Raw genomic sequence first — 230,686 nt, 5'->3', positions numbered from 1 at the left:
AAGAAAGATTCCGAAGATAAAGCAGGTTTAAATCCAAATGTAGATTTTTCGGATGTAGTCTCGAAAGGAATGGATGCTTATTTTTTTACCAATACATTGAGGTTGAAAAAGGATGAGATAGGTCTTTTTCTGGATTACTGTGAGGGTGATCCAAAAGCAAAAACCCTTTTGAAACAAGAAGATGAATTTTTACTGATTGATTTCTTAATTACCAAGAACGAAGAGTTTAAAAGAATTACTACTTTTGAAAAATGAAATCGCCATGATTCCAGAATACAAATAAGATTGAAGAATGGCGATACCATTTTCCGATAAAAAACAAATAGAATCTTCGAATGAAAAAAATAATTTTAATTTCCTTTTTTGGACTGCTATTTTTGACGTTAACTTCGTTCAGTGTGCACAAGTTTTACGTGGCATTATATCAGGTGAATTACGCTCCCGAAAAGAAAATGCTCCAAATCACCTCGCGTATTTTTGTAGATGATTTGAATAATGCTATCGGAAAAAAGTACAGTAAAAAAATCAACTTGGGTTCTGAGAAAGAAACCGCTGCGGATTTGGTTTTATTGAAAAAGTATTTCACTGAAAAGTTTTCCATAAAAATTAATGGACATCCCACCACGATGTATCTTTTGAGTAAAGAAATGGAAGGCGATGTGCTTATTTGTTATTTGAGCATAAAAGATATTCCAAAAATAACGACTCTTGAAGTGTATAATACAGTCATTATTGAAGGAAATAACGAACAGCAAAACATCATGCATTTTAAGGTTTTTGGGATTAAAAACACGATGCTGTTTACAGATTCTGTATCAACTGGAGTTTTAAAGTATGAATAAATTTTGAAACGGCTATTTAAAATGCTAATTTCACACAATTAAAGAACCATAAATTTACTATGAAAAAAATATTTTTATTTTTATTTCTTCCTGCGTTGTTAGTTGCGCAAGAAAAATCGACTTCGGTAACGCCAAAACAAACCGGAAGGTACGATACCAATAAGTTTAGTCAAATGTATGATTTGTTAGCTACGCCTAACCTATTTCGTACGGCTTCAGGAGCTCCGGGTCCTGCTTATTACCAGCAACAAGCTGATTATAAAATCAATATTGATTTAGACGACAAAAATTCTAAGCTAACAGGCTCTGAAACTATTACGTATTATAATAATTCACCTGATACCTTAGAATATTTGTGGGTACAACTAGACCAAAATCAATCCGCTAAAAATTCGCAAACCCCTTTAGCAGAAAGCCAAAGAATGGAACAGGTTTTTCCGGCGGGAAACTTCACAAATAAGTTTTTAAAACAAGAATTAGAGCGTGGTTTTAATATTGACTTTGTAAAAGACGCGAAAGGAAATCCGTTATCTTTTACGATCAACCAAACCATGATGCGTATTAATTTAGAGACACCGATGAAACCAGGAGAGAAATTCTCTTTTGCAATCAATTGGTGGTATAATATCAATAATTACAGAGCTGAAGGCGGCCGATCCGGGTATGAATTATTTGAAAAATCAGGAAATAAATTATATGTAATTGCGCAGTTTTATCCTAGAATGGCAGTATACAATGATGTTGAAGGATGGCAGAATATGCAATTTTGGGGAACGGGAGAGTTTACGTTGCCTTTTGGTGATTTTGATGTGAACATCACGGTACCTGCAGATCATATTATGGAAGCTACGGGTGATCTTATGAATAGGAGTGAAGTGTTTACGGCGGCGCAACTAAAAAGATATGAGTTAGCACAAAAAACGTACGACAAACCTGTAGTTGTTGTTACGCAAGCAGAGGCGGAAGCTAGCGAAAAAGGATTTTCAGATAAGAAAAAAACATGGAAATTTAGCGCTAAAAACGTGAGGGATTTTGGTATTGCTACTTCTAGAAAGTTTATATACGATGCAATGGCCGTTAAATTGAATGATAAAACGGTAATGGCAATTTCAGTTTATCCAAAAGAATCCAATCCACTTTGGGGAGAAACGGCAACAAGAACCGTAGCACACACGCTGAAAAGTTATTCAGCGCATACTTTTGACTATCCTTATCCTAAAGCAGTTTCAGTATCTGCTGAAGATCAAGGAATGGAGTATCCAATGATTTGTTGGAATTACGGGCGTCCAGATGAAAAAGGTGTTACTAGTGATCGCATAAAAAATGGAATGATAGGTGTAACAATTCATGAAGTAGGACACAATTTCTTTCCTATGATTGTAAATTCTGATGAACGTCAATGGTCCTGGATGGATGAAGGATTGAATACCTTTATGCAGTATATGGCAGAGCAAGAAATGGGAACTAATTTTCCTTCCAGTCGTGGTCCAGCAAGTAAGATCGTTCCGTACATGAGCGGGGATCAAAAATTCTTGGAGCCTATTATGTCTAATTCGGAGACAATAGTTCAATTTGGGGCAAACGCCTACGGAAAGCCAGCAACAGGCTTAAATATCCTTAGAGAAACTATCATGGGAAGAGAGTTGTTTGATCATGCTTTTAAAGTATATGCAAACCGATGGAAATTCAAGCACCCAACACCAGAAGATTTTTTTAGAACTATGGAAGATGCTTCTGCAGTAGATTTAGATTGGTTTTTCAGAGGTTGGTTCTACTCCACGGATTTTGTAGATATAGGCATCAAGGAAGTTAAACAATATTATGTTTCACTGACTCCCACGAAAGATTTAAAAGACGCCACAGTACGAAGAGGTCGTTTTGGACAAGAAAAAGGACCCTTCCTTTATTTAGTCCCAGAAACAAGTGAAGAATTGTCCGCTAAAGATAAAAAAGCATTGGCAATTGCAGATGTAAATTTACTTTCGGAGTATGTAAATCAAAATTTTACTGCAGATGAAAAAGCTAAACTTAAATCGCCAAAGTATTTCTATGAAGTAGATTTCAACAAGCCAGGCGGTATGTTAATGCCAATCATTGTTGAGCTAACCTATGAAGATGATACAAAAGAAACCTTCAAATATCCTGCGCAAATCTGGAGAAAAAACAATGATACGGCTAAGAAAGTGTATGCAACTGAAAAAGCAATCAAAAAAATCCAGATAGATCCAAAATTAGAAACAGCTGATATTGATGTAACCAATAACACGTGGCCAAAAGAAGAAGTGAAGTCTAAATTTGATTAAATAAACGGTACTGCTAAAAAAAGACTCTAAAAAGAGTCTTTTTTTATGAAAAAATTAAAACGCAAAGTTTCAAAATTAGGTATCTTTGTAGCAACTAAAACAAAAAATATGTTTGGCATAGGAGGAGGAGAATTAATATTTATTATGTTTATAGTGCTCATGCTTTTTGGGTCAGATAAAGTACCTGAAATGGCACGTACGATGGGTAAAGCAATGGCGCAATTGAAAAATGCAACTAACGATATAAAAAGCGAAATTCAAAAAGGAGCAGAGGCGAATGGGTTTGACACCAAATCTTTGAGCGATTTTCGAGGTAATATTACGACTGAAATCAATAAGGCAAAGGACAATTTGATGGGGGATACCTCGCAATTTAAAAACATTACAGAAGGCGTATCGACCGAAATTAATAAAACTACTGAGAGTTTACGGGAAGAAACAACTTCGCAGATCAACACAACAAAAGAAATTATTGAAGATGCCGCAGGTCCCATAAAACGTCAGGTATAATGATAGAAAAAATAGTATCCCTTGATACCCAGTTATTTGTTTATTTGAATGGTTTAGGTTCGACCACTTATGATGGGTTTTGGCTGTTTATCACCAGTCAATTCAATTGGATTCCGCTTTTTTTGCTTTTGTTGTATTTCATTTATAAAAAATTAGGCCTACAGCAAACCTTATATGTATTGTTGTTTGCAGCTCTTTTAGTGACAATTACAGATCAGACAACGAACTTATTCAAGAACGGATTTCAACGATTGCGTCCCTGTAATAATCCGGAAATCAATTCCTTTATTCGTATTGTGCAAGTCCGCAATTCCTTTAGTTTTTTCTCGGGTCACTCCTCAAACACAATGGCTGTTTGCGTTTTTTTATACTTTGTTCTCAAAAAAACGACTAAATATATGGCCTTTCTGTTCTTATGGCCTTTAGTTTTTGCCTACAGTAGAATCTATTTAGGATTGCATTATCCATTGGATATTTTATCCGGCTATTTATGTGGCGTTATTTTTGGAACACTTATGTTTAAAGGATATACAATAGCACAGAAAAAATATTTCCCAGTTAATCCTATCAAGTAGCAGGAGTCGTTTCCTGCTCTAGACTGTATTTCCGATATAAAACTACGATTAAAGATCTTGTTTTTCTACATCGGGAGATGTCGTTCCTGCCGGGGCTAAGGTATTTGGTTTCAAAAAAAGATTGCTAACTAAAGCACTCTGCTCACTGTCAATCCATCACGAATAGGCAATAAAACAGTTTCTATACGGGGGTCATTTTTTAATAATTGATTGTAGGCTTGTAATACTTTTGTACTCACATCATTGGTTTGTAAGGGTTCCAGAACTTTTCCGCTCCACAAAACATTATCGGATAGGATAACGCCGCCTTTATTCATTTTAGGAACAATCATTTCAAAATAATTCAGATAATTTTCTTTATCAGCATCGATGAAGACCAAATCAAATTGCAGTTCTAAAGTTGGGATTATGGCTGTTGCTTCACCTAAATGTTGTACAATTTGCTTTCCCCAAGATGACTTGTCAAAATGTTTGCGCTGGAAATCAACTAATTCTTCTTTGATGTCAATCGTATGCAATTGACCATTTTCCCGCATGCCTTCGCACAAACATAAAGCGGAATACCCGGTATAAGTCCCAATTTCCAGAATGTTCATAGGTCGAATCAATTTTGATAGCATACTCAAAACCCGACCTTGAAAATGACCACTTAACATGCGTGGCAATAAAATTTTCTGGTAGGTTTCTTTATTTAGTGCCGCTAATAAAGCAGGCTCTTTTTCGGAATGTTGCTCGATATAATCTTCTAATTCTTGGGAAATGAAATGCATTAGTTGAGTTTTTTCAATTTGTGACAAAGTTATCAAATTATCAAATCAACAAATCAACAAATTGTCATTAACTTTGCACCATGCAAATCGAGAAAAAAGACATACGAGCGGTATCCAAAGAACAATTACGCGAATTTTTTATCACTAACGGAGACAAAGCCTTTCGCGGAAATCAGGTCTACGAATGGTTGTGGAGCAAAGGTGCGCATAGTTTTGAGGATATGACTAATGTGTCTAAAGAAACGCGTGCTATGCTTGAAACACACTTCGTGATCAACCATATCAAAGTAGATACAATGCAACGCAGTGAAGACGGAACGGTAAAAAATGCTGTACGTTTGCATGATGGGTTGGTGGTGGAATCAGTCTTGATTCCTACTAATACCAGGACTACAGCTTGTGTTTCCAGTCAGGTGGGGTGTAGTTTGGATTGTAATTTTTGCGCTACAGCGCGATTAAAAAGAATGCGAAATCTGGAGCCAGCGGAAATTTATGATCAGGTAATAGCCATTGATAAAGAAAGCCGTTTGTATTACAATCATCCGTTATCAAATATCGTTTTCATGGGAATGGGAGAACCTCTTATGAACTATAACAATGTCTTGAAAGCTATTGAAATGATTGTTTCTCCAGAAGGGTTAGGAATGTCGCCTAAACGCATTATGGTTTCTACTTCAGGAGTGCCTAAAATGATTAAGAAATTAGCGGATGATGAGGTGAAGTTTAAGTTGGCGGTTTCGCTACATTCAGCAATCGATGAAATTCGTTCCAGAATCATGCCGTTTAGCGCAAACTTTCCATTGGCAGAGTTGCGGGAATCATTAGAGTATTGGTACCGAAAAACAAAAAGCAAAATTTCCTACGAATATGTTGTTTGGAAAGATATAAATGACAATAAAGCTTCGATAGAGGCCTTAGTAAAGTTTTGTAAATATGTTCCTTGCAAAGTGAATCTTATTGAATATAATCCCATTGATGATGGGGAGTTTCAACAAGCCTCTGATGAATCAATAGAGGCGTACATAAAAGCGCTTGAGGCTGCCGGAATTGTTGTAAAAGTGCGAAGAAGTCGCGGTAAAGATATAGATGCTGCCTGCGGACAATTAGCAAACAAGGAAGCGTAAAAGGATTCGGTTTTTATGGAAATATCAAAATAATGGCAGGTTAATAATGTACCTTTGAATTCTAATGAATGTGACCTCTAAAATTAAACAGCCCATTTTTGATGAAATGGAACTTTTTGAAAAAAAGTTCTACGAATCGATGACGTCTCAAGTGGCTTTGTTGAATAGAATCACGTATTATATTGTCAATAGAAAAGGAAAACAAATGCGTCCCATGTTTGTTTTTTTGACGGCCAAAATGGTTTCGGCAGGAGTTGTAAACGAGCGTACATATCGCGGCGCTTGTGTTATTGAACTTATTCATACCGCTACATTAGTTCATGATGATGTAGTAGATGACAGCAACCGCAGAAGAGGTTTTTTCTCGCTAAATGCGCTTTGGAAAAATAAAATTGCCGTACTTGTTGGTGATTATTTGTTGTCCAAAGGATTGTTGCTTTCTATAGACAATGGTGATTTCGATTTACTCCGAATTATTTCCGTAGCAGTACGTGAAATGAGTGAAGGGGAATTACTCCAAATTGAAAAAGCCCGAAGACTTGACATTACAGAAGATATCTATTATGAAATCATTCGGAAAAAGACAGCTACACTTATTGCTGCCTGTTGTGCTCTGGGAGCAAGATCAGTAATTGAAGAGGAAGTTCAGGTTGAAAACATGCGCAAGTTTGGAGAACTCATAGGCATGGCTTTTCAAATAAAAGATGATTTATTTGATTATACGGAGGAAGCTATTGGTAAACCAACCGGAATTGACATCAAAGAACAAAAGATGACATTGCCACTTATTCATGTTCTGAATACGTGTACTTCAAAAGAAAAAACGTGGTTGATCAACTCCATAAAAAACCATAATAAAGATAAAAAACGCGTCAAAGAAGTGATTGCTTTTGTGAAAAACAATAACGGATTGCTTTATGCGGAACAAAAAATGGTCGAATTTCAGCAAGAAGCCCTTTTGATTTTGGATAACTATCCCAATTCTGAATTTAAAGAGGCACTTATTTTAATGGTAAATTATGTCATTGAAAGAAAAAAATAACTTTTTTTAAAATTATTTTCTCTCGTTAACTATCCATTTTATTAATTTTTTTAAACCTAAAATTTTGGCAGTGTTTTTCTTTTTAAGAACTCTTGCTGCGTTTCAAACTTGCAAAGGGTTTAGTTTTTAAATGACAGTCTTACTTTGTCTTTTTTTTATAACTTACGCAGTGGATTGGAGGACATAAGCACGGCATGAGCCGAATTTGATAGTACGGAGCGTAATTCAAATAAGAAGCTTAATCTGTGTCAAAGGAACTTTTTAAACAAAAAAAAACAGTAGCGAACATTTGTTTACTACTGTTTAAAAATTGTAATTTTTTAGTATTCTTCTTTTTAAAAACTAATTAAAGGATAATTAATTTTTGTCCCAAATCAATTTAGTGGTTAGTAAATCACCACCTATATTAGAGGATGCTTGTTGATAATTTTCGCCGTTTAACTGAGGGGAGTTCACGGGATAATTAAGGCGACTTGGCATTTCTGTCAAATTGTTTAAAGCTTTAAAGGTATAGGTTGTTGCGCCTTCAAAAGGATTATTCAAGGCATAAGTACCGCCTGGTTTCAAGATTGTATTAGGGAATCCAGTTCGTCTGTGTTCTGACCAGGCCTCTGTAGGCTGCATGTAAAGCGCTATGTATTTTTGAGTCAGTACATTTTCTTTTGATGGTGGGGCCAGGTTCGTTAAGTAGGTACTAATTTTAGCTGCTGTGACTCCCCAACGTTCCATGGAAGCTCTTACGCCATTGGTGTAATTTGTATTGTTCCAATTGTTATTTTCGGCCAATAAAAATTCAACTTCCGCATATTCCATAAAGTATTCAGTATAATTAGTTTTAAGAATATTAGAACTAAATCGCGATGTATTAGGTAACTGTGATGGTGCTGATGCACTAGGAATTCCATATGGCATTCCGATATATTGGGCTAAATCATCAGTTTCTGTATACAAGTTGTTACCCACATCTTCTAAGGATGCAGTTATTGGAGCTGCATATTTTTGCAACCTTGGATCCGCACTATTGTTTCCTAAAGTTCCTTTTAATAAGTCTACAAAAGTATTAGAAATCGTAAAATCATCTCTGTTGTTTATAAAAAAAGCAATATAGAGTGGGCTAGGATTGATGGCATCATTTTGATAAGTCAAGCCAACATTATCTGAATTTGAAAGCATAACGCCCGAAGCGATTGCATCAGTAATGTGACCTTCGGCACCAGAAACAACTCCTTTTACTCTGTTTGCTATTCGTAAGCGCAGGGAGTTAGAGAATCTTTTTAGTTTTTGAGCATTTCCCTGAAAAAGTTGATCCCCTCGGGTAAAAACTACTTCAGTAGCTACAATCATTTCAGAGGCTTCTTGTAATTCTTTTAGAATATCAGCATATATTTTTTGCTGACTGGCATATTTGGGTTTCAGAATGCCTTTTTCTAATTGCAAAGCTTGAAAATCGGCATCACTATTTCCGTAAGAGTAATAAGGGACATCACCATAGGTGTCTACTAATTGAGAAAAAGTATACGCCAGCATTATTCTTGCCGCAGCTATTTGATTGTCATTATTTCCATAAGATGACATTTCAGCTCTTGTTGCAGGATCTACATTCAAATCTATGACTAACTTATAATTATTGGCAGCTAAATAATAGGAGTTGTATAAAGCAGTATTGGTTTCCTGTCTGAATTGGAAGCGATCCTCTTCTGTGTAATTTGTCTGTGCCGAATATTGAACCCATGGTAAAGTCATTCTAGCAGAAGAGAATGGGCCTCTGGTTCCGTCCATAATGGCTTTATTGGCAAAGTTGAATACTCCATAGCTAGGTACGGATACCGGTCTGTTTGGGTCATTGTTGATTTCTTCTAAATCAGCGGTGCAGCTTGTGGTTACAAGTATAGCAATAAATGCTAAGGCAGATATGATTCTTTTTTTCATGATTTTTTTATTAGAATTTAAATTCCAGGTTCATTCCGTAGGTTCTGGTAGAAGGCAATGAACCTCCTTCGATACCTTGTGTATTGCCACTTCCGTATGAAGCCATTTCTGGATCCATTCCTTTCCAGGCCAATCCCCAAGCAAATAAGTTTCTTCCATAAACAGATAGTTTAATACTGCTAAAAGGACTTTCTTTTTTGATTGGCAAGTTGTATCCAAAAGATACTTCTCTTAATTTGATGTAATCAGCATCAAAAACATTTTGAGCATCTACAGTGTTGTAATGTGCTTGTGCCCATGTTCTTGCAGGAATATTTTGTGTATTTTGTGTTCCGTCAGCCAAAACACCATCTACAACAATTCCATTTTCTCTTATTCCGTTTGCTGCAGAATTTTCAAGCATTCCAGAATAAGTTCCCCACATGTGAGTAGTAGAGAAATAACTACCACCTTTTTGAATGTCAATTAAAGCACTCAAGCTAAAGTTTTTATACCGGAAAGCATTTCTTATTCCCATGTTGTAATCCGGTATAATAGATCCGAGTGATTTTTGTTCAGAGGCTACGTAATTTCCATCTGCTCCCACTAGCTTGTTCCCATTGTTGTCATATACAAAGTCAGTTCCGTAGAGTTGACCGTATTTTTGACCTACAACAGCTAATAAACGTGCTCTAAAAGGCCCTTGTGCTAATTGTAAACTCGTTACATCTTCGAATAATTCGACTAATTTGTTGTCATTTTTAGCAAAGTTCCAAGTGATGTCCCAGTTGAAATCTTCAGTTCGTATCGGGTTAATGTTCAAGGTAGTTTCGATACCTCTGTTTTGTAATTTACCTGCGTTAATCAGTTTAGAGCTAAATCCTGTGCTCGTTTCTAATTGTATCGGTGTAATTAAATCAGTTGTAATTACGTCATAATAGGATACGTCTAAATTTACTCTTTTTTTGAATAAACTGAATTCCAGACCAATTTCTTTAGTAGTTTTCAATTCAGGTACAAGATCAGCGTTATTAGAGCTTAAAGCCGTACTATATCGTGGATCACCTTGAAAAGGAGAATAAACGTCAATATAATTTTGAAGACGGTAAGGTGATGTGCTGTTTCCGGCTTGTGCCCAACCTGCTCTTAGTTTACCAAAATCCAACCAATCAATATCAGTCAGTTCAGAAAAAATAAAACTACCCGTTACCGAGGCGTAGTTTACGGATTTGCTAGTGGTACTAAACCAGTCATTTCTATCCGTAACTTCAAGAAATAACATGTTGTCATATCCCACCGAAGCAAAACCATAAAGACTATTAGTGGTCATGAATTGTTGCTCATTAGTAGCTAGAGCTTGTTCAGAACTGTTGGATAAGTTATACAATCCTGGCAATACTAATCCTCCTACAGACTCTCCGCGAATGGAGTTGAAGGAATAATTTCTTCTGTTTGCACCTAAAAACGAATTAACACTAAATTTTCCTATTTTTTTGTCAAAATGGACTCTTCCTTCATAATTGAAATCACTTAAAGTTCTGGTTTGATCCGTATAACTCGATTGAGCCTGTGAGCCTATAGCGACTCTTTCACTTACTCTAAAAGTATAAGTGTCAGCATACACATTTCCTACTACATATAATTCATCAGTGATGTTATATGTCAATTTAGCGTTTCCAAAAAGACGGTTTCTTTTGTCTTCGGATGTATTTTCATTGATGGTCCAATAGGCGTTGTCAGAATAATTAGGTGTAGCATCGTCAAAACCTTTTCTGTTCCAAGTTCTTTGGTCGCCATTGGCCAGTTTGTAATCCTTTAATTCATTGTAGTCCAATTGTCTTTGTCCCCATTGAAAGAATTTTTGTCCTAAACTATTGTCTCCATATCCTTGTTCGGGTCTGTTAAAACCTTTGGTCAAAGTATAGGTAGCCATAGCTTCTACTTTTAATTTATCCGATATTTTAGTACTCGCATTAAAAGAGAAGGTGTTTTTGGACAGTCTGCTATTTGGAACGATTCCGTCTGTACTTTGGTTCGCATAGGCAACTCTGATATTAGAATCTTCGGTTGCTTTCATGAAAGAGATCGAGTTGTTGCGTGTTACACCAGTTCTAAAAAAAGAACGAACATCGTTAGCAGGTGCAACCCATGACCTTTCTTTTAGAAAATCATTAGAAAATTCAGGATCAAAAGCATTCCAGGGAAGGTATTTTAAATTGGGATCGTATTTAGGTCCCCAGCTTTCATCTGTTCCATAATCAGGAACGTTGTATGTGGTTCCGTTTATGTTAGCTGTTCCAAAAGTAGTTGAATTACCACCACCATAAGAGTTTTGAAGGTTTGGCATGATGTTGATCGATTCGAGAGTGATTCCACTGTTGAATTCGATTACACCTTTTCCTTTTTTAGCTGATTTTGTAGTGTACAAAATGGCACCGTTACCGGCTCTATTCCCGTAAAGTGCGGCAGCAGGACCTCCTTTTAATACCGTAACGGATTCGATATCGTCTGGATTAATATCCGCAGAAGCGTCTCCATAATCCCTACCTCCGGCTCCTCTTTCGGTATTGGAGTCGTTATAATTACCATTGTCTAAAGGAATACCATCTATCACAATCAAAGGTTTGTTTTCTCCGGTTACGGATCCAATACCTCTCATGATAATTCGTGAAGAGCCTCCCATTGTTGATGGTGCAACTACTTGAACCCCTGCCACATTTCCAGAAAGAGCTGATACTGCATTGTTTTGACCACCTTGAGACAGTAAATCACCGCCTACTTCCTGAGTTGCATATCCTAGTGATTTTTTTTCTCTTTTGATTCCAAGGGCTGTAACTACAACACCTTCTAATTGTACAGCATCATCTTTCAGTTTGATTGTCAAATTAGTTGATGAAGCTAAGACTTCTTTACCGATCATTCCAATGTAGGAAAAAACCAGCATTTGTTCTGGTGCTACCATGATTTGAAATTTACCGTCAAAATCAGTCTGAATTCCGTTTGTGGTTCCTTTAACCAGAATGTTAACTCCTGGAATTGGTAATCCGCTTTCGTCGGAAACCAACCCGGAAACCATTCTTTCCTGAGCAAATGTAACTTGCGAAATCAGTGCTATTGCCAGCACCAAAAAGCTATTAAACATTAATTTCATATTAAAATATTTTTGAATTAGATTTTCAAAATTCTTAATAAATTCTTAACATTCCTAATTAAAATCTATTAAATATTAACGATAATTCAATATATTGAACAAATACTATTAATTATTCAATTTTTTTATTCAAAATAAATTAAGTATAATTGTGTTTTTTATCATAAAAAAGCACCTATTGATCTCAATATTATGATAATTTTTTGCGGATGCTTAATCTAGATATTATATATGGAAATGGAAGGAGTAGTTAAATATTATTAGTTTTTTTGCTTCGAAAAAGAACGGTATTTGGCACAGTTATATTACTAGGATTGAAAAACTGATTTGTATGAAGATACCTAATGAATTAATAATTAGGGCTTTATTTTCATACTGCCTTGGAGATTGCAAGTAACGATACTTATTGCGCTTTTTTTTTAATAATATCGAAGTTTTAAGTACTAAAGATGTCTTTGTCTTGTTTTATTTATCCTAAAAAAATACAGTATTAAATCAAACAAAAATACGAAAGAGGTTAGGTAGTTTAAACAGATTTAGCGGACACTAATGGTCTTTTATTAGTTGAGAAACTGCAGGATGCTTGTTATGTGTATCAGCAATTAGAGTCTAATGGAAGGAATATTTTAATGGTAGTGCCTTCATTCTCTTTTGAAACAATACTGAAAACACCATTTATTTTTTTTATAATTGTTTTGCTTAGATAAAGGCCCATGCCTAATCCCTGTTGTTCTCTCTCTTCTCTTTTGAATTGTTGCGCAGCACCAATTTTATTTAATTCAGCAGAACTAAACCCTATGCCAAAATCTTTAATAACCAGTTCATAGTATTCCTCATTATATTTTTGGCCGGAAACAATAATTGTAGGATCCTTTTTAGAAAATTTCAATGCATTATCAATTAATTCAAATAGGATGAATTTTAAGTGTCTTTGACTAATTTTTATAGTAGCTTCATCTATTTTGAAATTAATTGTATTGTTTTTTTTATCATAAATCTCAAAAATTTTGCTTGTAGTATTTACAAATGTCGTCGCTATTTCAGTTTTTGACTGGTGATCAAACTCGATTGTATTGTTTTTAAGATTTTGATAGAGTATTAAGTTTTGCATTGTTCTGTTTAATCGTTCTCCAGAGACCCTTATTGAATCATAAAATGTAGCGATTTCATTTTTTTTATAGTTTTCTGTAGCATCCATGAGCAATTCTATTGAACCTAAAATCCCGGAAAGAGGGGTGTTTATTTCATGTGCAAAATGATTTTTTTTGCCAATATATAAATTATTATTGGCATTCTTTATTTTTTCAAATCGTTCTATTTTTACATCTATTGTTTTTATTAACTCTTTGATTTTAAATGGTTTTGATAAAAAATCATCAACGCCTTCTAACAGGCATTTTCTCATCAAATTATTTTCTTTTTTTGCTGTCAGAAAAATAAAAGGAATGGGGCTCAAAGATTGGTTTTCTGAGATTGTTTTATGGAATACATGTCCGTCCATTACGGGCATCATTATATCGCATATAATTAAGTCAGGAATCCAGTATTCTAGTAGATCTAAAGCGTTTTGGCCATTAGAGGCAACTTTTACCTCGTAATTTTCATACCTTAGAAGTTCAGCAATGGTCTCTCTAATATTTGGGTCATCATCAACTAAAAGGATATTATTTTTTTTCATAAGGGAAAATTAATTTTATTCGAGTTCCAATGTTTTCTTGAGTTTTTAGTTCTATTTTACCGTTTAAAAAATCTGTAAATTGTTTTACAACTGCTAATCCTAATCCGGAACCAGTTATTGCTGTTGTATTTGAAGCTCTAAAAAAGGATGTAAATACATATTGAATATCATTTTCGGGAATTCCAATTCCAAAATCAATCACCTCTATTTCTAGTTCTTTTTCTAAATAGGTTATAAGGAGTAAAGGGTCTGGTTTTCCTTTGGAATATTTAAAGGCATTATTAATTAGATTCGTTAGAATGTGAGTCATTAAGATTTCATCAGTAATAAAAAAATGTTTTTCACCTTTTATTTTAACTTGAATTTTGCGTTTGTGATGTTGATTGTTAAAATAAAGATTTAATAAGGAGTTAATGAATGTATTAAAATCTAGAACTTTTATTGTTTTTTGAATTTTTTCCGATTCGTATTTTCCAAAAATTAATATGTTGTTCATTAACTCGATCATTCGATCTACTTCATTTTTTATTCGTAACGTTATTTTTTCTAAGGATTGGTGTGTGTGTTTGTCAAAATGATCTAATTTAAGCTCAATGAGTTCCGCACTGGAATAAATAACCGTCAAAGGGGTTCTAAATTGATGAGACGCCATTGTAATAAACCTAGATTTCATTTCGTTAAGTTCTTTCTCTTTTTCAAATGCTATCTTGATTTCTTCGGTGGCTTTAATTCTATCGCTGACATCTCTGCTGGAAGTTTGTATACCAATGATTATGTTTTCATGATTTAATATTGTTTTTAAAGTGGTTTCCAGCCATATATAGGCATTGTCTTTTTTTCTAAAACGATACGTTACCGTTTTGTTTTTACTGCAATTAAGAAACGCTTTATAATAATTCAACATGTCTGTATGATCGTCAGGATGGATGTAATCAAATATTTTTTTGTTTATTAATTCATCAGGTGTATATCCTATTATTTCTTTTGAAGAATTTGAAATATAGTAATAACTTCCGTCCATTTTTTGTTGACAAATTATATCGGTTGTGTTTTCTGCAATGAATCTAAATTTAGCTTCGGACAACTCTAATTGGTTTTCTTTTTCTTTAATCTCACTAATATCAGTATGTGTTCCAATGACTTTTGTCAGCTTTCCTTTTTTATTTTTTTTAAGTATTCCGGAATATTTTATCCATATTATATGTCCGTCTTTATGAATCATTCTTGAAGTTCCTTCATACCGATTTAATTTTTGCGTAACAAAATATTCTAAATCGATTGCAATTTGAATCATGTCCTCTGAGTGAATGCTTTTTTGCCATAATTCTTTATCTTGTGTGATTTCTTCTTCAGTATATCCTAACATTCCTTCCCAATTATGAGAGTAGGTTGTTTTCTTAGTTTTAATATTCCATTCCCACATTGCTTGATTTGAACCGGCCATGTAAAAATCAAATCTTTCCAAAGTTTTTTTTAATTTTATATTAATTTTATCTTTGTAAAGCCTGTCTCCAATATTTTTAGCAACTGTGTGTAAGGTTTTAATTTGTTCCTCTTGCCATTTTCTTTCCTCTTTGCATATGGTGTAGCTGATCCAGCCCCAGAATGTAGTTTCCGAAAATATAGGGGTAAATAAATAGGATTTTATTCCTTTTGTTTCCATATATTTTTTAGAAATCACATTTTTATTGTCTCTGACAAGACCATGCAAAGACTTGTTTTTTGATAATATTTCATAAAGTTCTGAAAAATTATCGTAATTATGGTCGTTTTGATTAGGATTGTTAATTTCATTATCTGGTCTTTTATTGACAGAATGAAAGGTTATTATGCCGTTTTTTGTTTTGTTCTTATAAATAGTATAGCTGTCGATTTGTTGTTCTTTGGCAATGTCGCTTAAGTATAAGTCTAAGGCGTCATTTATGGAGTGTTTTTTTAATACAGTATTAGTGACTTTAGAAATGTTTATTAAGAGATTTTTCATCAATCTAAGACGGTTTTATTTATTTGATTTTTTCAATATAATAAATCAATTTTATTAAGACTAATTTATTTCTAATAAAGCATACGCCTTTCTGTTGTATGCGCAAAATTATTTTATCAGATAAAAAAATAATTGTAATTCAATCGGTCTCTTTTGTTAGATTTTTTAGGTGTAATTGCTTCATTTGCGAGGTGTAGTTCTTTAATCATAAATAAAGATATTTTAATTTTAATTTATATGAATACTAGTCCTAATGATTTAAAAAATAATAACAATAATTTAAAATAAAAATAGTTAATTTAGGTGCATGATAAATCAAAAAAGCGGAATAGTATTGATTGAAGATGATGTAGCGCTTGGCAACTCAATCTCGGAGTTATTGAGCCTGAGTGGTTTTAATGTGAACTGGTTCAAAGACGGTATTGATGCACTGTTATACTTAAACAAACACATACCCGATATTATTATTAGTGACTTGATGATGCCTAATATGAATGGAGAAGATTTGTATTTTAATATAAAAAAAAATGGCAAACTAAACGCAGTTCCATTTGTAATAATCACTGCTAATATAGACGATAGCGTTCAGTATAAGCTACTTGAAAACGGAGTCAATGATTTTATAGTAAAGCCATTTAAGGTTAGAGAGTTAATTTTTAAAGTCAATAATTTACTTGAATTCAAAAATAATATAGAAAAAAAATTCAAACCAGATCCGTTTTCAAAAGTTACTATAAAATTATCTGAAAAAGATTTTCTTACGAGTGTAAATGAACATTTGTTGAATAATTTGAAATTGAATGTTGATATAGATGAATTGTCCAAACAGCTTTTTATTAGTAAATCAACTTTAGATAAAAGAATCAGAAAACTGACAAATAAGAACATCAGCCAATATATGAGAGAGTTTCGATTGGATTACGCCATTAAGCTGATCCATCTTGGAGAAAGAAACATACAGTTCTTGGTTCATGAAACAGGATTTAATTCATTTTCATATTTTACCACTAGTTTTAAGTTATATAGTAATCTGACGCCCAGAGATTATATAAAATCCATCCATAATGACAGTAAATTGCTGGAGAATAACTAAGAAAATAAGGAATAATTAATTGTTGTGTTTTTTTAATTTATTAATAAAGGTCTGGACTTTTTACAAGTAAAAAAAATGAATTTACCGAAGTCATAACTCTTCTTTAGAAGAGGTTGTTACAATAAAAATTCTAAGATCGTTGTCTTGTCGCTTCACATAAGAAAGCACCACAGGCTACCGAAATGTTTAATGATCTAATGGTTCCAAACCATTGGAAGTTTTGCTTTTTTATCAACAATTTCAAGAAACGAAGGATTTACACCACGATCTTCAGATCCTATAATAATCGCTACGGGTTCATTAAGTAAAATGTCATATATATTGATCTGTTTTCTCAATGGCCGCAACGTTCTTTATACCAGTAGCCTGCAACAAAAAAATAGTGTCTTTGATGCGTCCTACTGTACAAATAAGAATATTAAAAACGGCGCCTGCAGATGTTTTACCTTATCATCGTTTATTGGTGCTGAACCTGCTTTTTGAACGATGATTCCATTTACTCCTGTACATTCGGCCGTTCTTTTGATAGCACCAAAATTATGGGCATCCGATATTTACCAAAATTAATAACAAAGGTTTCTTTCCATTCTCTATTACGGATTCAATCAAAGATTCTAATTCAAAAAAGGAAATTGTCGGGATAGTTGCCACCGCACCTTGATGATTGTTAGGAGTCAATCTGTTTAGTTTTTCAACTTGAACACACGAAAAGTTGATGTTTCTGCGCTTCATCACTTTCATTAAGTTTTACATTAGTTTGCTTCTTGCTTCCTTTTGAATATAAACGTTGTCTACTGTTGCACCCGCTTATATAGCTTCAATTATCGCTCTAATCTCAAATATTTTATGTTCTTTTTCTATCATGCAAAAGATATAAAAAAAAACCACCCCAAAAAATGGGGTGGTTTTAATAATTGAATTAAGTGATAACTAGAATTTATCCCAGAAAAGTTTTGTTGTTTGTTTATCACCTCCAATTGCGGCAGATGCAGCAGTATAGTTGGCGTTATTTAAATTTTGTTCATTAATAGGGTAGGTGTATCTCGTTGGAACTGGATCTTCAGATACTGCTGGTAAGTTAAAGCCAGGGAAATCATAACTTCTCCAAGCAGTCCATGCTTCGTAACCTCTGTTATACATAGCTAACCAAAGTTGGGTGCCAATTTTTACTCTCCAAGTTCCTTGTGCTGTGGCATAATTTACTTTAGTACTTAATAAATAATTAGCTGCATTTGGAGCTCCCCAATAGTCAAATGATGCAGTAATACCTTTATTGTAAAAATCAGCAGCTGTAGCAGGTGTTCCTGATATAGAGCGCTCCGCTGCGTCCGCTAAGTAAAAGCAAACTTCTGAATAATCTATTAACGATGCTGGATTAGTTGGGTCTATTACTCTTGCGCTTACATGAGTGTAAGATGAAAAAGCATTATTATCACCATAAGGTCCGCCTTCGTAAACACCTGCCCCTTTATTTTGATCGAAGTAAAAAGGTCTTCTAGGGTCATTAAGATCATTCATTTTATCCACTAATGTATTAGCAATAACAAAATCCGATCTTCCTGATTGTACTAAATCAACCCAAACTGGATTAGTATTGGGAGTAGCACTGGAATAAGCTAAAGCAGCATTATCGGCGTTTGATGTGAATACTCCACCACTAACAGCCGATTTAATTGCAGCAGTTGATTGAGCAGTCATTGCCGAAACATCCGCAACTCTTACTCCCATTCTTAATAACAATGAATTACCGAATTTTTTCCATTTAGCTGTATTTCCTCCGTAAATATTATCTGCTGCTCCAAAACCGGTGTTAGATAAGTTTGGAATTGTAGCAGTTAAACGAGTAAGCAAATCGCTGTAAATTGTCGCTGCGTCATCATATTTGGGTAATACGTATTTACCTGCATTCAACGCTTGAGTATATGGAATGTTTCCAAAAGTTTCAACCATTTGCGCCCAAGTATAAATTGCCAAAATCTCAATTTGAGCATTTCTTGTTTTTCTGGTAGCCTCTGATATTGCAGTATCTGCATCATTATTTGTTTTTGCAGTTGCTAAATCCAATAAAACATCTCGGTACATTTCAGACCAGTGGTTTTGTGGGATATTACGAGTATTGAAATCATAATTGGCTTCATCTACATACGTTGTTTCAGTCCAATGTTGACCTAACATCCTAAAGATATTTGTATTTACATTGGTGCTGGTCATCTGATCGAACAAACTCTTGGTCGCAGCATTGAATAAAAAATCTGAACTAACCTGAGTAGGGTTCTTTGGATCTCTATTTTTATCTTCATATTGGTCGTCAGATTGACATGATACCATTAAAGTAATAATAGTTAATGTTGTTAATATTATTTTTTTCATAATTTAATTTTTTAAAACTGTAGTTTAAGACTTGCTCCGACTTCTCTTATTGATGGATAAGCTCCCGATTGGTATCCTTGAACATTTCCAGAACTTAGACCAGCTTCAGGATCTGAATATGGAGTATTTTTATCAATAATCCATAGATTTCTTCCAATTAACGATACAACAATATTAGTGAAAGGAGAATTTTTTAATGTTTTAGTACTAAAGTTATAACTTAAACTTGCCTCACGTAACTTCACGTAACCCGCATCATAAACATGAAGTTTATTAGGGGCTCTAGCGTAGCCCCAAGCTGTTGTATATACACTTCCATTAGCTCTAACTGCATTTGGTGTTCCATCAGGAGCCGCACCTGGTAAAATAAATCCACCACTATTAGCTCCATAGTTTCCTGGTGTTCCAACAATTGGATCTCTAACAGGGTTGCCTAATTCATTATTGGCAGCTGAGAAATCATACATTCCTGTCGCATAACCATACCATGTGTCAAGGGAGAAAACATCTCCACCTTTTTGCATGTCAATTAAGAAGCTTAAATTGAAATTTTTGTATGTGAAACTGTTGTTAAGGCCTGCTTTCCAATCAGCATTGATATCTCCAATAACTATGTTATTTGCACCTGTTCTTTGATACGTACCAATTCTAGATCCGCTTCCTGTCTGGTTAACGATTGGTTGGCCATTATCAGCATAAATAAAATCACTACCTCTGATGGTTCCGTAAGGTTGTCCAGGGGTAGCATTAATAGAAACGCCACCTTGTAATGAAGCTAATTGTAAATTTTCAATACCGTTCAATAATTCAACAACTAAACTCTTATTTTGAGACCAGTTCAAATTTAAATCCCATCTGAAATCATTTGTTTTTAGTGGTGTTCCATTAATCTGGACCTCAAGTCCTTTGTTTTCGATTGTTCCAGCATTTAAAACTGCTGAATTATATCCTGTAGCCGTTGATAATGGAATACTTGTAATTTGATTGATATTTAAGTCATTGTAATAAGACACATCAAATCCAAGACGTCTTTTAAAGAAAGTCATTTCTAAACCAAATTCATAACTTTTTTGTCTCTCTGGTAAAAGGTCCAAATTATTTTGAGCACCAGGATTTGAAGCAATACCAGTTCCGTTAAATGGAGTTCCAATATCGAATGTGTTGAACACACTGTATGGTGTCGTGTCGTTACCTACTTCAGCGTAATTAGCTCTTAATTTACCAAAGGATAACCAGTCTACATTAATATATTTAGAGAAAACTAAACTTCCAGAAACGGAGTAATAGCCGTATCTGTTATCTTGTTTTGGTAAATTTGATGAACGGTCACTTCTGTAACTTCCTTCTAAGTAAGCAAAATTATCATAACCTAAACTAGCTCTTATGTAAGCACCGTCAACCATACTACTTGCTTCATATTCTTGCGGTGCAAGAATTGGACTAACACTGTTTGAAAGTGAATAAAGACGCGATTTGTTTAAACCTCCGTTAGTAGTTGCAAAAATACTGTTTCTAATGTTGTTTCTAACATTATAACCTATGTTGCCTTCTAAATTTAATTTTTCAGTTAAATCTTTATTGAAGTTTAACATTAAATCGTAGTTGTATTCTGATACATTATTATTGTTTCTTGAATATTTAGATACGTCTGCACTTCCTACATTTGTTCTTTCCTCTTGTAATTCACTGTAGGTGTCAAAAGAGAATCTACCCATTATGCTCAACCAATTAGTTAATTTATCATCTAATGCTATATTACCAAAGTATCTTGATCTTGTATCTGTTTGATAATTTTCATAGAATGTCCAATATGGATTATCTGAATAAATGGGTTTTAAATTAGTAGAAGAGTTTGGATTCCAAGTGATGTTCTCTCTTGTAAGTAAATAAGCAGCTTTTTGTTCGTCGAAATCAACGTTCATTTGATTCCATTGTCTAAACTGTTGCATTACGTTTGTAGAAGAATAACCTGTACCATTTCTCCCTTTTCCATCAGTTTTGATAAAATTAAAACTTGCAGAAGCTTTTAATTTTTCAGTTAAATTATGAGTTCCTGAGAAAGAGATTGTATTTCTTTTAATACCACTGTTTGGTAAGTTGCCTTCTTGTAATAAGTTGGTAAAACCTAATCTAAAAGAACTTTTATCATCCCCGCCATCTAATGAAACAGAGTTTACAGCAGTACTTCCAGTACCCCATACAGAATTTGGAGTTGCTTTACCAGCAACCCAAGGAGTCGCTTTTCCGAAAGTTTCAGTTAATTGAGGATAAATAGAATTCCATTGGTAAATTAATAACGATGGGTTAAATGCTGCTCCATAAGAAGCATCTTCAGTAAAAGGAGTTGTTAAATCATCAACACCGTCTCCGTTAACGTCAGCCAATCCAAAATATCCATCAGCGGAGTCATAATAAGGACCATATCCAGCTCCGTATTTATTTTGATATCTAGGCAAAGTTTCTTTGTCTGCTCTCCCTAAAGTTAAACTCGAACTAATAGTGATTCCAATACCGTTTTGACTCTTCCCTTTTTTAGTAGTGATCATTACAACACCATTAGAGGCACGAGAACCATAAAGTGCAGTTGCAGCAGCTCCTTTTAAAACATTAATAGATTCAATATCATCAGGGTTGATATCGGATGCAGCATTACCGTAGTCATATCCACCTCTACCAGCTTGTTGATCCCTTGTGTTTGAGTTGCTGTTATCTATTGGAACACCATCAACTACAAATAATGCTTGATTATTTCCTTGTATTGAGTTATTTCCTCTGATAACTACTTGTGTGGACCCACCTAAGTTTCCTGAAGTTTTAATTTCTAAACCTGCAACTTTACCAGATAGCGAGTTTACAAAGTTTGAACTTTTTACTAGGGCTACAGCGTCACCTTTAACTTCCTGAGTAGCATAACCTAGAGATTTTTTCTCTCTTTTAATCCCCAAAGCTGTTACAACAACACCTTCAAGCTCCATGGCTTCACTAGCTAATTTAACCTTTAGGTTTGTAGAACTAGCTGCTACTTCTTTGGTTTTCATCCCAATGTAGCTAAATACCAAGACTTGGCTTGGTGTTGCTCTGATGGAATATTTCCCATCAAAATCAGTTTGTGTTCCAGTATTTGTTCCTTTCACTAATACACTCACGCCTGGTATTGGCAATCCTGCATTATCAGAAACAACACCTGAAACAGATCTTTCTTGCGCAAAAGTAAGCTGCGCCATAAGTACTACAAGTAGTACAAAGAATCCATTGAACTTTAGTTTCATTTTATAAATATTTTGAATTAGTTTAGCAAATCTCTTAATAATTTGTTAATATTCCTAATTATTTATCGTTAAAATTTAACAATAATTTAATATTTTCAATAATTACTATTAATTAGTCAATATTTTTGTTTTTTTTAAACAAAAATCAGGAGATATCTCATGAAAACATAATATTGTTTAAATAGGATGATAATTGTTTGCGGATATCTAGATTTTTTTTACTGCTATGTTTGTCTGTAGTGTAAATGTTCTGTTAAAAAAAGTATGGGCTGGATATTGTGCCTTACTGGATGCAAAGAAATAGAGACGAAAACTGTTTGCCATGTCAAAAAATGTTTTCTAATTCTTTTATTTAAGTTTTGAAGTAAATTAGAAATTAATTTTAATATGCTATTCGCAATGTTTTTTGATTTTTAAATTTTGACTATTTTTAATAGAACAAAAGTCGTGTAATCGGTTTCTAATGTTTTAAAAAGTGACATTATAGCTGATGTGTACAATTGTATTGTTTATTTCTAGTGGTTGATTTGTGGTGCTCCCACTGGCAAGTGCTAATTTGAATAATCCATTTTTTGTTAGTAATCCCAATCCCATTCCAATGCCTATTAAGTTTTCTTTTTTGTCTTGTTGGTCTATTGCGGATTTATCTTTGTAAATACTGTAATCTAAAATTGAATGAACGTAAAGATTGGGAGATACAATATAGCGATACTCCGTGAGTAGTGAAGTCATGAGGTAGGCTTGCAGGCTATTTTCAGCAAAACCTCTTACGCTGTTGAATCCCCCAAAACGATATAATTCGTTTGTGACATAATTATTGCTTTGTAGATAATAATTTAGACTATTTACATAGATGGAATTTTTTTTATTCAGGTTAAAGTTGTGTACACCTTGAATGTTTATAAAAAACTGGTTGCTTTTTGTTGTATTTTCGGATAGGGTATAAAGAACTCTGCTTCCTATTCCGGATTGTAGTGTGAGACTTGATTTTATTGAAAAAATAGAATTGGCTGCGTTTAATTTGATATAATTAAAACTTGACGTTAGGAACGAATTATTGAAATCGCTAATTGGATTATTGTTTAAATTTTGGATAGCGCTGGATTCTGTTTTTTGGTATCCTAAATAAAACCGAGTGTTGTAATTGATGAAGTAGCTCAGGTCTATTGCGGTTTTAGTGTTTTGAAAGGTCGTGTCTTGTCGGAATAGCTGAATTTGTGCTTTTAGGCCTATTGGAGTTTTTAGCAAATAGGGCAATTCAACACTCGCTTTAAATGTTTTTTGGTTATTACCATCGCTTTTCCAATAGACTGAAAGTTGTTCGCCGGTGCCTAAAATATTTTGGAGTTGTACATCTAAATACCCATTTAATGTGATTTTTTGATTTTCATTGTTAGAAAATCCAATGAAACCGTCAAATGTGTTTGATTTTCTTTTTTGAAGATATACGTATACTTTTGTGGTATCTTTTGTAAATAGAATTTCCGGATATTTTATTTGACTGATGAATCCAAAATTTTCAAAATCAGTGTAAATCTGATCGAGTACTTTTTGGTTAAAAATGCTTGTTTTGTATTTTCTGTTTAGTTGAGCAAAATGTCCGGATGGGAATTTTGTAGTTGAATTTGTGTCTTCGTAATTTATGGTTATCGCATTTAAGATTCTTTTCTTGTCGGTTTCTATTTTTAAATTGGCATACAAAACGGCATTTATTCTTTTGATGTTTGTCAGCTTTAGTTTAGCTAATGCAAACCCATTTTGTTCTAATTCTTGTATTTTTTTACGCAAGTAAAAATCTATTTCTGGGTAAGGTAGTATAATAGTATCTTCTTCTTCTTCTTTTAAAAGTATAGGAAGGTTTGGTTTTTTGTTGCTACCTATATATATATGTATCGCTTTTATTTTTTCTCCTAAATGTATTTTAGCAAGATAACTGGAGTCATTTATTTGGATTGGTGGTCCGGTAATGTTGTCAATGTATCCAATTCTTGAAAGATCTTCGGACAGCCTGTTTAATTCAATCTCAATTGATTTTGTGTTTGTGTGTTTTGGGTTATATTTTAAAGAGTCGATTGTCTTTGTTTCCAATATTGATTTTCCTGTAATGAGTACCTGAAAGCTTTGAGCAGAGCAGTGTAGGCCCAAATTAAAAAGGAGAATATAAATAAGGAAGTGCTTCAAGTGAATTTTGTTTTATTAAATAGAATGTAAATATCTGCTTTTTGCGATTAAAATCGAATGATAAAATAATCTTATTGAAAATTAGTGGATTAACGTTTGTAGAATAAAAAATATTTTCTACATTTGCAACCCCGTAAAAAGCGGGAATTTAATATAATAAGAAATTTTTAGTATTAATTATGCCAACAATTCAACAATTAGTAAGAACAGGAAGAACTCAGATAACTAAGAAGAGTAAATCGGTTGCTTTAGATTCTTGTCCTCAAAGAAGAGGGGTTTGTACGCGTGTTTACACTACAACACCAAAAAAACCAAACTCTGCAATGCGTAAAGTAGCGCGTGTACGTTTGACAAATGGTAATGAAGTAAATGCCTACATCCCTGGTGAAGGACACAATCTACAAGAGCACTCGATAGTATTAGTTAGGGGTGGAAGGGTAAAAGATTTACCAGGAGTTAGATATCACATCGTTCGTGGTGCCCTTGATACGTCAGGAGTAGCAGGAAGAACGCAAAGAAGATCTAAGTACGGAGCAAAACGCCCAAAAGAAGCAAAAAAGTAATTTAAAAAGTTATTCTTGTAAAGCCGCGATTCGTCGCGACTATATTAGTATGACGTTTTATTAAAAAAAAGACATGAGAAAAAGAGCGGCAAAGAAGAGACCACTTTTACCAGATCCTAGGTTTAATGACCAACTGGTAACACGTTTTGTGAACAACTTAATGTGGGATGGAAAAAAATCGACAGCGTTTAAAGTATTTTATGATGCAATTGACATCATTGAGTCTAAAAAACAAGATGCGGAGAAACCATCATTAGAAATTTGGAAAGATGCCTTAACCAATGTTATGCCTCACGTAGAAGTACGTAGTCGTAGAGTAGGTGGAGCTACATTCCAAATTCCGATGCAAATTCGTCCAGACAGAAAAATTTCTATGGCGATGAAATGGTTAATTCTTTATTCTAGAAGAAGAAACGAAAAATCGATGGCTCAGAGGTTAGCTTCAGAATGTTTAGCTGCGGCTAAAGAAGAAGGAGCTGCTGTTAAGAAAAGAATGGATACTCACAAAATGGCAGAAGCTAATAAAGCATTCTCTCACTTTAGATTTTAATTCTTAAGAAATGGCTAGAGATCTAAAATATACAAGAAACATAGGAATTGCTGCTCACATTGATGCTGGTAAAACAACAACAACAGAGCGTATATTATTCTACACTGGAAAATCACACAAAATTGGTGAAGTACACGATGGTGCTGCAACAATGGACTGGATGGCACAAGAGCAAGAAAGAGGTATTACAATTACTTCTGCAGCTACAACTTGTGAATGGAATTTTCCAACTGAACAAGGTAAAGTTTTATCTGAAACAGCTCCTTATCACTTCAATATTATCGATACACCGGGACACGTTGACTTTACAGTTGAAGTAAACCGTTCTTTGCGTGTTCTTGATGGTTTGGTTTTCTTATTTAGTGCTGTTGATGGTGTTGAGCCACAATCAGAAACGAACTGGAGATTGGCAGATCAATACAGGGTGCCACGTATTGGATTCGTTAATAAAATGGATAGACAAGGATCTAACTTTTTGATGGTTTGTCAACAAGTAAGAGATATGTTGAAATCAAACGCAGTTGCAATCACTTTGCCTATTGGTGAAGAAAATGATTTCAGAGGTGTTGTGGATTTAGTTAAAAATCAAGCTATAGTATGGCATGAAGAAGGTTTAGGAGCAACGTATGATATTGTGCCTATTCCAGAGGATATGCTTGAAGAAGTGAAGGAGTACAGATCGATTCTTATTGAGGCAGTAGCTGATTATGATGAGACTTTACTTGAAAAATTCATGGAAGATGAAAACTCTATTACAGAGGAAGAAATCAATATTGCATTGAGAGCTGCTGTAATGGATATGGCTATCATTCCTATGATTGCTGGTTCTTCTTTTAAAAATAAAGGAGTTCAATTCATGTTAGATGCAGTATGTAAATATTTGCCATCTCCAATGGATAAAGATGGTATTGAAGGAATTCATCCTGATGATGCTGAATTGTTAGAAGAAGATCAAACTAAAATATTGCGTAAGCCCGATGTTAAAGAGCCATTTGCTGCTTTAGCTTTCAAAATTGCTACTGACCCATTCGTAGGTCGTTTAGCTTTCTTCCGTGCTTACTCAGGACGTTTAGATGCGGGTTCTTACGTTTTGAACACACGTTCAGGAAATAAAGAAAGAATTTCTCGTATTTACCAAATGCATGCAAACAAACAAAATCCAATCGATTATATCGAAGCGGGTGATATTGGAGCGGCAGTTGGATTTAAAGATATCAAAACTGGAGATACGTTGTGTGATGAAAAACACCCAATTATTCTTGAGTCTATGAAATTTCCAGCACCGGTTATTGGTATTGCAATTGAGCCTAAAACTAAGGCTGACGTAGATAAAATGGGTATGGCTTTGGCTAAATTAGCTGAAGAGGATCCTACATTTACGGTTAGAACAGATGAGGCTTCTGGGCAAACTATTATCTCAGGTATGGGTGAGCTTCACTTGGACATCTTAGTTGATAGAATGAGACGTGAATTCAAAGTTGAAGTAAACCAAGGTGAGCCTCAAGTTGAATACAAAGAAGCATTTACAAAATCTGCTCAACACAGAGAAACGTACAAGAAACAATCTGGTGGTCGTGGTAAATTCGGTGATATCGTATTTAGATTAGAGCCAGCTGATGAAGTTGATGGTAAAGCTCCTGTTGGATTGCAGTTCGTTAATGCTGTCAAAGGTGGTAACGTTCCTAAAGAATATATACCATCTGTAGAAAAAGGTTTTAGAGAAGCTATGAAAACCGGTCCTTTAGCAGGATATCAAGTAGATAGTTTGAAAGTAACTTTATTGGATGGGTCTTTCCACCCTGTGGATTCTGATGCACTTTCTTTTGAGCTTGCAGCAAGAATGGGGTATAGAGAGGTAGCTAAAGCAGCTGGTGCTGTTATATTAGAGCCAATCATGAAAATGGAAGTGATTACACCTGAAGAAAACATGGGAGATATCGTAGGTGATATCAACCGTCGTAGAGGTCAGGTAAATGATATGGGTGATAGAGCGGGTGCTAAAACCATTAAAGCCGATGTGCCATTATCAGAAATGTTTGGTTATGTTACTACTTTAAGAACTTTATCTTCAGGTCGTGCAACATCAACAATGGAATTTTCACATTACGCTGAAACTCCTTCGAATATTTCGGAAGCAGTTATCAAAAAAGCAAAAGGAAACGCTTAATCTTTAAGAAAATGAGTCAAAAAATCAGAATAAAACTAAAATCTTACGATCACATGTTAGTAGACAAGTCTGCTGAAAAGATTGTAAAAACAGTTAAAAGTACAGGAGCAGTTGTTACAGGTCCAATACCATTACCAACTCACAAAAAACTTTTCACAGTATTACGTTCTCCACACGTTAACAAAAAAGCAAGAGAGCAATTTGAAGTAATGTCATACAAGAGATTGATTGATATTTATTCCTCTTCATCAAAAACTATTGATGCCTTGATGAAACTGGAATTGCCTAGCGGTGTTGAAGTAGAGATCAAAGTTTAAGTAGCTTACTAGTAAGAAAAGGACGCTGTTTTTAATCGAAAATTATTTTTTTGGTTTGTGTGTAAATAAGTTATACATTTGCACCCACTTAAAAAATAGGATTTGGTTAAAAGCTGCGTTCTGTATTTATATTTAATAATTAATAATTAATAATTATGTCTGGGTTAATTGGTAGAAAAATCGGCATGACTAGCATTTTCGACGAAAACGGGAAGAATATTCCTTGTACAGTAATCGAAGCTGGACCATGTGTTGTTACCCAAGTCAGAACCAAAGGTGTTGACGGGTATGAAGCGTTGCAACTTGGTTTCGATGACAAAAACGAGAAACATTCCACAAAAGCGGCTTTAGGTCACTTTGCAAAAGCGGGAACTGTAGCTAAGAAAAAAGTCGTTGAATTCCAAGATTTCGCAACAGAACAAAAATTAGGAGATCTTATTGATGTTTCTATTTTTGCTGAAGGAGAATTTGTAGATGTGCAGGGTGTATCTAAAGGTAAAGGTTTTCAAGGGGTTGTTAAACGTCACGGTTTTGGTGGTGTTGGTCAAGCAACTCACGGTCAACACAACCGTTTAAGAGCGCCGGGTTCTGTAGGAGCGTCTTCTTATCCATCCAGAGTATTCAAAGGAATGCGTATGGCTGGACGTATGGGAGGAGACAATGTAAAAGTTCAAAACCTTAGAGTTTTAAAAGTAGTGGCTGAAAAGAACCTACTTGTTATTAAAGGATGTATTCCTGGATGTAACAACTCTTATGTAATCATTCAGAAGTAATGGAAGCAAAAGTATTAGATTTCAACGGAAAAGATACTGGAAGAAAAGTGCAACTTTCTGATTCAGTATTTGGTATAGAACCAAACAATCACGCAGTATACCTTGATGTTAAGCAATATCTTGCTAATCAAAGACAGGGAACGCACAAAGCTAAAGAAAGAGCTGAAGTAGCGGGAAGTACGCGTAAGATTAAAAAACAAAAAGGAACTGGTACTGCTCGTGCGGGTAGTGCAAAGAATCCATTGTTTAAAGGTGGTGGAACAGTTTTTGGACCAAGACCAAGAAGTTATTCATTTAAATTGAATAAAAGCTTGAAACGTTTGGCTAGAAAATCTGCTTTCTCTATTAAAGCTAAAGAATCGAATATTATCGTTCTTGAAGACTTTAATTTTGAAACACCAAACACTAAAAATTTCATCAACGTTTTGAAAGCTTTAGAGTTAGAAAATAAAAAATCCCTGTTTGTGTTGGGTGATGTAAATAAAAATGTATATTTGTCGTCACGCAATTTAAAAGGCTCTAGCGTAGTAAGTAGCTTAGAACTAAGTACTTATGCTATATTAAATGCTAATAATTTAGTGCTTTTAGAGAGTTCTTTGGAGATAATTGAAGAAAATTTAAGTAAATAATAGGATATGAGCATCATAATTAAGCCTATAGTAACGGAAAAAGTAACCAAAGAAAGTGAAGTTTTAAACCGCTTCGGATTCGTTGTTGACAAAAAAGCAAACAAAGTGCAAATTAAGAAAGCTGTTGAGGCTGCTTATGGAGTAACTGTTTTAAGTGTCAATACGATGAATGTAAGGCCAGATAGAACTACTAAATACACTAAAAGTGGTTTAATAAGTGGAAAGACGAATGCAACTAAAAAAGCAATTGTTCAAGTACAAAAAGGAGAAACAATTGATTTTTACAACAATATCTAAGATAGAAAAATGTCAGTAAGAAAATTAAAACCTATTACCCCAGGTCAGCGATTTAGAGTTGTGAATGGTTATGACGCCATTACAACTGATAAGCCGGAACGCTCTTTGATAGCGCCGATAAAAAACTCTGGTGGTAGAAATAGTCAAGGAAAGATGACCATGCGTTATACGGGTGGTGGTCACAAGCAGAGATATCGTATCATTGATTTTAAACGTACTAAAGAAGGAATTCCTGCTACGGTAAAATCAATTGAGTATGATCCGAATCGTACTGCATTTATCGCTTTGTTAGCGTATGCTGATGGAGAGAAAACGTATGTTATTGCTCAAAACGGATTGAAAGTTGGTCAGAAATTAGTTTCTGGTCCTGAATCTCAACCCGAAATTGGGAATACATTACCGTTGAGCAGAATTCCTTTAGGAACTGTTATTTCTTGTATCGAATTGAGACCAGGTCAAGGAGCTGTAATAGCTCGTTCTGCTGGAACATTTGCTCAATTAATGGCAAGAGATGGAAAATACGCAACAATCAAAATGCCTTCTGGTGAGACAAGATTGATCTTGTTGACTTGTTCGGCTACAATTGGAGCGGTTTCTAATTCAGACCATCAATTAGTTGTATCAGGAAAAGCTGGTAGAACAAGATGGTTAGGTAGAAGACCTAGAACAAGACCTGTAGCGATGAACCCTGTCGATCACCCAATGGGTGGTGGTGAAGGTCGTTCTTCTGGTGGACATCCACGTTCAAGAAATGGAATACCAGCAAAAGGTTATAGAACTCGTTCTAAGAAAAACCCGAGTAACAAGTATATCGTAGAACGTAGAAAGAAATAATAAGATATGGCACGTTCATTAAAAAAAGGACCTTTCGTTCATTATAAGTTAGACAAGAAAGTTCAAGAAAACATTGCAGGTGGAAACAAAGGAGTTGTTAAGACATGGTCTAGAGCTTCTATGATTACTCCAGACTTTGTTGGGCAAACTATCGCAGTTCATAACGGTCGTCAATTTGTACCAGTTTACGTAACAGAAAACATGGTAGGTCACAAATTAGGAGAATTTTCACCAACTAGATCTTTTAGAGGTCATGCTGGAGCAAAAAATAAAGGTAAAAAATAAGAAGCAATGGGAGTTCGTAAAAGAGAAACAGCAGATGCGAGAAAAGAGGCTAATAAGTCTATTGCTTTCGCAAAATTGAATAACTGCCCCACTTCACCTAGAAAAATGCGCTTAGTAGCGGACTTGGTAAGAGGTCAGAAGGTAGAAAGAGCATTGAACATCTTAAGATTTAGTTCTAAAGAAGCTTCAAGAAAATTAGAAAAATTGGTTTTGTCTGTAATTGCCAACTGGCAAGCAAAAAACCCTGACGCTAATATGGAAGAAGCAGGTTTATTTGTAAAAACGATTACAGTAGATGGTGGAATGATGTTGAAAAGACTTCGTCCAGCTCCACAAGGTCGTGCACACAGAATAAGAAAACGTTCTAATCACGTTACAATCGTGCTTGGATCTATTAATAACACACAAGCAATTTAATAAAGATGGGACAAAAGACAAATCCAATTGGAAATAGACTTGGTATCATCAGAGGATGGGACTCAAACTGGTATGGTGGAAATGATTACGGTGATAAACTTGCCGAAGATTATAAAATCAGAAAGTACATCCATGCTCGTTTATCAAAAGCTAGTGTATCAAAAGTAATCATCGAGAGAACTTTGAAACTTGTAACCGTTACTATCACTACAGCCAGACCGGGTATTATTATCGGGAAAGGTGGACAAGAGGTAGACAAGTTGAAAGAAGAACTTAAGAAAGTTACTGACAAAGAGGTTCAAATCAACATCTTTGAAATCAAAAGACCTGAGCTTGACGCGTATCTAGTTGCTACCAGCATCTGTCGTCAAATCGAAAGCAGAATTTCTTACAGACGTGCAATCAAAATGGCAATTGCCGCCTCTATGCGTATGAACGCAGAAGGTATCAAAGTTTTGATTTCTGGTCGTTTGAATGGTGCTGAGATGGCTCGTTCAGAAGGTTTCAAAGAAGGTAGAATTCCTCTATCAACTTTCAGAGCTGATATTGATTATGCTTTGGCAGAAGCTCATACTACTTATGGTAGAATGGGGATCAAAGTGTGGATCATGAAAGGTGAAGTTTATGGAAAGAGAGATCTTTCTCCACTTGCCGGAATGGACAAAAAACAATCTGGTGCTGGTGGTAAAGGTGGCGATTCTCCTAGAGGAGACAGAAAGCCTTTTAATAAAGGTGGTAAACCAGACGCTCGTAAACGAAAGTAAATTTTTAAATTAAAGAAAAATGTTACAGCCTAAAAGAACAAAATACCGTAAGGTACAAAAAGGTAAAATGAAAGGGAATTCTCAAAGAGGACATGAACTTTCTAATGGAATGTTTGGTATTAAATCTGTACATGAAGATGGAATGTTCTTAACTTCTCGTCAAATAGAAGCTGCACGTATCGCTGCAACTCGTTTTATGAAAAGAGAAGGGCAGTTATGGATCAAAATATTTCCAGACAAACCAATTACTAAGAAGCCTCTTGAGGTACGTATGGGTAAAGGTAAAGGAGCAGTTGAGTATTGGGCTGCCGTTGTTAAACCCGGAAGGATTATGTTTGAAGTTGGAGGAGTTCCTTTGTCAGTTGCTAAAGAGGCGTTACGTCTTGCAGCTCAAAAGCTTCCAGTAAAAACTAAATTCGTCGTTGCTAGAGATTTCGAAGCATAATCTATATTATATTATGAAACAATCAGAAATAAAAGATCTTTCTGCAGCAGAGTTGCAAGAAAAGCTTAGCCAAACTAAGAAAACATACGCTGATCTAAAAATGGCTCACGCTATTTCACCAATTGAGAACCCACTTCAAATTAGAAGTGTAAGAAGAACAGTTGCAAGATTAGCTACTGAACTTACTAAAAGACAATAACTGTAGTCTGCTGAAAGATGGAAGAAAAAAGAAATTTAAGAAAAGAAAGAGTTGGTGTTGTAACTTCGGACAAAATGGATAAATCTATTGTTGTTGCAGAAGTGCGTAAAGTAAAACACCCATTATACGGTAAGTTCGTGTTGAAAACTAAAAAGTATCACGCACACGACGAAATGAACGACTGTAACATTGGAGATACGGTAAGGATTAGCGAAACGCGTCCTTTAAGTAAAACCAAATGTTGGAGGTTAGTTGAAATCTTAGAAAGAGCTAAATAATTATGGTACAACAAGAATCAAGACTAAAAGTAGCAGATAATACTGGAGCAAAGGAAGTTTTAACTATCCGTGTTTTAGGAGGTACCAAAAGAAGGTATGCCTCTGTTGGTGACAAGATTGTAGTTTCTATCAAAGATACTGCTCCCAACGGAAGCGTTAAAAAAGGAGCTGTTTCAACTGCAGTTGTTGTACGTACCAAAAAAGAAGTAAGAAGAGCCGATGGTTCATACATTAGGTTTGATGACAACGCATGTGTGTTATTGAATGCTGCTGGTGAAATGAGAGGAACTCGTGTTTTTGGTCCGGTAGCAAGAGAACTTCGTGAAAAACAATTCATGAAAATTGTATCATTAGCACCAGAAGTGCTTTAATTCGTTTTAAGATGATAAAGCTAAAAATAAAATCAGGTGATATAGTAAGAGTAATTGCTGGAGACCATAAAGGTGCTGAAGGTAAAGTATTACGTGTTTACCGTGAGAAAAACAAAGCGATTGTTGAAGGTGTTAACATGGTATCGAAACATACGAAACCAAGTGCAAAAAGCCCTCAAGGTGGTATCGTAAAGAAGGAAGCTTCTATACAAATATCTAATATTTCTTTAATTGATCCTAAAACTAAGGAAACAACAAGAGTTGGTATTAGAGTAGAAGGAGATAAGAAAGTAAGATTTTCAAAAAAATCTAATCAAGTACTATAGTAATGGAGTATATACCTAGACTAAAAGAAGAATATAAGAGCAGAGTAATTGCTGCTCTTAAAGAGGAATTCGGATACGTAAACGTAATGCAAGTTCCAAAATTGGAAAAAATCGTTTTAAGTAAAGGAGTTGGTGCAGCTGTATCTGATAAAAAACTAATCGACTACGCGGTTGATGAGTTGACAAAGATTACTGGACAGAAAGCAATATCTACTATTTCAAAGAAAGACGTTGCGTCATTCAAATTGAGAAAAGGGATGCCTATTGGAGCAAAAGTTACTTTGCGTGGAGAAAGAATGTATGAGTTTTTAGATAGACTTATTACTTCAGCTTTACCACGTGTAAGGGATTTCAGTGGTATTAAAGCTACTGGTTTTGATGGAAGAGGAAATTATAACCTTGGAGTTTTGGAGCAAATCATTTTCCCGGAAATTGATATTGATAAAGTTAACAAAATTTCAGGTATGGATATTTCTTTTGTAACTACTGCAAAAACAGACAAGGAAGCAAAATCATTATTGGCTGAACTAGGTTTACCTTTTAAAAAGAATTAAGACATGGCTAAAGAATCAATGAAAGCCCGCGAGGTTAAGAGAGAAAAAACAGTTGCTAAGTATGCTGAGAAAAGAAAAGCTTTGTTAGAAGCTGGAGATTTCGTAGGTTTGCAAAAGTTGCCAAAAAATGCTTCACCAGTTCGTTTGCACAATCGTTGTAAATTAACAGGTAGACCAAGAGGGTATATGCGTCAATTCGGTCTTTCACGTGTTACATTTCGTGAAATGGCAAATAACGGATTGATACCAGGTGTTAAAAAAGCATCTTGGTAAAATTCAATTATGAATTTCAAATTATGAATTACCTTTTAAAAAGTAATTCGTAATTTGAAATTTGTGATTATAGAAATTTATAAATTGGTTTCAGGTTCGACAAATACTTTGTCGAAAACCGTTGCCGCAAATCAATACACATGTATACAGATCCTATTGCAGATTATTTGACGAGAGTTAGAAACGCTGTGGCTGCAAACCACAAAGTCGTTGAGATTCCTGCATCTAATCTAAAAAAAGAAATAACTAAGATCTTATTTGATCAAGGTTATATCTTGAGTTACAAATTTGAAGACAACGCTGTTCAGGGTTCAATCAAAATTGCTTTGAAGTATGATAAAGATACTAAAGAGTCCGTAATTAAAGATATCCAAAGAATTAGTAAACCAGGTTTACGTAAATATTCAAGTTCTTCTACCATTCCTAGAATCCTTAATGGATTAGGCATCGCTATTGTATCTACTTCTAAAGGGTTGATGACAGGAAAAAAAGCGAAGCAATTGAATGTAGGTGGTGAAGTAATTTGTTACGTATACTAATTTAAAGACTATAATAAGATGTCAAGAATAGGTAAAAGTCCGGTTGTAATCCCTGCTGGTGTAACTGTTGAAGTTGCAAATGGTATTATTACAGTAAAAGGAAAAAATGGTCAACTAACTCAGGAGTTTTCGGACGTTACTGTTACAGTTGAAGGGGATCTAGTTCAAGTAGAAAGATCTTCTGATCACAAAGACCAAAGAGCAAAACACGGTTTGTATAGATCTTTGATCAATAACATGATTATCGGTGTAACAGATGGTTTTACTAAGTCATTAGAATTGGTAGGAGTTGGTTACAGAGCTTCAAATCAAGGACAAAAATTAGATTTAGCACTTGGTTATTCTCACAATATTGTTTTAGAAATTGCTCCAGAAGTGACTTTAGAAACAATATCTGAAAAAGGTAAAAACCCTATCGTGAAATTAACATCATTTGACAAACAACTTTTAGGGCAAGTAGCTGCGAAAATCAGAGGTTTCCGTAAGCCTGAGCCGTATAAAGGAAAAGGTGTTAAGTTTGTAGGGGAAGTATTAAGAAGAAAAGCAGGTAAATCAGCTTAAAAAATAAGATTATGTCATTAACAAAACCTGAAAGAAGACAACGAATTAGATTCAGAATTAGAAAAACAATTAGTGGTACTGCTACTAATCCAAGACTATCTGTATTTAGAAGTAACAAAGAAATTTACGCGCAACTTATTGATGACGTAAACGGAGTTACTATATTGGCGGCTTCTTCAAGAGAAAAAGAAATAGGTAACGGTACGAACATTGAAGTTGCTACAGCAGTTGGAAAACTAGTTGCTGAAAAAGCTTTAAAAGCTGGGATAGACGTAGTAACTTTCGATAGAGGAGGTTATTTATATCACGGACGTATTAAATCATTAGCGGAAGGCGCAAGAGCGGCTGGACTTAAATTCTAATATAGTATGTCTAATAGTAAATACAAGAATGTAGAGTTAGTAAAACCAAGTGGTCTTGAATTAAAAGATCGTTTGGTAAGTGTAAATCGTGTTACTAAGGTTACAAAGGGTGGTAGAGCTTTTGGTTTTTCTGCTATTGTAGTTGTAGGTGATGAAAACGGAGTGGTTGGACACGGATTAGGAAAATCTAAAGATGTTTCTGAAGCAATTGCGAAAGCAGTAGAAGATGCTAAGAAAAATTTAGTAAAAATTCCTTTGAATGGTCAGTCAGTTCCTCACGAACAAAAAGGTAAATTTGGTGGTGCACGTGTATTCTTAATTCCTGCCTCTCATGGTACAGGAGTTATTGCTGGTGGAGCTGTTCGTTCAGTTCTTGAATCAGTAGGAATTCATGATGTATTATCTAAATCTCAAGGATCTTCAAATCCTCACAACGTGGTAAAAGCAACTTTTGATGCTTTATTACAAATGAGAAGTGCTTATACTGTTGCAAAACAAAGAGGCGTTTCTTTAGAAAAAGTTTTTAAAGGTTAATTCAAGGAAATTATGGCTAAATTATTAGTAAAACAAGTTAGAAGCAAAATCAACTGTCCTCTTACTCAAAAGAGAGGTTTGGAAGCTTTAGGTCTACGTAAAATGGGACAAGTTGTAGAGCATGATTCAAACCCTACAATCCTTGGGATGATAAATAAAGTTAAACACTTAGTTTCTGTTGAAGAAGCTAAATAACAAATACTGTTATGAATTTAAGTAACTTACAACCTGCTGAAGGTGCTACACACAATCAAAATAAAAGGTTAGGTAGAGGAGAAGGTTCTGGAAAAGGTGGTACTTCTGCAAGAGGTCACAAAGGAGCCAAATCTCGTTCTGGTTATTCTAAAAAGATTGGTTTTGAAGGGGGACAAATGCCGCTTCAAAGACGTGTACCTAAGTTTGGTTTTACAAACATCAATCGTAAAGATTACGAAGGTGTAAATCTTGATACACTTCAACTATTAGTTGATAATGGTGTTATTAAAGATACTGTTGATATGACAGTTTATGTTGCTAATCGTTTAGCTACTAAAAATGAAATCGTTAAGATTTTAGGTAGAGGTGAATTGACAGCAAAATTAAAAGTAACCGCTCACAAATTTACTGCTACTGCAAAAGCTGCTATTGAAGCTGCTGGTGGAGAAGCTGTAACAATGTAATTTTTCAATTAATATGAAGAAATTTATTGAGTCAATTAGTAATGTTTGGAAAATCGAAGAACTGAAAAATAGAATCCTAATTACATTGGGTTTGCTTTTAGTGTATCGTTTTGGGGCTCAAGTAACCTTACCAGGTATTGATGCTACACAGTTGGGTAATTTAGCCGGGCAAACTAAAGAAGGAATTGGTTCAATTCTTGATATGTTTACTGGAGGAGCTTTTTCACAGGCTTCTGTTTTTGCCTTAGGAATAATGCCTTACATTTCTGCTTCAATTGTTGTTCAGTTGATGGGAATTGCGGTTCCATACTTGCAAAAACTTCAAAGCGATGGAGAAAGCGGTAGAAAAAAAATTAATCAAATTACACGTTGGTTGACTATTGGTATCACCTTGGTTCAAGGTCCTACTTACATTTACAATTTATATAGAACGTTACCTAGTAATGCATTTTTATTGGGATTCAATTCATTTGAATTCTTATTTTCGTCAGTAATTATTTTAGTCACAGGTACAATTTTTGCGATGTGGTTAGGAGAAAAAATTACAGATAAGGGAATAGGAAATGGTATATCTTTGTTGATTATGGTGGGTATTTTGGCAAGATTGCCTCAGGCATTCATCCAAGAATTTACCACGAGAGTGACTAATAATAACGGTGGTCCGATGTTGTTAGTTATCGAAATTATCATTTGGTTATTGGTTATTGTTTGTTGTGTATTGTTGGTTATGGCGATTAGGAGAATTCCTGTTCAATATGCCAGACGTACTACTTCAGGGGATTTTGAACAAGACATGTTAGGTGGAAATAGACAGTGGATCCCTTTAAAGCTTAATGCTTCTGGGGTGATGCCAATTATTTTTGCTCAAGCAATTATGTTCATTCCAGCTGCTTTGGCAGGGCTGTCTAAATCAGATGCTTCGCAGTCAATCGTTGGCGCTTTTAGTAATATGTTTGGTTTCTGGTATAATTTAGTTTTTGCAACGTTAATAATTGTATTTACTTTCTTTTATACTGCAATCACAGTTCCTACTAACAAGATGTCTGATGATTTAAAGAGAAGCGGTGGTTTTATACCGGGTATCAGACCAGGAGTTGAAACTTCTGATTATCTTGATAAGGTGATGTCTTTAATAACTTTTCCAGGATCTTTATTTCTTGCTTTGATTGCCGTGTTCCCGGCGATAATTGTAAGTGTTATGGATGTTCAACAATCCTGGGCAATGTTTTTCGGAGGTACTTCATTGATAATTATGGTAGGTGTTGCCATTGACACAATGCAGCAAATCAATTCATATTTGCTAAATAAGCATTATGATGGTTTAATGAAAAGTGGTAAAAATAGAAAAGCAGTAGCTTAACTTTATGGCAAAACAATCAGCAATAGAACAAGACGGATCGATCATTGAAGCATTATCAAATGCAATGTTTCGTGTAGAGTTAGAGAATGGACATATAGTAATCGCACATATATCTGGAAAAATGCGTATGCATTATATCAAATTATTACCTGGTGATAAAGTGAAACTAGAAATGAGCCCTTACGATTTGTCAAAAGCAAGAATTACTTATAGATATTAAAGGATATTCAAAATGAAAGTTAGAGCTTCAGTAAAAAAGAGAAGTCCCGAGTGCAAAATTGTGCGAAGAAAAGGGAGATTGTACGTAATAAACAAAAAGAATCCTAGATTTAAACAAAGACAAGGATAATTATGGCAAGAATAGCAGGGGTAGATATCCCAAAAAATAAGAGAGGTGTTATAGCACTTACCTACATCTTCGGATTAGGAAATAGTAGAGCTATTGAGATTTTAGAAAAAGCTCAAGTAAGCCAAGATAAAAAGGTTCAAGACTGGAATGATGATGAGATCGGAGCGATTCGTGAAGCAGTGTCCACTTTCAAAATTGAAGGAGAATTGCGTTCAGAAGTTTCTTTAAACATCAAACGTCTAATGGATATTGGGTGTTACAGAGGTATTCGTCACAGAACTGGTCTTCCATTAAGAGGACAAAGAACTAAGAATAACTCCAGAACAAGAAAAGGTAAAAGAAAAACTGTTGCCAACAAGAAAAAAGCAACTAAATAATAAGTAATATGGCTAAAGCAACTGCAAAAAAACGTAAAGTTATCGTTGAATCAACGGGAGAAGCTCATATTTCTGCTACCTTCAATAATATCATCATTTCTTTGACAAACAAAAAAGGTGAAGTTATTTCTTGGTCTTCAGCTGGTAAAATGGGTTTTAGAGGTTCTAAAAAGAATACTCCATACGCAGCCCAAATGGCAGCAGAAGATTGTAGTAAAGTAGCTCTTGAAGCAGGACTTAAAAAAGTTAAGGTGTATGTTAAAGGACCAGGAAACGGACGTGAGTCTGCGATCCGTTCTTTGCATAACGGTGGAATTGAAGTGACTGAGATTATCGATGTTACTCCAATGCCTCACAACGGATGTCGTCCTCCAAAAAGACGTAGAGTTTAATAATATTTTTTTAGTATAACCTAGATAGAATACCGATTATCGAAGGATAAGACCTGAATTCATAATCTCTATCTTAAACAATTTAAAATGGCAAGATATACTGGTCCAAGTACAAGAATCGCCCGTAAATTCGGCGAAGCAATTTTCGGAGACGATAAAGCGTTCGAAAAAAGAAATTATCCACCCGGACAACACGGGATGGCTAAAAAAAGAGGGAAAAAATCTGAATTTGCTATCCAGTTAATGGAAAAACAAAAAGCTAAATATTCGTACGGAATTTTAGAAAAACAATTCAGAGGTTTATTCAAAAAAGCATCAGCAACTAAAGGTGTTACTGGTGAAGTTCTTTTACAATTATGTGAAGCACGATTAGATAACGTTGTTTTTAGAATGGGTATTGCCCCTTCAAGAAGAGGAGCTAGACAACTTGTTTCTCATAGACATGTCACTGTTAATGGTGACGTTGTAAATATAGCTTCTTACCACCTTAAACCTGGTGATAAAGTTGCAGTTCGTGAAAAATCTAAATCTTTAGAAGCAATCGAACGTTCTTTGTCTAATTCAAGTCATGTTTATGAATGGATTACTTGGAATAATGATATCAAAGAAGGTACTTTCGTTTCTGTACCAGCTAGACTTCAAATCCCAGAAAACATTAAAGAACAATTAATCGTAGAGTTGTACAACAAATAATAATTGACTTAGTCGAAATTTATGGCAATATTTAATTTTCAGAAGCCCGATAAAGTTATCATGATCGATTCAACCGATTTTGAAGGTAAATTTGAATTTAGACCTTTAGAACCGGGTTACGGATTGACCGTTGGTAATGCACTTAGAAGAGTTTTGCTTTCAGCATTAGAAGGTTATGCTATTACATCTGTTCGTATTGAAGGTGTAGATCATGAGTTTTCTACTATTTCAGGAGTTGTTGAGGACGTTACCGAAATTATCCTTAATCTTAAACAAGTACGTTTCAAACGACAAATTGAAGATATTGATAATGAATCAGTTACTATTTCTGTTTCCGGTAAAGATCAATTAACAGCTGGTGATTTTCAAAAATTTATTTCAGGTTTCCAAGTTTTGAATCCAGAACTAGTTATCTGTAATTTAGATCCTAAAATTAAACTTAATTTCGATTTAACGATCGAAAAAGGTAGAGGATATGTTCCTGCTGAAGAGAACAAAAAACAGAATGCTGCAATTGGAACTATTTTTACAGATTCAATTTTTACTCCGGTAAAAAATGTAAAGTATGCAATTGAAAACTTCCGTGTAGAGCAAAAAACAGATTATGAAAAATTAGTTTTTGAAATTAAAACTGATGGTTCTATCAATCCAAAAGATGCCCTTACTGAAGCTGCTAAAGTTTTGATTCACCATTTCATGTTGTTCTCTGACGAAAGAATTACACTCGAGGCTGACGAAATTGCACAAACAGAATCGTATGATGAAGAGTCATTACACATGAGACAATTGCTTAAAACTAAGCTTGTTGATATGGATCTTTCTGTAAGAGCATTAAATTGTTTGAAAGCGGCTGAAGTTGATACACTTGGTGATTTAGTATCGTTCAACAAAAATGACCTAATGAAATTCCGTAATTTTGGTAAAAAATCTTTAACTGAACTTGATGAACTTGTTGCAGTTAAAAATTTGAACTTCGGTATGGATTTAGCAAAATACAAACTAGATAAAGAATAAATTACTTCATATTTTGATCTCCAAAATGGATAGCATCAAGATGAAAGTATAAAAAAACACGTCATGAGACACGGAAAAAAATTCAATCACTTAAGCAGACAGACTGCACATAGAAAATCTATGTTAGCTAATATGGCTTGTTCTCTTATAGAGCACAAACGTATTAACACTACTGTTGCTAAAGCAAAAGCGCTTAAACAATTCGTTGAGCCTTTAATAACAAAATCAAAACAAGATACGACTCACAATCGTCGTATCGTTTTTGCTTACTTACGTAGCAAATATGCGGTAACTGACTTGTTCAGAGACGTAGCTGCTAAAGTAGGAGACCGTCCAGGTGGATACACGCGTATCATTAAAGTTGGGAATCGTTTAGGAGATAATGCTGATATGGCAATGATCGAGTTAGTAGATTTCAATGAACTTTACAATGGTGGTAAAAAAGAAGTTAAAAAAGCAAAAAGCCGTCGTGGTGGGAAAGCTAAAAAAGCAGATGAGGCTACTGAAGCTCCAGCTGCTGAAAGTGAACCAACTGCAGAGACAGCTGCTGAGTAATTATGAAAATAATCATTCAATAAAAATTAAGGATAAGCTATTTATAGTTTATCCTTTTTTTTTGATTTTTTCGGAACAAAAAACGTATTATTTAATAGTGAATTGTCTTGCTGTTCACTGTATCTTTTGCTTTTAAAAAAAAATCAAAAAGATGCCTCCAGACGCTCCAAGGTCATCAGGGCTCTAGGGTAGAATTTTTATTATACAATAAATTTCAAAAACTTGCATCCATTGCTTTAAACAATTAAATTTGCACAATATTTAACTATATATGAAACCCGCTTTGCGAGTTCCATGAGACTATTAAAAATAACATTAGATAGCAACGAATGAAATATACAACAAGACAAAGTGCCATTCTTTTATTGAGTGACGGAACCATATTCCATGGTAAATCTATTGGAATCAGCGGAACTACCTTTGGGGAAGTTTGTTTTAACACCGGAATGACAGGTTATCAGGAAATATTCACTGACCCTTCTTATTTTGGACAATTAATGGTTGCCACGAACGCTCATATTGGAAATTATGGAGTAAACGATTCAGAAATAGAATCAGGTAGTGTCAAAATTGCCGGGTTGGTTTGTAAAAATTTTAGCTTTAATTATTCTCGTTCCGATGCTTCAGGGAGTCTAGAAGATTATTTTATTAAACAAAACTTGATCTGTATATCTGATGTAGATACGCGTGCCCTGGTTAGTTATATTCGGGAGAACGGTGCTATGAATGCTGTAATTTGTACAGATGATACCTCTGTAGAAGAACTAAAAATTGCTTTATCAAAAGTCCCTGATATGAAGGGTTTAGAATTAGCATCTAAAGTTTCTACTACGGAACCTTATTTTTTTGGTGAGGAGAAGGCAACGTATAAAATCGCAGCACTTGATTTAGGAATAAAAATGAATATCCTTCGTAATCTGGCTAAAAGAGATTGTTATATCAAAGTATTTCCTTTTGATTCTTCGTATCAGGATTTAGCTGCATTTAATCCAGATGGATACTTCTTATCTAATGGTCCTGGGGATCCTGAGCCTCTTTCGGGTGCGATTCAAGTGGCTAAAGAAATTCTTGACAATGATAAACCTTTATTTGGAATCTGTCTTGGACACCAAATAATTGGTCTTGCTAATGGAATTTCTACTTATAAAATGTTTAATGGGCACAGAGGAATAAATCATCCTGTAAAAAATATCATCACTGGAAAAGGGGAAATAACTTCTCAAAATCATGGTTTTGCGGTTAATAAAGAGGAATTGGACAATCATCCAAATCTTGAAATTACGCATCTTCATCTTAATGATGGAACTGTTGCAGGGATGCGCATGAAAAACAAAAATTGTTTTTCTGTTCAATACCACCCTGAAGCAAGTCCTGGGCCCCATGATTCGTCGTATTTATTTGATCAGTTTATTGAAAATATTAAAGGATAAAGACAGTTATTTAATTGTCAAAATTTTAAAACAGAAGGGTTTGACTTTAATCATAAAGTCAGGCCTTTTTTTATGCGAAAAATAATTTTTATACTACTATCTATGATATTTTAGTCCTATTTTGCGCTGTCTCGATGCAATACGCATCTTGACTGTAAATTTTAAAGAAAAAAAGCACTTTCAAAAGTGAATATAATTTCACGAATATATAATGAAAAAAGTAAAATTAATTTGATACTGCAAAATAAAATTTTAATAAAGTAGAAAAGTGTTATTTCTAAAATAATTATAACGTTTTCGTTAATAACATTCATTATTTTCATAATGTCATTACAAAAGATAGAATATATTTGTATTACTAAATAAAAATTAGAAAATATGAGTATAATTATCAAAATTCACGCAAGACAAATTTTTGATTCAAGAGGAAATCCTACAATTGAAGTAGATGTAATTACAGACAATGGTGTTTTAGGAAGAGCAGCAGTTCCATCTGGAGCTTCTACCGGTAAACATGAAGCAGTGGAGTTACGTGACGGAGGAAAAGCTTTTCTTGGTAAAGGAGTTTTGAATGCGGTGAAAAATGTGAATACCCTTATTTCGGAAGAACTTCTTGGAGTTTCCGTTTTTGAACAAAATGTTATTGATCAAATGATGATTGATTTAGATGGCACGCCTAATAAATCAAACTTGGGAGCAAATGCAATTTTGGGTGTGTCTTTGGCTGTTGCCAAAGCGGCAGCAAATGAATTAGGATTGCCTTTGTATCGATATGTAGGCGGCGTTTCTGCGAATACATTGCCCGTTCCTATGATGAATATCATCAATGGAGGTTCACATTCTGATGCGCCAATTTCGTTTCAGGAATTCATGATCATACCAGTTAAAGCAACTTCTTTTACGCATGCAATGCAAATGGGGACTGAGATTTTTCATAGCCTTAAAAAAGTATTACATGATAGAGGTTTAAGTACCGCTGTAGGTGATGAAGGTGGTTTTGCACCAAACCTTGCCGGTGGTACAGAGGATGCATTGGACACGATCAAAAAAGCAGTTGAGGCTGCTGGTTATACTTTTGGAGACGAAATCATGGTGGCTTTAGACTGTGCGGCTTCTGAATTTTTTGTAAACGGAAAATACGATTATACGAAATTTGAAGGCGAAACGGGTAAAATTAGAACTTCAGAGGAGCAAGCTGATTATTTAGCTGAATTAGCAGCTAATTACCCTATTATCTCTATCGAAGACGGAATGGATGAAAATGACTGGGATGGTTGGAAATACCTGACGGATAAAATTGGTAATAAAGTACAATTAGTAGGGGATGATTTATTTGTTACTAATGTGGAACGATTGTCAACAGGAATCGAAAAAGGAATTGCAAATTCAATTTTGGTTAAAGTAAACCAAATAGGTACTTTGACTGAAACTATTGCAGCGGTCAATATGGCTAAAAACGCAGGCTTTACCTCGGTAATGTCGCACCGTTCCGGAGAGACGGAGGACAATACTATTGCAGATCTAGCAGTAGCATTGAATTGTGGACAAATCAAGACCGGTTCTGCTTCTCGTTCAGACCGTATGGCTAAATACAATCAATTATTGCGAATTGAAGAAGAATTAGGCGATACCGCTTATTTTCCGGGAAAAAACGCTTTTAAAATAAAATAAGTTCTAATACTATCTTTTTTAGCCATTCACTTCGTGTGAATGGCTTTTTTTTGGTAATATTTAACATTTTCATTGTATTATTCTCTTTTTAATTAGTGTTTAATTCCCTAGATTTGATAAATTATTATTTTAAAAGTTTATTTTCAAATATATTATGTCAAAAACAGCAACATTAGAAATCGACGGAAAAAAAATTGAACTGCCTATAGTAGTAGGTAGCGAAAATGAAGTTGCCATCGATATTAACAAATTACGTGATTTATCCGGTATAATTACTCTTGATCCGGGCTATAAAAATTCAGGTTCTTGTAAGAGTGATATTACTTTTCTGGACGGAGAATTAGGAATTCTTCGCTACAGAGGATACGCTATTGAAGATTTAGCAGAAAAAGCTGATTTTCTTGAAGTGTCTTATCTTTTAATTTTTGGAGAATTGCCTACTACTAAACAGTTGGCGCAATTTGAAACGGATATCAGAAAATACACGCTGGTCAATGAAGAAATGAAAAACATCATTGATGGTTTTCCAAAAACAGCCCATCCAATGGGTGTTTTAGCTGCTTTGACGAGTGCATTGACTGCGTTCAACCCTAAATCGGTTAATGTAGAGAATGAAAAAGAAATGTATGAAGCAGTTTGTAAAACCATGGGGAAATTCCTGGTTATTGCCACTTGGACCTACAGAAAAAGTATGGGTTATCCTTTGAATTATTATGATAACACTAAAGGGTATGTGGAGAATTTCATGCATTTGATGTTTGAATTGCCTACAGAGCCGTATACGCCAAACCCTGTGGTAGTAGATGCATTAGACAAGTTGTTTATACTTCATGGCGATCATGAGCAAAACTGTTCCACTTCTACCGTTAGAATGGTGGGTTCCTCACATGCGGGATTGTTTGCATCAATATCTGCCGGAGTTTCAGCTCTTTGGGGTCCTTTGCACGGAGGTGCCAATCAGGCAGTTCTTGAAATGCTGGAAGAAATCCATAGAAATGGCGGTGATGCAGATAAATATATGGCTAAAGCCAAAGATAAAAATGATCCTTTTAGATTGATGGGTTTTGGACATAGAGTCTATAAAAACTTTGATCCAAGAGCAAAAATCATCAAAAAAGCAGCAAATGAAGTTTTAGCAACTTTAGGAGTTGAAGACCCAATTCTTGCTATTGCTAAAAAGTTAGAAGCAGCGGCTTTGGAAGATGAGTATTTCAAATCAAGAAATTTATATCCTAATGTAGACTTCTACTCTGGAATTATTTACAGAGCGCTAGGAATTCCTACCGATATGTTTACGGTTATGTTTGCCATAGGGCGTTTGCCGGGTTGGATTGCACAATGGAAAGAAATGCGAGAAAATAAAGAGCCTATCGGAAGACCAAGACAAATTTACACAGGACATCCTTTGCGAGAATTCAAGACCTCTGATAAAAGATAAAAGATAAAAAGCTTCACAAATTTGTGAAGCTTTTTTTATATTTGCTAAAAGTTAAAGATACATGTTAGAATTAAATGTAAATAATGAAACTTCAAGACTAAGGGCAGTTGTTTTGGGTTCTGCAGTACATAACGGGCCAACGCCAAAACGAGAAGAGGCCTATGATCCAAAATCGTTAGAGCATATATTGGCAGGGACTTATCCGATCGAGACAGATATGGTTCGAGAAATGGAAGCCTTCAATCGGGTTTTTGAAAAATATGATGTAACGGTGTTTCGTCCTGAAATGATTGAAAATTACAATCAAATATTTACCAGAGATATTGGCTTTGTAATTGGAGATGTTTTTGTAAAATCGAATATATTGCCGGATCGCGAGCGGGAATTAGACGCGATTCAGTACGTAATAGACCAAATTGATCCTCAAAAAGTAGTGCGCCCCCCAGAAGAAGTACACATAGAAGGAGGGGATGTGATGTTGTGGAATGACTATATCTTCGTTGGTACATATAAAGGAAGTGATTACCAGGATTATATTACAGCACGGACGAATCTTCAGGGTGTTCAGTACATCAAAGACCTGTTTCCTACTAAAATTGTAAAGGGATTTGACCTAGTAAAGTCTAAAATTGAAGCAAGGGATAATGCCTTGCATTTAGACTGTTGTTTTCAGCCTGTTGGAATTAATAAAGGGATTATATACAAAAATGGATTTCGAGAAGAAGCCGATTATTTATTTCTGGTTAATCTTTTTGGGAAAGAAAATTTATTTCACGTCACTAGAGACGAAATGTATCACATGAATTCTAATATTTTTTCTATCGATACCACTGTTGTGGTTTCCGAAAGAAATTTCACCCGACTGAACAATTGGTTGCGAGCAAACGGTTTTCTGGTAGAAGAAATTCCTTATGCCGAAATTGCAAAACAAGAAGGGCTATTGCGCTGTTCGACCTTGCCTTTGATTCGAGATTAATTCAATTTTAAAAACGTATTGTGGTAGAGACGCACTGCAGTGCGTCTCTACCACAAAAATAAAACACAAAAACCCATGAAACAAACAACAAATTCGATATTGATGATTCGCCCAGTAGCGTTTAGAATGAACGAACAAACGGCAGTAAATAATTATTACCAAAAAGTAGTAGACGGTCTTTTGCCTGCAACGGTAAACGCTAAAGCACAACAAGAATTTGATGCTTTTGTCGAAAAACTAACAGCAGTCGGGGTTGATGTTACGGTTGTTGATGATACCCTGAATCCAGATACACCAGATAGTGTTTTTCCAAACAACTGGATTTCTTTTCACGAGAATGGAGATGTGGCTTTATATCCTATGTTTGCTGAAAATCGCCGTCACGAGCGCCGCGAAGATATTTTAGATGTTCTGGAAGACAAAGGATTTGTGATTCATAATATTGTTGATTATACATCGGCAGAGGAAGATGGATTCTATTTGGAAGGAACAGGAAGTTTGCTTTTGGATAGAACTAATGCTAAAGCATATTGCGCTTTGTCACCAAGGGCTGATGAAGAGTTGTTTATCGAATTCTGTGAGGATTTTGACTATGCTCCAGTTATTTTTGAAGCATTTCAAACCGTCGGTTCGGAACGAAAATTGATCTACCATACCAATGTGATGATGTGTCTGGGGGACACTTTTGCTGTGATTTGTTCGGAGTGTATTGATGATAAAAAAGAACGTAAAATGGTCCTGGATAGCCTAAAAGAAAACGGGAAAGAAATCATTTTAATTACGGAAGCCCAAATGAATACTTTTGCAGGAAACATGCTTGAAATTCGTGGGGCAAAGGACAAACGATATTTAGTGATGAGTGCTGCTGCACATCAGAGTTTGACTTCAAAACAAATTGAACAACTGGAGCGACATGCTGAAATTTTGAGTTCGAGCCTGGATACTATTGAAGCATGTGGGGGTGGCAGTGCCAGATGTATGATGGCTGAGATCTTTTTGCCAAGAAAATAATTGTACAATTCAGGCAAATACACTGCGTTTTGCCTGAATTTAATCTTAGATCAAATTGCCTTTAATAATATTGATAATCGCACTTACAATATATTGGATTCCTATAGCAATTACAATAAAACCAATGATTCTGGAGATCGCTACAATTCCGGATTCTCCAAGTATTTTTGCTAAATAATGAGCACTTTTCAAGATGATGAAAATAGCAACTGCGATAGCAAGAATGGCAAAGGATGAAATGATAATTTCGCTAGTTGTATTGTGTTCCTGATAAAAAGCAATCAGCAGCGAAATAGATCCAGGTCCGGCTAGCATAGGGATAGCTAGTGGAGTCAGAGCGATGTCATTTCTTTTTTGAGCATCGTTTTCTGCTTTTTTGGTGATCCCCCTCTTTTTGTTAAATTGTCCCGAGAGCAATGAAAATCCCGAGTTTACTATGATAAGTCCTCCGGCAATTCGAAGCGCATCGATGCTAATGCCAAAAAAAATCAGCATATATTGCCCAATAAAAAAAGAGACAATTAAGATGATAAACACATTTATCGCTGTCCACAATGAAATCCTGGAACGTTCTTTTTTTGTGTCATGTTGTGTAAGTCCTACAAAAATAGGAACAGTACCAATAGGGTTCAACACGGAGAAAAGTGCGACAAACAGATAAATAAAAAGATCCATATTTTATATTTAAGGGTGTAAAAATACTCTTTTTTTACTTTTTAATGTTAGGGAAATGTTTTTATTGCATTGATAACTAAACTTGAAAATTCCGAAACGGACAAACCTTTTTGATTACTTTTGCTGCATATACTTATAGAAAATGACAAAGAATAAAAAAACACTAGTTCTGGGAGCAACTACTAAACCAGAGAAATACGCCTTCAAAGCGATCACTATGTTGGTAGACAAAGGACATTCGGTGCTTGCTTTAGGACAAAATGCTGGTGAAGTGGCCGGTGTGAAAATCCAGACCAAAGCCATTCCCATAAAAAATATAGATACCGTTACCCTTTATTTGAACCCTGCACGTCAGCGCGATTATTACAATTATATCGTCGAGGCTAAACCTAAACGTGTTATTTTTAATCCGGGAACTGAAAATCCAGAATTGTACCAATTGCTGAAGCTGAATGATATCAAAGTAGAAATAGCCTGTACCTTAGTATTATTGACTACTAACCAGTATTAATATTTTTTTTGGAGCTACCTCCAGCTGTTCGCTATATCTTTTCTTGTCCCGTTTTTAAAACGGGACAAGAAAAGGATGCCGCTGCCATCTGGGCTAAAACTAAAATCGTGTTTCTGAAGCCGCTTTTTTGCTAATTAACCACAATCCAAGAAAAGTAATAAGCCCGTTTACAATGATCAGCTCATTGTCAAAGACGTATCCAAAAAACAATGTTTTTGAATGTTCGCTGATAAGGTATGTGAGTGCAGGAGACAACAAACAAATTATCGGGACCAGTTTGTCTTTGACCGTTTTTGACTGTGCAAACAGCCCGAAACAATACAATCCTAAAAGTGGTCCATACGTGTAGGAGGCCACCCTGAAAATCATTCCTACTACGGAACTGTCATTTATGGAATTAAAGAAAATAATGACCAGAAACATCAAAAAGGAAAACGCAACATGAACCAGATGTCTGTCTCGGACTACATTAGGTTTGTTCAGGTTCTCCGCTTTGTCCATTCCTAAAAAATCCACACAAAACGAAGTCGTAAGCGCTGTTAATGCAGAGTCAGTCGTAGCAAAAGTTGCGGCCGTCAATCCCAATAAGAATATAACTGAAGGTATCAGAGCCAGGTGATTAAAAGCAATTTCCGGGAAAAGCAAATCGGTTCTGGGCTTTCCGGTGTTTAAATCGGTGGGGATTTCAACCCCGTTTTTAGCGGCATAAACATACAGTAGCGCACCTACGCTCAGGAAAAATATATTGATAAGTACAAATATTCCGGTAAATGTGAACATGTTTTTTTGAGCTTCACCAATGGTGGCACAACTCAGGTTTTTTTGCATTAAATCCTGATCCAGACCTACCATGGCAATGGTTACAAAAATCCCTCCCAGAATTTGTTTGACAAAATGGAACTTACTCGACACGAAATCCTCAAAGAAAAATACTTTCGAATAGTTACTGTTTTTTACGGTTTCAAAAGCTTCTAAAGCATTTAAATTCAAGCTTCTGCAAATAAAGAAAATAGTCATGAAAACAGAGGTCACTAAGAAAAAAGTTTGTAAGGTATCCGTAATGATAATGGTTTTGAGTCCGCCACGATAGGTATATGCAAAAATTAAAGCCAGCGAAATCAGCACGGTAAAGGCAAAGGGAATGTTGTAAAAGTCAAAAACATAGCGCTGTAAAACGATCACCACAAGATACAATCGAAACGCAGAGCCTATTGTTCGGCTGATCAGGAAAATTGTTGCGGCAGTTTTATAGGAATACAACCCCAATCGCTGCTCGATATAGCCGTAAATCGAAGTCAGATTCATCCGGTAGTACAGAGGCAACAGCACTTTTGCAATAACTATAAAGCCAATGGCATTTCCCAGAACAAATTGAAAATACTTGAATTGTTCTCCGTTTGGCGCACCCACTTCTCCCGGCACCGAAATAAAAGTTACCCCGGAAAGCGCAGTCCCAATCATCCCGAAAGCCACTAAATACCATTTTGAGTTTTTATTGGCTTTGAAAAAAGCCTCATTGCCACTGTCTTTTCTACTTACAAAATGGGAAATCAAAAATAAAATCCCGAAGTAGATTACAATTAACGATAGAATGGTGAATGGTGTCATTTTTTTGAGTTTACAGGCAGCAAAATACGATTTTTTGTTTAATGAGTCATTTCTGGATCCGGATTCCCTTTGGCACATCACGAATAGCTACTGCTTAATTGGTTTGTATGCAACATTATAAACGATTTTATTTTAATATCGCCTACTAAAAGTATTGCTTTACGTCCAAAGCACTTCTGTTGAAAAAGGATTCTTTTTTATATAATGGCTTTTGCAAGCGACTCTATTTGTCAGTTTGGGTGTAGCCGAGAACCCTTGTTGCCTATCTACTGCACTCGATAAAAATGGCATTAAGTTTTTTTCATCAGTTCGAGTTGAGAAAAATTTGTGACAGGAAAAATTTCTACCGGGCATCAAGAATCCTAACGTTTTGATAGCTTCTCGACACAATTTTAATCAGTAACGCTTTCGCATTACTATTCAAAAGTACTCGAAGTGAGGGCAGAAACAGCGCAGCCTTAATGACATTGCACCCAATAGTAGAAAAAACGGCGGACTAAAATCGAATAACTAAAGTATACAATCGATTCAAGAAATAACCGATTAAACAAATAAACAAATTGCTACATTTGCAGTTATGGAATTTTCTTCAAAATTAATAGAAAGGGCAGTCAATGAAATGTCTCAGTTGCCAGGAATTGGTAAGCGAACTGCACTGCGACTGGTGTTGCATTTATTAAAACAGCCCAAAGAGCAAACAGGATTTCTAGCGCAAGCCTTGGTGGCAATGCGGGAGGATATAAAGTATTGTGCGAGTTGCCATAATATATCGGACAGTGCGTTGTGTGAAATTTGTGCCAACAAAAACAGAAATCATCAAATTGTTTGTATTGTGGAGGATATCCGTGATGTTATGGCGATCGAGAATACAGGACAATTCAGAGGAATTTATCATGTTTTGGGCGGTAAAATTTCACCTATTGACGGCGTGGGCCCCAGTCAGTTGAACATCAATACTGTAGTTGAAAAAGTAAAATCCGGTAGTGTCAATGAGATTATATTTGCGTTAAGCTCCACAATGGAGGGAGATACTACCAATTTTTATATTTACAAACAAATTGGGGATTGCGGGATTATTATATCAACAATCGCCAGAGGAATTTCAGTAGGTGATGAGCTGGAATATGCAGATGAAGTTACCCTGGGCAGGAGTATTTTGCAAAGAGTTCCTTTTGAAAAGACTTTTAAAAATAATTAATTTGTTTAATGAATAATGTTGCTTTTTAAATCGTAAATGAAAAGTTATATTTGTCGCTTAAAAATATTGTAAATGAGCAAGTCGGTACTCTGTTTGTTGTTAGTTATAAGTGTGTTGCTTTTTTCCTGCATCCCTACTAAAGATTTAATTTATCTTCAGAAAAAGGATACCTCAGCACAAGAATCTACTATTGCTGTGGTAGGATCTAAGCCTTATCGGTTGCAAACAAATGATGTGTTGAGTATTACTATAAAAGCGATAGACCCTAAATTAGTTGCTATTTTTAGTCCTATAAGCGAAGTCGGTTCTGTAGGAAAATCAGAATCCGCATTGTATTTTGATGGATTTACAGTAGACGATCATGGAAACATAAGGGTTCCGGTCTTAGGAGAATTAAATGTTATTGGTTATACGCTGGATGAAATCAGAGTGAGAATCGAAAAACAATTGTTAGCGGAGTATTTTAATGCCGAAGCTAATATTTTTGTAACCGTAAAATTATCGGGGTTTAGATATACGATCAACGGGGAAATTGGCAGTACGGGAACAAAAACATTATTTCAAGAGCAGGTAAATATAATGGAAGCCATAGCAAATGCCGGAGATATCTCTATAACAGGAGACCGAAAAGCAGTTACCATCATGCGAAAAACACCAACAGGAGTTCAAATGCATGATCTGGACTTGACGGACATCAATGTGATGCAATCGCCTTATTATTACTTACAACCTAATGATTATGTTTATATCAAACCGCTCAAGCAAAAAACCTGGGGAACCGGGAAAACAGGAATTGAATCCTTAGGAACTATTATTACGTTGCTGTCTTTGGCCACAACGACCTTTCTACTATTAAGAAATTAAAACAGCATTCAGAAAATGTTAGATATAAAAGATTTTTCGATTTTTGAAAATCAAGTCAGTTTTGATTTTAAGGGATTTTTAATGAAAATCGGAAGTTATTGGAAGTGGTTTTTACTTAGTTTAATAATCACTTTTACTATTGCCTATCAGGTCAACATCCGTAAAGAAAAAATATATGGCATGGAGACCCTCATTGCCATAAAGGAGGAAAGTAACCCTCTTTTTACTTCTAATACCAGTTTGGTTTTTAATTGGGGCGGTACATCTGATCAGGTTCAATCCATCTCTACAACACTGCAATCCAGATCACACAATGAGTTAGTGGTAGATAAACTGCAGTATTATATTGATTACTTAGTTCAGGGCGAATACAATATGGTAGATGCCTACGGAGCAGTTCCATTCTATGTAAATATTGATAAATCGAAAGGGCAGTTAGCAGGAAATTTAATTGGAATTACGTTTCTAAGCGAAAATGAATATGAAATCAGAATTCCATTTGGGAATCAAAACGTCTCGGTCGTCACGTACTCCAATAATTCCTATGGCAATACAGCAGTCGAAATTGGTGATTTTGTAAAAAGATACAAAGTAGGAGAGTCTGTTTCATTACCCTTTTTGAATTGGAAATTACAAATAAAAGACAATCCCGGTTTTTACAAAGGAAATGAATATTTTGTGCGGTTTAATGATTTTGACGAAACAGTAGCTGGATATAAAGGGATCAGTTTGCGCTCAGATGATAAAGGCGGTTCTATAATTACCCTGGGAATGCAGGGTACTAATAAAGCCAGAATAGTCGAATATTTGAATTCGACTGTTGAAATGCTGATCAAAAGACAGTTAGATAGTAAAAACCAGTTTGCTACCAATACGATTGCTTTTATAGACAGTACACTGATTGCCATGGAATCCCAGCTCAAAGAAACCGGGAATGAGCTAAAAACATTTAGAAAAGATAAAAACATTTATGATATTGAAGCGGGTGGTGCTAAATTCTCGGATAAGATTCTGGAATTTGATGTAGCCAAAGATGAAGTGACCCGTAAACTGTCCTATTACAATTCGTTAAAGGCTTATTTGAAAAACAGCACCAACTATGCAAAACTTCCAGCGCCATCTGTAGCGGGAATAGAAGATCCTAATATTGTAGTTAATGTTTCAAAATTGATCGCCTTGTCTACCCAAAGATCCGAAATGGCCTATGCCGTAAAAAGCGAGAAGATATTTAAGGATTTTGACAATCAAATGGAGGCGGTCAAAAATGTACTGTTAGAAAATATAGCTACTGCAAAAGCTTCGCTGCAATATGATTTAGCGATGGTGAGCAGTAAAATTAATGAAACCGAAAGTACCATAAAACAACTCCCGGAAGACCAGCAAGAGCTCGTTAAAATCAAAAGAAAATATGATTTGAGTGATAATATTTACAGCACCTTTCTTCAAAAAAGAAGTGAAGCAGATATTGTCAAAGCAGCGAATCTATCGGATGTTCAGTTTATAGATCCCGCAAAGGATATTGGCGGCGGATTAATAGGCCCTAAAACATCCGTCAATTATATATTGGCCTTATTTCTGGGAATACTTGTTCCGTTGATTTTTGTATTTGGCATTTTTTTTGTCAATAATTCGATTCAAAATACGGAGGACATCAGTAAGTTGACAAAAATTCCTTTGATAGGCGTAGTCGGTGTCAATAAAGAAAATACAAATTTAGCAGTGTTTGACAGGCCTAAATCATCGTTGTCGGAATCTTTTAGAGCTATTCGGTCCTCGCTCCAGTTTTTGTACAAACAACAAAATGTAGATGGTGCCAAAACACTGATGATAACCTCCTCCGTTAGTGGTGAAGGAAAAACATTTTGTTCCATAAATATCGCTACCGTATTTGCCCTGAGCGAGAAAAAAACAGTTGTTATTGGCCTTGATTTAAGAAAACCAAAACTGGCTACTGAATTTAATTTATCTAATGAAGCCGGGATTGTAAATTACCTGATCAAGCAAAAAACGGTTGACGAAATTATAAATCACACCCACATTCCTTTTCTGGATGTGATTCTCTCCGGACCGGTTCCTCCCAATCCATCGGAGATGATCATGAGTGACGGAATGGGAGAGCTGATTGAAGAATTAAAGAAAAAATACGATTATATAATATTAGATACACCTCCGGTAGGGTTAGTGTCAGATGCACTAGAATTAGCACAATATTGTGATGTTACCCTTTATATTGTGAGGCAGAATTTCACTAAAAAAGACATGATTACCTTGTTGAATAATCGTATAAAACGAGGGGAATTAAATAATGCCAGTATAATTTTGAATGGTCTGGAGAATAAAGCTAAATACGGAACGGGGTATGGGTATGGCTACGGATATGGTACCTATACTAATGACTATTACGAAGAAGACAAACCCAAAAGTATGTATGAAAGAGTGGCTCAGAAAATACTTAATAGACCCAGAAAGTAATTTATTGATTACAGATATAGTTAAAAAGATGCATTTTAGGGCATTTACTTTTTAGATTCAAAAACTTTTACCACGAATTTCACAAATTTTCACAAATTAATTCGTGATAATTTGTGAAATTCGTGGCAAATAAATAAGGGATACCACCGTGTAGACTTTAAGTCTGCCAACAAAAACTATGAACTTTTAGTTTATAGTGGTTTATTTTTTTTAATACAGAAAAATCAAATGAAAGAAGATATAAAAAAAACAGTGTTAATCACTGGAGGAGCGGGATTTATAGGCTCTAATCTGTGTGCCCATTTTTTGTCTAAAGGCTATAAGGTGGTTTGCCTGGATAATTTTGCCACCGGGCACCTGCATAATTTAAAAGACTGCATAAACCATCCTGATTTTCGTTTGATAGAAGGCGATATTCGGAATCCGGAAGAGTGTCAAAAAGCAGTCAAAGGCGCAGATTATGTGCTGCACCAGGCGGCTTTGGGATCTGTTCCCCGTTCTATCAATGATCCGGTGACCACGAATGACGTGAATGTATCCGGATTTTTGAACATGCTGGTGGCAGCAAGAGACGAAAAAGTGAAGCGATTTGTGTATGCGGCAAGTTCCTCTACCTACGGCGATTCAGAAGCGTTGCCCAAAGTAGAAAATACTATTGGGAAGCCGCTTTCTCCGTATGCAATAACAAAATATGTAAATGAATTGTATGCCGAAATTTTTAGCACAACCTATGGTTTAGAGACCATAGGACTGCGTTATTTCAATGTTTTTGGACGGAAGCAAGATCCCAATGGCGCTTATGCAGCCGTTATCCCGAAATTTGTGATGCAATTCATGCAACACGAAAGCCCAAAAATAAATGGTGACGGGAATTATTCCCGCGATTTTACTTATATTGACAATGTTATTCAAATGAATGAGTTGGCGATGTTAACTCAAAATCCAGAAGCGATCAATACGGTGTATAACACGGCGTGTGGCGATAGGAATACGTTGAATGATTTAGTGGGCTATTTGAAAGATTTTTTAACAAAATACGATTCTGAAATTGCAAACGTTACTGTAGTGTATGGTCCTAACAGAGCGGGTGATATTCCACATTCCCTGGCTAGTATTGATAAAGCAAAAGCCCTACTGGGATACAATCCAAAATTTGGTATGCAAGAAGGATTGAAAGAGGCGGTGCACTGGTATTGGGATAATTTATCGTAATACCGTATACCGTAGAGACGCGATAAATCGGATCTACATTGCGGATTTGATGCATTGCGAAATGTAGAGATGCGATAAATCGCGTCTGTACTGGGATTAAAAAAAATAAAAAAATATATAGATGAAAATCACAAAAATTTGTTGCATTGGAGCTGGGTATGTTGGTGGTCCGACGATGGCGGTTATTGCTCAAAAATGTCCGGAGATACAAGTTACAGTAGTCGATTTGAACGAAGAGCGCATTGCGGCTTGGAATGATACCGACACGGCCAATATTCCTATATATGAACCCGGATTGGACGTTATTGTTGCCGAGGCTCGGGGAAGGAATTTGTTTTTTTCTACGAATGTTGATAAAGCCATAGACGAAGCCCAGATTATATTTATCTCCGTGAATACCCCCACTAAAACGTATGGTAAGGGAAAAGGTATGGCGGCTGATTTAAAATACATAGAGCTTTGTGCCAGACAAATTGCACGTGTAGCCAAAGATAATAAAATAGTAGTGGAGAAATCGACACTACCGGTGCGAACTGCAGAAGCAATTAAGAGTATACTTGATAATACCGGGAATGGAGTACAGTTTCAAATCCTGTCAAATCCTGAGTTTTTAGCAGAGGGAACAGCTGTTACTGATTTGTTGCATCCGGATCGGATTCTTATTGGAGGCGATCCTTCGGAGGAAGGTAAAAAAGCGATTCAGGCCTTAGTCGATGTCTATTCGAATTGGGTGCCTGCCGCTAAAATATTGACCACTAATGTTTGGTCTTCTGAATTGTCTAAGCTTACCGCCAATGCTTTTTTGGCACAACGTATTTCTTCCATCAATGCCATGTCAGAACTGTGTGAGAAAACGGGAGCCGATGTCAATGAAGTCGCTAAAGCGATTGGAATGGACAGCAGAATTGGATCTAAATTTCTAAAAGCCTCCGTTGGTTTTGGAGGTTCTTGCTTTCAAAAGGACATTTTAAATTTAGTGTACATTGCAAAATCCTATGGTTTGAATGCCGTTGCAGATTATTGGGAGCAAGTTATTATCATGAATGACCATCAAAAAAGACGTTTCTCCAATTCTATTGTTCAAACGCTTTACAATACGGTTTCCGATAAGAAAATTACTTTTTTGGGTTGGGCATTCAAGAAAGATACGAATGATACCAGAGAATCAGCAGCAATTTATGTAGCTGATGATTTGATCAATGAACACGCAAAAATTGCGGTGTATGATCCTAAAGTTTCTAACAAGAAGATCTTGGGGGATTTAAATTATTTGGAAACCAGAAATGCAGAGGCGAATGCGAACAGTGTGCGTTCCTTTTTGGACCCGTACGAAGCCTGTCAGCAGGCACACGCTATTGCGATACTGACAGAGTGGGATGAATTTATCCACTACGACTGGCAAAAAATATATGATTCGATGCAAAAACCTGCTTTTATTTTTGATGGTAGAAATTTGCTGAACGGCCCGGAATTAAAAGCGATTGGTTTTGTGTATCAGGCGATAGGTTCGTGAGGGGTTAAGCGGTTAAAAAATTAAAGGTTAGATGGTTAAACGATTAAACGGTTAAACATTTAAAAGCTGATTGTGCTCAGCGGGTTGCTAGTAGTTTTCAAGTAATGAAATAGAACAAAACGTCTCGCTACGCTTCGCACTCGAAGTGTCGTGTATTGAGAACCGTTTTTAAATAAATAATTCAAAAAGTGTATTCTGAATTCGGATAGGGAGAATTAATTTTATGGCAATACAAGATAAAAGATGAATTGGTATGTAGTGTATACAAAACCCAAATGGGAAAAAAAAGTGGCAGAACAATTACAAAAGATAGGTGTGGAATGCTACTGTCCTTTGGTAACCCAAATGCGACAATGGTCTGACCGCAAGAAAAAAGTGGAAGTACCTCTTTTTAATTCCTATGTTTTTGTACAATTAGAAGATTCGAAACGGAATTTGGTGTTTCAATCCGTTGGTGCAGTCCGCTATTTGTATTGGTTAGGAAAACCAGCAATTGTGCGTGATGAAGAAATTGAAGTCATCAAGAAATGGCTCAACACTTCGGATTGTGTTGATCTCACTGTGGCCTCATATCAAATTGGGGAAACGATACAATTAGAATCGGGACCTTTTGCCGACCAAAAAGCCACAGTTCAGGAAATGACCAATACCCATTATGTGCTGGTTTTGGAATCTTTAGGATGTGTGTTGAAAATGAAACGATGAGTTTTTAGTGTGCGAAGTGAGGAGAAGAAAATAGAGAAAAGAATAAGCTGTTTCAACCGTCACTTCGAGTAATTTAGAAGAGTAATGCGAATGCTTTACTATTCTAAATTGTATCGAGAAGCCTTCATAACACAAGGGTTCTCGATACTTCGCCGCAATTTTCTATCGCAAATTGCTGCTCCACTCGAACTGACGAATCTTTATAGTAATTAATTGTGGCAATTAGTGAGTAGTGAAGTTCGTTTATAGTACAACCTAATGCTCATTAAAAGGCCCATTTAAAAAAAAGATTCCAAAAAATGAAAGACATTATATTAAAAGCCGAAAACATCTCCAAGCAATACCGACTGGGCCAGGTAGGAACGGGTACTATGGCGCATGATTTGAACCGCTGGTGGCATCAAGTGCGTGGCAAAGAAAATCCGTATCTCAAAATTGGCGACACCAATGACCGCAGTACCAAAGGTACGAGTGATTATGTCTGGGCATTGCAGGATATTAATTTTGAAGTAGAACGCGGTGAGATTCTTGGGATTATTGGCAAGAATGGCGCAGGAAAGTCTACTTTGCTCAAAATATTATCCCGCGTTACAGCGCCTACAACAGGAAGCATTAAGTTTGGAGGCCGTGTGGCTTCCTTGCTCGAAGTAGGAACCGGATTTAATGGCGAAATGACCGGCAGAGAAAACATTTATCTCAATGGGGCTATTTTAGGGATGACCAAAAAAGAAATAACCTCCAAGATTGATGCCATTATTGATTTCTCCGGTTGCGAACGCTACATTGATACCCCCGTAAAACGCTATAGCAGCGGAATGTATGTTCGACTGGCTTTTGCAGTAGCCGCATTTCTGGAGCCTGAAATTTTGATTGTAGATGAGGTTTTGGCCGTGGGAGATGCCGAGTTCCAAAAGAAAGCGATTGGCAAGATGCAGGATATTTCCAGAAAAGGAGGTAGAACGGTTTTGTTTGTGAGTCATAATATGGCGGCGGTGCGGAGTTTGTGTACAAGGGGAATTGTGTTAGAGAATGGGAAGGTAGTGTTTGATGGGGGGATTGAGGAGAGTGTTGATTTATATCATAATGTTTCTTCAAATTTTGAATCTTTTTATAAAAGAGATATTTCGAAAGACTTTAGCGAAATTGTAATAGATGAAATAAATATCAATAATGAGGGAGGAAACTTAGAAAGCCGTTTTTATTATGATCAAAATATTGTAATTGATTTTAAATTGAATTCAAAATTCAAAATAAAAGATAATAATCGTTACAAAATGTTTTGTACAATTGTCAGCAAGAATGGTCAAAGAGTATGTTCATATGAAACCAATCTGATTAAATCTGAAAAAATACGATTAACTATTGAAGCAGAATTTTTGGTAAGAGGCGAGTATTTTTTAAATGCGTTTATACATGTCCCTCAACAATTAAGAATTGATGAAGTAAATGAAGTTTGTCTGTTTGAGATTTTAGATGAAAAATCTAGTTTGAGCATTCATGGATTATACAATTACGGACAAGTATTTGGAAAAGGGAAATGGGATGCTATTTTTTAGATGAAAAATTTTTATAAATTGTAATTGTATTTTTTGTAATAAACATTTAGTAATATTAGATAAATGATTAAAATTTTAAAAAAATATTTTAAACCACCTTATTATTTCTTAATTGGAAAAAAACAGGGTACAAATGCAATAGCGCGATTTGTGCCTACTGAAAAAGAATTTTTAGGAAAAAAATTATATATCCATGATATCGCATCATTTAATTTGTGTAACGAGGAATTGTTTCAACTTGAAATGTATAAGTTTAAGGCTAGTCGTCCTAATCCTTGTATAATAGATTGTGGGGCAAATTTAGGGATGAGTATCATTTATTTTAAGCAATTATATCCCAATGCTTCTATAATTGCTTTTGAAGCAGATGAGCATATTTTTGGTTTTTTGGAAAAAAACGTTGAATCATTTGGATATAATGATGTAGAGTTAATCAATAAGGCAGTTTGGAATTGCGATGACACCTTGTCATTTATTGTTGAAGGAGGTGCAGGAGGAAGAATAGAAGAAGAAACTTCAAAAGGGAAATACAAAAAAGTAGTTTGTACCAGTTTAAAAAAATATTTGAAAGGACGAAAGGTTGATTTTTTAAAAATTGACATAGAAGGAGCGGAATTCGAAGTGATAAAAGACTGTGAGGATGAATTGAAAAATATTGATTATCTCTTTATTGAATACCACAGCATGCCAGATCGAGAGCAAAATTTGCATAAAATTTTGAAAATTGTACAAAAAGCAGGTTTTAGTTATCATATTAAAGAAGCTTATACTGCAAAATACCCATTTATAGAAAGAAATTTAAACTTCGGAATGGATTTACAGCTAAATGTTTTTTGCTACAAAACAAAATAATTGCAATTCAATGTATACTATTATAATGTCAAAAATTCAAACATTACTGAAAACATATGTAACAACTGGGTATTATGGTATAAAGTGTCTTGTTAAAGATAAATTTTTTCCATACAAAGGGAGGACTATTAAAAGAATGGATCTTTTTTTAAAATATTTTAATGGAAAAATAGGGATAGAAATAGGAGGGCCTAGTGCTATTTTTTCAAAAGAAATTCCAATTTATCAGGTTATAGATAGTTTAGACGGATGTAATTTCAGTTCTCAAACCATTTGGGAAGGTACTATTGTTGAAGGCCAAAATTTTAATTATTTAGGAAGTAAAAAAGGATACCAATACATTTGTGAAGCGAGTAACCTTAAAGAAATACCTGATAACAAATATGATTTCCTTATTGCAAGCCATTGTTTAGAACATTGTGCCAACACGTTAAAAACAGTTAAAGAATGGGTGAGAGTTATTAAAAAAGGCGGTGCTATTTTACTTATTTTACCGGATAAAAGATATACATTTGATCATAATCGTCCTATCTCTACTTTTGGTCATTTTGAAAATGATTTAAATAATGGGATTAATGAAACCGATTTGACACACCTAACCGAAATTTTAGAGTTACATGATTTGAATATGGATTTAGCTGCCGGAACTAAAGAACAATTTAAAAAAAGGTCTTTTGCTAATCACGAAAATAGATGCTTGCACCATCATGTTTTTGACTTCAAATTACTGAAAAATGTCTATAAGTATTTTGATATTAAGGTAGTTAATTTGACTTTTGTAAAACCTTATCATCAAATAATTTTAGGTATTAAGCGATGATTTCAATAATTATTTGTTCTCGAACCCAAAACATTTCTTTTAATTTATCTGAGAATATAAAAAACACGATTGGTTGTGATTATGAATTAATTGTCATTGATAATTCAAACAATAAATATTCTATTTTTGAGGCCTATAATTTAGGGATAGAAAAAAGTAGGAATGATTATTTGTGTTTTATGCATGATGATGTCTTATTGCATACTCAAAATTGGGGTCTACTAGTGAAGAATTTATTCGACCAAAATGAAGAATTTGGGTTGCTGGGGGTTGCCGGTGCTAAATCCAAAACAAAGATGCCATCGGCTTGGTGGGATTGTCCAGAAGAGGATAAATTTCTTTATTTAAAACAACATTTAAGAAATGGCAATGTTGAAGATTGGGACCAAGGTTTTAAGAATAAAAATATAGAAAAAGTGGTTGCAATAGATGGATTTTTTATGATTGCTCGAAGAGATAAACAGTTTCGTTTTCAGGAATCTACCAAGGGTTTTCATTGTTATGATTTGAACATATCATTCGAGTACATCAAGCTGGGTTATAGTATTATAGTGGTTAATTCAATAGTAGTGGAACATTTTTCTTTGGGAAAGTTAGATAAAAATTGGTATTTGACCTCTATAATAATGCACAAAATATACTCGAATTTGCTCCCTTTAAAAGTTGAAGAAGGAATAGTCTGCAAGGATTTTGAGTTTAAAAACGGAACAAATTTCATAAAAGGTTTGCTTTACTACAGGTTAAAAAAACAAGCCTTCTTACTTTGGATACAATTAATTATTTTAAAGCCTATTACAGGATGCCATTTTAAATTTTTGAAACAAATGCTAAAATAAATGCTAGCAATAGTCATTCCATATTATAAAATTACTTTTTTTGAGGATACTTTAGAGTCTCTGGTGAATCAGACAGACAAACGGTTTAACGTTTATATTGGTAATGATGCTAGTCCAGAAGATCCAGAGTTTTTATTAGAAAAATATATAGCGAAATTTGATTTTGTGTATCATGGTTTTGAAAATAATTTGGGCAGTATTTCGTTGACACAACACTGGGAACGTTGTATTGCATTATCCATTAGTGAAGAATGGATTATGATTTTGGGGGATGATGATGTGCTGGGGGTAAATGTAGTGGAAGCTTTTTATGCTAATTTATTAGAAATAATAAAGAAGGAAATTCATGTCGTTAGGTTTCGGACAAGTGTCAAACTTAATGATTCGCTTAGTACAAGATATAAAACGGTACATCCAAAAATTGAAACCATTTCCGATTTTTATTATCGAAAGTTTAAGGGGCTTACAAGAAGTTCTTTGTCGGAATATATATTTGAAAGAGAAGTATACACAAAAAATAAATTTAAAGATTATCCTCTTGCTTGGCATAGTGACGATATAGCGTGGCTTGATTTTTCCGAGAATAAGCCAATTTATTCTATTAGTGATGCAGAAATTGTAATTAGAATTTCTGATCAAAGTATTTCTGGAAAGACAAATGATAAGCCTCAAAAGGATCGGGCTAGATTGCTTTTTTTTTCGGAGTTAGTTACAAATTCATTTGATAAGTTTTCCAATAAAACTAAATTGTTGCTGTTATTAAGATATGAAGTGATTTTAAAAGATCAGAATAAAATGAATGCAGAAAGATGGTTTTTTATTGTAAAAAAATATATAAAGATTGGTTCTTTTGTAGCAGTAGCTAAAGTTTTTAGAAGAATATTAATTAATAAGTTTTTAAAATGACTCCATTAGTTTCTATAATTATTCCTACTTATAATAGAGCAAACCTTATTACTGAAACTCTCAATAGCGTTTTGAAACAAACGTATTTTAATTGGGAGTGTATTATTATAGATGATGGAAGTACGGATAATTCATTAGTAGTAATTCAAAAATATTTAAATAAAGATTCAAGGTTTTTATATTTATTGCGACCAGATTATAAAAAGAAAGGTCCTTCTTCTTGCCGGAACTATGGAATAGAAAAAGTAACAGGGGATTATATAATTTTTTTAGATTCGGATGACTTATTAGCAATAACTTGTTTAGAAAATCGAATTGAGTTTGCAATGCAAAATTTAGAATATGATTTTTGGATTTTTAAAATGGCGGCTTTTAATAATACAATTAACAATTTTGAATTTGTTTATGAGAATATTATAGCGAAAAATGAAAGCTTATTTTGTAAAAAAGAGTTTATGAAAGGTAATCATCCATTTGTTATTACTGGACCATTATGGAAAAAGAGTGTTTTGGTTGAACTAGATGGATTTAACGAGCAAATGACGATGATTGAAGATCCAGAGTTACATTTAAGAGCATTGAAAAAATATCGATTGAAATTCTCTAATTATACTGAGCCAGACTGTTTTTATAGATTGAATAATTTTGCTGCTAAACGACCAGTAAAATTAGAATTAGAAAATGCTTTTGTTTTTTTTAATTGTCATTTAAATAACATAGATAGGGATCTTTTAGTTAGTTTTAAGAAAACCATTAATAATTTAATTTTTGAAAATAAGAAATACAACTATTTTATTAGATTCTATATACTTGGTAATAAATTAGGCATTTTGTCAAATAATAAAATATTTTTTGGGGCTCTAATTCTGATTTATAAATCTTTTGGTTTTGATAAATTTAAAGGATTAGGTTATTACAGATTTAAAAAAATATTTAATAATTTTTAGTTTAATAAATTATAAGATGAATTTTATAAAAAAAATATTACTTAAGATAAATATCTTTTTTAAACCCAAACAAATCATTAATTTGAATGAGAACAATAATATCTCGTTTTTTAAAAATGTAGAATTTAAAAGTTCGAAAATAGATATTTACTCCTATATTGCAAACAATTCGATTATACATAACACTGAAATAGGAAAGTTTTGTTCAATTGGCCCAAATGCAGTAATTGGTTTTGGAGATCATCCAACAAATATGTTGTCAACTTCCCCTGTATTTTACAGTTCTGATTGTAGTTTCGATTTAAAACCTTTGGATAATTTATATTATGGAAAAAAAAAAGTGCATATTGGCAATGATGTATGGATTGGTGCCAATGTATTTATAAAAAATGGAATAACAATAGGAGATGGTGCTATCATTGGGGCTGGAGCTGTTATTTTAAAAAATATTCCTGCTTATGCAATTGTTGTCGGTGTTCCAGGAGTTGTTAAGTCATATCGTTTTTCTCAAAGCACGATAAGGAATTTGTTATCAATTAAATGGTGGGATTTATCTCCTAAAGTTATAAGAGAAAATTTCGAACTATTTACGTCGGATAAAATAATTGAAAATTTAGAGTTGATTTCACGATTAAAATAAATCGAACCGTAATTTGTTAAATAATGCAATATCCCAAAATATCAATTATTATAACCTGCTACAATCTAGGTAATTATCTAAATGAAGCTATTGCAAGTATCAAGAGTCATTTTCCACTGGACGATTCTGAGATTATTGTTGTAAATGATGGTTCTATAGATCAGGTTACTATTGAAATTTTAAAAGCAATAGAGCAGCAAGATAAATCGATATTTGTTCTGAATCAATGCAATATGGGCTTGGCAAAAGCAAGAAATAATGGAATTAAACAGGCCAAAGGGAAGTATATTATTCCACTAGATGCTGATAATAAATTGAGACCTGAATTTATTAAACAAACAATAAGTATTTTAGACAATAATCCAGAGATAGATGTTGTTCATGGTAATGCTCAAAATTTTGGAAATAAAGTTAGCATTTGGAAATCCAAACCTTTTTATTTTCCGGAGATGCTACTCAATAATTATATTGATGCTTGTGCCGGCTTTAGAAAATCTACTTGGGAAAAGTTGGGTGGATATGATGAAAGAATGCCTGTTATGGGTTTCGAAGATTGGGATTTATGGCTTCGAATGGGTAATGCAGGTTGTAATTTTCAATATGTGGATGAACTGTTTTTTGACTATAGGGTTAGAGATAATTCGATGCTGTCAGAGGCTTGGCAAAAAAGACCAGAGTTGTTAGATTATATTTTCAATAAAAAAGAATTAAAACATTTAGCACTATTTAGAGAAAGTGTTATCGAAAATAAAAAACTTAAACAGGAACCCTCTTTTAATTTTTTAATAAAAACGATACTTAAAAAAGTAAAACGAAAATTGCCTTTCTAAATGATTAATTCTAAAAAAATATTCTTTACTACTGAAAATATTTCTTGGGGTGGAAGCGAGTTGCTTTGGTCTAGAACTGTTGCAGAATTATCTCAATTTAGTTTTTCTATAGCTGTTTGCGTTCATGAAAAACTAAAACTTCCTCAAGAGTTACTTTCGCTCGAAAAAGATAGTAAAATACAAATCTTTATACATTCAAATTCTATCTTGTCCATATGGAAACGAATGCTGAATCGATTTTTGCCCTACCGTAAACGATTTAAATCTTCTAATTTACGGCATAAATTTATTCTTGATTTCAACCCGGATTTAATAGTAATGAATCAAGGTTTCAATTTCAACGCTGTAGATTTGATGTTATTTGCGCTAAAAAACAACCTAAGCTTTGTGACAATTTCTCATGCCGTAAATGAAGGATTGTGGCCCAATTTAGACTTGAGAAAAAAAATGCTTCAAGGTTTTAATAAAAGCCAGAAAAATTATTTTGTGAGTCATGACAACCTTTTAGTGACTCAAAATCAGTTAGGAATCATATTGGATAATGCTGCTGTTATTCGCAACCCGTATAATGTGTCTTTTGCAATTGATTTAGATTTCCCAAAACTGGATACTTTTCATTTGGCTTTTGTGGGAAGATATGATTTCTGTGCAAAAGGTCAGGATGTTTTACTTCAGGTTCTAGCTGAAACGAAGTGGAAAAGTAGAAACTTGTGGGTAAATTTTTATGGAGAAGGGAATGATGTAGAAAATTTGAAGGATTTGGTTGAAATGTATCAATTAACCAATGTAATGATACATTCTCATACGGCAACAGAAGAAATATGGAAAATGAATCAAGGTCTAATTTTAACCTCAAGATTTGAAGGCTTACCTATTGTAGTTGTAGAGGCAATGCTTTGCAAGCGATTGGTAATTGTTACCAATGTAAGCGGAAACGCCGAATTTGTTCAGGATAATGAGTCTGGTTTTATTGCTGCTGCACCAAGACCAGAATATGTGGATGAAGCCTTAGAACGCGCTTGGGAACAAAGAAAGAATTGGGAAGCAATAGGGAATAAGGCAAGAGAAGAAATTATAACTTTAATTCCCGAAAACCCAGCGGTTGACTTTGCAAATGAGTTAAATTATCTTTTAAGTAGTTTATAATGTATATTAAGGTCTACTTTATTTTAGCACATAAGAACCCAAGCCAAATTCAGGATTTGATAGCATTGTTAGATGATAATAAATCTTTGTTTTTTATTCATTTAGATAAAAAAGTGAATCAAAAGGAATATGAAAATTCAACTAAAAATTCATCCTGTCATTTTGTAAAAAACAGAGTGTTGTGTGACTGGGGGACCTACAGTTTAGTACAAGCTACTTTAAATACAATGAAAGAAGTGCAAAGGTTTATGATCGAGCATTATACACATTCAGACTATCATTTTATCATGCTTTCCAGCGAGGATTTACCGTTAAAAAGGAATGAAGCTATTCACGAATTTTTAGAAAGCAATATAGATACTTCATTTTTAGATTATTGGAAATTACCTTATAATAAATGGTGGGGAGGAGGTTTGTTTCGATTAGAAAATTTTTATTTTTTTCAATATAAAAAATTTCCTAAACTGAATTACTGGACTAACAGAGTTATAAAAAAAATGCATTTTAGTTTCTTGTTACCTTTAAATCGATTTAAGAATCGATTTCCAAATTTCCAAATTTATGGAAGCAGCCAGTGGATGATTTTGACTAAAGATTTGTTAGGATTTATTCTTGAAAAAAGTAATAAAAACATAAAGTTCAACTCTATATTTAAATACGTTTTAGCTCCAGATGAATTGTATTTTGCAACTGTGATTTTAAATTACAATTTGCAAGATCAATTTGTGGTATGTGATAAAAAAACTCATTTAGTTTGTTTTAACGGAGCAGAAGCCAGTCCAAGATATTTGAAAGTTGGAGATTTATATTGTGTTGAAGAAGGTCTCTTATTCGCAAGAAAATTCGATCCTGAAAATAATGCAAAAACCATTAACGCTGTAAAAAAAATGATTAGCCAATGAAAAAGCTAGCAGTCTTAATGCCTACTTATAACTGTGCAAAATATTTGCAGGAAAGTATCGATTCAATTTTAAATCAAACATATTCAGATTTTGATTTTTATATCTACGATGATTGTTCCACAGATAATACTATTCAAGTTATATCAGGTTATAGTGATAAGAGAATTATTTATATAAAAAATTTCGAGAACTTTGGTATTGCCAAAACTTTAAATTTAGGCTTTGAAAAATTATTACCTTCTTATCAATACATCGCCAGAATGGATGCTGACGATTGGTCATTCCCAGAAAGGTTTCAAAGACAAATTGATTATTTGGAACGGAACAAAGAAGTAGTTATGTGTGGAACCCAGGGATATTGTTTAAAAAACATGAATGATAATCCTATATCCGCTTGGGAATATCCCTTCAAGAATGACTATATCAAATACTATTTACTCTTTTCGGCTACTTTTCATCATCAATCTATTGTTTTTCGATCAGAATTTTTAATCAGAACTCATTTGAGATATGATGAAACAATTCAAACCTGTGAAGATTGGGATTTTTGGACCCACATAGTAAAAGAAGGAAATGTCGTAAACTTACCAAATTTTTTATTAAAATGTAGAGTCCTTCCAAATAGTAATCATCGTTCTCCTGAAAATAAAAATAAGCATATTAAAGAACGATCAAAAATCATTTCTAGATATTGGGCTGATTTTAATATTATACTTTCGGTTGACGAAGTGTATGAATATTATTACGGAAATAAATTATTGTCTTCAGCAGATTTTATTAAGAAAATTAAATTCTTGATAATTCAATTTAATACTTTGTATTTAAAAGAGTTACAGATGGACCCTGATGACAGAAAGAAATTTAGGTATTTATTAGCCAGAAGGATTTTAAGTTATTGGAAACGATCAACAGTAAATAGATTTAATCCTTTAATCTGGTTTGTAATAATAAAAGAGGTGAAGTTCATGAGTAAAATAAGATTAATAAAAAGCCTAATCCGATAAACACTTTATGCAAACATCTATATTAATTGTATCTAAAAATAGAAAATCTGAATTGGAATATACGTTAAATATTTTAGCTCAGATAATTGATTTTTCTGAGAATGAAGTTTTGGTATTTCTTGATGGTTGCATTGATAATTCTAAGATATTAAAAGAAAAATTCTGTTGGGTTGGATGGTTTTCTTCTGAAAAAAGCATAGGAGCTTCTGCTGCCAGGCATCAACTATATCCAAAAGCCAAAGGACAATTTTTAATAGGTTTTGATGATGATGCCCATCCTTTACAGTCCGATTTTATTACAAGAACCCTAAGTGTTTTTGAAAGGTATCCAATAGTTGGTATTGTTGCTTTTCAGGAAATAAAAGGTGTGTTTGGCTCAGATCAAGAGGCCTTAAGTCAGGTTAACTCAATAGCGGAAGAATATTTTACCAATGAATTTATAGGCTGTGGATTTGCTATCCGCAAAGAGGCGTATCAGGCTACCAATGGTTTTCCGGTTTGGATTGATATTTATGGAGAAGAATCATGCGTTTCGATTGAAGTGTTAGCTGCGGGGTACGATATAATATATACCAACACAATACAAGTGAACCACCGTGTTAATTTAATAGAAAGAAAGAAAGCTGGACAAAATTATTTTAGATTTGGAAAACAATTAAAAAATTCTACTTATTATTTTTTAGTGTATTATCCGTATCCTTTAGGTAATATTTTGAAATTGTATTGGCATAATTTCAACAAGTATGCATTACGTGACATTAACTGTTTTAAGATTTTTTTTAGCGTTAGTGTTGAGGTTCTTAGGAGTATGCCCAGGATACTTACCTATAGAAAACCAGTTACTGCATTAGTACTTGATAAAATGAGAAAAGTAAAAGGGATGCAATTTTGAAACGCTAAAAAGCAAATTGATAAGACTTTATATCTACAAGAGTAATAAATCTCAGAGCGCATTTGAAATTCAAAAAAATAAGTATTTTTACAAGGATATAATTTTACTAATGAAAACGATTGCTATTATTCCTGCTCGTGGAAACTCTAAACGGTTGCCAAATAAGAATTTATTACTTTTAGGAAGAATTCCTTTATTGGTGCACAGTATTTTATTTGCCCAAAAAAATCCATCTATTATTGATGAAATCTATGTAACGACCGATAACGCAGCCATAAAAAACATTGCGCTGCAGTATGGAGTTACAGTAATTGACAGACCAGATGCTTTTTCAGGAGACTTGGAACCAACGATTAGTAGTGTCCAACATGTTTTAGAGACTATTACTCATGCAGTTGACACGGTTGTTTTGTTACAACCCACTAATCCGTTGCGACCAGAAAATTTGCTTCAGGAAGCCTATGTACGGTTTTGCATGAATGATGCTGACAGTCTTGTCACCGTAACCAGGAATCATCAAAAATTGGGAAAAATAATCAACAACAGTTTTGAACCTTATAATTACACAATAGGGCAACGCAGTCAGGATTTAGAGCCTCTTTATTTTGAAAATGGGTTGTTGTACATTACCAAAGCTAAAGTGATACTGGAGGGTAAAATAGTTTCTGAAAATAGTATCCCTTATGAAGTAAATCATATTTTTGCCAATGTTGATATCGATACGCTGGATGATTTTGATTATGCGGCGTATTTAATCAATAAAGCGTCTCGACTGCGCTCGAAGTGACAGTTGTAATGATTTGATTATTTAGTTGTACTATGAATTTGAAATAAATCGTCTCGGCTTTACTCCGACTGCGCTCAGTACAAACTTTCGACGTGACAGTTGTAGTGACTTCAGGATTTTATTGTCAAATCGAGCGCAGTCGAGATTGTCTTCATTGACTCTCGCTCAACGCAGGCTCGGTCGAGATTGAGTCTTGGAGTTATTATAAAATTTAATTTGTAACCATTCATTAAAAAAATGAACCCATATATTGAAATTGCAGGAAGAAAAATAGGTCCCGATTATCAGCCGTTAGTGATTGCTGAAATCGGTATTAATCATGAAGGTTCTTTGCAAGTAGCCAAGGAGATGGTTGATGCTGCTCACAGAGCCGGAGCTGAGGTGGTCAAGCATCAAACGCATATTGTGGAAGACGAGATGAGTGGGGCAGCTAAAAAAGTCATTCCGGGCAATGCTACTGTTTCTATTTATGAAATTATGGAACGCTGTTCGCTGAGCGAAGTCGATGAATTAGAACTAAAAAATTATGTAGAAAGTAAAGGAATGATTTTCATTTCTACGCCTTTTTCACGAGCTGCCGCTGATCGGTTGGAGAAATTCAATGTATCCGCCTATAAAATAGGATCTGGAGAATGTAATAATTATCCTTTGCTGGAGCATATTGCAGCTTTTGGTAAGCCCGTTATTTTGAGTACCGGAATGAATACTATTGAAAGCATTACTAAAGCGGTGGCAATTTTTGATAAGTACAACGTACCCGTAGCGCTATTGCATACTACAAATTTATATCCAACTCCAATTCATCTGGTGCGTTTCGGCGCAATGATGGAAATGCATCAAGCTTTTCCGGATAAAGTTTTCGGCTTGTCCGATCATACTTTGAATAACAATGCGTGTTTAGGAGCTGTAGCTTTAGGAGCCAGTATTTTGGAACGTCATTTTACGGATCATACACATCGTACCGGTCCAGATATTGTGTGTAGTATGGATGAGCAGACATGTGGGGAACTTATCGTTTCTTCTCATGAAATGTGGCACATGCGGGGTGGAACAAAAAAGCCTGCTTTAGAAGAACAAGTAACTATTGATTTTGCATTTGCAACGGTTTGTACGATTGCTCCAATAAAAAAAGGAGCGTTATTTACTACGGATAATATATGGGTAAAACGTCCGGGAACTGGAGCTATATTGGCTGAACATTTTAATGATTTGATTGGGAAAATCGCTACTCGAGATATTGATAACGACGAGCAATTAGATTTTAATGATTTTGAACAATAGTTTCTTTATTTTGCCTTTTTTTGGATAGCAATTAAAAACTTAAAAATAGAGACAATTACAAAATAAATACAGTTCCCTCGAGCGCAATCGACCGGTATTTAAGATTTAAAAGTATCTCGACTGCGCTCGACATGACAAAAAAATAATGAAAAAAATCCTATTTCTTACCGGAACCCGAGCGGATTTCGGAAAAATAAAATCATTGATTTCAATTCTTGAACAACAAGAAGGATTTGAGGTGTTTGTTTTTGTTACCGGAATGCATTTGCTAGAGCGATATGGTTACACGCTATTGGAGATAGAACGCTGTGGCTTCAAAAATATTCATACGTTTATCAATCATACTCATGAGACTACGATGGATTTGACCTTGGCCAAAACCATAGAAGGGCTCTCTGCCTTTATCAAGACCGTTCCTCCTGATATGATTATAGTTCATGGAGATCGCGTAGAAACACTTGCCGGTGCTATAGTAGGATCGCTTAATAATATTTTAGTGGCGCATATCGAGGGAGGCGAGTTATCCGGAACGGTAGATGAATTAATTCGGCATAGCGTCAGTAAATTAAGTCATATCCATTTTGTTTCTAATGCTGATGCAGCCAAAAGATTGATTCAAATGGGCGAAAAAAAGTCTTCTATATTTACCATTGGATCTCCTGATATTGATGTTATGTTTTCGGATGCGTTACCAAATTTGAGCGTTGCCCAATCTTATTATCAAATTCCTTTTGATACGTATGCCATTGCCATGTTTCATCCTGTTACCACAGAAGCTGCCGAAATGCAGCATCATGCGAATCATTTTGTTGCCGCTTTACTGGAAGATACACATAATTATATTGTTGTTTTCCCTAATAATGATTTGGGAACTAACACTATTTTGGAAGCCTATAAAAGACTGGAAAACAATACCCGTTTTCGAATATTTCCTTCTTTGCGATTTGAATATTTTCTGACCTTGCTCAAAAACGCACAATACATCATAGGGAATAGTAGTGCTGGAATTCGGGAAGCGCCTTGCTATGGTATTCCTATTATTAATATTGGAACACGACAGCAAAACAGAGCGGTTCACGCGCACATTATTAACGTGGATTATGAACAAAAAAATATAACAGCCGCACTAGCGCTAATAGATATTCAAAAAACCATTCCAACGGCTACTGATTTTGGGAAAGGGAACAGTGTGCAGTTGTTTCTGGAGTCTATAGAAACGGATGCAATTTGGGCCATCAATCATCAAAAACAATTTAGAGATATTTAATGAAAAAACTAGGTATAGTAATCACTGATGGCGTTGGATTCCGGAATTTTGTTGCGGTATGGTTAGAATAATTTGATGTTATAACTATTAAGTTGCTTTCATTATTATGTGCTTATTACTACTATTTTTAAATTGATCTAATCAATACATAACTTAAACTGATTCATTCTTTGGAATTGCCTCTATAAATTAATGTGTTTTATGAAAAATAATTTGTTAGAAAACTTTATAGTTTACCTATTTAATTCCAAGACAATTTTTTACCTAATTTTAATTGTTGCAACGTTAATTGTAATACCTAATATTGATAGAGAATCTTTATGGTTGGATGAAATTTTTTCTGCAACGGCCTCTTTAAAAACATCTTCATTAGATTTAATGTTTTCTAAATATATATCAAGAGATGGAAATCCTCCTTTGTACTATGTATTATTGTTTTACTGGGGAAAAATATTTGGTTCTGGCGATTTTGAAATAAGGTTACTGAGTTATGTTGTTACTTTGCTAGGTTTAATATTGTCTTATTTACTAATAAAAAAATATTTTAGTAGAAAATTAGCAATTTTATTTTTATTCTTAAGTGCGTTTACACCTGGGGTATTATATTATGCTCAAGAGGCACGAATGTATTCTCTTCTTTATGCATTATCTAGTTTAGCAAGTATTATTTTTTTAATTTTTTTAAAGAGAATAAGGGGTAGTCAGAAAATTGAAAATATGTTGTTAATTTATTACTTTTTAGTAGGAGTTTTGATTTGCTATACTCACCATTTTGGTAGCCTAATTATCTTTTTACTTTCTTTTGTTACAATTATATATTCTTTAGTCTTAAGAAAAAATAGATCAGCAATAACTATATTAGTTGTATCTATTTTTATTGGAATATTAGGAATGATCTGGCTCATTTTTCAGTTTTACTTTGTTGATATGGGGAATCATATTAAACAAATTTCTTGGGATAGGAATAATTTAAAAAATATTATTTTTAATTTCTCTACCATTTTTGCTGTAAATAAGTTTGGTGTAGCCGCTTTATTAATTTTACTAGCTCCAATTTTAAGAAATTTCAATTACTTTTTAATATTGGTAAAGAAGTATAGTATAATCTTACTTCCAGTTTTGTTATTATTTTTAACTTCATATTTAATCAGTATCATGATATTTACAATATCGGAAAGATATTTAATTGTAACAGTACCTTTAATTCTTCTCTTTATTTCTTTTATTTTTAATGAATTATTTGATAATAATAAAATATTTGTATTCTTATACATTATCGGATTACTAATTTTATCTGTGTTTGGGAATTATACTTATAAAAAACAAAACTGGAGAGATGCATCAAAATACATTCAAAACAAGATTTATTTTTCACCGAATTCTAAGGTGCCAATTAAATCATTGTTAGATGGGTCCTTTGATCGATTGATGTTTGTTTCCTATTATTTTATGGAGTCTAAATATGTTTATTCTCCCGATGGTCCCAAAATCCAAGATAATTGTGATTTGATTTATGTAGATGGTCACACCAATGAAGAAGAGATTAAGAGAACTCTTGTTGAGTATAATATAAATATCCCCTATGAAATTTTAAACTTCAACAAGGTTTTTGTGGTAATAAAAAAGCGAAATTAAGATACTAAGTATTAATTAAAAAAATATTTAATAGTTTTTGGATGTAAGAATTATTTTAAAATAATCAAAAATTGTAAGTTTAAAAGCGATGAAAAAACTAGGTATAGTAATCACTGATGGCGTTGGATTCCGGAATTTTGTAATGAGTGACTTTTTAACAGAAGCCAGACTCCAATTTGATACTATTATCATTTATTCGGGGTTGCCTATCAGTGCTTATCCTGCGGATTTACAGTCTACAAGTACTATAAAAGAATTGGATGTTTTTGTAGAAGGCAAATGGACCTGGTTTTTCAGGAAATGGAAAGAGCTAGCTCATCTACAACACTATAAGTCTTTTTATGGTATGAAAGACAACCTGGAATCCGGGTATCCCAAAACAATCTCTGCCCGATCTCTTTTAGTCAAAATTATTTATTTTTTTACGCAGAGAGTGCACTCTTCTGCCAGTATTCTGTTTGTAGAAAAATTACAGTTTTTGTCTTTTTCTAAACATAGAATAGCAAAAGGGTATCTTCGATTATTGCAAGAAGACCAACCGACTCATGTTTTTTTCACCCATCAAAGACCCTCGTATTTAGCCCCTTTTTTATATGCAGCTATCCAATCTCAAATACCAGTCAGCAGTTTTATTTTCAGTTGGGATAATTTAGCCTCCAAAGGAAGAATGTTAGGGACTTTTGATTATTTTTTGGTTTGGAGTGATTTAATGAAAAAGGAACTGTTGTATTTTTATCCGAATGTAAAAGAGGAACAGGTAAGAGTGGTGGGAACACCTCAATTTGAGCCTTATGTGATGGACAAATACAAAACAGAAAAACAAGATTTTTATGCTAAATTTAATTTAAAGGAGAGTCAAAAAATAATTTGTTTCAGTTGTGCTGATGCCAGTATCGGAGCGAATGATCCTGTTGTGATTCGGACTATTGCCAATGCCATGCGAGAAAATAAAATAGGAATTCCATGTCAACTTGTTGTACGGACTTCTCCAGCAGAAGAACCAGAGCGTTTTGCTGCGATACAAAAAGAGTTTCCTGAAATTATCTGGAATACGCCCAAATGGATTTTGACTCGGGAGAATCATGCTGAAAGCTGGTCTCAACGCATTCCTAGTGAGGAGGATATCATGGATTTACGTTCTTTGTTGGAATATGTTGATTTGAATATTAACATGTGCTCTACAATGAGTTTAGATTTTATGTTATTTGACAAAGCGGTAATTAATACTGTTTTTGGAAATCCTGAAAATGGTTTGTATGATGACCAACGTTTTTTAGGATATGATCATTTCAAAAAAGTAGTCGAGAGCCAATCCGTGACCATCGCTCAAAATCCAACCGAATTAATTGACCAAATCAAGGAGGCTTTAATCAATCCTTTGGCACGAACTAAAGAAAGAAAGGCTATGATTGACTTACAAATAAGCAAAAAATTAAACGGAACCAGTCAGCGTATTGCTACAACTTTATCACAATGGAATGACCGAAAATAAAAAAATAGCAGTGCTTTGTAATTATGAACTATTACCCGAAAGAGTAGGCGGAATGGATTACTTTTTTTGGGCGTTTGACAAGAAATGTGCAGCAAATAATATTCAGGTGGATTGGTTTTTTCCGAATCAGTCCGATCATGGCGAATATGTTACTTTAACGATTTTTGAGAGTGGATATCAATCCGTAGAAAATCATTTTCTTAGTTTTTGTACCACCAATGCAACAGCGTACACGCATATCATTACCCATTTTGTCGAATTATGTACTCCTTTTTTTTATAAAATAAAGCAGTTGAGCGTCGCTAAAATAATTGCCGTGGATCATAATCCAAGACCTCTTTCCGGCTATCCTTTAAAAAAGAGAATCGAGAAAAGAATCAAAGGAGTTTTATTTTCCAGATATATTGCTGTTTTTGTAGGGGTTTCTGATTATACCGTCAAAGAAATTATTCATGATTTTGGTTCTCATTTGAAAAAGAAGACATTGACTATTTATAACGGGGTTGTACTAGAAAATATTTTACAACGAATGAATCGAAACACATTGCATCCCATCTTTTTGACAGCATCTCACCTACGTGAATCTAAAGGGATTCAGGATTTAATTGCTGCTGTCGCAATGCTTCCTACATCGATACAGAAGGAAATTAAAATTGATCTTTACGGAGATGGGCCTTATAAAAGTATTTTGGTTGAAAAGATGAAATACTATGATGTAGCCCATTGTTTTGCTTTTATGGGCAGCATTTCTAACCTGAAAGCGTTATTTTCGGAATATGATTATATGCTGCAACCTACCCACATGGAGTGTTTCAGTTTATCGATATTAGAGAGTTTAGCTGCCAATGTTCCTGTAATCACAACAAATGTTGGTGGTAATGAGGAGGTTATTGTTTCCGGGGAAAATGGGTTTATTTATAAAGCAAAAGATGTTATGGCTCTAAAGAATATTCTTGAAGCCGTTTATTTGGGTCATAAAAGAATTGAAACGAATACCAGAACCCTCATTGAAAACCGTTTTTCACTGGCAAGAATGGTCGAGTACCATTTAGCATTGGTATTAGAGAATAAATCTTAATTTTACACCGTCAAATCCGTTCCCGTACGTATGTTTTTTAATTCCTTATCCTTTGCCGTTTTCCTACCTATTGTATTTGTGTTGTATTGGTTTGTTTGTAATAAAACCAAAAGTGCTCAAAATGCAGTGCTCATTATAGCCAGCTATTATTTTTACTCCTGTTGGGATTGGCGTTTTCTGTTCCTGTTGGTGTTCTCGACGTTTTTAGATTATTATACCGGTATTCGGATAGAAAAGGCCAAGAGGGTACGGAGTCGAAAATTTTGGTTTTGGCTGAGTATCAGTGTAAATCTGGGCTTCCTGGGAATTTTTAAATACTATAATTTTTTTGCAGATTCTTTCTCGGAGTTGTTGAATGGGTTTGGGTTACAAACGAGTCCTTTACTACTCAACGTGATCTTGCCGGTGGGTATTTCCTTCTATACGTTTCACGGATTATCATACGTCATTGATATTTATTTAAAAAGAATTAAGGCAGAATATAATTTTGTCGATTACTCGTTGTTTGTCAGTTATTTTCCACTGCTTGTGGCGGGACCCATTGAAAGAGCCACACATTTATTACCACAAGTGAAAGTGAAACGCAGTTTTGACTATCAAAAAGCCAAAGAAGGAATCTTTCAGTTTGCCTGGGGACTGGTCAAAAAAGTGGTAATTGCGGATACCTGCGCTACATACGCCAATGCGATTTTTGATAATTATGAATCCATGAATTCTTTGTCGTTGGTTCTTGGTGCCGTTTATTTTGCTTTCCAGATTTATGGGGATTTTTCGGGTTATTCCGACATGGCGTTGGGAATGTCAAAATTGTTTGGAATCGATTTGCTGCGCAATTTTAACTACCCCTATTTTTCTCGTGATATCGCCGAGTTCTGGCGGCGCTGGCACATTTCTCTTTCGTCGTGGTTTCGGGATTACGTATATATTCCTTTGGGAGGCAGCAGTGGAGGTATGGGAATGAAAATCCGCAATACCTTTATTATTTTTTTAATCAGTGGTTTTTGGCATGGTGCCAATTGGACTTTTATTGCCTGGGGTTTTATTAATGCCCTGTATTTTTTGCCATTGTTGCTCTTGAAGCGGAATCGATCTAATATGGAAACAGTGTCCTTGCATTGGGATTTTGCCTCCGTCACAGTTTTCTTTAGCATTATCAGTACATTCGCATTAACTTGCCTGGCATGGATTTTCTTCCGGGTAAAATCGATAGGAGATGCTTTTGAATATATTGGGCGTATTTTTACCAATGGAAATTTTGCATCACAGTATTTGGATAACGAGCGATACAATTATGAAATCATCATTTTAATACTTGCTTTTATTGTTGTGGAATGGAATAGCCGAACGCAAGTGGAACCTATTTCTGGGCGCTACAGTTATTTAAAGTTGGGATTATGCCTTGCAGCAATTGTGGCATTAGGAACGTATTCCGATTATAAAGAATTTATTTATTTTCAGTTTTAGTGTGGTATTTTCGTTTTACCCCAACCCTAAAGGGAACCGAAAATTTAGAATACTCTTGATTAGTAGGTCGTAGTCTTTCTTTTTCCCACCCTTTAGGGATGGGGAAAGAAAAAGGAATAGGAGAGGTTGATTTCCGTTTTACCCCAACCCTAAAGGGAGCCGAAAATTTAGGACGTTCTTGATTAGTAGGTCGTAGTCTTTCTTTTTCCCACCCTTTAGGGATGGGGAAGGAAAAAGGAATAGGAGAGGTTGATTTTCGTTTTACCCCAACCCTAAAGGAATCTTGAGTTTTTGAAATAAAAATATAGTTTGAGTTATGGATAAAAAAACGCTTCAGTCTGAGAATATGTGGAAAGGTGCATCTCCGAAAATTTTTTCAAATGCAAAGAAATTAAGAGATAATGCAACAGAAGCGGAAGAAAAACTTTGGTTAGCAGTTAAAAACTATCAAATAGAGGGATTTAAATTTAGGAGGCAGCATCCTCTTAGTTTTTACGTTGCCGATTTTTATTGTCATGCCTTAAAGTTAGTAATTGAAATTGATGGAGGATATCATCTGACTGAAGAACAACAGCTATTAGATGAAGAAAGAACAAAGCATATTGAATTTCAAGGATTAAAAGTAATCCGATTTACAAATGAGGAAGTACTAGCGCAGTTGCCGGAAGTTATAGATAAAATAAAAGCGTTTATTGCTGCGGGATAAATTTCCGGTTTACCGTGACCCTAAAGGGAACCGGAAATTTAGAATGCTCTTGATTAGTAGGTCGTAGTCTTTCTTTTTCCCACCCTTTAGGGATGGGGACGGAAAAAGAAATTATTTAGAATAAAACTATAAATACAATACAGAACAAAACAACAATGAAGCAGTTTTTAATTTTTACAGTCAAAACCCTCGTGCTACTATTTTTACTGTTAGTAGTATTGGATTTTCTATACACAACAGTTTATGTACAGTCGTCGAATAGAGGGAAAATTGATTATGTTTACAATTCAGCAGCGCGCAAGTATGATGTGGTAATTTTAGGATCTTCCAGAGCCAACAATCATTTTGTGGCTCCAATGTTTGAAGAAAAAGGATTGAAAACATTTAATTTTGGGATGAGCGGAGGACATTTGTTTGAAGCATCCCTACTGTTAAAATTAATGGTGGAACGAAAGTATACTATAAAAAATGTGATACTCGAGGCCGATTTGAATTTATCAAATGAAAAGCGAGATGAGGGTGTTTCTTCTCGTTTTCTTCCCTTTATCCATGATTCTAAAACAATCAGAAATCATTTTTTAAAAGAGGCCGATTTTAAAGAATTGTATTACATTCCTTTTTACAGGTATGTTGCATTTGATTCCAAGATTGGGTTTAGAGAACTCTATAAAACGGTATCGAAAGAGCCTACTACAAATTTGGCTCATTTAGGATATTATCCGTTAGTCAAAAAAAAGGGTAACATGAAAAACAATCTGACTAATTTAAAACCGTTACGGAACAAATATTATGAAGAAATTAAACAGCTTTGCAAGGACAACAACATCAATTTGATAGCTGTCATGACCCCGATGTGCACCAATACTAAAGGATTAAATTATTTTGAAAAAGTGCAACAATGCTATCCTGAAATTTACAATTATGAAAATACGGTAGAAGGAGATCAGTATTTTTCGTCCTGCGGGCATCTGAATGATACTGGAGCACGACGGTTTACCAGTGTAATTATAAAAGATTTTTTTAATAGATAAGATGGGAAACGAATATTCAGCAGTGGCTCCCTTTATTTTGGAGAAGGTTGAGGTGAGGAAAATAGCTTTTTTAAGCCCGGAATATCCACACCCAAAAACAGGAAGCTCCGGCGGAATAGGTACCAGTATTAAAAATCTGGCAATGGGACTTTTGGCAGAAGGCTGTTCGGTACGCGTTTTAGTGTATGCCCAAAAAGAAGAAGCTGTTTTTTATGACAGTGGTATTTGTATTCAGCAGATCAGGAATGTCAAATTTAAGGGATTGTCGTGGTATTTGACCCGGAAAAAACTGCAGAATATTATTGATACTTTATACGAGGATAAAAAAATTGATGTGGTAGAAGCTCCGGATTGGACGGGAATCACCTCTTTTATCTCTCCTAAAAAATGTAAGGTTGTGATTCGGTTGCATGGCTCGGATACTTATTTTTGTCACTTGGATCGGCGGCCTGTAAAGTGGATTAATAAATTTCATGAAAAAAGAGCGTTGAAAAAAGCAGATGGCTTGCTTTCTGTAAGTCAGTTTACGGCCGATACTACGAATGCGGTCTTTGGTTTAAACAAGCAATTTACGATTATTCCGAATGGTATTGATCTTGATGCGTTTAGTCCGGATGATAAAAACAAAGAAAATACGAACACGATTCTATATTTTGGGAGTTTAATTCGTAAAAAAGGATTGTTAGAGTTGCCGTTTATTTTTAATGCAGTGATCGCTAAAAATCCAAATGCTAAATTGATTTTGTTAGGGAAAGATGTTCCCGATATCATATCAGGGAATTCTTCCACTTGGCAGATGATGCAAGGAATGTTTTCTCCAGCTGCGCTGCTCAATGTGACTTATTATGGGGCTGTGCCATATCAGGACATGAAGCAGCATATTAGTACGGCAACAATTTGCGTGTTTCCTGCTTTTGCAGAGGCTTTGCCCGTGTCTTGGATTGAGGCCATGGCGCTGCAAAAACCTATTGTAGCCTCAAATATTGGCTGGGCACAAGAAGTGATTGATGCCGGTATCAATGGGTTTTTAGTACATCCTAAAAATCATTTGGAATACGCAACAAAAATTATTCAACTGTTAGATGATGCTGTTTTGCAAAAAGCGTTTGGTTTAGCGGCAGAAAAGAAAGTGAAAGAAAAATTTAGTAAGGAGAAAGTGGCGCAACAGAGTGTAGTGTTTTATAAAAAAGTTTGTGTTAGGTTAGAATCAGACAGCTAAGTTAAAAAAGCATGACTTCGACTACAATTCGTCTACGCTCAATATGTACTTCCGACCTGATAGAAAGGATTATTAAAACGTAGGATGCTAACAGAGATTAACGGGTCGAAGTGTGGTTCAATTTTTTTATTTAAGATTAATTGAAATTTTTATTAATTACACCCAACGGGTAGATTTAAGTTTAAACGATAAATGGGAAGAATACGATTAAAAGAATATACAACGACGTCAGGTGAAGTACTATTGTATGCCGGTACTCCTGATTTTTCACAATTGGAGCTATTGTCTACTGGAGCAGGCGATATTTGGCATAGTTCTTTTGAGCAGGGCTATAAAAATGCTTTCCCTGAATTGGTCTATCAGACTGCTGTATTCTTTTGGTATTTGAATGATTTTGATGGATTAGATCAATGTGTCAGTTGGAGGATTAATCCCAATGCTTTTGCAGTTCGTAAATCAGTTTGGGACCTCACAAAAGGTTTTGATACCGATTTTGAAAATATTCAAATGCAGGCTTTAGATTTTGGATTTCGATGCAACCGTTTTTTGGGAGGAGTTCCATTATATGTAAAAAATTTATTTACAAATGCGGCTATAGAAAAGGTGATAGTTTCAAGAAGAGATCGTCATCTTTTTTTTAGGAAAAATTATAAAATAAGCCATGCCATTTTTATGATTTACAGATTAGGTTTCTTGAAAATTTCAGAATGGATTACTTTGTTCAGAGTCAAGAATACCTATAAAAAAAGGGACATAACGGCTAGAATTCCTTCTCGGGTGCTTCTTGCTATTCAAGGTAATCCTACAGTAAGTTATATTATACCTACGATGTTCCGTCAAGAATACACTTTACAACTGTTAGATGATTTGTCTAATCAAAACTATAAACCGACCCAGGTTATTGTTGTAGATGCCACTCCCTTGAGCGACAGAGATGAAACGGCCTACGAACAAAAGCAGTATCCCTTTGAATTAAAAGTGATTTGGCAACAGACAAAGGGTAGTTGTAGGGCCAGAAATGAGGGGATTGCTCTATGCACGGGGGATTATATTGTTTTTGGTGATGATGATATTCGGATCCCTGCGGATTTCATCGAAAACCACATTCGGTTCTTACAAACCTATTCGGTTGGAGCCTGCAACGGACTGGATATCCGTGCGGATCACCACCAACAGAATTTAGAGGATTTGGCTCTTAAGTTGGAACAATTGAGTCGACCCCCATTTATTGCGGGCTGTACTCAAATGTTTAGCAATGCGAATTCTTGTGTCAAACGGGAGTTTGTAAATCAGTTGGTCGGTAATGATGTCAATTTTGATGGCGGTTATGGCGAAGACAGTGATTTTGGAATGTCGTTAAGTAAAATCGGAGTAACTGTTTTAGCTAATCCATTTGCTGCTAATTTACATTTAAAACCACCCAGCGGAGGCTATCGTTTTTGGGGAACTCAAGCTAAGATTGTTGGAAAAAAAAGGAAAGCACAGCCCTGGGAACTGGATGCTCCTGTGAAAAACATAAAACCGGTTCCTAGTCCAACAATTATGTATGGGATAATGAAGCATTACAGTCCTAAACAATTGAGAGAGTATAAGTATAAACATTTTACCTATTATCTATTTACGGGTTCTAAAGTTGCTTTTTTGTATCGTTTATTTCGATTTCCTTACAAGAATATTCAATTTAAGAAGTCGGTTTTTTATGCACAAAAATTGCAGAATTTAGGAATTAGACACCAATAACAATGAAATTTTCATTACTAATTTGTACCTACATGCGTGCCGAAGCTTTATTACAGCTATTAGAGTCTGTGAAAGAGCAAACAAAGTATCCTGATGAAATTATGATCATCGATGGGTCAACTAATCAAGATACATCGGTAATGATAAAGAATAATCGATTTGATCATTTAAAATATTTCGCCGTTCCACCACAACATCGTGGTCTGACTAAGCAACGCAACTACGGAATTGAAAGAGTAGCAGTTGATATAGAAATAATCTGTTTTTTAGACGATGACATTGTTTTGACGGCTACTTATTTTGAAGAACTGTTACAAACGTATAAGGTTTATCCGCAGGCTTTAGGTGTTGGCGGGTACATTATTGATGAAACTAAAACGGAATTTGTTGGTGAAAAGTATCACTCCAAAAGTGATGAATTTTATTTTGATGGATGGAAAAGAAAAGATGGCAGCCGATTCGTGTTAAGAAAAAAATTAGGATTAGACAGTGATTGTCCACCGGGTTATTCTTCCTTATATTCACACGGTCGTAGTGTGGGATTTTTGCCTCCGAGTGGTAAAACGTATGAAGTTGAAATGTTGATGGGAGGTGTTTCCTCTTTCAGAAAAAAGGTGTTTGATACGTTGCATTTTTCTACTTATTTTGAAGGTTATGGCTTGTATGAGGATGCCGATTTTTCTTTACGAGTGTCTAAGATAGGGGCATTGTACTTGAACACTGCTGCAAGATTGTATCATTATCACGATACCGCAGGAAGACCCAATCAATATCAATATGGTAAAATGGTCGTGCGAAATGGTTGGTATGTCTGGAGAACGAAAAATCCTAAGCCAACATTAGAACATCAATTAAAATGGCACACAATTACATTACTTTTGACTGGTATTCGGTTTAGCAATACCTTTACCAGCAGTAGTAAAAAAGAAGCTTTTACAGAGGCAGTAGGCAGAACCGTTGGTTGGTGGAGTTTGTGGATAAGAAAACCAAAATAAGATATAAACAGTATTTTAAATATGAAGTTCGTAATCATTACCCACGTGCCGCATTCGAAAGTGAATAATTTATATTATGCGTACGCTCCATACGTAAGAGAAATGAATGTTTGGGGCAACCATGTAACACAAGTAGTGATTGTGGCTCCTTTTTTTTTAGGTAAGGCGACAGCCATTGACAGTTCTTACCAGCATCAAAACATACACTTTATTCCTGTTCCAAGTTTTGATTTATTATCGATACAAGCTATTTTATTTACTTTATTTAAACTTCCCGGATTGCTTTGGGTTTTATTTAAAGCCATGAAATCTGCTGATCACATTCATTTACGGTGTCCCGGAAATATTGGATTATTGGGTTGTTTTGTTCAAATTTTATTTCCGAATACTCCAAAAACAGCTAAATATGCCGGAAATTGGGATCCTGAATCCAAGCACCCTTGGACCTACGAACTGCAACGATGGATTTTAAGCAACACTTTTTTGACCCGAAACATGCAGGTTTTAGTGTATGGCGAGTGGAAGGGCAGTTCTGGAAATATTAAACCTTTTTTTACGGCTACCTATTCTGAAAAAGATAAATTGGCAGTGGTTCCAAAAGTGTTACAGGGTGTGGTCGATTTTGTTTTTGCAGGTACATTAGTCCATGGGAAGCATCCGCTGTATGCTGTTCAATTGATCGAAAATTTGCATCAAAAAGGGTATTTAGTGCGTTTGCGGCTGTATGGAGAAGGAGTACAACGTAAAGTCTTAGAGGAGTATGTTGTAGCGCATCAGCTCGAGTCCATTGTTTTTTTGAAAGGAAATCAATCCAAAGAAACCCTGCAAAAAGCCTATCAGGACAGTCATTTTATAGTGTTGCCTTCAGAGAGTGAAGGGTGGCCAAAAGTGATTGCCGAGGGTCTGTTTTGGGGTTGTGTTCCTCTGGCAACAGCTGTTTCATGTGTGCCTTTTATGCTGGATTATGGGGACAGAGGGATTTTGCTGGAAATGGATCTTGAAAAAGATATTTTGCAAATCGAATCGGTTTTGAGTAACCAAAGCCTTTTTGATTACAAACAAACCAGAGGAGCAGAATGGTCCAGGGGCTATACGATGGATTTTTTCGAAGCGGAAATCAAAAAATTACTGGCACGTTGATGCTGAGTTTAACTCGTCTCTTTGAGTGGGTTTGCTACTATTGGGCGTAGATTAATATGTAACATAAGTGATAACAACAACATGAGAATCATTCAAATTATAGATTCACTCGAGGCAGGTGGAGCGGAGCGTATGGCGATCAGTTATGCCAATGCGCTAGCGAAAAAAATTGAATTTGCAGGTTTGATCGTCACCCGAAATGAAGGGCCACTGCTCCATCAAATTGATGCGGATGTTTCTTATTTGTATTTAAATAAAAAACACACTTTCGACTTAAGGTCAGTTTTAAAGTTGAAATCATTTGTAAAACAGAATAAAATTACAATCGCACATGCACACGGGACATCATTTTTTACTGCGGTATTACTTAAATTGACGTATCCTAAGATTAAGTTAATTTGGCACGATCATTATGGAGCAAGGGCAAATGAATCAATATGGAATAATTTGATATTATCTTTTTGTTCCTGTTTTTTCTCTTGCACATTTGTAGTAAATCATCAATTAGAAGTTTGGGCTAATAAAAATCTATTAACTAAAAAAAATTATTTTTTACCAAATTTCGCTACGTTTGATGACAACGTTTTAAAAGAAACTATTCTGAAAAGTGAAGAAGGGAAGCGAATAGTATGTATCGCAAATCTAAAACAACCTAAAAATCACATAACAATATTGCGTGCTTTTGCGGAAATGAATTTAATGGAATTGGGTTGGAGTTTGCATTTAATCGGAAAAGATTACAAGGACGACTATTCAGCTATTTTAAAGGAATTTATAAGTAAAAATAATTTAGAAAATTATGTTTTTATTTATGGTTCTAAGACTGACATCAAATACATACTATCTCAAGCAACAATTGGTGTTTTAGCTTCTACAGCAGAGGGGTTTCCTGTAACATTATTAGAATATGGTTTGGCAAAATTATCAGTAATATCAACAAATACCGGGCATTGTCCAATGATTATCCAAGATAATTTTAGCGGTTTGTTGTTTACTCCACTAGATAGTTTTCAGCTTCAAGTTCAATTAGATAAAATGATTTCTAAGGAATCTTTAAGAATTAGTTTTGCACTACATTTGCATCAATTAGTTGTAGATAATTATTCAAAAGAAAAAGTGATCGATATTTTAATTAAGAACTATGAAAAACTATCCGATTCTAAATAGTTACAAATGAAAAACGAAGATCGATCCTATCTCTATTTAATTCTTTTCCATGTGGTGGTGGGTGCATTGGGGTATTTGTTGCCTTTTACAGCAAAAATATACGGCTATTCTATTTTTATTTTTGGAATTTATTATATCGTAAAAAAACAAAACAGAAATAACGAAGCACTGATTGCTGCGGCTTATGTGGTAGGGAGCGAAGTCTTTTTGCGAATGACCGGTGGAAATCCACTCTATGAAATTTCCAAATACGGGGTTGTACTCTTTGTTCTTATCGGGATGTATTACAGCGGTTTTTCTAAAGGAGCCATTCCGTATTGGATCTTTCTATTGTTACTAATCCCCGGTGTTATTATTTCGACTTTTGTATTGAATTTTGACACGAATATTCGCAAAGCGATTGCCTTTAACCTTTCGGGTCCCGTTTGTTTGGGACTGGCTTCTTTGTACACCTTTCGGCGAAAGATTGGATTGGATCAGATGAATACAATCCTGCTGAGCATGGGTCTTCCTATTATTAGTTGTGTGGCATATCTGATTTTTTATACACCAGATTTACAGGAAGTCATAACGGGAACCGAATCTAATTTTCAAACTTCTGGAGGGTATGGCCCCAATCAGGTGGCTACGGTTTTAGGACTGGGGATGTTTATTTTTTTTTCCAGAGTAATATTGGATTCTAAAACAAAATTCCAAATTATAATCAACCTGATCCTTGCGTTAAATATCACTTATCGAGGAATCATTACTTTCTCCCGAGGAGGAATGATTACCGGATTCTTGATGATTGTTTTGTTGCTGGCGTTCTTGTATTTTAAATCTAATTTTGGCGGAAGGGCAAAATTGAATTATATTATCGTATTCTTAGTGTTTGCAATGTTTGTCACTTGGACCTTCACCTCCTTTCAGACAGGCGGCCTTATTGACAAGCGCTATGCCAATCAAGATGCCGCAGGAAGGGCTAAAGAGAGCCAGTTTACCGGCAGGGAGGATGTGGCACTAAATGAGATCAATACGTTTTTGAAGAACCCTATTTTTGGAGTAGGGGTTGGGAAAGGGGTGGAAGTCCGGGAGGATGAAACGGGGATCAAAGTGTTGTCCCACGACGAAATTACCCGGATGCTGGCCGAGCATGGGTCTTTAGGGATAATAGCATTGCTGATTTTGTTTTTTACACCCTTGGTTTTGTACTTGGAAAACAAGTTCAATATGTTTTTATTGTGTTTTGTTGCCTTCTGGTTTTTAACCATTAATCATGCCGCCATGCGTACCGCCGCACCGGCCTTTGTATACTCGTTGTCCTTACTCAATGTGCAGTTGGGATCGCCCAGAAGAACGAGTGTTGTAAAAGAAGAGTAGAGAAGAACCATAAAGAAAGTGGTGCGTATTCGTTTCAATATTTTTCATGGTTTTATTAGGGAATTCGCAGCTCTTAAAAAAATCACTTTGTTAAAAGTGGATGTTCTTAAAAAAAAGAGGTGCTACTATAAGTTTAATTTGGAACAAAAAAATTAAATTTGCACCCGTACCATAAATACCTATCATGTTTTCAGTTGACAAAATGCATTTTGAAATATCAGAACGAAAGATGATTCTTCGACTTTTTGATGTTCTCTTTGTTTTGACGGCTTTATATGCAACTGGAAAGGTATTTGCTTTTGATTATTTTGAAGTTTCAGCTACTAATTATTACTGGACAATCGTTTTGGCAGTTTACCTAAATGTATTTGGAGCTATTTTTGAAATGTATAATCTTCAGGTGGCTAGCAACGAGTTTCAGGTGTTAAAAAGTACTCTTATTACCGTTTCAACAACTGTTTTAGTCTATTTACTGACGCCGTTTTTTTCTCCGGAACTGCCCTCAAACCGCCTTCAAATTCTATTGTTTTTTCTGGTCGTATTCTTATCGTTGTTTTTCTGGAGGATGTTGTATGTAACCTTTTTGGCCTCTAATCGATTTTTTCAGAAAGCAATCTTGATTTGTGATCAGGAGCAGGTACAAGAGTTGATTTTAGGACTTGAAAATATTGATCCGCATTATAAAATAATTGGGTTTGTTAATCTAGATTCCAGTGAACAACAAATGGAAGAATACCATTATGTGCAGCACATCAAAAGAGAGGATTTGTTCTCTTTTGTGAATGAAAACGGAGTTTCTGAAATTGTGATTGCTTCCCAAAAAACGGGAGGTATTACAGCAGATTTGTACCAACAATTGCTTCATTTATTAGAGGCTGGGAATATTATACGGGAATATACACAGGTATATGAAAGTAAAACCCAGCGCATACCAGTGCAGTACATGTCACGGGATTTTTATCGTTTTTTTCCTTTTAGCCGAAGCAATCAGAATAAATTGTATTTGATTGTTATGCGAATATTTGAAATAATCGTTTCCTTGTCTGGACTTGTTGTAGGCGTGTTCTTGTGTCCGCTTATTTTGCTTGGAAATGCAATAGGAAATAAAGGGTCGTTGTTTTATTCACAAGAACGGATAGGCAAAGATGGGGCGGTATTTAAAATTTTAAAGTTCCGGACAATGGTTAAAAATGCCGAATCGAACGGTGCCGTTTTTACCGCTACGAATGACTCCCGAGTGACGCTTTTTGGGAAATTTCTGCGTAAAACCAGAATCGATGAGTTTCCTCAGGTTATCAATATACTAAAAGGAGATATGGCTGTTATAGGTCCGCGTCCCGAGCGTCCTATTTTTGTAAAAGAAATTGCAGAAATAATGCCTTTTTATGAAACCAGACACATCATCAAGCCGGGGCTTACTGGCTGGGCACAGGTCAATTATACGTATGGGGAAACCATTGATGATAGTCTGATCAAGCTGCAGTATGACTTGTATTATATCAAGCACCGCAGCATTTACCTAGATTTGAACATTGCTTTCAAGACCATCACTACGGTGTTGTTTTATAGAGGACAGTAGCTAGTATCAGACACGTTTTTTAATGTGTCGTTTTGCGGTGCAAAATGCTACGAAAAAGGAGAGTTTCTTGAAAATTTGTTGCTTGCAGGTCTCTTTAAAACTGCACCGAAAGAGTAAATTGACAGTGAGTAATTTTCTTGTATAACACATACTTCCGTCAGATGTTTTTTTATTTATAGGTTTTTATCATTTATCTTTGCCGAGTTAAAACTGTATACGTAACCGACTAATTAGATCCTGTCAAATGAGAATATTATTTTTATTTTGTTTTTTAGCAGTGCCCATGCTGCTGTTTTCTCAAAAAAATATTACTAATACAGATACTGCCAGTAAATACCAAAGTGCGTCAGATACGGTCAATAAACAAAAAGAACAAAAAGTGGCTACTGTTGATATGTATCGGTTCATCACTTTAGAACGGGATACCACTTACATTGACACATCTCTCAATATTCAAAAAGAATACAGCCACAACTATTTGCGAAAAGACATTTTTGGACTTTTACCTTTTGCAAATGATGGACAAACATACAATACCTTACAATACGGTTTGACGGATGTAGTTGTATTTCCCGAATTTGGTTTTAAAGCAAAGCATTTTAATTTTTTGGAGGCAAACCAAATCCGTTACAGCTCTGTAGCAACTCCTGCTACCGAATTATATTTTAAAACAACCGTACAAAAGGGGCAGTCAGTAGATGCCTTTATTACCCTGAACACCTCAAAAAATTTAAATTTTTCGATCGCCTACAGAGGACTACGTTCAGAAGGAGAATACATCAATCAGCTCTCAAGTACAGGAAATTTCAGGTTCACCACCAGTTACAACACTAAAAATAAACGGTATTTTGCTAATGCACATTATACCTATCAAGATATTTTAAATGAAGAAAACGGTGGAATTACGACTATTAATGATTTTGAAAGTGGTGATCCAAACTACGATAACAGACAAAGATTTGAAGTGTATCTTAATGACGCCAAATCATTTCTGAAAGGAAAAAGAATTTTTGTGGATCACAATTTTAGAATTAACACAAAAAAAGGAGACAATAACGCGTATCTCGCGCATCAGTTTAATTACGAAAATAAGTTCTTTGAATACAATCAGGCCACAGTAGCATCTGCCGTAGGAGGGGCAATAGTTGACCGGTTTGGGGACTCTTTTGCAAACAGCGGGATCAATGATCAAACTCGTTACAACAAGATGTACAATAGAATTGGTTTGATTTATGAAAATACAACATTGGGTAAATTTCAGTTTTTTGCTGACGATTTCAGATCTAATTATTATTACAATCAGATCCTAATATTTGATGCGAAAACAGTCCCAAGTTTCTTGAGCCAGAACATTAATAGTGCCGGAGGTCAATATGAATACCGAAAAAACAATTGGAACGGTATTTTTTCTTATTCCAGATCCATTACCAACCAGTCGCTTTCAAATTTAGATGCTAAATTGAAGTATGAGCTCACTGATGAAATTCAATTTGCATTTCAGTATCAAAACATAAACAAACTACCCAATAACAATTACAATCTGCACCAGAGCAGTTACGTGCAGTACAACTGGTCTAATGATTTTAAGAATGAAAAAATAAACACAATAAAAGCTAATGCCATTTCTCCTTGGCTAGATGCGGAATTGCAGTTTTCAGTGTTGAATGATCATTTGTATTTTACCGAAGCATCAACTGCGCAGCAAAAAACAGATAACACACAAATTGTTGCGCCGGCACAATACAATAGCACAATAAATTATGTATCGATCAAAATCAGCAGAGAATTAAAATTTGGAAAATTTGCGTTAGATAATACAGTTTTATATCAAAAAACAGAACAACAAGATGCCATCTTGAACGTGCCTGAAATTGTAACGCGAAATACGTTTTACTACTCGAATTTTTTGTTTAAAAAAGCCTTATTTCTGCAAACAGGGATTTCACTCAATTACTTTTCCAGTTATTATGCCAATGAATACAATCCGGTCATAGGAGAATTTTTTGTGCAAAAAGACAAACAAATCGGCAATCATCCTAACCTTGATTTTTTTATCAATGCAAAAATTCAAAGAACAAGGATCTATTTGAAAGCGGAACATTTTAATTCGGCACTCACCGGCAATGATTTTTATGCCTCCCCCAATAATCCATCGCGTGATTTTACGATCCGATTTGGTTTAATTTGGAACTTCTTTAATTAATAGCTCTTTAAAATTTCAATTTTTTAAGTCATTTTTTTTGGGCGTTTTATCGCGCTATCCGCTATATCTTTCCTTGCTTGGCAGCAAACAAGGAAAGGATGTCGCTATTATCACGAACGCAAAATTCCGTAAACAAGATTAATTTATAACAAAATACTATCTTTGTAGCAGTATTTACAACAAATTACAATCTTAAATTTATTATACAATGCGCTACGCAGAAAATATATTAGGTACCATAGGCAACACCCCATTAGTGAAACTCAATAAAGTAACTGCCGAAGTAGAGGCCTTAGTACTTGCTAAGGTGGAAACGTTCAATCCAGGAAATTCCGTAAAAGACAGAATGGCTGTAAAAATGATTGCAGATGCGGAGGCTGATGGCCGTTTACAGCCAGGCGGAACTATTATTGAAGGAACTTCCGGGAATACAGGAATGGGATTGGCATTAGTCGCCATTATAAAAGGATACAAACTAATTTGTGTAATTTCAGACAAACAGTCCAAAGAAAAAATGGATATTCTTCGTGCCGTAGGCGCTAAAGTTGTGGTGTGTCCTACGGATGTAGAACCTACGGATCCAAGGTCGTATTATTCGGTTTCTAAACGATTGGCCAAAGAAACGCCTAATTCCTGGTATGTGAATCAATACGACAACCCTTCAAACGCTATCGCGCATTACGAGCAAACGGGACCGGAAATTTGGGAGCAAACAAGTGGTAAAATTACTCATTTTGTATCGGGGGTAGGCACTGGAGGAACTATTTCCGGAGTTGGGAAATATTTGAAAGAGAAAAATCCAACCATTAAAATTTGGGGAATCGATACCTATGGTTCTGTATTTAAAAAATACCATGAAACAGGAATTTTTGATGAAAATGAAATCTATTCGTATATCACAGAAGGGATTGGTGAGGACATATTACCCATGAATGTAGACTTTTCTTTGATTGACGGATTTACAAAAGTAACGGATAAAGATGCGGCGGTTTATACCCGTAAAATTGCACTTGAAGAAGGAATATTTGTAGGGAATTCTGCTGGTGCGGCGATCAAAGGATTGTTGCAACTCAAAGAACATTTTAAACCGGAAGATGTAGTTGTGGTTCTTTTTCATGATTCAGGAAGCCGTTATGTAGGTAAAATGTTCAATGACGACTGGATGCGGGAACGCGGTTTTCTAGAAGAAGAAATCACAAAGGCGGAGGATGTAATCAAAGATCATATCGACAAACCATTGATTGTGGTGCGTACCGAAGAATTAGTTTCGCACGCCATAGAAAGAATGCGTAAATACAAAATATCTCAAATTCCTGTCATTGATACCACCGGATTTGTAGGTTCTGTTGATGAAAGTGATTTGTTTCAAAGTTACGTAGCCGACAAAAATGTAGCTGATAAACCGATTAAAGATGTAATGGGAAAACCTTTTCCAATAGTGAAACACGGAACTCCTATTGAAGAAGTTTCTCGATTATTCACGAAAGAGAATGAAGCCGTTTTGATTGAATTAGAGAATGGAAATCACCATATTATAACTAAATATGATATTATTGGGTCGATAAAATAAGATTAAAACTGGATTTTATTTCCTAATTATACTCCAACAAGAATCAAAAAACCTGCAAGGTTTTTTGGTTTAATTACTTTGTTGCTGTAAAATTTTTGGAATCTAAAAGTTTGCAAGAACATCTAAAAAAAAGGTAACAAATACATTGAACTTCTATAATTGACAGTATTTTTGTAAATCTGAAATCAAATATCGTTAACCCTAAATCTGAAATCAAATTGACCTTCACCGCTATAGACTTTGAAACAGCAACCGCATACCATCCGTGTTCTGTAGGAATTGTAACCGTAGAAAATGGAATAATTACAGATGAGTTTGTTAGTTTAATCAAACCACCAAATAATTTATATTCTCCTTTTACCATTCAAGTGCATGGGATTTATCCGCGGGATACCATGAATGCTAAGTCATTTGCTCAGGTATATCCTGAAATTAAAAAACGGTTGCAAAACAGGATGGTTGTAGCTCACAATGAAAGTTTTGACCGGAATGTTTTGGCAAAATCAATGGCTCTTTATAATTTAGAGTATGCGGATTTGAATATTGCCTCTCGTTGGGAATGTACCGTAAAAATATACAAAGCCAAAGGATTAAAACCAACTAAATTGAGCGATTGTTGCCGGGAAATGAATATTGCTTTGAATCATCACGAAGCGTTATCTGATGCTCGGGCTTGTGCCAAATTGTATTTGTTGAAATAAAAACATCCTATTTTACTAAAATAGCATTCGGTATTTTAGGGAAATTTCTGATTTTTTTTGTTTTAGATAATTTGCTATTTTTTTTTACTACATTAGTCTTCAATCTAATATTTTCAATATGAAAGAAGATTTCCTCCATTACCTGTGGAAATTCAAGAAATTTGATACTTTGAATTTGAAAACTTTCAATGGAGAGGAAATCACAATTGTTACTGTGGGCCAATATCTTGAACTGGCCGGTCCTGATTTTTTTAATGCACAAATAACGATTGCAAATCAAAAATGGGCAGGAAATGTCGAAATTCATCTTAAATCGTCAGACTGGTATGTGCATCATCATGAACAGGATTCAGGATATGAAAACGTTATTTTACATGTGGTTTGGGAGCATGATACGGAAGTGTTTAGAAGCAATAACAGCGAAATTCCGGTTTTGGAACTCAAAAAATATGTAGATAAGGCCACCCTTGAAAATTACCAATCTTTAATGGCACCCAAATCATGGATTTTTTGCGAAAAGCAAATTAATAAAATTGATGGATTTGTCTTTAAAAATTGGCAGGAACGTCTGTTTTTTGAACGTCTGGAAAGAAAAGCAAAATCTATATTTGATTTGTTAGAACAAACTAATCACGATTGGGAAGCAGTGTTGTTTTGCCTTTTGGCTAAAAATTTTGGATTAAATACCAATGGAGAACTCTTTTTTAAAATGGCAGAAAACATTCCTTTTTCGGTACTTAGAAAGGAAAGTTTTGAAATTGAGAATCTGGAAGCATTAATTTTTGGAACCGCAGGGTTATTGGATTGTGATAAGGAGGATACTTATTTCAAAGATTTAAAATTTAGGTATTTTTACTTGATACATAAATACCAATTGGAGCAAGGTGGCCAGGCACCAGTCCAGTTTTTTAAGCATCGCCCGGATAATTTTCCTACGATACGTCTTTCTCAATTGGCGAATTTATACCACAGTCAGGTACATTTATTTTCAAAAATAAGTGTTTTGAATTCATTAAAAAGTAGTTACGACCTGTTTCAGGTTTCGACTTCTGAATATTGGTTGAATCATTACCAATTTGATAAAGAAAGTCCAAAGAAAAGGAAATCGCTTTCAAAATCTTTCATTGACTTGATTGTCATAAATACCATACTTCCGCTACAATTTGCTTTTGCTAAAAGTCAGGGAAAAGAAATTTCAGAGGATTTAATTCGTCTGTTAGAAGAAGTTTCTCCGGAGAAAAATGCCATTATAGATAAATTCAAGTCTTTTGGGGTTCTCGCTGCAAGTGCTTTTGATACCCAATCATTACTGCAACTAAAAATGGAGTATTGCAACGCAGGTAAATGCTTAGAATGTGCCGTGGGAATGGAATTGTTGAAAAAAAATTAATTCAATTATTTTTGGATTTGTTTACTGGAGAATGTTGTAAATTTGTTTTTTAAATATGCGATTGACGAATTTAATACACTAACTGAAAAATGTCAGCAGTAATTAAGCTTAAGTTCTTTTTTGAGAAACACGGTTTTCATGTTTCCTCCCGCTTAGCAGATACCTTAGGAATGCGTGCCAGTAGCGTCCGACTATTTTTTATTTACTTGTCATTTGTTACAGCTGGCTTGTGGTTTGCCGTGTATTTAACTTTGGCTTTTTGGATGCGGTTGAAAGATTTAATTCGTGCAAAACGCACTTCGGTTTTTGATTTGTAAAAAGAGTTAAATAAAAAAAGGGATTCTAAAATAGTTAAACTATTCTAGAATCCCTTTTTTGTATGCTGTAAATTTATTTATCCGGATTGTTTAGTTTACTTTTTTTCTTACCGTAGGCAAAATAGATAGCAACTCCAATAATCATCCAAATGGCAAGTCTTTCCCAACTTTCAATAGGTAATCCAGCCATCAAGATTAGACAGATGATAACTCCTAGAATTGGAAATACTGGTACAAATGGCACTCTAAAACCTCTTACTGCATCGGGATTAGTTTTTCTCATTACAACAACTCCAATACATACAAGAGCAAACGCAAATAATGTTCCTATACTTACCATATGACCTAAGTCTGACACAGGAACAAATCCTGCAAACATGCTAACAAAAACCATGAAAAGTAGGTTTGTTTTGTATGGTGTTCTATTTGTTGCGTGTAATGTACTAAAAAATTTAGGTAATAATCCGTCAATACTCATACTGTAGAAAACCCTACTTTGCCCCATCAACATCACTAACATTACAGAGGTATATCCTGCAATAATCGCAATTGTTAATGCTGAGTTTAAGAATGTATAACCTGTTTTAGCAAACGCTGTAGTGACAGGGCTTGCGTCACCTTTAAAGTTAAGGTAGTTTTCTAAACCAGTTAAAACAAAAGCAAATAGAACATATAAAACGGTACAAATTATGAGCGACCCTAATATACCAATTGGCATACCTTTCTGTGGATCTTTTGCCTCTTGTGCAGCTGTAGAAACAGCGTCAAATCCTATAAATGCAAAAAACACAACTCCTGCACCTCTTAGAATACCACTCCAGCCGTAATGACCAAAGTAATCGCTACTAAAGAAATTTAAAAATGTCATCTTTCCTGAGCTTAAAAGGGCTTCGCCTTCATTTACAGGGATAAATGGAGTATGATTCGCTCCGTCAATAAAACCCCATCCGATACCTATGAATACAATAACAACAGTTACTTTTAAAATAACCAAAATATTGTTTAATAAAGCTGATTCTTTTGTACCTCTAATCAATAGTAGAGAAAGGGCACATATAATTAATATGGCGGGTAAATTAATGAATCCTGGTTTCTCATCCCATGGTCCATGGAGTATCTCTTGGGGAATATTGAGTCCATAATTGGCGAGGAATTTATCTACGTATTGAGACCAACTCACTGCTACTGTTGCGGCTCCAAGAGCATATTCAAGCACTAAATCCCATCCAATAATCCAAGCAACAAATTCTCCCATTGTGGCATAAGAATAGGTGTAAGCACTTCCTGCTACTGGGATCATAGAGGCAAATTCAGCGTAGCACAATCCAGCAAAGGCACAGCCTATCCCTGCTAAGACGAAGGATAGCGTTACTGCGGGTCCTGCATTATCTGCGGCTGCGATTCCTGTTAAAGAAAATAATCCTGCTCCGATAATTGCTCCAACTCCTAGCGCTACTAATGAACGTGAAGACAAAGTTCTTTTTAATCCTTTTTCAGATTCTGATGCTTCATTTAGCAATACCGAAAGGGGTTTAGTTTTCCAAATTGACATGGGTTATATGGTTTTGTTTGTTATTAAGCTCCAAATGTATTGTTTTTTATAAAAAATAAAAACAATAATTGAATTTTAAGTTGTAAAAAATGATTTGTCGTCTTTTTTAATATTGATTCCCGGTGAAATTATTTTGTCAAATAGGCTTGTAGCGGGTATTAATTTGTTTTTGAAAAAAAATCTACAGAAAGCGAACGGTCTTGATTTAATTTATAAATTTAGAATTATTTTTAATGCTAGCAAATCGATACGTACCCCCATGAGTTTTAAAACGATTCTAACTTATTTTAAGTTCACTAAGGAGCAGCGAACCGGTATTTTCTTTTTGTTTGTAATTAGTGTAGTCCTGCAGCTGGTTTATTTTTTTGTTGATTTTAGAGCGGTATCTAAAGCGTATCCTGAAAAACAAAAATGGCTTTCTCTTCAAACTGCAATGGATTCCCTTACTATGGAAGCTGCAAATAAAAAGCCCAATGTGTATCTTTTTAATCCCAATTTTATCACAGATTATAAAGGATATAGATTAGGAATGTCTCTTCAGGAAATTGATCGTTTGCTCGCTTTTAGAAAACAAAACAAATATGTAAATTCTCCTGAGGAGTTTCAGAACGTGACTAAAGTTTCAGACTCATTGTTAAATGTGCTAGCGCCTTATTTTAAATTCCCGGATTGGGTGCTTGCTAAAAAACAGAAAACTAAATTTATTACATATAAAAAGTATTCAAATCCGGCTTTCGCCAAAAAAGAAAAAATAGTAGTCATTGATATCAATAGGGCAACAAAAGAAGATTTGGTAAAAATTTATGGAATAGGTGAGGCCATTTCTATTCGCATTTTAAAACAAAAAGAAACGTTGGGCGGATTTGTTTCTATGGATCAAATGCAGGATGTTTGGGGGTTGTCACCAGAAGTAATTGAGAATTTAAACACTCATTTTGAAGTTTTGGCGCTACCTCAATTTAAAAAAATCAAGATCAATACCGCTTCTTTAAAGGAGCTTTCTCAGTTTTATTATTTTAGGTATGCACTGGCCAGAGAAATTATAACCTATAGAAGCATGAAGGGAGATTTTAACAATATTGAGGATTTAACAAAAATTAAGGGATTTCCTGTTGATAAAGCAAAAACAATTGACTTATATTTGGACTTTAATTAGAAGTGTCAGATTTTAAGCTCCGGACAAGAGGATTGTATTGCCTTTTAAAATAGAGGTGTTACTTTTTTATTAACGGATTATTTTTAACCGTTAAAAAACGAAATTTGAAATAGCACTGCTTTATTACGCTTCAATTAATATTATTTGTTAAAAAAAACATACTATATGAATTCAATTTATTTTACGGAAGAACACCATGCATTTAGAGAAAGTTTAAAAGATTTTCTGCAGAAAGAAGTTGTTCCGCATATCGAAAAGTGGGAAAAAACGGGTACAATAGAACGTTTTATTTGGGAAAAATTTGGCGAGATGGGGTACTTTGGTATTGCCTACCCAGAGGCTTATGGCGGTCTGAATCTCGATTTATTTTATACTGTTATTTTTCTCGAAGAATTGCAAAAAATTAAGTCATCAGGTTTTGCTGCTGCCATGTGGGCTCATGGGTATTTAGCGATGACCCATTTGAATGCAGAGGGTGACGAAAGGATAAAGCAAGATTACTTAGTGCCAAGTATCGCCGGAAAGAAAATAGGAGCTTTATGTATTTCAGAGCCTTTTGGGGGTAGTGATGTTGCGGGGATGCGCACTAATGCCGTGAAAAAAGGAGATAAATATATTATTAATGGTTCCAAAACATTTATTACAAACGGTGTTTATGCAGACTATTATATTGTTGCAGCAAAAACTAATCCTGAACTTGGAAACAAAGGGATTAGCATCTTTTTGATGGATACTGGTTTAAAAGGTATATCGGCTGTCAAACTAGATAAATTAGGTTGGAGAGCATCTGATACGGCTGAAATCGCCTTTGACAACGTAGAAATCCCAGCAGAAAACTTAATGGGTGAAGAGGGGAAAGGATTTCCTTACATCATGCAGCATTTTGCTTTAGAGCGTTTAATCATGGCGATAAATGCACATGCTAGAGCTGAATATGCAATAGATTATACAATAGATTATATGTCGCATAGAGAGGCATTTGGAAAAAAAATAAGTAAGTTTCAAGCACTAAGACATACGCTTGTTGAGCATGCAACAGAGGTAGAGCACTGTAAGGTGTTTAACTATGCTGCAGTCGCTCGATTAGACAAAGGGGAATACGTCGTAAAAGAGTCCACTATGGCTAAGCTGAAATCTACAAAAGTTGCAGATGATACTATTTATAGTTGTTTGCAAATGTTAGGTGGTTATGGGTATATGGAGGAGTATCCATTGGCACGTTTGTTTAGGGACAGTCGTTTAGGGCCAATAGGCGGAGGAACTTCAGAAATTCTTAAAGAGATTTTAGGGAAATTAATTATTGATAATCAAAATTATGTACCAGCGGTAAAGTAGTTTAGACTTTGATTAGGTAGTTTCTGGAGCGAATAAGTTTTTCTTAACGGGATGCTTTAGATTCAATAAAGTGAGTATTTTATAAAAAAAAGAGTCAATTTGTGTATTGACTCTTTTTTTTATGTCAAAGATAGTACTGCGAATTTTACCCCGATACCTCGCAATGAATAAGATTATAGCGAATAGCTGGCAGCACATGATAGCCTATTCGTGAAACGGAATTGATTTTTTGCAAACATGCTCAAATAAATTTACAATTAATGACTTCCAATTCAAAATAATGTTTACTTTTGCAGACTTAAAGAAAGGGGGTGTCTATATTATGTTAATTATACCAATTAAAGACGGAGAAAATATCGATAGAGCATTAAAACGCTACAAAAGAAAATTTGATAAAACAGGAACTGTTCGTCAACTAAGAGCACGTACTGCTTTTATTAAGCCTTCAGTTACAAATAGAATCAAAATTCAAAAAGCGGCTTATATCCAAAATATGAGAGATAACTTAGAGAGTTAGTCAATATCTATTAAATAAAATACCGTTAGTCATCAAAATTGTATAACTTTGATGCTAACGGTTTTTTTATGACTACTAATAAAGATGCTTTTCGGGATTATCTACAGTTGGAGAAAAAATATTCTCCTCATACCCTAACGGCATATTGTGCGGATATTGCTTCTTTTGAATCATTCAACAAAATTCACTTTGAGGAGCAAGGCATAGAGCAGGCAGGGTATAGTCAAATCAGGAGTTGGATTGTAGTACTTGTGGATGATGGGGTCTCGAATGGTTCTGTTAATAGAAAAATAGCGTCTTTAAAAGCATTTTACAAATTCCTGTTGAAAACAAAGCAGATTCGGGTTAGTCCATTGTCAGGGCATAAAGCATTGAAGGCTTCGAGGGTTTTGCAGGTTCCTTTTTCTGAAAAGGAAGTTTTGAATGTTTTAGATCAAATGCAAAATACAATTGGATTTGAAGAAGTGAGGAATAAACTCATAATCGATTTGTTGTATACTACCGGAATGCGACGCGCAGAGCTGATTCAGCTTCAAATAGCAAATATTGACTTATCGAACAGTACAATTAAAGTACTGGGCAAGCGAAGTAAAGAACGAATCCTTCCTGTTTTGCCGGTACTGGCGGCTCAGTTTTGTTTGTACCTAAAGGAAAGAGCTTTGTTGGCAATAGTCGCTGATAATGCTTATTTTTTTCTCACAAAAAAAGGATTAAAATTAAATGATTCTTTTGTGTATCGGCTAATAAATTCTTACTTTAGTGGTGTGTCTGAGAAAGTAAAAAAAAGTCCACATATCCTGCGGCATACTTTTGCAACACATCTATTAAATAATGGTGCGGATTTAAATTCAGTAAAGGAATTGTTAGGGCATTCTAGTTTGGCTTCAACTCAAATTTATACCCATAGCAGTTTGTCAGAAATTAAAAATATTTATAAAGAGGCGCATCCTCGAGGACGTAAATGATTCGTAAAATGTTTAACTAAAAAAAATGATTATGAAGGTAAGTGTTCATGCAGTTAACTTTACTGTTGACAAAAAGCTAGTAGATTTTGTTCAAGAAAGAATGGACAAGTTAGAAAAATATTATGACAAGGTGGTGTCCGCCGATGTTTTTTTGAAAGTGGAGAAGACTAGTGATAAAGAAAATAAAATTGCTGAGGTAAAAATGAATGTTCCTGGGGATGATTTTTTAGTTAAAAAGCAATGTAAAACTTTTGAAGAAGCCTTAGAACTTTCTGCTGAATCTTTAGAACGATTATTGGTAAAAAGGAAAGAAAAAATAAGTTCGCATATTTAATATGATTTTTTTTTAAAAAAAGTTTTGATTGAGAGATAAAATCTATACATTTGCAGTCCGTTAGAAATAGCGGACTTTTTTTATTGATTCGCCAGCGTAGCTCAGTTGGCTAGAGCAGCTGATTTGTAATCAGCAGGTCGTGGGTTCGAGTCCCTCCGCCGGCTCAAGACTGTAAAGGTCTGGCAATATAAAAAGTAGGGGAGATACTCAAGCGGCCAACGAGGGCAGACTGTAAATCTGCTGTGTAAACTTCGCAGGTTCGAATCCTGCTCTCCCCACGATGAAAGTTTTAAATTAATTTAAAATGCAACATTTAAAATTAATTCTCTGCCGGTGTAGCTCAGGGGTAGAGTGCTTCCTTGGTAAGGAAGAGGTCTCGGGTTCAATTCCCGACATTGGCTCAAGTAAGTAGGAAATAGAAATTAATATATAACAAGATTTAAAATTAAGTAAAATGGCAAAGGAAAATTTTAACCGTAACAAGCCCCATTTAAACATTGGAACAATTGGGCATGTGGATCACGGAAAAACGACATTAACTGCGGCAATTACAAAAGTATTGTCTGATGCAGGGTATTGTCAAGCAAAATCATTTGATCAAATTGATAATGCTCCAGAAGAAAAAGAAAGAGGTATTACAATTAATACATCTCACGTTGAGTATGAAACTGCTAATCGTCACTACGCTCACGTTGACTGTCCAGGTCACGCGGATTACGTAAAGAACATGGTTACAGGTGCTGCTCAAATGGATGGTGCTATTCTTGTTGTAGCTGCTACTGATGGGCCAATGCCACAAACACGTGAGCATATCCTTTTAGGTCGCCAGGTAGGTATTCCTAGAATGGTTGTATTCATGAATAAAGTGGATATGGTTGATGATGAGGAATTACTTGAATTAGTTGAGATGGAAATCAGAGACTTGTTATCTTTCTATGAATATGATGGAGATAATGGTCCTGTTGTTCAGGGTTCAGCTTTAGGTGGATTGAATAATGATCCAGCTTGGGTACCAAAAATTCTTGAATTGATGGCAGCTGTAGATTCTTGGATCGAAGAGCCGGTAAGAGATGTTGCAAAACCTTTCTTGATGCCTGTTGAAGATGTGTTCTCAATCACTGGTCGTGGAACTGTTGCTACAGGTCGTATCGAAACAGGTGTTGCTAATACAGGAGATCCAGTTGAAATCATTGGTATGGGAGCTGAAAAATTGACTTCTACTATTACTGGAGTTGAGATGTTCCGTAAAATCCTTGATAGAGGTGAAGCTGGAGACAACGTAGGTATTCTTTTAAGAGGTATTCAAAAAGAAGACATCAAAAGAGGAATGGTTATCTGTAAGCCAGGTTCAGTTAAACCACATGCTACTTTTAAAGCTGAGGTTTATATCTTGAAAAAAGAAGAAGGTGGTCGTCACACACCATTTCACAATAACTACCGTCCACAGTTTTATGTACGTACAACGGATGTAACAGGGATCATTACTTTGCCTACAGGTGTAGAAATGGTTATGCCTGGGGATAACTTAACTATTGATGTTGTGTTGCTTAGTGCAATTGCATTAAGTGTTGGTTTACGTTTTGCTATCCGTGAAGGTGGTAGAACTGTAGGTGCAGGTCAGGTAACTGAAATTGTAGCATAATCCAAATAGGATAAAAAAGTATAAAGCCAGTAACTCCGTAAAGTTGTTACTGGCTTTTATTAACGAACGGGCGTAGTTCAAGGGTAGAATAGCGGTCTCCAAAACCGTTGATGGGGGTTCGAATCCCTCCGCCCGTGCAAAAAAATAAATCATAATGACAAAAGTTGTTAATTACATATCAGAGGCATTTGAGGAATTAAAGTCAAATGTAACTTGGCCGGTTTGGGCTGAGGTTCAGCGTCTAACGATTGTTGTGGCTGTTTTTTCAGTATTATTCGCTTTGGCAACTTGGGGAGTAGATGAAATTTTCGCAAAAGCTTTGGCTGGTTTTTTTAACTGGATAAAAGCATAATTTTTTTGTTATGGCAGATAATAATATTAAAAAGTGGTATGTCGTTAGGGCGGTAAGTGGTCAAGAAAATAAAGTGAAAGCTTATATCGAAACCGAAATCGCACGACTTGGGATGGGTGATTATGTGTCACAGGTTTTGGTTCCTACTGAAAAAGTAGTTACTGTAAAAGAGGGAAAAAAGATAATTAAAGATAAGGTTTATTTTCCAGGATACGTCATGATTGAGGCTAATCTGATTGGTGAAATACCTCATATTATTAAATCAATAACAAGTGTTATTGGTTTTTTAGGAGAGATTAAAGGGGGGGAACCTGTTCCTTTGAGAATTTCCGAAGTGAATCGAATGTTAGGTAAAGTAGATGAATTAGCGGTTAATACCGATACACGTTCTATTCCTTTCAATATTGGTGAGACGATTAAGGTTGTTGATGGTCCTTTTAATGGTTTTAACGGAACTGTGGAGAAAATTAATGAAGAAAAGCGTAAACTGGAAGTAATGGTGAAAATTTTCGGAAGAAAAACACCATTAGAATTGAGTTTTATGCAAGTTGAAAAAGTATAATTTTGTTACATCTATAATATCCATTGCAATCGCTTCCAAAGATTGTAGTGTTAAATTTTTAAAAAATGGCTAAAGAAATTAGTAAAGTAGTTAAACTACAAGTTAAGGGAGGTGCTGCGAATCCATCGCCACCGGTTGGACCTGCTTTAGGTGCTGCTGGTGTTAATATCATGGAGTTCTGTAAGCAATTTAATGCAAGAACTCAAGATAAAGCCGGCAAAGTTTGCCCTGTGCAAATTACAGTGTATAAAGACAAATCTTTTGATTTTGTTGTAAAAACACCACCTGCTGCTGTCCAATTATTGGAAGCTGCAAAGCTAAAATCTGGTTCAGGTGAACCTAATCGTAAAAAAGTGGCTAACGTTACTTGGGACGTAATTAGAACAATCGCCGAAGATAAAATGGTGGATTTGAATGCATTTACTATCGAATCTGCTATGAGCATGATCGCAGGAACGGCTAGATCTATGGGTATAACTGTAACTGGAGATTCTCCTCTAAAACAAGGGTAAGACATGGCAAAATTGACAAAAAAGCAAAAAGAGGCTGCTTCAAAAATTGAAAAGAACAAATTATATTCTCTTAAAGATGCTGCGGCATTAATAAAAGTTGTTGCTTCTGCAAAATTTGATGAGTCTATTGATATCGCAGTTCGTTTGGGTGTAGATCCAAGAAAAGCGAATCAAATGGTAAGAGGTGTAGTAACATTGCCTCATGGTACTGGTAAAGATGTTAAAGTATTAGCATTGGTTACTCCGGACAAAGAAGCGGAAGCTTTGGCGGCTGGTGCTGACTATGTAGGTCTTGATGACTATTTACAAAAGATAAAAGACGGTTGGACAGATGTTGATGTAATTATCACAATGCCTTCTGTTATGGGTAAATTAGGTCCATTAGGTCGTATTTTAGGACCTAGAGGTTTAATGCCTAACCCTAAAACAGGTACTGTAACTATGGATGTTGCAAAAGCTGTTCAAGAGGTAAAAGCTGGTAAAATTGACTTTAAAGTTGACAAAACTGGTATAGTGCATGCAGGAATTGGTAAAGTCTCTTTTGGAGCTGAACAAATTGTTGACAATGCTCACGAAATTATTCAAACATTAATCAAACTTAAACCAACTGCGGCTAAAGGAACTTACATCAAAAGTATTTACCTAACTAGCACTATGAGTCCTGCAATTGCATTGGATCCTAAGGCAGTATAAAATTGGTAGTTAAAAATTTTTAGTATGACTAGAGAAGAAAAATCAATCGCGATTGAAGTTTTAACTGCACAGTTAGCTGGTACAAATATTATTTATGTATCTGATATTTCTGGAATGAATGCAGAAGCAACTACGAACTTAAGAAGAGCTTGTTATAAAGCAGGTATAAAATTAGAAGTAGTTAAAAATACATTGCTTGCAAAAGCAATGGAAGCATCAGCTAATGATTATGGAGATTTACCTTCAGTTTTGACTGGTAATAGTGCTATATTCATTTCTGAGATAGCAAACGCTCCGGGTAAGATAATAAAAGATTTCAGAAAAAAATCAGCTAAACCGGTATTAAAGGGAGCTTATATCAACTCTGAAATTTATATTGGAGACGATCAATTAGATGCATTAGCAACTATTAAATCTAAAGAAGAGCTTATCGGCGAACTTATTGGATTATTGCAGTCACCAGCACAAAGAGTTATTTCTGCTCTTCAAAACCAATTTGCCAAAAGCGAAGAGGCTACAGAGGAAGTGGAGGCATAATGAAAGAAGAGTTTTACTCTAATTTTATTACATAAAACGCGCACAATAAATAAATTATATTTTTTACAAATCATTTTAAAACGATAGAAAAAATGGCAGATTTGAAACAATTCGCAGAACAATTGGTTAACCTAACGGTAAAAGAAGTTAACGAATTAGCAACAATATTAAAAGATGAGTACGGAATCGAACCAGCTGCTGCAGCTGTAGTAGTTTCAGGTGGTGGCGAAGCTGCTGCTGAAGATGTTCAAACAGAATTTACAGTGGTTTTGAAAGCAGCAGGTGCTTCTAAATTAGCAGTTGTAAAATTAGTTAAAGAACTTACTGGTTTAGGTTTGAAAGAAGCTAAAGATGTAGTAGACAGCGCACCAAGCAATGTTAAAGAAGGTGTGACTAAAGATGAAGCAGAAGCGCTTAAAAAATCTTTGGAAGAAGCTGGAGCTGAGGTTGAACTTAAATAGTTCACTCTAGTTTTGAAAATAAGGTTTAGGTCTTGGAGTCATCCAAAGACCTAAACCATTTTTCGTATAACAAAAGGCTACGTTGTATTAGTACATATTAGTCTTTTAAAATAGATTCATTTTATCCATTACGAGGAAAAAAAATTAACAGATAATAAGAAAGTAGTTATCTTAAATTGGTTTTTAAAGATGTAATGGTTTAAAAAAAAAGGTATAAATAAATTACTATTTATACAAAAAAATTACTTTTCTAATCAAAATTTTGTCCATTGATGATAACAAATCAAACTGAAAGATTGAATTTTGCCTCTACAAAAAATATTCCTGATTATCCAGATTTTCTAGATGTTCAGGTTAAATCGTTTAAGGATTTTTTTCAATTAGAAACTAAATCTGACGAAAGAGGCGACGAAGGGCTTTACAATACCTTCATGGAAAACTTCCCAATTACTGATACAAGAAATAACTTTGTATTAGAATTCCTTGATTATTTTGTAGATCCGCCACGTTACACAATTCAAGAATGTATAGAAAGAGGTCTTACGCATAGTGTACCCCTAAAAGCTAGGTTAAAACTATATTGTACAGATCCAGAACATGAAGATTTTGAGACTATTGTTCAGGATGTTTATCTTGGGACAATTCCATATATGACGCCAAGCGGTACTTTTGTTATTAATGGTGCTGAGCGTGTAGTTGTTTCTCAATTACACCGTTCTCCTGGTGTTTTCTTCGGGCAGTCATTTCATGCAAATGGAACAAAATTGTACTCTGCCAGAGTAATTCCTTTTAAGGGTTCTTGGATAGAATTTTCTACAGATATAAACAGCGTAATGTATGCTTATATTGACAGAAAGAAAAAATTACCTGTAACGACTTTATTCCGTGCAATTGGATTCGAAAGAGATAAGGATATCCTAGAGATTTTCGATCTTGCTGAGGAAATTAAAGTTTCTAAAACAGGACTTAAAAAATATATCGGCAGAAAATTAGCTGCTCGTGTATTGAATACATGGCATGAAGATTTTGTAGATGAGGATACTGGTGAAGTAGTTTCTATTGAACGTAACGAAATAATTCTTGATAGAGACACTATTATCGACAAAGATAATGTGGAAGAAATCATTGATTCTAACGTTAAATCTATTTTGCTTCATAAAGAAGATGCTAATCAAGGAGATTACGCAATCATTCATAACACGTTGCAAAAGGATCCAACAAACTCTGAAAAAGAGGCTGTTGAGCATATCTATAGACAATTGCGTAATGCTGAACCGCCTGATGAAGAAACGGCTCGTGGTATTATCGATAAATTATTCTTTTCTGATCAACGGTACAACTTAGGTGAAGTAGGTCGTTATAGAATAAATAAAAAATTAGGGTTGGATACTCCAATGGAAAAGCAAGTCTTGACCAAAGAAGATATCATAACGATTGTTAAATATTTGATTGAATTAATTAACTCTAAAGCAGAGATTGATGATATTGATCACTTATCAAACCGTCGTGTACGAACAGTTGGAGAACAAATGTCACAACAGTTTGGTGTTGGTTTGGCGCGTATGGCCAGAACCATTAGAGAGCGAATGAACGTTAGGGATAACGAGGTGTTTACACCGATAGATTTGATTAATGCTAAAACATTATCCTCTGTTATCAACTCTTTCTTTGGTACAAACCAGTTGTCTCAGTTTATGGATCAAACGAATCCATTAGCCGAGATTACGCACAAAAGAAGATTATCTGCACTTGGACCAGGTGGACTTTCGAGAGAAAGAGCCGGATTTGAGGTACGTGATGTTCACTATACGCATTACGGACGTTTATGTCCAATTGAAACTCCTGAGGGACCAAACATTGGTTTGATATCTTCTCTTGGTGTTTATGCTAAAGTAAACGGAATGGGTTTCATTGAGACTCCATACCGTAAAGTAACTAACGGAGTCGTAGATCTAGTGTCTACTCCTGTTTACTTGAGTGCAGAAGAAGAAGAAGGAATGATGATTGCTCAGGCAAACATAGAAATGGATGCAGTAGGTAAGATTATCGCTGAAAATGTAATTGCCCGTCAGGAAGGTGATTTTCCAGTAATTGAGCCTTCAAAAGTGGATTATACGGATGTTGCTCCAAATCAAATTGCTTCTATTTCAGCCTCTTTGATTCCTTTCTTAGAACATGATGATGCGAATAGAGCCTTGATGGGATCTAACATGATGCGTCAGGCCGTACCATTAATTCGTCCTGAAGCTCCTATTGTTGGAACTGGTTTAGAGCGTCAGGTTGCTTCGGATTCCAGAGTTTTAATTAACGCTGAAGGAGATGGAACTGTTGAATATGTGGATGCTAATATTATCACAATCAAATACGATCGTTCTGAAGAAGAAAGAATGGTGAGTTTTGAGTCAGATGAGAAAACATACAATCTAATTAAATTTAGAAAAACCAATCAAGGTACTAGTATCAACTTGAAACCTATCGTAAGAAGGGGCGACAGAGTTGTTCTTGGTCAAGTATTGTCAGAAGGTTATGCCACTCAAAATGGAGAACTTGCTTTAGGTCGTAACCTAAAAGTAGCGTTTATGCCATGGAAAGGGTACAACTTTGAGGATGCGATTGTAATTTCTGAAAAAGTAGTTCGTGACGATATTTTTACCTCTATTCACGTGGATGATTATTCATTAGAAGTTAGAGATACTAAATTAGGTAACGAAGAATTGACGAACGATATACCGAACGTTTCTGAAGAAGCTACTAAAGATTTAGATGAAAATGGTATGATCAGAATTGGAGCCGAGGTTAAACCTGGTGACATTCTTATCGGAAAAATTACTCCAAAAGGAGAATCAGATCCTACTCCGGAAGAGAAATTGCTTCGTGCAATCTTTGGGGATAAAGCAGGGGATGTAAAAGATGCTTCATTAAAAGCCTCTCCTTCTTTACATGGTGTTGTTTTAGACAAAAAACTGTTTGCAAGAGCAGTAAAAGATAAACGTAAACGTACGCAAGATAAAGATGCTTTAGGAGCACTTGAAATGGAGTTTGAAGTTAAATTTGTTGAATTAAAAGACAAATTAGTGGAAAAACTTTTCTTGATCGTAAACGGAAAAACATCTCAAGGGGTAATGAATGATTTGGGTGAAGAAGTTTTACCAAAAGGTAAAAAATACACTCAAAAAATGCTTTATGCTGTTGAAGATTTTGCTCACTTAAGTAAAGGTCAATGGGTTGCTGATGATGCAACTAATAAAATGGTAAATGATTTAATTCATAACTATAAAATTAAATTGAACGATTTACAAGGGGCTTTGCGTAGAGAGAAATTCACTATCACTGTTGGAGATGAATTGCCAGCAGGAATCTTGAAACTAGCAAAAGTATATATTGCCAAAAAACGTAAGTTGAAAGTTGGGGATAAAATGGCGGGACGTCACGGTAACAAAGGTATTGTTGCTCGTATCGTTCGTCATGAAGATATGCCTTTCCTTGAAGACGGAACGCCTGTTGATATCGTGTTGAACCCACTTGGTGTACCTTCACGTATGAACATTGGTCAAATTTATGAAACAGTTCTTGGTTGGGCGGGACAAAACTTGGGTAGAAAATTTGCTACACCAATTTTTGACGGAGCAACCCTTGATCAAATCAATGAATTGACTGATGAAGCTGGAATACCACGTTTTGGACATACATATTTATATGATGGTGGTACAGGAGAACGTTTCCATCAAGCTGCAACAGTAGGAGTTATCTACATGTTGAAACTTGGACACATGGTTGACGATAAAATGCACGCACGTTCTATAGGTCCGTACTCATTGATTACGCAACAACCACTTGGAGGTAAAGCTCAATTTGGAGGACAGCGTTTTGGAGAGATGGAAGTTTGGGCACTTGAGGCTTATGGAGCATCAAGTACACTTAGAGAAATCTTGACTGTGAAGTCTGATGATGTTATCGGTAGAGCAAAAACGTATGAAGCAATCGTAAAAGGTGAATCTATGCCAGAACCAGGATTACCGGAATCATTCAATGTATTGATGCATGAATTGAAAGGTCTTGGACTTGACATTCGTCTAGAAGAATAGAAGTTTAGTATTCAGTGTTCAGTATTTAGTAATCAGTGATAAACTGAACGCTAAATTCTGAATACTGAACACTTTTTTAAAAGAGTTTTTAGGATTTATACCCGTAACCCGTTCCGATTTTTTATTTAAACCCAATTGGTTTTATAAATAGCACTTCAAAATTTTTATTTGAAGTTTAGAGAAGTAATTCGAGGTAATGTTTAAGTCTAAAGTTTGAAAGTCTAAAGTCTAAAGTCATCCGTGGCTTTAAAAACTTTATGACATTTGACTTTAAGACTGAAATAAAATTAATTTTTTAATTGCAAATAAATCAATAGTAAAAACTATGATGAATAATAGAAATAATAACAATAAAGATAAAAACCCTGTAAAAAGGTTTAATAAAATCTCCATAGGACTTGCTTCTCCTGAATCGATCTTGAAAGAATCAAGAGGTGAAGTATTGAAACCTGAAACTATCAATTATAGAACGCACAAACCGGAGCGTGATGGTCTTTTCTGTGAACGTATTTTTGGACCAGTAAAAGATTTTGAATGTGCTTGTGGTAAGTATAAAAGAATTCGCTACAAAGGAATCATCTGTGACCGTTGTGGTGTAGAAGTAACGGAGAAAAAAGTACGTAGAGACAGAGTAGGTCACATCAATCTGGTTGTGCCTATTGCTCATATCTGGTATTTCCGTTCTCTTCCAAACAAAATTGGTTATATCCTTGGACTTCCATCTAAGAAATTAGATATGATTATTTACTACGAAAGATACGTAGTAATCCAAGCAGGTATCGCTAAAAATGCAGAAGGTGAATCAGTACAAAGATTAGACTTTTTGACAGAAGAAGAATATTTAAATATTTTAGATACGCTTCCTGCTGACAACCAATATCTTGATGATTTTGATCCTAATAAATTTGTTGCCAAAATGGGAGCAGAATGTATTATGGACTTATTGGCAAGAATTGATTTAGATCAATTGTCTTACCAATTAAGACACAATGCTAACAATGAAACGTCTAAACAACGTAAAACGGAAGCATTAAAAAGATTACAAGTTGTGGAATCTTTCCGTGAGTCTAACTTGAACCGTGAGAACCGTCCGGAATGGATGATTATGAAAGTGGTACCCGTTATTCCACCAGAATTACGTCCGCTTGTGCCACTTGATGGAGGTCGTTTTGCAACTTCAGATTTGAATGATTTATACCGTCGTGTAATTATACGTAACAACCGTTTGAAAAGATTAATGGAGATTAAAGCTCCAGAAGTTATTTTAAGAAACGAGAAACGTATGTTGCAGGAATCGGTAGATTCACTTTTTGACAATACGCGTAAAGCATCTGCAGTAAAAACAGAATCAAACCGTCCATTGAAATCACTTTCGGATTCCCTAAAAGGAAAACAAGGTCGTTTCCGTCAAAACTTACTAGGTAAACGTGTGGATTATTCTGCTCGTTCGGTAATTGTTGTTGGACCAGAATTGAAATTGTCTGAATGTGGTATCCCTAAAGATATGGCAGCTGAATTATACAAACCTTTCGTTATCCGTAAATTGATAGAAAGAGGAATTGTAAAAACGGTTAAATCAGCTAAGAAAATAATAGATAAGAAAGAGCCTGTAGTTTGGGATATCCTTGAAAATGTGATCAAAGGGCACCCAATATTACTGAATCGTGCTCCTACTTTGCACCGTTTAGGTATCCAAGCATTCCAACCAAAATTAATTGAAGGAAAAGCAATCCAATTGCACCCTTTAGTATGTACTGCATTTAATGCGGATTTTGATGGGGATCAAATGGCAGTTCACTTGCCATTAGGACCTGAAGCTATTTTGGAAGCGCAACTATTAATGTTGGGTTCTCACAATATCTTGAATCCTGCAAATGGTGCTCCAATTACGGTACCTTCTCAGGATATGGTTTTGGGTCTGTATTATATGACCAAAGAACGTTTATCTACTCCTGAGCTTAAAATTTTAGGTGAAGGGATCACTTTTTATTCTGCGGAAGAAGTAAATATTGCTTTGAATGAAGGCAGATTAGAATTGAATGCTTCAGTGAAAATTAGAGCAAAACATTTTAATGAAGCAGGAGAATTAGTTTTCCAAATTATTAAAACTACTGCAGGCCGTGTATTATTTAATGAAGTAGTACCAGAAGCTGCAGGATATATCAATGATGTATTGACTAAGAAAAACCTTAGAGATATTATCGGACACGTTTTAAGCGCTACCGATGTACCTACAACTGCGGTCTTCTTAGATAATATGAAAGACATGGGATACAAATTTGCCTTCAAAGGTGGTTTGTCATTCTCTCTTGGTGATATTAGAATTCCGGATCAAAAACCTAAATTAATTGCAGATGCCAGAGAACAAGTTCAAGGTATTTCTGCTAATTATAATATGGGTTTGATTACTAATAACGAACGGTACAACCAAGTTATTGATGTATGGACTTCTGCGAATGCACAATTGACAGAGCTTGCAATGAAAAACATTAGAGAAGACCAACAAGGTTTCAACTCGGTGTATATGATGCTTGATTCTGGAGCAAGGGGTTCCAAAGAACAAATTCGTCAGTTAACCGGTATGCGTGGTTTGATGGCTAAGCCAAAAAAATCTACTGCTGGTGGTGGTGAAATTATTGAAAACCCTATTCTTTCTAACTTTAAAGAAGGTCTTTCTATCCTTGAGTATTTTATTTCTACTCACGGTGCGCGTAAAGGTCTTGCGGATACGGCTTTGAAAACAGCCGATGCAGGATATTTAACAAGAAGATTGCATGATGTATCCCAAGATGTTATTGTAAACATCGAAGACTGTGGTACATTAAGAGGTGTTGAAGTTTCAGCATTGAAGAAAAATGAAGAAATTGTAGAATCACTTGGAGAAAGAATTTTAGGGCGTGTCGCTTTACAAGACTTAATCAACCCTTTGACCAGTGAGATTTTAGTTCATTCTGGGGAGCAAATCACAGAGGTTATCATGAAAGCAATTGATGCTTCTCCTATCGAGAAAGTAGAAGTGCGTTCTCCGTTAACTTGTGAAGCACTAAAAGGTATTTGTGCCAAATGTTACGGTAGAAATCTTGCTACCGGAAAAATGACACAAAGAGGGGAAGCTGTTGGTGTAATTGCAGCACAATCTATTGGAGAACCTGGAACACAGTTAACATTACGTACTTTCCACGTTGGAGGGGTTGCGGGTGGTATTTCTGAAGAGTCTAGTATCGTTACTAAATTTAACGGTAAACTGGAAATTGAAGATTTAAAAACTGTTAAAGGAGAAGATAGTGAAGGTAATGCAGTGGATATTGTAGTATCTCGTTCTTCTGAATTGAAATTAATCGATGAAAGAACAGGTATTTTATTAAGTACAAATAATATTCCTTACGGTTCAAGTATTTTCGTTAAAGACGGCCAGTCTGTTGTTAAAGGAGATGTGATCTGTAAATGGGATCCTTATAATGGGGTTATCGTATCTGAGTTTACCGGTAAGATTGCTTATGAAGAATTAGAGCAAGGTCAATCATTCATGGTTGAAATTGATGAGCAAACTGGTTTCCAAGAAAAGGTAATTTCTGAATCCAGAGCTAAAAAATTAATTCCTACTTTATTGGTTTACGGTAAAGACAATGAATTGATTCGTTCGTATAACTTACCTGTTGGAGCCCACTTGATGGTTGAAAATGGTGAAAAAATTAAAGCCGGTAAAGTGTTGGTGAAAATTCCGCGTCGTTCTTCTAAATCAGGAGATATTACAGGAGGTTTGCCTAGAATTACTGAGTTGTTAGAAGCTCGTAATCCTTCAAACCCAGCAGTTGTTTCTGAAATTGATGGTGTTGTTTCTTTTGGAAAAATCAAAAGAGGAAACCGTGAGGTAGTTATCGAATCTAAATTTGGTGACATTAGAAAATACTTGGTTAAATTATCAAGCCAAATTCTAGTTCAGGAAAATGACTTTGTAAGAGCAGGTGTACCGTTGTCAGATGGTGCTATTACTCCGGATGATATTTTAAGAATCCAAGGGCCAGCCGCTGTTCAACAGTATTTGGTTAACGAAATTCAAGAAGTATACCGTTTGCAAGGGGTGAAAATTAACGACAAGCACTTTGAAGTAGTAATACGTCAGATGATGCGTAAGGTAAGAGTGCAAGATCCAGGTGACACGTTGTTCTTAGAAGATCAATTAATTCATACAAAAGACTTTATCTTTCAAAATGATAAATTATATGGTATGAAAGTCGTGGAAGATGCTGGCGATTCTGGCGCTTTGAAAGAAGGACAAATTATTACGCCTCGTGAGTTGCGCGATGAAAATTCTCTTTTGAAACGTACCGATAAAAATCTTGTTGTGGCTCGTGATGTCGTTACTGCAACTGCAACACCAGTCTTACAAGGTATTACAAGAGCCTCTCTTCAAACCAAATCATTTATATCAGCGGCTTCTTTCCAAGAAACGACTAAAGTATTGAACGAAGCTGCTGTTGCAGGTAAAATCGATTACTTAGAAGGATTGAAAGAAAATGTAATTGTTGGACATAGAATCCCTGCCGGAACGGGTATGAGAGAATATGACAATACAATTGTAGGTTCAAAAGAAGATTACAACGATATGATGGCTAATAAAGAAGAATATATTTATTAAGTATGAGTAATTCAAATCAACAACAAGAACAAATCAACATTGAGTTGGATGAGAAAATTGCCGAAGGAATTTATTCCAATTTGGCTATAATCAATCATTCGTCTTCTGAATTTGTTTTAGATTTTGTAAGCATCATGCCCGGCATACCTAAGGCTAAGGTAAAAGCAAGAATTGTCTTGACACCACAGCATGCTAAAAGATTGTTGAAAGCAATCGGAGAAAACATTCATCGTTTTGAAGTCGCTCATGGCGAAATAAAAGATACTGAACAAGCCCCGATTCCGCTTAATTTTGGTCCTGCGGGACAAGCATAATATCTTTAAAGGCTCCAGAAATGGAGCCTTTTTTATTTAAGGCTATTTTCTCAGTCTAGAATTATTGATTTCATTTCTGATTCGTGGTGTTAATTAGCTGTTTTTGTATGTAGGTTTTATGAATAAATTAGTATATCCAACCATCAAATCTTTGTTATACAGAACCTATTTGTACTTTGAACGGGTATAATGGCACTTCATCGAAAATATTTCCGACTCATTTATAAATGATATACTTTCGTGTTCGAGATGGAAAAAACACATTCTGTCTATTGTAAAATTGTAAGAGATATGAACTATTTATCTTTAAAAACAACTAAAAATGCAGGAAGTAATCGTTTCCTTTTGCTTGTTTTTATTCTAGTAACAAATATTTCTGTTTTTGCACAAACTGAGAAAAATTTAGTTGATGTGAATACAGTAGTAGTTGGTACAACTACAAAACAAGAGAATGTTTCAACAGTTTCTGCTTCAAATTCTAACAGTATGCATTTTATATTGTGGTTTATGGGTTCAAAACAAGATCCTAATAGCACAATTTCTATAGAAGGAATAAACGCTAAAAAACAAATAATCACATCAGGAGTTGCTCCAAATAGGCTGCTAATCAAGGCTTTCTTGAAAAAAGCGGTAAATTTAGAAAACATGATTGCTTGAGTATAATGCGATTTTAAAACATAAAAAAAACGCTAATTTCTAAAATTAGCGTTTTTTTATGCCTTTATTTTTTATGTCTGTGCTATTCAAGACCACCATTTAATTCCAGTAGGCAGGTGTTTACTTTATATTAAGAATTACTCAAATTCAGAAGTAAAGAATAACTTAACATTTGGATATTTATTTTGTGTCATTTGAATTGTGAAATCAGAATCAGCCAGAAATACTAATTGTCCGTATTTATCATGTGCCAAGAATTTTTGTTTGATTCTTCTGAATTCTTTGAACTCTTCGCTTTTTGGATCGTTTGGTTTTACCCAACATGCTTTGTGTACGGGGAAATTTTCATAGGTACATTTTGCTCCATATTCGTGTTCTAAACGGTATTGGATCACCTCGTATTGTAGGGCTCCAACCGTTCCAATGATTTTTCTGTTGTTCATTTCCAAAGTAAATAACTGCGCCACACCTTCATCCATTAACTGATCGATTCCTTTGTCCAGTTGTTTGGCTTTCATAGGATCAGCATTATTAATATATCGGAAATGTTCCGGGGAGAAACTCGGTATTCCTTTGAAACTCATAATTTCTCCTTCGGTCAATGTATCTCCAATTTTGAAATTTCCTGTATCATGTAAGCCAACAATATCACCTGGATAGGAAATGTCTACAATTTCTTTCTTTTCGGCAAAAAAAGCATTTGGACTCGAAAATTTTAAGTTTTTCTTCTGACGCACGTGGTAATACGGTTTGTTTCTTTCGAAAGTTCCGGATACTATTTTTATAAAGGCCAGACGATCTCTGTGTTTTGGATCCATATTGGCATGGATTTTAAACACAAATCCTGTCATTTTTTCCTCTTTGGGATCTACTAATCGGGTTTCCGAATCTTTTGGTCTTGGTGATGGGGCAATTTGAACAAAACAGTCCAATAATTCTCTAACTCCAAAATTATTCAATGCCGAACCAAAAAATACAGGTTGTAGTTTTCCGTCTAAATAATCCTGACGATCAAATTTAGGATAAACTTCATCAATCAACTCTAGTTCTTCCCGCAAGCTGTCAGCTGGTTTTTGACCGATAATTTTCTCTAATTCCGGATTTTTAACATCGGAAAAAGCAATTGTTTCTTCAATATTTTTACGGCTGTCACCGCTAAATAAGTTGATGTTTTGTTCCCAAAGGTTGTAGATTCCTTGAAAATCATAGCCCATTCCTATTGGGAAACTTAATGGCGTAACTGTTAAACCTAGCTTTTGTTCCACTTCATCCATCAAGTCAAAAGCGTCTTTTCCTTCTCGGTCTAATTTATTGATGAATACGATAATTGGAATTTTTCGCATTCTACAAACGGCCACTAATTTCTCTGTTTGTTCTTCAACACCTTTGGCAACATCAATTACAACAATAACGCTGTCAACAGCTGTTAAGGTTCTAAAAGTGTCCTCCGCAAAATCCTTGTGACCTGGCGTATCGAGAATGTTTATCTTTTTGTCTTTATAATTGAAAGCCAAAACCGAAGTAGAAACCGAAATTCCTCTCTGGCGTTCAATTTCCATAAAGTCACTGGTAGCTCCTTTTTTGATTTTATTGTTTTTTACAGCACCTGCCTCTTGAATCGCACCACCAAAAAGGAGGAGTTTTTCTGTAAGTGTTGTTTTTCCGGCATCAGGATGTGAGATAATCCCAAAAGTTCTTCTGCGTTGTATTTCTTCTAAAAAGCCCATATTTATATCAATAGTGTGCAAAAGTACTATTTATAAATGCCAATTAAAAAAATGTATCCTCTTAATTAATGATGTGGGTTTTGAAAATGGATTTCAGTCGATTTTTTTAAATTTTATTAGATAGCTTATGACGCTATTAGGTATAAAAAAGGCTGTCAAAATAGACAGCCTTTAAAATAGTTTGGGTTACATGTTTGTCGACCAGATGGAATATCCATTTGGGGGACACTGTATTTTGACCCATTTGTCTGCTTGAGTAGTCGGCTGCCAAGTTGAATTACCTGTAAAATCTTTGATTTGAGCATTAGTCCAGTTGGTCTGAATCCATCGTTCTTGCCAAGTGGATGAATTATTGATGTAAACCACTAATCCGGGATTGCCGTTATATCCGTTTCTACGGGCGATGTATTCATCAGTATCAGTATATAAAATAGAGGTGTTGCCAGTAGCTTTATTGTTATGAATCCAAATTAAGTTATTCATTTTCGTTTTATTAAGCCATTCTTCGTAATCTCGGTAAAAAATAGTTGGGTATCCTTCATGCGTTAAGATGTAGGCATACGCTAGCTCTTTTTTCCAAATTTCATCAGTGTCATGGTTGGTGACAAAAGTAACCGCTTTGTGCGGGTTTCTTTTCCACATCATGTCGTCATTCAAAATATTTAGGTTGTTTCCGTCGAAAGCATCGTTCATTTTATAATAGCACGCAAAATCAAAAACGGAACTGTTGGCATTATTCGCCCAATCATTCAGTATGTTTACGTTAGAATCCCATAATTCACCAACGGAGAAACCACCAACGTTTGCATTCCAATCTTTTATGACCCACGGAGCAAAACCTTTTACGTAATCAAATCTCCATCCATCAAATTTCATTGTGTTTTTATAGTATTTCCCTACTCCGTCTGCTCTTTTCCAAAGCCAGTCTTGTACATTTGGTACTACATGGGCTAAATCTGGAAATCCCCCAAAGGAACCTTCGTCATTATTACCGTACGCATTTTTATAGAAATCAGCACTGGTTCTTGGAAATTTTCCAGAAGCAACACCGGTAAAGTTTGTGTAGGTTTGTGTTCCTGTAAAAGGGTTGTTTTCTAATTGTCCGCCACTGTTGTGATTCAGTACCATATCCGCATAAACCTGCATGTTTTCAGAATGTACTTTTGTAATCAGGCTTTCTAATTCAGCACGGGAACCAAATCTGGTTTCTACCGTACCATTTTGATTGAAATTCCCAAAATCAAAATAGTCAGTAGGATCGTAGCCCATAGAAAACGGTCCGTTTTGAGCTTTTGATACCGGAGGAAGCCAGATAGAGCCAATGCCGGCATTTGACCAATCTGTTATTTTTGTATTTACAGTATTCCACCAGTTTCCACCGGCAGGTACATCCCAGTAGAAAGCTTGCATCATTACACCACCTCCGGGATTTGCAACATATCTTCCAGTTGGTATATTAGTTGATGCTCCAGTGCTGAATGGCCGTCCGTCGTGATTAGTGACATTAACCACTTTGAATTGTGTTGCCGTTTCAGTTGGATTGTCTGCCAGATCATCATTTGAATTACAAGAGTACAAGCCAGCAAGTAAAGCGGTCAATAAATAAATTTTGAAATTTGGTTTTTTCATAAAACGATAAATTAAGGTAGTTAATAAATTTGGGACATTTTAATTAAAATCGATTAGGATGTGTATTAAGTCTATAAGATTCATTATGAAAGAATAGATTGCGATTTAAATCATAATTTTATTTAAATCAAAACAAAAAGCATTAAATAATAGTGATAATATATTTTTTAAGTTTATTTTTTAAATAAATATCATTTTTAGCTAATTTATAAAAATTATCAAAGGACTCGTAAAGTAGTGCTTTTAATTTGTAGCGATAACGTTGTAGTGTTGAGAACTTTTTAAATAAGGATCCTTATAATGAGGTTTTTAAAGCTGGATTTTTGTTTTTGAAGTAAAAAGGGTAAAGTTTTATCTTTTAGATTGTTTGAACGGAACAGCAGATGCGCGAGTAAAGAGGTTTCATAATTAGTAAGCGCTGGGAAAAAGAAGAAAATAATTGATTGCCGTTTCGATAGCATAAATGAAGGAATAGGGAGTCCTTTATTTAGGTCTTTAAAAGTCTCTTTTTTAGGATTTAGAAGCGGAAACAAACAGGGAATAATTGGGTGTATAAATTTTTGTTAATAGTAGTACGGAAACTTGTATTATATAATTGAATTGTTATTTTTGTCTCTTTTAAATTAAAAAAAAAGGAAGTAATTTGGAATGCAAATGCAATTCATTTCCTGAAGCTTAAAAGTGTATATTTGGCAAAAATTAATATTGCTTTTACAAGCCATACTTTAAAGTCGGGAATATAAATTCTTCATTATAAAAATAAACTAGAAAAATGCCAATAAAACACATACAAATGAAATTTATTAATAAAATTGTTCTTCCTTTTTTTCTTTTGCTATTTTCAAGTGGCCTTTTACAGGCACAAGAAATCATTAAGGATACTGTAATCGTTCCTATTAAAAAAACGCAATCTACTGGGAAGCAAAAAATTGATGGGGTTATTGGTACCGTAGGAGATTATATTATATTAGATTCGGATATTGACAAGTCATATCTTGAAATTTCTAGTCAGGGAGGTTCTGTAAAAGACATTACAAGATGCCAAATGTTAGGGAAGTTATTAGAAGATAAATTGTATGCGCACCAAGCCATTCAGGATAGTATCGTAGTGACTGATGCCGAAGTAAAAGGTATGATGGAAGAACGATTGAGCTATATGACAGAGCAAATCGGGTCGCTGGAAAAAGTGGTGGAGTATTATAAAAAAGATTCGGAAGAAGAATTCAGAACCTATTTCTCAGATATTCTAAAAGAGAATAAGCTCACGTCAGAAATGCAGAAGAAAATTATTGAAGCAGTAGAAATTACACCGGAAGAAGTTCGTAATTTCTTTAAAAAGATACCTGCCGCTGATCTTCCTTTTTTTGGAGCAGAAATGGAAGTGTCACAAATTATAATTACTCCCAAAGTTTCAGCTGCCGATAAACAAAAGGTAATTGATCGATTGAATTTGTTTAAAAAAGAAATATTAGAAGGATCTAGCTTTTCAACTAAAGCCGTATTGTATTCTCAAGATCCCGGTTCAAGAGCAAATGGAGGCTATTATAAAATGAATAGGAAGACCCCTTTTGTAAAAGAGTTTAAAGAAGTAGCTTTCAGTCTGGCTGAGGGAGAGATATCCGCTCCTTTTGAAACTGATTTTGGGTTTCACATTATTTACATAGAAAAGATAAAAGGACAAGAAGTAGAATTGCGTCACATATTATTGAGTCCAACTGTAACAGAGGAAGCTTTGAATGAAGCTAAAGAAAAAATCACTTTGATCAGAAAAAGAATCGAAGATAAAGAAATTGCTTTTGAGGAAGCAGCAAGAACTTTATCTGACGAGAAAGAAACAAGAGCCAATGGAGGCGCATTGATTAATCCAAAAACGCAGGATACCCGTTTTGAATTGACGAAAATGGACCCCGCTTTTTACAGTCAAGTGTCAAATTTGAAAGAAGGCGAGATTTCACTTCCCATTTTAGACCAAGGTGAAGAAGGTAAAAAGAAATTCAAATTGATTACCGTGACCAATAGAATAGAAGAGCATACTGCTGATTACGCAAATGATTACATCAAAATTAAAGATTTAGCTTTGAAAGACAAGCAAATTACAGCTATTGGAAAATGGTTTGGAGATAAAATTAAAGAAACGTATATCAAAATCATTGGAGAATACAGAGATTGTGCTTTTACAAACAACTGGATAAAGAAATAATTTACCACAAGAACACATTAAGTAATAACCATGGTATAATGTCGTATTTTAAAATCAGGATAAAATCATGTAAAAATCTGATTTAAAGCTGTTTTACTTAAAGTTAATTCTTTTGACTTTACGACTTTTAAACTTTCGACTTACTTATGTGAGAGGAATCGCAAATATTTTTTTTTCAATAAAATAAATAAAAAGAGTTAGTTTTATGATTTCATAACGCTAACTCTTTTTTAATTTTAAATTTTTATAAATGTCAGACGTAGCAGCAATACACAACCTAGTTCAAAAAAGGAATGAGCTGAAAAAGGAAATCGCAAAAATCATAGTGGGACAGGATGCTGTAGTAGATCAAATTTTGCTTTGTATTTTTTCTGGGGGACATGCTTTGTTAGTAGGAGTGCCTGGATTAGCTAAAACATTAATGGTAAATACGCTGGCACAAGCATTAGGTCTTGATTTTAAAAGAATTCAGTTTACACCGGATTTGATGCCCTCTGATATTTTGGGCAGTGAAATATTAGAGGAGAACCGCCAATTTAAATTTATAAAAGGGCCTATTTTTTCTAATATTGTTCTGGCAGATGAGATAAACCGAACACCACCCAAAACGCAGGCAGCCTTGCTGGAAGCCATGCAGGAGCGCGCTGTTACTATTGCTGGGGAGAATTACAAGTTAGCCTTGCCTTATTTTGTTTTGGCCACGCAAAACCCAATAGAACAAGAAGGAACATATCCTTTGCCTGAAGCTCAATTGGATCGGTTTATGTTTGCTATAAAGCTGGAATATCCTTCTTTTGCAGAGGAAGTTCAAGTAGTAAAACGCACGACATCAGACATCAAAAACACGATCAATCCATTGTTTACTGCACAAGAAATTATTGATTTTCAACATTTGATTCGCAGAATTCCCGTGGCTGATAATGTAATTGAATATGCCGTGACATTAGTGAGTAAAACTCGTCCTGAAAATCCATTATCAAATGAGTTTGTAAAAAACTATCTCGATTGGGGAGCGGGGCCCCGAGCATCTCAAAATTTGATTTTGGCAGCCAAAGCCAACGCTGCTTTCAATGGAAAATTTTCGCCGGATATTGAAGATGTGAAAGCGGTAGCCACCGGGATTTTACGCCATCGAATTATTAAAAATTACAAAGCAGATGCCGAAGGAATTACCGAAGAAATGATAATTGCTAAGTTGGTTTGACTTTTTTTTGGTACTCGGTTCTTATTTTTAGACAGGAACTACAACGTTTTCTTAGTTATAATGGTTTTTATGATCTGATACTAGTTAGAATGTAATTAATTCTTTAGGGATTAATCAGTTTATAGTTAAATTTTTTAAAATTATTTAATTATAAAGGGTAAAAATCAGTATTTAGTAATAATATCATTTGAAAAAACCACATCTATTAATTTTTTTTAAATATCATCTTAAAGAGCTAAATTTGCGACGTGAATAAAAACTACGCATCATGGCTTTTAATTTTGAGTACATTAAAATAAATAGCTTTTAACATTGAAAACAATTTACTATGAACATTTATAACGATTATCTGAAAGAAATCGAAGACAGAAAAACTCAGGGACTTAATCCAAAGCCAATTGATAGCGCTGATTTAGTAAGCGAAATCATTATGCAAATTAAAGATTCAAATAACGCAAATCGCAAGGATTCAATTTCGTTTTTTATTTATAATACGGTTCCTGGGACAACACCTGCAGCTGGCGTAAAAGCGTCTTTTTTGAAGGAGATTGTTCTTGGTGAATCAGTAGTGAATGAAATAACACCAGCTTTTGCATTAGAGTTATTATCACAGATGAAAGGTGGTCCTTCAATCAAAGTTTTGCTTGACTTAGCTTTAGGAAATGAAATCACAATTGCAAAAGTGGCGGCAGAAGTTCTAAAGACACAAGTATTTCTTTATGAGGCTGATACCGATCGCTTAGAGGCGGCATTTAAAAACGGTAGTGCGTTTGCAAAGGAAATTTTAGTGAGTTACGCTAAGGCGGAATTCTTTACGAAGCTGCCAGAGGTAGTTGAGGAAATTCAGGTTGTTACCTATGTTGCTGGTGAAGGAGATATTTCGACAGATTTACTTTCTCCGGGTAACCAAGCGCATTCACGCTCTGATCGTGAGCTACACGGAAAATGTTTGATTTCGCCTGAAGCTCAAGATGAAATTAAAGCGCTTCAAGCGCAACACCCAGACAAAAGTGTTATGTTGATTGCCGAAAAAGGAACTATGGGTGTAGGCTCTTCAAGGATGTCAGGAGTGAATAATGTGGCTCTTTGGACAGGTAAAAAAGCAAGTCCTTATGTCCCATTCATAAACATAGCTCCAATTGTTGCTGGAACTAACGGTATTTCCCCAATTTTCCTTACTACTGTTGATGTGACGGGTGGTATTGGTCTGGATCTTCAAAACTGGGTTAAGAAAACAGATGCAAATGGAACGGTAGTCCGCAATGAAAATGGTGAGCCTATTTTGGAAGAAGTTTATTCTATTGCAACAGGAACAGTGCTGACCATAAATACAAAAACTAAGAAGCTCTATAACGGCGATAAAGAATTAATTGATATTTCTAAGGCATTTACGCCTCAGAAAATGGAATTTATTAAAGCGGGTGGATCTTACGCTATTGTATTTGGAAAAAAACTACAAACTTTTGCATCAAAGACTTTAGGAATTGATATCGTATCGGTATTTGCTCCGTCAAAAGAAATTTCTATTGAAGGACAAGGTCTTACCGCAGTAGAAAAAATATTTAATAAAAATGCAGTTGGTTCAACCCCAGGGAAAGTTTTACATGCAGGTTCTGATGTGCGCGTTACAGTAAACATAGTAGGTTCGCAAGATACTACAGGCTTAATGACTTCTCAGGAATTAGAGTCTATGGCTGCTACTGTGATTTCTCCAATTGTTGATGGTGCATACCAATCCGGTTGTCATACAGCATCAGTTTGGGATAATAAATCCAAAGCAAACATTCCAAGATTGATGAAGTTCATGAATGATTTTGGTTTGATTACAGCTCGTGACCCTAAAGGAAACTATCACGCAATGACTGATGTGATTCACAAGGTTCTTAATGATATTACTGTTGATGAGTGGGCGATTATTATTGGCGGTGACTCTCATACCAGAATGTCTAAAGGGGTTGCCTTTGGGGCTGATTCGGGGACAGTTGCACTTGCACTAGCTACGGGTGAAGCTTCAATGCCAATTCCGGAATCAGTAAAAGTTACCTTCAAAGGGGATATGAAAGAATATATGGATTTCCGTGATGTTGTTCATGCTACCCAATCTCAAATGCTGAAGCAATTTGGTGGAGAGAATGTATTTCAAGGACGAATTATTGAGGTTCATTTAGGAACACTCACTGCTGATCAGGCCTTTACTTTTACAGATTGGACTGCAGAAATGAAGGCGAAAGCTTCTATTTGTATTTCTGAGGATGATACTTTGATCGAATCATTAGAGATTGCCAAAGGCAGAATCCAGATCATGATTGACAAAGGAATGGATAACGAGAACCAAGTTCTTAAAGGATTAATTGCTATCGCTAATAATAGAATCGCAGCCATCAGATCAGGTGATAAACCAGCTTTGATACCGGATGCTAATGCAAAATATTTTGCGGAAGTTGTAATCGATTTAGATATCGTTGCTGAGCCTATGATTGCAGATCCAGACGTAAATAACGCGGATGTTTCTAAGCGTTATACACACGATACCATTAGACCACTTTCTTTTTACGGTGGTGTAAAAAAAGTAGATCTTGGTTTTGTAGGATCTTGTATGGTACACAAAGGCGATTTGAAGATTCTTTCTCAAATGCTAAAAAATATAGATGAGCAACACGGTAAAGTAGAGTTTAAAGCACCGCTTGTTGTTGCGCCTCCTACTTATAATATTGTAGATGAACTTAAAGCTGAAGGAGACTGGGAAGTTTTACAAAAGTATTCTGGTTTTGAATTTGATGATAATGCTCCTAAAGGCGAGGCACGTACAGGATATGAAAATATTCTATACCTAGAGCGTCCAGGCTGTAATTTATGTATGGGTAACCAAGAAAAAGCAGCAAAAGGAGATACTGTAATGGCAACATCTACTCGCCTTTTCCAAGGAAGAGTTGTTGAAGATACGGAAGGTAAAAAAGGAGAATCGTTACTTTCATCAACACCGGTTGTTGTGTTGTCTACAATTTTAGGCAGAACCCCAACTCTTGAGGAATACAAAGCTGCAGTAAAAGGTATAAATCTAACGCAGTTTGCACCATCTCATAAGTTATTGGTTAGGTAATAATTAATTTTTGTTAATACTATTAAAAAGCTTGGGTCTTTCGACAGACTCAGGCTTTTTTTATTTTAATAGGTCTTCATTTTTTTTGTACCTTGTGGTTCTAAAATATAATAACAGAAAATAATTAGATATGGCTTTTGATATTGAAATGATTAAAAAAGTGTATGACAACATGACTACTCGTGTTGATAAAGCACGCGAAATAGTTGGCCATCCGCTTACATTAACGGAGAAAATATTGTACAATCACCTTTGGGATGGAATGCCTTCACAAGCTTTTACCCGAGGTGCTGATTATGTTGATTTTGCTCCAGACAGAGTAGCTTGTCAAGATGCAACCGCTCAAATGGCATTATTGCAGTTCATGCATGCCGGTAAAACTAAAGTAGCGGTTCCTACAACAGTGCATTGTGATCACTTGATCCAGGCAAAAGTGGATGCAGTAACTGATTTGGCCAGAGCAAAAACACAAAGTAATGAAGTGTTTGAATTTCTTTCTTCAGTATCTAATAAATACGGAATTGGTTTCTGGAAACCAGGAGCCGGAATTATTCACCAGGTAGTGCTTGAAAATTATGCATTCCCAGGCGGAATGATGATTGGTACCGATTCACACACTGTTAATGCAGGCGGTTTAGGAATGGTAGCCATTGGTGTTGGTGGTGCTGATGCGGTTGATGTGATGTCAGGAATGGCTTGGGAATTAAAATTTCCTAAATTAATTGGAGTAAAATTAACTGGAAAACTTTCCGGTTGGACAGCGCCAAAAGACGTAATCCTTAAAGTAGCCGGTATTCTTACTGTAAAAGGTGGGACAGGTGCTATCGTGGAGTATTTTGGTGAAGGTGCTACTTCTATGTCTTGTACTGGAAAAGGAACTATCTGTAATATGGGTGCCGAAATTGGTGCTACTACTTCTACATTTGGTTATGACGCTTCCATGGGGCGTTATTTGCGTTCAACTAATAGAGCTGATGTAGCAGATGCAGCGGATAAAATTGCACCGTACTTAACAGGTGATGCTGAAGTTTATGCAAATCCAGAATTGTATTTTGACCAAGTAATCGAAATCAACTTAGACGAATTAGAACCCCATTTAAACGGTCCTTATACCCCTGATTTAGCTACTCCAATTTCTAAAATGAAAGAAGAAGCAATCAAAAATAACTGGCCTTTGAAAATTGAAGTAGGTTTGATAGGTTCTTGTACCAACTCTTCCTACGAAGATATCGCTCGTGCTGCTTCATTGGCAAAACAAGTTACAGATAAAAATTTAAAAATAAAATCTGAATTTACCATTACTCCAGGATCTGAAGTAGTTCGTTATACCATAGAACGTGACGGATTTATCGATATTTTCGATAAAATGGGAGCAACAGTTTTTGCGAACGCTTGCGGACCGTGTATCGGAATGTGGGATAGAGAAGGGGCTGAAAAAGAAGAGCGCAACACTATCGTTCACTCTTTCAATCGTAACTTCTCCAAACGTGCCGATGGAAATCCAAACACTTTGGCATTTGTAGGCTCTCCTGAATTGGTAACCGCTTTGGCGATTGCCGGAGACTTGGGTTTCAATCCATTGACGGATACCTTAATTAATGAAAATGGGGAAGAAGTAATGCTGGATGCGCCAACAGGAAATGAATTGCCTCCAAAAGGGTTTGATGCCGAAGATCCAGGTTTTCAAGCGCCAGCTGTTGATGGTTCAGGAGTTCAGGTTTCTGTGAGTGAAACTTCAGAGCGCTTGCAATTGTTAGCTCCGTTTCTGCCTTGGGATGGAAAAAATATTACAGGGGCTAAATTATTGATCAAAGCTTTTGGAAAATGTACTACAGATCACATTTCTATGGCTGGGCCATGGTTGCGTTTCCGTGGGCATTTAGATAACATCTCTAATAATATGTTGATTGGTGCCATCAATGCATTCAACCAAAAACCCAATACCATTAAAAATCAGTTGACTGGTACTTACGATGCAGTTCCGGCTGTAGCGCGTGCTTACAAAGCGGCTGGCGTTCCTTCGATTGTTGTAGGAGATCACAATTACGGAGAAGGATCTTCTCGTGAACATGCAGCCATGGAGCCGCGTTTCTTAGGTGTGAAAGCTGTATTGGTAAAATCATTTGCTCGTATCCATGAAACAAACCTTAAAAAACAAGGCCTTTTAGGATTGACATTTGCTACTGAATCGGATTACGATAAAATCCAGGAAGATGACACCATCAACTTCACAGACTTAATTGATTTTGCTCCGGGAAAACCATTAACATTAGAATTTGTTCACGCTGATGGAACTAAAGATATTATCTTAGCAAACCACACGTACAACGCAGGACAAATTGGTTGGTTCATCGCAGGTTCAGCATTAAACTTGATTGCTGCTGCCGGAAAAGCATAAGCATTTAAATAATTTATTTCAAAACTCTCAAGGAAACTTGGGAGTTTTTTTTTGGAGCTATTTCCTGCTCTCCGTTTCAAGCTTTTTCGTGAAATTTCTTTTTTTTAACGATAAAAAGGAGCTTCCTTTGGTCGCTCTTTTTATCTAAAAAAAATGTAATTTCACTTCAAAAGGCTTTCCACTTCCATCAGGGCTATGACAAACTAACAGTGTTATTATTTTGAATAAAGAATAGATTTTACTCAAAAAAACATTAAAAAATTACAAAAAAGGTGTGAAATGTTCTTTTTGGACGTTAAAAGTTAAAAAAAAGAGAAGTCCTTAAGTTATAAGACTTATATTAGCTTTTTTGTGAAATAAAATTCATCGATTTTTTTCGGCTAGTAATACTGATTCGCACTCCATTAAGTGGCTTGTTTTTTAGATCAGTAGTACCATAGTATTGTAAGATTCCTTTTTGAGTTCTTGCGATGAATTAGAATAAGATCATTCAAAATTTTACAAACACAGAATCAGGTTTTTTTTATAAAAAAGGTGTTTTTCCACCCTTTTTTTATAAATAGAAAAAATATAAGCAAATAAACCAAAGCGAAATTTAATAATTATATCCCGAAATCGCTTTTGAGGAATACATAGGATAAGTAATTTGAAAGAGAAGAGTATGAGTGTAAGAGTAATTGTAGCGTTTTTTTTATTTAATAGTATAGTTCTTTTTTCACAGGAAAAAATTATAAAACATACCATCGTAAAAGGGGAAACAATATCGAGTATTGCTGAGCGCTATGAAGTGAAACAAAGCGCCATTTACAAACTAAATCCTAAAGCCAAAAATCTTTTAAAGCTTAATTCAGTATTGTTAATTCCAATTATAGGTCTGAAAAAAACCACTACAAAAACGAATACTCCCTTAAAATATGCTACTAAAGAGCACGAAGTACTCGCTAAACAGACTCCGTACGGAATTGCAAAGGAATACGGAATATCTCTGGCAGAATTAAACCAATCCAATCCTGAACTAGAAGCTAAAGGACTCCAAATAGGACAAAAAATCACCATTCCGGGAACCGCAGTTACAACCTCAAAAGTGGTTGTTTCTCCATCTAAAAAAGCAACTTTTACACCAGAAATAGTCCTAGACACTGAAGCAACTAATAAACAAATTTCTGAAATTTTGATACGGGAAGTTTTATCAAAAGAAACCAAATATTCCATTGCAAAACAGTACGGAATCACCATTGGTGAATTAGACAAAGCCAATCCTGCAATAGGCATTAAACCACTTCGGGTAGGACAAAAAATCAATATTCCCGGGACTCAGTTACCCGTTACTCAAACAGCTGTAGTATTGCAGGAAGAGATTAAGGTACAAACAGCAGTACCTAAAGCCAGTTTATCTGTTGATCCTGTTGGGCCGGAAATCACAACAACCGTAGTTTTGCAGTCAAAAAATGATGTACCCGTACTATCAACGGAGGGCGAAGAGAAGGATGATTTACAAATTATTGTGCGGGAAGTGATGCCTAAAGAGACTAAATATTCTATTGCAAAACAGTATGGGATTACGGTTAAGGAATTAGAGAAACAAAATCCAGATGTGAAAAGAAAACTTCCCATAGGGTACAAGTTAATGATTCAGTCTCCTCGTGTACTATTAGAGAATAATAATGCTGAAGGTAATGGTATTATTGCGCAAACTAAACCGGAATTACACCCGTTTACCAAGCCTGTTTTTAATCATGATTTTCTGGATCAATTGATTGAGCATGCCTCCGAAAATATAGGAACCAGATACCGCATGGGCGGAACCACAAAATCTGGGTTTGACTGTTCTGGCTTGATGCGTACTACTTTTGAGGCATTTGATATTAAGTTGCCAAGAACATCAATAGCTCAATCCGGTTTTGGAACAAAGATTAATACGGAAGAAGCTAAAAAAGGGGATTTGATTTTCTTTAAGACAAATGGAAGGCGCCAAATTAATCATGTAGGGATGGTTGTAGAGGTTTGTGAAGGAGAGATAAAATTCATTCACGCCTCAGTGAGCAGTGGTGTTATCATTTCCTCTACAAAAGAAAAATATTATGAAAAAAACTTTACTCAAATAAATCGAGTGTTGCAGTAAAGCGCTTTTTAAAAAAATTATAAAATACCAAAGCTTTTTCAGGTAACTGAAAAGGCTTTGGTATTTTTAGGGCTTAATTATTTAGGAAGTGCTTCACTATTTATTTCAATCCAATATCCATCAGGATCCTGAATGTAGATTTGTCTGATACCATCAGCTCGAACAGTAATTTTATCAAGTGTGCCCGGCCAATCTGAATAGGTAATGTTTAGGGTTTTTAATGCCGAAATCAATGCGTCAAAGTTGGCAGATTTAAAGGCTAAGTGGACTGCTTTATTGATTTTTACAGGTTCTTTAATCGTAGATACGAGATGTAATTCTTTTCCGTCACCTAAAGAAACCCAACGAATGCCTTCTTTTTTTGTAAGGTTTGTGATTTCTGAAAGATGTAAAATATTCTTGTAGAAATCAACCGAATGGTCCAGGTCTTTTACGGAAAGGGCAATATGATCTAATTTCAGGGAAAAGGAATTAGTGTTTTGCGCATAAATACTTGATGTACAGGTAAAAGTGAATAATAGTGTGGCTAAAAATGTGGTTTTCATAGTGTTAAATAGAATTAAGCGGTTTTAGTTTTAGGTGACTGTCCACAAAGTAGACTAAGTTTACTGCCTGCAATGGCTTCAAAAAAGGGAATCAGGTAGTTTTATATTCAATTAATGTATCTTGAAGCAATTGTTTTATAATTTTGATTTTGTGGAATAATTTGGTTTAAGCAAGATACTATTTATCACGTTGATTAATTCCTGCGTACTGCTGGTATTCGTATTTACTGCACTACTGTTAGTGCCATAAGGCGCATATATGTTTTGATTTTCTCGTGAAAAAAGTCCAATTGTTGGTGTTAGGGCTGAACTGGCTAAATGCATGATCCCACTATCAGCTCCAATAAAAAGTTTAGTATTTGCAATTACGGAGGCAATTTCTCGAATGTCTTTACTGTAAAATGTAGTTGCTTTAAAACCTATTTGGGAAATATTCTCAACGGGTAAAACCTCAATGATGTTATACTCTTGGTATTCTGTTTTTAATCTTTCATAGCATTCTTCCCACCAGGTTTCTGAATAGCATTTGTCATCTGTTGCATAGGTAAAGATGCAAATCGTCTCTTTGTCATTTTTGACAAGTTCTTGGACTATTTTTTGACCTTCAGCATGTTCAGCAAGACTCAATTTAAGATCTAACGGTGGTACTGGATTTTTGTTTTCCGGGAATCCCAGAGTAGTCAAAAAGTTTCTGAATTCATATACCGGGTATTTTGCAATATGCTTGTAATCGGGATGATTTAACGATATGTCTTTGTCAAGCGCTCCAAAAAATTTATATTTGGCATCTGCAAATTGAGCGGATAATCGTCCAGAAGAGGAGTTTTTATCCACATTGATGACAATGTCATATTTTTGTTTTTTAATTCGTATCCAAACCTTAAAATATTCAACAAGATTTTTGAATGGTTTTTTGGGAAGTTCAATTACGGTATCGATATTGGTATATTTTTCAAATACAATTGGTGCTAAACCACCTTTTACAAACAAATCAATCTTGCAGTCCGGAAAAGTAGCTATTACATCTTGAACAAGTGGGGTAATGAGCAACAGATTTCCCAATCTGTGGTTGGGTCTGGAAATTAAAACTCTTTTGATCTCTATTTTTTGAGTCCAATCAACTTTTTGATTCTTTTGTGAATTACCAATATTTTTAGTTAGGCCTTGTGTTGCAATTCTTCGGAATACATTTATTTTTTTTAAGATACTCATGCGTTTAAAATAGAATTTAGAATTGAACTTTACTATTATTTATCAAAGGAATCAAGTGGTGCATAGTACGGTTCCGGAATGTAAACAATCGGAACACCTCAAAAGGTACTCGGTACGCAACAAATGTACAATTTAGATCGAAACAATGCTGTTTCTAGTCTTTATTATAATAGATTGGTTCAGTGAATTTATGAGCTATGAGCCAAGTGTATGTGTGAAGCGGTACTCAAATGAGTTTTGAATTCAAAAGTATTTTTATATATGGGTTCCAGCAGAAATACAGATTGGCCAAAGTCTGCCAGCTAAACTATATTACACACGATTTTTGTCGGGGTTCTGTTGTAATGAAGATTGTTGTAAAAATAGAACAATAAGTATCACCTCGGTATTTTATAAATTGGCACAGCACATCAATTCGTACAAAGAGTGGCAAGTGGATTTTAATTTTGTGAAATGGTAGGGATATATGTAGGATATAGAAAGGCCTTATTTCTCTTTTGAATAAAAATAATTGAGCTATTCTTAAAAAAGCGTAATAAGAGCTGTTATAATTGCATTTTTCGTAAAAAAAACTGAATAAGTATGTAAATAGGTTTCTTTTAGTTAAAAAAATCTAAATTATTGGTGCGTTACCTTGAATACCAAGTTTGATGTCATATATTTAAAAGATCTAAACTATTTAAACTATGATTACCTTTATTATTGCAATTTTTTTATTGATTTTTGGTTACATCATCTACGGTAAATTTGTAGAGAGAAATTTCAAGATCGACGAGAACAAAACGACGCCGGCAAATGCACTTACTGATGGGGTCGATTTTGTTCCCATGAGTAGTAACAAAAACTCATTCATACAAATATTAAATATTGCGGGAGTGGGGCCTATTTTCGGTCCTATTTTAGGAGCTCTATATGGACCATCAGCTTTTATCTGGATCGTTTTAGGATCCATTTTTGCAGGGGGTGTGCATGATTACTTGACGGGAATGATTTCTATGCGGTACGGTGGTGCACATTTACCGGAATTAGCGTCTCGGTTTTTGGGCAAGTATTTTAGTCACGTTGTTAACTTTTTTGCCCTTCTTTTACTGGTTTTAGTCGGTACGGTATTTGTTTCGGCACCTGCCAAAATGATTAATGAATTAGTGGGAAATGATGCAGACATTTATCTAATTATTGTGTTCTTAATCTTCCTGTACTATATTATTGCGACCGTTTTGCCTATTGATAAAGTGATCGGTAAGATATATCCGGTTTTAGGTTTTTTGCTATTGATAAGTGCCTTGGGTATTTGTATCGGGATGTTTATGTTTGGGAATCCAATCCCTGAACTAACCTTAGAAAATCTGCATCCAAAAGGAATTCCCTACTATCCGGTAATATTTTTGACTATATCCTGTGGTGCTTTATCCGGATTTCATGCCACGCAGTCCCCTATAATTTCTAGGACGATAAACAACGAAAAAGACGGTAGGAAAATTTTCTACGGAATGATGATTGTTGAGGCGGTTATTGCAATGATTTGGGCAGCAGCTGCAATGAGTTTGTTTCATGGAAACGATCTTAGTTTGTTGCTTGAAAACGGTGGTCCAGCTGCTGTTGTAAATAAAATTTCGGTAACGTTCTTAGGGACTATTGCTGGGACAATCGCAGTTTTAGGGGTGATTGTTTTACCAATTACTTCCGGTGATACATCGTTTAGAGCCGCAAGAATGATTATTGCTGATTATTTCAAAATTGATCAAAAGCTGTTGAAAAACCGTTTTATGGTTGCTACTCCACTTTTTGTAATCTCCTTTATTTTAACCAAAATGGATTTTGAATTGTTGTGGAGGTATTTTTCTTGGGCCAATCAAGTAACTGCAGGGATTGCTCTATGGATTGGTGCGGTGTATTTGTACCAAAGAAAAACTAACTATATGGTAGCTCTAGTGCCTGCTTTTTTCATCAGCTCTGTCATTGGTTCTTACCTTTGTTATGATCCTACTATAGGTTTTGGATTAGATATCAGTATTTCTAACACAGTAGGAATTTTATTCTCAATTGCTTTGACGGTATTGTTTTTTAGTGTGTTAACAAAAAGGAAATCAACACTATAGTTGCCTTAAAGTCTGTTGTATGATGTATGAAAGCAGTGTAAATCCCGGCATGATGCTAATTATAACAGGATAGGTATAATTCAATATTGAATTGGTATGGACAGAGAGCGGGTTATGCTAAGCAAATGCTGTTTGTGTAGCAGTAAAACGATTTTCATACCTTTCACTTGGCACGTATTGGACCTTAGATTTTTATAATATAGAACTAATGTAAATTAGTCTTTTGGTTGAGAAAAGAGAGATAATTTGTACTCCGTTAGCATATATTTTGCAATCTTTGGCCTCAAAAAAAATCAAACTGCATTATGAGCAAGACAAAATTAACAATCAATCGCAATGGTTCTATAAAAATAGAAGGCGATTTTGAAATAACAGACTGCGAAGGAAAAACATACGGATTAGAGGGAAGAACGGCGTTGGGTCTTTGCCGTTGCGGACTATCGGTAAACAAGCCTTTTTGTGATGGTTCTCACCGCAATGGTTTTGAACATGAATCAGCTGCATTCGACTTGCCTCCGGTGAAGATTAAGTAATATCATTTTTACAATTAAATAATAAAAGCTACATCTTATGGGTGTAGCTTTTTTTGATTTTATTTAAACGAATTATACACAATGATTTATTCGCTGAGTTTACTACTGTTTTAAAATGATTTACTTTTTAAACTACTGATAATTGCCATCACATCTAAATCACCTAATCCTTCTTGCTCTGCGGCGGCATAACTGTCGTACAAAGGATGAATCAACGGAGAATCGAGTCCGGCTTCTTTGGCAAGTCTTAAATCTTTGACCAGATGTTTCAACGCAAATGCAGCAGGATAGGAATCGTTCAGAATGGAAGGTGTTTTAATATTCGTAATTCCGTTGCCGCAAGCACCTTGATTGATGATGTTGAGCATGTCTTCTTTGCTTACGCCGTTTTTCTCGGCAAATAAAACAGTTTCGGCTACTCCTTGAAGATTTAATCCTAATAGGTAATTGATGGCTAATTTAGCAGAACTTGCTACGCCAGGTTCCCCTACGTGAATCGCAATTTTACCCAAAACCTCAAATATTGGTTTGGCTATTTCGAAATCTTCAGCCGAAGCCCCCACAAGAATGACTAACGTTCCGTCTTGTGCTGGTTTCACACTGCCAGAAACGGGAGCATCTATAAAATGTACCTGATGTTGGTTGCAAATGGTGTTCAAATAACGCGAGGTTTCCGGAGCAACTGTACTCATATTGATGATGGTTTTGCCAGGATGTGCTTTAGATAATAAACCTGTTGGTCCTTCAAAAACTTCTTTTACCGCCGCGTCGTTGGACAGCATTGTCAAAACTACGTCGCATGTTTGCAGTAGTTCGTGCAAACTGCTTGCTGATTTTGCTCCTGAGGCCAGTAACGGTGCTTCTTTCTCTTTGGTACGATTGAAAACGGATACTTCAAAACCGGCTTTGAGTAGGTTCATAACCATTGGATTTCCCATGTTGCCAAGGCCTATCCATCCTAATTGTATTTTATTCATGTTTATTAGTGCTAAATGATATCTTTCTTTATAGATGTGACTTTATTGTTGGGTGTATACGCTTAGAAAAGTGACCCTAAAGTACCGTTTATTTTTGGAAAGAAACATAAAATAACAGTTGGAACGGTAATAATTATAAACATTCAAGTGAACGGGTTTTATAAATTCAGGTACTCCAATATAAAAATCAGTAGTTTATAGCGTGCAATTCTGGATGTTGCTCTGGTTAGCGTCCAAAAAAGTTTTTGTTTTTTATTTGTTTTCGGAGCATAAAACATCATTCCTGTAGTTGAGGTCTTAGGGGTCTACTGGATAAACAATAAAAAACCCTAACATATTGATGTTAGGGTTTTGCTTTGGTAGCGAGACCGAGATTTGAACTCGGGACCTCAAGGTTATGAATTTGATGTTTTTATCAATTAAACACCAAGTTATATACTGTTGCAGAGCTAGAAAATTAAGTAATCGTGTACAAATTCGTGCACGATTGATAGTAAAAGTTTAAGTTAAATTAATGAAAATTAATGAATGTTAATTTACTTATTATGGATTTTATTTAATTCGTTGAAAATTTTGGATTCTAGACTTTTACATGAGTGTTTTTAATATGTAAAACAAAATATTTTATTCCCTTCACAGTTATCATAAACCCTTAATAAAGGTCTCGCTGACCCCTATTACAGCGTGAATATCTTCCAAAGTATAGCATTTATTTAGCTGTCCGTAAGTTAGGTCTACAAATTGATCATAAGTCTTTTACTTACTGCACCCTGTATAGCTTTTGTGTTGTTTGGCACAAGATTCAAGCATCCAGCAGGGTCCCAAGTCAATAATTCGTCGAATCACAGGTTTTTTGGTGTATTTGCTGCGTCTGAATAGGACCATTATTTATTTTGCAAAAACAAAAATATGAGATTCTCAGACATTTTTTATTTTAGACTTTCGGATGACAGTATTAAAAAATATGAAAGTCAAAGTTAAGATGTTGGTTCATGTTAAAACTTAACATGTGTTTCAATTGATATTAAAATAGTTTCGCTCAATAAATTAAAAATATGAAAACAAAAAACTTTTTAAACAACAAAAATCACCGACAAAAAATTAAATTTGGTCTTACCTTCTTGGCAATTTGCTTCGGTATGCTTTTCTCTTACGGTCAAGCTACCAATGCCTCTATTAAGGGAACTGTGAAAGATTTAAATGGCGAGCCTTTAATTGGCGCAACGATTATTGTTAAGAATAATGCTACCGGATTTACTACTGGATCTATTAGTAATGAAGAAGGAAGTTACAAAATACAGCAACTTCCCCTTGGTGGACCTTATACGGTCATAGCTCAATATTTTGTCTATCAGGAGAGAACTCAGGAAGGTTTTACCTTAAATTTAAGTGACGTTTTAACGGTAGATTTCATTTTACAAGAGTCGACGACTGCTCTAGATGAAGTTGTGATATCCTCAAACAATTTGTCTAAAAGAATACAACAAATTGGATCTTCAACAAAAATTGGAGCCGGGCAGATTAAAAACCTACCCACAGAAGGTAGAAACTTCACAAGGTTAACTAGTTTATCTCCATTACAAGGAGGAGGAGATATTAATTTGGGCGGGCAAAGACGTACCTCTACAAATGTGACAATCGACGGGGTTAATTTTAGAAATACCTTAACAGCAGGCGAAATTGGTGGCGGCCCGTATACCATTTCTCAAGAAGCAATTAGAGAATTTGAAGTGTCCACAAATGATTATGACGTTGCACAAGGTCGCCAAGGTGGGGGTTCTATTACCTCAGTAACGAAATCGGGAACTAATGAATTTAGTGGTAGTACTTTTTTCTATCATAGGGCAGATGCACTCCAAAGTAAATTTACGATACAAGGACAAGAAAGGAATGCAGACTTCTACAATTCCCAGTACGGCTTTAGTCTGGGTGGACCAATTGTAAAAGATAAATTACACTTTTTCATGGTATATGAACGACAAGATGCCGGTGATCCGCAATTTATAGCAAATATCCAGAATGATGACGATGCCAACCGTTTAGGAATTTCGCAGGCAAATTTAGATCGTTTTTTACAAATAGGAAGAGACAGTTATGGCTTAAGTAATTCTCAGCAAATAGGGCAATTTGATAGAGTTACTGAAGCAAACAACTTATTCTTAAAGTTAGACTGGCAGATTAATGATAAACACAGATTAACGCTTAGAAATCTTTACAACAAATGGGACAATCCTTTTAGCGTTAGTGATGACTCAAATATTGAAGTTGCAGAATCATTTTCTAATTTTAATTCTCAAGAGAATAGCACTTTTCTATCCTTACGCTCTATGTTTTCTCCTAGTGTAACCAACGAGCTTAAAGTTCAGTATCAACGTTCAGAACGTATTTTTGGACCAAGTTCAGAACTACCATCACAAAATATACCAAGAGCAATAGTGCAAGTACAATCCGTTTTACCAAATGGAAACAATAGAAATTTAAGTGTACAATTAGGTGGTCAGCGTTATTCCCCAGAAACAAATCTGGAAAAGCAACTCCAATTTGCAAACACCACCTATGTTAGCGCTGGTAAATATAATTTTACTTTTGGAACAGATAATTTAGTTACCTATCTAGAAACGCAATTATCTAACGAGCAAAATGGTCGGTTTTTCTTCGATTCGTTAGATGATTTTGAAAATTTAAATCCCTCGAGATACGCAAGAGAAGTTCCACTAAAAGGGTCCTCATTAGTAAAACAAACGGTATTAGATCTATCGCTTTTTGCTCAAGTAGAGTTTGATATTAATCCGAATTTGAATTTTAGTGCTGGAGTTCGCTATGATGCAACGGCTTTTCTAGATTCCGCAGAATTCAACCCTTTGGTGTTTGAGGAACTAGGAATACGAACGGATCAAAAACCAGAAGATTTCAATAATATTCAACCAAGGTTTCAGTTGACATGGAATGTAAAGGGTGAAAATAAAGATGTTTTCAGACTTGGCGGAGGTGTTTTTAGTGCACAACCACACTATTATGCGCAAGTAAATAATATTCAAAACAGCGGTACTTTGTTAGGTGCTATAGATGTTACTGGTGCAAACGTGCCTGTGCCAAATTTCCCATCGTATAGAAATGATCCCAGCACAGCACCAGGTGTACCAGCAGGAGTAACGCCATTTTCAACGATAAATGCAGTAAGCCCTGATTTTAATGTGCCAACAATTTATAAAGCAAATATTAATTACACTCACTTTTTTGGAGATCGGTACAGCTTAGGATTAAATGCAATTGTTAGTCATACTACTAATAATTATGTTTACCAAGAAGCAAATTTAGTTCCTGAGCCATTTTTTCTTACGTCTAATGAAGGAAGAGAGGTTTTTGTGCCAGCGAATACTATTCCTTCAAACGGTAGAGCGGACTGGATCAACTCTAGAATTTCGGATCAAGTAGGAAGAACTTTAGTATTAACTTCTGATGGAGTCTTGGACAATCTAGCTTTCGTTTTGGAAGGAACTGCAAGAATTGGAAAAGATGGTTATGTAAATGCTAGCTTCACAGTAAACACCTCTAAAGATAATTCATCCTATAATTGTTGTGTGGGAAATACATCTACTTTTCTTCCAGTCTCTGGAGATCCAAGAGACCTTAATTATGGGTTTTCAGATAATCACTTTGATACTAAATTGGTTGTTAACGGTGCCTCACCTACTTGGAAAGGGTTTACTTTAGGTGCCACTATCATTGGAGATGGAGGTTCACGATATTCTTTTCAATCTGGAGGTAACAGAAGTACGAATGGCGACTTTAATTTAAGCAATGAAATTGCCTATGTTTTTGATCCCAACAACCCTAATACTCCTCAAAACATTATTGATGGCTACAACGAAATATTAAATAACCCAGAAACTCCAGATGGATTTAAAAAGTATTTGAGAGAAAGCTTTGGTTCTTTTGCAGAGCGTAACGGCGGAAAGAACCCTTTTAGAGCCCTAGTAGATTTAAGACTTCTAAAAAGTTTTAAAATTCCAAAGACCAAACAAGCTTTAGAATTATCGGCTGACGTTTTCAACTTTATGAACCTGGTAAATAAAGAATGGGGAAGAAATAATAATTTCGGCAGAACAACAAATTTAATGAATACAACTGGTTTTGACCAGGCAACTAATAGCTACCAGTACAACGTTAACACAGGTGTGGCAGCTGAACCCATCAATGGTACTCCCTGGCGTTTGCAATTAGGAGTACGATACTCTTTTTAATTAAGCGTTTTTTAAAAATAACTTGGGCAAATCAAGCCCAGTTCTTTTTATATCAAGCCATGAATATGATGTTACAATTCGTTAAAATTATCAAATAAATACTTTAAAAATGAAAAAAATTCTTTTATTACTTCTAGTTACACAACTTAATTTCGCCGTTAAAGCACAAGATAAAGCAATGTCGAAATATGTTGTTTTAATTTCTATTGATGGTTTCCGACCAGAATTTTACCTTGAAGAAAAGTGGCCAGCACCCAATCTTAAAAGTATGGTAAAAGAGGGTACTTATGCATTAGGGGTGCGAAGTGTGTTCCCGTCCGTAACCTACCCTTCCCATACGACCATAATTACAGGTGCTTATCCAGCGACTCATGGTATTTATTATAATAGCCCTTTTGAACCAGAAGGACAAACAGGACGTTGGTATTGGGAAAGCAATTTAATTAAAACCGAAACCCTTTGGGATGCCGTACGAAAATCCGGAAAAACAAGTGCAAGTCTTATATGGCCTGTTTCTGTGGGTGCGCCAATAGATTATAACATTCCAGAAGTTTGGACTTTAGATAGTAGTTATGGGAGAATAAAGCCCATGGAAGATAATGAAACACCCAAAGGACTCTTAAAAGAAATGGAGCTTGCTGTTTTAGGAAAAATGGATACCATTACCTTTAATGGTGACTATTTAAACCGTGAAGATCGTACAGGGGAAATGGGTGCCTATTTACTTGAAAAGTACAAACCCAATTTAATGACCATTCATTTAATTGCAACAGATCATTTTCAGCACGAACAAGGCAGGAATGGTGAAAAAGTCTTTACTTCAATTGCAGCAATAGATCGCGCCATTGGTAAGATTAAAGAGGCCGCTGAAAGAGCTAAAATTAGTGAAGAAACTACTTTTATAATCGTTGGTGATCATGGATTTGTTGATATACACTCCGCTATAAGTCCAAATATATGGCTAAAAGAAGACGGTTTATTGCAAGAAAACACGACACTCTGGAAAGCAAAATTTCATACTTCAGGCGCAGCTGCTTTTTTAATGTTAAAAGATAAAAAAGATAAAGTGACCTTAGACAAAATTCGAAAAAAATTGCATTCCTTACCAAACTCCTATAAAAAACTATTTCGCATTGTAGAAAGACCAGAACTAGATGCCATCGGAGCAGATCCTAATGCTATTCTCGCACTTGCTCCGATACCTGGTGTAACTATGTCAGCTTCTACTAAGGGTAAAGTTATCACTGCAAGAAGTGGCGGTACGCATGGTTATTTTCCTGATTTCAAGCAAATAGAAACTGGTTTTGTAGCTTGGGGTGCTGGAATTTCTTCCGGAAAAGAAGTGCCAAAAATGGGACTGGAAGATATAGCTCCATTAGTGAGTGAATTACTAGATTTAAACTTTAAAACAGAAGATGGAGTCCTATTTCCAGGAATTCTCAAAGCTTCAAATTGATTTTTTCTTAAGTATGGTTGAAATAGTTTGTCGGGTGGCCCCAGAAAGGTCACCCACATCTTTTTGAGTCAATAGCTTGAAAAGTAAAAATTGCTCTCCCTTTGCATCATGAACTTCAATATTGAAAAACTTCCTTACAAATGAAATTCTGTCTTCAATTTTATTTCCCGTAATATTTCCCATTTTCATTTCTGAAATACACCAACGCTTTGTAAGATAGGATAAAAACCAATCCGATAGATAAGGGTCGTTGCTTATCGTTTTTTTAAAAAAAGAAATTTCATATTTTCTTATTTTAGTGTCTATCAAGGTTTTTGAAAATTCAAAGAACTGCATGTTCAGATATCTTAGATTTCCAAAAAAATCACCTTTGTGCAAAATATCGTAAACAAACTCCTCTCCTTGTTCAGAATAACTTCCTAATTTTACAGCTCCTGAAACTATCTCGTAAATAAATCCTTCGTCATAAGGTGGTTGGTAAACATAAGTATGTTTTTCTATTACACTTTCAATATTTTCAATACTTCTTTCATTTTGTAGATTGGTTTTTAAATAACAATAAAAATTAAAGGATTTGTAATACTCATTATTGGGACGTTGCATTCTTTACTGATTTTTGATAATAATAGTAAAAGTAAATGACTAAGAGTATTCCTAAGTTATATAAACATTATGTATATAAAATTAAACCTGCAGTATTAGTTAAACAACATTTTTAAAATTATTTTTCTGTTTCTAGAACTCTTCAATTGTCTTCTAATTTAGGGCTGAATGCCTTTTTTTTATTGTCCCAAATTTAAATAGATCTCTACATCTGCTCTAGTGGTATAAGTTTATTGAGGTCGGTATTTAATCACATAGTATTTCTTGATGAGTAATATTCTCTGATTTCACCATCCTTTTGATTTAATTATTAAAGATTGTGTCTTTGTTTTGAGAACGATTAATTCGGTAATAAAATTCATGAAAATAGCTGTTAATATTAGTCTCACCTATCCAAGAATAAGCTGTTGGTATCCAAGATTTCACTTGATGAATTATAAGATGTTATGCTTTAAAATTAGACCGTTCATCAACTAATATTTGTGTTAGGTCATAAGAGAGCGTTTAGGAACTGTAATTTGGGAAATAGAAGTGTAAGCGTTGACTAAATATCAATCAATATTTCCAATCTTATTATCACTATCCAGTAAATCAAAAGTTCTAATAAGGTTGATGATGGCAGGATTAATTTTTACTAGTCTATTAACTTCAATTTCTGTTTTAGTGAGTTGTTTTTAAACTTTTTCAAACCTACATCCAAAAACAATTCTTTCTTTACGGTTTTCCACATTTGGGTGAAATTTTTTTATTTAAAGTTTCGTTACATTTATTTTAAATCAAAATAGAATGCTTTGATTGCGGAAATGTAAATAAAGGAGATTCCCAATGATTTTACAATACCCACTTTTAGTGATATTTGAAATTTATCCTATAAACAAGAAATTTAATAAATCACTTTGATGTCAAGCACCTCCTTGCGTTTACGTTTTTTTCTACCGTTGACAAGGATTAATGGTTTTATTTTGTATTTTTCATACAGAAAAGTAATTTTGATACAGTAAACAAGAATCCCGTTAACGGAAATTAGTTTACGATAAATGCGAATATAACCTCTCGACAATATCATGTACATTCTATTGGAAAAGCACCGGAATTAATAAAGTGTATCGTTTGAAAATTTTTCGGAAAACCTATTTTACTTGAATGGCAAGAGCAATGGGAGGCGAAACTAAAATGGTATCACCGCATTCTTCTAATGAAGTTTTGAAAAAGTACTTAGATCCTAAACTTCCATCTGTGATCGCAAACGGGACTTTGGAAATTAAGATATTTGGCTAAACAGAAAAGGTACACATGAAAACTACATTGCATGTTTGCCGTGTCTGTATCATACTTAAAGAATTATCAGCTCAATTCATAAAATTCGTCACTTCGGTGCTCACTGGAGTAATCAGAGGGCGATGTTTTTTGAATTATTTCCAATAAAAAACCCTAACATATTGATGTTAGGGTTTTTGCTTTGGTAGCGAGACCGAGATTTGAACTCGGGACCTCAGGGTTATGAATCCTGCGCTCTAACCGACTGAGCTATCTCGCCATAATTAGGGAAAAACCTTCCCTGAATGCGGGTGCAAATATAAAAATAAAAATATTGGATGCAACTATATTTTTAATAAAAAAATATATTTTTAAAAACACTTTTTTTATGTAGTTATATTCTATATATTTCCGAAAAATTAAATGTAGGTCATGGATCAAAAAGTACGTTACGAAATCGAGTTTCCCATAAATTCTTCTCCACAATTATTGTATCAGTATATCTCTACTCCATCAGGTTTGTCTGAATGGTTTGCAGATAATGTAAACTCTCGTGGTGAATTTTTTACTTTTATTTGGAAGGATTCCGAAGAAAAAGCAAGGCTTGCCTCTAAGAAAGCAGGTGAGAAAGTAAAATTCAAGTGGGTCGACGAGAATAGTAAAGACACGGAGTACTTTTTTGAATTGCATATTTTAGTAGATGAACTCACTAAAGACGTTTCTTTAATGGTAGTAGATTTTGCTGAAAAAGACGAGGTAGACGAGGCCACATTACTGTGGGAAAATCAAATATCGGATCTTAAACATCTAATAGGATCTGTATAGTAAAATCATATTTTATGACTTATATTTGCCTTGAATAAAATTTAGGGCTTCTTTATGATTAATTTTAATGGAACTATTGTGTCTCAGGACACCAATGTATTGTTTCAAAACCGTGCTTTTCTATATGGTGACGGTGTTTTTGAAACAGTTAAAATAGTAAATAATACAATTCTTTTTCTAGAAGATCATTATTTCAGGTTAATGTCTTCTATGCGGGTGGTGCGTATGGAAATCCCAATGAATTTCACCATGGAATACCTGGAGGAACAAATTCTCTCTTTAGTAAAAAAAACGGGTCTCTCTCTTTCCTCCCGAGCCAGAATTACAGTATATAGAAACGATGGCGGGTATTATTTGCCGCAAAATAATACGGTTTCTTTTTTGATCCATTCAATAGCGCTTGAGAACACTTTGTATTCAATTGAAAAGAAAGAATATGAGGTAGATTTATACAAAGACTTCTATATCACAAAACAATTGCTATCGTCGATCAAAACGACTAATAAAATTATCAATATAACAGGAAGTATTTTCGCTAATGAAAATGGCTTGGACAATTGCTTATTACTCAATGATAGCAAGAATGTAGTAGAAGCATTGCAGGGGAATATCTTTATGCTAATGGGTGATAAATTGATTACGCCTCCGGTTTCTGAGGGGTGTTTAAACGGCGTCATGAGAAAACAGATTTTAAGTCTGGCTAAAAAAATAGAAACTTTAGAGGTTGTCGAGGAAGTGATCTCTCCGTTTGACCTGCAAAAAGCGGATGAATTATTTATAACGAACGTAATAAAAGGCATTCAACCCATAACGCGATACCGCAAAAAAATATTTACGACTCCCGTATCGACTCAATTATTAGAAAAACTCAACGAAATAGTCCGAAATACTTAATTTAGGTATGGATTTTCCGGAGCATTAGACCAGATGAGGTATTCGCCGCCTAATTCCATAATCTGTTCTTTCCAGAAATGAGTGGCTGATGTTCCAATTATTTTGTTTTCATAGCTGTTTGCCGTTATAATCCACGAGCGACTTTCCATTTCGCTTTCTAGTTGGTTTTCATGCCAGCCGGTATAACCTAAAAAGAATCGGATATTGTCTTTGCTTATTTCTCCTTTATTGATGAGCTCTTTAGTCGCTTCAAAGTCACCACCCCAATATATTCCGTTAGATATTTCAATGCTATTTGGAATTAATTCAGGGATATTATGAATGAAATACAAGTTGTCTTGTTCTACTGGACCACCATTATAAATCTTAAATCGTGCCGCTATCTCCGGAATTAAATCGTGGATAGTGTACTTTAAAGGTTTATTAATTATGAACCCTACGGATCCTTCTTCATTATAATCAGCTAATAAAATTACCGATCTATTGAATGATAAATCCCCAATTATCTTAGGCTCTGCTATAAGCAAATATCCTTTTTTTATCTTATCTGTTATCATCGGATTAGATTTTTCATTAAATTTAGGTTTTTTATTTTAAGGGCGCCATATAAAATCGTTGAAACGTATAAAAAAACCTTCCAGATGGAAGGTTTTATTATATTTAGGAAGGATAAAAATTAGTTTACTGCACCTTCTAATTCTGCTCCAGCTTTAAATTTCACTACATTCTTAGCAGCGATTTGAATAGTTTTTCCTGTTTGAGGATTTCTACCGTCTCTTGCAGCTCTGGCAGATACTGACCATGATCCGAAACCTACTAAAGATACTCTTCCACCTTTTTTCAAAGTTCCGCCTACGTTACCTAAAAATGACTCTAAAGCTAATTTTGCTGCAGCTTTTGTAATTCCTGCATCAGCAGCGATAGCATCGATTAATTCTGATTTGTTCATAATAATTAGTTATTAATTGTTGGTTAAAAAAAATTGTTAATACACAAATTTAGTAGGAAATACGTTCCTTGCAAGCGTTTTGTGTTAATTTAGAGTATTTTGTTGATAACTTATTTTTTTTGTTGATAAAGTAAAGATTGTTTCTTGTTAAAGTGTATGAGGTGCCCTTTTTGTTGGTGTTAATAGACTTTTGCGTCAACAGAAAATACAATCCCGTTCAGAAATTCAGAAGTATTCATTTTCTTTTTGCCTGGAAACTGTAGAGTAAGTATTTGGATAAATCCTTTTTTTACAGCTACCCTCATTTCTTTTTTGGTGCAAATTAAACTCCCGACAGCATAATTATGTTCCTCAGTGATTATTTTGGCTTCGTATAGCTTTACATTCCACTCTTCACTCTTGTCGCCAAAGTAACTCCAAGCCGCTGGGTACGGACTCAAACCTCGGATCAGATTGTTTATTTCCTGCGCTGATTTTGTCCAGTCTATTTTGCAATTCTCTTTGTTGAGTTTGTAGGCTGTTTTGATATCGTTGGTGTCTTTTTGAATCACTGTCGATACACTTCCTTTTTCGATCAGTGCCAAAGTGTCAATAACGGTCTCGCTTCCTAATTCCATTAATCGGTCATGCAAATGTCCCGCATTTTCGGTTTCATCAATTGGAATTTCCGAACTTAAAATCATTGCGCCTGTATCAATTTTATCATCGATAAAAAAAGTGGTGACACCAGTTTTAGTTTCTCCATTAATGATTGCCCAGTTTATGGGTGCCGCGCCGCGATAATTCGGCAGGAGCGAAGCATGAAGATTAAAAGTGCCTAAAGAGGGCATTTCCCAAACTACTTTTGGCAGCATTCTAAACGCAACTACAGTTTGCAAATTAGCATTCAACGCTTTTAATTCAGCTAAAAAAGTTTCGTCTTTTAAGTTTAAAGGCTGCAATAAAGTTAGATTATTGGCTAGTGCGTATTCCTTTACTGCTGAGTATTTTAATTTTTGTCCGCGACCTGCAGGTTTGTCTGCAGCAGTAATGACACCTACGACTTCGTAGTTGTTTTTAAGTATCGTGTCTAATATTCCCACGGCAAATTCGGGCGTACCCATAAAAACTATTCGTAATTTTTTCATTATGATCGTAAAGTATATTTATTATTTGGTTTAACCAAAATTGTGTTGTTTTCTAGTAAATCCTGAAGTACAAAGATAACTTCGTCTGGACTATTTTTAGTTTTATTTTGAATGTCTCTTGAGTTTAAATCTTCTGCTTGTAATAACGCAATTATTTCTTTGGAAAGTACCGATACCTCTTTTTTCTTTATTTTTTTAGTAATGCAAAAGGAGCAAACGCCGCAATCAACGGTTGTTTTTTCGCCAAAATAATTTAGAATCAACTTATTTTTGCATACTTTTTTTTCACTTATATACTGAATTACGGATTGAAGCTGTTCTTTTTTTAACTGATTTTGATTTTCTAAATGCTTCGAAACTCGATTGATGGTTCTGTCATCTTCCCGAACTTCATTGAAAATTAATGTGGCGTCATTATTTTTCGAATGGTACTCTATAATTTTCTTTTCTTTTAATTTATGTAAAACAGCCTGAATTTCAGTTTCCTTATGGTTTGATTTTTTAGCAATCAGTTGCAGGTTGAATGCTGTTTGCATTTCGTAAATTCCCGGATACGTGCGCAAAATGGCTAAAATAATTTCCTCGTCATTTGGATTTAAACTCATATACCGAATCACTTCTTTGGAGGGAATAAGAAACTGCATGGTGATTTTTTCTGAAAATTCTTGAGACAGGCTAATAATTCCTTGTCGGTCCAGGAATTGCATTGCATGGTACGTTTTTAAGGTTGGGAATTCATATTTTAAACAAAAATGATGTAAATTGAAGGTAAACTGTTCATTGATTCCTTCTCCGTAAGCGATTTGAAAATAGTTGCAAAGCTTGACATACATGAGATTCAAAAACTTTTTATCAGGAAGAATAGTGATAAATTGGCTTTGAGCCTGAATGATGTCAGAGGGACTGGTTAATAAAACCGCAAAAGCTCTTTCTCCGTTTCTACCCGCACGTCCGGCTTCCTGATAATAATTTTCCATATTTTCCGGAAGCTGAATGTGAATGACCGTTTTTACATTGGCTTTGTCAATTCCCATTCCAAAAGCATTGGTTGCCACAATAACCTGTACATCCTCATTCATCCAGGATTCCATGTTTTTATCTTTTTCTTTGGACGAAAGTCCGCCGTGATAATACGTAGCTTTAAATCCTAATGAATTCAATTGAGAGGAAATATCCAGACACGATTTCCTGTTTCGTACATATATTATGGAAGGTTGTGGATTTTTCTTCAGGATTTGTTCGATTCGGAACAGTTTATCCTCGACCTCAAAAATCATATAAGCAATATTTTCTCTGGCAAATGATTTTTCAAAAATCTGTGGTTTATGTAGTCCCAGTTCTGCGATGATATCTTTTTTGACTCTTGGCGTTGCAGTAGCGGTTAAGGCTAAAAATGGTACTGTTGGAAAATGCTTTTTTAGTTCTGAAATTTTTAAATAAGCTGGTCGGAAATCATGTCCCCATTGGGAAACGCAATGCGCTTCATCGATTGTGATTAAATGGATGGGAAGATTTTTTATTCGTTCTAAAATCCAATCGGATTGAAGACGCTCTGGCGATAAATAAAGGAATTTGTAATTTCCGAATTGGCAATTGTCCAATAAATCAATCATTTCTTCGGATCGAATTCCGCCTGTCAGCGCTATGGCTTTGATGTTTCGCTGTTGCAAATTGGCGACTTGATCTTTCATGAGCGCTACCAATGGCGAGATAACCAGGCAAATGCCTTCTTTCATCATTGCCGGAATCTGGAAACAAATTGATTTTCCACCGCCGGTTGGCATCAATGCAAAAGTATCTTGACCACTTAAAACGGAATCGATGATTTCCTTTTGCAGTGACCTGAATTTGTTGTGCTTCCAATATTTTTGAAGAATAGCTTCTGCTTCTTGCATAGAGTATAGATTTCATTTCATTGAAAAACAGTCCAAAGCATAGATCCTAAACCTGCAGACTATCTGGAAATTTCATCTAAGATAAAAAGAATTCGGTTATCCATCGTATCTTTTGGAACTTCTATGAGTTTGTACCCATAATTTTCATAGGTTTCAGTGAGATGATTGTAGATGAGTTTCGCTTGTTCGAAGTTTTCATAACGTTCGTGGTCGCTGATATAAATTTCTTCCCAAGGTGGGAGTATGAATATTTTTGAGTAGGTGTGTTCGCGGCAAGCCGTATCAAAAGTAGCAGGATAACTATCGCCTATGTAATGCATATAGGCCAAAACATCCGGAATTCCTCTGTCTATAAATACAATATCGTGGATTTCTTTAGAAGCATTTTGAAATTGTTTTTTTCTTCCTTCAAGAAGCAATTCGCTGAATAACAGTGGTTTTTCTAGGAATAATTGCTCGATTCCTTGTTTTTTTGCTTCCAATGTTACTTCCCGGGAAATTTCGGGATAACAACAATGTCCCTGAGCTATCAATCCATCGATGATAGTAGTTTTACCGGTTCCTGGACCGCCAATGATAACTATAATTTCTTTCTGCACTTTTAAAAAATAAGGGGCAAATTTACTTAAACTTATTGGGATTTGAAAAAATCATTGCGGTTAAAGTGCGATTAGACAAAAAATCATATTTCAAAATTCATAATTCACGTTTGAAACCGTATATTTGCCTTTATTTTTAAATAAAAAATGGATAAGAAGACGGAAGAATTTTACGATAGATTAAAAGTAGAGTTGGATATGAGCAATACATGGCCAGCAGAATATTTATTTAAATTTATTGTGCCAACAGAAAGTGATAATGTAGAACGCGTTGAGTTGGCTTTTGATTGTATGGGAGCAGTTATCAAAACCACAAAATCCAAAACAGGCAAATTTACCAGTATATCTGTTGATGTGACTGTGAAAGATGCACAAGAAATAGTAGATAAATACCTAGAAGTCTCTACAATAAAAGGCATTGTTTCTCTTTAGATATAAAAAAATTGGGATGGGTGTTCGAATGATTCCACTATTCGAAAAAGAAAACACGTAAATCAAAAAAATATACATTCAAATATGAATTCAAAATATAGTAAAGAAAATGCGAACGATGTAGTGCATCATTTGGAATACAATGCAGAGCGATCGCATTTGATTATTCCGGAGTACGGGCGTCATTTGCAAAAATTAATTGATCAGGCAACTAAAATTGAAGATGATGTAGAACGCAATAAAGCGGCAAAATACATTATTCAGGTCATGGGCAGCTTGAATCCGCATTTGCGTGATGTTCCTGATTTTCAGCACAAATTATGGGATCAAATTTTCATAATGTCTGATTTTAAACTAGTGGCGGATTCGCCCTACCCAACTCCATCTCGCGAAGTCTTACAGCTGAAACCGGATGTGTTGAGTTATCCTCAGAATTTTCCTAAATACAGGTATTACGGCAACAACATAAAATACATGATTGACGTGGCCAATAAATGGGAAGATGGCGATATGAAAAGTGCCTTGGTGAAAGTAATTGCCAATCACATGAAAAAATCATATTTGAGTTGGAACAAAGACACAGTAAAAGATGATGTCATTTTTGAACATTTATTTGAACTCTCCGATGGCAAGTTGAATTTGATTCAAAGTTCAGAGGAATTATTAAATACCACTGATTTATTACGAACCAATAAGCGGGTTTCGAATAAAATATTGCCGGTAGGACAACCCAAAATTCTTAGCAATAAGAATACAAAAACAGGAAAACCAAATCCGATTCACAAGAACCAAAATAGGAAACCTTTGTAAGTCAGTTATAAATTGGAGTTATAAGTTTTGAATTTTGTTCTATTACTTTTAGCTCGTAACTTTTTAACTCATAACTAATAATTTATAACTCATAACTGTAAAAAATGGGAATTTTCAAAATAGAAGGTGGCATCAGTCTAAAAGGAGAAATCACGCCACAAGGGGCAAAAAATGAAGCGTTGCAAATTTTATGTGCCGTTCTTTTAACACCTGAAAAAGTAATTATCAATAATATTCCTGATATTATTGACATCAATAAACTAATTACGCTTCTAGGAAATTTAGGAGTAAAAATTCAAAAAAATGGATCAGGCTCGTATACTTTTCAAGCTGATGAAGTGAATATAGAGTATCTGGAAACCGAAGCATTCAAGAAAGAAGGCGGTTCTTTAAGAGGTTCTATTATGATTGTTGGACCACTTTTGGCACGATTTGGAAAAGGATATATCCCAAAACCAGGTGGTGATAAAATAGGCCGCCGAAGATTGGATACGCATTTTGAAGGATTCATCAATCTGGGCGCTAAATTTCGTTACAACAGAGAAGATCACTTTTATGGCGTTGAAGCAGCAGAAGGGTTAAAAGGGGCCGATATGTTATTAGACGAAGCCTCCGTAACCGGAACCGCAAATATTGTTATGGCTGCCGTTTTGGCCAAAGGAAAAACAACAGTGTATAATGCAGCTTGTGAACCTTACTTGCAACAATTGTGTAAGATGTTGAACTCTATGGGAGCTAAAATAACTGGAGTTGGGTCTAACTTATTGACTATTGAAGGAGTTGAAAGTTTAGGTGGTTGCGAGCATAGAATTCTTCCAGATATGATTGAAATTGGGAGCTGGATTGGCCTGGCTGCAATGACAAAATCAGAGATTACAATAAAAAATGTCAGCTGGGACAACCTTGGTGTTATTCCTACGACCTTTAGAAAACTTGGAATTACGCTGGAACGTCGTGGCGATGATATATACATTCCTGCTCACGTAGATGGATATGAAGTAAAAACAGATATTGACGGTTCTATTTTGACAATTGCTGATGCACCTTGGCCTGGATTTACTCCGGATTTATTGAGTATTGTGCTTGTAGTTGCCACTCAGGCAAGAGGTGATGTTTTGATTCACCAAAAAATGTTTGAAAGCAGATTGTTCTTTGTGGATAAATTGATTGATATGGGAGCAAAAATTATGTTGTGCGATCCGCATAGAGCAGTTGTGATGGGGCATGATTTCAAATCGCAGCTCAAAGCCACCACAATGTCATCACCGGATATTCGTGCGGGAATTTCATTATTGATTGCTGCGCTTTCCGCAAAAGGAACGAGTACAATTCAAAACATTGAACAAATCGACAGAGGATACGAACGTATTGACGAACGATTGAGAGCTATTGGTGCAAATATTGTACGTGCATAAATAACATAAATCATAAAAATTTTCGTTTAAGTAAGCCAGAAAGAATTTAAATCTAAAATTCAATTCGGTTTACTTAAACGATTTTACTTTTATTTCATCTTTAAACAAAGCGCATGTCAAGCGAACAAACAGCGATCAAGGCGACTTATTTTAGCATTATAGGGAATACTTGCCTGGCTATTATTAAAGGGTTGGCCGGTTTTTTCGGAAATTCGTATGCACTAATTGCAGACGCAATTGAATCAACGACTGATATTTTTGCTTCTTTTTTGGTGTTGTTCGGAATTAAATATTCCAACAGGCCAGCGGATAAAAATCATCCGTACGGACATGGTAGAGCAGAACCTTTGATTACTTTTCTGGTGGTAGGTTTTTTGATTACTTCGGCCACAATTATTGCCTATGAAAGTATTGTAAATATTGGAACGCCACATCAATTACCAAAACCATGGACATTACTCGTTCTGGCTGCAATTATTATTTGGAAAGAATATTCGTTTCGACTGGTGATGAAAAGAAGCATTCAAACCAATAGTTCCTCACTACGAGCTGATGCTTGGCACCATCGCAGTGATGCCATAACTTCTGTGGCGGCATTTGTTGGAATTTTGATTGCCTTGATTTTAGGGGATGGTTACGAATCTGCGGATGATTGGGCTGCACTTTTTGCTTCGGGATTCATACTTTATAACAGTTACCTTATTTTTAGACCCGCTTTGGGCGAAATAATGGACGAACATTTATACGACGATTTAATAGCTCAAATCCGAATGGTTTCCATTCAGGTTGACGGAATTATCGATACCGAGAAATGTTTTATTCGAAAAGCCGGCATGCAATATCATGTAGATTTACATGCTACGGTCGATTCAAATATTACCGTGAAAGAAGGACACGATCTGGCTCATAAACTAAAGGATACTTTGCTAGAGGAAATTCCGGAATTGGGACAGGTGTTGATTCATGTGGAACCAAATGATTAATATTGTGGTGTATGATAAAACTAAAAAAGACACCAAAACTATTTTCGAGTGCCTTTTTTTAATTCGTTATGTTTTTGTCACATCGAGCGCAGTCGAGATGCCGTTATATTTTCCGACTGTACTGCAACTGACAAATAGATTCTTTTTTATTCCAATATATTCAAAAATTTGAGCCCAAATACTACTCCGTCTCCTTGAAATCCATTTTGGTACGAACGAACATAATCGATACGGAGCATTTTAAATTTACCGAAACCTAAATTGTCTAACCCAACTGTAATTTCAGTATAAGGTTTGTTGTTTGGCGTAGACAGCGCGTGAGCACCCAGTGTCAAAGTTGATTTTAGTTTGTTCAATAAAGGTATTTTATTCATGATATAGCCTTTGTCGTTGTATTCCGTATGCACTTCAAAATAGCTGTCGTTCGTACTGTTAGAGTAATACGGCAGTAAGTTAAATACATTCAAATAGCGCGCTGACTGCCCAATGTGGGTTTGATTGCCATTAAAATGCTTGTAATCTATAAAAGCAATGTTATCTGCATTCAGAAACTTCCCCGCTTTTAGATTCAACCCTAAAACACCTTTATTTTTCAATGTCAAATCATACGTCAATCGGCTATTGAAATGGTCAAACTCATACTTCTTTTCATTAGCCGCAATTGCTTTTTCATAGCCTAAATAAAGAGTTGGATATTTTTCATTTCGGATGTTAAATTTTCCATCGGGACGGGAGGAATATTTGTTTCCAAAATTGATTTTTGCAAGTAAATTAATTTTCGTCAAATGGTGTTTTTCAAAACCGGGAGTGGTGAAATCATTTGGTACCAACGGATTATTCGAAGTGTATAATTCGTCCTTGTTAAAAAAAGAAAAATCCGTATTGTTGAATACTGGTTTGCGTTGCTGGTATTCTATCTTTCCATTGAGATTCACGCCATTTGCAACATCTTGGCTGTAGCCAATTGCCGCTGATTCCAGATTATACAACTTCATAAAATTGTTCTTGAATGCTAGGGAACTGATTGTGTTTATTACTTTACTGATGGGTTCATTCGGATTAAATTGCTTTACAGAACTGCCTCCTGTCATATATAAAGTGGCATAATTCTGATTGTTGAACCGGTGGATAAATTGTCCGGTGACACGCAAACGATCTTCGGCAAAACCGTAATTGAGTTTTGTACTTATGGAAGTGTAGATTCCTTTACTTTCCTGATTTTTCCAGTTGGTGTATTTAAATCCTGAGTCAAAATTATATCCTTGCACCGTATTGAAACTCAATGAACCAAGATTTAATAATCCTTCATAACTAAAACTGTGTTTTTTGCTACTGTTTTTATAGGTGTAGCCGCTCAGTAGCTTCAAGATTTTGAACTTGTTCTCTTTTGTGTCTACTGAATCCAGGTATTTTTCGGAATTTCGGACCTTGTAAATGCTGTCTTTTCTAAAATAATCCATGCTTTCTTCATTTGTTAACGGAATGGGTCTGTTGGTATTCCAGAATAAGCTGTCTTTTTTATTGGCATTTATTTCGATTCTCGTAATTTCATTTGTAAATGTTTTGGGTGCAAAAGCATTTATGAATTCATAATTGCTATACACGTAATTGTATTTTCCGGTAAATTTTATCCCAAAAGCACCTGCTGTGATTTCGAGACTTTGGGTATTTTTGGCCCAGATTTTATTGCTGTTGTTGTAACTGAAATTTTGTTTTAAGGTCATCACATCCATAAATTCTTCTTTTATTCGGTAGCCTTTTATATCCAGATCAACGGCGTAAATCGCCCAGGAGTCTTCCACTATATAAATGTACCCTTCAAAAACGGGTTCACTGTCGCGCTTTGCAATCACTTTTATTTTGTTGATCATGTTTGTATTCTCGTCAAAAAAAGTGCTTTCTAAGGTGTAATTATAGTAGTTGAACGCGTTGTTCGCTATTGGAGAAATCATTTGGACACTAAAATCGATGGTGTTGTCATAAAAATCGTAGAATGAAGATGTAGCCGTATTGTAGCTGTAGCCATTGTCTCTGCCACTTACTTTTGAGGCAGTAACTACTTCTTTTAAGTTATTGGGTTTCTCAAATGCTATTTTTGAAAACGTTTCAGATAAGGAAATGATTCCGGTTCCGGTAGAATCCAGTGCGCCATCAAGATCACCAATTTTTTGGCCTAATATTTTTTTTGGGGCATTTTTTAGTTTAAAAATACCGCGGGAATAAAAGTTAGCGTTGAATCGATTTGTTTTTTTGGTGTTTTGTTTTCTGCTGGCAATGGCACTTTTTATTATCGCTAAAGCCGGATTGTTTTTTTTGTTGATGATTACTTCGTTCAGCGAGAAACTTTCTTCGATCATTTTGATGTGCAACGAATAAGGGAGTTTGTCTGTTTGTATAACTACTTTCTGGGTTTTAAAACCTAAAAATTGAAAGACAACTGTTTGTTTTTCCTTTTTCTTTAAGTTGAATTCATAGTTTCCTTGCTCGTTTGAAGTGGTTCCATTATAGGTGTCCTCCTGAAAAATAGTCACAAAAGGCAAGGGATTTCCTTTTTCGTCCGAAACGGTTCCTTTAATTTGTGCAGTACTGACAAATGAAACTAATAAAAGCAGTAGTAAGTAGTATTTTTTCATGAAAGTTTTTTCTTTCACAAAAATAGAAGAAGTTACAAAAGAGCGTATTAATTATTTGTTAAAGATTTATCTAATGGCTTATTTTATTTTGATACTACAAAAATGACTGAATCGCCAGCTCATAACTCTTTAAACCAAAACCCAGAATAACACCTTTGGTATTTCCAGAAATATAGGATTGATGTCTAAAACTTTCACGGGAAAACGTATTCGAAATATGAACTTCAACCACTGGAGTGGTAACGGCTTTTACAGCGTCGCCAATTCCTATAGAAGTATGTGTATACGCTCCGGCATTTAGGATTATGCCATCAAATGAAAAACCAAATTCCTGAATTTTATCAATTAATTCCCCTTCAATGTTACTTTGGAAATAAGTAAATGCTATTGCTGGGTATTTAATTTGTAAAGTAGTGAAATATTCTTCAAAAGTTTGATTTCCGTAAACTGAAGGCTCGCGTTGACCCAGAAGATTGAGGTTCGGTCCATTGATGATACTAATTTTCATAAGTAGTTGCTATTTGTTTTTTATTTGAATATCGAATTCCCATGTGGCTTATCTGGTTTTCATTACATTTCCGATACGCTCATTTTATAATTCCTGATTCTGTAAAAATAAAAAAACCGTTCCACTTTATAGAACGGTTTTAATAAATTTAATTTTTTATTTTTTTAGAATGTGAATCCTGCGGAAATTTGAAGAACAGAGTTCTTAACTTCTGCTTGTTTTGAAGCTTCAGTTAATCCTAACACATAACGACCTTGAAGGAAAATGTGTTTAGTGACATTTAGAGTTAAACCACCGGCTACTCCAAATTCAAAAGTTTCTGCATTTTTTACATCAAATTCATTTCTTTCACTCAATAGGAATGAAGCTTGTGGTCCAAGATCTAAACTTACTGTTTTGTTGAAATGAAATTTAGCCATGACAGGAATAGATAAATACCCTAATTCATTTTTGAACTCATCGACAGCATTTTTATACGTTGCTCCCTGAGTGGAATACAATAATTCGGGTTGTATCGAAAAACCATCTGTCAATTTAAGTTCAGCTACTAAACCCCCATGATAACTGGTAATCGCATCAGTGTTGTAATTATTACTGTTTACTGTGATATCAGTTCCTGATTGATTGGCGTAATTTAAACCCCCTTTAAACCCAAACTTGATCAATTGTGCTTGCATGTCTACTGACGCGGCAAGAAGAACTACTGCAACTAGAATTATTTTTTTCATAATTTTTTTTTAAATTAATTTAATGAGAGCATGTATTATAAACTGTTTTGTTTGATTATTATTGTTGTCTTATCTCTAATCAAAAATTAGTCCACATTTTGTTAATAGGAATAATAGTTATTTTTTTTAATTATTATTCTTGGTTAGTTTGGATTAAAATGTTACAATTGAGTGCGTTGTGTATTTATAAATTTATAATTATATTTTTTATGTGAAGAAAAATACTGTCAATTTTAAAAGTTAATTTTTTCATAAAAATCGTACAAATTATTTAGCGTTATCTACTTTCGTTCCAATAAAAACAAATCAACATGAAAAAAAATATGCTGTGCGGTATTGTCTTTTTTGCTTTTTTAGTTGCTCAAGCTCAAGAAAATGAAGTACAAATACAAGGAAATCAAGTTTCTAAAGGAAAATGGTTAATTGAAGCAAATACAGGTTTTGGGCAAAATGTAGGCAATACTTCTTTGTACTTTAAAACATCTGATGGTGTTACCGCCTATAATATAGGGGTTGAAGGGGGGTTATTTTATTAAAGATAACTTAGCAATTAAAGTGGGATAGGCTATGGCGACGATGGTGTCAGTACTCTCACGGACCCAATTGCGTATAAATTAGGATTGAAGTATTATTTTAAAAGTAAAATTCCGGTCGAGATTTCCTATAATGGTGTAGGCTTTGGCGATACAGATGCAAATCCTGCCTACATTGGTTTTCAAGCAGGATACGCTTTTTTTCTTGGCAAAAATGTAAGTATGGAACCAGGTATTCGCTACAATAATGCGGTTAACAAGTCGTTTTATGATTCAAATTTTCAATTTAATATGGGTTTTGCATTGCATTTCTAAAGTTTGCATAGTTACATTCAAAAGCCTCTCAATTTGGAAGGTTTTTTAATGAATAAAAGTGTTACTTTGTGTTTATGAATTGGACTGCTTACATAAAAAGGTATCAATCGTACTTAAAAATTGAGCGCGGTTTGTCTCACAACACAATAGAAAATTATTCGTTTGATGTACAACGATTGTGTCTTTTTTTGACTGAAAATAAAATGGAAGTTTCACCCATTCAAATTGATGAAGAAATACTTCAACAGTTTATTTACAGTGTTTCAAAAGAAGTGAATCCCCGTTCACAAGCCCGAATTATCTCTGGTCTTAAAAGTTTTTTTGGTTATTTAATGTTTGAGGACTATCGAACAGATAATCCATTAGAACTTATAGAAACACCCAAAACGGGCAGGAAACTTCCAGATATTTTATCTGTTGATGAGATCGATACTCTTATTGCAGCCATTGATTTGACCTCTAATGAAGGGGAACGCAATCGCGCTATGATGGAAACCCTTTATGGTTGTGGGCTTCGGGTTTCGGAATTAGTGGCATTAAAAATGTCCGACTTGTTTTTTGAAGAGGGTTTTATAAAAGTTACCGGAAAAGGAAACAAACAGCGCTTTGTACCTGTAGGGGATTATACTCAAAAATTCATCATTATCTACAGGGATACAAAACGAAATCAACTGAATATAAAAAAAGGTTTTGAAGATACGTTGTTTTTAAATAGAAGGGGAAGCCAATTGACAAGAGCCATGATTTTTACGATAATCAAAAATTTAGCGTCAGTCATAGCGTTGCACAAAACAATTAGTCCACATACCCTGCGGCATTCTTTTGCCACACACCTTTTAGAAAACGGGGCTGATTTGCGTGCAATACAATTGATGCTTGGTCATGAATCAATCACCACAACGGAAATATACGTACACCTTGACAGAACATTTCTTACTCAGGTTCTAAATACTTTTCACCCAAGAAAGTAATATTTTTATTAGCTTAACCTGTTGGTTGTAATTAGATTTTGATGAAAATTTTCGTCAGTTCGAGTGATCCCGCTTTTAGGCGGGATTATATCGAGAACTAGAAAATTAGTATTAATAACGATTCTCGATACACGTCACTTCGAGTGCGAAGCGTATCGAGAAGTTTTGTTCCGTTTTACTCTACAAAAAACACTCGAACTGACGTTTTGAACAATTGTACCCAACGGGTTAGTTTAGTTTAGTTGAAATTTTATAAAATTGATACTTTTTTTATGTTTGAATAAAAATAAAATCTAAATTATAATCGCATTTAAATGATATAAAAAGTAATTATGGTTTTTGATGTTCCCTAAAACGAAAATTACCAAGAGATAAATAATTTTTAAAAACCGTATTTTCAGTGCAAAAAAAAACTTCTCCATACGGAGAAGTTTTTTTGTTTCTTATAATGGGAATAAATTATTTAGCAATATTCACAGCTCTTGTTTCCCGTATTACGGTTACTTTAACTTGGCCCGGATAGGTCATTTCTGTTTGAATTTTTTGTGAAATATCGAAAGATAAGGTAGCCGCATTTTCATCCGAAACCTTTTCGCTCTCTACGATAACCCGAAGTTCTCTACCAGCTTGAATGGCATAAGCATTTTTCACACCGCTAAAGCCGTACGCTACTTCCTCAAGATCTTTTAGACGTTGTATATAAGAATCCAAGACTTGTCTTCTTGCTCCTGGTCTTGCACCTGAAATAGCATCACAAACCTGAATGATCGGGGATAGTAATGATTTCATCTCTATCTCGTCATGGTGAGCACCAATCGCATTACAAACCTCTTCTTTTTCACCGTATTTTTCAGCCCATTGCATTCCTAACAACGCGTGTGGTAAATCACTTTCAGCATCTGGAACTTTACCAATATCGTGCAATAAACCAGCTCTTTTAGCCAGTTTTACGTTTAAGCCAAGTTCAGCTGCCATGATTCCACATAGTTTAGAAACTTCCCGGGAGTGTTGCAATAAATTCTGTCCGTAAGAAGAACGGTATTTCATGCGTCCTACTACTTTAATCAATTCAGGGTGTAATCCGTGAATTCCTAAGTCTATAACGGTACGTTTACCCACTTCTATAATTTCATCGTCAATTTGTTTGGCAGTTTTTGCTACTACTTCTTCAATACGAGCCGGGTGAATTCTTCCGTCAGTCACTAATTTATGTAATGCTAAACGTGCAATTTCTCTTCGAACCGGATCAAAACAGGAAAGGATAATCGCCTCCGGGGTGTCATCTACAATGATTTCTACTCCTGTAGCTGCTTCCAGTGCACGGATATTTCTACCTTCACGGCCTATGATTCGTCCTTTTACATCATCAGATTCAATGTTGAATACTGAAACGCAATTTTCTACTGCTTCTTCGGTTCCAACTCTTTGAATGGTGTTGATGATTATTTTCTTAGCCTCTTGTTGTGCTGTAAGTTTCGCCTCTTCAATCGTGTCTTGTATGTGAGACATTGCTTTGCTTTTAGCCTCGGCTTTAAGTCCTTCAATCAATTGATTTTTTGCTTCCTCAGCGGATAAGCCGGAGATTACTTCCAATTGTTGCAATTGACTCTTATGAAGTTTGTCCACTTCAGCCTGTCTTTTGTCTAAAATATCTATTTTAGAGTTGTATTCTACCGTTTTTGCTTCAAAATCATCATTTACTTTTTTAGCTTTTGATAATTCATTTGAAATTTGAGATTCTTTGTCCCGAACTCTTTTTTCTATTTCAGCGACTTTTTTATCACGAGAAAGGATCACTTGCTCATGTTCTGATTTTAATTCAATAAATTTTTCTTTCGCTTGAAGAATTTTATCCTTCTTTATATTTTCAGCTTCAAGATTGGCATCTTTAAGAATCGATGCGGCTTCTTTTTTTGAATTCTTAATCAAGTTAGAGATATTGCTTTTTTCTATCATTTTTGCGATGGCAAAACCGCCTGCAATACCTATAATTCCCGTAATAATAATCGTTAATATGTTGTCCATGTTTGTTAAAATTTATAAATAAAAAAGCCTACATTAGTTGTGTTGAATAAACTCGGAAAGACAAGTTTTGAGCTAACTCACTGTTCAAGTTTCCTCGCCGGGGCGTGGCATGCTTTAGTAGTGATGATTTGCTCATTCTAAATTGTTAGTGTTGAGTTTACCAAATGTGAACTAATGTAGGCAGTATCTTAGTTTTTGTAAAGAACGTTTATTTGTCGAGATATTGATCTAAAACCGCATTGATTTTTTTAATTCTTTCAATGGTTTCTTCTCCATCAATTGCATTATCAATTTGTTTTTGTTCCGTTTGTGAGGCAAATTGCAGGGCACACATTGCTAAAACATCCTGCTTATCACGAACGGCATAGTTTTCTTCAAATTGCTTTATCATTTTATCAATTTTTTTTGAAGCACTTCTCAGTCCTTCTTCCTGTGAAAGATCAACCGTTAACGGGTAGACTCTGTCTGCAATTGATATTTTAATTTTAAGCTTTTCGTCCATATCTTTTATTAGTCTGATAGCTGGGCTATACAATAATCAATTTCGCGAATTAATGAATTTATTTTAAACTTGGTATCTCTTTTATTATCGTCACTGCCTAGTAATGCATTCGCTACTTTGAGTGTTTCATACTGCGTTTTTAAGGCCTCAATCTGTTGTGATTGAGTTAGTATTATAGATGCAGTTTTTGTTAATTCGTTTCTTAAATCTTGATTGTTTTGTTCCAAACTTTTCATTTTTATGAAAAGTTTTTCAACTTTATTTTCAAGAGTATCAATAATTTCTGCAATTGCACTCATTATATATTCTAATTCATTACATAATCATACAAAGTTAGTATTCCTTTTTAATTTTGCAATATTTTATTATTTTTTTTGCATTTATTTAGTTAAATAACAGTTAAACAATTGATTAGGAACTGTTTTTTTTTAGAACTGTTTTTGCATACTTTTTTTTTACCTTAGCAAAAATGTAAACAATGAAATTTTCTCTTTATTTAGTATTTTTTTGCAACTTTGTTTTTGCGCAAGCGGAGTATCCCAAAGATTATTTTAGGTCTCCATTAGACATTCCGATGCAATTGTCAGGGAATTTTGGAGAATTACGACCCAACCATTTTCATGCAGGATTTGATTTAAGAACCCAGCAAAAGGAGGGTTTCAAGGTGTATGCAGTAGCCGATGGGTATGTGTCCAGAATAAAAATTTCTACTTTTGGTAATGGAAAAACAATTTATATTAATCATCCTAATGGTTTTACATCCGTTTATGGGCATTTAAAAATGGCCAATGGTGCCATTGAAAGCTACATCAAAAACAGCCATTATAAAGAGGAATCATTTGAAATTGAAATGTTTTTTAAACCCGATGAAATGCAGGTTAAAAACGGGGATGTTATCGCTTTTTCTGGTAATACAGGATCTTCTCAAGGTCCTCATCTGCATTTTGAATTTCGAGATTCCAAAACGGAGTTCATAATCAACCCCATGCTTTTTGGCTACGATACATATTTAAAAGACACTAAAAAACCAATTGTTTCAGCCGTTTACGTGTACCCTTTAGATTCAAAAACAACAGTTAACCATTCCAAACGACCAATAGCTCTCAATGTTTCGTTACAAAAAGATGGGACTTACCTGTCTGATAAAGTAACCGCAAATGGCGTGATTGGTTTTGGTATTTCCGCTTCTGATAGTGATGATGTCTCGTTTAATGTTAACGGAGTGTACAAGGTGCACTCCTTTTATAATGGGAAACCAAATTTTGGGTATGAATTCAACACCTATTCCTTTGATGAGATGCGTTACATTAATGCTTTGATTGATTATCCCAGATATAAAAAAACGCAACAACGGGTTCAGAAACTTTTTATGAAAACTCCGTATAATTTGAGCATTATTCAAGCCGATGAAAATAAAGGTGTGTTGCAAATAACGCCAAATTTAGCTTCGTTGTATCGCATTGAAGTGTCAGATTTCTTTGGAAACAAAAAAATAATAGCGATTCCTATTCAATATGATTTATTGCCAACGGTTATAAGCCCGGAACCTGCGGTGTCAAATTATTTTGTGAACGCTAACGTAGATAGCAATTTTGCTTTAGAGAACATGTCAGTTTTCTTTCCTGCGGGAACATTTTACGATGATTTTAATATGAATTTTGATGTAAAAAACGACATTTTATGGTTGCATGATGACACCGTTCCTGCCCATAGTAATTTTACTGTTTCTATTGAAGACACAAAAGCGACGGAACTGCAAAGAGAGAAAATGTTTATTGGCAGAATCGAGGGAAAATCTACAAATTACAATCCGACATATAGAAAAGACAACGTATTTAGCACCAAAGTCAAAATTTTGGGTAAATATGCTTTGGTTTCTGATACCGTTGCTCCTAAAATCACCATGAATGCACCTGTAGAAGGAAAATGGATCAGTACACAAAAAACGATTCAGCTTTCTATATCCGATGATTTGTCAGGCATCAAATCATACAATGGGTATTTGAACGGAAAATGGGTATTGTTTGAATATGATAATAAAACCAGAAAAATTACTCATTATTTTAGTGATGGGATTGTTGCAGAAGGCGCCAATGATTTAAAAGTGATAGTGACGGATAATGTAGGAAATTCAACTACCTTTGAAACGCGTTTTTTTAGAAGTCAAAAATAATAAAAGCCAAACCATTTGAGCACGAATCGATTATTACCTGTATTCTTTTTTTTTCTTCTGAGCCTTACTGCAGCAGCCCAAACGGCTAGGATCAAAGGGGTGATTTTGGATGAAAACAACCAGCCTGTGGCAAGCGTAAATGTTTCGTATTCCGGTAGTGGAACAAGCTCCAATCAAAATGGATTTTATGTACTAAAAGTTCCTGCTAATCAACAAATTACGCTTGTTTTTACACATGTTTCTTTAAAAAAAATAACGGTAACCTTCGTATTGGAACCAAAGGAGGAAAGAGAGTTCAACCCTGTAATGACGAATCGGAAGGAGCAAATGGGAGAAGTTATTATAACGGCAAATAACAGAAAACAGATCCAGGGAATTACTACAATTGAACCAGAAATGATCCGAAAAATTCCTGGGGCTAACGCGGGTGTCGAGAATATTTTAAAAACATTGCCGGGAGTAAACTCAAATAACGAACTGAGTACGCAATATGCCGTGCGTGGGGGAAATTACGATGAGAATTTAGTTTATGTGAATGAAATTGAAGTCTATCGTCCGTTTCTAATTCGGTCGGGGCAACAAGAAGGGTTGAGCTTTACTAATACGGATTTAGTGCAAAATGTTGATTTTTCAGCGGGTGGTTTTCAAGCGAAGTTCGGAGATAAATTATCCTCGGTTTTAGATATTACATATCGAAAACCGATTAAATTTGGCGCAAGCCTTGAAGTGAGTCTTCTTGGCGGAAGCCTTTCTGTAGATTTGGTTTCCAAAGATAAAAAATGGTCTGCGGTTACGGGAGTCCGCTATCGCAACAACAGTCTTCTGGTGAATAGCCAGGAAACACAAACAAATTTCACGCCTTCCTTTGCAGACATTCAAGCCAATATAAATTATAATGCTTCGGCGAAATGGCAATGGAGTTTTTTAGGTAATATTTCCCAAAATAAATACCAGTATCAACCATTAACCAGACAAACTAATTTTGGAACCATCGATAATCCGATGCGTCTTTCTGTTTTCTATGAAGGACACGAAACGGATCAGTACGACACGTATTTCGGCGCGGTGAAAACGACCTTTAACGTTTCGGATAATTTTACGTTGAAATTTATTGGTTCTGTTTTTCATACTTTAGAACAAGAATATTTTGATATTTTTGCCCAATATCGCTTAGGCGAAGTGGATTCCAGTATTGGTTCTGAAACCTATGGCGAAGTCGCTTTTACAAGAGGAATTGGCTCCCAGCTCAATCATGCCAGAAATGACTTAGATGCACTGATTGTTAATACGGAAATAAAAGGATTTCAGGATTGGAAAGAAAGCCAATTTGAATGGGGAATAAAGTATACACGAGAATCCATCCGGGATCGAATTATAGAGTGGGAGGTAATCGATTCAGCCGGTTTCTCGTTGAATCCACCTGTTATTGATTTGCCTAAAAACGACCAGCCCTACTCGCCTTACAAAGGACCGTTAGTGCCCTACCAAGACATTCGTGCGACTAATTTTAATTCGATCAATAGATTTTCAGGCTATGGCCAATGGAGTTTGAAAAGTACTATTGGCAGGAGTGAAGTTTGGTATAATGCCGGAGTCCGGATGCATCAATGGGAAGTATCAGGTGCTACTATAATTGGTAAATCCCAAATAACGATTAGTCCCAGAGCACAATTTGCCATAAAGCCGGATTGGCAGCTCGATATGATCTTTAGACTTTCCGGAGGTTTATACCATCAACCTCCGTTTTACAGGGAACTGAGAAATGCAGATGCACTGGTGCAGCCCAATACCAAGGCGCAACAATCCATTCATTTTGTGATTGGGAATGATTTTAGTTTCACGATGTGGAATCGCCCTTTCAAACTAATATCTGAGTTGTATTACAAATCACTGTCGGATGTAAATACCTATACGATTGACAATGTGCGCATTAGGTATGTCGCTAATAATAATGCTATAGCGTACGCGCAAGGAGTAGACATTCGGTTAAACGGGGAATTTGTTCCCGGAACCGAATCATGGTTTAGTTTTGGGTATTTGAAAACAGAGGAAAATAGCAATAACCAGGGTTTTATCGCAAGACCAACAGACCAGAGATTAAAATTTGGTCTGTTGTTTCAGGATTATATGCCCAATATTCCAAGTATTAAATTGTATTTGAATTTAGTGTATAATACGGGACTGCCGGGAGGTTCGCCGTCCTATGCAGATCCTTATGCATACCAAAACCGATTGAATGATTACCGCCGTGTGGATGTAGGTTTTTCTAAAGTTTTTATAGATAACACAACAGTAAAAAAGAATACGGGTTGGTTTAAAGATTTTAAAGAGTTGGCGGTAGGATTGGAAATTTTTAATCTTTTTGACAATCAAAATGCCATTACGAATACTTGGGTTCGCGATGTATATTCTAAAAATCAGTATGCAATTCCTAATTACATGACTACCAGAGTTTTTAACGTGAAATTGAGTGCTAAATTATAGTAGTATGCGATATGTCGTATTTTAGATAAAAGTCGGACTCTATTTTAATTAGATAAATCGACAACGGAATACGATTGTCATTTTTTAAAAATGATTATATTTGAATTTTAAAGCACAGCATCATGAAAAAAATACAGATCACTCTTATAGGAATAGCCGTTCTGCTTTTGACTAGTTGTAAAGAAGAGGTTGAAAAACCTAAAGTAACTTACGATGGAACGAGCAAAGCAAAGGTAATTGCCCGAGTGGATTCTACTCAAATACAAATTGCTGACTTACCATTGCAAATGGAAGGGACGGATTATTTGATTCATCCTGTGGCCGATTTAAGTATCCGTGAAAGAGGAACTAAAGCGCGATATGGATCTTCGAGTGTAAATGATTTAAGTTTTACGATTTCTAATTATGGTGAATTTGAAATCACCGGTTTTTTGCAAAATTTAAAATTTCAAAAAGTAGATTCGGATTCCATCAGGAAATTGACAGACAAACCTGTTTTGATTCAAACAGCGACGTATTTGAAGTCCGTTGCTGATAAAACCAATAACCAGATTATGGTCTATACGATGGTCGATGTGGATACTAATAAAGATGGAAAACTAGACACAAGCGATATTAAGGCCTTGTATTTAAGTGAAATTAGCGGCAAGAAGTTCACAAAGATGTCACCCGATTTTCAGGAATTGATCGATTGGAAATTGATCGGTTCCAAAAATCGTTTGTATTTTAGGACCGTTGAAGACACTAATAAAAATGGTGAATTTGATAAAAAAGATGTCGTGAATTATTACTATATCGATTTGTCCAATAAAGAGTGGAAAATAATTGGGTATGAGCCCGTTTAAAGCACTGATTTTAGATCAAAATATCACTTTCCAAGTCTGATTTTTCAATGGTAAAATTAAATCCCAGTTGTTTCACTAACTGAATGACCTGGTTTTTATACCAGTTTTCGGATTTGGGATTCGTGATGTGTATTGCAAAAATCAATACGCAATTCCGAATTTTATGATGAAAAGGTTTTCAACATTAAGTTGAATGTGAGGTTTTAAAGTTTTATATCTATTTCTTCAAACAAATCAGCTACTTTTATTTGTAGTGCTTTTACAATTTTTAGCATTGTACTAATCTTCATTTCTTGTTTTCCTTTGATGTATTTACGTAGATTTTCTACATCCATATCTGCATCGTGGGCGACTTCTCTTGTCTTGAATCCTTTTTGCTTTATTATTTTTTCAATTCGTTTGCCAAGAATCATAATTTCTTGACTCATTTCAGACTTTCGGATTCTTTTTTCCATTTTGGAAAAATACATACGTCTAGTTAATTTTAAGTGATTGTAAATAATAAGTTGTAAATAATGTATTGTAAACAACTGTTTTGGTATATATTTGTTTATAGTGTTAAATCAACTAAAAAAAATGATTTAATAATCTGGAACTGGCTGGAAATAAACTGAACAACCTAAAGCCTTGAAGTGTTTTTTTCTCTGTTGAATAATTCACAAAATAAAGTAAGTGATTTTTAAAGAAAATTAAATGAAAAAAATTAGTATGATTGCTTGTCTAACTTTTCTGTGGTCTTGTGGAATTAATGTGCCAAAATGTGATGATCCTCAAGTTGTTGAAACAGTTAAAGAATTGATTATGGAAAGTCACGGACAACTTGAAGTAGGTCTGCTACTTGGAGGATATGTGCAACTTGATAGTATAAATCCAAATAGTTTGGAATTGGTAAATATAATGACAAAAACCAAAAATGACGATATTAAAAGTTGTGGATGTGAAGGGAATTTCGAATTTAATACAATTCAGAATGCTCAACAAAAAATAACTGCTAGTGTAAAATATGAAGCACAAGAAAATTCAAATGAAGATGTAATTGTTCAAGTGAATGAGATAAGCAATTAGGCTTGTTTGCAAAAAATTAAAAATAAGCTGAAAAGTAACAAATAATTAAAGGATGGATGCACCTCAGAATTTAAAACACAAACCAATAATTGCTGTAAATAATTACGACAAAATTGATGCATTATATGCTAATGACTCAGATGTAAGGGCATTGTCGATAGGACAAGCGCAATATGATAATAACGAAGTTTCTTTGAAAATTTGGAGACATAACGGGAAAAAGTGGAGTAGGCAAAGTGAAGAAATGCCACTTCATAGAAATATAGATTTGAATATTTTATTGTTAGGAGCATTATTGACAGATGTTTCTTCGAACTATTCAATGACTATATTAAGAGAAGAAATTTTACAAAAAGACAAAGTAGAAGAAATTCAAAATTATTATGAAACAAATAAAAAGTTTTTAAGACCTCGATTAGAAGAGTTAAAGAATATTTTAAATACCTTTTTTGAAAGAGAAATTAAATAAAATTTACGATTTTAAAAATATTGAAAAAATATAAAAAAAACCACAATTGCTTAGTAATTGTGGTTTTTTATTTGCGTGTTTTTTGCAACAGGCCAAAACGATGGAATAAAATTAATTGAATTTATGAGTTTAAAATATTGTAAATCCTAAATCAAAATATCACTTTCCAAGTCTGATTTTTCAATGGTAAAATTAAATCCCAGTTGTTTCACTAACTGAATGACCAGGTTTTTATACCAGTTTTCGGATTTGGGATGGATGTATATTTTTTCAATTAACTGATTGATGTCTACATTGATTTTTAAACCATCATTAATTTTTATATCGCTTTCTCCAATGTCCGTGATGATGCGCACTTCACCTTCATATTGAAAACTTTTTCGCTTGAACAAAAAAGGAAAAAATAGATCATCAAACGGGATGTGTTCTTTTTTGTAATCAATATAATTTACTTCCCCAATGTATTGATTAAAATTTGTTTCCGGACCAAGTGCTTGCTGTAAACGCCCAATCGTAGATTGAATGGCTAAACCTTCACTGTTTTGCGTGAAAATTTGCCACATAGCAAATGATTCATACTCGTTGATGTGCCAGCTGCTAATCGCTACTTTTTCCCGATGTGTTTTATAGTAGTTTAAAAAGTCAGGATTGTCAATAGAAAGTTTTTTTATTTCCTCAAAAGTAGGCTCGCTAAAAGTGCCTTCGTATTGATCTTCAAATTTATCGGATCGGGACATAAATAGTTTTTGTGACAACAACAAGTCCAGAAACTTAGATAAATCGAGGTATTTCCAAACAACAGTATTGGGGTCCTCGGGAAGATTTATGTTTGGATTATTAATGTACATTTTTAATTTAAAGATTTAAAAATCTGTCAAAATCATGTTTTTACTGTCGCAAATTCATTTCATCAGCGTATCATAAGACGCAAGAGTTATTCGAATGACTGCATCGTCACTAATTTATGATAGGTTCCATCAAGAGCAATTAATTCGTCATGTGTTCCTTGTTCTACTATTTTTCCTTTTTGCATCACCACAATTTTATCCGCTTTTTGAATGGTTGATAGTCGGTGCGCAATCACAATCGAAGTTCGGTTTTGCATCATGTTCTCCAAAGCGACTTGAACGAATTTTTCGCTTTCGGTATCCAATGCTGATGTGGCCTCATCCAGAATCATAATTGGTGGATTTTTCAAAACGGCTCTGGCAATCGATAAACGTTGTTTTTGACCTCCGGAAAGTTTGTTTCCGCTGTCGCCAATGTTCGTGTGAATCCCTAACGGTAAATCTTTTACAAATTCATAGGCATTGGCAATTTTCAACGCTTCGATAATTTCCTCATCGGTTGCGTCTAATTTTCCCAGGGCAACATTGGCTTTGATCGTATCATTAAACAAGATGCTGTCCTGCGTAACCAAGCCCATCAAGCCCCGAAGCGATTTTAAACTAAAATCTTTTATGTTAACTCCATCAATGGTGATTTCGCCTTCACTGGTGTCATAAAAACGGGTGAGCAAATTGGCAATGGTACTTTTTCCGCTCCCAGATTGCCCAACAAGAGCCACCGTTTGACCCTTTTTTACTTCAAGAGTAAAGTCTTTCAACACATTCTCTTTTTCGTATTTAAAGTTAATGTTTTTGATTGTGATATTGGAATCGAAAGTGTTTTTTTCGATTGCATTTTCTTTTGAAGTGATTTCGTTTTCGACTTCTAAAACTTCAAAAACTCGTTCTGCAGCGGCTAAACCATTTTTCACGGCATACGATGCTTTCGAAATGGCTTTGGCAGGAGTAAGAATGTTGAAGGCCAGCGTAAGAAAAACAATAAAAGTGGCACCTTCAAGGGTTTTGTCAATTAAGACTAAGTTTCCACCATACCATAGCAAGGCAGCAATAGTCGTAATTCCTAAAAATTCGCTCAATGGCGTTGCCAAATTATTTTTGTCGCCTATACTATTGGATAAATTCAATAATCGGGTTACCGAATCGTTGAATCGGTTTTTAAAATTAGGTTCGGCATTATAGCTTTTAATCACTTTTAAACCACCTAGGCTTTCATCAACTATTGATATCAGAAAACCACTTTCTTTTTGTGCCTGTAAAGATTGTGCTCTCAAGTTTTTAGCGATTTTTGAAATGATAAATCCCGAAATCGGAATAAAGATCAAAACGAAAAACGTTAGTTCAACGCTTATGAAAAACATGGTGACTATTGCAAAGACTATAGTCAAAGGTTCTTTTACGATAAGTTCCAGTATTGAGAAAAAAGAGTTTTGAACCTCATTGACATCGCCCAGCATTCGCGCCATAATGTCTCCTTTTCTTTTTTCGGAATAATAGGATATGGGCAATTCAACTATTTTATCATACATTGTTTTTCGTAAATCGCGTAACACACCATTTTTAAGGTGCATGATGTGATGCGAAGCGAGGTAATTGAATAAATTTTTGAATAAAAAAGTGACAATGACTAATGAAACGACTAATAAAAGCGCAAACTGAGCACTATTGTCTTTTGTTAATTCGGTTATTTTAAAATACAAAAGATCAGTCCCGTAGTCTTTTATATTCCCTATTCCGGTATATATTGGCTCTTTTTCTACTGTTTTGACTTTGCCAAAAAGCACCTGAAGTACTGGAAGCAGCGTCAACATTGAAATGGTACTAAATAAAGCATACAAAATATTGTACACCACATTCCAGATAATATGTGTTTTGTATGGTTTTGTAAAGGGAATTAATTTGATTAAATTTTTGTCCATTAGTTCAATTGCATTGCAATAATAATATTTTTAATTTTCTCGTTCAATACGGTTTCTACTTCCTGAAAATCTTCTACTGAATATAGTTCAGCATTTACACTGATGTAGAATTTTATTTTTGGTTCCGTACCGCTTGGTCTGGCACAAATTTTAGACCCGTCTTCCGTGTAATAAATCAACACGTTCGATTTTGGAATGGTCATCGTAGACTCGGATCCGTCCAAAAGGTTTTTAGCGATTGATGATTGGTAATCTTCCAGCATAATCACGCGTTGTCCGTTGATCTCTTTCAGTGGGTTCTCTCTCATGTCAACCATCATCTGATTGATTTCCTGTAAACCATCCATTCCTTTTTTAGTCAACGAAACCAAGTGTTCTTTATAAAATCCGTTATCAACATAGAGTGTTAATAATTCTTTGTACACCGTACTTCCTTTGGCTTTAGCCTGAGCTGCAAGTTCGCAAATCAATAACGTTGCTGCAACAGCATCTTTATCCCGTACCGCATCGCCCACCATATAGCCAAAACTTTCTTCACCACCACCTATGAATTCCAATTCAGGAAAGTCTTTAATCATTTTGGCAATCCATTTAAAACCAGTCAAACCCACTTTGCATTCTACATCGTAGTTTGTCGCTAATTCCATCATCATAGGTGTGGAAACGATCGTAGAGCCCACAAATTGTTTGCCGTTAATTTTACCTGCTTTTTTCCATTGTTCCAATAAAAATGCAGTCATCAAAATCATGGTTTGATTCCCGTTTAGCAACGTCATTTTACCTTCATTGTCTCTAACAGCAACTCCCAAACGATCACAATCAGGATCCGTCCCAATAACAATATCCGCATTTACTTTATCGGCAAGTGCTAACGCCATGGTCAAGGCTTCCGGTTCCTCCGGATTTGGCGATTTCACAGTAGGGAAATCACCATTGGGTACTCGTTGTTCTTCCACGATATTCACATTTGGATACCCCGCTTGCGCCAAAGTATCAGGAACTAGTTTTATAGAGGTTCCGTGCAAGGAAGTAAATACAATATTCAGCTTTTCTTTGGCTACAGCCGAAGTTCCAAAACTAGCATTTTCGATCGTCGATTGGATAAAAGCCGTATCAATTTCCGTATCTATATAATGAATCAAATCTTCATTGGCAGTAAACTTGATCTGATTGTAATTTAAATTTTCAATGACAGTAATAATTCCTTCATCTTCCGGTGGCACAATTTGTCCACCATCTTGCCAGTACACTTTGTATCCGTTATATTCCGGCGGATTGTGTGATGCCGTAAGCACAATGCCACACTGGCACCCCAAATGTTTCACCGCAAAGGACAATTCTGGTGTAGGTCTCATCTCCGAGAACAAGTACACTTCAATCCCATTGGCACTAAAAACATTCGCAACTAACTTAGCCAACGTATCGCTATTGTGACGGCAATCATAAGCAATAACCGCTTTCAAAGGCTGGTTTGGAAAGACAGTGTGCATATAATCCGAAAGACCTTGCGTGCTTTTCCCAAGCGTATATTTATTGATCCGATTGTTTCCTACGCCCATGACACCGCGCATTCCGCCGGTTCCAAATTCCAGGTTTTTATAAAAACTTTCCTCCAGCTCTTTTGGTGATGTAGTCATCAATTCAGTAATTGCTTCCTGAGTCGCAGCATCAAATGTTGGCGTAAGCCATTCATTTACGGCGTCTAAAATGTGTCGTTTAATTTCCATTTTTATAAATTTTTCGGAGCTTTTTCCTGCTATTCATTTCAATCTTTTTTTCGGTAAAAACCTCAAAAAAGGATTTCCATTGCTATCAGGGCTAGTACTCGTTTTTTCAAAAATTATTTTTTGTACCCAATTCTATTTCGTTCAGAATCCTTTTGAGTCGTATTATCTTTATTTACCAAATAATTTAATGCGTTGTAAATATCCAGACTCGAGTCTGAAAGACGAACAGGCGAAAGCAAATTGATTTTCTATTGCTTTTTTTAGACAATCAAGAGCATTGCGATCCCTTGTTCTGTAAACGCAAAAGGCAAAGCAACACTAATATTGCTTTTTTAGGGTGTCACAGCTTGTGATACCAGTTAGTTTGTCTCAGTTGCGGTCAGCATAAACATAAAATTTCTGGGGAATCGAGAGCTGTTTCTTCGTACGACTTGCTATAAAATGCGTGTTTCAACATTGTATAACAAGGCTAAACCAAAATCAAGCATCACGTTGAATTCTCTTATCTCCACTATTTTTTTGTGTATAATTTTTAATTCTATAACTTCTAAATGTTTGAGGTCACAATTTGGGACCTTAAAAAAAATAATTATACAAAAAGATTGATCTCGTTAATTCAGTTCTTTCGAAATTTTATAGCGTTCCTCATTATTTTTTGTTCGCAAAATAATTTCGCCCAGAAAGCCAGCTAAAAACAATTGTGTTCCCAAAACCATTGTCGTTAGCGCAATATAAAACCAAGGATTATTCGTTACCAGGCTATAGCGCATGTCATTGTACATGTGGTATAATTTGGAAACACCAATATATCCGGCAAGCATAAACCCAATGATAAACATCAACGATCCCATGGCGCCAAATAAATGCATCGGTCTTTTTCCAAAACGAGAAAGAAACCAAATGGTAATTAAATCCAGGAAACCATTGATGAAACGTTCCATTCCAAATTTTGTTTGTCCGTATTTTCTAGCTTGATGTTGCACTACTTTTTCACCAATTTTTCCAAAACCGGCATTTTTTGCCAAAACCGGAATGTAGCGGTGCATTTCACCCGAAACTTCGATATTTTTTACCACAACATTTTTATAAGCTTTCAATCCGCAATTGAAATCATTCAATGCTACACCAGAGGTTTTTCTGGCAGCCCAATTGAATAATTTAGACGGAAGGTTTTTTGCCACTACGGAGTCGTAGCGTTTCTTTTTCCATCCGGAAACCAAATCATATTTGCCATTGGTGATCATATCGTACAAACCTGGAATTTCCTCCGGGCTATCTTGTAAATCGGCGTCCATGGTGATAATTACATCACCCTGCGCTTTTGCAAAACCAGCATGCAACGCTTGTGATTTTCCAAAATTTTTCATGAAACGAACTCCCTTTACATGAGGGTTCTCTTGGGCAAATCCTTCTATAAGTGTCCAGGAATTATCCGTGCTTCCATCATCCAGAAAAAGGATTTCATAAGAATAATTATGAGATTGCATCACTTTGATAATCCAGCGGTAGAGTTCATTAAGGGATTCCTCTTCATTAAGAAGCGGTATGAGTATAGATAAATTCATTACTTTTATTCTTGTGTAGTGTTACTTTTAAAGAATGCTGCCATGATTAATCCTAATATGGCACAAAAAAAGAGTACGAAAACAGATCCTTTTAATTGTTCAACGATCGAATACGGATCCGTTTCTCTTAATTTTGAAACGGTTTCATTCAATGAGGATGCCGGAACCCCAAACTGTTCAGACGTACTAATTAAATATTTTATGGTTAAGTCTAAAAGAGTCTCCTTTACGGAAGGATCAATAAAATTAAATAAAATGATTTTAAAAACAACAGAAATAAGAACGGCAACCACTGCTGATATAAAATAGGTAGTAAAGGCCTCTTTAAAAGAAAGAATGCCATTTAATTCCTTTTTTGTTTTTGACAGCATTATGATAGGAACGATTATAAAAACAGAGAAGCTTAAAAGGGTAGTCCACCATGCGATGAATAATTTGATATCTATAGCGTACATAACAGCAGTTATCAATGATAATAGTACTCCTGCAATTACACCGTAGGTTACACCGTTTTTTTTAATTATTTCGTTGATCATTATGTGTTGTTTTAGAATTAATCTACAAATATAACAATTCCCAATATATTCGGGACTAAAAATCACTTTTTACGATTATATAAAAAAAGTGAGACAAAGATTTGTTTATTGGAAAAAAATTGTAAATTTGCAGACTCAAAATAATAGTGTAAAAACAAAAAGTTATAATACATTTATACCTTTTCTGTCAGAAGAAAAGCTTCAAAATGACTTATAGCCAAACAAATAAAAAAGAATAACAAGATGAAAAAAGGTGTACACCCAGAAAATTACAGATTAGTTGCTTTTAAAGACATGTCAAATGAAGATGTTTTTATCACTAAATCTACTGCAGATACAAGAGAAACGTTAACAGTTGACGGAGTTGAATATCCAGTTGTAAAAATGGAGATCTCCAGAACTTCTCACCCTTTTTACACCGGTAAATCTAAACTTATCGATACTGCAGGACGTATTGATAAATTTAAAACGAAATATGCTAAACACGCTAAATAATAAAAGCTTGTTTTTAATTATAGTAAAGCCTTCCTCCCGATACTTCGAGATGGAAGGCTTTTTTTATTTTTATCTATTTGAAAACTTTGTAACTTTGGCACTGCTTAAAAGTACGGACAAGTCACGACTTGTCCGTACGGATACATTTTAAAAAAAAATATATGAATTACATACTTTTTGACGGTCCCGCTCGAAACGCCTTACTGCCTTTTACGTTTACACGTCCTGTTGCGGATATTCTTATTGGGATTATGACCATTCGTCAAAAATGGGAAATGCATTTAGGCTCTACCACAACTACTTTGACGGAGGACTATTTGTCTGAAAAATTCCCTATGGTGGAACTAGAAGAAAATGTGATGATCAATGCTTCTTTTCTGCCCAATGCTATTTTGGTAGAAATGATTAGTAATCTGGAACCCAATCAGGCCATTTTTAGAGCAGATGAAGTGATTGCTTTTTATACCACTGAAGAACAAGAAGAAGTAGATTTTGATTCCTATGAAATTATAGAATTTCAGGACGATTGTTTGACGGTTCAAAATACATGGGATATTTTTTCGAAAAATGATGCCGCCATTCGGGAAGATTTCGAAATCTTAACCGAAGACCGCAGGTCACAGCCCATTCCAAAAAGTGTCAACGTCATCGCTCCCGAAAATATATTTATCGAGGAAGGCGCAAAGTTAGAGTTTGTTACTTTAAATGCTTCAACAGGTCCCATATATATAGGTAAGGATTCTGAAATTATGGAAGGTTCTGTCATCAGAGGTCCTTTTGCCTTGTGCGAAAATGCAACTGTAAAAATGGCTGCCAAAGTCTACGGAGCAACAACCGTAGGTCCGCATTCCAGAATTGGAGGCGAAGTTAATAATTCGGTATTGTTTGGGTATTCGAATAAAGGACATGATGGTTTTTTAGGGAATTCTGTTCTTGGCGAATGGTGTAATATTGGCGCGGATAGTAACAATTCAAACTTAAAAAATAATTATGAAGAAGTAAAATTATGGAGTTACGAAACCGAAGGATTTGCTAAAACGGGACTTCAGTTTTGTGGATTGATGATGGGAGATCACAGCAAATGCGGAATTAATACGATGTTTAATACCGGAACGGTAGTAGGCGTAAGTGCTAATATTTTTGGCAGCGGCTTTCCACGCAATTTTGTACCGAGTTTTTCTTGGGGTGGGGCTTCCGGTTTTACGACCTATATTACCAAGAAAGCATTTGAAACAGCTCGACTGGTAATGAGTCGCCGAAACGTAGCTTTTGATGAAAGAGAAGCGGCTATTCTTGAACATGTTTTTGAAGAAACTAAAAAGTGGAGGAAGGAATAATTACTTTCGCTAAGCTGTCAGAATTATTTAAAACAAAAAAATGCTCCATTCAATTGAATGGAGCATTTTTTTTAATGGAATAAAAATGGATTCTTTATAAAAACAAGAAAAAGAGAATGGATACATCTTTTTTTGAATACAAATAAGACGCTGTTTCAGCCGTTGGTTTTAAGTGGATTAAGAGTTTGTTTGGGTTTTAGAGGGCTCTTAGTTAGTTTTCTTTGGCTTAATGTTATAGTTTTATACAAATTAATTGGTCGGATTATTAATATAAATGGAATATATGGAAGAGATTGTTGGAATGATAAATGAAATAGTTTGGAGTACGCCTTTAATAATTTTATGTTTAGGAACGGGGCTTTATTTCTCTATTCGGACTCGTTTTCTTCAACTGCGGCACATTAAGGAAATGTTTCGTTTGCTGTTTGATGGCAAAAGTTCAGAATCTGGTGTTTCGTCTTTTCAAGCGTTATCCATGTCTTTGGCCGGCAGGGTTGGTACGGGAAATATTGCCGGAGTGGCTACAGCAATAACCTTTGGTGGTCCGGGTGCTTTATTTTGGATGTGGATGGTTGCTTTTTTGGGTGCGAGTACCGCATTTGTAGAGGCGACTCTTGCGCAAATTTACAAAGAAAAACATTTGGGACAGTTTCGAGGAGGTCCTGCTTTTTATATCGAAAGAGGCTTGGGTGTTAAGTGGTTTGCCATCTTGTTTGCTATAGTTTCTATTATTTCTGCAGGAATCTTGCTGCCCGGTATTCAGTCCAATTCGGTTGCTGAAGGTTTAGAGAATGCCTTCAATCTTGATACTAGAATTACCGCCGTTGTTGTTGCTCTTGTGTTTGGAGCGATTATTTTTGGTGGGGTAAAAAGAATTGCAAAAGTGACTGAGATCGTGGTTCCTATCATGGCCATTGGTTATATTTTGCTTGTAGTTGTGATAATAGGGATGAACTTTAGCGAGCTACCGGGCGTTATTTCTTTGGTTTTTACAAGTGCTTTTAATCAGGAAGCCGGATTTGGAGCCGTTATTGGATTGGCAATTCAGTGGGGTGTAAAGAGAGGACTTTATTCTAATGAAGCGGGACAGGGTACTGCACCGCATATTGCCGCTGCTGCAAATGTGTCGCATCCGGTAAAACAAGGCTTAGTGCAATCTTTTTCAGTTTATATAGATACATTATTGATTTGTAGTGCAACCGGTTTTATGTTGCTGATTACCGGTAGATATAATGTAGAAAATCCGGTCTTAGGTACAAATGGGGCCACTGAATTTTTGTACGAGGGAGCGCAAAATGTTACTGCTGGGACAGGCTATACACAGAGCGCTATGGATAGTGTTTTTCCTGGCTTTGGCTCTTTCTTTGTGGCTATTGCGTTATTTTTCTTTGCTTTCACCACTATTTTGGCATATTACTATATTGCTGAAACTAATATTTCGTACTTGACCAGAAAGATAAATTCGCACATGTTCAATCGCGTGTTAAAAGTGGTGATGATACTAGTGGTTATGTATGGCTGTGTCAATGAAGCTAAGTTGATTTGGAATATTGGTGATATTGGTGTGGGGATTATGGCTTGGTGTAATATTATTGCAATCCTGCTGTTGCAAAAACCAGCTCTCGCAGCATTAAAAGATTACGAAAAACAAAGAAAAGAAGGTAAGAATCCAGTGTTTAATCCACAAAATATTGGTGTTATGAATGCGCCATTATGGGACGAGATCAATACAAATAAAGAAGCGTAAGTAAGTCGAAAGTTTAAAAGTCGTAAAGTCAAAAGAATTAACTTTAAGCAAAATAGCTTTAAATCAGATTGTTACATAATTTTATCCTGATTTTAAAATACGACATTATACCATGGTTATTACTTAGTTTGAGTATTTCTTTTTAAAAGCTTGCAGGACCAGAATTTTTATTCTCTTTCTGCAAGCTTTTATTTTATAGTAAACAAAGTACTTAATTAATCTATCTTTGCACTTTTAAAAAATCGTTTAATTGATTTAACCGATTAACCGAATTACCAAATCAACAAATAAATAATGATTACAGTTAACGATATTTCCGTACAATTTGGTGGAACGACACTTTTTAGTGATGTTTCTTTTGCCATAAATGAGAATGATAAAATTGCCCTAATGGGTAAAAATGGAGCAGGAAAATCGACACTGCTTAAAATTATTGCGGGTCAAAGTAAGCCTTCAACTGGGAATATTTCAGCGCCAAAAGACGCCGTAGTAGCGTATTTGCCTCAGCATTTATTGACTACAGATGGCGCAACGGTTATGGAAGAAACCTCTAAAGCCTTTGGTGAAATCTTTGGTATGAAAGCCGAAATCGATGAAATCAATGAACAATTGACGATTCGCACCGATTATGAAAGTGATGCTTATATGAAATTGATCGAAAGAGTTTCTGACTTAAGCGAGAAATTCTATGCAATTGAAGAAGTAAATTATGAGGCTGAAGTGGAGAAAATTCTACTTGGTCTGGGATTTGTTCGCGAAGATTTTAACCGTCAAACTACGGAATTTTCTGGTGGTTGGAGAATGCGAATAGAATTAGCCAAAATCCTTTTGCAAAAACCAGATTTAATTTTGCTGGATGAGCCTACCAATCATATGGATATTGAAAGTATTCAATGGTTAGAGGATTTTTTGATTAATTCCGCCAAAGCGGTTGTGGTTATTTCGCACGATAAAGCTTTTGTCGATAATATTACGAATCGCACCATCGAAGTTACAATGGGACGTATTTATGATTATAAAGCCAAGTATTCACATTATTTAGAACTCAGAAAAGACAGACGTGTGCATCAGCAAAAAGCGTATGACGAGCAACAGCGCATGATTGCGGATAACAGGACTTTTATTGATCGTTTTAAAGGAACTTTTTCTAAAACGGATGCTGTACAGTCCCGTGTAAAAATGTTAGAGAAACTCGTTATCGTTCAGGTAGATGAGGTAGATACTTCTGCTTTGAAACTAAAATTTCCACCAGCTGCTCGCTCCGGTCAATATCCCGTAATTGTAAAAGATTTATCAAAATCGTATGGAGAGCATGTTGTTTTTTCGAATGCAAATATGGTGATCGAAAGAGGCGAAAAAGTGGCTTTTGTAGGGAAAAATGGAGAAGGAAAATCGACGATGATCAAAGCCATTATGAAACAAATCGAAATCAATGGTGGTAGTTTAGAAATTGGCCATAACGCCCAAATTGGTTATTTTGCTCAAAATCAAGCCTCTTTATTAAATGAAAATGCGACTATTTTTGAAACCATCGATGACATTGCCGTGGGGGATGTTCGAACTAAAATCAAAGATATTTTGGGGGCTTTTATGTTTCAGGGCGATGATGTAACCAAAAAAGTGAAAGTGCTTTCCGGAGGAGAGAAAACCCGTTTGGCAATGATTAAATTATTATTGGAACCGGTGAATTTATTGATTCTGGATGAGCCATCGAATCATTTGGACATGAAAACCAAAGACATCATCAAAGAGGCTTTGCGCGATTTTGATGGTACATTGATTATCGTTTCTCACGATAGGGATTTCTTAGACGGATTAGCCACTAAGGTTTTTGAGTTTGGAAACAAAAGAGTAGTGGAACATTTTGAGGATATTGCGGGTTTCCTAGCGCACAAAAAAATGGACAGTATGCGAGAGATAGAGAAGTAATCGCTTGAAAATCTGCATAAAAAAAGAGGCTGTATTCAAGAATATAGCCTCTTTTTTTTAGAGTCTGATTCCCGGAGGAAGCAACTCTTTGTAAATAGGGTTCTTTTTAAAAAAAACAACTATTTTCGGAAGGATAGGGACAACTTTAAATTTTCGTTCTATCGCAATTTCCATAATGTTTTTTAGAAATTTAGAAATGAATTCCTCATCTTCAAAGGATTCCGGTACATTTATTTTTGTCAAAAATATTTTTTTCTCCTGAAACGAATATTCAACAGAAACTAATCCTTCGTCGACCATAGTTTCAAATTGTCTTGCAAAAGTGTTGTCTTTGATTTCCATAGTGATTGCTGCCTCCATAATAATTAACGCTAATTCATTGGTACCTCTACCAAAAGTATTTTTGATTTGGTAATAATCTTGATTTCAAATGCCTCAAAATCGGTTATTCCCATGGCATCTCTTGCCTTCAAAACATGGTTGTTAACTTCTATTTCGCCTTCGATTAAAAATAAGTACACACCGTTATTAGGAATTCGAACCTGATAGGTCGAACGAGTGTTGCTGTCAAAAATTCCTAAATGAAAAAAGGTTTTCTGGTAAACCCAAAGTGCATTGCCATCATTCATATCATTTGGCGAAACGATATTTACAAAGGTATTGATTTGATTCTCAATATCAAATGATTTTTGGTCGTATCTTGGTGTAACTTCTTCTTTGTCAGGAAAGACCCAAAGCTGTAGCGTTTTGGCTTCGTCTATGTGGCTTGCGTTCATTTCAGAATGTTCTACTCCAGTCCCGGCACTCATTACCTGAACTTCTCCAAAACCAATGACACCTATGTTTCCCATGCTGTCACGATGTTTCAAGCCGCCTTCAAGAGGAATGGTGATAATTTCCATGTTGGCATGACCGTGAGTCCCAAAACCCATTCCGCCCTTGATGATATCATCATTTAAAACACGTAACATTCCAAATTGCAAACGTTCCGGATTGAAATAATTTCCAAAAGAAAAAGAAAAATTGGCTTTTAGCCAGCCAAAATCAGCTTTGCCCCTAGTGTTTGATTCAAATAGTTGTGTAGTCATAAATTATTAATAATATAAGATGATAAGTAATAACCATGGTATAATGTCATATTTTAAAATCAGGATAAAATTATGTAACAATCTGATTTAAAGCTATTTTGCTTAAAGTTAATTCTTTTGACTTTACGACTTTTAAACTTTCGACTTACTTAGTTACAGCAGGTTCCAATAAAAAAATTAATTTTATACAAAATTCGCTATAAAAAAGGGGAATGTTGTTATAAAATCGTTAAAACAATTATGAGTAAAATTCCAGTTTATTTAATGCCAGGATTAGCGGCAAGTACCGCTATTTTTGAACGAATTGCACTTCCGGAAGATCGTTTTGAGATCCATTTATTAGAGTGGGAGATTCCGTTGGAAAATGAAGCGCTGATGGATTATGCCAATAGGATAGCTAAGAAAATCAAGCATAAAAATCCCGTTTTGATAGGCGTTTCATTTGGAGGTATTTTGGTTCAGGAAATCGCTAGATGTATAGCTGTCTCAAAAGTGATTATCATTTCGAGTGTCAAAAGTAATTTAGAATTTCCACGCCGATTAAAAATTGCTAAAACAACGAAGGCTTATAAGCTGATTCCTATGAGTTTGATTTTGAATCTGGAAAACCTGGCTAAATTTTCGTTTGGAGAAAAAGTGAATCAAAGATTAAAATTGTATAAAAAATTCCTTTCGGTTCGGGATATTCGCTATTTGAATTGGGCAGTAGAGCAGGTTGTTCTTTGGGACAGAACAGTTGCAGACCCAGACGTGATTCATATTCATGGAGATATGGATGATGTGTTTCCTGTAAAATATATTAAGAATTGTATCGTTGTAAAAGGAGGAACACATATTATGATTTTGAATAAATACAAATGGTTGAATGAAAATTTGCCTTCCATTATATTGGAAACCAAAAAAGAAACAAACGCACTTTCGCAACTACTCTAAAGGCATAAAAAAAGAAAAGATGAAAGTAATGAATAAAGTGATTCTAGTGCTTACCGTAGTTTTTGCAAGTGGGATATTAGTTTTTGCCACTACAAATCCGGACGTTGAAAAAGTGTTAAAAAGAGAATCGGCATCTTTTTTTCCTGAAAAACTGAATTTTTCAGGGGAAGCAACTCCGTTGAAAATAGCAGATGTCAAGGAACGATTTGACCGGGAATTACAGGTGAATGTCAATTTACATGCTTCTACAATTTTGGCAATAAAAAGAGCCAGTCGTGCTTTTTCAGTAATTGAGCCTATTCTAAAAAAGAACGGTATTCCGGATGATTTCAAATATTTGGCCGTTATTGAAAGTGGATTAGTGAATGTAGTTTCTCCGGCAGGGGCAAGGGGAATCTGGCAATTTATGCCGGAAACGGCCAAAGAACGCGGCATGGAAGTCAATGAAAATGTGGATGAGCGTTATGATCTTGAGAAATCAACCCAGGCAGCGTGCAGTTATTTTTTGAGTGCCAAAGGTAAATTTGGCAGTTGGACTTTGGCAGCAGCCTCGTATAATGGCGGAATGACAGGAGTAAACAAACAAATTGAGATTCAAAAAGTATCGAATTATTATGATTTGTTACTTACCGAAGAAACGTCCCGCTATGTTTTCAGAATTTTAGCCTTGAAAGAAATTATGGGAAATCCAGAAAAATACAATTTTAGGATTGCTGCCGAAGAATTATACGCAACGCTGCCCACTCGGAAAATAGAAATTGACAGTTCGATTGCAGATTTAGCTGATTTTGCAAAAAGCCAAGGGATTAACTATAAGATTTTGAAAATTCATAATCCTTGGCTTAGAGAAACAAAATTAATAAATGATACCGGTAAGAAATACCAAATCGAAATTCCGTTAAAAGGATATTAACTGATTTTTTTGAACCATATAAGGCATTTAAGAAAATAGGAATGTCCGCAAAGTGTGCCAAGCATTTTTTTGACACGGATTTCAAAGATTTGCACAGATTTTATTTTGTATTTAAGAAATCAGTTGAATCTTTTTAATCTGTGGCTAATTTTATCAATTTAGTATTAATAACGGATATTGATATAAGAAAACATGAAGCAGTTTTATTCCAAAAATTAGGATATATACCAAAGAAAAAGGGTCAAATGTGTATCATTTGACCCTTTTTTCGATAATTATAAAAACTATATTTTCTTCATTTGTTGTTTCATCATAGTAATCTGCTCTTTCAGCATATTCTGTTTGTCTAATTTTTTGGCTTCGTTCAATAGGGAAGTGGCTTCAAGTTTACGACGACGTGTCATGGCAACTCCGGCCAGATTCAATTTGGCTACAGCCAAGTCCATGTCCATTGATAATCCGAGTTCAATGGCTTTCTTAAAATATTTCTCTGCTTGATTGATATTCGTTTGCGAAAGCATGATCCCGTGCAGGTAATTAAAATAGCCTTGCTGTTTTTGTATCAAAGCCGTTTCCGGATTTTTGATGTACGCCAACCATTTTTTGGCACCTTCAAAATCTTGTTTTCGTAGTTTTAAGAAGGCTAATAGGATGAATTCGTTTTTGAAGTAAAGGAAAATAGGGATTACAGTTAATAATATAAGGAATATTCCATTCCCAATATTACTTTCTTTAAATTGCCAAATGCCAGTAGCTATAATAAGTCCGGCGATAATAAGTTTAATATTTCTGTGAAACATAGTGTGATTATTTTAAGATGACAAATATAGTAAAATGAATTGAAAATATTTTTACAAAACTACTTGTGAGAAAAAAAAGTCTTTGTATATTTGCACTCGGTTTTAGAATAACAGTTATTCAAAAATAGGAAGACATATAAATAAGATTTTAAAGATACAAAGCAATGAGCAAAAGAACGTTTCAACCATCGAAAAGAAAAAGAAGAAATAAGCACGGATTTATGGACAGAATGGCTTCTGCTAATGGAAGAAAAGTTCTTGCGCGTAGAAGAGCTAAAGGAAGACATAAATTGACTGTTTCTTGCGAACCAAGACACAAAAAATAATGTTTGTATAAACATAAATAAGGCGTTACTTTTTTTAGTATCGCCTTTTTTTATACCTAATCGTTAAAAAATGTTTAAGATTTACAGTTAAAAGATTTGAGTTCAGTAATTTTAATCTTTTCAAAACAACAACTACACAACACTATAATTACACACAATGCCAAAAGATACATCCATAAAATCAGTTTTAATAATAGGTTCAGGTCCTATTGTTATTGGTCAAGCATGCGAATTTGATTATGCGGGATCGCAATCTGCACGTTCTATTCGTGAAGAAGGAATCGAAGTTATTTTGATCAACTCGAATCCGGCAACAATCATGACCGATCCTTCAATGGCGGATCACATTTATTTATTGCCTTTAACGACAAAATCGATTATTCAAATTTTAAAAGAACATCCTCAGATTGATGCAGTCCTACCTACAATGGGAGGGCAAACGGCTTTAAATCTCTGTTTAGAAGCCGATGAAAAAGGGATTTGGCAGGATTTTGGCGTGAAATTAATTGGCGTTGATGTTAACGCTATTAATATTACCGAAGATCGAGAACAGTTCAAACAACTGCTTAAAAAAATCGGTGTGCCATCTGCTCCAGCAGAAATATGTACGTCTTATCTGAGAGGAAAAGAAATTGCTCAGGAATTTGGTTTCCCATTAGTAATTCGTCCTTCCTTTACTTTAGGTGGAACAGGAGCGGCTATTGTTTATAAAAAAGAAGATTTTAATGAACTTCTAACCCGAGGTTTAGAAGCATCTCCTATTCATGAAGTCTTAATTGACAAGGCTTTAATGGGTTGGAAAGAATACGAATTGGAGCTTTTGAGAGATAAAAACGATAATGTTGTGATTATCTGTTCTATCGAAAATATGGATCCAATGGGAATCCATACCGGTGATTCCATCACTGTGGCGCCAGCAATGACATTATCTGATTCGACTTTTCAAAGAATGCGTGATTATGCAATCTTGATGATGAGAAGTATCGGAAACTTTGCCGGAGGTTGTAACGTGCAGTTTGCCGTTTCTCCTGACGATAAGGAAGACATCGTAGCGATTGAAATCAATCCTCGTGTATCTCGTTCCTCTGCTTTGGCATCAAAAGCAACGGGATATCCTATTGCAAAAATTGCTTCCAAACTAGCTTTGGGGTACAACTTAGATGAACTGCAAAATCAAATTACCAAATCGACTTCGGCATTATTCGAACCAACTTTGGATTATGTAATTGTGAAAATTCCACGTTGGAACTTTGATAAATTCGAAGGTGCTGACAGAACGTTAGGACTTCAAATGAAATCTGTTGGGGAAGTAATGGGAATTGGACGTTCGTTCCAAGAAGCATTGCACAAAGCGACTCAATCATTAGAAATCAAAAGAAATGGTCTGGGTGCTGACGGAAAAGGATATACTAACTACGAACAGATTATCGAGAAACTGACTTTTGCGAGTTGGGATCGTGTTTTTGTGATTTATGATGCTATCGCGATGGGAATTCCATTGAGCCGCATTCATGAAATCACTAAAATCGATATGTGGTTCTTGAAACAATACGAAGAGCTTTATACGTTAGAGAAAGAAGTCTCTACTTATAAAGTGGATTCTTTACCCAGAGAATTGCTATTAGAAGCCAAACAAAAAGGTTTCGCCGACAGACAAATTGCTCACATGGTAGGTTGCTTGGAAAGCCAGGTACATACGCTGCGAACTACAATGAACATCAATCGTGTATTCAAATTGGTGGATACGTGTGCGGCGGAATTCAAAGCAAAAACGCCTTATTATTACTCGACTTTTGAAGCCGAAATTGAAAAAGCAGATGGAACACGTTACGTTGACAATGAAAGTATTGTTACCGATAAAAAGAAAATAATCGTTCTTGGGTCAGGCCCAAATAGAATTGGACAAGGAATCGAGTTTGATTATTCTTGTGTTCACGGGGTGCTTGCCGCCAAAGAATGTGGTTATGAAACGATTATGATAAACTGTAATCCGGAAACAGTTTCGACTGATTTTGATACAGCAGATAAATTGTATTTTGAACCGGTTTTCTGGGAGCATATTTACGATATTATTCAACATGAGAAACCAGAAGGGGTAATTGTGCAGTTAGGAGGTCAAACGGCCCTGAAACTAGCCGAAAAACTGTCTAAATACGGTATTAAAATTATAGGAACGAGTTTTGATGCATTGGATTTAGCCGAAGACAGAGGTCGTTTCTCAGAATTGTTGACCGATTTAAAAATTCCTTTTCCACAATTTGGAATCGCTGAAACAGCGGATGAAGCTTCAGCTTTGGCGGATACTTTAGATTTTCCATTATTGATTCGTCCTTCGTATGTGTTGGGTGGTCAAGGAATGAAAATTGTAATCAACAAACAAGAACTGGAAGAGCACGTAATCAATTTATTGAAAACGATTCCAGGAAATAAATTGCTTTTAGACCATTATTTGGATGGTGCAATTGAAGCGGAAGCTGATGCGATTTGCGATGGCGAAAATGTGTACATCATAGGAATTATGGAGCACATCGAACCTTGCGGAGTGCACTCTGGAGATAGTAACGCGACTTTGCCACCGTTTAACTTAGGTGAATTTGTAATGCAACAAATAAAAGACCACACTAAAAATATTGCGTTGGCTTTGAGAACCGTTGGTTTAATCAACATTCAGTTTGCAATCAAAGATGATATCGTTTACATCATTGAAGCAAATCCTAGAGCGTCTCGTACGGTGCCGTTTATTGCAAAAGCTTACGGAGAACCGTATGTGAACTATGCGACCAAAGTAATGTTAGGGCATAATAAAGTAACCGATTTTAAATTTAATCCGCAATTGAAAGGATATGCCATCAAGCAACCGGTTTTCTCTTTCAGCAAGTTCCATAATGTGAACAAAGCATTAGGACCAGAAATGAAATCAACAGGAGAAAGCATCTTGTTTATTGATGATTTGAAAGACGATCAATTCTACGAATTGTACTCCAGAAGAAAAATGTATTTGAGTAAGTAGAAACTTGAATTTATTATATGTAAAAAGCCCCGATTGGGGCTTTTTTTGCTTAGATATGAAAAATGGCGGATAGCCATAAATGCTTTTTTTAATGGCACAATTTGATTTTATTTTTAACAATTTATAGTTATTTGAAATTAACGATTTCGAAGCACAGAACTGTCAACTTCCACTAAAGTTTAATTGTTAAACAGAACTTCAATAAACCGCTAATTTCTTAAAGACACTATTGTTTGCTGGTCTTCTTCTTCCGTCTGTTTTATAGAATTGTATTTTATTTCTTTAATGTTTCTGAAAATTTTATTGCTATTGATGTTCCTATTATGAAATTATTGTTTGTTGGTGTTGTCTTAGTTTCAAAAATTTTGTCTTTACTGTTTAACCAACGTCCTTCAAGTCTGCAAATTATATTTCGAGTCGGGGAGTAATCAAGATTGACTGAAAGTCCTGTTGTCTTAAATCCGTTTGGCGTGGTTGTTGGGATAATTATTCCCGTTTCATCTTGATAATATTCTGCTCTTATGGCTGTTTTCCAATACTTATTTATGGCATATTGTCCGATAATTATTGGGCTATACCATAAGTCACAATCTGAACTTCCTTTCATGCTTTGCTGTATTCCAATGTCAAGCCCTGCGATTAAGCCAAATTTTTTTGTCAATTGAAATTGTCCATAAAAATTGTTGAAGTATCTCATTCTTCTTATTATGTCAGGGTCGTCTGTTCCAATGAACGTACTCCAATTAAGAATAACTTTTTCAGTCGGACTAAATTTTATTTGGGTGCCAAAAGAAGGTATTGAATTTCCCTGAAGTCGCTGGATGCGTTGCCAACCGTTTACAATTAGACCTGTTATTTCCCATTTATCGTTTGGGTTATAGGTTAATTTTGCTCCTGATAAAAAATAGGGTGAATTTTCAGCTAACAAGGAACGTGTCATTGTCCAATTGTCACTGGAAATAGCACTTTCAAAACCAATATGTGAAGCAAAAATACCGGCATCTATCCAAAGATTATTTTTTTTATTTAATGACAAACCAACATTCGCTTCAAAAATATTTTTCAATATACCTGGCTCTGCTGAATAGTTGTCGTTTGCATACGTTCCAGTCTGTAAAGCTAAATTTGCTCGATACTTTGAATGTTTCACATCAAGTTTCACAAAACCTAAGTTTAAGTTAAACTCGTTGTGGCGGTTGTGGTTAAATAAAAATGTTTGTCTTTCTGTTTTTTGTGGTTGGTTAAAATCATATACATAAAAAACATCCAAAAAGCCCGAAATATTCAGTTCAGGCTTTTGGTGCCAAATGCTATCATTTTGAGCAAGAAGAATACTACTTGAAAAACAAGAAATAAATAGAAGTAAGCTCCTAACCTGTGATTTAAAATTCATTTATTTCGATACTATATATTTTCTTAAATCAGAGGTTAGAATATCATTTAATTCCTTTTTATTACTGGCAGCACTTTCAATAAAAGCAAATCCAAATACAGGATATTTATTTATATCTAATTCTCTAATTACTATCGGTTTTTCAAAATCTTTAGCAAGACCTGAATAGTTAAATCCTAAAATATCCGAAGGGATTATTCCCGAATTATTATCCAAAATAATGACACTAAATGTTTTATTCTCTTTTCCTTTAAATATAGTATTCCAGTCTGGTTTTTTGTTTTCACAAAAGCATTTGTATTCATTAAAACCTAAAGTTACTCCTAGAAGGTCGGCCGTGGTGCAAAATCCACCAAAGCGTAAAGGGTTTACCTCGATAGGGATTATTTTCCCATTTTCATCAATGCGGACTTCTGCATGAGCCGGGAAATTTTTTAAATGTAACTCTTTACCAATTTTACTTAAAAAATATTCAAGATCAATTTTATACTTTTCAATGATTGCTTTGGATGTTGAATAAACCCGATCACTTGTGTCTGTTCCGGATGAAAAGAGGTGGTGTAAAACGTTTAACAAAACAGCATCTCCATTATTGTCGTAATAATAATCGATTGCATATTCTTCTCCACGAATAAATTCTTCAATAATAAAATTACTTGTGTTTAATACATTTTCAGGAAATATACTTTTAAGTTTATCAGGTTGTAACTCACTTTTAGCTTTTACCCAGTCTTTCTCATTTTCTACTATATGAACTCCTATGCTAAAGAAACCAACAGCAGGTTTAATTACAAATGGGAACCGAATCTCATCATCGGACAATCGTTGGATTTCTTCAATACTTATTTGCTTGAAATAAAAGTCGGGAAACAACTCTTTTATAAGTTCTCTAAACTTTACTTTATTTTTTAAAACTTGTAATTGACTTGATAATTCACTTTCTCCATAGTATTGATCGATCCAAGCTAATGCGTTCTCTGAATTGCTATAAAGAGAAATTTCTGGATTATTTTTTAGTAAAGTGATTGCTTCCTCTTCGGCTATCCATGCCAAAGAATCATCTTTTACCAATTCTTTTGCTACTTTGGTTGCAATTATTTTATAATTATTATCTTTTATTGTTTTGATAAGAAAATCGGAAACAAATGGCTTGTCTATTAAGAACATAATAAGTAGTTATTTTTTATTTTTTTATTTCAATAGTTAAAGCAGGACGTTTGGCACTTTCAGCAACTCTCCATCCGGTTTCATAGATCCACTTTGCCATCTTAGTAAGTTTTACGTAGTCAATTTTATCTGGGCTATCGAAGGGGGTATGGTAGTCAGGGTGTAATAAGGTGGTAAAAAATATTGCTGGAACATTAGCTTGAGCATAGGGAAGATGATCGCTTCGGAAGTACCAATTCTCTGGGTGATCTGCAGCATCCCAAGAAGTATCTACTTTGAAGTTTGCAATACTTTTATTAGCTGCTAAAGTAATAGCTACAAGGTCAGAAGAATTAAGATGAGGTTCTGTTACGCCTAATAGCGCCGCAGAATCAGATGCATTGCGTCCTATCATATCGCCATTTAAAACAGCAACTATGGAGGGTAGTTTAACGGTGGGATGGCTAACAAAATAGCGAGAACCCAATAAACCTCTTTCCTCAGATCCGTGCCACACAAATAAAGCCGATCGCTTAGCGGGTTGTGTACTCCACGCATTCCCTATTGCAAGCATCGCTACTGTTACTGATGCATTATCATCAGCACCGTTCCAGATAGGATCCCCGTTAACCGCAGGTCCTACTCCGTCATGGTCCTGGTGACCGCTGAATAAAACATATTCCTCTTTGAGTTTAGGATCAGTTCCATCAACCTTAGCAACAACATTAATAGAAGGATAGTCAAAATTTTCTACCTTCAAAGTAGTTTTTAAATAAGCGCCTTGTTTAGAAAACATATTCTTTAACTGTTTACTTGCCAATATAATTGGTACCGTAGCTGCAGTAGAGGATTGGGCACCTTCTATTCCATAACTTCCTTCTTGATAATGAAATCCCGTAAATGAGATAAGTGATTCTACAGTGTCATCAGCAACAAAAATTATAGCAGTAACACCGCGGCTGAGGAGTTCTTTTCCCTGCTGGTTCATGGCAGAAGCGGTATAACGATATTGCCAGAGGCTCACCCAGTCTTGAATAATGGGGGTTGGAGGCATAATATTCATAGCTACAATTTTGCCTTTCAGATCGACAGTATTATCCGGTATTTTGTCCAGCCAAACTACGGAGCCTTCTAGGGTAGTGTCAACCAAATTAGTTGGCCAAATCTCTTTCCAAAGATCAAGTGCTTTACCATTTACACTAACAGTACTACTATTGGCCACACGGCTGCGTTTCAGATTAAAGAATTGGAAGTAGGTTCCATCTTCGCCTGCAGGTTTAAGGCCAGCTTCACGGGCCTTTTGAGCCACCCAAACAGAAGCTCGCATTTCGCCAAGTTCTCCTCCTCTTCGTCCCCGAAAGGCGTCACCCGCCAGTTCATATAAATCATCTTTTAGATCTTGCTGCTTAATTTTATCTAATTGTGGTGCTGTGCTTTGCGCAAAAAGCGAAGTGGAAATAAATAATATCAAAAGAAGAATTTGTTTGGATTTCATAAGATTTATTTTTAAAAATTGAAAAGTTTAAAATCGTAAAGGATCAATAAGTATTGGCAGCCCGTCTGTAATCGCTACTGAACAGTCTAGTCTTTCCAAATGTATAGATAATCTTTTATTACAAATCATCAAAATGACTTTTTTTTTGCTGAATACTTTTGGTACTTCATTGACTATGAGTTTTTCTACTATTTCGCTCTAATAATTCCCGAATATAGCGTAAATCCGTTTCGTTTACTAAGAAATGTGTCGCATAGGGATTCTATTTGGGACTTTATTTGGTATCCTGGTTTCTTAACTTTTTATGCTGGTGAAGTTAGCATGTCCACGCTACAAAAAAAGAGGCTCGCTTGCCTCTTGTAATTCTCTCTAAAAACTTTACGACAACTCCATAGTGTTAACGGACGTACAATCGGTTCTCCCGTAAAAACGGGACAGGCTGTTCAACCCGGGTTTACCTCATTGAATTTATTTTTGTTGGATTCGGTGATTATAATTCATTGTTGGTGCTGCGCACGCAACGAAACCCTAGCTGTTGGCAGTCGTACTTTTAATAAGTTTGAATTAAAACGTCAGTTGGTATATGAAGCCTTTCGTGTAATTGTCTTATCATTTCCAAAGAAAGCTTTCTTTTTCGGTTTAAAATTTCGCTTGCACGACTTTTCAGACCTATAATATTTGCTAAATCATTTTGGTTGTAACCCATTTGCTCCATTCTAAATTTAATTGCTTCAATGGGGTCTGGTAAGCTGATAGGAAATTTTTCATTTTCATATTTGTCAATTAAAATACCGAGCACCTCAAGTTCGTCTCCTTCAGGAGAGCCATTTTTTGCATCAAAGATTATTTCAAGTCTTTGTAAAGCTTGATTGTAATCGTTTTCTGTTTTTATAGGTTTAATTTCCATAATATTTAAATTTCATTTGCATTAATCTTGTCATATTCTGCATGCGTTCCAATAAATCGAATCCAAATCATTTGATATTCATAAGTTAGTTTAACTATCAATCTGTAATTATTTCCTTTAATATTGAAAACTATTCTATTGTCATTTAAAATACTAGCACTAGGATAATCTAACTTTATTTCGTTTGGGTTTTTCCATTCAGCTGTACTTGCTTCTTGAAACCATGATTTTAATTGTTGTTCACAATCACCATGTATCTCCCAAAAGTCTCTTAATATTTTTTTAGCTACTACTCTCAAATGTATTAATTTTTTTCAAAGATAATAAAAAAAAGTTCCCGAAATGGGATTTCTATTTTTTCAGTCGCAAGTGTGTTTGACTGCCAACGTCAGTTCGTCTAAAAATCTCTAAACGAACTGTATTTTGTTACTCATTGAGTAAATACCTGTGATTTAAACTACAATTAAAATTCGTTCTGGCAAAATTCGCTTATGAATATTAAAATATAACAGTCCGTAAAAAGGGTTAAAAATTGTTTTTAGAGTCCCAAAATATAAAGCCATCTTTTTTAGGAGATTGCACTGAATACGAACAAATCCGGAGCAAAGTGAACACCTCATTCCGGTTCAAACTGGACAGTTTTGATGATAATTTTCAGCTTCGATAGCGCGGATTTGCAATCCGTGCCCGTAAACAATATCGAAATAATTCTAATAAAACCACTTCTATTTCACACTCTAAACGGGCACAATTTCTTGCTGAATCATTCTCTTTGTGGGCACGGATTGCAAATCCGCGCTATCGTTGTCCGAAAAATCAGATATCCGCGCGATCGGGGTTGTATTTGCTAAGAAACCGTTTGGAAGTCCAAAGTCAGTGGTGGAATATTTGGGAAGATACATTTCACCCCATTAGAAACCCCGATGCATTTTTGATTACTATTTTTTTTGGATTTGTGTTTCTAACGGGGCACGTAAAATTGCCAATAGCAACCATCGAATCAAGAGCATTGACCAGCAAAACGTGACTTTTGAGTACAAAGAGTTTATTCGCCGATTTTCATTGCATATTTTGCCCAAACGGTTTGTAAAAATAAGGCATTACGGTTTTTTGAGCAGCACTTGGAAGCGTCAAAAGCTCAAGCTTTTGCAGGAAAAGCTGCAAGTGAAGGTGTTAGAAAAAGTAGAAAAGAAGCCTTTTTTACCCAAGTGTCCGTGTTGTAAAACAGGAAATTTACACCGGATAGCAGTCTTTGACCAGCGTGGTCCACCTGCTTGGTATCTTGGCGGTAGCCAAAGTTCAAATTCCTGTCCCGCTAATTAGCGGGATGGGTAAGGGAACTTCTGCTCAAAAGTGATGAAAAACACGAAAAAAAACAAGCTGAAACCACGCTACAAAAAAAGAGGCTCGCTTGCCTCTTATAATTCTCTCTAATTTTTTTTCGATAAGAGCATAGCGTTGACGGACGTACAATCGGTTCTCCCGTAAAAACGGGACAGGCTGTTCAACCCGGATTTACCTCATTGAATTTATTTTTGTTGGTATTCGGTGATTATAATTGATTTTTCGTGCTGCGCACGCAACGAAACCCTCGCTGCTGGCAGAAGTGCAAATATTTACGGTTTTAGTCTTACGATTTGGTTATCTTTCAATATTATCAATTCGCTATTCATTTTCTTTTTGAATTCGATTAGTTTTTCATAAACTTTATCCATTCCTTCTAAAATCTTGGTTTGATTTAATGTTCTTTTATGCTTTTTCATTGTAATATTTTTTAAGCTTATCGAATTTCATTTCATTTAAAATGTTTATTTCTGTTTCTAAAGTTTTTTCAGCAATCAATTCAGGTTTCCCTCCTGAATTATCAAAAATCATAACTTCATCAACTATTGAAAGATAAATTTCAAATAAGTTTTTAATCCCGTTTTTATATCTACGTCGAATAACTTCTGTCTCTATATTATGTCCACCTTCCAATACTCGTGTTTTTACTCTTTCAATTGCCAAATCTACGTTTTGCAACCAAAAAAAAAGTAAAGTAACAGTATAATTTTTACTCTGAGCTTTTATTACTTTTGACTTATAACTTTTGGTAGCTAAAGTAGTTTCAAAAGCAAAATTTTCATTAATTTCAAGAAGTTCATTAACTCTCTTTATCATTATTCTTCCAGCTTCAAATGAAACTTTTTCGGGCTGAAATGGCGATAATCCTTTCGCTATTTCGTCAGCATTTACAAATTCTTTACAGTCTAAAATATCAGGTAAAATAGTAAAAGAAGCGGTTGTTTTCCCTGCTCCGTTGCAACCTGCAATTATGTAAAGGTTTTTATTCATAATTGCAAATATAATCAAATTCAAAATTGGAAACTATTCTTTTTCGATTTCTGGATTTTTTTGAGATTACTGCCAACGTCAGTTCGTCTAAAAATCTCTAAACGAACTGTATTTTGTTACTCATTGAGTAAATACCTGTGATTTAAACTACAATTAAAATTCGTTCTGGCAAAAGTTGCTTTATAGATATTCCGGGTCAAACTGGACCGGTGATTCCGGAGCAAAGTGAACACCTCATTCCGGTTCAAATTGGACAGTTTTGATGATAATTTTTAGCTTCGATAGCGCGGATTTGCAATCCGTGTCCGTAAACAATATCGAAATAATTCTAATAAAACCACTTCTATTTCACACTCTAAACGGGCACAATTTCTTGCTGAATCATTCTCTTTGTGGGCACGGATTGCAAATCCGCGCTATCGTTGTCCGAAAAATCAGATATCCGCGCGATCGGGGTTTTTTTGGTTTAAAATATCATATAACGTCCCGCTACTACAGCGGGTTTGTGACTAAATTAAGTCCTATTTTCGGATTTGCCAAATATTCACAAATACAAAACCATTTTCCCATTCAGCTAAATGCCCAAATCCGTTTTAGTAGCTGTTATGCCTAGTTTTTTATCGTCAACAATCCTCTCAACCAAATCTCGGAATGTTTGAATATTTCCAGTCTTTATACTTCTTTTGTATATCCAGTTCGGAAATATTTTGTCAATCCAATATTTAAATCGTCTTTCATTTTCTAATTTCCCATATTCAAGCTTGTCAAAAGTCTTTAAACCAGTTAAAGTTACTTCTTCCAATAGTGGAGAAAAATTCTTGTTTACGTTTAGAAACTCTTCAATTTTTGTAGAAGGTTTCAAGTTGGAAACATCAACACCTTTGTTTTTTAGATTTCTCTTTAATGTTATAAAAATTGCTGTTGTTAAACATTCCGCACCTAAAATTTTAATAGGTTTGATTATTTCTTTTTCAGCAATAGTTGATAAAAAGATACAAAGTTCTCCCAGAGTTTTTTTGTCATCAGGATTTAAGATTCTGTCCCAAGTTTTTAATGGCACATTAATTCTGAATTCTTGATTTAAAAATTCAGCAAGTTCATCCCAAGGCAATAAATCTTGAGCATCACGCCATTCATAAATTAAGGTCTCCTTTGTTAATACAAAAGTTTCATTGGCCATTATGTCAAGTGGACTGCAAAGTCTATGCTGTTCTTTAAATATTTCAAAAAGTTCGTCAGGTGTATATGTTGTATTATCGTTCATTTCTTTTGTCCTAAAATTAGGCATAACGTTATGCCACTTTGAGATGGCTGGAAATTCGTAACCGCTCCATTTTCGACTTAACGAAAACATGATGCGAAACGTTAATTCCACTAAATCACAGACTAAATCAAAACGGCTGTTGCAAGATGCCTTTCTTGTTTACTTTGTTACGATTGTTTATTTTCAAAACCTATATTCCATTTTTAATAGCATATATCTTGGCATTAATCTATATTCGGTTTGTGAAATATTAATGTCAGAAATACTGTAATTCCGAAATGTTTCTGTATTGAAAAGATTATTACCAGATAGAAAAAACGTAAGTTTATTTTCTTTAACCACATAACGCGCTTCTAAATCTAAAAAATAATATTTGTTATTGTCTTTATCTAAATTTCCAAAAAAATAGCGTTCAGATTGTAACTGAATATTAAATTTATCACTAAACATAAACGATAAATCTAAAAAACTCATATTATCTGTAAATGAATTTTTTATGGTAGTTTCTACTTGGTTGTAATTCCATTTTGAGCCAATGTGGTAATTAAAAAAACCTCTAAAACCAGAACGCAATTCAAAACCATAATCCGCATTGAAGTTTTTAACTTCTCTTAAATTTGAATTGTTTACGATATTTTTAAAATTAGTTTTGTTTGCTCCTAAATTGATTTTTAAGTTGGACTTTATAGGTTTAAAATAACGGTCGATGCTTGAAGAAATAGACAAAAATTCACGGTCTTTGATGATGATTTTTTCGGATTGTGAATAATTTTGAGCAATGATAGAATTATTGCTAAAAAAATCATTGTTTGTAGAGTATAGAATAAACGTATTGGCAAAAAACTTGTCGCCCCAACTGCCATAAGTATAATTTAAAACGGCACTTGATGAATTCAACTGATTAAATTCCTCTAGACCTTTTGAAAAAGAACGAAAACCTGTTTGTACAAATCCAGAATATACATCTAAAACGCCTGCATTTGTAGTGTTGTAAGAATAGGATGTTAAGATTTTGTTTTTGTCGTTAATTTTCCAATCTAACCCAATTTTTGGCATAATGTAAAAAGGATTTTGAGTGGTTTTTTCTTCAAAATTTGCTAATTGATTGAATAATTGATGAAAATCTGATTGGGTTAATAAAGTGAAATTTTTTAATTTAAAATCATATTTAGCGGATAAATACAAATCGTTTGTGGTATAAGTTAAGTTATTTTGATACCCATTTGGAAAAGCGAGATTGTTTTCATTTTGCAACAACTCAAAACTAGTGTTTAAATCATCAATTCGTACCTGATTGCCGATTTTTAGTTCTAACAAATCGCCATTTCTCTTTTTGTCTAACAAATGAGCTTCCAACCCTGCAAACTGCATTTTGTTTTTGCTGAATTGTTTGGTGTTATTTGCGTTTTCTGTAAACAAATCATTAAAAATAAACTGATTAACTGAGTAATTTTGTAGCGTTTTCTCGTTGATGTATCGGCTTGAAAGTAAAAAAACTTTATTCTCTTTGAATTTGTTAGTAAAAACTATTTTTTGGTCAAAAAGTTGGTTGTTTGCATTTAAACGTTCGTTTAGTAAATCATTGTTGAATAACAAATCGCTTCTGTTTTTTTCGTTGGTTTTATTGAATTTTCCTGTATATGCAAAAGTTTTAGTTTTGGTAATATCGTAGGTTAAATCTACTTTTCCAAAGCCTGTGAGTTGTGTTTTTCTGCCCACAAAATTTTCGGTATTTGTAAATGTTGTATTTTCAACAGAAAATTGCTGCAAACTATTTCTGAAAAAATCAATTTCATCAGTATTAAGAAAACCTAAAATTTTGAGTTTAATTTTATCAGAAAGTGTAAAAATACTATTTAAAGATAGCATTTCGGCATTGTTGAGATTCACTCTTTTTTGTTTTAAGTTTGGCGTATCAATACCTAAACCTAACAATGTATTTGCTGTTTGGTCATCGCCAATACTTGCAGGTTCATCAAAACGATAAGGTCTTATTAAATTGTTAATTTCGCCTGTGGCATCCTCGCCAATATTATTGATATTTGTTAAAAAATAATATTTATTTTTTTTTCCAAAGTTCATTAAATTACTTCTAACTTCATAACGATTTTCTGACCCCAAACCATAACCAGCTGAAATATTGCCAAACCAAACACGCTTTGCATCTTCTTTTAGGGTTAAATTTAGTGCTACTTTATTGCTATTCTCTATTCCTTTTAGATGTTTGTTATTTGAATAATGCTGATAGATTTCTACTTTCTCTACTGGGTTTACAGGCATGTTTTTAGTCAAAATTTTATAACCTCTTTCGAACATATCATCACCATCAATCATTACTTTTTCCACTTCTTGATTGCCTACTTTGATAGTTCCATCTGATGTAATATTAAGGCCTGGAATTTTTTTTAGTAAATCCTCAATCACTTGCTCATTGCCTTGAATAAATGACTTTGCAAGAAACGAAATCGTGTCTTTTTTGATAGTAATTGGTTTTTCGGAAGTGATAATTACTTCATCTAAAATGGTAACTTCATCAACAAGATTTATGTTATAAACGATTGATTCATTGTTAATAAGTAGAGGAATTGTTTTTCTTTCATAATTAATACTCGAAAATTCAAGAAAATACTCTCCATTTGGAATGTTGTGAATTTCGTAATCACCATTTTCATTGGTGAATGTATAATTTATAATACTTAAATCAGTTGATTTCTTTAAGACTACATTTATTAAAAAGGCAGGTTTTTTTTTATTGTCTCCTACCTTTCCAATTATATTCCATTGAGAATAACAATTTATACTGATTGTAATTAAAAACATTAATATACAATTTTTAGAGTTCATTGCTATTCAATTTTCTTTTCTATTTCATTATTGTCATCTTCTGTCATTTCAATAGATGCACCTCGTGGAAGTTTTGCTAATAATTTTGTTCTAAATATTTTTTCTGATTTTTTATCATAATCATCTCGTAATGTGGAATAAGTATTAATTGTTATATTGTTTGTATAAATAGTTTTAGGTATTTTCAAAGTAGTTTTATGAGGTATTTTAATATTTTCTGCTATAAAACTAACCTCCCCTTTATCATCTTGCACTTTTAAAATTAGCCCAGGTAAACCTGAGAATTTCCACGGACCAACAGGTAGCGGAATTTGTTCAGTGTACCACGCTGTATAGACTCGTCCTCTAAATTTAGTGGTAGCTTTCTTGCAATTATAATTTTTTATTTGGGATGTTTCTTGATGCAAAACCCACTTTATGCTAAAAGGTTCTATAATATTGTATTCTTTAAAGCTTTCTCCATCGTTTTCAGTTAGATAAACTTTAGAAATAATTTCTTTTTTTTTATAATTTACAAGAATAAATGGATGTATGCTATCTGGCCATTTTCTATTTAAAGTCGTAATTCCAGTTTCTTCATTTGCAATAGCACTTTCAGGTTTTATCTTTTTTATCAAACTATATGTTGATTGATTTCCGTTAATTATGAGTTCTTCATAAATTGGAGCATAACTGTTTTTTAAAAGTAAAGATTTATAAGTTATTTTTGCATTGGTTTGACAATATGAAGTAAACGCAATCAAAAAATTTATAAACAGTATGTATTTTTTCATCTTTTTAAATGTTTTTGTAAAAAAAAGATTGCCTAAAAGTTTTTTTGTTAAATAATTTAACAGTAAGCCATTTAGACAATCTGTTTTAGTAATTAAAATTAATTTTCATTATTATTTATTGAAACCAACTCCCTATTTTAAACTTAGCGCAAGTCCATAATGATTGATCGTGCAAGGTGATTGTGTAAGACTTTCCGTCAATCATGAAATTCCCTGAACAGTCCATAACTTCCATAGACTCTTTAATATTATGTTCTCTATTATTTGCATATGACTCTGCAAATAAACAATTACAAAATAGGACTAAAATTATAAATTTATTTCTCATAATATAAAATTATTGAATCATTGCTTTTATTAGGGCTGCACAGCTAGTTCCGTGAACTGTAATAGTATAACTTTTCCCTGTTGTATTGTCTTTAATAGTCATTTTACAATCTTCTACAAGTTTTTGTTGTGCTACTACCGAAGAAAATAAAGCGATAGTCAAAATTGATGTTAAAAATAATTTTTTCATTTTAAAAAGTATTGTGCTTCAATCTTTGCAAGTTCTTCTGGAACGTTAAGGCAGTCAAAGATTTTCTACTATTGTTTTCCCTTATGGGTTTCTGCCCGCTACAAGTAATTTATTTTCTTCCGTTAGGTGTTATTTCGTCTTTTATAAGAGCCATTTCGTAGGCTGAACGTTGAAATTTTACACGAACGTTGTTCATAAGGTTTCTTGCAACGTCCTGCGGCTCTCACGATGTTCAGGGGAAAGCCTTCCTGATTTTTAATTCAAAACTAATTTCGACAAACACAAAACAGAAATTAAATTAATCACTATTTCCTGAATATCTTGAAGCCGCTGTTAGCAAATCGGCTTTGTATTTATTACTATTTTACTTTCCAAATATAATTCTTTTTTATACTTTCGGTAAAAAATATTTATTATGAATAAAAACATTAATGATTTACTATTAGAATTATCTCTATTAAATACTGCGGATAAATTTGATAAAGTAGTTTCGGAAATAAATGCGCTTATAAAAAGCCTACCTCTAGACGCGGAGGATAATAAAAAATATAAACTTTGGCAAGATACTTACTTACAATACTATAAAAACGAAAAACTTTCAAATTTAAGAATACCCAATACTATGGAAAATGCTGAAATATTTATTTCAGATTTAATTTTTGATATAGAGAATCGTAAGAAGTAATAATTTCTAAACAAACTTCTTTTAGCAATTCTGGATTATCATAGGTTTTTATATGAGGGTCTTCTGGAGAAGTGTAATTTTTCTTTACGTTTTTTAATAAGTATTCTATATTTTTTTTATTTCCACTTTCCAAGTTTTCTTCAATCTGCCGTATTATTTCCAATTTATATATTTCTGCCATCTCATTATCTGTAAACGGTTTCTTTATCTTTAGTCTTTCTTGTATAGGCAGAGAAAGGTGCTGGTTATATTGCTCAACTATGTTCATTTTTATTACTTTATTTAGTAACGCTTTCAAACTGCTATTTTTCCGTTTTAGTTTTTTCTGCGGAATTTTTGGTTAAGCTGTTTGCTAACGTCCTGCGGCTCTCACGATGTTCAGGGGAGAGCCTTCCTGATTTTTTAATTCAAAACTAATTTCGACAAACACAAAACAGAAATTAAATTAATCACTATTTCCTGAATATCTTGAAGCCGCTGTTAGCAAATCGGCTTTATATTTATTACTATTTTCATTTCCAAATATAGTTTATTTTCGTATTTTTGGGAAAAACTTTTATTATGGCAAAATTAGTTATCTTACCAACAGTTGATAAAAATACTCAACCAACTTATCATTTAAAATTAGACTTTCCACAAATCAATTTTTCAGAGTTTTATGAGAAAAGGGATTACGATTTTGAAGAGAAAAACTCTTCTGAAAACTATTCTCAAGTCACTACTGTAACTTATTATACTGTTTCTGTTGATAATTCAGAACACTTTTGTCGTTTCGATATTCAAACTCCTATGGAAGTAAATATTCACGGTAAAAATTTTACTAAAGAGAACTTTTTACAGGCTTTGGATTATCACATTAATAACAGCAAAAGCTATTTTAAAAATAAGGTTTTAACTTTTCCAAACGGAGTTATTTTAACTTTAACTTACGTAGATTTGAATGTAGATTTAATAGCTGATACTTTTCTGTCAGAATATAGTAAAATTTCATAACATAAACCTTTTGCTATTATATGTTTAACATTTCCCGTATTTTGAGGTTGTAATGGTGTTATTATCATTCCAGTTTCTGTTATGATGGTGGGGTTATTTAACCTCCAAGTAAATTCTGCTTGCCAATCTTTTATACTTTCGGATTGGTTTTTTTCTTCTGTATTCATTTTCTGTTACTTTTATTTAGTAACGCTTTCAAACTGCTATTTTTCCGTTTTAGTTTTCTGTGGAATTTTGGTTTAAGCTGTTTGCTAACTTGTCTATACTCGCTATAAAGTAGCGACTATACACCCTGTTTTGGGTAGATTGTCGCTATTGAGCAGCGCATTGCGATTCAAATATAATAAATTAATTTCTTACAAATCATCAAATGGGCTTTTTATTTGTTGCAAACTTTTCGTACTTACGTGAGTATAAATTTCGGTGGTTTTGCTGCTGCTGTGTCCCAATAATTCTTGTATATATCTTAAATCGGTGCCACTTTCTAATAAGTGCGTTGCGTAGCTGTGTCTGAGCCAATGTAAGGTGGCTGGTTTTGTGATCCCAGCTTTTTGAAGAGCTTGTTTCAACACCTGTTGCAAACTTCTATCATCGTAGGGTTGTCCTTTGATTTGTCCTTCAAATAAATAAGATATAGGTCTATAAACTTTATAATACTCACGAAGCATTTCTAATATTTTTAGACTTAATGGCACAATCCTGTCTTTTTGACCTTTGGCGTTTTTTAGCAAAACTATGTTTCGGTTAGCATCGATATGAACGGGTCGAAGTGCTAATAATTCACCACAGCGTAACCCACAACTATAAATCAGACTCAACATCATTTTGTGCTTAATGTTGCTGTGTGCATTCAAAATCAATTTTATCTCTTCTTTGCTCAATACATTTGGCAAAACCTTAGCCCGTTTTGGTCGGTGAATTTTGTCAATTTCGATTTTGGTGTTTTGTATAGTTTTAAAATATAGCTTAAGGGCGTTTGTAATTTGGTTTTGATACGAAGCCGAAAGATTGTTTTTCAAAATGTATTCATTATTGTACACAATTACATCTTCATTGGTAATTTCAGCAATAGGTTTTTGGTTATAAAAAACCAAGAAGCATTTCAAAGCTTCACTATAGGTAACAACCGTACTTTGGCTATACCGCTTGGAACGCATCCATTGCTTGAGTTTCTCGATTTGAGCAATGCCTTCAGGTGACGGAAAGGAGTAGGTAAGTGCTGGGATTTTAAACCGAATTCTATTTTCTTCCGTATCTGGAATGTGCCAAGCGACTAAAGATTGGCTCCATCTGGAACCGGCTACTGTTTTTATTCGAGTAATTAATTCTTGATTTTTTTCGAAATAGACCGCGATTCTTTTCTCTTTTTTATGTGTAATAATTTTAGCATTCCAGCTCATACTATTTCTTTTGGTGGTACTAAAGTAGCCATTTATTGTCATCTTTCCAAAATAGCGCATTGGTTCAGGTGCTAGTTAAAACAATGTGCTTCAATGTGTTTTGCTTTTGGATTCTAAAAATAATATAGGATTATCATTTAGAATGGTATCCGTACAGACTTTAATACTGCCGTCAAATCTATTACATTTTTAGTCCAGCATTAATGATTAAGCAGCAAGAAAAGGATATAGATACAAGTATTAAAAAAAGTGCTGCCACAGCATAGGCTGATAAAAGATTTTTAAAGATGCCTGATGAATTAATCGGTGTAAATGGGTGAAATCTCAGGAAAGAAATCCAGCGCTGGATTAAAACAAAACCTTAAATTGTAGTTTTAACGATGGGGATTAAAAAAAATTGAGCACTTTGCCTCCCCGAAAACCGATCCTACTCTGTAGTTTGGCAGCTGGTTTTTTTATACTCGGCTAGATTACTAAAAAGTCTTCAGTTTTTAATGATAAAAAGGGCAAACATTATAAAAACTTTGCGAACTTTGCGTTCCATAATCAGGATTGGAAAAGGAGCTGTTGCAATACACATTGATTTTTCTATTCACTAAAAAAAAACAGACTACGTATGAAAATAAATCCAAAACACGGCATCGATAAGCTTCTTTTCGGGATGAAACAAAATGATGTTACGGCGCTTTACGGGAAACCAGATCGCAATTATAAGGATGAGGATGATAATGTAATTTTTGCTTACAACAAACTCAAAATGCGCTTGACATTCTATAAGGAAGAAGAGCTGAAATTGGGGTACATTGTCGCATCAAGTCCGGAGTTGGAATTATTTGGATACAAATTGATCAACAGAAAAATTAGTGAGGTCAAAAAAGATTTGGTTACCAAAGGAATCACTAAATTTACTCAGGAAGAGTTTGATACGTTCGAAAATTACTTCAACGAGGAAAACTGGATCATTTTTCAAACAGAATTTGATGAGGTGGTGAAATTTGAGATTGGTGCAATTATCAATCAGAAAGATGAATTTGACTGGAAATTCACAAAGAAATAATAGTGTTGGTTTACGTCTGATTGCACGCAGATGACACGGATGCCAGAGGAAAAACGAATTTTAAGTATTTTTTAATCAGTGTAACCCAGTTTAAATCCGCATACTGAATAAGATTTATCTAAATGGATTAAATAATAAACCCGACAGTTTTCCTTTGATGAGAATTGTCGGGTTTTATAATTGTCAAATATTTTATTTTATTGTTTTGGAGTTGGCTGTTTTTCCAGCATTTCTAATTCGAACACAAGCATTGTATTAGGCGGAATAACGCCTCCGGCACCTCGCTCGCCATACGCCAGATTGGATGGAATAAAAATGACTGCTTTATCGCCAAAAGCCATATTGTCAAGTCCTTCAATAAATCCGGGTATCATGCCGTCTTTTTTTCCGGCTTCAAACGGGAAGGCTCGGTATCCGTTTTGGGCGGCACGATTGGCATCAAATTTCCCGTAGACTTGATTGACTTCTTCATAGCTACTGTCAAATAGGGTTCCGTCCTCAAAATAGCCTGCGTAATGAAAATAAAATGTTGCTCCGTTAGCAGGTTTTACTCCGGTTCCTTTCTCTGTTATCTTGTACGCTAATCCGGAAGGTGTGATGGTTGCTGTCGCTTTAGCAGCGGCTAAATAGGTTTTTTTAGCGGTTACTACAGCACCGTATTTTTCCATGTATACTCGTTTAGCTTCCGCTTCCAGCGCTTCTCTTTTTACTTTGTTTTCCGCTTCAAAAACAGCTTGTTTTGCTTTATTTTCAGCGTTTGCCAGGTCTTGTTTTTTCTGGTCTTCGGATTTATTGTTGAAATAATCAGCGAATACTTTTGGCGCATCAAATTTTTTGGCCAAAGCGCCTTTTCTCACAATAGTAATCTTTGTAATTACATCGCTTTGCGCAATAGCGTTCACGATGGCCATTCCTTGGGTTACATGCCCAAAAACGGAGTGCTTACCATCCAACCATGGCGTTGCTTTATGGGTGATAAAAAACTGGCTTCCATTAGTTGCAGGTCCGGAATTAGCCATAGAAAGAATACCGGCTTTGCTGTGTTTCAAGTCCGTAAATTCATCTTTGAAACTATAACCTGGGCCACCGGAACCATTGCCGGAAGGATCTCCAGTCTGTATCATAAAATCTTGTATGACACGGTGAAATTTCAGAGCGTCAAAGAACGGTTTTCCTTTTAGTTTGTCATCAGTGACAAAAGTGTTTTTACCTTCGGCCAATGCAATGAAGTTCGCAACGGTAACCGGTGCTTTTTGGTAGGCTAATTCCACTACAATGTCTCCTTTGTTGGTAGCAATTGTTGCAAAAATTCCCTCGATAACTACCGGAGCTTTTACCGCAGGTTTCACCGGTTTTTTTACAATTGCTTTTGCTGTTGTCACCGGTTTTTTGGCAGGAATAGATTTCTTGACCGTTTGGGAATGTACATTGACCATTCCCAGAAACAATAAAACCAGAATTTTAAATTTCATAGTGTACTAATTTAAAGGCTTGTTTTCTTACTATTATTGAGGCATTTTTTCTAATAATTCAATTTCAAAAATGATGTTGGCATTAGGCGGAATCACACCTCCGGCTCCAGCTGCCCCATATCCCAATTGGGATGGAATAAAAATCACGGCTTTGTCTCCAAACGATAATTTTTCGATGCCTTCAATGAAACCAGGAATCATGCCATCTTTTTTACCAGCTTGGAAAGGGATGGGTTGGTAGCCGTTTTGAGCGGCTCTGTTTTCATCGTATTTTCCAAAAGTTTGGGCAATACTTTCGATACTAGCATCAAATAATTCAGCATTTTCAAGAAAACCGGCGTAATGAATGAAGATGCCAGTACCAATAGCAGGTTTTTTACCCCCGCTTTTTTTGGTGATCACGTATTGCAGTCCTGTTTTGGTTTTTGTTGCTTTGGCTTTCAATTCGGCAAAATAAGCTACTTTTTGTTCGCGGACTTCTTTGTATTTCTCGTTGTAAACTCGCTTGTTTTCAGTATCTACAGCTGCTTTTTCCTTTTGATTTTTATTTTCTACAGCAAAATAATCATTGAATATTTTTACTGCGTTAAATTTTTTAGCCGCTTCTCCATTTCTGATAATGGTAACTGTATTGATGTAATCGTTTTGTTGAATTTTGTTCACGACCTCCATCCCTTTTTCGACTACATGACCAAAAATAGTGTGTTTGCCATCTAGCCAAGGTGTAGCAAGATGCGTGATAAAAAACTGACTGCTGTTGGTGGCCGGGCCGTTATTGGCCATAGCCAGAACGCCTCCTTTATCAAATTGCAAATCAGTAAATTCATCTTTGAACTTGTAGCCGGTATCACCAGAACCCGTTCCTAGCGGATCTCCGGTTTGTATCATGAAGTCATTGATGACACGATGGAATTTTAAACCATCAAAAAAAGGTCTTTTTTTAAGATTTTCATTGGTCACATAATCATTTTTCCCTTCTGCTAATGCCACATAATTTGCTACTGTAATAGGGGCCTTTTCAAAATTTAATTGTACGATGATGTCCCCTTTATTGGTTTCAATTTTAGCGTATAAACCGTCTGGAAGATCGCTGTGTTCTTCTTTACAGGAGTAAAATGAGGCAATTGCCAGGAATGCGAGTACGATCTTTTTTTTCATTTCTAACTTTATTTTTATTGGTTTATAGTGTCTTTAGGTGTACTGGTGGGCGGTACTTGTTGTTTGCTGGGAGCTGGGAGTACAACTGTTTTTACTGGTGCTTCGTTCTCTTTTTTATAAGTTGCTTCCGATTTAAAGTCACGCAGCGTAACCGTGCAGATTAAGGGCTGGTTGGTGCCAATTTTTTTGTCATCACCATGGTAACCGTACCCCATATTTGATGGAAAAAGAAAGGTAACTTTCTCGTTTTTACGCATTAGTTTGATGCCGTCTCGCAATCCCATCATAATGTTTTGTTTGTCAACATAATAGATTTGAGGTCTTAGCTCTACTTCAGAATAAATGATGGCTCCCTTTAAATCTTTTATCTCGTAATCAAAAAAGGCTACATCTCCTTTTTTTGGCGTAAGCGTATCCGTTTCATTCCGGGTTTGATAGGTGTACCAATATCCTTTTTTTGAGGCAAGGTATTTTATCTTTGGGTCGCTTTTGATTAAAGCCTCAATTTTATCTTCTTCGGTGGCCACCAGTTTTTTGTTGCGTTGAATTGATTTTTTCATGAAACTTCCCGAAGCTTGCGAAAGTGGTCTGCGCGCCTCCTGATGCTGCTTGCAGCTTGACATAACCAGAATCAAAAAAAAGACCAGTGCAATAGGCGTACTGAATTTTAACATGGATTATACTTTTAGCGTTGTTACTAAATCTTCGAATTTTTTGATAGTTTCTGTCATTGATGTTTCTGATTTCCCTCCGGCTGCATTGCGATGTCCGCCACCATTAAAATGGTCTCTTGCAAATTGATTCACATCAAAATCGCCTTGGGAACGGAATGAAATTTTGATGATTTTTTCTTCTCTATTTTCTATAAAGATAGCTGTGAAAACGATTCCCTTGATGCTTAATCCGTAGTTTACAATACCTTCTGTATCGCCTTTTACATAATCAAACGAATTTAATTCGTCCTGGCTAAGAGTAGTGTAGGCTATTTTATGTTCCGGAAGTACTTTCATGTTTTGGAGCGCTCTTCCTAGTATTTGCAAACGCCCAAAGGAGCTGTTGTCAAATAATAAGCTTGGGATTTCGGTGTTCTCAACGCCTAAATCGATTAATTCAGCCACAATCCTATGGGTTGTTCCAGTTGTTTTTGGAAAACGAAAAGAACCGGAATCGGTTAGGATTCCAGTATAAATGCAGGTTCCGATAGTCTTGTCGATATCTTGTTTTTTTCCAAGGAATAAAATGAAGTTGTACACCATTTCACAAGTTGATCCAAAGGCCGTATCAGAGTAGGTGATCGCGGCATAATCATCCGGTTTTTGATGGTGGTCAATCATGATGAAGGGCGCCTTTAGCTGGGATAAAACCTGCTCCATATCGCCGGTGCGGTGCAAGGCATTAAAATCTAGGGTAAAAATCAGATCGGCCTCTTCAAGGATTTTTGTGCAATTTTGTTTGTCTTTTTCAAATATTTTAATCGTTTCAGAGCCCGGCATCCAAGCCAGAAAATCTGGAAATTCATTGGGAGAAACAACAACGGGATGGTGTTTGTTTTTTAATAAAAAATGATATAAAGCCAGGGTAGAACCCATGGCATCGCCATCAGGGCCTCGGTGTGGGATTATGGCAATCTTTTTAGGAGTTGCTAATAACAACTGTATCGCTTGAATGTCTTGTATTTTCATAGATTGCGAAATTACATTTTTTTACTGTAATGTTGAAATGAATTATACAATTAACAAACTTTTAGAGGGTTATAAAAAGTCGGTGTTTCTTCTTTTTAATTTTTGGTACAAATGGTATTTTGCTCCTTTTACAATTTGGGCGTTGTAAATCCCCACGGAACCGGATGTAAAGTAGGCCAACACACAAGCAATCCCAATAAAAATACCACTTTCAATCCCAAAGAGTTCCATTCCCATGACCGTGCAAGCAATAGGTGTATGGGTGGCTCCGGAAAAAACAGCCACAAACCCCATACCTGCCAAAAGGGCAATTGGCAATGGCACAACCAGCGATAAGGCACTTCCTAAAGTAGCGCCAACAAAAAATAGCGGGGTTACCTCGCCCCCTTTAAATCCTGCTCCCAGCGTAAATCCCGTAAAGAGTATTTTTAGTAGGAAATCATAAGAAGCATTTGGACTCGAAAATGCCTCAATAATCATAGGAACTCCAAGGCCAATGTATTTTGTAGTTCCAATAAAATAGACGGCTAATGCAATGAAACATCCTCCCACAAAAGGGCGAAGAGGCGGAAACGATATGGTTTTAGAAAATAACCGACCCCAAAAATGTGTGCTTCTGGAGAAAAGCATGGCGACCAAGCCAAACAAAATACTCACGAGAACTACCCAGAATAAGGTAATGAAAGTAATTGAAGGGACAAAAGGAATAGCATAATGCGTGTGTTGTACCTGCCAAAGTTCCACGGTGAAATAAGCGATATAGGCAACAAAAAACGATAATAGGATGCTTTTTAAATTGATTTTACTAAAAAAAACAACTTCCAAAGCAAATAAGGCTCCGGCTAAAGGGGTGCCAAAAATGGAAGCAAATCCTGCGCTGATTCCCAGAATGAGGATTGTTTTTCTTTCGGAAACGTCAAGCTGAAATAGTTTTGTGAACTGATCAGCAATGGCACCGCCCATTTGTACTGCTGTTCCTTCACGACCGGCTGAACCGCCAAAAAGATGGGTGATCAAGGTGCCAAAAAGTACCAAAGGCACCATTTTGAATGGAATAATTTGCTGCGGATTTTCGTATTCTTTTAACAATAAATTATTCCCCTTGACGACTGATTCCCCCCAATAGTAATATCCCAGTCCTATTGCCAAGCCGCCTATTGGCAAAAGCCAGATGATCCAGTTGTTGTTGTCTCGGGTTTGGGTTACCCATTCTAATGCTACCAGAAAAAAAGCAGATGCCGATCCGGAAAAAATACCTATTAAAATGCAAATGAAAATCCATTTGAAAAGGAGTGTCGTAATTTTATTCGTTTTTTCTAAACTCATTAGTAGAACAGGCAAAGTGTTTGTGCAAAAGTATTATAATCCGTCTTGAATTAATGATTTTTCAGGGGCTATTGCTGTAAATTCTATTTCAACTAGATATTCAGGACCGACTAATTTGCTGATTTCATAAAAACCAGTGACAGGTTTTATATCTTTAAAAAATTGAGCATGAGCCTTAGCAACGTATTCAAAAGTAGTAATGTCAGTAGTGAAAATTCGGGTTCTGATAACATCTTTCATACTTGCATCCAAGTCTTCAAGGACTTTTTCGACACGTTCTAAAATATTGAGCGTTTGTGCATAGGCGTCATTAGCTTTCACTTTTTTGCCGTCAACCAGTGCGACAGTTCCGGAAACCTCAATAGAGTTGCCAATGCGTACGGCGCGGCAATATCCCATTTTGTCTTCCCATGGCGAGCCTGTCAGTATGTTTTCTCTTTTCATTGTAGTAGTGTTTAAAGGTTGTTTAGTGTTATGGAAGGCGATGCTTTGGTATGGCATACTATTTGCAAGTTATAAAAAAAAGCGAAATAAAATCACCCGTTTTGTAATTAAAATATTCCTTTTATGTACCGGTTTTTTATGGTGTTTGGGTATCCAAAATATAATAAAATCGGAAATTATAAGTTATAAATGAAAGTTAAATTAGTGCTTCATTTTTGATTAAGTACAATAGGTTTTTTATTTTTAAATTTTTACAGGTACAAAAAACCTAATTTTGAAAGTTATGAAAAGGATTTTATTTTTAATGATTACCATCAGCATGTCTCTAAGCGGATATGCCCAAAACGAATTTAGCTCAAAATTTAAAGCCATTCCCCCTAAAAATATAGCACCAAAAATTAAAAAACCAATTCCTCCAAAAGCGAGTGTTCCACCAGTCAAGACACCTAATGTGTTTAAAAATCCGGAGTTATTAAACCCAAAACCAAGTGCTTCAGCTCCTGTAGCGCCGGCAAATAATTTTTCGATGATTCCTAAAAATGAGTTTATTAATCCGGGAGATGTGTATAGAGACAAATGGAATAAAAAAGAAGAAAAAACAGAAGGTTTGGTGTATCGAAAAAACCAAGATTTAGGCAATTTTACCACGGGATCTGTCACAGCAAAAGTAATGTATCGCGATGCGGCCTACGTTGATGGAGATCAGATCAGGGTGTATCTGAACGATAAAGTGATCCAGTACCAAGTGAATCTTGAAAGTAATTTTCAAGGATTTGAAATCGTCTTAGAAAAAGGATTTAACAAGATTGAATTTGAAGCGTTGAACCAGGGATCTTCAGGACCCAATACTGCTGAATTCAAAGTATATAATGATAAAGGAGGTTTGATATCAGGAAGTCAATGGAATCTGGGAACAGGTTTTAAAGCAACCATTATTTTGGTCAAAGAATAGTTGACATAAATCCTGTATTGTAAAAACAAAAAGACCTTTGAAATGAGATTCCAAAGGTCTTTTTTTGTCTTATTTGAAATTTCAGGGTACAATCACTTTGGATTTCGTCAGCCACTAGTTTGATAGCTTTTTTTAAAAAGGATCTGCAGTAACTTGAAATTTCATGTCCGCTTTTATGGAAATATCTTGAGTAATCGCCTCTTTGGTTATCGCTTTTGTTCGTAGTTTAAAACTTGAAGCTTTAACGTATTTGTCTAATTTTGCTGTGGTACAGGTTAAATTCAACGTGTTTGATGTTGCGTTTATATCGTCTAAAAAAGCCAGCTCAATCTCGTCGCTGTCATTTGTTGAAATATAAATATGTATCGATTTTAAAAATGAAAATGATTTGTTAGCAGGATTTGTTACCGTCAATTTCATCTCTTTCAATTTTACATCTTTGACTAATTCGGCATTTGTATTGTTATTTTCAAATGCGGTACTAGAATTAGACGGAACATCTGGAGTAACTAATTCTAAAGCGGTGTTCACTGGAAATCCAGATGGAATGGTAACGGTCGTTTGATTATCTATCGAAAAGGTCAATAAATCATCAATTACATTACATGAAATGATAATAAAGCCAAAAAAGGCAACGACTATAAAATTTTTTGCTTTCATTTTTGCTGTTTTAAGTAGATTATTAGGGCTGCAAATGTACTCTTTTATCTTCTAAACTTAATTTCAGGATAATTCCAAAATGGACTAAAAGGCTAATTCTCTTTTAAAAGATAGGAGAAATTATTTTGGCGATCCAAAATAAAATAAATATTTTAAAATTCGATTTTTCAATTCAAAATATAAAAAGTATTTTTGCACATGCAACACAACGTACTTATTTTAGATTTCGGATCGCAATACACACAACTTATTGCTCGTAGAGTTCGCGAATTAAATATATTCTGCGAAATCTTCCCATACAATCATTTTCCGAGTGATTTATCTTCTTACAAAGCCGTAATCCTTGGTGGTAGCCCTTTTTCTGTTCGAGGAGAAGATGCGCCACATCCTGATTTATCTCAAATTAGAGGGAAATTACCTTTATTAGCCGTTTGTTACGGAGCCCAATATTTATCTCATTTTAGTGGAGGTGAAGTGGCAGCTTCAAATACAAGAGAATATGGTAGAGCTAATTTATCTTTTATAAAAGAGAATGAAGTGTTCTTCGAGGGTGTTTCTGAAAACAGCCAAGTTTGGATGAGCCATAGCGATAGTATCAAAGCATTGCCCACTAATGGAGTAAAACTTGCCAGTACCCACGATGTGGAATTTGCAGCTTACAAAATAGAGGGTGAAACCACGTACGCCATTCAGTACCATCCGGAAGTTTTTCACTCAACCGACGGATCTAAAATGTTGGAGAACTTTTTGGTGAAAATTGCGGAAGTGCCTCAAAATTTTACGCCAAATGCTTTTGTTGAAGAAATGGTGGCTGAATTAAAAGAAAAACTACAAGACGATAAAGTGGTTCTCGGACTTTCTGGAGGAGTAGATTCTACCGTGGCAGCAGTTTTATTACATCAAGCGATTGGTAAAAACCTGTATTGTATTTTTGTGAATAATGGTTTGCTTCGTAAAAATGAGTTCCAGAACGTACTGGATCAGTACAAAGGAATGGGTTTGAACGTAAAAGGAGTCGATGCCGGTGATCGTTTTTTATCTGAATTAGCAGGTGTCAGCGACCCGGAGACCAAACGTAAAATTATAGGACGTGTCTTTATCGAAGTTTTTGATGATGAATCGCACCTTATACAAGATGTAAAATGGTTGGCACAAGGTACTATTTACCCGGATGTTATTGAATCCGTTTCTGTAAAAGGACCATCGGCAACCATAAAATCACACCATAATGTTGGCGGTTTACCGGATTACATGAAACTAAAAATAGTAGAGCCATTGCGCATGCTTTTTAAAGATGAGGTACGCAGAGTAGGGGCTTCTTTAGGAATAGACCCTGAATTATTAGGCAGACATCCTTTTCCAGGACCAGGACTGTCCATCAGAATTTTAGGAGACATTACCCCGGAAAAAGTACAGATTTTACAGGACGTTGATGCTGTTTTTATTGACGGATTAAAATCTTGGGGACTGTACGATAAAGTATGGCAAGCCGGAGCCATTTTACTTCCCGTTAATAGCGTAGGAGTAATGGGAGATGAGCGTACCTATGAGAAAGTAATTGCATTACGTGCTGTAGAATCTACAGATGGTATGACAGCAGATTGGGTACATCTTCCCTATGATTTCCTGATGAAAGTCTCGAATGACATAATCAACAAAGTAAAAGGGGTTAATAGAGTAGTGTATGATATCAGTTCAAAACCGCCGGCAACTATTGAATGGGAATAATACTTTACTATTTAGTCCTTTCTAAGAACAGCTTTTTTTAATGTTCCCATATAAACGGTATCAAATTTTTTAGAATAAAATTTGGTACCGTTCTTGTATTACTAATTTGAATAATTTATAAATGAAAACGATGAAATATTTTTTTGTAATTTGTATGGTGCTGTTGTTGTTCAACCATGATAGTGTTTTTGCACAGGAAAAAAATACAACGCACAAAGTGGCGAAAGGGGAAACAATTAACGAAATTGCTCAAAAATACAAGGTCACTCCATTTGATATATATCAACTAAATCCGGATGCTCAAAGCGCATTGAAACCAAACAGTATTTTGCTGATTCCTAAAAAAGGGGGCAGCCAAAAACCGTTGACTGCGACTACACCAGATGCGAAGGCTATAATTCACGAAGTGACACCAAAAGAAACGCTCTATGGTATCGAAAAAAAATATGAGGTAACGGATGAAGCTTTAAAAGAAGCGAACCCTTTTCTTGAAAACGAGGGCCTCCAAATAGGGCAGACGCTTATTATTCCATCTAAAAATGGGTTAAAAAAAACAGTATCAAATCAGGATAAAGTAGTGTATCATGATGTGCTTCCAAAAGAGACTAAATACTCAATCGCGAAATACTATGGAATTACCATTGCAGAATTAGAGCAGAAAAATCCTGAAATAGTTTCCGGTTTACCCATTGGATATAAATTGCGTATCAAAGGGAATCCCGAAACTTTGGAGCCAAAAGCAGATAAAACGGAAGCAGCGTTTGCGTCCAAAGAAGAAATGGGAGAAAATAATGCACAACCAGCCAAAGTACTCTTTAGTTACCGTTCCTATGTTATAAAACCGAAAGAAACACTGTATAGTTTGTCCCGAATGTTTAATTTGAGTCAGGAGGAATTAATTGCTTTAAACCCCGCTTTATCTCAGGGCGTGACAGAAGGTATGATTTTGAAAGTTCCGTCAGCGACTCCTGTTTTGCAAGAAATTAAAAAAGAATATACCGTATTGTCAAATAATAGCGCAAACAGGAAAAAACTAGTGCTTCTTTTGCCCTTTAATATTGCAAAAATGGAGGTGGATACTGCAAATTCAATCATCACCCGCTTGAAAAACGACAAGTTTTTGAATATGACTTTAGATTTTTATGCAGGTGCATTAATGGCCATAGATTCTGCCAAACAATTGGGTCTTTCTCTTGATGTGAGTATCTATGATTCCCAGGAAACTAAGGATTATTCTAATATAGCAGCATTAATTAAGCGAAATAATTTGGAAGATTCAGATGCTATAATTGGACCATTTTATCAAAGTAACGTCGAGATAACGGCTGAATTACTTCATAAACACCAGGTTCCGGTAATCTCCCCTTTATCAAAAGATGTTGGTAACTCCCTTAGTAATTTATATCAAACCATTCCAACGACCACTGAGGTTAAAAATGCGATGTTCAATTATATGCGAGCCAGAGGAGGCGTTATTATAGCAGTAGTCGATAGGAAAAAAGAATCTGTAATTCAGTTTATAAAAGAAAATCATAAAGACGTTAAATTTGCAACTCTTAATCCAAATGGCAGTGTGTCTCCAGAAAATCTACAGCGTTTATTTGTAAAAGGCAAAATGAATTACGTGGTGATGGAAACCGAAAACACGAGTATGATCAAGGCAACTATGGCCACTATGTTGAGTGCTATGTCTGCGTATCAAGTGCAGTTAGTAATTCTGGAACCAAATGAAACATTAGACACGGACGAAATTAATTTTGTGAATTTGACAAAATTGAAATTAATGTATCCGTCAGTTGCTCGTGAAAATGAAACACCTGAAGCATTAATTTTTGAGAAAGAGTTTAAAAACAGGAATAAAATTACTCCAAGTGCTTATGCAATTCGTGGTTTTGATGTTACTTTTGACACGATGATGCGTTTGTCACAAGATAAGAAATATCAGGAAACAGTAGCCTTTACGGCAACGGAACAAATAGATAATAAGTTTGAATTCTATAAAAAAGAAGATGGTGGGTATACCAATAAAGGAATTTATATTTTATATTATGATACCGATTTAACCATAAAAGAAGCAAAATAATGACATCAATAGTAACGTATTTAGGGGATTTAAGAACCTCTTCTATTCATTTGCAATCCGGGACTGAAATTTTTTCGGATGCTCCTTTAGATAATAATGGGAAAGGAGAAGCTTTTTCTCCAACGGATGCGGTTGCCAATGCTCTGGCAACTTGTATGATGACCATTATGGGAATAAAAGCACGAGATCTCGAAGTGGATTTAAAAGGATCTACCGCTGAGGTGGTCAAAATAATGAAAATGGAACCCAGACGTATTGATGTGATAGCGATTAATTTTGAGATGTACGGAACTGCTGATGTAAAGAATATAACAATACTGGAAAGTGCAGCAATGACCTGTCCTGTATTCCTGAGTCTGCATCCCGAAATCGAGAAACGAATTATTTTTAACTGGAATTAAATAGTCTTAGGAAGCAAGAGACAGGAAACAAAAATGATTATTTCTTCTTGTTTTCCTGTCTCTTGCTTCTTTTTTATTATAAAATGGATCAAAACCAAAAACAACTCATCAAGCTAGCCCATACTAAAATGCCTTTTGGTAAATACGAAGGCTGGTTTCTTATCGATATCCCGGAATACTATATTGTTTGGTATAGCAATAAAGGGTTTCCTAAAGGGGAACTAGGGGAACAACTGAAATTAATTTATGAATTGAAACTCAATGGTCTGGAAGAGTTAATTCGAAATATAAAAAAACGGTACCCAAAACCGATTTAATTTTCAATTTGACAATTTATAATTGTACTTTTGCCACGTTTTTTACACAACTACAATACAAATAACAACAGAATGAATCAAACGAAATATATTTTTGTTACTGGCGGTGTGACTTCTTCTTTAGGGAAAGGAATCATTGCAGCATCTTTGGCAAAATTGTTACAAGCTAGAGGATACCGTACAACCATCCAAAAGTTTGACCCATACATTAATGTAGATCCAGGGACATTAAATCCTTATGAACATGGAGAATGTTATGTGACTGATGATGGTGCCGAAACGGATTTGGATTTAGGGCATTACGAGCGTTTTTTGAATGTTCCTACTTCTCAGGCGAATAATGTGACTACAGGAAGAATTTATCTTTCGGTTATTGAAAAGGAAAGAAGAGGAGAGTTTTTAGGAAAAACAGTACAAGTAGTTCCTCATATCACCAATGAAATCAAGGAAAGAATGCAGTTGCTTGGAAATTCCGGCGATTATGATATTGTCATCACTGAAATTGGGGGTACAGTAGGAGACATTGAATCCTTACCTTACATAGAATCTGTTCGTCAATTAGTTTGGGAATTAGGAGAGCATAATGGGATTGTAATTCACCTTACTCTGGTTCCTTATTTAGCTGCCGCGGGAGAGTTGAAAACAAAACCAACCCAGCATTCCGTAAAAACCTTGATGGAAAGCGGAATAAAAGCAGATATTTTAGTGTGCAGAACGGAACACGAAATTTCTGAAGAATTACGCAATAAACTGGCTTTGTTTTGTAATGTAAAAAGAGAAGCTGTTATTCAGTCTATTGATGCTTCCACGATTTATGAAGTGCCGAATTTAATGCTGGAAGAAGGACTTGATGTTGTGGCGTTAAAAAAATTAGATTTACCTAAAAAAGCGGCTCCGGATTTAAAAAACTGGAATACTTTTTTACGCCGATTAAAAAATCCAAAGCATACCGTGAATATAGGTTTGATAGGAAAATATGTAGAAATGCAGGATTGTTACAAATCTATTTTGGAAGCATTTATCCATGCCGGTGCAGCTAATGAAACAAAGGTAAATGTGATTTCGATTCATTCAGAACACATTGATGCGAATAATATACAGGAAAAATTCTCAGGTTTAGACGGAATTCTGGTTGCTCCAGGTTTTGGAGAAAGAGGAATTGAAGGAAAAATTGCAGCAGTGCAATATGCCCGTGAGAATAAAGTGCCGTTTTTCGGAATTTGTTTGGGGATGCAAATGGCCATCATAGAATATTCAAGAAATATGTTGGGTTATAAAGATGCTAATTCAACTGAAATGAATGAACACACCGCTTATCCGGTAGTAAACCTCATGGAAGAGCAAAAAACTATCACGGATAAGGGCGGAACAATGCGTCTTGGTGCATGGAAATGCGACATCAAAAAAGATACATTAGCCTATAAAATTTACGGAAAAGAAACCATTTCAGAACGCCACCGTCACCGCTATGAGTACAACAGTAAATACGTTGCTCCATTAGAAAATGCCGGATTGATGGCTTCAGGTGTAAACCCTGATACGGGATTGGTAGAAATTATAGAAATAGAAGATCATCCGTTTTTTATTGGCGTGCAATACCATCCGGAATACAAGAGTACGGTTGCAAATCCGCATCCTATTTTTGTGAATTTTGTGGCAGCAGCCGTTCAGGCAAAGAAAAAATAACTAAAAACGATTGGGTTTCAGTAAACCTAAAATTTATAACTTTTTTTAATTATAATGGAACAAAAAAAATTTGACCTCAATTCGATCATAGGTTTTGTATTAATTTTTGGTATTTTGATTTTTATCATGTATCAAAATCAACCTGATGAGAAAGTAATTGCCGCTGAAAAAGCACAAAAAGAATTGGTGATTCAGGAAGCTAAAGCGAAAGAGTTAGAAGCTAAAACGGTTGCAAAAGCAACAATTGAGGTTGCTGCAACCGGAGATTCAACTCAACTGGCGCAGTTGCAAAAAACCTTAGGGAATTTTGCCTATTCTGCAACATTACCTTCAGCAAAAGCAGGCTTTACAACTATTGAAAACGAATTGGTTATGCTAAAAATAGCCAATAAAGGAGGCTATATTGTGGAGGCTACTTTGAAAAAATTTGAAAAATTCAAGAAAGGTTCAGGACAATTAGTGCAATTGATCAAAGACAATAATGCCAATTTAAATGTACAATTGCTGACTAGTGATAACCGTACTTTAAATTCAAAAGACTTGTATTTTGAACCGACCTTGACAAAAGTTGGAGCAGATCAAATATTATCCATGAAATTGAAAGCGGGAGCTAATGAATTCTTGGAATACAAATACGTGTTGAAACCAAACGAATATATGATTGGTTTTGACATTCGTTCCCAAGGGTTGAATAAAGTATTGAATACCGCCAAACCAGTAGATTTAGAGTGGGATTTAAAAACCTACAGAAATGAGAAAAGTGTTTCTTATGAAAATCGCTACACTGAAATCTATTTTGAACACGAAGACGGGAAAATTGATTATGCCGGTTTAGGTCAAACAGAAGAATCTGACTTGGATAAAGCTACTTTTATCGCTTACAAACAGCACTTTTTCTCTACGATTCTATTAACAAAAACCCCTTTTGAAACGGCTAAATTAAAGTCAACTAATTTAGTTCTGGATGACAAAGTGGATACTACTTTTACAAAACAATTTAATGCTAACATCCCATTAGCATTTACTAATGGCGAATTAGATCACAAAATGAGTTGGTATTTTGGTCCAACAGATTATAAGACATTACACTCATACGATCAAAATCTGGAAAAAATTATTTCACTGGGTTGGGGAATTTTTGGGTGGATAAATAAGTTTATCTTTATTCCATTATTTGCCTTTTTAAGTTCTTATATTTCTTATGGAATTGCGATAATTATTTTTACAATTTTGATAAAAATAGCAATGTCGCCGATTACTTTTAAATCGTTCTTGTCACAGGCTAAGATGAAAGTATTGCGTCCTGAAATAACAGAATTGGGTGAAAAATTCAAAAAAGACCCTATGAAGAAACAACAGGAAACAATGAAGTTGTATAACAAAGCGGGAGTAAATCCTATGGCAGGTTGTATTCCAGCATTGATTCAGCTGCCATTTATGTATGCTTCGTTTCAGTTTTTCCCATCGGCATTTGAGTTAAGACAAAAAAGTTTCCTTTGGGCGGATGATTTATCGTCTTTTGATGAAGTAATCCGTTTGCCTTTCTATATTCCGTTTTACGGAAATCACATCAGTTTGTTTCCTATTCTGGCTTCGATTGCTATTTTCTTTTACATGAAAATGACTTCTGGAGACCAGCAAATGGCTGCTCCGCAGCAAGAAGGAATGCCGGATATGGCAAAAATGATGAAAATTATGATATACGTGTCGCCAATCATGATGTTGTTTTTCTTTAATAGTTATGGTGCGGGATTGAGTTTGTATAACTTTATTTCGAATTTGATTACCATTGGAATTATGATTGTCATCAAACGATACTTTATCGATAGTGATAAGATTCATACTCAAATTCAAGAGAATAAATTGAAAGAGCCCAAAAAGCAAGGTAAATTCCAGAAAAAACTGCAAGAAGTGATGGAACAAGCCGAAGCTCAAAAAGCACAACAAAAGAAAAAATAATGCATAAAAAAAGCTCTCAAATATTGAGAGCTTTTTTATTAGATTAATTTAAGTGACCTGAATTCGGTACTAAAAAAAGTAATTATGAAAACATATTACAAAAAAAGAATATTGGTTTTGATGTTTTTGAATGTGTTTTTTCTTTATGCACAAACTGATTTTAATGTATTAGATGCAAAAGGGAAAAAACACGGAGTTTGGAAAGGGGTACATGAAACCTCAAAACGACCTCGATATGAAGGAACTTTTGAGCACGGAAAAGAAATTGGTATTTTTAATTTTTTTGATGATACCAGAGCAAAATCGCTAATTGCAACTCGAGAATTTAATCCAAAAGACAATGCAGCGTTTACTATTTTTTACGACCAAAACAAGAATAAAGTAAGTGAAGGAAAAGTGATCAATAAAGTATTTGAGGGTCAATGGAACTATTACCATTTGGCCTCAAAAAATATAATGACAACGGAACACTATAGTAAAGGAAAACTTGAAGGTTTGCGTACCGTATTTTATTTAAGTGGAAAAATTGCCGAAGAAATCAATTATATAAATAATTTAAAAAATGGCTTTTATAAAAAATATACTGAAAAAGGAATCGTGTTGGAAGAGTCTGTTTTCAAGAACGACCTTTATAACGGTTTAGCAATCTTTAGAGATTCCAACGGGAATACAGTCTCTAAAGGACACTTTGTAAATGGAAAGAAAGCGGGTATATGGCAGTTTTTTGAAAAAGGAAAAGTAGTCAAAGAAATCAATATGAGCTTTACAGAAAATGCCACAAAATCAAAAAATAATTAACGGTATCGTTAGCCATTACTGTTGTAAATCTTTTTGTAACTTTGCACCCTTATAAAATTTTAATTTTTTGAAGATGAAGCGTGTAGTTGTAGGACTTTCCGGAGGAGTAGATTCAAGTGTTGCTGCTTATTTGTTGCAGCAACAAGGGTATGAAGTTATTGGTCTTTTTATGAAGAATTGGCATGACGATTCAGTCACTATTTCTAATGAATGCCCATGGCTGGAGGACAGTAATGATGCATTGTTAGTTGCCGAAAAACTTGGAATTCCATTTCAAACAGTAGATTTAAGTGTTGAATACCAAGAAAAAATCGTAGACTACATGTTCAATGAATATGAAAAAGGACGTACTCCAAATCCCGATGTGCTTTGTAATCGGGAAATAAAATTTGAAGTTTTCATGAAAATTGCTTTGAGTCTTGGTGCTGATTATGTTGCAACGGGGCATTATTGTCAAAAAAGTGAAATCAAAGTGAATGGCGAAACCGTGTATCAACTTAAAGCCGGTGCTGATACCAATAAAGATCAATCCTATTTCTTGTGTCAATTATCCCAAGAGCAATTAGCAAAATCCTTATTTCCTATTGGCGAATTAACTAAACCGGAAGTACGTGAAATTGCTGCCCAAATGGAGTTGATAACTGCCGAAAAGAAAGACTCACAAGGCTTGTGTTTTATTGGAAAAGTGCGTTTGCCTGAATTTTTACAACAAAAATTGCAACCCAAAGACGGAATTATTATCCAAATAGATAAAAATGATCCTGTTTACAGTGCTGAAAATCATGTAGGCCTAAGTGTAGAAGCGGATTTAAAATCAGCAGCAAGAAAAATTCCGTACACGCCACAAATGGGGAAAATAGTGGGGAAACATCAAGGGGCTCATTATTTTACTATTGGACAACGAAAAGGATTAAATGTAGGAGGCACAACGGATCCCTTGTTTATTATAGCCACGAATGTAGAAACCAATACGATATATACCGGATTATCAAGTCAACATCCCGGATTATTCAAGAAAGCATTGCGTATTGAAAAAGAAGAAGTACATTGGATTCGTAAAGATTTGGCTTTGGCCAATGGAGGAACGATGGAGGTGATGGCAAGAATACGCTACAGGCAACCGTTGCAAAGGGCTACTTTGCATCAGTTTGAAAATGAAATGTACGTGGACTTTAACGAACCGCAGTCGGCAATAACCGAAGGACAATTTGCCGCGTGGTATTTAGGGGATGAATTAGTTGGTTCAGGAGTTATTTCTTAGTTTAGTACTTTATTTTAGTATGATTTCAAGAAAAACCGTAGTTTCAATTGCCATTTAATTTCATTGGAAGCTATATCTTTATATCTTAACAATATAGTTACCTATGAGAAAATTCTATTTATTCTTTTTTCTATTCATTGCTACTGTGGGTTTTTCACAACAGGATGCTTGGGTGTATTTTAATGCCAAGCCCAATTCTCAATTCTATGTTGATTCACCACTGGAAATGCTTTCTCAAAGAGCATTGGACAGAAGATCCAATCAAAATATTGCCTTAGATTTTAAAGATATTCCGGTAGAAGCCTCCTATGTTAATCAAGTAAAATCTACATCGGGAATTACTGTTATGGCAAAATCTAAATGGATGAATGCCATTCATGTTAGAGGAGAACAGGTGGCGATACAGTCATTAGCCCTATTTTCTTTTGTAGATAAAGTTGATTTTGCAGACAAATCGTTAAATCAAAAAGATAAAACCGCAAAATCAATTAAGGTAAAAAAAGAGAACAAGACTAGTAAAACCAAAATTGATTACGCTTACGGATCTTCTTCAACTCAAATACGGATGCTCAATGGGCACCTGTTGCATCAGCAGAATTATACTGGATCAGGAAAAATAATTGCCGTTATGGATGCCGGATTTCCGGGTGTAAATACCATACTTCCTTTTGAAAGATTAAGAAATAACAGTCAGATTTTAGGAGGTTATAATTTTGTATTACGAAATCCAAATTTTTATACCGGTTCTTTTCATGGAACTTCTGTACTTTCTACAATGGGCGGTTATAAAGAAAATGCTCTTGTAGGAACGGCACCGGATGCCTCTTATTATTTATTTATTACGGAAGACGATACTTTTGAAAATCCTGTGGAAGAATCACTTTGGGTTGAAGCAACAGAAAAAGCAGATAGTTTAGGGGTCGATATTATTAACACCTCTTTGGGTTATTTTGATTTTGAGAATCAGGCCTACAATCATACGTATGCCGAAATGAATGGCACAACTGCATTTATGTCTCGAGGAGCTGAAATTGCATTTAGCCGAGGAATGGTTTTAGTGACATCGGCCGGTAATTCAGGAAGTTCCTCAAATCCTCATATTGCTGTTCCGGCAGATGCTGTTTCAGTAATTGCAGTTGGTGCAGTAAATTCCTCTGAAGTAATAACTTCTTTCAGTTCAATAGGTCCTTCTTTTGACGGAAGAATAAAACCGGATGTAATGGCACAAGGACAAGCAGCAGTAGTTTCAGATGCAGCTGGAAATATTGTAACGGCAAGCGGAACTTCTTTTTCCAGTCCAATTATGGCAGGAATGGTAGCGTGTTTGTGGCAGGCATTTCCTAAAAAAACTAATAGGGAAATTAGAGAATTAGTACTCAAATCATCCGATAAATTTTCAGTACCAAATAATCAGTACGGATATGGAATCCCCGATTTTAATTTGGCGCTAAGCAATCAATTGTCCATAGCTTCTTTTTCGAAAGATGATTTTATTATTTATCCCAATCCGACAAGCGATTTTGTTTCGGTTTCTTTACCTTCAAAATTTGAAATGGGTACCGTTTTTATTTATACTCTTTTAGGCCAAAAAATTTTAGAACAAAAAGTAACTCCTCAATCCGCAACTATTTCCTTAAAAACATTGGAGAAAGGAATGTACTTTTATAAAATGGAATCCGTTGGTTTTTCTAAAACGGGAAAAATAATGAAACAATAATACAGTAGGAGCACATGAACAAAATTACAGCCCTTTTCAAAATAAAATACCCAATCATTCAAGGTGGAATGATTTGGAACAGCGGATATAAATTAGCAAGTGCCGTCAGTAATGCCGGAGGTTTAGGATTAATTGGAGCAGGCTCCATGTATCCTGAAGTTTTGAGAGAACACATTCAGAAATGTAAAAAAGCGACTTCAAAACCTTTTGGAGTAAATGTTCCTATGTTGTATCCAAACATTGAAGAAATAATGAAAATTATTGTTGAAGAAGAAGTAAAAATTGTTTTTACATCAGCAGGAAACCCTAAAACGTGGACTTCATATTTAAAAAAAAATGGCATAACGGTAGTGCATGTAGTCAGCAGTTCTGTATTTGCGTTAAAAGCACAAGATGCGGGTGTCGATGCCGTTGTTGCCGAAGGTTTTGAAGCTGGAGGACATAATGGGAGAGAAGAAACTACGACCCTTGCGTTGATCCCTATGGTTAAAGAAAAAATAAAGATTCCGTTGATTGCTGCCGGCGGAATTGCCACAGGCCATGCAATGTTAGCCGTAATGGTTCTTGGTGCAGATGGCGTTCAGGTTGGAAGCAGATTTGCAGCGTCTATCGAATCATCCGCTCATGATAATTTTAAGGAAATCATCGTAAAGGTGAAGGAAGGCGATACACAATTGACTTTAAAAGAACTGGCTCCGGTACGATTGATTAAAAATAAATTCTATCAAGACGTACAGCATTTGTATGAAAGTGGCCCTACAAAAGAGGAAATTGTTACCTTATTAGGAAGAGCTAGAGCAAAACGCGGGATGTTTGAGGGTGATGTAATTGAAGGAGAATTAGAAATTGGTCAAATAGCAGGTATTATTCACGCAATAAAGCCAGCGGGAGAAATTGTTCAGGAAATGATATCCGATTTTGAATTGGCAAAAATGGAAGTGTTGAATTTCAATTTTTAAACAATGACAAAGACAAAAATATACAAGATATTGTTTTTTTTGGTCATAGGGTTGCATACTTCTTATGGACAAAGCTATACGTTTAAAACATCAGGATTTAGTGTTTTAGAAAAAAAAGAAAAAGGGGATAAGTGGTCAGATTTACAGCTGGTCAATCTCCGTGTTACTTTGGATACGGATAAAAACAGGATTGTAGTTTATTCTCAAATCATTCAATTATTTGAAATAATCGAGTATCAACCCATCGAAGAAAATGAGACTGATATTGTGTATTCATTTACCTGTAAAGACAATGAAGGGGTCGATTGTACCGTCTCAATCATAACCAGAAAAAAACAAAATAACAGGAAACAGCTCTATATCAATTATGACAATCGGATAATAGTTTATAATATTTTCAATATGTAAATAGTGAATTATCGTATTAGATTTTGTTCCTTTAAAGCTTTTCGATGTCTTTGATGAAACCATCATATTCTAAATAAAATAATTCTACAGCATTCATCTTTTCGTTGTAAAAATCAAAGATTTCATTCCAATAGTTTTTATTGCTAACTCCCACACCCAGTTTTTCAACCCAAATGCGGCTAATTGTTTTTCCGCTTTCCAGAGTGTAGTCTTTTTCAAAAATCAAATCTTTGATAAATTCTTCTTCAAGAATGTTTTTTAACGCTTCGAATTTTTCAAAATAAGCCATTCTTTTTTCGTCACTTCGATGTTCAATATCTATTAAAACTTGCGCTTTTTTATTGTCTACGTAAAATTTAAAGGAGAAATCTTTAATCTTAGTATCATATAAGACCCATTTTCTGGGATATTTTTCTGCAAATGCAATCCAGAATTCTCGCTTTAATCTTTGGGTCTCTTCTTTACTGTACATTTTAGGGGCTTTTTGATCCTGGAAAATTTGCTCAAGCACATTTTCTAAACTATATTTATATTAAATTTCAGTGTACAAAAATAGACTTTGATTATGGATTTTCAAGAATTTTTACGGTTTGTTCCTAAATTAATTAATGCTGGGCTTCCTGCATTTGACGCACATATCAAAATGGCGCCACTAGAGCGATTGGAAAGCTTGAAAAAGAGTACTATAGAGGCTGAAAATCCAAGAATAGCAGCAGTGATGATGCTTTTTTATCCTAAAAAGGACAGTGCTCATTTCGTTTTAATTGTGAGGAACTCGTATAAAGGAGTTCATTCAGCACAAATTGCATTTCCAGGAGGCAAGTATGAATTACAGGATGGGAATTATGCAATTACAGCCTTACGTGAAACACATGAAGAAGTAGGGATCCATCCAGATAAAATTGAAATTATTAAACCATTTACTCAAATTTATATTCCGCCAAGTAATTTTATGGTGTATCCTTTTTTGGGAATTAGTAAAGAAGAACTTGTATTTGTACTGGAACCTGCTGAAGTAGCCAGTATTATCGAAATACCGTTGTCAACTTTTTTAAGCGATGCAATTGTAATTGAAGCAAAATTGTCAACTTCTTATGCGAATGATATAAATGTACCGGCTTTCAAAATTGAAGAACACATTATTTGGGGAGCTACAGCGATGATATTGAGCGAATTGAAAGATGTGTTAAAGGAAGTTTTACGCTAAAATAGTTTTGTTTAGGAATTGAAAAGAGCAATTAATTGGCTGTCATGTTCAATTTTTTTCTGTGTACTTCAGTACTCAACTTCAAATATAATTTTCGTAAGTTTGTATTTAGAATTTAAAAAAACACACACAATTTTATGGGATTATTTAAGAGAAATCCTTTTGGTCATGTATTATTTATAAAAAAATGGTTAATTCGGATTTTTGGTGTCGTGACTCACAGACGCTATAGAGGATTCAATGAATTGCAAATTGAAGGGTCAGAAATTATCAGAAATTTACCGGACACTAACGTGCTGTTTATTTCCAATCATCAAACTTATTTTGCAGATGTAGTAGCTATGTTTCATGTTTTTAACGCAAGTTTGAGCGGACGAGAAGATACTATTAAGAATGTCTGCTATCTGTGGCAACCCAAAATGAATATTTATTATGTTGCTGCCAAAGAAACCATGCAGGCGGGATTGTTACCAAGAATTATGGCGTATGCCGGAGCAATTTCTGTAGAGCGGACTTGGCGTGCTAAAGGAGTTGATGTCCAGGAGAAAAAAGAAATTAACCCGGATGATACTGAAAACATAAAAACAGCCTTAAATGACGGATGGGTAATTACTTTTCCGCAAGGAACAACAAAATCTTTTAAACCAGTTCGTAAAGGAACGGCCCATATTATCAAACAACACAGGCCTATTGTGGTGCCTATTGTTATAGATGGTTTTCGTCGTTCATTTGATAAAAAAGGGTTTCGGATGAAAAAGAAAGGAATTCTGCAATCGTTCATTATCAAAGAGCCCTTAGATATTGATTATGACAATGATACAGTTGATGAGATAGTCGAAAAAGTAGAATTTGCTATTGAGCAGCATCCTTCGTTCCTTAAAGTTATTCCTGCTGAAGATATTAAAGAGCAAGAAGAGTTGAATAAATTTAGAAAATGGGAATATTAAAAAAAGAGGCAAAAGCCTCTTTTTTTATAAATCAATTTTCTTTAATTCTGCATAATTTCTATTCAATTTTTTTAGTAAAATTCCATAAATCAATTGATAAAACAGCCATACCATACCTACTAAAATAAGGATAAACAATAGCATAAGAATACAAGTAAAAAATATTCTTACTCCATCGTCATTGGTCGTTGCAGACTTAATTTGAATTTCATAGGATAGTAAAAGTACAGCAACAAAAAACACAAGTAACAAATTATATCCTATGTAGTATCGGACTGTTTTCCGGGTATTTAAAATGCATTCCATCAGTTTTTTAGTATTCGAAGTGACTGAAATAGAACGATAATTTTTATAGAATAAGTACATGAAGAATAATGCTACACTGTAACTTAAATAATCTAATACAGTTATGGAAATTTCAATGGATTCAGATTTACTTATTTTATCATCAGGCAGCAAAAAACTTAAAGTGTTTAACACTATAAATTCAATGATGCTAATAATAAATATCCATTTCACAATCGAAGACGATTTTCTATGAATCATTTTGTAAATCTCGGTTTCGGATACTTGCGCAAAAGAATTATCATTCTTCTGCCAGTCTTTTTTTAATAAATCCAGCTCTTTCATATTCCTTACGGATTTAATATTTTTTTTAATTTCCCTTTTATTCTATTCATTTTTACCCGGGCATTTACCTCGCTAATTCCTAATGTTTCTGATATTTCCTGATAATCCTTATCTTCCAGATACATAAATATCAATGCTTTTTCAATATCATTCAGCTGGTAAACCGCTTTGTACATTAATTTTAATTGCTCCTCTTCTTCATAATCATATTCCACGTCATTCAGGAAATGTTGTCGTCCTTCAAATTCTATGGTGTTTATGGATCGTTTTGTTTTTCGGTATAAAGTAATTGCTGTATTTAAAGCAACTCGATACGCCCAAGTAGAAAATTTGCTGTCACCTCTGAATTTTGGAAAAGCCTTCCACAGCTGAATCGTAATTTCCTGAAACAAATCCTTGTGTGCATCATCGCCATTAGTATACAACCTACAAATCTTGTGGATTATATTCTGATTTTCTTGCAACTGCATTACAAAAGAATGTTCTAAATTATCACTCATATATACGTTAGTAAGTCAATAGTGGTTTTTGTTACAAAGTAGTGCTTTTTTTTTGAAGCACAACAGTGTTCCTTTTTTGATACTATTCGTTTTGCAGTGCTTTTGCGTCATTTATCTTCTAAAAGTATGGAGAGAATATATTGATAGGTACTCCTTATATATAAGGTATCGTGCAAATAGTTCTTTTTGATGATGTTTACCGAAATGATTTAGCATGATTTCTGTTTGAAAAGAAAGAGTTAAACCGGATTTTTTGTTCGAATGCTAGTTAGGGATGCTATCTTGAATACGCAAAGTGAATTGCTGAGTGCAATAAAGCATGAATTTTTAAAGATTTAATAAACAGGAAAGGCAATTTTACACTAGTTAAGGCTGCAGAACCCCTAAAATTTGTAGATAAAGTCATCCTTTCTTTTGAATCTAGATGTGGAGAAGAAAAAACTTTGATCTTCAAAAAACGAGATATCAGCTAGTTAAAGAAAAAGTTAAGAAAAGGTCAAAAAAAAGGGATTAAAAAGCTTGTAAAAGCGAATAAAGGGTGTAGTTTTGCACCCGCAATGGCGCAGAAGTTCTTTAAAATACTGGCAAGTTACTTAGATCAAAAGGAAAATTTATTTTCAAAAAAAGATTTGATAAAGCTT

210 protein-coding genes, 5 tRNA genes and 3 pseudogenes (1 of these 218 cut by a window edge) are annotated in these 230,686 nt (G+C 35.0%); 155 read left to right on the top strand and 63 right to left on the bottom strand.

From position 1 onward, the window contains the following. The 5 genes from EKL95_RS01080 to EKL95_RS01060 all read left to right on the top strand — a co-directional run. Nucleotides 1-255: the 3' end of a hypothetical protein gene (locus EKL95_RS01080; RefSeq protein WP_233589358.1), read on the top strand. It extends 501 nt beyond the left edge of the window; the window shows 255 of its 756 coding nt (coding positions 502-756); its start codon lies beyond the left edge, outside the window; it ends in the stop codon at nucleotides 253-255. Between the two features lie 80 nt (nucleotides 256-335). After that, on the top strand, nucleotides 336-842 hold the full coding sequence (locus EKL95_RS01075) for a DUF6702 family protein (protein WP_126563343.1): 507 nt from the start codon (nucleotides 336-338) through the stop codon (nucleotides 840-842). 59 nt (nucleotides 843-901) lie between these two features. Beyond that, nucleotides 902-3,145, top strand: coding sequence for a M1 family metallopeptidase (locus EKL95_RS01070; protein WP_126563342.1), 2,244 nt, complete (start codon nucleotides 902-904; stop codon nucleotides 3,143-3,145). Between the two features lie 108 nt (nucleotides 3,146-3,253). Beyond that, nucleotides 3,254-3,655: a twin-arginine translocase TatA/TatE family subunit gene (locus tag EKL95_RS01065; RefSeq protein WP_126451902.1), complete on the top strand. Its 402-nt coding sequence runs from the start codon at nucleotides 3,254-3,256 to the stop codon at nucleotides 3,653-3,655. After that, a complete protein-coding gene (locus EKL95_RS01060) occupies nucleotides 3,655-4,230 on the top strand; it encodes a phosphatase PAP2 family protein (protein ID WP_126554537.1) in 576 nt (191 codons plus the stop codon). The genes EKL95_RS01065 and EKL95_RS01060 overlap by 1 nt, the downstream gene beginning before the upstream one ends. A gap of 128 nt (nucleotides 4,231-4,358) precedes the next feature. Here EKL95_RS01060 and EKL95_RS01055 read toward each other — a convergent pair whose 3' ends face one another. Then, nucleotides 4,359-5,000: an O-methyltransferase gene (locus EKL95_RS01055; RefSeq protein WP_126458875.1), complete on the bottom strand. Its 642-nt coding sequence runs from the start codon at nucleotides 4,998-5,000 to the stop codon at nucleotides 4,359-4,361. An 80-nt stretch (nucleotides 5,001-5,080) separates the two neighbouring features. Here EKL95_RS01055 and rlmN point away from each other — a divergent pair, with 80 nt between their 5' ends. Both rlmN and EKL95_RS01045 read left to right on the top strand, forming a co-directional pair. Further along, nucleotides 5,081-6,124, top strand: a complete 1,044-nt coding sequence (gene rlmN, locus EKL95_RS01050) for a 23S rRNA (adenine(2503)-C(2))-methyltransferase RlmN (RefSeq protein ID WP_126554535.1) — start codon at nucleotides 5,081-5,083, stop codon at nucleotides 6,122-6,124. 64 nt (nucleotides 6,125-6,188) lie between these two features. Continuing rightward, entirely contained in the window at nucleotides 6,189-7,166 is a 978-nt protein-coding gene (locus tag EKL95_RS01045; protein ID WP_126458881.1) for a polyprenyl synthetase family protein, read from the top strand. Nucleotides 7,167-7,523: 357 nt separating this feature from the next. On the opposite strand, the gene EKL95_RS01040 is transcribed toward EKL95_RS01045, so the two are convergent. The 4 genes from EKL95_RS01040 to EKL95_RS01025 form a co-directional block, all read right to left on the bottom strand. Then, nucleotides 7,524-9,095, bottom strand: coding sequence for a SusD/RagB family nutrient-binding outer membrane lipoprotein (locus EKL95_RS01040; RefSeq protein ID WP_126458884.1), 1,572 nt, complete (start codon nucleotides 9,093-9,095; stop codon nucleotides 7,524-7,526). A gap of 10 nt (nucleotides 9,096-9,105) precedes the next feature. Continuing rightward, nucleotides 9,106-12,225, bottom strand: a complete 3,120-nt coding sequence (locus tag EKL95_RS01035; protein WP_126458887.1) for a SusC/RagA family TonB-linked outer membrane protein — start codon at nucleotides 12,223-12,225, stop codon at nucleotides 9,106-9,108. Nucleotides 12,226-12,820: 595 nt separating this feature from the next. Next, on the bottom strand, nucleotides 12,821-13,903 hold the full coding sequence (locus EKL95_RS01030) for a response regulator (RefSeq protein ID WP_126554533.1): 1,083 nt from the start codon (nucleotides 13,901-13,903) through the stop codon (nucleotides 12,821-12,823). After that, a complete protein-coding gene (locus EKL95_RS01025) occupies nucleotides 13,890-15,887 on the bottom strand; it encodes a PAS domain-containing sensor histidine kinase (protein WP_126563341.1) in 1,998 nt (665 codons plus the stop codon). Before EKL95_RS01025 ends, EKL95_RS01030 begins: the two co-directional genes overlap by 14 nt. A 307-nt stretch (nucleotides 15,888-16,194) precedes the next feature. Here EKL95_RS01025 and EKL95_RS01020 point away from each other — a divergent pair, with 307 nt between their 5' ends. Beyond that, on the top strand, nucleotides 16,195-16,980 hold the full coding sequence (locus EKL95_RS01020) for a response regulator (RefSeq protein WP_126458896.1): 786 nt from the start codon (nucleotides 16,195-16,197) through the stop codon (nucleotides 16,978-16,980). Nucleotides 16,981-17,110: 130 nt separating this feature from the next. On the opposite strand, the pseudogene rlmB reads toward EKL95_RS01020, so the two are convergent. From rlmB to EKL95_RS01000, 4 genes and pseudogenes are all read right to left on the bottom strand, one after another. Beyond that, nucleotides 17,111-17,841 (bottom strand): annotated as a pseudogene (gene rlmB / locus EKL95_RS01015) (23S rRNA (guanosine(2251)-2'-O)-methyltransferase RlmB). A 69-nt stretch (nucleotides 17,842-17,910) separates the two neighbouring features. Then, nucleotides 17,911-19,350: a SusD/RagB family nutrient-binding outer membrane lipoprotein gene (locus EKL95_RS01010; RefSeq protein WP_126458899.1), complete on the bottom strand. Its 1,440-nt coding sequence runs from the start codon at nucleotides 19,348-19,350 to the stop codon at nucleotides 17,911-17,913. An 11-nt stretch (nucleotides 19,351-19,361) separates the two neighbouring features. Then, nucleotides 19,362-22,619 (bottom strand): SusC/RagA family TonB-linked outer membrane protein, encoded by a 3,258-nt coding sequence (locus EKL95_RS01005; RefSeq protein ID WP_126554529.1) that lies wholly within the window; start codon nucleotides 22,617-22,619, stop codon nucleotides 19,362-19,364. Between the two features lie 468 nt (nucleotides 22,620-23,087). Continuing rightward, on the bottom strand, nucleotides 23,088-24,707 hold the full coding sequence (locus tag EKL95_RS01000) for a hypothetical protein (protein WP_233589356.1): 1,620 nt from the start codon (nucleotides 24,705-24,707) through the stop codon (nucleotides 23,088-23,090). Between the two features lie 272 nt (nucleotides 24,708-24,979). Between EKL95_RS01000 and rpsL the strand changes: the two genes are divergently transcribed. The 37 genes from rpsL to ctlX all read left to right on the top strand — a co-directional run bounded on the left by rpsL (nucleotide 24,980) and on the right by ctlX (nucleotide 48,763). Then, nucleotides 24,980-25,363 (top strand): 30S ribosomal protein S12, encoded by a 384-nt coding sequence (gene rpsL, locus EKL95_RS00995; protein ID WP_007136570.1) that lies wholly within the window; start codon nucleotides 24,980-24,982, stop codon nucleotides 25,361-25,363. Nucleotides 25,364-25,436: 73 nt separating this feature from the next. Continuing rightward, nucleotides 25,437-25,913 (top strand): 30S ribosomal protein S7, encoded by a 477-nt coding sequence (gene rpsG, locus EKL95_RS00990; protein ID WP_035668130.1) that lies wholly within the window; start codon nucleotides 25,437-25,439, stop codon nucleotides 25,911-25,913. Between the two features lie 10 nt (nucleotides 25,914-25,923). Then, entirely contained in the window at nucleotides 25,924-28,080 is a 2,157-nt protein-coding gene (fusA, locus tag EKL95_RS00985) for an elongation factor G (protein ID WP_126451835.1), read from the top strand. 11 nt (nucleotides 28,081-28,091) lie between these two features. Continuing rightward, nucleotides 28,092-28,397, top strand: coding sequence for a 30S ribosomal protein S10 (gene rpsJ / locus EKL95_RS00980; RefSeq protein WP_011963470.1), 306 nt, complete (start codon nucleotides 28,092-28,094; stop codon nucleotides 28,395-28,397). A gap of 155 nt (nucleotides 28,398-28,552) precedes the next feature. Beyond that, nucleotides 28,553-29,170 carry a 50S ribosomal protein L3 gene (rplC, locus tag EKL95_RS00975; RefSeq protein WP_126451836.1) on the top strand — a complete coding sequence of 206 codons (618 nt, stop codon included), beginning with the start codon at nucleotides 28,553-28,555 and terminating at the stop codon, nucleotides 29,168-29,170. After that, entirely contained in the window at nucleotides 29,170-29,799 is a 630-nt protein-coding gene (gene rplD, locus EKL95_RS00970; RefSeq protein WP_091173690.1) for a 50S ribosomal protein L4, read from the top strand. The genes rplC and rplD overlap by 1 nt, the downstream gene beginning before the upstream one ends. 6 nt (nucleotides 29,800-29,805) lie before the next feature. Continuing rightward, a complete protein-coding gene (gene rplW / locus EKL95_RS00965; protein ID WP_126451837.1) occupies nucleotides 29,806-30,096 on the top strand; it encodes a 50S ribosomal protein L23 in 291 nt (96 codons plus the stop codon). 9 nt (nucleotides 30,097-30,105) lie between these two features. After that, nucleotides 30,106-30,930 (top strand): 50S ribosomal protein L2, encoded by an 825-nt coding sequence (rplB, locus tag EKL95_RS00960; protein ID WP_059114053.1) that lies wholly within the window; start codon nucleotides 30,106-30,108, stop codon nucleotides 30,928-30,930. Nucleotides 30,931-30,936: 6 nt separating this feature from the next. After that, the gene (gene rpsS, locus EKL95_RS00955) at nucleotides 30,937-31,215 is read left to right on the top strand and encodes a 30S ribosomal protein S19 (RefSeq protein ID WP_007136562.1); all 279 of its coding nucleotides are present in this window, start codon (nucleotides 30,937-30,939) and stop codon (nucleotides 31,213-31,215) included. A gap of 6 nt (nucleotides 31,216-31,221) precedes the next feature. Next, a complete protein-coding gene (gene rplV, locus EKL95_RS00950) occupies nucleotides 31,222-31,632 on the top strand; it encodes a 50S ribosomal protein L22 (RefSeq protein ID WP_007136561.1) in 411 nt (136 codons plus the stop codon). 5 nt (nucleotides 31,633-31,637) lie between these two features. Beyond that, on the top strand, nucleotides 31,638-32,396 hold the full coding sequence (gene rpsC, locus EKL95_RS00945; RefSeq protein WP_126451838.1) for a 30S ribosomal protein S3: 759 nt from the start codon (nucleotides 31,638-31,640) through the stop codon (nucleotides 32,394-32,396). A 19-nt stretch (nucleotides 32,397-32,415) separates the two neighbouring features. Continuing rightward, entirely contained in the window at nucleotides 32,416-32,841 is a 426-nt protein-coding gene (gene rplP / locus EKL95_RS00940) for a 50S ribosomal protein L16 (RefSeq protein WP_007803637.1), read from the top strand. Nucleotides 32,842-32,854: 13 nt separating this feature from the next. Beyond that, the gene (rpmC, locus tag EKL95_RS00935) at nucleotides 32,855-33,040 is read left to right on the top strand and encodes a 50S ribosomal protein L29 (protein WP_091203666.1); all 186 of its coding nucleotides are present in this window, start codon (nucleotides 32,855-32,857) and stop codon (nucleotides 33,038-33,040) included. A gap of 17 nt (nucleotides 33,041-33,057) precedes the next feature. Beyond that, the gene (rpsQ, locus tag EKL95_RS00930) at nucleotides 33,058-33,318 is read left to right on the top strand and encodes a 30S ribosomal protein S17 (protein ID WP_066081027.1); all 261 of its coding nucleotides are present in this window, start codon (nucleotides 33,058-33,060) and stop codon (nucleotides 33,316-33,318) included. A 2-nt stretch (nucleotides 33,319-33,320) separates the two neighbouring features. Beyond that, complete coding sequence (gene rplN, locus EKL95_RS00925; RefSeq protein ID WP_026717863.1) at nucleotides 33,321-33,689, top strand: 50S ribosomal protein L14; 369 nt, start codon at nucleotides 33,321-33,323, stop codon at nucleotides 33,687-33,689. A gap of 11 nt (nucleotides 33,690-33,700) precedes the next feature. After that, a complete protein-coding gene (rplX, locus tag EKL95_RS00920; protein ID WP_035668111.1) occupies nucleotides 33,701-34,015 on the top strand; it encodes a 50S ribosomal protein L24 in 315 nt (104 codons plus the stop codon). A 2-nt stretch (nucleotides 34,016-34,017) separates the two neighbouring features. After that, nucleotides 34,018-34,569: a 50S ribosomal protein L5 gene (rplE, locus tag EKL95_RS00915; protein ID WP_126451840.1), complete on the top strand. Its 552-nt coding sequence runs from the start codon at nucleotides 34,018-34,020 to the stop codon at nucleotides 34,567-34,569. A gap of 3 nt (nucleotides 34,570-34,572) precedes the next feature. Further along, nucleotides 34,573-34,842 (top strand): 30S ribosomal protein S14, encoded by a 270-nt coding sequence (gene rpsN / locus EKL95_RS00910; RefSeq protein WP_007136553.1) that lies wholly within the window; start codon nucleotides 34,573-34,575, stop codon nucleotides 34,840-34,842. Between the two features lie 140 nt (nucleotides 34,843-34,982). Then, the gene (gene rpsH, locus EKL95_RS00905; RefSeq protein WP_066081018.1) at nucleotides 34,983-35,381 is read left to right on the top strand and encodes a 30S ribosomal protein S8; all 399 of its coding nucleotides are present in this window, start codon (nucleotides 34,983-34,985) and stop codon (nucleotides 35,379-35,381) included. An 18-nt stretch (nucleotides 35,382-35,399) separates the two neighbouring features. Then, nucleotides 35,400-35,942, top strand: a complete 543-nt coding sequence (gene rplF, locus EKL95_RS00900) for a 50S ribosomal protein L6 (RefSeq protein ID WP_126451841.1) — start codon at nucleotides 35,400-35,402, stop codon at nucleotides 35,940-35,942. 11 nt (nucleotides 35,943-35,953) lie between these two features. Beyond that, the gene (gene rplR / locus EKL95_RS00895; RefSeq protein WP_113636694.1) at nucleotides 35,954-36,304 is read left to right on the top strand and encodes a 50S ribosomal protein L18; all 351 of its coding nucleotides are present in this window, start codon (nucleotides 35,954-35,956) and stop codon (nucleotides 36,302-36,304) included. 6 nt (nucleotides 36,305-36,310) lie between these two features. After that, the gene (gene rpsE, locus EKL95_RS00890; protein ID WP_035668102.1) at nucleotides 36,311-36,838 is read left to right on the top strand and encodes a 30S ribosomal protein S5; all 528 of its coding nucleotides are present in this window, start codon (nucleotides 36,311-36,313) and stop codon (nucleotides 36,836-36,838) included. Between the two features lie 12 nt (nucleotides 36,839-36,850). Further along, nucleotides 36,851-37,033, top strand: coding sequence for a 50S ribosomal protein L30 (gene rpmD, locus EKL95_RS00885; RefSeq protein ID WP_027310825.1), 183 nt, complete (start codon nucleotides 36,851-36,853; stop codon nucleotides 37,031-37,033). Nucleotides 37,034-37,044: 11 nt separating this feature from the next. After that, complete coding sequence (gene rplO, locus EKL95_RS00880) at nucleotides 37,045-37,497, top strand: 50S ribosomal protein L15 (RefSeq protein WP_126451843.1); 453 nt, start codon at nucleotides 37,045-37,047, stop codon at nucleotides 37,495-37,497. 13 nt (nucleotides 37,498-37,510) lie between these two features. Next, the gene (gene secY, locus EKL95_RS00875) at nucleotides 37,511-38,857 is read left to right on the top strand and encodes a preprotein translocase subunit SecY (RefSeq protein ID WP_126451844.1); all 1,347 of its coding nucleotides are present in this window, start codon (nucleotides 37,511-37,513) and stop codon (nucleotides 38,855-38,857) included. Between the two features lie 4 nt (nucleotides 38,858-38,861). Continuing rightward, on the top strand, nucleotides 38,862-39,077 hold the full coding sequence (gene infA, locus EKL95_RS00870; protein ID WP_007136545.1) for a translation initiation factor IF-1: 216 nt from the start codon (nucleotides 38,862-38,864) through the stop codon (nucleotides 39,075-39,077). Between the two features lie 12 nt (nucleotides 39,078-39,089). Beyond that, the gene (gene ykgO, locus EKL95_RS00865) at nucleotides 39,090-39,206 is read left to right on the top strand and encodes a type B 50S ribosomal protein L36 (protein WP_008992256.1); all 117 of its coding nucleotides are present in this window, start codon (nucleotides 39,090-39,092) and stop codon (nucleotides 39,204-39,206) included. A 2-nt stretch (nucleotides 39,207-39,208) separates the two neighbouring features. After that, entirely contained in the window at nucleotides 39,209-39,583 is a 375-nt protein-coding gene (gene rpsM / locus EKL95_RS00860) for a 30S ribosomal protein S13 (RefSeq protein WP_091173715.1), read from the top strand. 8 nt (nucleotides 39,584-39,591) lie between these two features. After that, nucleotides 39,592-39,975 carry a 30S ribosomal protein S11 gene (gene rpsK, locus EKL95_RS00855; RefSeq protein WP_024981527.1) on the top strand — a complete coding sequence of 128 codons (384 nt, stop codon included), beginning with the start codon at nucleotides 39,592-39,594 and terminating at the stop codon, nucleotides 39,973-39,975. An 87-nt stretch (nucleotides 39,976-40,062) separates the two neighbouring features. Beyond that, the gene (gene rpsD, locus EKL95_RS00850; RefSeq protein WP_073210389.1) at nucleotides 40,063-40,668 is read left to right on the top strand and encodes a 30S ribosomal protein S4; all 606 of its coding nucleotides are present in this window, start codon (nucleotides 40,063-40,065) and stop codon (nucleotides 40,666-40,668) included. Nucleotides 40,669-40,689: 21 nt separating this feature from the next. After that, nucleotides 40,690-41,682 carry a DNA-directed RNA polymerase subunit alpha gene (locus EKL95_RS00845; protein WP_126451845.1) on the top strand — a complete coding sequence of 331 codons (993 nt, stop codon included), beginning with the start codon at nucleotides 40,690-40,692 and terminating at the stop codon, nucleotides 41,680-41,682. Between the two features lie 63 nt (nucleotides 41,683-41,745). After that, on the top strand, nucleotides 41,746-42,237 hold the full coding sequence (gene rplQ, locus EKL95_RS00840) for a 50S ribosomal protein L17 (protein WP_126458909.1): 492 nt from the start codon (nucleotides 41,746-41,748) through the stop codon (nucleotides 42,235-42,237). A 329-nt stretch (nucleotides 42,238-42,566) separates the two neighbouring features. Then, nucleotides 42,567-43,667, top strand: coding sequence for a glutamine-hydrolyzing carbamoyl-phosphate synthase small subunit (gene carA, locus EKL95_RS00835; RefSeq protein ID WP_126458912.1), 1,101 nt, complete (start codon nucleotides 42,567-42,569; stop codon nucleotides 43,665-43,667). Between the two features lie 378 nt (nucleotides 43,668-44,045). After that, entirely contained in the window at nucleotides 44,046-45,338 is a 1,293-nt protein-coding gene (gene eno / locus EKL95_RS00830; protein WP_126458915.1) for a phosphopyruvate hydratase, read from the top strand. Between the two features lie 154 nt (nucleotides 45,339-45,492). Beyond that, nucleotides 45,493-46,776, top strand: coding sequence for a citrate synthase (locus tag EKL95_RS00825; RefSeq protein WP_126458918.1), 1,284 nt, complete (start codon nucleotides 45,493-45,495; stop codon nucleotides 46,774-46,776). Between the two features lie 61 nt (nucleotides 46,777-46,837). After that, on the top strand, nucleotides 46,838-47,752 hold the full coding sequence (locus EKL95_RS00820) for a dimethylarginine dimethylaminohydrolase family protein (protein WP_126563339.1): 915 nt from the start codon (nucleotides 46,838-46,840) through the stop codon (nucleotides 47,750-47,752). Between the two features lie 75 nt (nucleotides 47,753-47,827). After that, nucleotides 47,828-48,763, top strand: a complete 936-nt coding sequence (gene ctlX, locus EKL95_RS00815; RefSeq protein WP_126458924.1) for a citrulline utilization hydrolase CtlX — start codon at nucleotides 47,828-47,830, stop codon at nucleotides 48,761-48,763. Nucleotides 48,764-48,808: 45 nt separating this feature from the next. Here ctlX and EKL95_RS00810 read toward each other — a convergent pair whose 3' ends face one another. Further along, the gene (locus EKL95_RS00810) at nucleotides 48,809-49,438 is read right to left on the bottom strand and encodes a MarC family NAAT transporter (RefSeq protein WP_126451852.1); all 630 of its coding nucleotides are present in this window, start codon (nucleotides 49,436-49,438) and stop codon (nucleotides 48,809-48,811) included. A gap of 142 nt (nucleotides 49,439-49,580) precedes the next feature. On the opposite strand from EKL95_RS00810, the gene EKL95_RS00805 reads away from it, so the two are divergent. Further along, nucleotides 49,581-49,949, top strand: a complete 369-nt coding sequence (locus tag EKL95_RS00805) for a CoA-binding protein (protein ID WP_126458928.1) — start codon at nucleotides 49,581-49,583, stop codon at nucleotides 49,947-49,949. A 99-nt stretch (nucleotides 49,950-50,048) separates the two neighbouring features. Here the strand turns inward: EKL95_RS00805 and EKL95_RS00800 are convergent, their stop codons facing one another. Beyond that, nucleotides 50,049-51,557 carry a sodium:solute symporter gene (locus tag EKL95_RS00800; RefSeq protein ID WP_126563338.1) on the bottom strand — a complete coding sequence of 503 codons (1,509 nt, stop codon included), beginning with the start codon at nucleotides 51,555-51,557 and terminating at the stop codon, nucleotides 50,049-50,051. Nucleotides 51,558-52,134: 577 nt separating this feature from the next. Here EKL95_RS00800 and recR point away from each other — a divergent pair. The 39 genes from recR (at nucleotide 52,135) to EKL95_RS00605 (ending at nucleotide 96,973) form a co-directional block, all read left to right on the top strand. Beyond that, nucleotides 52,135-52,755, top strand: a complete 621-nt coding sequence (gene recR, locus EKL95_RS00795) for a recombination mediator RecR (protein ID WP_126451855.1) — start codon at nucleotides 52,135-52,137, stop codon at nucleotides 52,753-52,755. A gap of 72 nt (nucleotides 52,756-52,827) precedes the next feature. Beyond that, a complete protein-coding gene (locus EKL95_RS00790) occupies nucleotides 52,828-53,619 on the top strand; it encodes a polysaccharide biosynthesis/export family protein (RefSeq protein ID WP_126563337.1) in 792 nt (263 codons plus the stop codon). 15 nt (nucleotides 53,620-53,634) lie between these two features. Beyond that, nucleotides 53,635-56,091 (top strand): polysaccharide biosynthesis tyrosine autokinase, encoded by a 2,457-nt coding sequence (locus EKL95_RS00785; RefSeq protein WP_126563336.1) that lies wholly within the window; start codon nucleotides 53,635-53,637, stop codon nucleotides 56,089-56,091. Between the two features lie 228 nt (nucleotides 56,092-56,319). Further along, nucleotides 56,320-57,303 carry an SDR family oxidoreductase gene (locus EKL95_RS00780; RefSeq protein ID WP_126458940.1) on the top strand — a complete coding sequence of 328 codons (984 nt, stop codon included), beginning with the start codon at nucleotides 56,320-56,322 and terminating at the stop codon, nucleotides 57,301-57,303. A 121-nt stretch (nucleotides 57,304-57,424) separates the two neighbouring features. Next, nucleotides 57,425-58,816, top strand: coding sequence for a nucleotide sugar dehydrogenase (locus EKL95_RS00775; protein ID WP_126458943.1), 1,392 nt, complete (start codon nucleotides 57,425-57,427; stop codon nucleotides 58,814-58,816). A 243-nt stretch (nucleotides 58,817-59,059) separates the two neighbouring features. After that, nucleotides 59,060-59,521 carry a UpxY family transcription antiterminator gene (locus EKL95_RS00770; protein WP_126458948.1) on the top strand — a complete coding sequence of 154 codons (462 nt, stop codon included), beginning with the start codon at nucleotides 59,060-59,062 and terminating at the stop codon, nucleotides 59,519-59,521. Nucleotides 59,522-59,820: 299 nt separating this feature from the next. Beyond that, on the top strand, nucleotides 59,821-61,077 hold the full coding sequence (locus EKL95_RS00765; RefSeq protein ID WP_126563335.1) for a polysaccharide ABC transporter ATP-binding protein: 1,257 nt from the start codon (nucleotides 59,821-59,823) through the stop codon (nucleotides 61,075-61,077). Nucleotides 61,078-61,140: 63 nt separating this feature from the next. Next, nucleotides 61,141-61,929 carry an FkbM family methyltransferase gene (locus EKL95_RS00760; RefSeq protein WP_126563334.1) on the top strand — a complete coding sequence of 263 codons (789 nt, stop codon included), beginning with the start codon at nucleotides 61,141-61,143 and terminating at the stop codon, nucleotides 61,927-61,929. Nucleotides 61,930-61,954: 25 nt separating this feature from the next. After that, a complete protein-coding gene (locus EKL95_RS00755; protein WP_158614832.1) occupies nucleotides 61,955-62,749 on the top strand; it encodes a methyltransferase domain-containing protein in 795 nt (264 codons plus the stop codon). After that, on the top strand, nucleotides 62,746-63,585 hold the full coding sequence (locus EKL95_RS00750; protein WP_126458963.1) for a glycosyltransferase: 840 nt from the start codon (nucleotides 62,746-62,748) through the stop codon (nucleotides 63,583-63,585). Before EKL95_RS00755 ends, EKL95_RS00750 begins: the two co-directional genes overlap by 4 nt. Further along, complete coding sequence (locus tag EKL95_RS00745; RefSeq protein WP_126458967.1) at nucleotides 63,586-64,491, top strand: glycosyltransferase family A protein; 906 nt, start codon at nucleotides 63,586-63,588, stop codon at nucleotides 64,489-64,491. Next, entirely contained in the window at nucleotides 64,488-65,438 is a 951-nt protein-coding gene (locus EKL95_RS00740; protein WP_126563332.1) for a glycosyltransferase family 2 protein, read from the top strand. Before EKL95_RS00745 ends, EKL95_RS00740 begins: the two co-directional genes overlap by 4 nt. Before the next feature lie 16 nt (nucleotides 65,439-65,454). Beyond that, entirely contained in the window at nucleotides 65,455-66,078 is a 624-nt protein-coding gene (locus EKL95_RS15270) for a CatB-related O-acetyltransferase (protein WP_126458973.1), read from the top strand. Between the two features lie 23 nt (nucleotides 66,079-66,101). Beyond that, nucleotides 66,102-66,908: a glycosyltransferase family 2 protein gene (locus EKL95_RS00730; protein ID WP_126458976.1), complete on the top strand. Its 807-nt coding sequence runs from the start codon at nucleotides 66,102-66,104 to the stop codon at nucleotides 66,906-66,908. Continuing rightward, nucleotides 66,909-68,054 (top strand): glycosyltransferase family 4 protein, encoded by a 1,146-nt coding sequence (locus EKL95_RS00725; RefSeq protein WP_126563331.1) that lies wholly within the window; start codon nucleotides 66,909-66,911, stop codon nucleotides 68,052-68,054. Then, complete coding sequence (locus EKL95_RS00720; protein ID WP_126458981.1) at nucleotides 68,054-68,956, top strand: beta-1,6-N-acetylglucosaminyltransferase; 903 nt, start codon at nucleotides 68,054-68,056, stop codon at nucleotides 68,954-68,956. The genes EKL95_RS00725 and EKL95_RS00720 overlap by 1 nt, the downstream gene beginning before the upstream one ends. After that, on the top strand, nucleotides 68,953-69,960 hold the full coding sequence (locus EKL95_RS00715; protein ID WP_126563330.1) for a glycosyltransferase family 2 protein: 1,008 nt from the start codon (nucleotides 68,953-68,955) through the stop codon (nucleotides 69,958-69,960). The genes EKL95_RS00720 and EKL95_RS00715 overlap by 4 nt, the downstream gene beginning before the upstream one ends. 7 nt (nucleotides 69,961-69,967) lie before the next feature. Next, nucleotides 69,968-70,852 carry a glycosyltransferase family 2 protein gene (locus EKL95_RS00710; RefSeq protein WP_126458986.1) on the top strand — a complete coding sequence of 295 codons (885 nt, stop codon included), beginning with the start codon at nucleotides 69,968-69,970 and terminating at the stop codon, nucleotides 70,850-70,852. Between the two features lie 109 nt (nucleotides 70,853-70,961). Next, complete coding sequence (locus EKL95_RS00705) at nucleotides 70,962-71,639, top strand: cytidylyltransferase domain-containing protein (RefSeq protein WP_126563329.1); 678 nt, start codon at nucleotides 70,962-70,964, stop codon at nucleotides 71,637-71,639. A gap of 237 nt (nucleotides 71,640-71,876) precedes the next feature. Then, entirely contained in the window at nucleotides 71,877-72,920 is a 1,044-nt protein-coding gene (locus EKL95_RS00700) for an N-acetylneuraminate synthase family protein (protein WP_126554490.1), read from the top strand. A 145-nt stretch (nucleotides 72,921-73,065) separates the two neighbouring features. After that, a complete protein-coding gene (gene neuC / locus EKL95_RS00695; RefSeq protein WP_126554488.1) occupies nucleotides 73,066-74,187 on the top strand; it encodes a UDP-N-acetylglucosamine 2-epimerase in 1,122 nt (373 codons plus the stop codon). 201 nt (nucleotides 74,188-74,388) lie between these two features. Beyond that, nucleotides 74,389-75,822: a glycosyltransferase family 39 protein gene (locus tag EKL95_RS00690; protein ID WP_158614831.1), complete on the top strand. Its 1,434-nt coding sequence runs from the start codon at nucleotides 74,389-74,391 to the stop codon at nucleotides 75,820-75,822. An 88-nt stretch (nucleotides 75,823-75,910) separates the two neighbouring features. Next, a complete protein-coding gene (locus EKL95_RS00685) occupies nucleotides 75,911-77,314 on the top strand; it encodes a hypothetical protein (RefSeq protein ID WP_126563328.1) in 1,404 nt (467 codons plus the stop codon). Then, nucleotides 77,301-78,392 (top strand): glycosyltransferase family 4 protein, encoded by a 1,092-nt coding sequence (locus EKL95_RS00680; RefSeq protein WP_233579312.1) that lies wholly within the window; start codon nucleotides 77,301-77,303, stop codon nucleotides 78,390-78,392. The genes EKL95_RS00685 and EKL95_RS00680 overlap by 14 nt, the downstream gene beginning before the upstream one ends. Nucleotides 78,393-78,422: 30 nt before the next feature. Beyond that, on the top strand, nucleotides 78,423-79,856 hold the full coding sequence (locus tag EKL95_RS00675) for an MBOAT family O-acyltransferase (protein ID WP_126563327.1): 1,434 nt from the start codon (nucleotides 78,423-78,425) through the stop codon (nucleotides 79,854-79,856). A gap of 316 nt (nucleotides 79,857-80,172) precedes the next feature. Beyond that, entirely contained in the window at nucleotides 80,173-80,562 is a 390-nt protein-coding gene (locus EKL95_RS00670; RefSeq protein WP_231507394.1) for an endonuclease domain-containing protein, read from the top strand. A gap of 155 nt (nucleotides 80,563-80,717) precedes the next feature. Beyond that, entirely contained in the window at nucleotides 80,718-81,593 is an 876-nt protein-coding gene (locus EKL95_RS00665; protein WP_126563326.1) for a hypothetical protein, read from the top strand. Between the two features lies 1 nt (nucleotide 81,594). After that, complete coding sequence (locus EKL95_RS00660) at nucleotides 81,595-82,812, top strand: glycosyltransferase family 4 protein (RefSeq protein WP_126563325.1); 1,218 nt, start codon at nucleotides 81,595-81,597, stop codon at nucleotides 82,810-82,812. Nucleotides 82,813-83,004: 192 nt separating this feature from the next. Next, complete coding sequence (locus EKL95_RS00655) at nucleotides 83,005-84,552, top strand: glycosyltransferase family 2 protein (RefSeq protein ID WP_199736758.1); 1,548 nt, start codon at nucleotides 83,005-83,007, stop codon at nucleotides 84,550-84,552. Nucleotides 84,553-84,554: 2 nt separating this feature from the next. After that, nucleotides 84,555-85,547 carry a glycosyltransferase family 2 protein gene (locus EKL95_RS00650; RefSeq protein ID WP_126561650.1) on the top strand — a complete coding sequence of 331 codons (993 nt, stop codon included), beginning with the start codon at nucleotides 84,555-84,557 and terminating at the stop codon, nucleotides 85,545-85,547. 21 nt (nucleotides 85,548-85,568) lie between these two features. Continuing rightward, the gene (locus EKL95_RS00645; protein WP_126563324.1) at nucleotides 85,569-86,687 is read left to right on the top strand and encodes a glycosyltransferase; all 1,119 of its coding nucleotides are present in this window, start codon (nucleotides 85,569-85,571) and stop codon (nucleotides 86,685-86,687) included. A gap of 81 nt (nucleotides 86,688-86,768) precedes the next feature. Further along, on the top strand, nucleotides 86,769-87,854 hold the full coding sequence (locus tag EKL95_RS00640) for a glycosyltransferase (protein WP_126561651.1): 1,086 nt from the start codon (nucleotides 86,769-86,771) through the stop codon (nucleotides 87,852-87,854). A 6-nt stretch (nucleotides 87,855-87,860) separates the two neighbouring features. Continuing rightward, entirely contained in the window at nucleotides 87,861-89,213 is a 1,353-nt protein-coding gene (locus EKL95_RS00635) for an O-antigen ligase family protein (RefSeq protein ID WP_126463112.1), read from the top strand. Nucleotides 89,214-89,397: 184 nt separating this feature from the next. Then, complete coding sequence (locus EKL95_RS00630) at nucleotides 89,398-90,792, top strand: exopolysaccharide biosynthesis polyprenyl glycosylphosphotransferase (RefSeq protein ID WP_126563323.1); 1,395 nt, start codon at nucleotides 89,398-89,400, stop codon at nucleotides 90,790-90,792. A gap of 244 nt (nucleotides 90,793-91,036) precedes the next feature. Continuing rightward, nucleotides 91,037-92,995: a putative porin gene (locus tag EKL95_RS00625; protein WP_126563322.1), complete on the top strand. Its 1,959-nt coding sequence runs from the start codon at nucleotides 91,037-91,039 to the stop codon at nucleotides 92,993-92,995. 208 nt (nucleotides 92,996-93,203) lie between these two features. Beyond that, nucleotides 93,204-94,565 (top strand): pyridoxal-phosphate dependent enzyme, encoded by a 1,362-nt coding sequence (locus tag EKL95_RS00620; RefSeq protein ID WP_126451890.1) that lies wholly within the window; start codon nucleotides 93,204-93,206, stop codon nucleotides 94,563-94,565. 218 nt (nucleotides 94,566-94,783) lie between these two features. Then, nucleotides 94,784-95,266 carry a 3'-5' exonuclease gene (locus EKL95_RS00615; RefSeq protein WP_126451891.1) on the top strand — a complete coding sequence of 161 codons (483 nt, stop codon included), beginning with the start codon at nucleotides 94,784-94,786 and terminating at the stop codon, nucleotides 95,264-95,266. 118 nt (nucleotides 95,267-95,384) lie between these two features. Further along, on the top strand, nucleotides 95,385-96,656 hold the full coding sequence (locus EKL95_RS00610) for a DUF2851 family protein (RefSeq protein WP_126563321.1): 1,272 nt from the start codon (nucleotides 95,385-95,387) through the stop codon (nucleotides 96,654-96,656). 89 nt (nucleotides 96,657-96,745) lie between these two features. After that, on the top strand, nucleotides 96,746-96,973 hold the full coding sequence (locus EKL95_RS00605) for a PspC domain-containing protein (RefSeq protein ID WP_126451893.1): 228 nt from the start codon (nucleotides 96,746-96,748) through the stop codon (nucleotides 96,971-96,973). Between the two features lie 73 nt (nucleotides 96,974-97,046). On the opposite strand, the gene EKL95_RS00600 is transcribed toward EKL95_RS00605, so the two are convergent. Further along, complete coding sequence (locus tag EKL95_RS00600) at nucleotides 97,047-98,525, bottom strand: amino acid permease (RefSeq protein WP_126554471.1); 1,479 nt, start codon at nucleotides 98,523-98,525, stop codon at nucleotides 97,047-97,049. A 169-nt stretch (nucleotides 98,526-98,694) separates the two neighbouring features. On the opposite strand from EKL95_RS00600, the gene EKL95_RS00595 reads away from it, so the two are divergent. From EKL95_RS00595 to EKL95_RS00500, 20 genes are all read left to right on the top strand, one after another. Continuing rightward, nucleotides 98,695-99,681 (top strand): ComEA family DNA-binding protein, encoded by a 987-nt coding sequence (locus tag EKL95_RS00595; RefSeq protein WP_410503648.1) that lies wholly within the window; start codon nucleotides 98,695-98,697, stop codon nucleotides 99,679-99,681. A gap of 165 nt (nucleotides 99,682-99,846) precedes the next feature. After that, on the top strand, nucleotides 99,847-101,016 hold the full coding sequence (locus EKL95_RS00590) for an acyl-CoA dehydrogenase family protein (protein ID WP_126463122.1): 1,170 nt from the start codon (nucleotides 99,847-99,849) through the stop codon (nucleotides 101,014-101,016). Between the two features lie 322 nt (nucleotides 101,017-101,338). Further along, nucleotides 101,339-101,533 (top strand): 30S ribosomal protein S21, encoded by a 195-nt coding sequence (gene rpsU / locus EKL95_RS00585; RefSeq protein WP_035670421.1) that lies wholly within the window; start codon nucleotides 101,339-101,341, stop codon nucleotides 101,531-101,533. A gap of 68 nt (nucleotides 101,534-101,601) precedes the next feature. Then, on the top strand, nucleotides 101,602-102,498 hold the full coding sequence (locus tag EKL95_RS00580; protein WP_126463124.1) for a tyrosine-type recombinase/integrase: 897 nt from the start codon (nucleotides 101,602-101,604) through the stop codon (nucleotides 102,496-102,498). A gap of 31 nt (nucleotides 102,499-102,529) precedes the next feature. Continuing rightward, the gene (gene hpf, locus EKL95_RS00575) at nucleotides 102,530-102,832 is read left to right on the top strand and encodes a ribosome hibernation-promoting factor, HPF/YfiA family (RefSeq protein ID WP_126455885.1); all 303 of its coding nucleotides are present in this window, start codon (nucleotides 102,530-102,532) and stop codon (nucleotides 102,830-102,832) included. 90 nt (nucleotides 102,833-102,922) lie between these two features. Then, a tRNA-Thr gene (locus EKL95_RS00570) sits at nucleotides 102,923-102,996 on the top strand. Between the two features lie 33 nt (nucleotides 102,997-103,029). Then, a tRNA-Tyr gene (locus EKL95_RS00565) sits at nucleotides 103,030-103,110 on the top strand. 51 nt (nucleotides 103,111-103,161) lie between these two features. Further along, nucleotides 103,162-103,233 (top strand) — tRNA-Thr (locus EKL95_RS00560). A gap of 53 nt (nucleotides 103,234-103,286) precedes the next feature. Then, entirely contained in the window at nucleotides 103,287-104,474 is a 1,188-nt protein-coding gene (tuf, locus tag EKL95_RS00555; RefSeq protein WP_126455883.1) for an elongation factor Tu, read from the top strand. A 66-nt stretch (nucleotides 104,475-104,540) separates the two neighbouring features. Next, nucleotides 104,541-104,611, top strand: a tRNA-Trp gene (locus tag EKL95_RS00550). Nucleotides 104,612-104,628: 17 nt separating this feature from the next. After that, complete coding sequence (gene secE / locus EKL95_RS00545; RefSeq protein ID WP_126455881.1) at nucleotides 104,629-104,826, top strand: preprotein translocase subunit SecE; 198 nt, start codon at nucleotides 104,629-104,631, stop codon at nucleotides 104,824-104,826. A gap of 10 nt (nucleotides 104,827-104,836) precedes the next feature. Next, nucleotides 104,837-105,388: a transcription termination/antitermination protein NusG gene (gene nusG, locus EKL95_RS00540; protein WP_126455879.1), complete on the top strand. Its 552-nt coding sequence runs from the start codon at nucleotides 104,837-104,839 to the stop codon at nucleotides 105,386-105,388. A gap of 65 nt (nucleotides 105,389-105,453) precedes the next feature. Next, nucleotides 105,454-105,900 carry a 50S ribosomal protein L11 gene (gene rplK / locus EKL95_RS00535; RefSeq protein ID WP_126455877.1) on the top strand — a complete coding sequence of 149 codons (447 nt, stop codon included), beginning with the start codon at nucleotides 105,454-105,456 and terminating at the stop codon, nucleotides 105,898-105,900. A 3-nt stretch (nucleotides 105,901-105,903) separates the two neighbouring features. After that, nucleotides 105,904-106,593: a 50S ribosomal protein L1 gene (gene rplA, locus EKL95_RS00530; RefSeq protein WP_126455876.1), complete on the top strand. Its 690-nt coding sequence runs from the start codon at nucleotides 105,904-105,906 to the stop codon at nucleotides 106,591-106,593. Nucleotides 106,594-106,617: 24 nt separating this feature from the next. After that, nucleotides 106,618-107,130 carry a 50S ribosomal protein L10 gene (gene rplJ, locus EKL95_RS00525; RefSeq protein WP_126455874.1) on the top strand — a complete coding sequence of 171 codons (513 nt, stop codon included), beginning with the start codon at nucleotides 106,618-106,620 and terminating at the stop codon, nucleotides 107,128-107,130. Between the two features lie 92 nt (nucleotides 107,131-107,222). Further along, nucleotides 107,223-107,591 carry a 50S ribosomal protein L7/L12 gene (rplL, locus tag EKL95_RS00520; RefSeq protein ID WP_126455872.1) on the top strand — a complete coding sequence of 123 codons (369 nt, stop codon included), beginning with the start codon at nucleotides 107,223-107,225 and terminating at the stop codon, nucleotides 107,589-107,591. A 272-nt stretch (nucleotides 107,592-107,863) separates the two neighbouring features. Beyond that, nucleotides 107,864-111,676, top strand: a complete 3,813-nt coding sequence (gene rpoB, locus EKL95_RS00515) for a DNA-directed RNA polymerase subunit beta (RefSeq protein WP_126463126.1) — start codon at nucleotides 107,864-107,866, stop codon at nucleotides 111,674-111,676. A 325-nt stretch (nucleotides 111,677-112,001) separates the two neighbouring features. Beyond that, nucleotides 112,002-116,315, top strand: a complete 4,314-nt coding sequence (rpoC, locus tag EKL95_RS00510; RefSeq protein WP_126561660.1) for a DNA-directed RNA polymerase subunit beta' — start codon at nucleotides 112,002-112,004, stop codon at nucleotides 116,313-116,315. A gap of 2 nt (nucleotides 116,316-116,317) precedes the next feature. Next, nucleotides 116,318-116,629: a DUF3467 domain-containing protein gene (locus tag EKL95_RS00505; protein WP_126455867.1), complete on the top strand. Its 312-nt coding sequence runs from the start codon at nucleotides 116,318-116,320 to the stop codon at nucleotides 116,627-116,629. 291 nt (nucleotides 116,630-116,920) lie between these two features. After that, complete coding sequence (locus EKL95_RS00500; RefSeq protein WP_126561662.1) at nucleotides 116,921-117,286, top strand: hypothetical protein; 366 nt, start codon at nucleotides 116,921-116,923, stop codon at nucleotides 117,284-117,286. 137 nt (nucleotides 117,287-117,423) lie between these two features. On the opposite strand, the gene EKL95_RS00495 is transcribed toward EKL95_RS00500, so the two are convergent. Then, nucleotides 117,424-119,013 (bottom strand): peptide chain release factor 3, encoded by a 1,590-nt coding sequence (locus EKL95_RS00495; RefSeq protein ID WP_126463130.1) that lies wholly within the window; start codon nucleotides 119,011-119,013, stop codon nucleotides 117,424-117,426. A gap of 186 nt (nucleotides 119,014-119,199) precedes the next feature. Next, on the bottom strand, nucleotides 119,200-120,642 hold the full coding sequence (locus EKL95_RS00490; protein WP_126563320.1) for an alpha-amylase: 1,443 nt from the start codon (nucleotides 120,640-120,642) through the stop codon (nucleotides 119,200-119,202). 793 nt (nucleotides 120,643-121,435) lie between these two features. Here EKL95_RS00490 and EKL95_RS00485 point away from each other — a divergent pair. From EKL95_RS00485 to EKL95_RS00465, 5 genes are all read left to right on the top strand, one after another. Next, a complete protein-coding gene (locus tag EKL95_RS00485) occupies nucleotides 121,436-122,842 on the top strand; it encodes a peptidylprolyl isomerase (protein WP_410503647.1) in 1,407 nt (468 codons plus the stop codon). A gap of 250 nt (nucleotides 122,843-123,092) precedes the next feature. Beyond that, nucleotides 123,093-124,046, top strand: a complete 954-nt coding sequence (locus tag EKL95_RS00480; RefSeq protein WP_126463136.1) for an AAA family ATPase — start codon at nucleotides 123,093-123,095, stop codon at nucleotides 124,044-124,046. Nucleotides 124,047-124,374: 328 nt separating this feature from the next. Next, nucleotides 124,375-127,146: a bifunctional aconitate hydratase 2/2-methylisocitrate dehydratase gene (locus EKL95_RS00475; RefSeq protein ID WP_126563318.1), complete on the top strand. Its 2,772-nt coding sequence runs from the start codon at nucleotides 124,375-124,377 to the stop codon at nucleotides 127,144-127,146. Between the two features lie 130 nt (nucleotides 127,147-127,276). Beyond that, a complete protein-coding gene (locus tag EKL95_RS00470; RefSeq protein WP_126563317.1) occupies nucleotides 127,277-129,544 on the top strand; it encodes an aconitate hydratase in 2,268 nt (755 codons plus the stop codon). Between the two features lie 661 nt (nucleotides 129,545-130,205). Further along, nucleotides 130,206-131,666, top strand: coding sequence for a peptidoglycan endopeptidase (locus EKL95_RS00465; protein ID WP_126563316.1), 1,461 nt, complete (start codon nucleotides 130,206-130,208; stop codon nucleotides 131,664-131,666). A gap of 77 nt (nucleotides 131,667-131,743) precedes the next feature. Here the strand turns inward: EKL95_RS00465 and EKL95_RS00460 are convergent, their stop codons facing one another. Continuing rightward, nucleotides 131,744-132,211: a VOC family protein gene (locus tag EKL95_RS00460; RefSeq protein WP_126563315.1), complete on the bottom strand. Its 468-nt coding sequence runs from the start codon at nucleotides 132,209-132,211 to the stop codon at nucleotides 131,744-131,746. Nucleotides 132,212-132,346: 135 nt separating this feature from the next. Beyond that, nucleotides 132,347-133,423 carry a glycosyltransferase family 9 protein gene (locus EKL95_RS00455; RefSeq protein WP_126563314.1) on the bottom strand — a complete coding sequence of 359 codons (1,077 nt, stop codon included), beginning with the start codon at nucleotides 133,421-133,423 and terminating at the stop codon, nucleotides 132,347-132,349. A gap of 686 nt (nucleotides 133,424-134,109) precedes the next feature. Between EKL95_RS00455 and EKL95_RS00450 the strand changes: the two genes are divergently transcribed. Together EKL95_RS00450 and EKL95_RS00445 are read left to right on the top strand one after the other, a co-directional pair. Beyond that, entirely contained in the window at nucleotides 134,110-135,522 is a 1,413-nt protein-coding gene (locus EKL95_RS00450) for a carbon starvation protein A (RefSeq protein ID WP_126563313.1), read from the top strand. Nucleotides 135,523-135,827: 305 nt separating this feature from the next. After that, on the top strand, nucleotides 135,828-136,055 hold the full coding sequence (locus EKL95_RS00445; RefSeq protein ID WP_126555918.1) for a CDGSH iron-sulfur domain-containing protein: 228 nt from the start codon (nucleotides 135,828-135,830) through the stop codon (nucleotides 136,053-136,055). A gap of 110 nt (nucleotides 136,056-136,165) precedes the next feature. Here the strand turns inward: EKL95_RS00445 and EKL95_RS00440 are convergent, their stop codons facing one another. Next, nucleotides 136,166-137,032 carry an NAD(P)-dependent oxidoreductase gene (locus EKL95_RS00440; protein ID WP_126555915.1) on the bottom strand — a complete coding sequence of 289 codons (867 nt, stop codon included), beginning with the start codon at nucleotides 137,030-137,032 and terminating at the stop codon, nucleotides 136,166-136,168. A 1,055-nt stretch (nucleotides 137,033-138,087) separates the two neighbouring features. Here EKL95_RS00440 and EKL95_RS00435 point away from each other — a divergent pair. Continuing rightward, on the top strand, nucleotides 138,088-141,276 hold the full coding sequence (locus tag EKL95_RS00435) for a TonB-dependent receptor (protein WP_126463154.1): 3,189 nt from the start codon (nucleotides 138,088-138,090) through the stop codon (nucleotides 141,274-141,276). A gap of 109 nt (nucleotides 141,277-141,385) precedes the next feature. Then, nucleotides 141,386-142,732, top strand: coding sequence for an alkaline phosphatase family protein (locus tag EKL95_RS00430; protein WP_126463156.1), 1,347 nt, complete (start codon nucleotides 141,386-141,388; stop codon nucleotides 142,730-142,732). Here the strand turns inward: EKL95_RS00430 and EKL95_RS00425 are convergent. Both EKL95_RS00425 and EKL95_RS15005 read right to left on the bottom strand, forming a co-directional pair. Further along, a complete protein-coding gene (locus EKL95_RS00425) occupies nucleotides 142,724-143,335 on the bottom strand; it encodes a Crp/Fnr family transcriptional regulator (RefSeq protein ID WP_126463158.1) in 612 nt (203 codons plus the stop codon). The genes EKL95_RS00430 and EKL95_RS00425 overlap by 9 nt on opposite strands. A gap of 303 nt (nucleotides 143,336-143,638) precedes the next feature. Then, nucleotides 143,639-143,830: pseudogene (locus EKL95_RS15005) on the bottom strand (IS1595 family transposase); the annotation flags it as partial. Nucleotides 143,831-144,478: 648 nt separating this feature from the next. Between EKL95_RS15005 and EKL95_RS15265 the strand changes: the two are divergent. After that, nucleotides 144,479-144,613, top strand: coding sequence for a hypothetical protein (locus tag EKL95_RS15265; RefSeq protein ID WP_255416215.1), 135 nt, complete (start codon nucleotides 144,479-144,481; stop codon nucleotides 144,611-144,613). A gap of 182 nt (nucleotides 144,614-144,795) precedes the next feature. Here the strand turns inward: EKL95_RS15265 and EKL95_RS00415 are convergent. After that, nucleotides 144,796-144,872 (bottom strand) — tRNA-Met (locus tag EKL95_RS00415). Nucleotides 144,873-145,024: 152 nt separating this feature from the next. Between EKL95_RS00415 and EKL95_RS00410 the strand changes: the two genes are divergently transcribed. Together EKL95_RS00410 and EKL95_RS00405 are read left to right on the top strand one after the other, a co-directional pair. Beyond that, nucleotides 145,025-145,417 carry an START-like domain-containing protein gene (locus EKL95_RS00410; protein WP_126463160.1) on the top strand — a complete coding sequence of 131 codons (393 nt, stop codon included), beginning with the start codon at nucleotides 145,025-145,027 and terminating at the stop codon, nucleotides 145,415-145,417. Nucleotides 145,418-145,471: 54 nt separating this feature from the next. Beyond that, nucleotides 145,472-146,311 carry an aminotransferase class IV gene (locus tag EKL95_RS00405; RefSeq protein WP_126555885.1) on the top strand — a complete coding sequence of 280 codons (840 nt, stop codon included), beginning with the start codon at nucleotides 145,472-145,474 and terminating at the stop codon, nucleotides 146,309-146,311. Here the strand turns inward: EKL95_RS00405 and EKL95_RS00400 are convergent. From EKL95_RS00400 to EKL95_RS00380, 5 genes are all read right to left on the bottom strand, one after another. Beyond that, nucleotides 146,308-146,868, bottom strand: a complete 561-nt coding sequence (locus EKL95_RS00400) for a YqgE/AlgH family protein (protein WP_126454436.1) — start codon at nucleotides 146,866-146,868, stop codon at nucleotides 146,308-146,310. The genes EKL95_RS00405 and EKL95_RS00400 overlap by 4 nt on opposite strands. A gap of 119 nt (nucleotides 146,869-146,987) precedes the next feature. After that, nucleotides 146,988-147,260 carry an HU family DNA-binding protein gene (locus EKL95_RS00395; RefSeq protein ID WP_073017033.1) on the bottom strand — a complete coding sequence of 91 codons (273 nt, stop codon included), beginning with the start codon at nucleotides 147,258-147,260 and terminating at the stop codon, nucleotides 146,988-146,990. A gap of 179 nt (nucleotides 147,261-147,439) precedes the next feature. Beyond that, on the bottom strand, nucleotides 147,440-148,387 hold the full coding sequence (gene fmt, locus EKL95_RS00390) for a methionyl-tRNA formyltransferase (protein ID WP_126555883.1): 948 nt from the start codon (nucleotides 148,385-148,387) through the stop codon (nucleotides 147,440-147,442). Further along, nucleotides 148,387-150,282, bottom strand: coding sequence for an ATP-dependent DNA helicase RecQ (locus EKL95_RS00385; protein ID WP_126555880.1), 1,896 nt, complete (start codon nucleotides 150,280-150,282; stop codon nucleotides 148,387-148,389). Before EKL95_RS00385 ends, fmt begins: the two co-directional genes overlap by 1 nt. 59 nt (nucleotides 150,283-150,341) lie before the next feature. Then, complete coding sequence (locus EKL95_RS00380; protein WP_126463169.1) at nucleotides 150,342-150,881, bottom strand: AAA family ATPase; 540 nt, start codon at nucleotides 150,879-150,881, stop codon at nucleotides 150,342-150,344. A gap of 147 nt (nucleotides 150,882-151,028) precedes the next feature. Between EKL95_RS00380 and EKL95_RS00375 the strand changes: the two genes are divergently transcribed. The 4 genes from EKL95_RS00375 (at nucleotide 151,029) to EKL95_RS00360 (ending at nucleotide 154,521) form a co-directional block, all read left to right on the top strand. Further along, nucleotides 151,029-151,313 (top strand): DUF493 family protein, encoded by a 285-nt coding sequence (locus tag EKL95_RS00375; RefSeq protein ID WP_126463171.1) that lies wholly within the window; start codon nucleotides 151,029-151,031, stop codon nucleotides 151,311-151,313. Between the two features lie 84 nt (nucleotides 151,314-151,397). Next, the gene (locus EKL95_RS00370) at nucleotides 151,398-152,123 is read left to right on the top strand and encodes a DUF4290 domain-containing protein (protein WP_126463173.1); all 726 of its coding nucleotides are present in this window, start codon (nucleotides 151,398-151,400) and stop codon (nucleotides 152,121-152,123) included. Between the two features lie 104 nt (nucleotides 152,124-152,227). After that, the gene (gene murA / locus EKL95_RS00365) at nucleotides 152,228-153,538 is read left to right on the top strand and encodes a UDP-N-acetylglucosamine 1-carboxyvinyltransferase (protein ID WP_126454424.1); all 1,311 of its coding nucleotides are present in this window, start codon (nucleotides 152,228-152,230) and stop codon (nucleotides 153,536-153,538) included. A 113-nt stretch (nucleotides 153,539-153,651) separates the two neighbouring features. Continuing rightward, a complete protein-coding gene (locus EKL95_RS00360; RefSeq protein WP_126563312.1) occupies nucleotides 153,652-154,521 on the top strand; it encodes a cation diffusion facilitator family transporter in 870 nt (289 codons plus the stop codon). 146 nt (nucleotides 154,522-154,667) lie between these two features. On the opposite strand, the gene EKL95_RS00355 is transcribed toward EKL95_RS00360, so the two are convergent. The 3 genes from EKL95_RS00355 to EKL95_RS00345 all read right to left on the bottom strand — a co-directional run bounded on the left by EKL95_RS00355 (nucleotide 154,668) and on the right by EKL95_RS00345 (nucleotide 158,390). Next, nucleotides 154,668-157,154 carry a DUF5686 and carboxypeptidase regulatory-like domain-containing protein gene (locus tag EKL95_RS00355; protein WP_126555875.1) on the bottom strand — a complete coding sequence of 829 codons (2,487 nt, stop codon included), beginning with the start codon at nucleotides 157,152-157,154 and terminating at the stop codon, nucleotides 154,668-154,670. Nucleotides 157,155-157,248: 94 nt separating this feature from the next. Then, nucleotides 157,249-157,662, bottom strand: coding sequence for a type II 3-dehydroquinate dehydratase (aroQ, locus tag EKL95_RS00350; protein ID WP_126555872.1), 414 nt, complete (start codon nucleotides 157,660-157,662; stop codon nucleotides 157,249-157,251). A 164-nt stretch (nucleotides 157,663-157,826) separates the two neighbouring features. Beyond that, nucleotides 157,827-158,390 carry a porin family protein gene (locus EKL95_RS00345; protein WP_126561673.1) on the bottom strand — a complete coding sequence of 188 codons (564 nt, stop codon included), beginning with the start codon at nucleotides 158,388-158,390 and terminating at the stop codon, nucleotides 157,827-157,829. 311 nt (nucleotides 158,391-158,701) lie between these two features. Between EKL95_RS00345 and EKL95_RS00340 the strand changes: the two genes are divergently transcribed. The 3 genes from EKL95_RS00340 (at nucleotide 158,702) to xerD (ending at nucleotide 160,209) form a co-directional block, all read left to right on the top strand. Continuing rightward, the gene (locus EKL95_RS00340) at nucleotides 158,702-158,926 is read left to right on the top strand and encodes a hypothetical protein (RefSeq protein WP_126561674.1); all 225 of its coding nucleotides are present in this window, start codon (nucleotides 158,702-158,704) and stop codon (nucleotides 158,924-158,926) included. Nucleotides 158,927-159,010: 84 nt separating this feature from the next. Further along, nucleotides 159,011-159,238, top strand: coding sequence for a hypothetical protein (locus EKL95_RS00335; protein ID WP_126561675.1), 228 nt, complete (start codon nucleotides 159,011-159,013; stop codon nucleotides 159,236-159,238). A 74-nt stretch (nucleotides 159,239-159,312) separates the two neighbouring features. Further along, nucleotides 159,313-160,209, top strand: a complete 897-nt coding sequence (gene xerD, locus EKL95_RS00330) for a site-specific tyrosine recombinase XerD (RefSeq protein WP_126555869.1) — start codon at nucleotides 159,313-159,315, stop codon at nucleotides 160,207-160,209. Between the two features lie 459 nt (nucleotides 160,210-160,668). On the opposite strand, the gene rny is transcribed toward xerD, so the two are convergent. From rny to EKL95_RS00315, 3 genes are all read right to left on the bottom strand, one after another. Next, nucleotides 160,669-162,234, bottom strand: a complete 1,566-nt coding sequence (gene rny / locus EKL95_RS00325; protein WP_126463186.1) for a ribonuclease Y — start codon at nucleotides 162,232-162,234, stop codon at nucleotides 160,669-160,671. A 208-nt stretch (nucleotides 162,235-162,442) separates the two neighbouring features. Then, nucleotides 162,443-162,736: a cell division protein ZapA gene (locus EKL95_RS00320; protein WP_126463188.1), complete on the bottom strand. Its 294-nt coding sequence runs from the start codon at nucleotides 162,734-162,736 to the stop codon at nucleotides 162,443-162,445. A gap of 8 nt (nucleotides 162,737-162,744) precedes the next feature. Next, complete coding sequence (locus tag EKL95_RS00315; RefSeq protein WP_126463190.1) at nucleotides 162,745-163,035, bottom strand: hypothetical protein; 291 nt, start codon at nucleotides 163,033-163,035, stop codon at nucleotides 162,745-162,747. Between the two features lie 179 nt (nucleotides 163,036-163,214). On the opposite strand from EKL95_RS00315, the gene EKL95_RS00310 reads away from it, so the two are divergent. From EKL95_RS00310 to EKL95_RS00300, 3 genes are all read left to right on the top strand, one after another. Beyond that, nucleotides 163,215-164,909 (top strand): M23 family metallopeptidase, encoded by a 1,695-nt coding sequence (locus EKL95_RS00310; protein WP_126563311.1) that lies wholly within the window; start codon nucleotides 163,215-163,217, stop codon nucleotides 164,907-164,909. Nucleotides 164,910-164,924: 15 nt separating this feature from the next. Next, complete coding sequence (locus EKL95_RS00305) at nucleotides 164,925-167,393, top strand: carboxypeptidase-like regulatory domain-containing protein (RefSeq protein ID WP_233589354.1); 2,469 nt, start codon at nucleotides 164,925-164,927, stop codon at nucleotides 167,391-167,393. A gap of 122 nt (nucleotides 167,394-167,515) precedes the next feature. Further along, nucleotides 167,516-168,238 carry a hypothetical protein gene (locus EKL95_RS00300; RefSeq protein WP_126463194.1) on the top strand — a complete coding sequence of 241 codons (723 nt, stop codon included), beginning with the start codon at nucleotides 167,516-167,518 and terminating at the stop codon, nucleotides 168,236-168,238. Nucleotides 168,239-168,441: 203 nt separating this feature from the next. Here the strand turns inward: EKL95_RS00300 and EKL95_RS00295 are convergent, their stop codons facing one another. Then, nucleotides 168,442-168,693, bottom strand: coding sequence for a helix-turn-helix domain-containing protein (locus EKL95_RS00295; protein WP_158614830.1), 252 nt, complete (start codon nucleotides 168,691-168,693; stop codon nucleotides 168,442-168,444). Between the two features lie 238 nt (nucleotides 168,694-168,931). On the opposite strand from EKL95_RS00295, the gene EKL95_RS00290 reads away from it, so the two are divergent. Continuing rightward, nucleotides 168,932-169,303: a hypothetical protein gene (locus tag EKL95_RS00290; protein ID WP_126563309.1), complete on the top strand. Its 372-nt coding sequence runs from the start codon at nucleotides 168,932-168,934 to the stop codon at nucleotides 169,301-169,303. A gap of 52 nt (nucleotides 169,304-169,355) precedes the next feature. Continuing rightward, nucleotides 169,356-169,772, top strand: coding sequence for a DUF6530 family protein (locus tag EKL95_RS00285; RefSeq protein WP_126563308.1), 417 nt, complete (start codon nucleotides 169,356-169,358; stop codon nucleotides 169,770-169,772). A 146-nt stretch (nucleotides 169,773-169,918) separates the two neighbouring features. On the opposite strand, the gene EKL95_RS00280 is transcribed toward EKL95_RS00285, so the two are convergent. From EKL95_RS00280 to EKL95_RS00260, 5 genes are all read right to left on the bottom strand, one after another. Next, entirely contained in the window at nucleotides 169,919-170,620 is a 702-nt protein-coding gene (locus EKL95_RS00280; protein WP_126555863.1) for a hypothetical protein, read from the bottom strand. Nucleotides 170,621-170,706: 86 nt separating this feature from the next. Next, nucleotides 170,707-172,536: an ABC transporter ATP-binding protein gene (locus EKL95_RS00275; protein WP_126563307.1), complete on the bottom strand. Its 1,830-nt coding sequence runs from the start codon at nucleotides 172,534-172,536 to the stop codon at nucleotides 170,707-170,709. Then, a complete protein-coding gene (locus tag EKL95_RS00270; protein ID WP_126563306.1) occupies nucleotides 172,536-174,263 on the bottom strand; it encodes a phospho-sugar mutase in 1,728 nt (575 codons plus the stop codon). Before EKL95_RS00270 ends, EKL95_RS00275 begins: the two co-directional genes overlap by 1 nt. Nucleotides 174,264-174,874: 611 nt before the next feature. Further along, nucleotides 174,875-175,828 carry a glycosyltransferase family 2 protein gene (locus tag EKL95_RS00265; protein WP_126463202.1) on the bottom strand — a complete coding sequence of 318 codons (954 nt, stop codon included), beginning with the start codon at nucleotides 175,826-175,828 and terminating at the stop codon, nucleotides 174,875-174,877. Between the two features lie 5 nt (nucleotides 175,829-175,833). Continuing rightward, on the bottom strand, nucleotides 175,834-176,364 hold the full coding sequence (locus EKL95_RS00260; RefSeq protein WP_126463204.1) for a DUF4199 domain-containing protein: 531 nt from the start codon (nucleotides 176,362-176,364) through the stop codon (nucleotides 175,834-175,836). A gap of 243 nt (nucleotides 176,365-176,607) precedes the next feature. On the opposite strand from EKL95_RS00260, the gene EKL95_RS00255 reads away from it, so the two are divergent. The 4 genes from EKL95_RS00255 to EKL95_RS00240 all read left to right on the top strand — a co-directional run bounded on the left by EKL95_RS00255 (nucleotide 176,608) and on the right by EKL95_RS00240 (nucleotide 181,872). Next, nucleotides 176,608-176,859: a type B 50S ribosomal protein L31 gene (locus tag EKL95_RS00255; protein WP_126454388.1), complete on the top strand. Its 252-nt coding sequence runs from the start codon at nucleotides 176,608-176,610 to the stop codon at nucleotides 176,857-176,859. 161 nt (nucleotides 176,860-177,020) lie between these two features. After that, the gene (locus EKL95_RS00250) at nucleotides 177,021-178,196 is read left to right on the top strand and encodes a GlmU family protein (protein ID WP_126454386.1); all 1,176 of its coding nucleotides are present in this window, start codon (nucleotides 177,021-177,023) and stop codon (nucleotides 178,194-178,196) included. 283 nt (nucleotides 178,197-178,479) lie between these two features. Beyond that, the gene (locus EKL95_RS00245; protein WP_126563305.1) at nucleotides 178,480-179,943 is read left to right on the top strand and encodes an alanine/glycine:cation symporter family protein; all 1,464 of its coding nucleotides are present in this window, start codon (nucleotides 178,480-178,482) and stop codon (nucleotides 179,941-179,943) included. Between the two features lie 294 nt (nucleotides 179,944-180,237). Continuing rightward, complete coding sequence (locus tag EKL95_RS00240; RefSeq protein WP_126463208.1) at nucleotides 180,238-181,872, top strand: ABC-F family ATP-binding cassette domain-containing protein; 1,635 nt, start codon at nucleotides 180,238-180,240, stop codon at nucleotides 181,870-181,872. A 57-nt stretch (nucleotides 181,873-181,929) separates the two neighbouring features. Here the strand turns inward: EKL95_RS00240 and EKL95_RS00235 are convergent, their stop codons facing one another. Further along, entirely contained in the window at nucleotides 181,930-182,214 is a 285-nt protein-coding gene (locus tag EKL95_RS00235; RefSeq protein WP_126463288.1) for a GNAT family N-acetyltransferase, read from the bottom strand. 29 nt (nucleotides 182,215-182,243) lie between these two features. Then, entirely contained in the window at nucleotides 182,244-182,960 is a 717-nt protein-coding gene (locus EKL95_RS00230; RefSeq protein ID WP_126555852.1) for a pirin family protein, read from the bottom strand. 240 nt (nucleotides 182,961-183,200) lie between these two features. On the opposite strand from EKL95_RS00230, the gene EKL95_RS00225 reads away from it, so the two are divergent. Next, complete coding sequence (locus EKL95_RS00225) at nucleotides 183,201-183,893, top strand: alpha/beta hydrolase (protein ID WP_126563304.1); 693 nt, start codon at nucleotides 183,201-183,203, stop codon at nucleotides 183,891-183,893. Between the two features lie 19 nt (nucleotides 183,894-183,912). Further along, nucleotides 183,913-184,806, top strand: a complete 894-nt coding sequence (locus tag EKL95_RS00220) for a lytic transglycosylase domain-containing protein (protein ID WP_126563303.1) — start codon at nucleotides 183,913-183,915, stop codon at nucleotides 184,804-184,806. Between the two features lie 284 nt (nucleotides 184,807-185,090). Here the strand turns inward: EKL95_RS00220 and EKL95_RS00215 are convergent, their stop codons facing one another. Further along, nucleotides 185,091-185,606, bottom strand: a complete 516-nt coding sequence (locus tag EKL95_RS00215) for a DUF2892 domain-containing protein (protein WP_126561685.1) — start codon at nucleotides 185,604-185,606, stop codon at nucleotides 185,091-185,093. Between the two features lie 164 nt (nucleotides 185,607-185,770). Between EKL95_RS00215 and rpmH the strand changes: the two genes are divergently transcribed. Beyond that, a complete protein-coding gene (gene rpmH, locus EKL95_RS00210; protein ID WP_007136275.1) occupies nucleotides 185,771-185,932 on the top strand; it encodes a 50S ribosomal protein L34 in 162 nt (53 codons plus the stop codon). Between the two features lie 157 nt (nucleotides 185,933-186,089). Continuing rightward, a complete protein-coding gene (carB, locus tag EKL95_RS00205) occupies nucleotides 186,090-188,942 on the top strand; it encodes a carbamoyl-phosphate synthase large subunit (RefSeq protein ID WP_126516381.1) in 2,853 nt (950 codons plus the stop codon). A gap of 274 nt (nucleotides 188,943-189,216) precedes the next feature. Here carB and EKL95_RS00200 read toward each other — a convergent pair whose 3' ends face one another. From EKL95_RS00200 to EKL95_RS00180, 5 genes are all read right to left on the bottom strand, one after another. Next, the gene (locus tag EKL95_RS00200) at nucleotides 189,217-190,335 is read right to left on the bottom strand and encodes a porin (RefSeq protein WP_126555839.1); all 1,119 of its coding nucleotides are present in this window, start codon (nucleotides 190,333-190,335) and stop codon (nucleotides 189,217-189,219) included. Further along, nucleotides 190,336-191,502, bottom strand: a complete 1,167-nt coding sequence (locus EKL95_RS00195; protein ID WP_126563302.1) for an ATP-grasp domain-containing protein — start codon at nucleotides 191,500-191,502, stop codon at nucleotides 190,336-190,338. Between the two features lie 16 nt (nucleotides 191,503-191,518). Next, nucleotides 191,519-192,976, bottom strand: coding sequence for a M28 family peptidase (locus EKL95_RS00190; protein ID WP_126563301.1), 1,458 nt, complete (start codon nucleotides 192,974-192,976; stop codon nucleotides 191,519-191,521). A gap of 550 nt (nucleotides 192,977-193,526) precedes the next feature. Further along, on the bottom strand, nucleotides 193,527-193,883 hold the full coding sequence (locus EKL95_RS00185) for a type II toxin-antitoxin system HigA family antitoxin (protein ID WP_126456257.1): 357 nt from the start codon (nucleotides 193,881-193,883) through the stop codon (nucleotides 193,527-193,529). A 5-nt stretch (nucleotides 193,884-193,888) separates the two neighbouring features. After that, nucleotides 193,889-194,182: a type II toxin-antitoxin system HigB family toxin gene (locus EKL95_RS00180; RefSeq protein WP_126456259.1), complete on the bottom strand. Its 294-nt coding sequence runs from the start codon at nucleotides 194,180-194,182 to the stop codon at nucleotides 193,889-193,891. 538 nt (nucleotides 194,183-194,720) lie between these two features. Here EKL95_RS00180 and EKL95_RS00175 point away from each other — a divergent pair. Beyond that, a pseudogene (locus EKL95_RS00175) lies at nucleotides 194,721-195,206 on the top strand (transposase); the annotation flags it as partial. 293 nt (nucleotides 195,207-195,499) lie between these two features. Here the strand turns inward: EKL95_RS00175 and EKL95_RS15000 are convergent. From EKL95_RS15000 to EKL95_RS00150, 6 genes are all read right to left on the bottom strand, one after another. Continuing rightward, complete coding sequence (locus EKL95_RS15000) at nucleotides 195,500-195,646, bottom strand: hypothetical protein (protein WP_197037221.1); 147 nt, start codon at nucleotides 195,644-195,646, stop codon at nucleotides 195,500-195,502. Continuing rightward, nucleotides 195,633-196,217: a zeta toxin family protein gene (locus EKL95_RS00170; RefSeq protein ID WP_197037222.1), complete on the bottom strand. Its 585-nt coding sequence runs from the start codon at nucleotides 196,215-196,217 to the stop codon at nucleotides 195,633-195,635. Before EKL95_RS00170 ends, EKL95_RS15000 begins: the two co-directional genes overlap by 14 nt. Before the next feature lie 574 nt (nucleotides 196,218-196,791). Next, a complete protein-coding gene (locus EKL95_RS00165) occupies nucleotides 196,792-197,481 on the bottom strand; it encodes a hypothetical protein (protein WP_158614829.1) in 690 nt (229 codons plus the stop codon). A 183-nt stretch (nucleotides 197,482-197,664) separates the two neighbouring features. Beyond that, nucleotides 197,665-200,301, bottom strand: a complete 2,637-nt coding sequence (locus EKL95_RS00160; protein WP_126463229.1) for a carboxypeptidase-like regulatory domain-containing protein — start codon at nucleotides 200,299-200,301, stop codon at nucleotides 197,665-197,667. Between the two features lie 26 nt (nucleotides 200,302-200,327). Next, nucleotides 200,328-201,098 carry a GLPGLI family protein gene (locus tag EKL95_RS00155; RefSeq protein WP_126463231.1) on the bottom strand — a complete coding sequence of 257 codons (771 nt, stop codon included), beginning with the start codon at nucleotides 201,096-201,098 and terminating at the stop codon, nucleotides 200,328-200,330. A 337-nt stretch (nucleotides 201,099-201,435) separates the two neighbouring features. Then, on the bottom strand, nucleotides 201,436-201,615 hold the full coding sequence (locus EKL95_RS00150) for a hypothetical protein (protein ID WP_126463233.1): 180 nt from the start codon (nucleotides 201,613-201,615) through the stop codon (nucleotides 201,436-201,438). A 415-nt stretch (nucleotides 201,616-202,030) separates the two neighbouring features. Between EKL95_RS00150 and EKL95_RS00145 the strand changes: the two genes are divergently transcribed. Next, a complete protein-coding gene (locus tag EKL95_RS00145) occupies nucleotides 202,031-202,300 on the top strand; it encodes a hypothetical protein (RefSeq protein ID WP_126555827.1) in 270 nt (89 codons plus the stop codon). Here the strand turns inward: EKL95_RS00145 and EKL95_RS00140 are convergent. Continuing rightward, nucleotides 202,257-202,598: a hypothetical protein gene (locus EKL95_RS00140; protein WP_126563300.1), complete on the bottom strand. Its 342-nt coding sequence runs from the start codon at nucleotides 202,596-202,598 to the stop codon at nucleotides 202,257-202,259. The genes EKL95_RS00145 and EKL95_RS00140 overlap by 44 nt on opposite strands. Before the next feature lie 263 nt (nucleotides 202,599-202,861). Between EKL95_RS00140 and EKL95_RS00135 the strand changes: the two genes are divergently transcribed. Continuing rightward, nucleotides 202,862-203,293 (top strand): hypothetical protein, encoded by a 432-nt coding sequence (locus EKL95_RS00135; RefSeq protein ID WP_126563299.1) that lies wholly within the window; start codon nucleotides 202,862-202,864, stop codon nucleotides 203,291-203,293. A gap of 356 nt (nucleotides 203,294-203,649) precedes the next feature. On the opposite strand, the gene EKL95_RS00130 is transcribed toward EKL95_RS00135, so the two are convergent. Further along, nucleotides 203,650-204,693: a tyrosine-type recombinase/integrase gene (locus EKL95_RS00130; protein ID WP_126563298.1), complete on the bottom strand. Its 1,044-nt coding sequence runs from the start codon at nucleotides 204,691-204,693 to the stop codon at nucleotides 203,650-203,652. A 616-nt stretch (nucleotides 204,694-205,309) separates the two neighbouring features. On the opposite strand from EKL95_RS00130, the gene EKL95_RS00125 reads away from it, so the two are divergent. Beyond that, the gene (locus tag EKL95_RS00125; protein WP_126463235.1) at nucleotides 205,310-205,750 is read left to right on the top strand and encodes a hypothetical protein; all 441 of its coding nucleotides are present in this window, start codon (nucleotides 205,310-205,312) and stop codon (nucleotides 205,748-205,750) included. Between the two features lie 197 nt (nucleotides 205,751-205,947). Here the strand turns inward: EKL95_RS00125 and EKL95_RS00120 are convergent, their stop codons facing one another. The 6 genes from EKL95_RS00120 to EKL95_RS00095 all read right to left on the bottom strand — a co-directional run bounded on the left by EKL95_RS00120 (nucleotide 205,948) and on the right by EKL95_RS00095 (nucleotide 211,832). Beyond that, complete coding sequence (locus tag EKL95_RS00120; protein ID WP_126563297.1) at nucleotides 205,948-207,222, bottom strand: peptidylprolyl isomerase; 1,275 nt, start codon at nucleotides 207,220-207,222, stop codon at nucleotides 205,948-205,950. Between the two features lie 33 nt (nucleotides 207,223-207,255). Continuing rightward, complete coding sequence (locus EKL95_RS00115) at nucleotides 207,256-208,380, bottom strand: peptidylprolyl isomerase (protein WP_126561689.1); 1,125 nt, start codon at nucleotides 208,378-208,380, stop codon at nucleotides 207,256-207,258. Nucleotides 208,381-208,394: 14 nt separating this feature from the next. Next, nucleotides 208,395-209,054 (bottom strand): gliding motility-associated peptidyl-prolyl isomerase GldI, encoded by a 660-nt coding sequence (gldI, locus tag EKL95_RS00110; protein WP_126563296.1) that lies wholly within the window; start codon nucleotides 209,052-209,054, stop codon nucleotides 208,395-208,397. A gap of 3 nt (nucleotides 209,055-209,057) precedes the next feature. After that, the gene (locus EKL95_RS00105; RefSeq protein ID WP_126563295.1) at nucleotides 209,058-210,062 is read right to left on the bottom strand and encodes a DHH family phosphoesterase; all 1,005 of its coding nucleotides are present in this window, start codon (nucleotides 210,060-210,062) and stop codon (nucleotides 209,058-209,060) included. A gap of 69 nt (nucleotides 210,063-210,131) precedes the next feature. Then, nucleotides 210,132-211,388 (bottom strand): voltage-gated chloride channel family protein, encoded by a 1,257-nt coding sequence (locus tag EKL95_RS00100; RefSeq protein ID WP_126563294.1) that lies wholly within the window; start codon nucleotides 211,386-211,388, stop codon nucleotides 210,132-210,134. 33 nt (nucleotides 211,389-211,421) lie between these two features. Continuing rightward, complete coding sequence (locus EKL95_RS00095; RefSeq protein WP_126463247.1) at nucleotides 211,422-211,832, bottom strand: RidA family protein; 411 nt, start codon at nucleotides 211,830-211,832, stop codon at nucleotides 211,422-211,424. A 283-nt stretch (nucleotides 211,833-212,115) separates the two neighbouring features. Here EKL95_RS00095 and EKL95_RS00090 point away from each other — a divergent pair, with 283 nt between their 5' ends. Continuing rightward, nucleotides 212,116-212,784 carry a hypothetical protein gene (locus EKL95_RS00090; RefSeq protein ID WP_126563293.1) on the top strand — a complete coding sequence of 223 codons (669 nt, stop codon included), beginning with the start codon at nucleotides 212,116-212,118 and terminating at the stop codon, nucleotides 212,782-212,784. 132 nt (nucleotides 212,785-212,916) lie between these two features. On the opposite strand, the gene EKL95_RS00085 is transcribed toward EKL95_RS00090, so the two are convergent. Then, entirely contained in the window at nucleotides 212,917-213,444 is a 528-nt protein-coding gene (locus tag EKL95_RS00085) for a hypothetical protein (RefSeq protein WP_126563292.1), read from the bottom strand. A gap of 198 nt (nucleotides 213,445-213,642) precedes the next feature. On the opposite strand from EKL95_RS00085, the gene guaA reads away from it, so the two are divergent. The 11 genes from guaA (at nucleotide 213,643) to EKL95_RS00030 (ending at nucleotide 226,761) form a co-directional block, all read left to right on the top strand. Then, entirely contained in the window at nucleotides 213,643-215,172 is a 1,530-nt protein-coding gene (gene guaA, locus EKL95_RS00080) for a glutamine-hydrolyzing GMP synthase (RefSeq protein WP_126456084.1), read from the top strand. A gap of 130 nt (nucleotides 215,173-215,302) precedes the next feature. Continuing rightward, nucleotides 215,303-217,255, top strand: a complete 1,953-nt coding sequence (locus EKL95_RS00075) for a LysM peptidoglycan-binding domain-containing protein (protein WP_126563291.1) — start codon at nucleotides 215,303-215,305, stop codon at nucleotides 217,253-217,255. Further along, on the top strand, nucleotides 217,255-217,656 hold the full coding sequence (locus EKL95_RS00070; RefSeq protein WP_126561696.1) for an OsmC family protein: 402 nt from the start codon (nucleotides 217,255-217,257) through the stop codon (nucleotides 217,654-217,656). The genes EKL95_RS00075 and EKL95_RS00070 overlap by 1 nt, the downstream gene beginning before the upstream one ends. 83 nt (nucleotides 217,657-217,739) lie before the next feature. Next, the gene (locus tag EKL95_RS00065) at nucleotides 217,740-217,973 is read left to right on the top strand and encodes a DUF3820 family protein (RefSeq protein ID WP_066082415.1); all 234 of its coding nucleotides are present in this window, start codon (nucleotides 217,740-217,742) and stop codon (nucleotides 217,971-217,973) included. 72 nt (nucleotides 217,974-218,045) lie between these two features. Further along, nucleotides 218,046-219,659 (top strand): CTP synthase, encoded by a 1,614-nt coding sequence (locus tag EKL95_RS00060; protein WP_126556181.1) that lies wholly within the window; start codon nucleotides 218,046-218,048, stop codon nucleotides 219,657-219,659. A gap of 54 nt (nucleotides 219,660-219,713) precedes the next feature. Then, the gene (gene yidC / locus EKL95_RS00055) at nucleotides 219,714-221,618 is read left to right on the top strand and encodes a membrane protein insertase YidC (RefSeq protein WP_126563290.1); all 1,905 of its coding nucleotides are present in this window, start codon (nucleotides 219,714-219,716) and stop codon (nucleotides 221,616-221,618) included. A gap of 84 nt (nucleotides 221,619-221,702) precedes the next feature. Further along, complete coding sequence (locus EKL95_RS00050; RefSeq protein WP_233589353.1) at nucleotides 221,703-222,416, top strand: toxin-antitoxin system YwqK family antitoxin; 714 nt, start codon at nucleotides 221,703-221,705, stop codon at nucleotides 222,414-222,416. Nucleotides 222,417-222,489: 73 nt separating this feature from the next. After that, on the top strand, nucleotides 222,490-223,677 hold the full coding sequence (gene mnmA, locus EKL95_RS00045; protein WP_126456348.1) for a tRNA 2-thiouridine(34) synthase MnmA: 1,188 nt from the start codon (nucleotides 222,490-222,492) through the stop codon (nucleotides 223,675-223,677). Nucleotides 223,678-223,780: 103 nt separating this feature from the next. Then, nucleotides 223,781-225,394, top strand: coding sequence for a S8 family peptidase (locus tag EKL95_RS00040; RefSeq protein WP_126563289.1), 1,614 nt, complete (start codon nucleotides 223,781-223,783; stop codon nucleotides 225,392-225,394). A 14-nt stretch (nucleotides 225,395-225,408) separates the two neighbouring features. Then, nucleotides 225,409-226,353 carry an NAD(P)H-dependent flavin oxidoreductase gene (locus EKL95_RS00035; RefSeq protein ID WP_126563288.1) on the top strand — a complete coding sequence of 315 codons (945 nt, stop codon included), beginning with the start codon at nucleotides 225,409-225,411 and terminating at the stop codon, nucleotides 226,351-226,353. A 3-nt stretch (nucleotides 226,354-226,356) separates the two neighbouring features. Then, on the top strand, nucleotides 226,357-226,761 hold the full coding sequence (locus tag EKL95_RS00030) for a hypothetical protein (RefSeq protein ID WP_126556195.1): 405 nt from the start codon (nucleotides 226,357-226,359) through the stop codon (nucleotides 226,759-226,761). 31 nt (nucleotides 226,762-226,792) lie between these two features. Here EKL95_RS00030 and EKL95_RS00025 read toward each other — a convergent pair whose 3' ends face one another. After that, the gene (locus tag EKL95_RS00025) at nucleotides 226,793-227,233 is read right to left on the bottom strand and encodes a DUF4268 domain-containing protein (RefSeq protein WP_126456341.1); all 441 of its coding nucleotides are present in this window, start codon (nucleotides 227,231-227,233) and stop codon (nucleotides 226,793-226,795) included. A gap of 93 nt (nucleotides 227,234-227,326) precedes the next feature. On the opposite strand from EKL95_RS00025, the gene EKL95_RS00020 reads away from it, so the two are divergent. Both EKL95_RS00020 and EKL95_RS00015 read left to right on the top strand, forming a co-directional pair. After that, nucleotides 227,327-227,968, top strand: a complete 642-nt coding sequence (locus EKL95_RS00020) for an NUDIX hydrolase (protein ID WP_126563287.1) — start codon at nucleotides 227,327-227,329, stop codon at nucleotides 227,966-227,968. 137 nt (nucleotides 227,969-228,105) lie between these two features. After that, nucleotides 228,106-228,915: a lysophospholipid acyltransferase family protein gene (locus EKL95_RS00015; protein ID WP_126563286.1), complete on the top strand. Its 810-nt coding sequence runs from the start codon at nucleotides 228,106-228,108 to the stop codon at nucleotides 228,913-228,915. 24 nt (nucleotides 228,916-228,939) lie between these two features. Here the strand turns inward: EKL95_RS00015 and EKL95_RS00010 are convergent, their stop codons facing one another. After that, nucleotides 228,940-229,545, bottom strand: a complete 606-nt coding sequence (locus EKL95_RS00010; RefSeq protein WP_126563285.1) for a hypothetical protein — start codon at nucleotides 229,543-229,545, stop codon at nucleotides 228,940-228,942. Nucleotides 229,546-229,550: 5 nt separating this feature from the next. Then, nucleotides 229,551-230,045 carry an RNA polymerase sigma factor gene (locus EKL95_RS00005; protein ID WP_126463278.1) on the bottom strand — a complete coding sequence of 165 codons (495 nt, stop codon included), beginning with the start codon at nucleotides 230,043-230,045 and terminating at the stop codon, nucleotides 229,551-229,553. Nucleotides 230,046-230,686: the final 641 nt, after the last annotated feature.

It is taken from the genome of Flavobacterium sp. LB2P53 (assembly GCF_003970305.1).
Taxonomy (GTDB): Bacteria; Bacteroidota; Bacteroidia; order Flavobacteriales; family Flavobacteriaceae; genus Flavobacterium.
Note: the sequence above shows the minus strand (reverse complement) of the source record. Positions and strands in the feature narration are given on the sequence as shown.

Bases quoted from the DNA above. Each gene is read 5' to 3' on its own strand.
- EKL95_RS01075 (WP_126563343.1), top strand. From the start codon at position 336: ATGAAAAAAATAATTTTAATTTCCTTTTTTGGACTGCTATTTTTGACG.
- EKL95_RS01070 (WP_126563342.1), top strand. From the start codon at position 902: ATGAAAAAAATATTTTTATTTTTATTTCTTCCTGCGTTGTTAGTTGCG.
- EKL95_RS01065 (WP_126451902.1), top strand. From the start codon at position 3,254: ATGTTTGGCATAGGAGGAGGAGAATTAATATTTATTATGTTTATAGTG.
- EKL95_RS01060 (WP_126554537.1), top strand. From the start codon at position 3,655: ATGATAGAAAAAATAGTATCCCTTGATACCCAGTTATTTGTTTATTTG.
- EKL95_RS01055 (WP_126458875.1), bottom strand. From the start codon at position 5,000: ATGCATTTCATTTCCCAAGAATTAGAAGATTATATCGAGCAACATTCC.
- rlmN (WP_126554535.1), top strand. From the start codon at position 5,081: ATGCAAATCGAGAAAAAAGACATACGAGCGGTATCCAAAGAACAATTA.
- EKL95_RS01045 (WP_126458881.1), top strand. From the start codon at position 6,189: ATGAATGTGACCTCTAAAATTAAACAGCCCATTTTTGATGAAATGGAA.
- EKL95_RS01040 (WP_126458884.1), bottom strand. From the start codon at position 9,095: ATGAAAAAAAGAATCATATCTGCCTTAGCATTTATTGCTATACTTGTA.
- EKL95_RS01035 (WP_126458887.1), bottom strand. From the start codon at position 12,225: ATGAAATTAATGTTTAATAGCTTTTTGGTGCTGGCAATAGCACTGATT.
- EKL95_RS01030 (WP_126554533.1), bottom strand. From the start codon at position 13,903: ATGAAAAAAAATAATATCCTTTTAGTTGATGATGACCCAAATATTAGA.
- EKL95_RS01025 (WP_126563341.1), bottom strand. From the start codon at position 15,887: ATGAAAAATCTCTTAATAAACATTTCTAAAGTCACTAATACTGTATTA.
- EKL95_RS01020 (WP_126458896.1), top strand. From the start codon at position 16,195: ATGATAAATCAAAAAAGCGGAATAGTATTGATTGAAGATGATGTAGCG.
- EKL95_RS01010 (WP_126458899.1), bottom strand. From the start codon at position 19,350: ATGAAAAAAATAATATTAACAACATTAACTATTATTACTTTAATGGTA.
- EKL95_RS01005 (WP_126554529.1), bottom strand. From the start codon at position 22,619: ATGAAACTAAAGTTCAATGGATTCTTTGTACTACTTGTAGTACTTATG.
- rpsL (WP_007136570.1), top strand. From the start codon at position 24,980: ATGCCAACAATTCAACAATTAGTAAGAACAGGAAGAACTCAGATAACT.
- rpsG (WP_035668130.1), top strand. From the start codon at position 25,437: ATGAGAAAAAGAGCGGCAAAGAAGAGACCACTTTTACCAGATCCTAGG.
- fusA (WP_126451835.1), top strand. From the start codon at position 25,924: ATGGCTAGAGATCTAAAATATACAAGAAACATAGGAATTGCTGCTCAC.
- rpsJ (WP_011963470.1), top strand. From the start codon at position 28,092: ATGAGTCAAAAAATCAGAATAAAACTAAAATCTTACGATCACATGTTA.
- rplC (WP_126451836.1), top strand. From the start codon at position 28,553: ATGTCTGGGTTAATTGGTAGAAAAATCGGCATGACTAGCATTTTCGAC.
- rplD (WP_091173690.1), top strand. From the start codon at position 29,170: ATGGAAGCAAAAGTATTAGATTTCAACGGAAAAGATACTGGAAGAAAA.
- rplW (WP_126451837.1), top strand. From the start codon at position 29,806: ATGAGCATCATAATTAAGCCTATAGTAACGGAAAAAGTAACCAAAGAA.
- rplB (WP_059114053.1), top strand. From the start codon at position 30,106: ATGTCAGTAAGAAAATTAAAACCTATTACCCCAGGTCAGCGATTTAGA.
- rpsS (WP_007136562.1), top strand. From the start codon at position 30,937: ATGGCACGTTCATTAAAAAAAGGACCTTTCGTTCATTATAAGTTAGAC.
- rplV (WP_007136561.1), top strand. From the start codon at position 31,222: ATGGGAGTTCGTAAAAGAGAAACAGCAGATGCGAGAAAAGAGGCTAAT.
- rpsC (WP_126451838.1), top strand. From the start codon at position 31,638: ATGGGACAAAAGACAAATCCAATTGGAAATAGACTTGGTATCATCAGA.
- rplP (WP_007803637.1), top strand. From the start codon at position 32,416: ATGTTACAGCCTAAAAGAACAAAATACCGTAAGGTACAAAAAGGTAAA.
- rpmC (WP_091203666.1), top strand. From the start codon at position 32,855: ATGAAACAATCAGAAATAAAAGATCTTTCTGCAGCAGAGTTGCAAGAA.
- rpsQ (WP_066081027.1), top strand. From the start codon at position 33,058: ATGGAAGAAAAAAGAAATTTAAGAAAAGAAAGAGTTGGTGTTGTAACT.
- rplN (WP_026717863.1), top strand. From the start codon at position 33,321: ATGGTACAACAAGAATCAAGACTAAAAGTAGCAGATAATACTGGAGCA.
- rplX (WP_035668111.1), top strand. From the start codon at position 33,701: ATGATAAAGCTAAAAATAAAATCAGGTGATATAGTAAGAGTAATTGCT.
- rplE (WP_126451840.1), top strand. From the start codon at position 34,018: ATGGAGTATATACCTAGACTAAAAGAAGAATATAAGAGCAGAGTAATT.
- rpsN (WP_007136553.1), top strand. From the start codon at position 34,573: ATGGCTAAAGAATCAATGAAAGCCCGCGAGGTTAAGAGAGAAAAAACA.
- rpsH (WP_066081018.1), top strand. From the start codon at position 34,983: ATGTATACAGATCCTATTGCAGATTATTTGACGAGAGTTAGAAACGCT.
- rplF (WP_126451841.1), top strand. From the start codon at position 35,400: ATGTCAAGAATAGGTAAAAGTCCGGTTGTAATCCCTGCTGGTGTAACT.
- rplR (WP_113636694.1), top strand. From the start codon at position 35,954: ATGTCATTAACAAAACCTGAAAGAAGACAACGAATTAGATTCAGAATT.
- rpsE (WP_035668102.1), top strand. From the start codon at position 36,311: ATGTCTAATAGTAAATACAAGAATGTAGAGTTAGTAAAACCAAGTGGT.
- rpmD (WP_027310825.1), top strand. From the start codon at position 36,851: ATGGCTAAATTATTAGTAAAACAAGTTAGAAGCAAAATCAACTGTCCT.
- rplO (WP_126451843.1), top strand. From the start codon at position 37,045: ATGAATTTAAGTAACTTACAACCTGCTGAAGGTGCTACACACAATCAA.
- secY (WP_126451844.1), top strand. From the start codon at position 37,511: ATGAAGAAATTTATTGAGTCAATTAGTAATGTTTGGAAAATCGAAGAA.
- infA (WP_007136545.1), top strand. From the start codon at position 38,862: ATGGCAAAACAATCAGCAATAGAACAAGACGGATCGATCATTGAAGCA.
- ykgO (WP_008992256.1), top strand. From the start codon at position 39,090: ATGAAAGTTAGAGCTTCAGTAAAAAAGAGAAGTCCCGAGTGCAAAATT.
- rpsM (WP_091173715.1), top strand. From the start codon at position 39,209: ATGGCAAGAATAGCAGGGGTAGATATCCCAAAAAATAAGAGAGGTGTT.
- rpsK (WP_024981527.1), top strand. From the start codon at position 39,592: ATGGCTAAAGCAACTGCAAAAAAACGTAAAGTTATCGTTGAATCAACG.
- rpsD (WP_073210389.1), top strand. From the start codon at position 40,063: ATGGCAAGATATACTGGTCCAAGTACAAGAATCGCCCGTAAATTCGGC.
- EKL95_RS00845 (WP_126451845.1), top strand. From the start codon at position 40,690: ATGGCAATATTTAATTTTCAGAAGCCCGATAAAGTTATCATGATCGAT.
- rplQ (WP_126458909.1), top strand. From the start codon at position 41,746: ATGAGACACGGAAAAAAATTCAATCACTTAAGCAGACAGACTGCACAT.
- carA (WP_126458912.1), top strand. From the start codon at position 42,567: ATGAAATATACAACAAGACAAAGTGCCATTCTTTTATTGAGTGACGGA.
- eno (WP_126458915.1), top strand. From the start codon at position 44,046: ATGAGTATAATTATCAAAATTCACGCAAGACAAATTTTTGATTCAAGA.
- EKL95_RS00825 (WP_126458918.1), top strand. From the start codon at position 45,493: ATGTCAAAAACAGCAACATTAGAAATCGACGGAAAAAAAATTGAACTG.
- EKL95_RS00820 (WP_126563339.1), top strand. From the start codon at position 46,838: ATGTTAGAATTAAATGTAAATAATGAAACTTCAAGACTAAGGGCAGTT.
- ctlX (WP_126458924.1), top strand. From the start codon at position 47,828: ATGAAACAAACAACAAATTCGATATTGATGATTCGCCCAGTAGCGTTT.
- EKL95_RS00810 (WP_126451852.1), bottom strand. From the start codon at position 49,438: ATGGATCTTTTTATTTATCTGTTTGTCGCACTTTTCTCCGTGTTGAAC.
- EKL95_RS00805 (WP_126458928.1), top strand. From the start codon at position 49,581: ATGACAAAGAATAAAAAAACACTAGTTCTGGGAGCAACTACTAAACCA.
- EKL95_RS00800 (WP_126563338.1), bottom strand. From the start codon at position 51,557: ATGACACCATTCACCATTCTATCGTTAATTGTAATCTACTTCGGGATT.
- recR (WP_126451855.1), top strand. From the start codon at position 52,135: ATGGAATTTTCTTCAAAATTAATAGAAAGGGCAGTCAATGAAATGTCT.
- EKL95_RS00790 (WP_126563337.1), top strand. From the start codon at position 52,828: ATGAGCAAGTCGGTACTCTGTTTGTTGTTAGTTATAAGTGTGTTGCTT.
- EKL95_RS00785 (WP_126563336.1), top strand. From the start codon at position 53,635: ATGTTAGATATAAAAGATTTTTCGATTTTTGAAAATCAAGTCAGTTTT.
- EKL95_RS00780 (WP_126458940.1), top strand. From the start codon at position 56,320: ATGAAAGAAGATATAAAAAAAACAGTGTTAATCACTGGAGGAGCGGGA.
- EKL95_RS00775 (WP_126458943.1), top strand. From the start codon at position 57,425: ATGAAAATCACAAAAATTTGTTGCATTGGAGCTGGGTATGTTGGTGGT.
- EKL95_RS00770 (WP_126458948.1), top strand. From the start codon at position 59,060: ATGAATTGGTATGTAGTGTATACAAAACCCAAATGGGAAAAAAAAGTG.
- EKL95_RS00765 (WP_126563335.1), top strand. From the start codon at position 59,821: ATGAAAGACATTATATTAAAAGCCGAAAACATCTCCAAGCAATACCGA.
- EKL95_RS00760 (WP_126563334.1), top strand. From the start codon at position 61,141: ATGATTAAAATTTTAAAAAAATATTTTAAACCACCTTATTATTTCTTA.
- EKL95_RS00755 (WP_158614832.1), top strand. From the start codon at position 61,955: ATGTCAAAAATTCAAACATTACTGAAAACATATGTAACAACTGGGTAT.
- EKL95_RS00750 (WP_126458963.1), top strand. From the start codon at position 62,746: ATGATTTCAATAATTATTTGTTCTCGAACCCAAAACATTTCTTTTAAT.
- EKL95_RS00745 (WP_126458967.1), top strand. From the start codon at position 63,586: ATGCTAGCAATAGTCATTCCATATTATAAAATTACTTTTTTTGAGGAT.
- EKL95_RS00740 (WP_126563332.1), top strand. From the start codon at position 64,488: ATGACTCCATTAGTTTCTATAATTATTCCTACTTATAATAGAGCAAAC.
- EKL95_RS15270 (WP_126458973.1), top strand. From the start codon at position 65,455: ATGAATTTTATAAAAAAAATATTACTTAAGATAAATATCTTTTTTAAA.
- EKL95_RS00730 (WP_126458976.1), top strand. From the start codon at position 66,102: ATGCAATATCCCAAAATATCAATTATTATAACCTGCTACAATCTAGGT.
- EKL95_RS00725 (WP_126563331.1), top strand. From the start codon at position 66,909: ATGATTAATTCTAAAAAAATATTCTTTACTACTGAAAATATTTCTTGG.
- EKL95_RS00720 (WP_126458981.1), top strand. From the start codon at position 68,054: ATGTATATTAAGGTCTACTTTATTTTAGCACATAAGAACCCAAGCCAA.
- EKL95_RS00715 (WP_126563330.1), top strand. From the start codon at position 68,953: ATGAAAAAGCTAGCAGTCTTAATGCCTACTTATAACTGTGCAAAATAT.
- EKL95_RS00710 (WP_126458986.1), top strand. From the start codon at position 69,968: ATGCAAACATCTATATTAATTGTATCTAAAAATAGAAAATCTGAATTG.
- EKL95_RS00705 (WP_126563329.1), top strand. From the start codon at position 70,962: ATGAAAACGATTGCTATTATTCCTGCTCGTGGAAACTCTAAACGGTTG.
- EKL95_RS00700 (WP_126554490.1), top strand. From the start codon at position 71,877: ATGAACCCATATATTGAAATTGCAGGAAGAAAAATAGGTCCCGATTAT.
- neuC (WP_126554488.1), top strand. From the start codon at position 73,066: ATGAAAAAAATCCTATTTCTTACCGGAACCCGAGCGGATTTCGGAAAA.
- EKL95_RS00690 (WP_158614831.1), top strand. From the start codon at position 74,389: ATGAAAAATAATTTGTTAGAAAACTTTATAGTTTACCTATTTAATTCC.
- EKL95_RS00685 (WP_126563328.1), top strand. From the start codon at position 75,911: ATGAAAAAACTAGGTATAGTAATCACTGATGGCGTTGGATTCCGGAAT.
- EKL95_RS00680 (WP_233579312.1), top strand. From the start codon at position 77,301: ATGACCGAAAATAAAAAAATAGCAGTGCTTTGTAATTATGAACTATTA.
- EKL95_RS00675 (WP_126563327.1), top strand. From the start codon at position 78,423: ATGTTTTTTAATTCCTTATCCTTTGCCGTTTTCCTACCTATTGTATTT.
- EKL95_RS00670 (WP_231507394.1), top strand. From the start codon at position 80,173: ATGGATAAAAAAACGCTTCAGTCTGAGAATATGTGGAAAGGTGCATCT.
- EKL95_RS00665 (WP_126563326.1), top strand. From the start codon at position 80,718: ATGAAGCAGTTTTTAATTTTTACAGTCAAAACCCTCGTGCTACTATTT.
- EKL95_RS00660 (WP_126563325.1), top strand. From the start codon at position 81,595: ATGGGAAACGAATATTCAGCAGTGGCTCCCTTTATTTTGGAGAAGGTT.
- EKL95_RS00655 (WP_199736758.1), top strand. From the start codon at position 83,005: ATGGGAAGAATACGATTAAAAGAATATACAACGACGTCAGGTGAAGTA.
- EKL95_RS00650 (WP_126561650.1), top strand. From the start codon at position 84,555: ATGAAATTTTCATTACTAATTTGTACCTACATGCGTGCCGAAGCTTTA.
- EKL95_RS00645 (WP_126563324.1), top strand. From the start codon at position 85,569: ATGAAGTTCGTAATCATTACCCACGTGCCGCATTCGAAAGTGAATAAT.
- EKL95_RS00640 (WP_126561651.1), top strand. From the start codon at position 86,769: ATGAGAATCATTCAAATTATAGATTCACTCGAGGCAGGTGGAGCGGAG.
- EKL95_RS00635 (WP_126463112.1), top strand. From the start codon at position 87,861: ATGAAAAACGAAGATCGATCCTATCTCTATTTAATTCTTTTCCATGTG.
- EKL95_RS00630 (WP_126563323.1), top strand. From the start codon at position 89,398: ATGTTTTCAGTTGACAAAATGCATTTTGAAATATCAGAACGAAAGATG.
- EKL95_RS00625 (WP_126563322.1), top strand. From the start codon at position 91,037: ATGAGAATATTATTTTTATTTTGTTTTTTAGCAGTGCCCATGCTGCTG.
- EKL95_RS00620 (WP_126451890.1), top strand. From the start codon at position 93,204: ATGCGCTACGCAGAAAATATATTAGGTACCATAGGCAACACCCCATTA.
- EKL95_RS00610 (WP_126563321.1), top strand. From the start codon at position 95,385: ATGAAAGAAGATTTCCTCCATTACCTGTGGAAATTCAAGAAATTTGAT.
- EKL95_RS00605 (WP_126451893.1), top strand. From the start codon at position 96,746: ATGTCAGCAGTAATTAAGCTTAAGTTCTTTTTTGAGAAACACGGTTTT.
- EKL95_RS00600 (WP_126554471.1), bottom strand. From the start codon at position 98,525: ATGTCAATTTGGAAAACTAAACCCCTTTCGGTATTGCTAAATGAAGCA.
- EKL95_RS00590 (WP_126463122.1), top strand. From the start codon at position 99,847: ATGAATTCAATTTATTTTACGGAAGAACACCATGCATTTAGAGAAAGT.
- rpsU (WP_035670421.1), top strand. From the start codon at position 101,339: ATGTTAATTATACCAATTAAAGACGGAGAAAATATCGATAGAGCATTA.
- EKL95_RS00580 (WP_126463124.1), top strand. From the start codon at position 101,602: ATGACTACTAATAAAGATGCTTTTCGGGATTATCTACAGTTGGAGAAA.
- hpf (WP_126455885.1), top strand. From the start codon at position 102,530: ATGAAGGTAAGTGTTCATGCAGTTAACTTTACTGTTGACAAAAAGCTA.
- tuf (WP_126455883.1), top strand. From the start codon at position 103,287: ATGGCAAAGGAAAATTTTAACCGTAACAAGCCCCATTTAAACATTGGA.
- secE (WP_126455881.1), top strand. From the start codon at position 104,629: ATGACAAAAGTTGTTAATTACATATCAGAGGCATTTGAGGAATTAAAG.
- nusG (WP_126455879.1), top strand. From the start codon at position 104,837: ATGGCAGATAATAATATTAAAAAGTGGTATGTCGTTAGGGCGGTAAGT.
- rplK (WP_126455877.1), top strand. From the start codon at position 105,454: ATGGCTAAAGAAATTAGTAAAGTAGTTAAACTACAAGTTAAGGGAGGT.
- rplA (WP_126455876.1), top strand. From the start codon at position 105,904: ATGGCAAAATTGACAAAAAAGCAAAAAGAGGCTGCTTCAAAAATTGAA.
- rplJ (WP_126455874.1), top strand. From the start codon at position 106,618: ATGACTAGAGAAGAAAAATCAATCGCGATTGAAGTTTTAACTGCACAG.
- rplL (WP_126455872.1), top strand. From the start codon at position 107,223: ATGGCAGATTTGAAACAATTCGCAGAACAATTGGTTAACCTAACGGTA.
- rpoB (WP_126463126.1), top strand. From the start codon at position 107,864: ATGATAACAAATCAAACTGAAAGATTGAATTTTGCCTCTACAAAAAAT.
- rpoC (WP_126561660.1), top strand. From the start codon at position 112,002: ATGATGAATAATAGAAATAATAACAATAAAGATAAAAACCCTGTAAAA.
- EKL95_RS00505 (WP_126455867.1), top strand. From the start codon at position 116,318: ATGAGTAATTCAAATCAACAACAAGAACAAATCAACATTGAGTTGGAT.
- EKL95_RS00500 (WP_126561662.1), top strand. From the start codon at position 116,921: ATGAACTATTTATCTTTAAAAACAACTAAAAATGCAGGAAGTAATCGT.
- EKL95_RS00495 (WP_126463130.1), bottom strand. From the start codon at position 119,013: ATGGGCTTTTTAGAAGAAATACAACGCAGAAGAACTTTTGGGATTATC.
- EKL95_RS00490 (WP_126563320.1), bottom strand. From the start codon at position 120,642: ATGAAAAAACCAAATTTCAAAATTTATTTATTGACCGCTTTACTTGCT.
- EKL95_RS00485 (WP_410503647.1), top strand. From the start codon at position 121,436: ATGAAATTTATTAATAAAATTGTTCTTCCTTTTTTTCTTTTGCTATTT.
- EKL95_RS00480 (WP_126463136.1), top strand. From the start codon at position 123,093: ATGTCAGACGTAGCAGCAATACACAACCTAGTTCAAAAAAGGAATGAG.
- EKL95_RS00475 (WP_126563318.1), top strand. From the start codon at position 124,375: ATGAACATTTATAACGATTATCTGAAAGAAATCGAAGACAGAAAAACT.
- EKL95_RS00470 (WP_126563317.1), top strand. From the start codon at position 127,277: ATGGCTTTTGATATTGAAATGATTAAAAAAGTGTATGACAACATGACT.
- EKL95_RS00465 (WP_126563316.1), top strand. From the start codon at position 130,206: ATGAGTGTAAGAGTAATTGTAGCGTTTTTTTTATTTAATAGTATAGTT.
- EKL95_RS00460 (WP_126563315.1), bottom strand. From the start codon at position 132,211: ATGAAAACCACATTTTTAGCCACACTATTATTCACTTTTACCTGTACA.
- EKL95_RS00455 (WP_126563314.1), bottom strand. From the start codon at position 133,423: ATGAGTATCTTAAAAAAAATAAATGTATTCCGAAGAATTGCAACACAA.
- EKL95_RS00450 (WP_126563313.1), top strand. From the start codon at position 134,110: ATGATTACCTTTATTATTGCAATTTTTTTATTGATTTTTGGTTACATC.
- EKL95_RS00445 (WP_126555918.1), top strand. From the start codon at position 135,828: ATGAGCAAGACAAAATTAACAATCAATCGCAATGGTTCTATAAAAATA.
- EKL95_RS00440 (WP_126555915.1), bottom strand. From the start codon at position 137,032: ATGAATAAAATACAATTAGGATGGATAGGCCTTGGCAACATGGGAAAT.
- EKL95_RS00435 (WP_126463154.1), top strand. From the start codon at position 138,088: ATGAAAACAAAAAACTTTTTAAACAACAAAAATCACCGACAAAAAATT.
- EKL95_RS00430 (WP_126463156.1), top strand. From the start codon at position 141,386: ATGAAAAAAATTCTTTTATTACTTCTAGTTACACAACTTAATTTCGCC.
- EKL95_RS00425 (WP_126463158.1), bottom strand. From the start codon at position 143,335: ATGCAACGTCCCAATAATGAGTATTACAAATCCTTTAATTTTTATTGT.
- EKL95_RS15265 (WP_255416215.1), top strand. From the start codon at position 144,479: ATGGCAAGAGCAATGGGAGGCGAAACTAAAATGGTATCACCGCATTCT.
- EKL95_RS00410 (WP_126463160.1), top strand. From the start codon at position 145,025: ATGGATCAAAAAGTACGTTACGAAATCGAGTTTCCCATAAATTCTTCT.
- EKL95_RS00405 (WP_126555885.1), top strand. From the start codon at position 145,472: ATGATTAATTTTAATGGAACTATTGTGTCTCAGGACACCAATGTATTG.
- EKL95_RS00400 (WP_126454436.1), bottom strand. From the start codon at position 146,868: ATGATAACAGATAAGATAAAAAAAGGATATTTGCTTATAGCAGAGCCT.
- EKL95_RS00395 (WP_073017033.1), bottom strand. From the start codon at position 147,260: ATGAACAAATCAGAATTAATCGATGCTATCGCTGCTGATGCAGGAATT.
- fmt (WP_126555883.1), bottom strand. From the start codon at position 148,387: ATGAAAAAATTACGAATAGTTTTTATGGGTACGCCCGAATTTGCCGTG.
- EKL95_RS00385 (WP_126555880.1), bottom strand. From the start codon at position 150,282: ATGCAAGAAGCAGAAGCTATTCTTCAAAAATATTGGAAGCACAACAAA.
- EKL95_RS00375 (WP_126463171.1), top strand. From the start codon at position 151,029: ATGGATAAGAAGACGGAAGAATTTTACGATAGATTAAAAGTAGAGTTG.
- EKL95_RS00370 (WP_126463173.1), top strand. From the start codon at position 151,398: ATGAATTCAAAATATAGTAAAGAAAATGCGAACGATGTAGTGCATCAT.
- murA (WP_126454424.1), top strand. From the start codon at position 152,228: ATGGGAATTTTCAAAATAGAAGGTGGCATCAGTCTAAAAGGAGAAATC.
- EKL95_RS00360 (WP_126563312.1), top strand. From the start codon at position 153,652: ATGTCAAGCGAACAAACAGCGATCAAGGCGACTTATTTTAGCATTATA.
- EKL95_RS00355 (WP_126555875.1), bottom strand. From the start codon at position 157,154: ATGAAAAAATACTACTTACTACTGCTTTTATTAGTTTCATTTGTCAGT.
- aroQ (WP_126555872.1), bottom strand. From the start codon at position 157,662: ATGAAAATTAGTATCATCAATGGACCGAACCTCAATCTTCTGGGTCAA.
- EKL95_RS00345 (WP_126561673.1), bottom strand. From the start codon at position 158,390: ATGAAAAAAATAATTCTAGTTGCAGTAGTTCTTCTTGCCGCGTCAGTA.
- EKL95_RS00340 (WP_126561674.1), top strand. From the start codon at position 158,702: ATGAAAAAAAATATGCTGTGCGGTATTGTCTTTTTTGCTTTTTTAGTT.
- xerD (WP_126555869.1), top strand. From the start codon at position 159,313: ATGAATTGGACTGCTTACATAAAAAGGTATCAATCGTACTTAAAAATT.
- rny (WP_126463186.1), bottom strand. From the start codon at position 162,234: ATGGACAACATATTAACGATTATTATTACGGGAATTATAGGTATTGCA.
- EKL95_RS00320 (WP_126463188.1), bottom strand. From the start codon at position 162,736: ATGGACGAAAAGCTTAAAATTAAAATATCAATTGCAGACAGAGTCTAC.
- EKL95_RS00315 (WP_126463190.1), bottom strand. From the start codon at position 163,035: ATGAGTGCAATTGCAGAAATTATTGATACTCTTGAAAATAAAGTTGAA.
- EKL95_RS00310 (WP_126563311.1), top strand. From the start codon at position 163,215: ATGAAATTTTCTCTTTATTTAGTATTTTTTTGCAACTTTGTTTTTGCG.
- EKL95_RS00300 (WP_126463194.1), top strand. From the start codon at position 167,516: ATGAAAAAAATACAGATCACTCTTATAGGAATAGCCGTTCTGCTTTTG.
- EKL95_RS00295 (WP_158614830.1), bottom strand. From the start codon at position 168,693: ATGGAAAAAAGAATCCGAAAGTCTGAAATGAGTCAAGAAATTATGATT.
- EKL95_RS00290 (WP_126563309.1), top strand. From the start codon at position 168,932: ATGAAAAAAATTAGTATGATTGCTTGTCTAACTTTTCTGTGGTCTTGT.
- EKL95_RS00285 (WP_126563308.1), top strand. From the start codon at position 169,356: ATGGATGCACCTCAGAATTTAAAACACAAACCAATAATTGCTGTAAAT.
- EKL95_RS00280 (WP_126555863.1), bottom strand. From the start codon at position 170,620: ATGTACATTAATAATCCAAACATAAATCTTCCCGAGGACCCCAATACT.
- EKL95_RS00275 (WP_126563307.1), bottom strand. From the start codon at position 172,536: ATGGACAAAAATTTAATCAAATTAATTCCCTTTACAAAACCATACAAA.
- EKL95_RS00270 (WP_126563306.1), bottom strand. From the start codon at position 174,263: ATGGAAATTAAACGACACATTTTAGACGCCGTAAATGAATGGCTTACG.
- EKL95_RS00265 (WP_126463202.1), bottom strand. From the start codon at position 175,828: ATGAATTTATCTATACTCATACCGCTTCTTAATGAAGAGGAATCCCTT.
- EKL95_RS00260 (WP_126463204.1), bottom strand. From the start codon at position 176,364: ATGATCAACGAAATAATTAAAAAAAACGGTGTAACCTACGGTGTAATT.
- EKL95_RS00255 (WP_126454388.1), top strand. From the start codon at position 176,608: ATGAAAAAAGGTGTACACCCAGAAAATTACAGATTAGTTGCTTTTAAA.
- EKL95_RS00250 (WP_126454386.1), top strand. From the start codon at position 177,021: ATGAATTACATACTTTTTGACGGTCCCGCTCGAAACGCCTTACTGCCT.
- EKL95_RS00245 (WP_126563305.1), top strand. From the start codon at position 178,480: ATGGAAGAGATTGTTGGAATGATAAATGAAATAGTTTGGAGTACGCCT.
- EKL95_RS00240 (WP_126463208.1), top strand. From the start codon at position 180,238: ATGATTACAGTTAACGATATTTCCGTACAATTTGGTGGAACGACACTT.
- EKL95_RS00235 (WP_126463288.1), bottom strand. From the start codon at position 182,214: ATGGAAATCAAAGACAACACTTTTGCAAGACAATTTGAAACTATGGTC.
- EKL95_RS00230 (WP_126555852.1), bottom strand. From the start codon at position 182,960: ATGACTACACAACTATTTGAATCAAACACTAGGGGCAAAGCTGATTTT.
- EKL95_RS00225 (WP_126563304.1), top strand. From the start codon at position 183,201: ATGAGTAAAATTCCAGTTTATTTAATGCCAGGATTAGCGGCAAGTACC.
- EKL95_RS00220 (WP_126563303.1), top strand. From the start codon at position 183,913: ATGAAAGTAATGAATAAAGTGATTCTAGTGCTTACCGTAGTTTTTGCA.
- EKL95_RS00215 (WP_126561685.1), bottom strand. From the start codon at position 185,606: ATGTTTCACAGAAATATTAAACTTATTATCGCCGGACTTATTATAGCT.
- rpmH (WP_007136275.1), top strand. From the start codon at position 185,771: ATGAGCAAAAGAACGTTTCAACCATCGAAAAGAAAAAGAAGAAATAAG.
- carB (WP_126516381.1), top strand. From the start codon at position 186,090: ATGCCAAAAGATACATCCATAAAATCAGTTTTAATAATAGGTTCAGGT.
- EKL95_RS00200 (WP_126555839.1), bottom strand. From the start codon at position 190,335: ATGAATTTTAAATCACAGGTTAGGAGCTTACTTCTATTTATTTCTTGT.
- EKL95_RS00195 (WP_126563302.1), bottom strand. From the start codon at position 191,502: ATGTTCTTAATAGACAAGCCATTTGTTTCCGATTTTCTTATCAAAACA.
- EKL95_RS00190 (WP_126563301.1), bottom strand. From the start codon at position 192,976: ATGAAATCCAAACAAATTCTTCTTTTGATATTATTTATTTCCACTTCG.
- EKL95_RS00185 (WP_126456257.1), bottom strand. From the start codon at position 193,883: ATGGAAATTAAACCTATAAAAACAGAAAACGATTACAATCAAGCTTTA.
- EKL95_RS15000 (WP_197037221.1), bottom strand. From the start codon at position 195,646: ATGAAAAAGCATAAAAGAACATTAAATCAAACCAAGATTTTAGAAGGA.
- EKL95_RS00170 (WP_197037222.1), bottom strand. From the start codon at position 196,217: ATGAATAAAAACCTTTACATAATTGCAGGTTGCAACGGAGCAGGGAAA.
- EKL95_RS00165 (WP_158614829.1), bottom strand. From the start codon at position 197,481: ATGAACGATAATACAACATATACACCTGACGAACTTTTTGAAATATTT.
- EKL95_RS00160 (WP_126463229.1), bottom strand. From the start codon at position 200,301: ATGTTTTTAATTACAATCAGTATAAATTGTTATTCTCAATGGAATATA.
- EKL95_RS00155 (WP_126463231.1), bottom strand. From the start codon at position 201,098: ATGAAAAAATACATACTGTTTATAAATTTTTTGATTGCGTTTACTTCA.
- EKL95_RS00150 (WP_126463233.1), bottom strand. From the start codon at position 201,615: ATGAAAAAATTATTTTTAACATCAATTTTGACTATCGCTTTATTTTCT.
- EKL95_RS00145 (WP_126555827.1), top strand. From the start codon at position 202,031: ATGAATAAAAACATTAATGATTTACTATTAGAATTATCTCTATTAAAT.
- EKL95_RS00135 (WP_126563299.1), top strand. From the start codon at position 202,862: ATGGCAAAATTAGTTATCTTACCAACAGTTGATAAAAATACTCAACCA.
- EKL95_RS00130 (WP_126563298.1), bottom strand. From the start codon at position 204,693: ATGAGCTGGAATGCTAAAATTATTACACATAAAAAAGAGAAAAGAATC.
- EKL95_RS00125 (WP_126463235.1), top strand. From the start codon at position 205,310: ATGAAAATAAATCCAAAACACGGCATCGATAAGCTTCTTTTCGGGATG.
- EKL95_RS00120 (WP_126563297.1), bottom strand. From the start codon at position 207,222: ATGAAATTTAAAATTCTGGTTTTATTGTTTCTGGGAATGGTCAATGTA.
- EKL95_RS00115 (WP_126561689.1), bottom strand. From the start codon at position 208,380: ATGAAAAAAAAGATCGTACTCGCATTCCTGGCAATTGCCTCATTTTAC.
- gldI (WP_126563296.1), bottom strand. From the start codon at position 209,054: ATGTTAAAATTCAGTACGCCTATTGCACTGGTCTTTTTTTTGATTCTG.
- EKL95_RS00105 (WP_126563295.1), bottom strand. From the start codon at position 210,062: ATGAAAATACAAGACATTCAAGCGATACAGTTGTTATTAGCAACTCCT.
- EKL95_RS00100 (WP_126563294.1), bottom strand. From the start codon at position 211,388: ATGAGTTTAGAAAAAACGAATAAAATTACGACACTCCTTTTCAAATGG.
- EKL95_RS00095 (WP_126463247.1), bottom strand. From the start codon at position 211,832: ATGAAAAGAGAAAACATACTGACAGGCTCGCCATGGGAAGACAAAATG.
- EKL95_RS00090 (WP_126563293.1), top strand. From the start codon at position 212,116: ATGAAAAGGATTTTATTTTTAATGATTACCATCAGCATGTCTCTAAGC.
- EKL95_RS00085 (WP_126563292.1), bottom strand. From the start codon at position 213,444: ATGAAAGCAAAAAATTTTATAGTCGTTGCCTTTTTTGGCTTTATTATC.
- guaA (WP_126456084.1), top strand. From the start codon at position 213,643: ATGCAACACAACGTACTTATTTTAGATTTCGGATCGCAATACACACAA.
- EKL95_RS00075 (WP_126563291.1), top strand. From the start codon at position 215,303: ATGAAATATTTTTTTGTAATTTGTATGGTGCTGTTGTTGTTCAACCAT.
- EKL95_RS00070 (WP_126561696.1), top strand. From the start codon at position 217,255: ATGACATCAATAGTAACGTATTTAGGGGATTTAAGAACCTCTTCTATT.
- EKL95_RS00065 (WP_066082415.1), top strand. From the start codon at position 217,740: ATGGATCAAAACCAAAAACAACTCATCAAGCTAGCCCATACTAAAATG.
- EKL95_RS00060 (WP_126556181.1), top strand. From the start codon at position 218,046: ATGAATCAAACGAAATATATTTTTGTTACTGGCGGTGTGACTTCTTCT.
- yidC (WP_126563290.1), top strand. From the start codon at position 219,714: ATGGAACAAAAAAAATTTGACCTCAATTCGATCATAGGTTTTGTATTA.
- EKL95_RS00050 (WP_233589353.1), top strand. From the start codon at position 221,703: ATGAAAACATATTACAAAAAAAGAATATTGGTTTTGATGTTTTTGAAT.
- mnmA (WP_126456348.1), top strand. From the start codon at position 222,490: ATGAAGCGTGTAGTTGTAGGACTTTCCGGAGGAGTAGATTCAAGTGTT.
- EKL95_RS00040 (WP_126563289.1), top strand. From the start codon at position 223,781: ATGAGAAAATTCTATTTATTCTTTTTTCTATTCATTGCTACTGTGGGT.
- EKL95_RS00035 (WP_126563288.1), top strand. From the start codon at position 225,409: ATGAACAAAATTACAGCCCTTTTCAAAATAAAATACCCAATCATTCAA.
- EKL95_RS00030 (WP_126556195.1), top strand. From the start codon at position 226,357: ATGACAAAGACAAAAATATACAAGATATTGTTTTTTTTGGTCATAGGG.
- EKL95_RS00025 (WP_126456341.1), bottom strand. From the start codon at position 227,233: ATGTACAGTAAAGAAGAGACCCAAAGATTAAAGCGAGAATTCTGGATT.
- EKL95_RS00020 (WP_126563287.1), top strand. From the start codon at position 227,327: ATGGATTTTCAAGAATTTTTACGGTTTGTTCCTAAATTAATTAATGCT.
- EKL95_RS00015 (WP_126563286.1), top strand. From the start codon at position 228,106: ATGGGATTATTTAAGAGAAATCCTTTTGGTCATGTATTATTTATAAAA.
- EKL95_RS00010 (WP_126563285.1), bottom strand. From the start codon at position 229,545: ATGAAAGAGCTGGATTTATTAAAAAAAGACTGGCAGAAGAATGATAAT.
- EKL95_RS00005 (WP_126463278.1), bottom strand. From the start codon at position 230,045: ATGAGTGATAATTTAGAACATTCTTTTGTAATGCAGTTGCAAGAAAAT.